The organism is Francisella sp. AG1 (assembly GCF_057683165.1).
Genome location: NZ_CM173135.1, coordinates 57,672 through 288,357, shown reverse-complemented (window position 1 = coordinate 288,357; position 230,686 = coordinate 57,672). Strand labels below are relative to the sequence as shown.

Genomic DNA, 230,686 nt, shown 5'->3' with positions numbered 1-230,686 from the left:
TTAAATCTTTGACAGAAAAAACTCCTACCATTTTTTGTAGGAAATTTTTAGCTTGATATATTTCATCAGCAACAAATATTTTTGTATTATGACTAAGTATTGTTTTGGCTTTGCTTTCATTTAAATCAAGCCCTAGTGTTATTTCTATCATAACATCTATATCACTAGAAATTGATGTTTTGATAAACTGTTTATATCTTTCTCTTAAAGTTCTTTTAGCTCCTATACCATAACTTCTAGCATTCAACTCAAAAAAGAAATCATACTCTGTACTTTTATCAGCCGCATCATGTATTTTTGTTATTTTATCAGGTGCAATTCCAATATTTATAAGAGTATCAAATATTCTGTCTTCATAATTAGTTCCAGACTTAGATATAATAGACTGATTTAAAACATGAGCATAAATATTTGATTTGGCTCTATCCCAATTTCTTTCAGACTATTTGCCTCTTCTGATAACCTTTCAAAATATTCTTTTGAATCTTGAGAAAGTAGATTAGTTTCTTTATTTTCTAGTTTATAAAAAAAACACAAAGATAATAAAGCCCCACTAACTCTAGTACTATACGGCGTATTTAATGTTTTATCATCATATTTTAAAGATAATGGGTCTAACTGTGATAAATTATCTAATTCTATTTCACTTTTTAAATTAGCTTCTGCTAACAAAAGATCTTTTATCATGTATAGCTTTAGGCTGAAAATAAATAATCGCAAGTCCAGTTCATCCTGAATACGGCTAAAAACAATATCTAAATGATACTTCTTATCCTTACCTGCAATACTTTCTAAAAATATATTCATCTCTTCAATTTTAAGGTCAAAACTTCTCTTCGAGTGGATATATGACAACAATGATATCGACTGATTACCTGTTAATTTAGTTTTCACAAGATGTTTTAGAAAAAAATAGAACTTCATATTTAAATCAAACTTTTTCTCTTCAACAACCAATTTATCAAGACTAATTTTTTTCATTTACTTTTCCTCCTTGAATAGCTGTTGCGATGCTCTTCGCTATTGCTCTAATTACAGGCACAGCTACAGAATTACCAAATTGTTTATAAGATTGCGTATCACTTACAGGTATAATAAATTTATCAGGAAAACCTTGAAGTCTTGACGCTTCTTTAGGAGTTAATTTCCTAGGGTTTTTACCATCTTGCTTAATTAGTATTTCTGAACCATCTTTATAATATCTTGCCGAAATAGTACTAGTATATAAAGAAGCCTCGTCAAAAAGAGAATACCCAAAACCATTACCTTTTAAAACATGCTCTTTTTTTCTTCGTTGATGACCTGCCCAAAGTTTATCTGATATTGTATATTTATCATCAACTTTTTTTCAAGAATATCCCCAACCCTTACGATTTTATCAAGAGACTCAGGAAAATCAAAATAGACTTTTTCTTTAAGTGCGACAATATATATTCTTTCTCTATTTTGAGGGACACCGAAATCTTTAGCATTTAAAACTTTAGAATAAACACTATAACCTAAATCTTGTAGAGCTTTTTTACTACAGAAAAAGTTTTTCCTTTGTTATGGCTTTTAAAACCTTTTACATTCTCTAACAAAATAGCTTTAGGCTTGTGATAGTCGACTATCCTACAAATATCAAAAAATAGTGTTCCTCTTGTATCTTCAAAACCTTTTTTTAAACCTGCATTAGAAAAAGGCTGACATGGAAATCCAGCTAATAATATATCAAATGAAGGAATATCTTTTTCATTTATAGCAGTAATATCGCCATAAGGCATATCATTATAATTTGCAAAATAAGTTTGTTGTGAAAATTTATCCCACTCTGATGAGAATACACATTTTGCACCCAATTCATCAAATGGTATTCTTATTCCACCAATACCTGCAAATAAATCTATAAATTTATAGTTTTTTAAACTTAAATCTATATTTTTTTGATTAGAAGATATTTCAAAGAGACTTCTTTGCTCAACCACTACACCAAAGCCTCTCTCTTCTCAAGAGTTTTAGTATAAAGCGCTTGATACTTTGCAAGTTTTTCTTGCTCTGCAGCAACTATAGCTTCTGGAGCATTTGATACAAATCTTTCATTAGAAAGTTTCTTCTGCACTCTTACAACCTCACCTTTTAACTTATCTAGCTCTTTATCTAATCTTGCCTTCTCAGCTTCAATATCAACTAAGCCTTCCAGTGGGATATTTAACTCAAGACCTTCAACAATTTGAGATAGAGATGTTGGTGGGTTATCATTAAACTCGATATTATTTACTCTAGCGAGGGCTTTTATAAAACCTTCCGTTTGAGCGAGGTACTCTTTATCTTTTTCTGCTATATCTTTAACAATTAAGGAAATTTCCAAAGATGGCTTAATACCTACTTCACTACGCATATTACGCAAAGTCGTTACGATATTTTGCAACCATAATACTACATTCTCTGCTGCTGGTGCCGCTATTTCCTCTATAGCTACCGGATAACTAACATCCATAATTGTATCTTTAGCATCATTTAAATGTAGCTTTAATTGCTGATAGATACTCTCTGTAATAAATGGTATAAGCGGATGAGCTAAAGCTAATATATTTTCTAAAACTTTAGCTAATGTATATTTTACACCATTTTTTTGACTCTCAGATAACGATCCATCTTTCAAAGCAACTTTTGCAAATTCAACATACCAATCACAATAATTATTCCAAACTAAATCATATATGGCATTTGCCACTAAATCAAAACGATAATTTGCAAGATGTCTGTGTATATCAGCAACAGCAGTATTTAAAACACTCCATATCCACTTATCTGTCACACTTAACTCATAGTTATCACAAACTTTGTAATCATCAAGATTCATCATTACAAACCTTGAAGCATTCCAAAGCTTATTACAAAAATTACGATAACCCTCTACTCTAGCAGTATCAAAGCTAATATCGCGTGAGGTTGATGCTAATGCAGCATAAGTAAATCTAACAGCATCTGAACCGTATGCACTTATACCATCAGGAAATTCTTTTTTAGTAGATTTCGCAATTTTAGTTTTCATTTGAGGCTGCATTAAGCCAGTAGATCTTTTTTCAAGCAATTTATCTAATGTAATACCATCAATTAAATCTACAGGGTCTAAAACATTACCTTTTGATTTAGACATTTTTTGCCCTTCACTATCACGAATAAGTCCTGTAATGTAGATATCTCTGAATGGCACGTCATTCATAAAATACATCCCAAACATCATCATTCTAGCAACCCAGAAAAAAATAATATCAAAACCTGTAACTAGCACACTTGTTGGATAATACTTTTCTAGCTCTGGAGTTTTCTCTGGCCAACCTAAAGTACTAAATGGCCATAATGCTGATGAAAACCATGTATCAAAAACATCTTCATCTTGCTTGATAACAATATCAGCAGCTAAATTATATTTTATCCTAATATCTTGTTCTGATTCACCAACATAAGCATTACCTGCCTCATCATACCAAGCTGGGATTCTATGTCCCCACCATAGCTGACGCGATACACACCAATCTTGAATATCTCTCATCCAAGCAAAATATGTGTTCTTCCAATTATCTGGTACAAATCTCACATTACCATTTTCTACTGCTTCTATCGCTGGTTTTGCAAGCACATCAGCTTTGACAAACCATTGTTTAGTTAGATACGGTTCTAAGACTTCGCCCGTTCTATCACCTGTTGGTACTTTAAGAGCATGAGGTTCAACTTTATCTAATAAACCGAGAGATTCCATATCTGCAACAATTTGCTTACGCGCTTCAAACCTATCTAAGCCTTGATATTTTTTAGGAACTTGTGAGTTTAGAGCCGCATCGTCAGTTAAGATATTCATCATTGGCAGCTTATGTCTTTTACCCATATCATAATCATTAAAATCATGAGCTGGAGTAATTTTGACACAACCTGTTCCAAAATCTTTCTCAACATAATCATCAGCAATAATTGGAATCTGCCTATCTGTCAATGGCAGATTAATCATCTTACCAACTAAATGCGTGTATCTTTCATCTCCTGGGTGTACAGCTACTGCCATATCACCAAGCATCGTTTCTGGTCGAGTTGTTGCGATAATGATCTTTTCATCACTATCAGCCACAGGATATACAAAATGCCACAAGCTGCCTTGCTTATCTATCTGTGCAACCTCTAAGTCAGAAACAGCAGTTTTTAGCTTAGGATCCCAGTTCACTAATCTCTCACCACGATATGCTAGACCATCATCATGTAATTTTACAAATGCTTTTGTTACAGCTTTTGATAAACCCTCATCCATCGTAAATCTCTCACGACCCCAATCCGGTGAAGCTCCTATACGACGCATTTGTGATGTGATAGTACCACCACTTAGCTCTTTCCATTCCCATATTTTACTGACAAAATTATCACGTCCTAAGTCGTGTCTTGAGATCCCTTGAGCATTTAACTGCCTTTCAACAACCATCTGTGTAGCAATACCTGCATGGTCTGTGCCAGGCTGCCATAATGTATCTTTACCCGTCATTCTATTATATCGAGTAAGAATATCCATCAATGTATGTTGAAAAGCATGCCCCATATGTAAAGTACCTGTTACATTAGGAGGAGGTAACATTACTGAGAATGTATCTTTTGAATCTGTATTACCACAAGTAAATTTACCTGCTGCTTCCCAGTTTTTATAATTAGACTGCTCTATTTCTTTTGGATTATAATTTTTATTCATTTTGTAAGCCTTTATAATGCTGTAAATATATAAGTTTTTAGAAAAATTAATGTTGATAATTTTAGCAAAGTTCTTTTAAAAGTACTATTTCTGATTAGTGGTAATTTCTAAATTCAGTTTTTTATAATAGATATATTTCTTCCTCGATGCCTGTAATGCTTTGTCTTCCTGATAAACATATTCTTTAAGTTCTTTGACTTTAACCCTTTGAGGATCTATCGCAACATCCATAATATTTATTAATACTTCAAATCCTGTTGTAATAAATAAATTATCCGTAATAAGAATAGGAATGTTTTTACATTGATTATACTCTCTAGAACTCACTGCACAATGGTGTGCGATAAAAGACTCGTCGCCTGCTTGCCATAACATCTCATCAAGTTGTTTTGCAATCTTAGATGGTGCTAAAACTGCTATTTTTTTACATAAAGCATACCCACCAATAACTTCAGCAACCAAAATATCCAACATTTTTTCAATACTTTGTGTTTCTAAAACACTAAATTGTACTTTCATTAATGACATTAATACTCCAAAAAATCTCAATTTAACTATTTAAGCTATAATCCATAATAATATAACCAAACAAGCAATAAATTGATAGTAAAGCGATATAATTAAAATTTTGTAAAAGTTTCAGAGAAAAAGCTATTAGATCTAGCATCATCATACTTTGTAAAAGATGAAAGTTCGACCTTTTTCTGAGAGTTAAGCCTTAGAATATAGTAACTATTTGACCAATCATTTTTGTAATTTGCTATGGCAGTCACTGCTTCTTCAGCACTAACAGAACTACCATAAAAAGTTAATCTATATGGACCTATATCACACGAAGAAGGAAAACACTTTCCTTTCAAATTTATTAACGTACCACCCTGTTTATCTTCAAAAATTTTAAACTTAACTATACCTTTTGAGTTTTTATTTTCATTACTCCAAGAGCCGATAAACTTAGAATAATTCAAACCTTTTTCCTGAGAAAATAATGAAAAAGGCAACAAAAGTAGAATCAACAATGATACTGAATTTCTAAGCATAAGTTAAAAAAACCACTTTTATAATTTATAAATAACAGTTTACACTAAAATATTATTCATCTAATGCTATTTTCATATCTAAATGCTAGTTTTAGGCGCTTAATAAACTCTCCTCCTAAAACAAAAAAACTCGATATAAAAACAATGTCTCCACTAAATAAATATTATATTCAATTTCCCTACATCAGCACCTTTATCAAAGAATAAAATCAGTTCTATAATTAAAGTAGGGTAAACCAAGCTTGTGAAAAACATTACCAAACCAACTATATGCCTTTTATAGCTAATTGATTTTTGCTGTAAAAATGCTGATTTAAATATTTTCTTTATCGCAGACTTTATTGCATCAACAATTGTTTTACCTAAAAGCATAACAGACAACAAAAATATCGCTTCTGCACTTATTAATAATATTGATGAAGCTGCTAAATAACTCGATGTAGATAGACTAAAAAAAGGAATGATGCAAAAAACAATAATATATGGTGCAAATGATAATAAAAATAGAAATATACCCAAATAATATTTCCAATTTTTCTTTGTATACATAGATAATTACCTCATACTTACTATAGTTACTTGTATTGCTTTAATAAGTGCTTTACTCATAGCTGATATATTCATACTTGCAACTTTTTCTTTATAAATAATTTGTTCTGGTGCATATGGTACATGTATAAATCCCTCTGTTCTATTAGAATAATGTTTCTCTAGCTTATCGCTAGCATCTTAAACCACCTATAAATAAAAATTAAATAATTTCTTCATCAATATCTACTCATATAGCCCTTTAACTAATTTATTAGCTTTAATTTTTTCATTTTTTTGAATGCTTTTAATTAAATTTAACAACTCCTTATATTGATTAAAATCTTGCTGTGCATATATAGCCGCATTAAGGTTTTTTAAGACATCTAATAATTCTGGAAATATCTTACCAACCTCAAGTAATGAAAATATTTCTTTATCTGATTCTATCTGTGCCCAACTAATAATAACTTGTTGTAATTTAGCAACATCCTTATCTGAGCAGGCCTTTTGAATATCTTTTAGCCCAGCTATACTTTGATAAGAATTAGTATAATCTGAGCCATCTTTAATTATTTGTGTTTTTTTAGAAAAATAGCATCTTACTAATAATACCAAAGTAATCAACCATAGAATACCAAGCACAAAAGCAATTTCTTTCCAAACATTCTTATTAACTGTTTTGCCAACAATTGAAGAGGTCAATGATGAATTATTTCCAGCAAAGTTTGCACTAGGAATACTACCTTTTTTAACCTTAAAACTCTTTGTAGCTATTGCAGCAACTTTAGATTCATGAGTATCTACATCATACCATTTGAGCTTAGCTGCTGCTACAGAAGTCCTGCCTTGTTTAACTGGCATATAACCAATTTTATAAGTTGCGACTCCTGTTAAATGCCCACCTTGTTCTAAATCTTGTAACTCAGGCCTCTCTGGGTAAACATTAAAGCTAGCTGTTGACTTAAACTCTAATTTTGGAATATCATTACTCAAAACCCCTTTTGCTTTTACAGTAATGGTCCTAGTTAATAATTCCCCCTCTTTAACATTTTCACCTTGAGACCAATTATCATTAATTTCCACATTAGATGCTGGAAACCAATCTTTGATGCTTATATCATTAGGTATTGGTTTTACATTTAACGTTTTAGCTTCAGTTGAGAAATACTTTTCCTTAGTTCCTAACTGTCCAAAAGCATTGGGGACTGTTGCTTTTAAAACAATTGCTGGAATTTTTATAACTCCTGTACTATTAGGAATTATCAAGAAACTCTCTTCAACAACATCATACATTTTACCATTTATACGTTTTTGGTAAGTTTTCCTATGATTAGTTTCTTTGATTTCTGCTTTTTTAATATCAAAAGGGTTAGGCTCCAAGCTCAATATTGGTCTCGAATAATATAATCGCAAGGTATATAAAACTGGGACATTGACATAAGTCTCACCTGTAGCTAATGATCCAATTGCAAATAAATCCTGATAATTACTTTCTTCTTGATTTGACAGTGCTTTATCAACTTCTATATTGATAGGTTTTGTAGTTTGATTTCCAACCTTTATTTCAGGTATAACTAGTTTACCTGTCTTCTTAGGCATCAAGGTTACTATCATATCAAATTGAGAATTTTTCTTACCATTTATGATAGTTGTTTTACTGCTAGTACTAGTGTTATAAACTGTAAAGTATTTATCTAACACATCTAGGTTTGGCTTAATATCAAAATCATCTAAATGCAATACCAGTTCAAAAGTCTCCCCTTTTTCAAGATGTTTCCTATCTACACTAGCAGACACCGTCGCATAACTTATATTTAAAATAGTTAATGATAATGCTAAAACACTTACTAACTTTAATAATTTAAACTCCATGTTTTTCCTCTATTACTCTTTGGTAATCACGTGCAAACTTATGCTTAAGAAGTCCTCCTGGATCATCATTTATCATTGCTAAGAGTTTATTAGCTTCTCTATTGTCAAGTTCCTTTTGACGTAAATCCTTAGCTTGCTGTTCTTGTTTTTTACGATTTTTATTGTCTTTATTGTCTTTATTGTCTTTATTGTCTTTATTGTCTTTATTGTCTTTATTGTCTTTATTGTCTTTCTGTTTCTTTAATTCTTTAACGATTTCAAGATTACTTTTTGCATCTTCAAAATCAGCTCTTTTTTCAATAGCCTTTCTATATGCATCAATCGCTTTATCATATTCACCCATATGTGTTAAAGAATTGCCTTGGTTATAAAATCCTTTTGCCGAACTATCTTTTTTAAACTGATCATATGCTTTTTGATATTGTGCAGATTTATAATAAGAAACCCCTTTCCAACTGTCGTTTTCAAAAGATTTAGCTGCTTTTTTAAATTCATTATTATTATAATAATTCATACCTTGCTGATCTTTAGTGTGCCAAGCATTATTCCAACTGTTTGCTAAAACATAACCAGGGATTAAAACTAAAATATAAATAATCTTTTTTAACGACATATTCTCTCCAAAACACCTTTTCGGAAAAGCAATGAACTTAAAATCACTAGCAACCAGATCAAATAAATACCTTCATCTTGCCAAAAAACATTAGTAGCTTCTCGGTTTGACTTTTTAGTACTATTACTCTGTACATATGTCAATAACTTGCTAATATCTGAATTATTAGCTGTTAAAGTAACTAATTCTCCAGCCCCTGCTTCGGCAAGCAACTGAAGCTTAGATAAATCAACCCCAAAATACTGAATATTTCCAGCCCCATCTTTAATATAATCGCCATAACTATTGCTAGCAATCCCTCCCTTAGGAGTTCCAATTGCATATACATCTATTTCTATACCTTCTTGAGCTATTTTTTTTGCCTCCTCGATGGCTTGTGCTGATGGGGTTGAATCAGTAACTAGGATTATTTGACCTTCTTGAGCTCCTGCTTGAAAAAGCAGTTCTGCTGATTTTTTTATTGCTTTAGTAATATTATTACCTTGAACAGGCACAATACCAGAATTAATAACCGTGATCATATTTTCGATAGTATTTGCATCAGAGGTAAGTGGTGAGACCACAAATGGCTCACTGGAGAAAACTATCATTCCAACCTGACCTTCCTTTATTTTTCTTAAGATATCAAATATCTTATACTTAGCTCGTTCAAGGCGGGTTGGTGAAACATCAGAAGTATCCATTGATTGAGAAACATCTAAAGCTATTACTCTCGAAATATTTTTTTGATATATAGGAATATCCTTATATTTCCAAGTAGGTCCAGCTAATGCCAATACCCCTATCACCCACAAAAACATAAAAAATAATGGTATAAATGATTGCTTAACTTTAGAGTTCTCTCCATCCATTATATGTTCCAATAAATGGTTATCACAGTATCTAGCCCAATTATTAGCTTTAGCAAATTTCTTTAGAAGTAGAATCACAAGAATTATTATGGGGATTAAAGCCAAAAGCCACCAAACTCTTAAGAAATGAAAACCTAACATTTCAATAACCCCCTCTACGTTTTAGCCATACCATAGCTACTACAAAACTCAAAAAAAGTGCTAAGCTAAGACTCCAAGGGTATAAATAAGTTATTGGCCTAACAACTGTTTTATCTGAAGCAATTGGCTCAAGCTTATCTATAGCATCATAAACATTTTTCAAATCACTACTGTTTTGTGCTCTAAAAAACTCTCCTCCTGTCATTTTTGCTATCTTTTCTAATACATCAGTATCTAAGTCTTCCGATGTATTAATCAATTTTTTACCAAAAGCTGTCTGTATAACTAGTTGACCTCCCCCTAAGCCAATAGTATAAATTTTTATACCATTCTGTTTAGCTACCTGTGCAGCCTGGAGAGGTTGCAATACTCCAGCATTATTCTCACCATCTGTCAATAATACCAAAGCCTTAGAATCGTTAGGGTATTTCTTTAATTTCTTGACTGCTAGACCTATAGCATCGCCTATAGCCGTCTGAGATCCAGGTAAAGCAATACTAGAATCATCCAGCATTTTTTTTACCGTAGATATATCAAAAGTTAAAGGTGTCTGTAAATATGCTTTAGTTCCAAATAGTATTAAACCAATACGATCTCCTTTACGGGTATCTAAAAACTGATTAGCAACACGCATAACTAAATCAAATCTAGATTCCAGCCTACCATTTGATTCTTTCATATCTTCAATAGCCATGCTTCCTGATAAATCTATAGCCATCATTAGATCTCTACCACTTTGAGGTAGACTAACTGGCTTGCCTAACCATTGAAGTCCTGACCCTGATAAAATCACAAGTAACCATATTATACTAATAATATACTTAAGGTAATTAGCTCTTTTAAAAGCACTACTTTGAGATGATCCTAACTGTGATTCAAGTTGGCTGAAAAAAGGAATCTTTATAGCTAACTGCTTATCATCTTTTACTTGAGGAAATATTCTATATATTAAGATTGGCAGAATAGCTAAAACAAAAAACCAAGGGTATTCAATACTTATCATAAAACCCTCCTCAGCCACTTCTCTGCAACAGTAAGAATCTCGTTTAAAATTGGCTCATCAAGTTCAATAGGTCTATAGCTATTTTCAAGCATGTTTGCCTTTGTTTTTTTAAAGAGTTCTTGTTTTAATCTAGAATCTAAAAATATAATCCAAGCTTTACCATGTAGGATTTTAACATCTTCTTTGGGAAATTTTTGTACCGCGATTATTTTTAAAAAAACTGATATATTTTGAAGCACCTCTTCTGGCTTTTCTTGAGCTGTGATTTTTATAGAACTTCTAAAGTCATTAACGATTAAATCCACGTATAATTTTTTTTTCCTTTTAAAAGCAAGAATTATAAAAATAAAAATTATTATAAAAATAAAAACTACTAGAAGCACCCACCAACCATAAGATAATGGCCATAATTGAGAAATTTCCTTAGGCAAATACACATCTTTTAATTGATCTAAAAGTTTATTATTTGACATAACCCGCTACCCCTAGATTTATTGTTCTTATCAAATCATCATTCGTAGCAATCTCAATAAATCCCATTTTATTTTTACGAGAAAATTCTTTTATCTCTGTATATCTATTTTCATAAAGATTTTTATATGCTTTATACTGTTTTTTATTAGCCGTATCTAGAACTATCTTATTTTTTCCATCACTAAAATAATAACTATCTAAAGCTGGAAGTTCTTTTTCTACAGGGTCATAATTAAATATATTAATCAAAGCATTTTTAGCACCAAGTAAATTAAGATATTGTTTAGCTTTTTCATCAAAACTACTAAAATCTCCAATAACAATCACAACACTATTACTAGGGACTTTTGCATATAAGAATTTAAGAGCTTCAGAAAGCTTTCCATCTGAAGAAAACTGATATTTCTGCTCATCCTTTGCAACAAAGTTAAACATTCTAATTAAAGATGTTTTATTTTGTTTAGCTGAGTAAAAATTATAGCCATAATCATCAAAGATAATTCCACCAACCTTGTCATGGACCGCTAATGCGCCAAAACCTATTAGAGCTAAAATATTAGCCGCCTTAACACTCTTAAAACATTCCTTAGTGCCAAACTTCATAGTACTATTTTGATCCAAAACAAAATAAAGATTTCTCTCTCTTTCTTCATGGTAAACTTTTGTATAAGGTTTACCAAGTCTAGCTGTAAGAGACCAATGCATTAAACGAATATCATCACCTGCCTGATAATGTCTTACTTCATCAAAATCCATACCACGACCTTTTGCTTTAGAAATATTACTCCCTGCATTAGCAGTATTAACTCTCTGATTAGCAAATAATTTAAGAGCTTTAGCTTGATATCTATAATTTAAAAGCTCTTGAATATTCGGTTTTACACCTTTATAACTTTTCATCTTATATTTAGCCTTTAAGGAATTGGCACCGTCCTTAATAGTTCAGTGATAACATTATCAGTGTTTACACCATCTACCTCAGCTTCAAAAGTTAATAATATCCTATGGCGTAAAATTTCATAAACAACAGCATGAATATCACTAGGTGAAACATAATCATGTCCAGATAACCAAGCATGTGCTCTCGCAGCTCTATCCAAAGCAATTGTACCTCTTGGGCTAGCCCCAAATGAAATCCATTTTTTAATATTTTGGTTATATTTAGAAGGATCTCTCGTAGCTAATATTAATTCTATAATATATTCTTCCAACATCCCTGAAACTTTCACGTTCAGAACCTCTTGCTGCGCTTTAAAGATAGTGTCCTGATGTACGCTTGGATGCTGTAACTTATGCCCCATAGCCTCTCCGCGGCTTATTGCTAAAATTTTAGCCTCTGTCTTTGGGTCAGGATACTCTATCTTTACAAACATCATGAATCTGTCTAATTGTGCTTCTGGCAAAGGGTATGTACCCTCTTGCTCAATAGGGTTTTGCGTTGCCATTACCATAAACAAATCAGCAAGTGGGTATGTTTTTTTCCCTACTGTTATTTGTTTTTCACCCATTGCCTCTAATAAAGCAGATTGTACCTTTGCTGGTGCTCTATTAATTTCATCTGCAAGTAATAAATTATGAAATAGTGGTCCTGACTGAAATTCAAAAGATTGTTGCTGAGGTATATAAATTTCTGTACCTGTCAAATCTGCAGGCAATAAATCAGGAGTAAATTGAACCCTATGATAAGAACAATCTATACTCTCTGATAAAGTTTTAATTGCTGTAGTTTTTGCCAGTCCAGGAGCACCTTCAACAAGCAAATGTCCTCCAGCCAAAAGCGCTATCAGAAGACGTTTATTTAAGTTTTCTTGCCCAACAACTCGACTATTTAAAAATTCTAATAATTCTTGGAATTGATTATATACTGACATAGACTTCCTCTAAAACTTCAGATCACCTATGTAAAGTATAGAGTCTACCACCACTTTTTCAAGAGCTTAAGAACTACATCGCCAATTTACAAAGCTTAAATACTATTATAAAATCTATGCTACTATAACCTAGAGATATTCATAAAGTGAAAAATATTAAACTTTTAACTATTAGTATAATAGCTGTATCTGCTCTTAATAGTTGCGTAAACAATACTAGCCTTTCTAATAATTTAAATGCTACTGGAGATTCTATCGTCAGGTTTGTAAATGGTACATTTACAGCTGAAATTGAAAATACTAGCGTAAAAAGCGTTTATAATGCTACCGAATTAGCTCTTAATAACAGTAATATTTACAATATAAAGAGCAACGCTCTAAATAATCAAACTGCAGAGATTAATGGAAACTACCCAACAGATAAAAACTTCTTTAATAAAGAAGGACAAGATAATTTTAGTATTAGAATAATTAAAAACAATGCAAATATAATTAATATTTTTATTAAGATAGGTAAACTAGGTGACAAACAAGCATCTATTGAATTACTTGCAAATATACGCAACAACTTAGGGCTATAGTTTTACATATGCTTTTAAAAACCCCTCGAGTACTATCAATACAATCACACGTAGCTTATGGTTATGCTGGTAATAAGGCTGCTGTTTTTCCAATGCAAAAATTGGGAATAGAAGTATCTCCAATATATACTGTTCAGTTATCCAATCATACTCAATATGATTTTTTCAATGGGTCATTCTTTCAAGTTAAAGATATTCAAAATGTTATAGATGGCATGATAGCCAATAGGTTTCTAGCTAAACAAGATGCTATTTTATCTGGATATATTGGCAATCTTGATATAGCTAAAGTCATTGCTAATACTGTTGAAAAATTAAAAAAATATAATCCAGATAGTTTATACTGCTGTGATCCAGTATTTGGCGATAAATATGATGAAGACGAAAATGGTCATATTTTTGCCTCAAAAGACCATCCTAAAATTTTTCTAGAATATCTCTTACCAAAAGCTGATATTATCACACCAAACTTATTTGAACTCAGTATCTTGAGTGATACTGAAATAAATAATTATCGTGATATTAACAAAGCTTGTGAAAAGCTTATGCAAAAAACAGGTAACAATAAACAAATAATAATTACAACGAGTGTATCTTTTGATAGCTCTAAAACTGGTATCGCGATATATAAAAACGGGAATCTCTCTCATATAGAATCGCCCAAATATAAAGTACAATCAATGGTAAGTGGTTCTGGCGATATTACAGCTGCGATGTTTCTAAGCTACTTGCTTAAAGGTAAAAGCTTAGATGAAAGCCTTAAATCAGTTACAAAATGTTTAGATGGCATTTTTAGAACAACTCATGAGCTAGATACTGATGAACTTGCTCTAATTCAAGCTCAGGAATATATTATATAATGGATCGTTATAGTAAGATTACAGATGTACATAAATATAAAAGAGAAATAGTACTACTCAAAAGTAGGCCTTGCGCTTATGGAAAGTGCACATTTTGTGATTATATTTTGGATAATTCTAAAAATATTGATGAAATTAACAGCATCAATTTTGAAGTTCTAGAAAAAATTACAGGTGAATTTGGCATATTAGAAATTATTAATTCTGGTAATATTTTTGAATTACCATTAAAAACTAAAAATCGAATCAAAGAGATTGTCAAAGAAAAAAATATTAAACTTTTATTTGTTGAAGCTCACTGGATGTACAAAGATCACCTTCATAAAATTAAAGAAATATTTATGACAGACATTTTTATAAAAACTGGCTTAGAGAGTTTTGATACTAATTTTAGAGAAAAAATTCTAAACAAAGGCTTTTATCACAATTCACCCAAACAACTAAGTACTATGTTTGATTCAGTATGCTTACTAATTGGAGTGCAAGGTCAAACCAGAGAAATCATCAAAAAAGATATAGCAATAGCAAAGAAATATTTTAACCATACAACTTTGAATGTATATGTAGATAATACTACTGCTATAAAGGCTGATAAGGAATTAAAAAAATGGTTCTTAAAAGAATATAAAAGTCTATTTAATGATCCTCAATTTGAAATCCTTGTTGATAATACTGATTTTGGTGTAGGGGACTAAAAATAACGGAACTATCAAAATAAAGGTAAAACTGTTATTCTTATCACAATTAATTAAATAGGGGAAATACTTGAAATTTACATTAAAATATATTTCTAATCATATTCAAGCAGAAATCATCAATGCTCCAAATAGTGACATAAATGTTTCGGGATTAAACTACGCTGAGATGGCGAACAACAATGACTTGACTTTGATCGATCAAAAAGAGCACATTAAATTCTGGAAAAATTCAAAAGCATGTACTGCGATAGTAAGTGAAAAAATTAGTGAAGAGTTGGCAGAAATAAATGACAAACCACTAATTGTAGTAAAAAATGCTGATCTTGCTATGGCTAAAGTATTAGAACTCTTTTCCATACCATGTCCTGAACAAAACGGTATTCATGATAAAGCTATCATTGATCCTACTGCCAAGATTGGCTCGAATGTATCAATTGGGCCAGGAACATATATCGGCAAGCATGTGGAGATTGGTGATAATACTGTTATTTACGCAAATGTATGCATATATAACGATGCAAAGATTGGTACAAACTGTATTATCTGGCCAAATGTTACAATACGTGACAGAACAGTTATTGGTCACTTTTGTAGACTTTACTCAAGCTGCTCTATTGGAACTGATGGGTTTGGTTATAGGCCATCAGAAGATGGACAAAGCATAATTAGGATTCCACACATTGGTAATGTTATAATTGGTAGTTATGTTGATATAGGCTCAAATAGCTGTATTGATAATGCAAAATATGGCTCTACTATAATTGGTGACTATACTAAAATTGATAACCTAGTACAAATTGGTCATAATGTAACGATTGGTAGAGGTTGTATGATCTGTGGCCAAGCTGGTATAAGTGGTTCTGTAAAAATAGGTGATGGCGTTATTATTGCGGGTAATGCTGGTGTTAAAGACCATGTAAATATCGGTAGTGGAGCTAGAGTTGGTGGCAAAGCTGGAGTTATGAGAGATATCCCAGCTGGCGAAAGCCATATGGGTTACCCTGCTTATGAAGGTCGTGAACTAATGCAACAATGGGCAGCTATCAAAAAACTACCAGATACTATGAAAAAATTAAAAGCTTTAGCTAAAAGCTTAAACATCGATTTGTAATACTAATTTTTTTCAAATTTACTCTACTAACTAATCTCTATTCAAAGTTAGGTTGAAGTAGGACTATTAACATTAAAAATCAACTAAAAAAAATAATGCTTTAGATATTTCAAAACCCCTACAGTACTTTTTATGTGTTTGTATAATCTGTAACTAAGATAATTTGTAAAATATACTGCATTAACTAATATTAAAAGTCACTATGTATGTTGATTAATTAATATTGATAATAAGTTTATAATTATAGGAGTAGTTAATGCCATAATTAGCTTTGATGAACCATAAACAGTGCCTTTATTATATTCTTTACTCACTCCTACTAATGCATTAGTCAACTGAGTTACCACTATTGATTCAGATACTGTGAAAATAACTAAATATACGTATGAAAACATAAGACTAGGATAATTTACAACCAACGTAAGAAAAACCGTTACCACGATCAAACACCCTATAAATATATAAGCCATATATTCTAATGAATGTATTAACCACCTAGACATAAACTGCTGCAATGCTATTAATAAAATAGCATTTAAAAATTGAGCTATAGCAAATTGTTCAGGCATATGTAACAAAGTAGAAAAAAGATAAGGAAAAATGATAGGGAAAGAAGCACATAAGGCAAATGGTATCATCGCAAATAAATGAATTTTTATAAATCGATAATCAAAAACACCAATAATAGTTCTCAGAATGCTATTTCTATTTAATGATTTATTTGAGTATGTAAATTTTCTTAAATTAATTAACATAAAAACACTCAACAAAAACTCTAAAGCAGAGCATACGAGCAATAAAAAAACATAACTTTGCTGTGCAATAAAAAACAATGCTATAAGTGATCCTAATAATGTACCCAAGTTAGTGGCTCTTAAGAAAGAACCTTGAAGCATAATAGCTCTGGACTTATCTTGATATATAAAAGTTAAAACTGCTCTAGCATTTGTACTAAAAAGACATCCCCCAACACCTATGCCAATCATCCCGAAAACTAATAAAAATTTAGATTCCGTGACGCTTAAAATTAAATATGAAAAAGCATCAAAAATACAGCCTAGTACCATCATCCTACCGGCACCCAATCTATCACCAAGTATTCCTGCAGGTAAAGCAAATGCTTGATTAACAAAAAGTAGTAAGGAAAATAGAATTAGTATGCTTTGAGTACCTATCCCAATCTTAATAAAATATAAATAAAATACCCCAAGAAAAGCTGCAAATATAATCGAAGAAATTAGACGTCTAAAAATTATAATCTTTTGCATATACTGCTATATTAGTTTTCAACTTATATAAAAATTAATTAAAATATAAACCCTTAGATAGAGCAATGATTTTATACCATCTGTTTATATTTGAACCAAAATTATCTACTTTAAGTTTATCAAAATAAATATATAATACTTAACAAATTTGACTTTATTTTTGATAGGAATAACCAAATATTATAATTTCTATACAATTAGAAAATTAGCCAATACAAAGACTTATAACTGTAATAACGATAATTGAGAATTTAAAAACAGTTTTAGCATAAGTTCTGTCATCATCGACCTGATAAGACTTAATAGACTTATACATCCAAAATATTGACATAAACATGCATACTATAAATGATAATAAATCCGCTGTACCTAATAAAGTTGGCAATGCACATGAAATTACAAATAAAACTAAGTATACTAGCATAATTTTTTTTGTATAAGCGATTCCTCTAACCAATGGCAACATAGGTAGCTTAACTTTTGCATAATCATCTTTATATAGCATAGCTATAGCGTATGAATGAGGTATCTGCCAAAAAAACAAAATTAAGAATACTGCTAACGCGTTATAGTCAAGGCTATTAACTACAGCTGTATATCCAGCAACAGGAGGAATAGCTCCTGAGATACCTCCTAATACTGTAGCGTGAATAGTAATGCGCTTTGAAACCGTGTAAATACCTACGTACACAACAAACCCAATTATTATAATCCACAAAGTCAAAGGATTAACCAAATAGTAAAGTACTGCACAACTAACTAGTAGCAAGATCGTACCATAAATAGCTGCTGATAATACTGTAATTTCACCAGTAACAAGTGGACGATTCTGTGTGCGGGTCATTTTGCTATCAATATCTTTATCATAGATATTATTAAAAACGCAACCAGAGCCTATCATTAATGCTACACCCACCATCACATAAAGAAATAAAGCAAGATGCTCAAAACCAATTTGACGATGTGTTGCCAATAAAAAGCCACCCGTAAGAGTTATCAAATTCCCAAAAATAATTCCAGGCTTAGATAATTGAAGATATTTTTTAAAAAAAGACATATTTAAAGAAAAATCGATTACATCATCATTGTATAAAGATCAAACATGATCCACAATGTGCCAGCCAATATGATAATAACTACCATAATAGCAAACACAGCACTAACCAAATTCCAACGAGCTCTAGAATCAGTACTTAAATGTAAGAAAAATACCAATTGTACAAAAAGTTGTATTATCGCTAATACTGCAACAGCAATACATAAAGCGATTGGTGACAGTAGTTTAAAACCTACTAAAGCAAATGCTATAGATGTTATTACTATAGAAAGCACAAACCCTTGGATATAGCTCTTATGTGTACCATAAGCAGCCCCTGTTTCATGATCATATAAACCAGACATATTATATAGCTCCTAATAAGTAAACAATTGAGAATACAAATATCCACACGATATCTAAGAAATGCCAAAATAAGCCTAAATATGTAAGCTTAGTTTTAGCCATAGGCGTCATGCCATGCTTTTTAAGTTGGAATATCATACTCACAATCCAAAGCAGACCCATTGATACATGCAATCCATGAGTTCCTACAAGAGTAAAAAATGATGATAAAAAAGCAGATGATGACCATGTATGGCCTTCAATTGCTAACTCATAAAACTCATGCACTTCCATTAACACAAAGCCTAAACCTAAGAAAAAAGTAATCCATAAAAATTTAATCACATGATTAATATTACTTGAATTACGATTTAACATAGCCAAACCAAATGTAAAACTACTTAATAGTAGCAACATTGTTTCAACAAACACATATGGCAAGCTAAATATTTCTTGAGCACTTGCTCCACCAAAAGTATGCTTATGAAATACAGCATAAGTAGCAAATAGTGTAGCAAATAGCACACAGTCACTCATAATGTAAATCCAAAAACCAAATACGTTTTTAGAACCATCAAAATGATGTTCATGATGATGGTTATTATCTGCAGTTACTGTATTCATGCTTGTAACTCCCCTTGTTGATTATATTTACTTTCAACTTCTTTTACTTCATCAGCTTTTACGTAATAGTCGATATCATAATCAAACGATCTATACAGAACTGTACCAATCATACCCACAACACCCACGATAGCTAACCACCAAATATGCCATACAGCTGCAAAACCGAATACAAAGCTAAATGCACCAATCACAACACCTACAGCAGTATTCTTAGGCATATGAATATCTTCATAATGCTTAGCCTCACCGACAGGCTTATTATCCACACCAAGACCTTTTTCTTTATGATCCCAATATCCATCACGCTCTTCTACTACAGGATCGTGAGAGAAATTATAGAATGGTACCGGAGAAGGTATTCCCCACTCTAGAGTACGTCCATAACCCCAAGCATCTGCTCCAACACGATTTTGATCTCTCTGCTTGATACTTACAATAATTTGTAGTACTTGGAAAAATATACCTAGACCAATAATCAGAGCACCTATCCAAGCAACCACCAATAAGCTTTGATAACCAGTGGAAGCATCATAATGATATAGTCTTCTTGTCATACCCATCATGCCTAACCAATATAAAGGCATAAATGCTACAAAAAAACCAACAAACCAGCACCAGAATGCACATTTACCTAAACGTTCATTTAGTTTAAATCCAAATATTTTAGGGAACCAATAAGTAAGCCCTGCAAACGCACCAAATACCACACCACCAATAATCACATTATGGAAATGCGCTATCAGGAATACACTGTTGTGCATCTGAAAATCAACACCAGGCACTGATAATAATACACCTGTCATACCACCAACAGAGAAAACAATCATAAAACCAACCAACCACATCATCGGAGTAGTAAATGCGATACGACCCCTAAACATAGTAAACAGCCAGTTAAATATTTTAACACCTGTTGGTATTGCAATAATCATAGTCATAATACCAAAAAAGGCATTTACATTTGCACTTGCACCCATTGTGAAAAAATGGTGCAACCATACTGCAAATGATAAAACAGTAATTGCTATAGTAGCCCAAACCATAGTTGCATAACCAAACAATGGCTTCTTAGAGAATGTTGCAACAACTTCTGAATATACACCAAACATAGGAAGCACAAGTATATATACTTCTGGGTGCCCCCAAATCCATATTAAGTTCACATACATCATCTGATCGCCACCACCAGAAACAGTAAAGAAGTGCGTACCAAAATATCTGTCTAATGTAAGTAAACCCAAAGTAACTGTCAATACAGGAAATGCCGCAATTACTAATATAACTGAGCATAGTGAAGCCCATGTAAATACTGGCATTTTCATTAACGTCATACCTTTACAACGCATCTTTATGATAGTTACAAAGAAATTGATACCAGTCATTAACGTACCAATACCAGAGATTTGTAAACCCCATATATAATAATCAGTCCCGACTGTTGGACTATAGGTTATGTCTGAAAATGGTGGATAAGCCAACCAACCTGCATGCGCAAAATCACCCACTAAGAGCGAAATATTAATAAGCATAGCTCCAACAATAAACAACCAAAAACTTAATGAGTTCATATATGGAAAAGCCACATCACGAGCACCTATTTGAAGAGGAATAACCCAATTCATCAATGCAAATATAAGCGGCATTGCCACAAAGAAAATCATGATCACACCGTGAGCTGTGAAAATTTGGTCAAAATGCTCGGGAATCAAGTATCCTGTATTATCTCCAGAAGCTAGAGCTTGTTGAGTTCTCATCATAGCCGCATCAACAAAGCCACGGAACATCATAACCAAAGCTACAATAACATACATCGAGCCTATTTTCTTATGATCAACAGTAGTAAACCACTCACGCCACAGGTAACCCCATTTTTTAAAATAAGTAATACCACCTACTAATGCCAAACCTGCTACCACTATACCTACAAACATACCCAGTATGATTAATTGTTGGCTTACCGGTTCATACAGATATGGAAAAACCAAATGCGGATCACTTAGCTTTCCAATTAATGCTTCTAGCATATTATTCTCCTATTTACTGTACTAACTTTTATTAATTACATATCCATATGGTGCATGTGACCCATCTTTTCCATGTCGCCTGGCTTATAATTAGGCATCATGTAAGACATCACGATATCATTGAATAAATTTTTATCAACATGTGAATAATAAGCGACTGGATTATTAATAGAATCTTTGACTAAATTATTCCAAAAATAATTCCAGGTCAGATCTTGCTTACCAGAAGATTTAACTTCTTCAACCCAACTTTCAAAACCCTTATCATCAGTAACCCCTGCATAAAATTGCATCCCTGCAAATCCATGGCCAGTATAGTTAGCTGAAAAACCTCTATACTTACCTTCTTTAGTAGCAAGTATATGCAATTGAGTAGTCATACCCGTCATTGCGTAAATTTGTCCACCTAACTCTGGTATAAAGAAAGAATTCATTGGGGCTGCTGAAGTGATTTTGAAATTAATAGGCCTATCTTTTGGAATCTTGATATAATTAACCGTTGCTATACCATAATCAGGATAGATAAACATCCATTTCCAATTTAAAGCTACAACGTCTATATTGATAGGCTTCTTATCAGATTTTAAAGGCTTATATGGACTAAGTGAATGTGTTGATGTCCATGTAACAATAGAAAGTATCAATATTATTACAAACGGGACTCCCCAACAAATAATCTCAAGAACGTTTGAGTGTGTCCAATTTGGGCGATATTTAGCATTTGCGCCTTCACGGTAACGCCATGCAAACCACAGTGTTAAAAATATAACGGGAATCACAACACATAGCATAAGTACCGTAGCAAAAATCATCAAACCTTGTTCTTTTTGAGTAATTATACCATTAGCGTTTAAAATACCACCCTTACAGCCTGATAGCATAAGAGTACCTAAAACACCTGCAAATATCCCTAAAATCTTCTTCCAGTTCATTATAGCTACATCCTTTACAATTATTTTCTAGATTAAAGAAGCGCACATCTTAAAAATGCGATACTAAATTATACAGTAGATAATCACAAAAAACACCCTCAAAAAAATATAAAAAGTTCAATTGTATACATTGATTCGCTATACTTGGGCGTAACATATTAATGATCAATTGAAAAAATGTACAATAAAGAACTTAAAACTACTATTAACATTTCTCTAATATATAGCTTTAGAATGATTGGATTATTTATAATCTTTCCAATATTTAGCTTATATATTAATCACTTACAATACGCCACTCCTTTTTTAATAGGACTTGCTCTTGGTATTTATGGTCTAAGCCAAGCAATGCTTCAAATCATACTTAGCATACTCTCTGATAAATTTGGACGTAAAACTATAATTTTAACTGGATTAATATTCTTCATCATAGGAAGCATTATTGCCGCATGCTCCACAACCATCTATGGTATAATAATTGGCCGAGCTATACAAGGAGCTGGGGCTGTTGGTAGCACACTAACAGCATTAGTAGCAGACTCAACCAAAGAAGAAAATCGCCTCAAAGCAATGTCGTTAATAGGTATGTCAATAGGCTTTTCATTTTTAGTAGCAATGATGATAAGCTCAATACTTAATAGTATTATAGGATTATCTGGGATATTTTGGCTTACTGCTCTATTTGGTTGTATAAGCATTTTTATGCTATCTAAAGTTCCAACACCAAAAACCCCTAGCTTCCACCATGAAGCTAAACCCGTCTTAACACTGATAAAAGATGTAATATCACACAAAGAATTATTAAAACTTAATTATGGCATCTTTGTTTTACATGCTAGTCTTACTGCCTTATTCATAGTGATCCCACCCATTCTAACAAATATTCTTAACATATCTGCTGATTATCAATGGTTAATATACTTACCTGTCCTAATCATATCATTTGCAATGATGTTCCCATTCGTAATGATTGCTGAAGTGCAACGTAAAATGAAAAAATTTTTTGTGATAGCTGTTGCCCTACTAAGTATCTGTTTACTAATCTTAATTTTTAGCTACAAACATGTTCTTATACTTTCATTAGCTTTGACCTTCTTTTTTGCAGCTTTCACCTTTTTAGAATCATGCTTACCATCATGGGTTTCAAAAATAGCTCCAGCAGGTAGTAAAGGCACCGCAATGGGAGTCTTTTCTAGCTGCCAATTTTTTGGCATATTTGTAGGTGGTATATTAGGTGGCATTGTATATCATCATGCCAATATAATTGGTGTATTATCATTATGCACAATTTTAGCTATTTCATGGTTTTTCATTACATTAATAATGGCAGAACCTACATATTTAAATTCAAAAGTATACAAACTTGATAATATATCTCCCACACTAAAAGAAAATTTAGATAAAATTATGCACAAAGAAAATGGGGTATATGAGTCAATTATCTGTTTAGAAGAACAAACTATCTACATAAAAATAGATAAAAAAGAATTTGATGAAGAAAGCTTACTCCAAAAGATAAAGCTTATCCAAAACAACATACAGCCCTAACCCTTAAGATACAACACCTAACCAAATCTATACCAATTCAGTATACTGAAAGCCTTTGATACCAATACTTACAGCAGATTTTGTTTTTGCATTTAAAATCTAATATGTTACAATATGGTTGCACGATTAAAGGTGAGAAAAAGTGACTACAACCCGGATCAGCCTATTTTTTCCTCCTAAATTTTCTTTTGAAAAATAAATAATAGTTAAAAACTATAAGGAGAAATAATATGTTACCAACGCTCATGTCTGTTGACTTGGCAAGATGGCAATTTGGACTAACGGCATCATTTCACTTTTTATTTGTCCCCCTTACATTAGGGCTAACGTGGATCATATTCACGATGGAGCTAATGTATATACGAACAGGTAACAAAGTCTATAAAGATATGGTGAAGTTTTGGGGAAAATTGCTTGGAATAAACTTTGCTTTAGGAATCATTACCGGCTTAACTATGGAATTTGAGTTTGGCTCGAACTGGTCATACTATTCACAATCTGTAGGTGATATTTTTGGTACACCATTAGCTATTGAAGGCTTAGCAGCTTTCATGCTTGAATCAACTTTTGCTGGACTATTCTTTTTTGGCTGGGATAAGCTTTCTAAAAAACAACACTTATTCTCAACTTTTTGTTTAGCAATTGGATCTAGCTTCTCTGCCTTACTAATACTTGTTGCAAATGGATATATGCAACATCCTGTAGGTTCTGAATTTGTAGCGGCCACCATGAGAATGGAAACTGTTAGCCTACTTGATGTATTTTTAAATCATACAGCACAAACAAACTTTGGTCACGTAATGACTGCTGGATACACCACTGCAGCTATGTTTGTAGTTGGCATTAGCGCATTCTACTTAATCAAAGGTCAAGATATCGCTTTTGCTAAGAGATCTTTAGGGATCGGTTTAGGCTTTGGTCTGATAACTTGTGTTGTAGCTATCCTCTTTGGTGATGCTAATGGTGTTGATGTATTTAAAGTACAACCTCTTAAAATGGCAACTATTGAAGCAGAATGGGATACTTCCAAAGCCCCTGCAGCATTTAATGCAATTGCCCTTCCTAATCAGGAAGAACAAAAAAACAGTTATGATATACCTGTGCCAGCTGTATTAGGCCTGATTGCTACACACTCAACAGATACAGAAATACCTGGTGTCAAGGCAATACTCTATGGGAAGATAACCAAAAATGGCTCTAGAGACCCTAACTATGCGTACTATAGAAATATCAAAACAGGAATGACTGCAGATGTATCTCCGGAAACTGCTGCTGCTAATCCTAGCAAATATGAAAAGGTACCTTCTGCTCTTATTATGATTAAAGAAGGCGGGCTTGCTTATGCTGATCTTCTTAAGTGGAGAGAGTCTGGACATAAAAGTGATATTCCAGATAATAGCTATATAAACTATAATAATCCAACTTACCAAAAATATATGGGCTTTGGTAAAATGCTTGTACAGGCTGCAACAGATAAATATGGTGTTGCAGATTCAGTAAATATAGCAAAAGCTGCAAATAACCCAGAGCTAGTTAAAACAGTCGCTACAAATATGGTGCCTGATGTTGCTAGCATTTTCTGGAGCTTCAGGATAATGGTATTCATAGGTTTCTTTATGTTTACCTTAATAGTAATAGGTTTGATCTTATTAGCTAAAAACGCTCTTACTAGCAATCTATTTAGTCGATTCATATTAAGAGTGATGACTTGGACAATACCTTTTCCATATATTGCTTGTGTAGCTGGCTGGTATGTAACTGAACATGGACGTCAACCATGGACTGTTTATAACCAATTACCTACTAGTATCAGCTCTTCAGCATTGACTGCTACTGACGTTGGCACATCTATGGCAATATTCTTCTTAATAGATACTGCGCTGTTTGCTGTAATGGTATTTTTAATGTTCAAATATGCTAGACTTGGACCCAGCTCCCTAGGCTCTGGCAAGTATCATTTTGAACAAAACAAAAAGGAGAAATAAATGTTATTAGATATTTTACAAATTATTTCTTGGCTTGTCGTAGGAGTACTAATATTTTTAGTAGCAGCCACAATGGGATTTGATTTTGGTGTTGGTATTCTTGCTAAATTTGTTGGTAAAGATGATTATGAAAAACGAGCTATTATAAATACTGTTGGCCCAACATGGGATGGTAGCCAAGTTTGGTTTATAAGTGCCGGCGGAGCTATTTTTGCTATTTGGCCACAGGTATATGCTACTAGTTTTTCTGGATTATATATAGCTATCTTAGTTGTTTTATGGGGTCTTTTCTTAAGACCTCCAGCATTTGAATATAGAAAAAAAATTGATAATCCAAAATGGCGAAACTTTTGGGATTGGATACTTGTTTTTGGAAGCATTATCCCAATGCTTGTAATGGGTGTAGCAATAGGAAATCTATATTTAGGCTTTCCTATATCCTATGATGACACAGCCAGATTAATTTACGGCACCATAATAAATGGTCAATACCAATCTATGTGGGTTACCTTACTACACCTATTAACGCCATTTGCCCTACTATTTGGCATCTTTGCCTTAAATATGGCTTTAATGCATGGCTCAGCATATGCTAAATTAAGAACTTTTGGCATTTTAAAAGATAGATTTAGAAAAATAACAAATATTACCGCAAGCCTATATATATTGCTTTTTGTAATAGCAGGTATTTGGTTAATCTTTATAACAGGCTATCAATACACTCCTAATGCTAACTTGGTAAATTTATCTGACACTTTACACCATGCTTTTAGCTCAGGCAAAGTGACTACAAATCACTCATGGTATTATAATTTTAACCATGCACACATATGGATGTGGTTTGCTCCAATGCTTGCAATATTAGGAGCTATGCTTGTAATTAAATTTAACAAACAAGATAATGATGGTTATGCATTTTTAGCTAGTTTAGCCTCTTTGTTAGGTGCAGTTTTAACAGTTGGATTTACGTTATTTCCATTTATCATGGTATCGAATGTTGGTGATTATATGTATAGTCTAACTATATATAACGCTAGTAGCAGCCAAAACTCGTTGATAGGTATATTATGCGCAGCCATAGTTATACTGCCAATCATATTTACATATACATTCTTTGTATATAAGAAAATGTGGGCTAATGGCCGTAGAATCTCTGCAGAAGAAGTTAAAATCAACTCACTAGATATGTATTAATTAAGGAGAAATATATGTATTATTTAGCATGGATAATTTCAGCTGGATTAGCAGTTACAGTCGGTTGCTTTGTAACTGGAAAAATAGATAAAAAAGAAGACTAGATTCTTACATCAAATAATTAAATCTTTAATTGATAATAACTACAGCATACATATAAATTTTGGCGTAAATACATTAAATATAAAATTGATATTCATTAGTACAACATATATAATTAATTATATATTAAAAAAAGAATATTGAAATGCGAAAAAATATATTAATTAGCTCAATACATGGTAGTGCACGAGAACATTATAGTTAATCTGATAATATTGTGCTAAAGACGTGAGTAATAGCATCAGATAAATTATCAAAAGAATTATTTACTTTTCTTAAAATTCTTTTAAAATTGGCCCAAATTTTTTCTATAGGATTTAAATCAGGAGAATAAGCAGGAAGGTATAGTATCTGTATATCCAGTATACTCTAGCGGTGCTATAATCTTCTTTTCTAAATAGTTATAACCAGCAACTATACTTTTTCTCTGAGTTTGATAAGCAATAACTTCACCATAGCTAGGTTTACCAACAAGAGACCATCCTCTTAGTACAGACTGTTTATTATCCATACCCATTTCATCTAAATATACAAGTTTGTTAGGTTCAATAGTCTCAACAACCTCTATAAAACTTTGCCTATCTTGTTCTTTTCTTTGCTTATATTTAGGTGTCTTTTTTTAAAACTAAAACCAAGTCTGGTAAGACAATCATAAAATGTGCTTCTAGGTATTTCAGGAGCTAATGCTTCTCTAATATCTAAAGCCATTGCATCTGGATATGTTCTTAAGTAGCTTTCTATCGCTTCCTTATCTGTAAAGGTTGCTACTCTACCGCAACCCAAGCCTTGCTTAGATTTATAATCACCAGTTGTCTCGTATAAGTTTATCCAAGATCTAGTAGTACGGATATCTATATTAAAAAAATTACTTAGCTCTTTGTCTGTTAGGCCTTCTTTATATTTAGTTATTACGATATCTCTGAAATCTTGGCTATATGATGACATTTTTTCTAAATATTATAACATTATTGTCAAATAACTATCGGATTAACTATATTATATTTATTGGCGAATAAATTATTTTCTATAGGTAAAATTATTTTTAATAAGCTCTAAACTCATGTCTAATAGTAAAAATAAATAATATATACAAGCGATATGCTAGATTGAGTATATAATCTTAGGATTTTGTTAAATTGGTAATTTATTTTTGAAAATACTTATCAGGTATAAAGTACATATTATTGTAGTAATAAAGAAGCTTATGGGAACATCTATATAGTAGGCAGCTATAATTCCTGACCAGACGGTTAATACAGAGACTAGAGTACTAAGAAAAATGGGTTTATAAAATCCGTCAACCCATTGTGATGCAATGGCTGCTGGACCAATAAGTAGAGAAAAAACTAGTAAAATTCCGACAACTTGACAGGCCATGGACACTGTGATTGCAATACATATAAAGAGCAATATGGATAAGGTTTTATTGGGAACATTTTTCGATTCGGCAAAAACTGGATCAATAGATGAAATAAATAAAGGCCTAGCTATTATTGCTAGCAATAGAATAGTAAATATTGCTAGCCCTAAGAGGATATATATTTGCTCAAGACTGACGGTGAGTATATCTCCAACTAATATTGACATTACTGATCCAGAGTATCCACTTTGGTATAGAAAAAGAAAGTAAGTACCAAGTCCTAAGAAGAAGGTTAATACAATACCTATAGCAATATCATTTTTTTTAATTTTATCGCCAAAAGTTCCCATTAAAATTCCTGCAATAAGATTTATTACTAGTTGGCCAGTCATAGCTGATAAATTAAGTAAAACAGCCCCTGAGGCTCCTGTAAGGCTAATATGTCCTAAAGCATGTGATGCGAATGATAGCCTTCTAATGATAACGAAAAAGCTAATAATACCACAGATGATAGCTATTATAGTGCCGGCAACAAATGCATAAATCATGAATGTATAGTTAAACACAAATATCTTCCTGTAAGCAGGGAAGTTCACTGCAGTAGTGGCATTGGCCATCTTTGAAATGGATGAAAGCATCTAGTTGAGAGCTAATTTCTTTCATATCATGAGATATTATTAATAGAGTAATATTTTCTTTTTTGTGTATTTCCCTTAAACAGGCTATAAATTTTTGTTTTGCATCAGGGTCGAGGTCTGAAAGCGGCTCATCTAGGAGTAATATTTTGGGTTTATTTATTAATGCTTGGATTAGGTAGATACGTTTTTTCTGCCCGCCAGAAAGATTTTTGAAAGGCTCTTGTATGTAATCTTGTGTTTGAGTTAGCTCAATGAGGTAGCTTAGTTTCTTTTTAAAGTCATTATTAAATAGAGGCAAGCCCCAAGACTTAGGTTTATAACTATATTTAATTAGGGTATAGCCAGAGGTTTTTTCTTCAAAATTTATTTCTCGTTCTTGCGGGATGTAGCTAATTGTATCAATATTTATTTTTGTATTATTAATAGTTATAGAGCCAGAAAGGCTAGGTATTTTACCTAAAATGGTTTTAAAAAAAGTGGATTTTCCAACGCCGTTTTTGCCAACAATCCCTACCCACCCATTCGTGGGGATTTCAAGATTTAATGGAGAGGTTATTGGTTTATTGTAACCAATAGTTAGGTTTGAGCATTTAATCATACTTATCTTGCTTTATCCAAAGCCGCAGCAGTTGCTTCTAGTGTATTAACCATCCAGTTGATCGCATTATCATCAGTAGGCATTGTTTCAGTTATTCCAACAACAGGTATATCATTTTTTTCAGCAATCTTTAAAATATTTTTAGTTGTGTTGTCAGTTACTTGTTTGTTATAAAAAAGTACTTTAACTTGTTTGTGATTAAATAAATCTTGATATTCAATCATCATTTTAGGGCTTGGTTCAGATTCATTCATTATTACCCACTGAAATGCGATTCCTTTCATATCTAGATCTAAGGCTTTTGCCATATAACCAAAAAGAGGTTCTGTAGCAGTTACCGGAGTGTTTGAATATGATTCTCTTATCTGTTTATCAAGATTGTAGACCTTTTGATATTTATGTACGAAATTTGTATAGTTTTTTTCGTATAAATTGCTATCGCTAGGATCTTTGTTTGAGAATGTATCTTTTAGTCTGTCTGCTAGTTTAGGGAATGTATCAGGATCAAACCATAAGTGGGGGTTGATACCGAAACTTGATGTTTTTGGAAAGTTCATAAGGTCTTGTACCTTAATGATTATGGCATTCTTGTTGCTTTTAAGGATAGGCGTAATCCATGAGTCATAATCAGCGCCATTATAGATGATCACATCAGCTTCAGTCAATAGTTTGGCATTTTTAACAGATGATATGAAAGTATGTGGGTCTCCATCAGCATTGTTTATTATATTGGTCACTTTTACGTTACTGCCACCGATAAGCTTTGCTACGCTACCATATTGATTTTCAGCAGCAACTACATTGATATCATGAGTTTCGTTAGTGGCCTCAGGCTTACTATTGTTTGTGAATAAGTTTATAACAATAAAAATTGCGATGATGATTATAGCTAGAATTATTAGCATTATTTTTTTCATTATTATACATCTGATAAAATTTTGTATAACAAATAATAAAATAAAAAAAAGCTATAGTAAAGAAGTATATATTTTAGCTGTTTGAATCTTTTATAAATAGAGCAATTATAAAAGATAATATCATTAAAATAGGTATGATTATTAATGTTAATTGAAAGGCATGTAAACTACTGTAACTATGTTTGAGATTGCTAATGAGAGCACCTGTAATAGGTTGCAAAACACCTCCGCTAAGTGGTAAAAACATATTTACAATTGCTAAGCCTGTAGCTATTTGTGTGGCAGATACAGTATTTCTAAGTGCCGAATAGTTAAGTACATGAACAGCCTGAGAGCCACCAAATAATATGCACAAAATATATGCCATCATAATACTTTTATTAAAAAAAAGTAAATAGGTTACAATGAAAAATCCAAATATAGGAGAAATTAAGAGAAATTTCTTTTCATTGTTTGTTGCAGAGGCTATGACTCCCCAAACTAAACTAAATATACACACTCCTATAAAAATAAGAGAGGTGCAGAATCCCGCCTGATTTATTGTAAAACCATATAAGCTTAGATATAGTTAATCCGATAGTTATTTGACAATAATGTTATAATATTTAGAAAAAATGTCATCATATAGCCAAGATTTCAGAGATATCGTAATAACTAAATATAAAGAAGGCCTAACAGACAAAGAGCTAAGTAATTTTTTTAATATAGATATCCGTACTACTAGATCTTGGATAAACTTATACGAGACAACTGGTGATTATAAATCTAAGCAAGGCTTGGGTTGCGGTAGAGTAGCAACCTTTACAGATAAGGAAGCGATAGAAAGCTACTTAAGAACATATCCAGATGCAATGGCTTTAGATATTAGAGAAGCATTAGCTCCTGAAATACCTAGAAGCACATTTTATGATTGTCTTACCAGACTTGGTTTTAGTTTTAAAAAAAGACACCTAAATATAAGCAAAGAAAAGAACAAGATAGGCAAAGTTTTATAGAGGTTGTTGAGACTATTGAACCTAACAAACTTGTATAGTTAATCTGATGCTATTACTCACGTCTTTAGCACAATATTATCAGATTAACTATATCTAATCCCCCATAAATCAGCGAATAAAACCGTAGTTCCATATATAGTAAAGCAATACAAACCGTTAAACCATATTTGCTTGTTTTTTAAAACCGTGAGAATATCTTTAAAATTATCATTTTGTATTTGCTTGTGGTGTTTTTCTTTTTTGTAATCTGGATGAGTTTTTATAACAAAGATACTAAAGAATAATACAATAAAAGAAATTATAAATATTAAAGCCATTATTTGCGAAACAGTCATGTGCTTTGATAAAAATACTAGTGGAGCTGCTGAGAGTGTTGCACCAATATATAACACAAACTGTGTAAGTCCAGTAAAAGCTGGGAAAAGCCTATTAGGTAACCAGATAGCTATAGATTTGATAGCGCATAAGATAGCAAATCCACCGCCAAATCCTGCTAAAACTCTATATAATAATAGCATTGACTTGGATTGTGCTAGAATAGCAATAAGCATAGCAACAGAAAAAATTGTTGTGCTTACCATCATTACTTTCTTAACCCCCAATTTATCTACCATGATTCCAGCTGGAATCTGTGAAATTATGTATGTCCAATAAAATGATGAGCTAAATAATGCAGTTGATGCGATACTAAGGCTATATGGTTCTTTCATAAATTCCTCAAGAAGAGCTCCTGTAGAGGATCTTACAAAATATTCTAAAGCGTAAAAGAAGGTGCAAATAAACCAAATACTAAATCCTAAAGTAGTTACTTTTGTTTTATACATTAAAAAGAATCCTCTTAAAATATTTTTACTAGCTATGAAACTTTTGCTAGTTAGGTAAGAATATCGAAACACAATACTAAACTATAAGATTTATGAAAGCAACTTATATAGAAATTAAGAAATATAAGGCGATTTGTTTTTTATTAGAATAATGCTAAATAGACAATTTGCTAGCAATATTAGAGATTCTTTTTCCTAGAGTTTTACATATTTTTATTTCATCATCAGATAAAGTTTTGTTTGGTGAGAATGTGTTTAGATGGGATGCACCATATGGTGTGCCACCGGTACGAGTATGTTCCAGAGCCTGCTCACTGTACGGTACTCCTACTATTAAGCAACCGTGATGGATAAAGGGGATCATCATCGAAAGTAGAGTGCTTTCATGCCCAGCATGCATACCTGATGCAGCAGTAAAAAACCCAACGGGTTTGCCTATTAAGTTACCCTTAAACCATATGTCACTATGTGTTTCTAAAAAATATTTAAGAGGGGATGCCATGTTACCAAAATATGCAGGGCTTCCGACAATTAGGCCGTCACAGTTAGCTAAATCTTCCTTAGTTGCATATAGATCACCTTCTTCTGGAATTACGGATTCTAGTTGTTCAGTTTTTGCTGATATATTAGGCACTGTTCTAATAGTTGCGTTGGCTTTTGCCGCTTCCACACCCAAGGCTATTGTATGAGCCATTTTCTTTGTACTTCCACCTTGGCTGTAGTATAGTATTAATATGTTCTTCATTGTTGTTACTCTATGTTTGATATCAAATTATACAAAAAGTATTTGCTGATTTTAAAAAATTATTGGGTTTGGGTCTTTAAGGAATATGTTCGTAAAGACTGCCCAACTGTAGCAGCTTCGATAACTCTTACAAGTTTGTTTGCTATCGTACCAGTTTTCTTCATTATAATAAATATTTTGAATGCTTTTAATGCTTTTAGTTCTCTTTCTGAAAACTTACAAAGTTTTTTATTTGATAATATGTTGCCTTCTACAGCAACTGCAGTTCAGCAGTATATTACCGGAATTTCGGCTAAAATGACAGCTTTACCAATTACATCAGTTATAGTTCTTTTGGTAGTTATTTTTTTAATGATTAAACGACTAGAAATAACTTTAAATAAAATATTTTATGTAAATAGACAGCGCCCTTTAGTTCAGAGTCTACTGGTATACTGGGCATTAATGACAATGGGACCTTTATTAATGGGTTTTGTATTTATTTCGAGTACTTATATTATATCAATGGCATGGTTTGTTAGAGATATTGGTATCGAGCAATATTTATTAGATATATTATCTTTAATATTTTTGACAGGAGGTTTTTTTGTTGTTTATAAAATATTACCTAACACTAAGATCAATTCAACAGTAGCTTTATTGGCGGCATTCCTTGTAACAATAGTATTTTCTATGGCTAAAAAAATATTTTCTTTATATATGCTTTATATTCCTACTTATTCAGTGATTTATGGCTCACTGTCATTAATCCCAATATTTATATTGTGGGTTTTTGTTACATGGCAAATTACTCTTTTAGGAGCCGTGATGATTAGAGCCATGCAATATATGAAAGTTACCCTTGATTTTAAGAAGGAAGTTAGAAGAGATGATTTTAGCATTGGTGTGAATATGCTTAAAGAACTACATCTGGTACAAAAAGAGCTTAAAAATGGAGTAAGTATTAATACTCTTTATAAAAAAATGGCTGTAGCAGATTATGACAAAATTAAAAGAATTTTATATGATTTAGAGCGTGCTAATGTGATAAGAATATCATCGCATGACACTTGTTATCTTAACTGCGATGTTTTTGATATTAGTTTACATAAGGTTTATTTAGCTTTTAATCCTACAATTAATTTTAAAACTAGTTCAATAAGAAAGGTTAATGAGATAAAATCAAACCTATATAAAGATCTTGATATAAAATTATACGAGTGTTTCTAGGTGGGTTTTCATAGTGTTATTTGAGTTTTTAGACTACTCAGCATTGATAATAAATGTTTTATATACAATATATCTTGCTAGATTAAAGGTTTGGTCATGGTCATTAGGAATTGTTGGAGCTATATTATTATTTATATTATTTTCATTTAAGGCCACATATTCTCTTGTGTTATTACAAGGTGTGTATGTCGTATTTTTTAGCTACGGTTGGTATAAGTGGTATACTCAAGGTGTAGATGGTGAACATAGTGCTATTAAGTGGATGAGGGTAACTGATTATATTCGTTATGCATTGTATCTGGTTGCTTTGGTCTTGATTTCTGTGTTGTTTAATTATGCTACTAGTTCGAAAGATATTATATCGACAGGTGTTTTAACAGGTATAACATTTACGGCAATTATTATGACTATCGAGAGATTTATGGAAAATTGGATAGTTTGGATAATTTCTGATTTATACTTTGTTTTTGTAATGTATCAGCAGCATTTATATGGGCAAGTTCTACAAAATTTTATATTTTTTATTACAGCTGTTTATGGGTTTTATTATTGGTATATGAGAGCAAGAGTTGTGGAAGCTAAATAATGATTGTTAAAGTAGCTGTGCCTGTACCTCCATACTATATGTTAGATTATAGTGTGGGTACTAATCATCAGGTTGAGCTTTTTGATAGAGTTTTAGTTCAGGTTAGTAAACGTCAGCTAATAGGATTTGTTATAGCTAAAGATGTTAAAATAAATTATGCTTTTGAGAAAGTTAAGCCAATAGAAAAACTTCTTGATAAACCTATAGGCTCAGATGTAATAAAATTGATTCAATGGATATCTAATTATTATTGTTGTGACATATATAGTGCAATTCGTTTAGCATTACCAAATGAATATTTCAAGAATATAGATATAAAACCTCAGCAAGAGGTTTTTGTTTATTTAGATAAAAAAGCACTTAGCAAAAATATATTAACGACTAGACAGCAAAATTTAATAAAGGCTATTACAAATATTGGATTGATTAAATATGAGGAATTAAAAGAATTAGGTTCAAGTTATATAATTAATAAGCTTTTAGAAAAGCAGATTTTTAAAAAAACATATAGGTTTAAGAAACTAGAAAATACAACAGTAGTTGATGAGTGTAAAGATCTAAATGAAGAGCAGAAAAAGGCTCTAGCAATAATATTAGCAAAAAAAAAGTTTAATGTTTCTTTACTTTATGGTGTAACAGGTAGTGGTAAAACAGAAGTATATTTACAAGCAATCAAAAGAAAATTAGATGAATTTAAACAAATACTAATATTAGTCCCAGAGATCAATCTCACACCTCAAACAATTAAGAGATTTGAAAGTAGGTTTCCTAATAGCCGTATTGTTGCGTTACATTCTAAGTTGAGTGAAAAATCAAGGCTTACAAATTGGCTTAAAATAAAAAAACATGAAGCTGATATAGTTATATCAACGAGAAGTGGCGTACTAGCGGATTTTAAGAATTTAGGGATAATAATAGTTGATGAAGAGCACGATGCTTCATTTAAACAACAAACTAGCACTATTAGGTATAATGCTCGCGATGTGGCCATCTTTAGAGCTAATCAGCTAGATATTCCAATAGTGTTAGGCAGTGCGACACCATCTATTCAAAGTTATTATAATGCTATTATTAGTAAGTATGATTTAATTAAATTATATAATAGAGCTTTGAATAATCATGTTAATCAAATTGAGCTTCTAGACTTAAAGTCTAGTATTGTAGACAATGGTATTAGTGATAGGCTTTTTTCTTCTATAGAAGAAAATATTGTAGCACATCAACAGTCTTTAATCTTTATTAATAAGTTGGGATTCGCCAAAGCCCTTGTATGTAAAGCATGTGGTGAAGCTGTAGAGTGCAAGAAATGTGATAAACCATATACTTTACATACACATCCGTATCAATATTTGGAATGTCATTTTTGTGGTTCACGTAAATCTTTGGTTACATCATGTCCCAGCTGTGAAAAGCAGGAATTATTTCCCTATGGAACAGGGACAGAAAAGATTCAGTCTCGAATTGAGGCAAGATTCCCTTATAATAAAGTTATTCGTTTTGATCGCTCTAATATTAAATCAATAGCAGATTTAAATAATGCTAATCAAATGATAAATAATAATGAGGTTGATGTTATTGTTGGTACACAAATGATAGCTAAAGGTCATCATTTTGAAAACATTACTCTAGTTGGATTGATAAATATTGATGCGGGTCTTTATAGTTGTGATTTTCATGCTATTGAACGTACTGCTCAAATCATTGTGCAAGTCTCAGGCAGGGCGGGACGTGCGGATAAACCGGGAGCTATTGTATTACAAACCTATCAGCCAGAAAACAAGTTATTACAATTATTGGTTAGTAGTGATTATTTAGTATTTTTAGATTATCTTTTGGATCAAAGAAAATATGCAGAGTATCCACCATATTCATATCAGGCTCAGATTGTAGTTGAATCAAGAAAAGAAAATGAAATCCTTTATTTATTAAAAACAATGTCTTTAAGTTTGAAAAATTTTGAAAATATTAAAGTATCTTCACCATTACCAGCACTTCATCTTAAGCGTAATAATACTTTTAGATATAGCTTATTAATAACAGCAAAGACTCGTAAACATATAAATATAACTATTAAGTGGGCAGAAAAAGAATTTTGTACAAATAGGTCGAATTCTTTGAAAATATATTTTGATATTGATCCTATAGAATTAGTTTAATAATGGCATTAAAGTAATTGGTTTAGCTAATAAAAAAATATTATAATAAAGCATAACCTTATAATATAAATATAACTTATGACAAAAACTGATATTCAATATGATTTACAACAGCTTATTTTAAGTAAAGAATTTTCATCTCAAAATGAGATCTGTGACACTTTGTCCCAGCTTGGATATGAAGCTAGTCAGTCTAAAGTTAATCGATTGCTTAAGAAGATTGGTGCAATAAAAGTAAAAAGTAGTAAAGGGATATTAGTCTATAAAATCCCTGATGAGCCAGCTCCTCCACTTATGAGTGATACTATGGCAACACTTATAGTTAAAATTGTTGCTAATGAAACTACGGTAGTAATTGAAACAGCTCCAGGGGCAGCACAGCTTGTGGCTAGAGTATTGGATTACAATAAAAATAGTTTTGATATCTTAGGAATTGTTGCTGGAGATGATACGCTATTTGTAGCGCCTGCATCAATTAAAAATATTGAAAAATTAAATCAGAATATTGAGAAGTTTTTATTTTCAGTATAAAATTTTTAGGCTTATTTAATTATACTTTTTTTTATTTTTATGTAAGCATCGCGAAAAGATAGGCCTTGATTAACTAATTTATAAACCTCATCGGTTAAGTATAGGTCATCAGACATTGCTTGAGTTAGATTATCTTTATGTATATTTAAGTTCTCTATAATTGGATTGAATATTAGCATTGTGTCTTCGATTATTTCCAGAGCATCGCAAAAAGGTGCTTTGGTTAATTGGTAATCACGGTTGTAGCCATTTGGAAGTCCCTCGATGATTGAGCTAATTTGTTGTAGATAGCCTTGATACAATTTTGCATTACCACGCATAATCTCAAATAGGTCATAATTGCGTTTTTGTGGCATTATTGATGAGCCTGTGGTATATGAATTATCAAGGCTAAAATAATTAAACTCAGACATGCTAAACAACATCATGTCATTAGCAAATTTAGAATAAATACTCATTGGGTTAGATAGTGCTTGTATTACTAGTTTCTCAAAATATCCTCTAGAAAAGCCACAATATATAGGATTTTCTTGAATGCTCTGGAAGTCTAGTAGTTCAGTGGTATATTGTTTATCGTGTTTAAAATTGTTAATTCCATACCCAGAAGCAGAACCTAAAGGATTTTTGTCAATAATTTTTCTGGTTGCAGAGATTAGGAGTAAAGTATCTTCTAACCCATCTGCAAAAGAATTTAACCATGTGGCAACTGTAGTAGGCATTGCTTTTTGCATATGCGTATATCCAGGCATTGGTGTTTCTAGGTAATTACTGGCTTTGGATTTAATAGCGCAGATATTTTCTTTGATTAACCTTTCACATGTTAAAAGTTTATCTTTCATGAAGAGACGTAGCATTACTAGTGATTGATCATTCCTGCTTCTTCCGGTGTGTATTTTCTTACCAACTTCACCAAAATTGTCACATAAATATTGTTCAATTGCAGTATGGCCATCTTCTTGATCTTGAGTTATAAAAAATTTCCCTTGATTAAATAAATCTTTAATTTCTTGAAGCCCATTTTCAAGTAGTAATAGTTCATCATTGTTTAAAATTGCAATTCTATGTAACATTTGTGCGTGAGCTAAGCTGGCTTGGATGTCATATTTGAGTAGTTTTTGATCTAATAAATAATCTTTTCCTACGGTGTATTTTTCAACTATAGGTAAAAGTTTATCTGATGAGGTTTGCCAAAGTTTTTTCTTCATATTTTACTTATATTTTTCCATTATTGAGTATGCTGTACGTTGTGCTAAACTATGTAATTCAATAAAACCAGCTGAAGCATTGTGATTAAATAAATCATCTCCAGAATTAAAAGTTGCTAATTCAGCCTTAAGCATAGAAAAAGGTGAGTCAACAGCTACAACTTCAATGTTGCCTTTGTATAATGATATAGTTACTTTACCAGTTACTTTTTTATTTTGCTCATTAATGAATGCATAAATATTATTCATAACAGGATCATACCATTCAGCAGAATACGCTAAATATGACCATTTGTTGTCCATAAAAGTTTTTAGTTCATTTTCTTGTCTAGTTGATACTAGTTGTTCTAATTTTTTATGGCCTGAAATTATTATGCTGGCACCAGGATTCTCATATATCCCCCTTACTTTTAGTCCTATTAGGCGGTCCTCTATAAGGTTAAATACACCGACTCCGTGCTCACTACCAATTTTATTGCACTGCATAATGAGTTCTGCTAATTGCAAAGCTTTATTATTTAACTTAATAGGGATTCCATGCTCAAAATCTAAAGTTATTTGAGTGGAAGATTGTGCAGCATTCTCAGGTGTTTTACACCATTGTAATATATCTTCTTTGGGAGCTATTAGATTAGAATGTTCTATCTCACCACCTTCGCCAGTATTGCCCCACATATTTTCATCATATGAGTAGGGTTTACTTTTCTGTTGTTTTACAGGTATACCATGTTTTTCAGCATATTCTAATTCTTGTTCTCTACCCATTCCCCACTCTCTAACAGGAGCAATAGTTTTTATGCTCTGATCAAGGGTGGTTAAATAGCTTTCAAAACGTACCTGATCATTACCTTTACCAGTACACCCATGAGCGATAACTTCACAATTATATTCTTTGGCAACTTCTGTAGCTATTTCAGATATGATAACTCTACCCAAAGGGGTCGAAAGAGCGTAGCCACCTTGATAATCAGCATTTGCTTTAATTGCTTTGCTGATTATCTCATCAGCAAAACGTGTTTTCGCATCATAGACAATAGCTTCGATTGCACCTAAATCAATAGCTTTTTGTTTTATTTGTTCCAAATTATCAGCAACTTGACCTATATCAATAGTTAAAGCAACTACCTCTACTTCATATTCTTCTTGAATCCATTTTAACATTACAGATGTGTCAAGGCCACCAGAATACAGTAAGAGGCAACGTTTGAAACTTCCTTTTTTAGCCTCATGGCTGGCAACTTTTGTGTAGTGTTTTTGCATATCTGCTTTTATTTTATTTTGAATATTAATTCATTTTATCAAATAAAAAATCAAATAAAAGGGATTTGTGCAATTTTTTATTTAAAATTGTGGATAATTGTAATTTTTATTTAAGCATTTTGGCTAAATATTTTTTGAGTATGTTTTTAGGGAGATGCAAATGCTAGGTTTTGAGATTTAGCTTATGATGTTCTATATTTATGAAGTAGTTCAGGATTTTTAATAAGCCAGCTATCGAAGCTTTTTTTCAAAGCTATACCTTGATTATCTTTATTAAACATAAAAGCTTGATATGATATGTTTTTATCAAAATTTATAGGTATTATGCAGAGTTTTGGATTAATAGCATGTAGATAGTTAATTTCTGTAGTATCGGTAAACATCAGATCTGGATATATTTTATCTATACCATTAGTTAAAGATTTAATAGCAGATTTATTATCCTTGATTATTAGTAGTTTAGCATTTCTAAGCTTTTTCAGTGCTATTTTCTCATTGGTGCCACCACGATTTTCTACTACTAAAATGTTTGGATTATCTATATCACTAAATGTTTTAAACTTATTAAGCTTAAGACATTGTGTTATTGCAGCTTTATGGAATGAAATTAGCTTTGTAGAGAAAGTAAAATTCTCCTTTCTTGCATTGGTTATACTCATGCCACCAGCATATATATCAAACTTATGTGCTTTGAGATCTGACTCAGCAGTCTTCCAGGTTGTTTTAATAAACCTCACTCTTTGATCAGTAGCTTCGGCATATTTTTGGATTAAGTCAATATCTTTACCTTTGTATTTATTGATGTTATTGTCAAAAGTAGAAAAAGGTGCGTAGTCGCCAGTAGTCCCTACTGTGATATTTGAATACCCTAGCGATAAGAGAAAAATTCCAGAAGCGCCAATAGTAATTATTTTTTTCATAATATCTTGAGTAATTGTGAATTTTATGATTAAAGTATACTATATTTTCCAAAAGTATAATTACCTTATTTGGTGAAAAAATATGTTTTTGAAAGATAACTTATGGTTTAGTATAAAAATAGATATTACTTTTAGGGTTTTATGAAATTTATTTCAGGCATATTTTTAATCATTGGTTCGACAGTTGGTGGAGGGATTTTAGGCTTACCTTTAGCTGCTGCTAATCTGGGTTTTTTAGGTTCATTATTAGCAGTAGTAATAATATGGTTAATAATGACAGCAACAGGATTGTGTGTATTAAGAATTTCATATAAATTGCCAATAGAGCATAATACATATTTTACTTTATCAGCAAAATATTTGAAATTTAATGGTGCAAGAGTAACTGTGTTTGGTAGTTATTTGTTGATTCTTTATTTGACTTTAGCAGCATATATTTCTGGTGTTGGATCTGCAGTGAGCTCATATTTTTTGCATAATAGTGAGTTAACACATTTGCTATCGGCGGGATTTTTGATAATTGTATTAGGAACTTGGGTTGTATATAAGCCTAAGGTAATTATCAATAATAATATAATTTTTGTATTAGCAAAGCTTTCTCTAATTGTGTTAGCAATCATATTTATTTTTTCTTATAGTCATAGTATGGTAGTAAACATAGATAGTTCTCCTTTCATCACTGTTGGATCATTGTCTTTTATGTTGGTGGTATTTAATGCATTTGGCTATCATTTTATCATCCCAAGTATTGTTAAATATTATAAAAAAAGTTTTTCATTTAAAGGTTTGGCAATATTATTGGTAATTAGTACATCGATAATAGCTATTTTATATATGATTTGGCTTGTAGCAATATTTCTCACCATACCAATGTATGGAGAGCATGGCATGCTTTCTATTTTTAAAAGTCATGATCAAGTATTGGCTTTTAATAGGAGTATGTATTTATTTACTAATTCTCTTGTTGTGAGTAATGTCTTAAATGCTTTTCAGTTTGTTTCAATGATAGGATCATTTTGTTGTATTTCTATAGGGTTAATGGATAATTTGAAAGATGCATTAGGACAAGAATCTTACTTTAAAGTGATGTTGTGTACTTATTTACCACCTGTTGTTTTAACTTGTATTTCTGAGAATGTATTTCTATTGGCGATGTCAATTGCGGGTATTTTAGCCCTTTATGTAGAGGTTTTTGTGCCGATAATAAGCTTTAAAAACTATAAGGCAGTTAGTTTAAGAAACTGAATTTTTTAAGAATCTTGTTTTTGTAATATATAGATGACTAGCATTATAAACCTTAGATATGTTTACTCATTTTTGTTAATGAAATCTGTTAGGAATAATAATTTCCAGAGGAATTGTCTAAACCTAATGAAGCTTGAATAAAGTTCCTAGTAGCCTTTCTTAGCCCATCTCCAACACGTTCGTCTTTTGCATGTTTAAATGGGTGAGATTGAGTTCCTATAAAGTTTTTATATTGGAAAGCTGATATTAGTTGCGGAAATATAATTCCTGATGCATTGTTATATATAGTTAATCCGATAGTTATTTGACAATAATGTTATAATATTTAGAAAAAATGTCATCATATAGCCAAGATTTCAGAGATATCGTAATAACTAAATATAAAGAAGGCCTAACAGACAAAGAGCTAAGTAATTTTTTTAATATAGATATCCGTACTACTAGATCTTGGATAAACTTATACGAGACAACTGGTGATTATAAATCTAAGCAAGGCTTGGGTTGCGGTAGAGTAGCAACCTTTACAGATAAGGAAGCGATAGAAAGCTACTTAAGAACATATCCAGATGCAATGGCTTTAGATATTAGAGAAGCATTAGCTCCTGAAATACCTAGAAGCACATTTTATGATTGTCTTACCAGACTTGGTTTTAGTTTTTAAAAAAGACACCTAAATATAAGCAAAGAAAAGAACAAGATAGGCAAAGTTTTATAGTTAATCTGATAATATTGTGCTAAAGACGTGAGTAATAGCATCAGATAAATTATCAAAAGAATTATTTACTTTTCTTAAAATTCTTTTAAAATTGGCCCAAATTTTTTCTATAGGATTTAAATCAGGAGAATAAGCAGGAAGGTATAGTATCTGTATATCAAACTTCTCTGCTATTTTAGCCAATTTAGGAGACTTATGAAAACTAGCATTATCCATAACAACAGTAGTCTTTGGAATTAACTCAGGATATAAATGCTCTTCAAACCACTGATTAAAAATTTGAGTATCTGTATATCCAGTATACTCTAGCGGTGCTATAATCTTCTTTTCTAAATAGTTATAACCAGCAACTATACTTTTTCTCTGAGTTTGATAAGCAATAACTTCACCATAGCTAGGTTTACCAACAAGAGACCATCCTCTTAGTACAGACTGTTTATTATCCATACCCATTTCATCTAAATATACAAGTTTGTTAGGTTCAATAGTCTCAACAACCTCTATAAAACTTTGCCTATCTTGTTCTTTTCTTTGCTTATATTTAGGTGTCTTTTTTTAAAACTAAAACCAAGTCTGTTAAGACAATCATAAAATGTGCTTCTAGGTATTTCAGGAGCTAATGCTTCTCTAATATCTAAAGCCATTGCATCTGGATATGTTCTTAAGTAGCTTTCTATCGCTTCCTTATCTGTAAAGGTTGCTACTCTACCGCAACCCAAGCCTTGCTTAGATTTATAATCACCAGTTGTCTCGTATAAGTTTATCCAAGATCTAGTAGTACGGATATCTATATTAAAAAAATTACTTAGCTCTTTGTCTGTTAGGCCTTCTTTATATTTAGTTATTACGATATCTCTGAAATCTTGGCTATATGATGACATTTTTTCTAAATATTATAACATTATTGTCAAATAACTATCGGATTAACTATATAGAGGTTGTTGAGACTATTGAACCTAACAAACTTGTATATTTAGATGAAATGGGTATGGATAATAAACAGTCTGTACTAAGAGGATGGTCTCTTGTTGGTAAACCTAGCTATGGTGAAGTTATTGCTTATCAAACTCAGAGAAAAAGTATAGTTGCTGGTTATAACTATTTAGAAAAGAAGATTATAGCACCGCTAGAGTATACTGGATATACAGATACTCAAATTTTTAATCAGTGGTTTGAAGAGCATTTATGTCCTGAGTTAATTCCAAAGACTACTGTTGTTATGGATAATGCTAGTTTTCATAAGTCTCCTAAATTGGCTAAAATAGCAGAGAAGTTTGATATACAGATACTATACCTTCCTGCTTATTCTCCTGATTTAAATCCTATAGAAAAAATTTGGGCCAATTTTAAAAGAATTTTAAGAAAAGTAAATAATTCTTTTGATAATTTATCTGATGCTATTACTCACGTCTTTAGCACAATATTATCAGATTAACTATATAATTATACTAGTTCTAAATAAAGGCAATGGAAATGGTTATAACAAAAGAAATTGAGTATCGTGGTGATGGAGTGTTATTGAAAGGATTTTGTGCTTACCCTGATAGAAGTGGTTATCTTCCAGCTGTATTAATAGCTCCAACATGGGCAGGAAGAGATAAATTTGCTTGTGATAAAGCAATAGCCATGGCAAAAAGAGGCTATCTAGGCTTTGCTTTAGACATATATGGAGATGCCAAAATAGGTAAAACTACAGAAGAGAATTCTTCTCTTATGAACAACCTATTAGCAAATAAATATGCTCTTATGACTAGGCTTAGAACAGCATACAGTGTTGTCAAAAAAATGCCTAAAGTAGATGAATCAAACATCGCTGCAATAGGATTTTGTTTGGGTGGCAAATGTGTACTTGACATGGTAAGATCCAATATTCAACTAAGAGCAGTTATTAGCTTTCATGGACTACTAGAATCCAACATCATAAAAGAACAAGATATAGATACAAAAATACTAGTCCTACACGGTTATAATGATCCAATGGTTAGTCCTAAACATATTAACGATTTTCAACAAGAAATGAGCAAACGCAATGCTGATTGGCAGCTACATAGCTTTGGAAATACTTATCATGCATTTACCAATCCTAATGCAAATGATCCAGAATTTGGCACAGTATTTAATAAATTATCAAATAAAAGGGCTTGGAAATTAGCTGAGGACTTTCTAAGAGAAACTTTTGTTAGTAGATATTTATAAAATAAGTATTTACTTTATAAGGCCTATATATGGAAGTTCACGATACTTCTCATCATAGTCTAATCCATAACCAACTATGAATTTATCTTCTATTTCAAAACAGACGTAATCAAGATTAACTTCTCTCTCAAGCCTTGCTGGTTTAAATAACAATGTTGCAAATTTTAAAGTTTTTGGATTATATTTATTTATACCATCCTTCAATTTATGATAAGTATTACCAGTATCCACAATATCTTCAATGATTATGATATTTTTATCTTTAACATACTCTTCTTTGAGTGATGTTTCAGTCAGAACCACGGTGCCTGAACTAGTAGTACCTGAACCATATGATGATGCTGTAATGAACTGCGTTCTTAGATCTACTCTTAATTTTCTCACAAGGTCTGCGAAAAACATAAAAGATCCTTTTAACACACATACAAGAGTAACCTGTTCACCAGAATAATCTTGATTAATTTCTTCAGCCAGCTTAGTTATAGCTTCTTCAAGCTGTTGGCTTGTTATATATACATTAGTACTTTCTGCGGAGTAAGTCATAATTAACCTTTTTTGAAATAATCTTCAAAGAATAAGATTTGTTCTCTTGATGGACCATATGCTAATGATGATATAGGAATACCGATATGATTCTCTATAGTCTTCAAATAAGTTTTTAACGCTTGTGGCATGTTTTCTTGAGTCACAGTTTCATCGAAAGAAAACGGTTCCATTTCAACCAATATAGGTTCAACCTTATATAAATCTATACCTGGGTATGCACAATATATTTCTTTGCCTTCATACTTATATCCAACACATACTTTTAGACTATCCATATCAGATAAAACATCAACTTTAGTTAAAGCTATAGATGTTAGATTTGAGCATTTAGCAGAATACTTTAAAAGAGGAAGGTCCAACCAACCACATCTACGAGTTCTACCAGTAGTTACACCTATTTCCCCACCTTTCTCTTGGATAAACATACCAACTTCATCAAATAATTCAGTAGGAAAAGGTCCCTCTCCTACTCGGGTTGTGTATGCTTTTGTAATACCAATTACATGATCCAAATCATGGCCTGCTGTTGTCGCACCAGAATATACTCCTGCAACAGAAGTACTTGATGAAGTAACAAAAGGGTAAGTTCCATAGTCTACATCTAAAAGTACGCCTTGAGCACCTTCATAGACAACATTCTTATTGTTGGCAATAGCTTGATCAATGATAGAAAAAGTATCAGCTGCATATTGCTTAAGTTTTTGACCTAAACTATATAGCCTATCCAACTCTTCCTCTAACAAAGGATACTCAATTTTATATAAATCTTTAAACAACGTCTCTTTTTCAGTAAGAGAAATTTCTAATCTTGATTTTAGTACTTCTCTATCAAACAAATGCTTAAACTTAATACCCTTACGAGACACTTTATCTTCATATGCTGGGCCAATTCCTTTACCAGTAGTTCCAATTTTTTCACTAGTACTACTTTCTCTAACGGCATCTAAAAGCTTATGATAAGACGTAATGATAGTACAAGATTCAGAAACAAATAAATTTTCTACAGAAATATCAATACCAGTTTCTTTTAAACGTGTCATCTCCTCATCTAATGCAACAGGATCTAGAACCACACCATGGCCAATTACACATTTAGTATGCTTATGCAAAACACCAGATGGGATCAAATGAAGAAATGTTTTCTTACCATCCACAACAAGCGTATGCCCAGCGTTATTACCACCCTGATAGCGTACAACCAAATCTGACTTCTCAGCTAGAGTATCGGCTATTTTACCCTTGCCTTCATCACCCCACTGAGCACCAACGATTACAATATTTGACATATTAAACTGAATTTTTGAGATTAAAATTTAGATATCAGGTATATTAATATATTAGTGATGATTTTACTAGCAAAATATCATTTAATAAAACTATTTTAGTCAAGACTTTATTCTTAAAATTGTTATAATAGCATTTAAAATATGGCTCTAAAGATAACACAACAAGGAATCAAAATGTCAAAAATAAAAAGGGTATTAATATCTGTTTCAGATAAAACAGGTATCATTGAGTTCGCAAGAGAATTAAGTAAATATAATATTGAAATACTATCTACTGGCGGAACATCTAAAGCCCTTAAAACTGCTAATATTGACGTCGTTGATGTCTCTAAACATACACACTTTCCAGAGATAATGAATGGAAGGGTAAAAACATTACACCCTCTTATTCATGGTGGAATTTTAGCTGATAGAAACAATCCCGAGCACATCGATGCTATGAGAAACAATAATATCGGCCAAATAGATATGGTAGTAGTAAATCTATATCCTTTTGTTAATACTGTTAAATCTGGTGCTGATTTTGATACTTGTATAGAAAATATTGATATTGGTGGTCCTTCAATGGTTCGCTCATGTGCAAAAAATCATAAACACACAACTATTGTCACTAACCCTAATCAATACCAAATAATTATTGAAGAAATGTCTAAACATGATGGTAATACTACACTAGAAACTCGCAAGGAACTTGCCAAAGAAGCTTTTGCACATACGGCTGAATATGATAGTCATATTGCCAATTGGTTTAGCAAGGAATTAGATGAAGAATATCCTAAAAAACTTTTCTCCGTAGGCTCTCTTAAGCAAGTCTTAAGATATGGAGAAAACCCTCACCAAAAAGCTGCTGTATATACTACTGATAAAGAGTGTACAAGTATCACTAATGCTAAACAATTACAAGGTAAAGAGCTGTCTTACAATAACCTCAATGATGCTGATGGAGCATTTGAAATGGTTTGTGAATATTCACAACCTGCATGTGCAATCATAAAACATGCCAATCCTTGCGGTATTGCTTCTGGCAAGAATGCCTATCAAGCATGGCAAAAAGCTCTAGCTTGTGATCCTATTTCAGCATTTGGTGGTATAGTAGCATTTAACTGTGAAGTTGGTGAAGAATTTGCTGAGTCGTTGGGAAAAATGTTTCTAGAAGTAATCATTGCTCCATCTTATACACAAAAAGCTTTAGAAATTTTAGCTATCAAAAAGAATTTAAGAGTTCTAAAAACCGCTAATGTTTTTGACACAAAATCATCTCGCATGATTAGTAAAAATATAAATGGCGGGATTTTGTCTCAATCATATGATAATGGTTCTGTTAATATAGATAACTGTAAAGTTGTAACAAACAGAGCCCCTACAGATAAAGAGTGGGATGACTTAATGTTTGCATGGAAAGCTGTTAAATATGTTAAATCTAATGCTATTGTTTATGCCAGAGATACTCAAACCGTAGGTATTGGAGCTGGTCAAATGTCTAGAGTTGATTCTGCTCGAATTGGCGCTGAAAAAGCACAAACCCACCAAGGTGCTAAAAATTCAGCTGTTGCCTCAGATGCTTTCTTCCCATTTGCAGATGGTTTAGAACAATGTATTCAAGCTGGTGCTACAGCTGTGATTCAGCCAGGTGGATCTAAAAATGATCAAGAAGTTATTGATGCAGCAAATAAAGCTGGAATAACAATGGTCTTCACAGGAATGAGACATTTTAGACATTAGTATATCGAGTATTATCCCCAAAATGATTATAGAACCTTGCTTTTATACCTACTTATATTATGAAAGTGCTGATGTAAGTAAAGGTGATATAATCAAAATAACTCCAACAAAAATAATAAAATAAATACTTTTGGTGCGAAGCTCTCTTAGTGATGGTGTTTTAAAAACAATATAAGCAGGAATTAAGCACCCTAAAATACCAAACACAGGACCAGATAACGGAACTAACCTATAAACTGGTGCATCAAAGACTATTGAAAGCCAAGTCAATAAAAAAATTATTACTATAACGATAGAATTTATATTAAAAAAATTATTTGAATCCTCTTTAAAACCAAACTTAGTGAAGCTATTTCTTAACAGTCCTTTTAATGACTCCTCCATACCTGCTAATACGCTTAAAAAAGATGTCAAAATAGCACATAAACTAATAATAATGCCGCAAATGTATATTAAACTATTAGATAAACCCTGCTTCTCTAACAATATAAAAGCAGACTGATTATTTCTTGTAGCCTCCAGTGCCTGCTCTCTAGGAATAACCAGTGAAAATGATAATACATAAAACCCAATAATAATAACTAAAATAGTAAACGCAACAGTCATTGTTTTAAGTGTTTTAGATAACACTAAACTTTTATCACTACTTGCATAATGCAGTCTATACCCTATGACCATAGGGCTTAATGATTGAATAAATAAAATAGATGTCAAAGAAAATGGTAACATGATAATACTTTTAGTAATAAACTGTTCAGTACCAGCGGGAATTGCTGTTAAATTGTCAAGTGACCATAGAGGAATTAAAGAAATAGAAACTAAAATAATAGCAACAATAAGCACAGCTACTAATAGTGTAGATATTCTTACGAAAAGCTTTCGACTTTTCATTCCTATAAAAATCAATACCACCATCAAAATAGCACTATACAAAATATTTTGCTCTAGATGAGGATTAGCAGTCAACTTAAATAAATATAAATATACAGCCAAAGATTTTGCTACAACTTCAGCATAAATAACTGTCCATGTCAGCATCATCAACAAATATAATATTCCTAAAAAATTTGACCATTGCTTACCTAGTAACTCTTCAATTGTCTCTTTATAAGGTTTTGGTTTTTCTGATTGAAATAGCGTTTGTATATATAATTTTTGAAAAAGATAAATACCTGGGTAAGCTATCAGTATAGAAACAATAAAAACAGCAAACCCAACTACGCCAACACTTACAGGAACTAAAACTATACCTGCACCAACAGCCATCCCAACACTGATTATCAACCAACTTAAATCAAACTTATTAAACTTAGAATCTTTATTCACTATTAAAATTATATTTATAAATTAATTGGTATTTTATATAATAAACTCTTTATGAAATATTTAAAGTTCAATATTAAATAAATTTATGAAAATTTTTCTGATCTTTCTACAAAAAATAATATAAGTTAGATTAGCTCATCTAAAAAATGTAACGATAGCTATTAAATCACCTTACATATTAATCGCGGCATTAATAAACTCAATTGAATAAAGTTCACCTAGAGCATTAGAATTAATCTTATTTAAATCACTAGAATTCAAACTATATTTAACATTTATTGTTAGTCATTTGTTTTACTTACCATATATCTGATATAGTTAATCCGATAGTTATTTGACAATAATGTTATAATATTTAGAAAAAATGTCATCATATAGCCAAGATTTCAGAGATATCGTAATAACTAAATATAAAGAAGGCCTAACAGACAAAGAGCTAAGTAATTTTTTTAATATAGATATCCGTACTACTAGATCTTGGATAAACTTATACGAGACAACTGGTGATTATAAATCTAAGCAAGGCTTGGGTTGCGGTAGAGTAGCAACCTTTACAGATAAGGAAGCGATAGAAAGCTACTTAAGAACATATCCAGATGCAATGGCTTTAGATATTAGAGAAGCATTAGCTCCTGAAATACCTAGAAGCACATTTTATGATTGTCTTAACAGACTTGGTTTTAGTTTTAAAAAAAGACACCTAAATATAAGCAAAGAAAAGAAGATTATAGCACCGCTAGAGTATACTGGATATACAGATACTCAAATTTTTAATCAGTGGTTTGAAGAGCATTTATGTCCTGAGTTAATTCCAAAGACTACTGTTGTTATGGATAATGCTAGTTTTCATAAGTCTCCTAAATTGGCTAAAATAGCAGAGAAGTTTGATATACAGATACTATACCTTCCTGCTTATTCTCCTGATTTAAATCCTATAGAAAAAATTTGGGCCAATTTTAAAAGAATTTTAAGAAAAGTAAATAATTCTTTTGATAATTTATCTGATGCTATTACTCACGTCTTTAGCACAATATTATCAGATTAACTATATAATCAGCTCAAAACATAGTAAATATATAAACAAAACCTTCATAGGTATGATATTGTTTAACACTTATCGAATAAATATAATGAAATTAAATTGATAAACTACCAGAATATATATTAATATATATTAATTAAAAATTTTTGGTTTCTATTGATATTAGAATTAAAATAGAGCTTTTGTAAAACTCTTTGCATCGAATGCCTGAAGATCATCAACCTTCTCTCCAACGCCAATAAATCGAATTGGTAAACCCAATTTTTTAGCTATAGAAAAAACAATACCTCCCTTGGCGGTACCATCAAGTTTTGTAATCGTAATGCCTGTAATTTTCACAATCTGATTAAAAGCCTCTGCTTGACTTAAAGCATTACCACCTGTTGTAGCATCAACCACCAACATAATCTCATGCGGAGCAGCCTCATCTATTTTTTTAATAACTTTTACAACTTTCTTAAGCTCTTGCATAAGATTATCTTTATTATGAAGTCTACCTGCTGTGTCAGCAATTACAACATCAATACCTTTAGATTTAGCTGAACTAATAGCATCATATATAACAGATGCACTATCAGCGCCATCATGTTGGTAAGCTATTTGGGTTTCATTCCTATCAGCCCACTCACGAAGCTGCTCGACTGCGGCTGCTCTGAATGTATCTCCAGCAGCCAACATCACAGACTTACCTTCAGATTGAAGTTTTTTAGTTAATTTTCCTATCGTTGTAGTTTTTCCAACACCATTAACACCTACTACCAATATTACATATGGGGATTGCCCCTCATCGACTTGTAGCATTTCCTGGCAAGGTAAAATTATCTCCGTTAGTTTTTCTTGGATGATTTCATTAAGCTTATCTGCCGTTTGTAGTTCATTTCTAGCTACTTTTTCACGTAAATAACCAATAATTTCATCTGTAGCCTCAACACCAACATCTGCTGTTAAGAGCTGCATCTCAATATCTTCAAGGAGCTCTTCATCAACAACTTTCTGACCCATCAGGATAGTACCCAGACCACTACTAAATTTATTTGCAGTTTTTGATAGGCCTGACTGTAATCTTGAAAATAGGCCTTTCTTAGTCTCTTGAACCTCTATATAACCTGAAGATGATGTGTCTTCTATATTCTTTTTCTTTCTAAAAAACATTTTTTTATTCTCTAATCTAAATATTTCTAAGGTTAAAAATACTATTCAAAGTATTTATCTCTGAGTTTAGCTATTTTTTGGTGTAATGGATCGAACATGCTAACAATATTTTTAGATTTAATAAAGTGTACCTCACCTTCAAATGCAATTTCATCACCAGCTTGAGCATAAACCTCTAGAAGCTGATAGCGTAATTCAATATTATTAGGGTTTTTCTCTAAACAATCCTGAATAGTTATGCTTGCTTCGACATATTTCTCACTATCTAAGAACTGTTCAACAAGTTCATTTATATATTGTAATTCTTGCTCCATCTGATGCTGAGAATCCACCTCTTCAACCTGATTTTCATCATCTGTTTGCCCTACTAAAGACTCATCAGTATTAGCTTCAAAAACTACTCCCTTTTCTGTTTTAATTGCTATATTCTTATCCTTCTCATATATGCCTTGCTCATTACAACTTGGAGAATCTGATGATTCACTATGAACAAAAGTATTACCACTTTCAACATGGTCTTTCTCGGATTCTAATACTGATGAATTAAGGCTAGAAGAATTACAGAAAAAGTCAAATTCCTCTTGAGGCCCACGACTAGCTGTCTCAGATCTATAAAAATCATCATCCGATACAACAGGAGAAATACGTGACATTAAATGATCTCTTTTTTTCTTTGAGATAAGCTCTAATTCTAGCTCTTTTTTTGAGTTTCTATTGTTCCAAAATTTTCTAGCCACAAAGAATATTGCAGCAAAGATAGCAATATAAACTATTAATCTAAATAACAACCCAAAAAATGCTCCTATTCCATACCCATCAGAAGATCCACTCTCTACTATATTAGTAGCGCTTATTTGGCTATTCAAATCCTTTTTATAAGTAGTCAAATCAGAATCATCTATTGGTACTAATGATGGAACCTTATCTTGGCTCTCTACACTAGATTGTGAGTAAGTAGCATTTTCAGCTTGACTATCAGGTTTATTAGTAGCTACCTGGTCATATGAGTTATGAATCATTTGGTTTCTAGTCAGCGTCAAACCATCCTCCACCTCACTCCTCGTTGTAGGCAAAGCAAGTTTATCACCAATTTTTATTCTATTTTCGGCAATCTCCGGGATTTCTGACTTATTAATACCTTTAATAGCATCTGTCATTTCCGAAGTTCCTATACCACTTAAAGAATGATTTTTTGCTATTTTATACAAATAATCATTCGCTTTAACAGTATATATTTCCATCGAGAGAGCTGGCTGCACCGCGACTATTATAATCCCAGCTGTAAGAATTTTATTGATACCTCTGAACATGTAGCACCCTAATAAATTATAAGTAAAGACTAGAAAATTATAGCACATTTTTTCTACTGAAGAAGCTCCAGAACCTAATGTTCTCTTGTTGCACTAAATATAATATCTGGATTTTTATCTTGAGCCAACTGTAAATTAACTCCTGTTGGTGCTAAGTAAGTAAGATATCCTGCACCATCATATGATAAATTAACTTGATATTTTTTCTTAAAATCATTTAATTTTTTATCATCATCACAAAAAATCCAACGTGCTAACACCACATTCACCCCTTCATATGAACATTTAACATTGTATTCAGTAGCTAATCTTTGAGCAACCACATCAAATTGAAGTATACCTACAGCCCCTAACACAAGATCATTCGAAATCATCGGCTTAAATACTTGAGTGGCACCCTCTTCTGATAGTTGAATAAGTCCCTTTTGTAAGGCTTTCATCTTAAGCGGATCATTTAGTTTAACTCGCTTATAAATCTCTGGGGCAAAATTTGGTATGCCTTTAAATTTCAGCTTTTCTCCTTGTGTAAAACTATCTCCAATCTGGATGCTTCCATGATTATGAAGCCCAATGATATCTCCAGCATACCCCTCTTCAACCTGCTCACGTTCACCAGCCATAAATGTAAGAGCTTTTGAAATTTGCATTAATTTTCCAGTTCTCTCATGATAAATTTTCATACCCTTATGATACCTTCCTGAACAAATTCTAAAGAATGCAATTCTATCACGATGTTTATCATCCATATTCGCCTGAATTTTAAAAACAAAACCCGTTAATTTAACTTCATTTGCTTTGACAACACGTTCATTTGCTTCTCGAGCTTGTGGTGCTGGTGCAAATTGTGTGAAACCATCCATCATCTCTTTTACACCAAAATTGCTCAATGCTGTACCAAAATAAACTGGCGTTAGGCTGCCTGCTAAGAATTCTTTTTCATTAAATTTATGACTAGCTCCTCGTACAAGTTCTATTTCCATCTCAAGATCATCATATAAATCAATTCCGATATCATTCTTAGCATTCGCTAAACCTTTTATCTTTTTAAAGGTGTGAATCTCATGACCATGACCAGTTTCAAAAAGTGTAACCTCATCACTATACAAATCATAAACGCCTTTAAAAAACTTACCCATTCCTATCGGCCAATTCATTGGTGCACATTTGATTTTAAGAATTTCTTCAACCTCATCTAAAAGCTCCAAAGGATCTCGTGTATCTCGATCAAACTTATTCATAAAGGTTACAATAGGAGTATCACGTAGACGGCAAACATTCATTAACTTAATAGTTCTATCTTCTACACCTTTTACCGCATCAACAACCATTAAAGCTGAATCTACAGCTGTTAGTGTACGGTATGTATCCTCTGAAAAATCCTCATGGCCAGGAGTATCAAGCAGATTAATTGTCTTGTTATTATATGGAAACTGCATTACCGAGGTTGTAATTGAAATTCCACGCTGCTTTTCCATTTCCATCCAATCAGATGTTGCGTGTACTCCACTTTTTTTAGCTTTTACAGTGCCTGCTGTTTTGATTGCATTTCCAAACAAAAGCATCTTCTCTGTAATAGTTGTTTTACCCGCATCTGGATGAGAAATAATTGCAAATGTTCTACGTCTTGCAATTTCTTGTAGATATTCACTCATGATATTTTTTAAGATCTAATATAAATATTTAATAAAGGAAGTGTACTAGAAATAATTTAATTTTGAAAATTAAAATGATCGTCTAGTATTTTATAAATTTGTTCCTCTATCTCTTTAATAGGCTTAGTTGCATCAATTTCTACAGCACTATTTGATTTTTTCACTAAGCTTTTAAAAGTTTTTCTAACTCTATCAAAAAACTCTAAACCAGCTTGTTCAATCCTATCAGGATCACCAGCTTTTTTAGCTCTTTGTAAGCCAATTTTAGGATCAACATCAAGATAAATTACAAGATCTGGTTCATAAGTCGACACAAAATGTCTATTTAAGGACTCTAACTTAGATAAATCTATACCTCTACCACCACCCTGATATGCCATACTAGACCAATAAAATCTATCTGAAACAACATTCAAGCCGGATTTCAAACTAGGCTTTATAAGAGTTTGAATATGCTGCACTCTACTAGCATACATCAATAATAGCTCAGTGTCAGAGGCAACTATTTCATCAGCATAATTCTCAAGCGCTAAGTTTCTAATATTTTCAGCTATTTTTGTCCCACCAGGCTCACGAGTGTATATCGCTTGAAGATTCTTCTGTTTTAGATACTTTTGGATAAAACTAATAGCTGTACTTTTACCCGCACCATCTAGACCTTCAACAACAATAAAAGTAGATTTTTTCATTTTACTAAACAACCAAACCAACAACAACTGCCGATAAAAGGCTTACCAATGTAGCACCATAGAGTATTTTTAGGCTGAATCTTGCAACTTGCACAGAGGCTTTTTTATTAAGAGCCTGTATAGCTCCTATAATAATGCCAATAGAGCTAAAGTTCGCAAAAGATATCAAAAATACTGATAAAACCGCTTTGGTATAAGTAGTTAATTCTGTAACATGTTCTGACATAAGGTTAATGGCTGCAAACTCATTACTTACCATCTTCGTACCCATTATTTGACCTACCAAATGAACTTCATTTGCCGGAACATGCAAGACCCATGCAAATGGATAAAAAACATAGCCCAATATATCCGTAAATGTGATACCAAAAATATTTACAAATAATAGATCTATCAAGCTCAACAAAGCAATAAAGCCTATCAACATCGCACATACTATTATAGCAACCTTGAAACCATCTAAAATATACTCTGCTAGCATCTCAAAAAAGCTTTGTTTTTCTATTGTTTCATCATATGTCTCATGTAAGCTATCAAAACTTATCGCATCAGATTTCTCGTATGGATTAATAACTGTAAGCACAAAGAAAGTGCCAAACATATTCATAACCATAGCAACTATCACAAACTTCGGGTCAAAACCATTTTTTACACTTAACATTCCCATATATGCACCAGATATAGCTAATGATACTGTCGACATAGCTGTAGCTGCCATTGTATATAAAACATTTGATGGTAAGTGACCAATAATTTTCTTATATGCAATAAAATTTTCTGACTGACCAACAGCTAATGAGCTTACAGCATTAAAAGACTCTAATTTCCCCATCCCTGTTACTCTAGACAAAATAGCCCCTATAGCCTTAACTATAAGAGGCAATATTTTAAAATACTGTAAAATACCAATCAGTGCTGACATTAATACTATCGGCATGCCTACTGCAAAGAAAAATAAATGCCCTCCCGCCATATCAGTAAGCGGACCAAAGACGAATCTAGTTCCATCAGCAGCACATTCAAGCAACTTGTCAAAACCTACAACTATTACATAAATAATACTCTCTCCCACAGCAGATCTTAATAAAAAGTATGCCAATACAATCTGAACAACTAAAATTAAAACAAGGTAGTTATAGCGAATTTTTTTTCTATCACTGCTCCAAATAAAGGCAAGCATAAAAACAACAGCAACACCTATAACAAAAAAACCAAGCTTAGTAAGCATTTTTATTTCCTATTTCATTATTTAATAAATTATCTAAAAGACCGCTTACACCAAATCTAAATGTAATTGGTTGAATAAAATCATCAGAAAGAATATCCTGAGCAGTTTTTATATAAGCAATAGCATCCTCATATGTTCTTATACCTCCAGATGCTTTAAATCCAATATTCTTATTATTTTTTTTAATTATCTTCAGAATTGATTTGGCCGCCTGAAGCGTCGCACCATCTTTAGTTTTACCTGTAGATGTTTTGATAAAATCAGCTCCTGCATCTATAACATCCTGAGAAACTTTTTCAATTAATTCATCTGACTTAAGTTCTCCAGATTCTATAATCACTTTGAGGATTTTGTTCTTACATAGTTTTTTAATATCAGAAATCATTTGTACTGATTTCTCAGATGAACCTTCTTTGATATATTCTTTATAATCTATGACCAGGTCTAACTCATCAGCTCCTAAGGTAAGAGCTTCTCTAGCTTCCAAAATAACTTCTTTGATGCTTTGACCACCAGCAGGAAAATTAACTACAGTTGCAATTTTGAAACCTTGGCCAAGCTGTTTTCTAACTACTGGAATAAATTTTTTATACACACAAACTGCAGCAACTTCTCCAAGAGAGTTCTTTGCTTTTGTGCATAATTTGATTATATCTGATTTAGTATCATTATCACCTAATTGTGTTAAGTCTATTAAGGATATTATCTTTTGCCTATCAATCATTCATGACTCCAAAGATTGATCTACCATAATCTAATGACTCAACACCCATAAAATCAGCTATACTCTGGCCTATATCAGCAAAAGTATCCCTTGCTCCAACAAATTCAGATTCAATATTCTTACCCCACAATAAAAAAGGTATACATTCTCTTGTATGATCCGAACCAGGAGCTGTTGGATCACACCCATGATCAGCAGCAAGCACGACTATAGTGTCATCACTTAACTTTTTATCTAAATCTGGAATCCTTGCATCTAAATATTCCAAAGCTTTACCATACCCTTTTGGATCTCTACGGTGACCATAACTAGAATCAAGGTCTACAAAGTTTGTAAATACAATAGTGTTGGGCTTAGCTACAGCATACTGCTCAATTGTTTTATCAAAAAGATCCTGAAGCCCAGTTGCTTTAACTTTTTTAGAAATCCCTTGATCAGCATAAATATCCGCTATTTTACCTATAGATACAACGCTACCGCCTGCTTTACATAACTTATCCAGTAACGTTGGTGCTGGAGGTAATATTGAAAAATCTTTACGGTTACCCGTACGTGCATATTCATCAGCTGACTCCCCAATAAATGGTCTAGCAATCACTCTACCAACCTTCATATCCATATCATTGAGAATTTTTCTAGCTATTTCACATACTTCTAATAATCTATCTAAACCAAAATAATCTTCATGCGCGGCAACTTGGAAAACACTATCTGCTGAAGTATAGACAATAGGCTTTTTGGTAACACAGCTCTCACATCCAAGCTCTTTTAACACCTCTGTTCCAGATGCGTGCCCAGCATCTATAAAACCATCAGTTAAACCAGCTTCTTCTATCCACCTATCAATAAACTCTTTATCAAAATAACTTTGGCTATCAGTCTTAGTAAAATAATACCAATCAAATGTAACCGGCACCCCTGCTAACTCCCAGTGACCACTTGGCGTATCTTTACCTTGGCTTATCTCTGCACAATAACCATATTTAGTATTTTCAACTTCATCTGACTGAGCTATATCTTGTGATAATTCCTTACATCTGTTATATTCAGCCACTTTTTTAAGACCTTTTCTTGATAAATTAGGAAGAGAAAATTTCAGCTTATTATTACTGAAATAATCAACAATATGCCCTAATGTATCTGAACCCTCATCACCAAAATCAGCTGCATCTGGTGCTTGACCTATACCAAAAGAATCAAATAGTAATACAACAACTTTTTTATTTTTCAACATACCTCAAAAGTCCTTTTATTTTTTATTATTTTCTAGAAACGCTATTCTTATGCCTCTTAGAATTAAATCAGGAGAAATTTCATCAAAAATATCTTCATCCTTAAATAATCCAGTAAACCCGCCAGTAGCAATAGTATAGACATTTGAATCTTTCAACTCTTCTATACTTCTTCTTTTAAGCTCTTTTAAGGCTCCCAAATGACCATAATACAATCCAGAACGTATATTTGTCTTAGTATCATATCCTATAGCAACATCTGGTTTAACGATAGTTATTGATGATAACTGAGAAGCGCCATGACATAAAGCATTTAGCGAAAGTTTCACACCTGGCATAATTGAGCCACTAAGGTATTTTTTATCCTTTGTTACTACATCAAACGTAGTTGCTGTACCCAAATCTATTATAAGTAAATTTCTATTAGGATGATCAGCTATTGCCCCTATACAACTTGCAATTCTATCAGCTCCAACCTGATGTGCCTCAACTGCTGTCATATCCAAATCTGTTGTATCCATACTTATAAAGAATGGTTTTATATTAAAATACTTTATAACTGCTGACCCTAATGAATAATTTAGATGAGGCACAACCGACGATATTGCACAACCATCAATTTTACTCAGATCTACAGAATTTTCTCTTAATGCCTGCCTAAGGAAAACACCCATTTGGTCGGAGGTCGAATCAACTGATGATGTTGCATATCTAATTTGGCTAACAATATGTTCGCCTTCAAAAACTCCAATATGTATATGAGAGTTACCCACATCCATTACTAATAACATAATATTTCCTATAACCTATTAATGCGCTTGATCCCAACTTTCTCCCGCATCAACATTAACTTCTAGTGGTACACTCAGTATAACAGCTGATTCCATAATATTTTTAATCTTGTCAGAAATCTCATCCAGCTTATTTTTTTGAACCTCAAAAACAAGTTCATCATGGACCTGCATAACCATTTTAACTTCGCTATTATACTCTTGAAAAAGCACTGTGTTAACCTCTATCATAGCTTTTTTAATAATATCGGCTGCTGTGCCCTGCATTGGCGCATTAATAGCTGCTCTTTCAGCTGCGTTACGTTGCATTACATTTCTAGAATTAATTTCTGGCAAATATAATCTTCTACCAAGTATTGTTTCAACATAACCATTTGCTTTAGCTAACTCTTTAGCAGTATTCATATATTCTTTCACACCTGGATAGCGGGTAAAGTAGACATCTATATACTCTTGTGCCTCTCCTCTAGATATTTCAAGTTGTTTGGCTAAGCCAAAAGCACTCATACCATAAATAAGACCAAAGTTTATTGCCTTAGCTTTTCTACGCTGTTCACTAGTGACCTCATTTAAATGAATACCTAGCACTTCTGCAGCTGTAGCGGTATGAATATCTAAACCATCATTAAATGCTTTTAACAAATTTTTATCTTTTGAAAGATGTGCCATAATTCTAAGTTCAACTTGAGAATAGTCTGCAGCTACTATACAGCTGCCTTCTTCTGCAACAAATGCCTCTCTAATCTTACGACCTTCTACACTTTTTATCGGAATATTTTGTAGATTAGGATCAGATGATGATAATCTCCCCGTGATAGTTCCTGTTTGATTATATGAAGTATGTACTCTACCATTATGATCAAGCATTTTTGGCAGTTTATCCGTATAAGTATTTTTAAGTTTTGAGAGATGTCTATACTGCATAATTAATGCTGCAATCTCATATTCTTCAGCAAGCTGCACCAACACTTCTTCTGAAGTTGAAGCCTGACCTTTCGCTGTTTTTTTAACTGCTGGTATTGCCATTTTTTCAAACAATATTTCACGCAACTGCATTGGAGAAGATAAGTTAAATTCACTACCAACGATCTCGTAACATTTTTGCTGTAATTTATTAATTTTTTCTCCTAAGGCTTGAGTTTGATCAATAAGTTTCTGTGCATCAATCTTAACACCAATTTTCTCCATATTATTTAAAATAAGAGTCAAAGGTATTTCAATTTCATTATATAACTTTTCCAAAATAACTTGCTGTTGCAATCTGGCTTTAAACAATTCAAACAACCTAAAAGTTATATCAGCATCTTCTGCAGCATAATATGCTACTTTTTCAATATCAACCTGATCAAGAGTTTGCTGTTTACGTCCTGTACCTGCTAGCTCAGTGTATGGTATTGGTTCAACCCCAAGGTGCTCTTTTGATAAGCTATCCATATCATGCCTACCACTACTTTTTAGTACATACGCCATAATCATAGTATCGTGAATACTACCTTTTATATCAACTCCATACTTTGATAAAACTTTTTCATCAAACTTAAAGTTATGTGCAACCTTAGCTATGCCTTTATTAGCAAATATAGGCTTCAGAGCATTCAGAACTTTCTCCAGCCCTAGCTGCTGCGGCACTCCCAAATAACGATGTTGTAATGGAATATAATAAGCATCTCCCTCTTTAACACAAAAAGAAATTCCTACCAAATTTGCCTCACGAGTATTAAGTGAGTCAGTTTCAGTATCAAAAGCAAAGTTATCAACTTTTAATAAACTACCAACTAAAGTTTCTAACTCCAGCTCTGTTAGGATAGTTTTATAAAAAACACTAACTTCTTTTTTAAGTGGTGCAATATCTGTAACAGAAGGTCTATCACTTTCTAGATTTCTCAATAGAGATTTAAAACCATAGCGATTAAACATATCTGCCAAATACTCATTATCTGCCACTTTACATTTCAAACCCTCTATTTCCAAATCAATATTAAGATCACACTTAATAGTCGCCAACTTATATGAAAGTTTTAGCAACTCAATATTGCTTCTCAAATTTTCTCCGACTTTACCTCCGATCTTGTCTGCATTTGCAATTATTCCTTCGATATCATTATATTGGTGCAGCCACTTAACAGCTGTTTTTGGACCAACTTTTGGTACCCCGGGAATATTATCAGAAGCATCTCCCATTAGTGCCAAATAATCTATTATCTGCTCTGGCTTGATGTGATATTTATCTTCAACTCCTGCGATATCTGTAGTAATATCCTTCATCGAATCATATAATACTACTTTATCAGTTACAAGCTGAGCCATATCTTTATCCCCAGTGGAGATAACAACATCACAGCCCTGTTTTTCAAGCTTATGAGCTAATGTTCCGATAACATCATCAGCCTCAACCTTCTCTTTGATTATGAGAGGAAAACCCATTTTTTGAATGATCTCATGTAAAGGTTTGATTTGCACTCTTAACTCATCATCCATCTGCTTTCGATTAGCTTTATATTCCGGATAAAGTTCATGGCGAAAATTTTTACCTTTAGGATCAAAAACTACTGCCACATATTCTGTATCATATATTAACGGAAGCTTCTTGAGCATATTAATAACCCCAAGTATTGCACCTGTGGGCTCACCTTGCTTATTAGTTAAAAATGGTAAAGCATGGTAGGCTCTAAAAAGGTATGACGAACCATCAACTAAAATTATTTTTTTCATAAAATTTCTTAAGGCGGATTTATATGATTCAAATACTAATCCATATCGGCTTTTTTAGCAAACTTGATTAAGTTGCTTAAAGGATTTTTTCATTCTTCAAAAACTTAAATCAATATCCAAATACCACCAATTATTCTTAGCAAAACTTTTACATTTAATCGCATCTTTATAAGTCATTATGACTATTTGAGTACTATCAAGATTTGCAAAATCTTCTGATTTGTAACTATAATGATCTTTGAAAGTTTCCGTAGCTTTTATATTAATATTATTATCTTTCAAGGTGGAAAAAAATTTATTTGGATTGCCAATACCAGCTATAGCAACAACATCCTTAGCTGCAAAATTACTTATAGACACCTTTTCTTTAGATGTAAGATTCACAAATTCTTTAGCTATTATTTTTGTATAAGTAATATTATTATTATATTCTTCAAGCATTTCTTTGTCTTGATCAGAGCAATTACCAATAACTATTACTTCATCAACAGATTTTAACCTATCAATAGGCTCGCGCAAAGGGCCAGCTGGCAAACACATTTGATTACCAAACATTCTATTTGCATCCACAACCACGATCTCTTTATCTCTAGCAAGTTTATAATGCTGCAAACCATCATCACTTATTATTATATCTGCATCTACATGTTTTTCTTCAATATATTTAACCGCATCAACCCGTTTAGGACTGATTATTATTGGCACTTGACCAGCCAAAGCATCAAACAACATTGCTGGCTCATCACCACATTGATCTGGCAATGTATTTTGAGCTACCTCAAAAGGATACACATCAGACTTCGCACCATAGCCTCGGCTTATAATTACTGGTGTTTTACCTTGATCCAAATATTGCTGTGCCAATCTTCTTACAACTGGTGTTTTACCAGTACCTCCAACAGAAATGTTACCAACAACTATAACGGGGATTTTTGATTTATACTGAAAACGTTGGCACTTAATTTTACGCTGATTAGCTATTTTTGAAAAGATAAAGGCAATAGGCTTTAAAATAAAACTTAGTAAACTAGGTGCACGTCTATACCAAACTTTATCTAACATAGATACTACTCAAATCCAGACTGATATAACCTTGCATAAAGACCATTATTTTTTAATAACTCATCATGCTTACCAGATTCCACAACTTTTCCACCATCCATAACAATTATTTTATCTGCCTTCTCGACTGTACTAAGCCTATGCGCAATTACTATAGTAGTACACGATCTAGTCAAATTTTCTAAAGCTTGTTGTACAACTCTTTCAGATTCATTATCTAGAGCACTAGTTGCTTCATCAAATATAAGTATCGGTGCATCTTTTAATAGTGCTCTTGCTATAGATATTCTTTGGCGCTGTCCTCCGGATAATTTAGAACCATTATTACCTATACTTGTATACAATCCTTCTGGTAAAGTGTGTACAAACTCATAAGCATTCGCACGTTTAAGAGCATCTATAACCTCTTCTTCAGAAACATCTCTAGATGTTCCAAAAGCTATATTATTGTAAACGCTATCATCAAATAAATGTACATTCTGAGAAACCATCGATAGTTGAGATCTTAGATTCTCCAATGTTAAGTCTCTAGTATCAACTCCATCAATAGATATTTCACCATCTTGCTGAATATAAAATCTCGATAAAATACTTGTTAAAGTCGTTTTGCCACTCCCAGATTTACCCACAAATGCAACTGTTTGACCAGCCTTAATATTAACATTCACATCGCTAAGAATCTTATGATCTCCAAAAGCAAAGCTTAAATCCTTAATAACAACATTGCCGGCAACCCTTTTAAGCTCTTTCTTTCCTGTTTCCTTTTCACCTGGATAATCAAGAATATAAAAGATATCTTCTGTGGCTGCAACAGCCTTTTGAATAACAACATTCACCTTAGTAAGATTTTTGATGGGTTTTAATATCGCAGCTGCTGCTGCAAAAAAAGATGCAAAAGAACCTGCTGTTAGCCATGAAGAGCTCCCTCCTTCATTAGTTCCAAATATAGCAATTGTAAATAAAGAAAATGCTAAAACTAAAGAAGCAATAATTTGGATAACTGGTGATGTCATAGCATCTAAAACTATAGTTCTTATTTGCTGTGAATACGTATAATCAAGATTTTTAAAAAATTTATGTTGCTGTTTCTTTTGCGCACCAAAAATTCTTATTTCTTTATAATTTCTAATAGTTTCTTCGGCCGTATGTGTAACATTCCCCATGGATGATTGCGTATTTCTACTAAGAGCTCTGAATTTCTTATTTATAAGAGCTATAAATAAACCCAAAAATGGGCCAATTATTATTAGAAACAAGGATAGTTGCCAACTTGACACAACCATTACAATAATGAGCCCCATAACAAAGGTACCATCCTGAACTACAGTTATAATAGCAGTTGAAGTAGCCTCAGTCACTTGGTCAACGTTATATAATAATCTCGAGATAATTTGTCCAGAAGAATGTTTATCAAAAAAAGTTGCTGGCAAATCCATAAACCTCTTATAAATATCTTTTCTAAACTTATATACTACCTTCTGACCTAATGAACCAATAAAGTATTGAGACAAAAAAGAACCAACTGCTCTTAAGGTCAATAAACCGACCATCCCTACACCCATAAGCATCAGTATGCTAGCGCTTTGCTTAGTAATATCTCCACCAGGACCAAAACCATAATTTAATATAGGGTTTATAAGATATATCATCGAAGCATCTGCTGCTGAGAAAAAAATACTCCCAATAGCCGCTAAAACTAAAAAGTGCCATAAATGTTTTACTTGAGATAATAGTCTTTTATAAAGAACACTTACTTTCTCATCACCTACCATTTCGCCGCTTAAATTACCAAAACCTTGAGATTTAAGGTCTATTTTGTCAATCATATTTCCCATAAGAATAAAAAGATGTTAAAAACTATCGCCTAGCAGGCTATTATACACTTTTTTCTGTTAATATAAAGTAAAGCAATCTGATTGTATAATTCGTGAAAATATACTTAGTTGGTGGTGCTGTTAGAGACACCCTACTTGGCATACAACCTAAGGATAAAGACTGGGTTGTCGTTGGTGCAACAGAAGAACAAATGATAAATAAGGGTTTTAAAAAAATAACGGCTAGTTTCCCTGTATTTATAAACCCTGAAACTAAAGATGAATATGCTCTTGCAAGAGCTGAGAAAAAAGTTGGCTATGGATACCATGCTTTTAAAGTTGATTCCTCAAAGAACGTAACTCTAAAAAAAGACCTCGAACGTCGTGATATTACAATAAACTCAATAGCCCTAGATCGACAAAATAATATTATTGATCCCTTCAATGGTCAGCAAGATATAGTAAACAAAGTTTTACGACACACATCTATTGCTTTTACTGAAGACCCGCTTAGAGTGATTAGGCTTGCACGCTTTATGGCTCAACTTTCTGATTTTAGTTTTTCTATAGCCCCAGAAACAAAAGAGCTTGCAAAACAAATAGCCAGATCTGGTGAGCTTGATTACCTAAAAAGAGAACGCCTATATGTTGAATTAATAAAAGCTCTTAAAAACCCTAAAATCTTTTTTGAAACTTTAGGAAATTTAAACTCTCTAGAAAAAGTATTCCCAAAAATTCTACACCTCCTACCTCGCTTGCATGATAATTTTTTCTTCAAAAATCCTATTTATATAAATGCTGAAAATATAGAGAAAATAACTTTGACCTTCATCAAAGCTAACTTAAAAGAATTGAATCATATAAAAAAAGAACTTTTATTAACAAATAAACAATTTAAGCTACTAAAAGCAACAATTCATATAAAAGAAATATTAGAAAATGTATCTATTACTGCTAAAACAGCTTTAATCCTCATCAAAGAGGCAAATATCTTACGCGATAGATTATTATTTGAACATAGCTATAATTTATATATGAAATATATCTTAATATCCGCTCCTTCTCACCAACCTAGAAATCACTATTTACTAAAAGAAACCATAAACAACTTAAGAAAAGTAAGTATCGAACAACTAACATTAAAAACACCTAAAAACAAACTTCACACCTCCGTAAATAAGCTCTATACAGATACTATAAAAAAACACCTAAATATATGATACAATTACGAAATCTTTCTGTTTGCTGTAAGGCTTATAATGAACAAATTGAACAACTACATTTTTCCTTTTAATGCCCTAATTTGCTTGGCAGTTTTGTGTATAGCACTTTTTATTGTCGCTTTTTTGGGCTGGAAACCTTGTCCAATGTGCTTACTACAACAACTATCCGTATTATGTATATTAATTTTGAGTGTGTTAGGATGTATTAAAAAAGACTCTAGAAATTTAAATATTTTTTTGCGAATAGCTATTATTATCATCATTATATTTGGTGTCTATATCGCCGGTAATCAGACATATATGCAATATTTTGACACCACTATTTCAAATTCTAATACGTGCGGAATAGTCGACAATCATTTTTTACTCACTGCAACTAAATCAATTACTGGTACAATTGAAAGTTGCTCAGATATTTCAGAACAAATATCTGGTATAAGTTTAGCAGTTTATAGCCTAATATTCTTTGTAACCATATTAGTAATCAATTGTATAAGCTTTTTTATAGATATATTTACATTAAAAGATTAGTAGGATAGGCTTGTGGATTTTCAAAAAACTTTTTTAAATATTAAACAAAAAATAAATTCAAATAAAAAATATTACTCTATTTTTGTCATTATCACTATTGCAATGGCTTGGTCACTCTTTGGCAAGCTAGGATTATCTTTAGCTATTGTCTACTTTATATTTCAACTTAATTTTATCCGTGCTCAACTAAATAAGTTAAAAAATAAAAGAACTGCTTCAGTTGCTGTCATTGTTGTAACTTTAATTTTATTTGGTGGAATATTTGGCTTTGCGGAATTTATCCAAAGCATGATTAAGAAAGGTATGGCATCTTTTATACCTCAGCCGGTAGCTGTAACATCTGCAAAAGTTGAAAAAACTGACTGGAAGCAAGTTATAAATAGCATTGGTGAAGCTCAAGCCATCCAATCTACAGAGATATCTTCTCAATCAGGCGGTATTGTTAGTGAAATCCACTTCAAAAGTGGTCAAGAAGTTAAAAAAGGGGATCTTCTTTTTAAGCTCGATACAAGCCAATTAAAGGCTAATCTTGAAGAAGCACTTTCAAAACTAAAGCTAGCTAAGATCACAACAGATCGTTATAACAAACTAGTCAAGCAAAGAGCAACATCAAAAGAATCTGCTGATAAAGCTAATGCTGACTACCTATCTGCTTTAGCTCAAGTAGAAAATATCGAATCACAAATAGCATTTAAAGAAGTAAAAGCTCCTTTTGACGGTAAGATCGGTATTAGAAATATCAGTTTAGGACAATACTTCAACAATGGTGATAATGCCGCAACACTCACAAAAGTTGATCCTATTTTCATTACATTTTCGATACCTCAAAATAAAGTAAAATTAATAAATTTAGGTCAAAAAATAAGCTTCTACTCAGATTCATACCCTGGAAAAGCTTTCCTTGCTAAAATTACTGCTATCAATTCATTTATTAATGATTCAAACAGATCAATAGTTGTACAAGCAACATATAAAAACTCTGATCATAAAATCGTTCCTGGAATGTTTCTTACTATACGCGTTAGTCTTCCTGTTAAAAAAGATTCGATTGTCATACCTAGAAATGCTATATCATACAGTCTTTATGGACAATCAGTATATACACTTAATCCCGTAATGAAAGATGGTCAGCCAGAAAAAGCAACTTATACTTCTACAGCAAATGGCGGTATGGAAACTATCCATTCCGACAAAACTTTATATAAAGTTGGACAAGAAAACATCAAAGTAACAGAAACACGAAACAACATGGCCTTAGTCACTGGGCTCAACCCTGGTGTAACAATTATCATTTCCGGTCAAAATAAAGTCCACAAAGGTATGAATGCCATTATCAACAATAGTGTGAAAATTAATAACAATATATACAATGAAGGAATTCAGTAATGCGGTTTATTGATCTTTTTATCAGAAGGCCTGTTTTATCACTTTCGATAAGCTTAATGATTATTGTTGTTGGTGTGGGCTCATTTTTTAATTTACAGATTAGACAATATCCTTATATGGATAGTGCAACAATAACTGTTACAACGGCATATCCAGGTGCTAACCCTGCGACTATTCAAGCTTTCGTTACCCGTCCTATAGAATCAGCTGTTGGGTCATCAAAAGGTATTGACTATATGACATCCTCGTCAGCTCTAGGCTCAAGTACTATCAATGTCTTTGTCAAGCTAGGATACAACACTAATGATGTCTTATCTGAAGTTGTTCAAAACGTCAACTCAGTCCTAAACCAACTTCCTCAAGATGCTTACTCTCCTGCCATAAAACTAAATCCTGCCGATAACTTTCCTTCATTAATTCTAGCTTTTACTAGTAGTTCAATGAATACATCGCAAATATCTGCATATATCAACTCAGCGCTAACACCTAAACTTCTTGCTCAAGGAGGACTATCATCTATAGATGTGTGGGGAAATCAACCTTATGCAATGCGTATTTATCCCAACAAAACACGCATGGCTGAATATGCTATCACACCTAGTGAACTAGCTAAAGCAATTGGGGCAAACAGCCTAGTCTCTGCCGGTGGGCAAATACAAGGGCCATACCTAAATTATACGCTTAATCCCGAAACAAGTATGTCTACAGCACAAGAATATAGAGACTTAATTATCAAGAAAAGTGATAATCAAGTAGTACGTCTTAAAGATGTTGCTAAAGTTGAGCTTGGGGCACAAGATTATAACTCCTCTGTTTCCTTTGATGGTGAAAATGCTGTCCTTGCTGGTGCGGTTGTATCCCCAGAAGAAAACCCTCTATCAGTGGTTGATAGATTAGTTAAAGAATTACCAAACATCAAAGCATCCCTACCCAATGGCTTAAATGTTAGCATTGCTTACAATCAAACCACATATATAGAAAGTTCTATCGATGAAGTTTTACACACCCTAATTGAAGCTATAATTATAGTATCAATAGTAATGTTTCTTTTCTTAGGGTCATTAAGGGCTATTATTGTACCAATCATTGCAATTCCACTATCGATTATTGGTTCATTTTTCTTAATGAGCCTCATGGGTTTTTCAATAAATCTTTTAACCCTACTTGCAATGATTCTAGCTATTGGATTAGTAGTTGATGATGCTATCGTTGTATTAGAAAATATCTACCGGCATATTGAAGAAGGGATGGAGCCTTTTGCAGCAGCCATCCGAGGAGCTAGAGAGATAGCTAATCCGGTTGTTTTAATGACATTAACACTAATTGTTGTATATGCACCTATTGGAATGATGGGGGGCTTTACAGGACAATTATTTACTGAATTTGCCTACTCTCTTGCTGGAGCTGTACTTATCTCAGGTATAGTTGCCTATACTCTATCACCTATGATGTGCTCAAGAGTACTTAACCGCCAGATGATGAATACCAAACTGGTTAAATTTATTGATGGAGTTTTTAGTAAGCTAACAGCCAAATACAAAGCTTTGCTTATATTTGTATTAGAGATAAAACCAGCTATTGCAATAGTCGGAATAATAGTTTTGGCTAGCTGCTTTATCATGGGTAAAGGTATCAAATCTGAGTTAGCTCCAAATGAAGATATGGGTTTCTTAGGAATTATGGGACAAGCACCATCATCTGCAAATATCAATTACTTAGAAGCTTTTGGTAAAAAATTAGCAACGACTCTTGATGATGTGCCTGGCAGGCAAAACACATTTATTCTTAATGGAGTAATGGGTTCTAATGTTATTTTTGGCGGTTTTATTATGAAACCTTGGGATCAAAGAAAAATCTCCCAACAACAAGCAGCAAACCTAGCTCAAGCAAAGGTTACTGATATTCCTGGTATTCAGACATACACATATCAGACACCTGCACTACCAGGTATCCCACGCGGCGCACCTTTATCTTTAGTTATTCAAAGTGTAAATGATTATGAAGCTATAAATGAAATTACAACCGACGTTATCGATAAAATGATGAAAAGCGGCTTGTTTGTATTTGCTCAAAGCGACCTAAAATTTGACAATCCCGTAGTTGATATAAATATTGATCGCGAAAAAGCAGGAATATTAGGCATTACAATGTCAGACATAGCTAAAACTCTTGGCTATTCATATGCTGGTGGCTATATTAACTACTTCTTTTTAAAAGGCTATAGCTTCCAAGTAATTCCTCAACTTGCTAGGAATGGAATGTTAACTCAAGAGCAACTAGGAAATATTTATATCCACTCAGATGCAATTGATGATTTATTTAACTCTGAATTACCACTATCTGCATTAGTAAGTTTCAAAACAGAAGGACAACCTCTAACTCTTAATACATTCCAACAGCTAAATTCATCAACAATTTCTGCTGTAATGACTCCAGGAGTAAGCCAAGGTCAAGCTATAGCTTATGTACAAAGCGTAGTAAAAAGCCAACTTCCAGAAGGTTTTTCCTACAACTTTTCAGGTTCTGCTCGACAATTCATAGAGAATGGTAATACAATGATGGTGGCCTTTAGCTTTGCCATTATACTCATTTTCCTAGCTTTATCAGCTCAGTTTGAAAGCTTTAGAGACTCTTTAGTTATTCTTGTCACAATCCCAATGGCAATATCAGGAGCTCTTATCCCTCTTTATCTTGGACAGTATGCTGGAGCTAGCTGGGCCTCACTAAACATATATACCCAATTAGGTCTAGTAACCTTAATCGGTTTGATATCAAAACAAGGTATTATGGTCGTTGAGTTTGCCAATCACCTACAAAAGCATAACGGTCTAAGCAAATATGATGCAATAATTACATCATCATCTCAACGTCTAAGGCCTATACTAATGACAGTATCAGCTATGGTTGTGGGAGTAATTCCACTTGTAACCTCGTCTGGTGCTGGCGCTGTAAGCAGAAACTGTATTGGTGTAGTTATTTCTAGTGGGCTTGTAGTTGGGGCAATATTCTCACTTTTTGTTTTGCCCGTTGTATATATGTATATAGCTACTGATAAATCAAAGTCCGTTAAAACCGATATTGAACAACAAGAAATAATTGATCAACTAGAAGATGATTCTTAATCCAATTTATGAGTAGCATAATATTCTTGTTCAAAACTTACAACTTCAATCAATACTTGGATAATTGCTAACTTTTTGTTATTCTATCTACTTTAGAATTTTATATAAGATCTTATGGATGAATCACATCTTCCAAAATCAAATTTAATGATTTTTATAGCATGGGCTATCTGTCTTGTTGCTACTCTTAATTATAGTTATGATTTTTTTATACGTGCTGCACCAGCGGTTATGGCACATGACTTAAAAAGTACTTTTAATATTGGCGATACTCAAATCGGCTGGCTTTCGTCAGCTTATTTCATCTCGTACACTTTGATGCAAATCCCTGCCGGAGTGATAATTGATAAATATAATCGCAAAATTGTTATCTCAATTGCTACGGGACTGTGTGTATTAGGTAACTATTTATTTTCAGTATCGAATTACTATGAAGTAGCATTTTTTGGTAGAATATTGATGGGTATAGGCTCAGCTTTTGGATTTATTGGTGCTGCGAAAATGGCTGCAATGTGGTTACCACAAAGATTCTTTTCAACATTCATTGGTTTTGCAACTATCATTGGTATTTTAGGTGGTCTAGCTACAGATATTCTACTATCTGATCTTGTGGTTAGCCTCGGTTGGAAAAAAGGTAATGATGTCTTTACATACCTTGGAATAATTTTATTTTTCCTAATAATTATATTTATTAAGGATAATACTAAACATGTAAAAAACTTCTCTCATTTTAGTGAAACCAGCTTTATTGAGACTATCAAGAAACTCCTTGTCATACTAGCAAATCCTAAATTCTGGGTTGCTAGTCTTATTAGTGCTGCTTTATTCATCCCTATCAATGTACTAGGTTCTTTATGGGGAGTTGGTTTTATTGAAAACAAACTCAACCTAACAGAAGCTGCAGCCGCACACCTCAACAGCTTTTTATTTATTGGTGCTGCAATAGGTTTTGGTATTTTTGGCATACTCTCTGCTTTCACCTCTCGCTTTAGGCTAATGCTAGTACTAAGTATTAGTGCATCAACAATTCTATTAGCTACCTTGATCTTTGCCCCTATGAACCAAACTATATTTATTATTTTATATTTATCTCTAGGAATCATGGCGGGACCTCAAGCGGTCACATTTACGATAGCAAAAGTTTTTTCTCCACCAGGGACATCCGGATCAAGTACAGCAGGTATCAATATGGTTAATAATTTAGCTCCTGTTATTTTGTTACCAACCATTGGATATATTTTAGCCAAATATGATTCAAGCGTTTCTAACAGCTGTAATGGCTCACCTAGTTATGAAAATGCATTTGGAATAATTGTCATTATACTTTTAGCTTGTTTGCCTTTAACTTTGTTATTACCCAAAAACATTAAAGTTTAAGCCAAATTAATAAGCTCATCAGGATAAGGATTCAAATAACTTTGCTTATTTAAATAAGGCAAATCTAATTCAAGTAAATACATCTTAATTATACCTACAGGAACATCCCAAGAAATTTTACAATCTTTATATTTATTCAAAATTTCTTGTAAATACTGCCGCTGAGATTTAGAAATTTTACGATTTATTTCACGTAATACATTTTGTAAAGCCATATAATGAGCACCTCGCTTAGCTGGTTTCTCTATAGCTTGCATAAATTGTTCTATATACTTTTGTTTAATTTCTCTAATATTAGCTTTATTTCCAGCCTCTGATAGCATATTACCCAGAATTTTCTTAGCTTTGTTATTATGCATCCGTAGCAATACTTTATGTTTAGAATGATATTCCATCATTTCGGTTATATTTAAACATGACATAAAATTTATTTTTAAATCATAATAACAAAATACCTTACGTAAAAAATGATCTCTGAGAACCTTATCAGTTAATTTACCATCATCTTCGATCGGTAAAAGTGGATCATATTGCCTCAAAGCTCTAACAAATAGACCGTCTGCTTTGATGCCAGTATATTTATGGCTCTCATCAAAGACCCTTGCTGTTTCAACCCCACAACTTGGTGACTTAGCTTTTAAAATAAACCCATAAACCATGCCTAAATCTGATATTATTTTATCACTAGCTTGATCAATTTGATGAGTTACATCAAAATGTGTTTTGTTAGTTTTAACTGCCAAAAGATTTTTTTGAATATTTTCAATTAGAAAAAGAGTTGTTCTAGGAACTCCTAGTCCCGCCGTTACTTCAGGACATACAATTTTGTAATCAAAATAGCTTGCATAGACTCCAGTTATATAAGATTTATGACAATTACCTCCGTTATAACGAACATTATTCCCAATTAAACAACTACTTACACCTAAAGGTATTTTATCCATAACATATACACCAAGATAATATATACTTATATCAAGTATAGTTTAGATAAAAAGATAATGAAAAGATTTATTTAAAAGAAGTCGCAATATCAAGAATTTCATCAAGGCGTTTATCAGTATCTGCAATAACTAAAATCATGATTTTACTATTTAAATTAAGATTACCTATACAAGTAATAATAACACCCTCGTCATCGCCAAGCTTATAGTCAATATCATTCAATTTAAGATAATTGTGATAATCACTTATAGATGAACCTTTTGGTACAGTAACATTATTATGCCCAACCCAAGGCTTATATTCACCATTACGAAGTTCATATGCTAAAAACCCCGCATATATAGCTCCTGTCTGACGTGCATTTACTTCTAATACATATGGTACTATTTGACCATTGATTTCACGAATAAGAAGATCGACACCTATTATTCCTCTGACACCCATTTCTCTTAATATCTCTGTCATCTGGTCACACATATCAATAACTGATGGTTCATCACTAAATCTAGATTTATATTTATTACCTAAATGTGTTTGGCCAGCCAACATTTGATCACTAAGCCCAAGACAAATATCATCTTCTTTATTATCTGCAATGCTTACCTGGAAAGCTGGAGATCCAAGATTATCAAGCCAAGGATCTATCATAAAAACTTCGACCCTTCTCATCAGTTTTAAAATAGCTCTTAACTCTTTTTCACTCTCAAACCTATGAATCCCATACCCTGAGCAAGCTCTTGGCATAATAACCGCACATTCATATATACCTTTATTTTCATATTCACGATATACTTCTAGGGCTTTTTTAGAATAATCATCGTCACTTACTGTAGATATAATATTTACACTTGGTACTAAAATGCCTTTTTCATGTAACATTTGCCTTAAGAAAGACTTGTCATTAAGAAACTGTGAAAGAGCCTCAGAAAGCCCATGATTTTTCTTGTACTTTATCCCTAAAAGTTCAATAGCCGTTGCTGCTGTAAATGGGACTAAATGTGTATATTCTGGATTACTAAATTCAGGAATTTGATCGGCAAAATTCATAACAATAGTCGAAAGTTTATAATTTTCCATAAGTTTGTCTACAAATATAAAATTATCCATACTAATATAGCTAAAACCAATTTCATTGAAATAATCAATCATCTTCTTAACTTCTGATTCAGTTTTTTTGGGCAAAATTATTTTATGATCCTTTGCTAAAAGACATAATGTGCGTGTGGCATATTTATTTACAAATGAGCTTACAAGCTTCGCTCCATAAATATCTGTAGTATTTGGTATATGAATAGCTTTCTTACCCCAAATTTTTTCAGAAATAACATTTGTTGCTTTAGTCACCATAGATTTATGTACCCTTTAATTGTTGTAATTTGCGTGTATTAGCAATAGCCTTAGCAAAGATAGTAGCTACAGAAGCTAATTTTTCTCTATTAATTTCAAGTTTTGAAATATCATAATTATGATCTAGCGTTGTAAGTTTAGATAAAAGATCTTTAGGAATATCAATACAAACTGCTTCTAACTCACAGACTAAGTAATGTGCTACAAGATGTTCAGCTAATATATATGGCTTATCATACTGTATTTCAATTCCAACATTTTGTAGCTCAAATGATAAAGCTTCTAAGAGATCTTTTGAGGCAAATATTCCATTACGTGCATCTCCTGTAAAAAGTTCTGTTACACGTTTCTCACCATCTTTGTGAGCATTCTTATATAGATCAATATACTTTTCAAGGGTGTCTGGGGTCTCTTTTATTGCTTCAGAATATCTTTCTTGAATTATGTTAGGAGAATAACTAGACATCGTATGTAAATCTATCGAAAGAGCTTTATAACCCTTAGCAATAGCTACAACGTGACATAGTTTTTGCATATATTGATTATATAAACTCACAATAGAGTCTTTTAGCTCAGGATGTTGGTCATAGTCTATAATATTTCTTATACAATTAGGGTACAACCTTCCAGCATCTAATATAGAGCGAGGGAAGCTTGGCTCAACAATCAACGTATATAAACCATAATCCGAATATAATTTTTGAGCAATAGCATGGCTAAGAGAGTGTGTTCCAAAATCATACTCTATTGAGAGAAAATCATCAAAATCTTCTTTACTTAATTTAACTAGCTGGCCGATAGCAGGAAAATCAAACTCAACAAAATTTTTTCCAAACTCAGCATGAGGACACGTTATAAGCAAGTCAAACTCATACGTCTCTTCGGTATAAAAGTATAATGTCGCACATTCATAATACTTTGTATAAATAGGTCTAGCTATCCTGCTCATTTAATCCAAAAAACTATATTTTTTATAATTTATAACTAATGCAAATGATTATAACAATTATAAAACTAATAATAAAATTCAAAATTCTTTATACTACTCAATAGAGATAAATAATTTTATAAAACATATGTTTTCAACAAATAAAAAAGAAGGCTCGATCCTAAGTTTCCTAGTTATATCTTTTGCAAGTTTCTTTGCTGTTTTTATGCTTGTGATATCTATATTTAGCTTCTATCAAGTCAAACACCAAAATGACACTCTCTTTGATTACCAACTAAAAACAGCTGCTCAAGTTATTGATACTGTTTTAAAAATATACCCTTTAGAAGATGATGAGAGTACCACCCACATGATAGCAAACAAACTATCAACCTCCTTCTTAAATATCAAAAACTATAATGATAGTGTCGGCTTTATCGTCTATGATGGTAAACATAAAGAATTATTACTTAAAACATCCAACCTTAATATTTCTGATGAAAAATATAAACAAATTATTTCAATGCCTGGTTTTGAATGGTTATATACAGTAGAAAATGGCAAACAAAAACAGTGGCAAACTTATACTATAAAAACAGATAGCAACGATATTATAACTGTCTTTGCAAACAATGCAGTAAAGAATAAGATATCACGACAAATAATTTTTAAACTTGCTATACTTCTGGCTGCCACATATATTGTACTAATTGCTTTTATTTACTATATTTTAAAAACAGCACTCCATCCCCTCGAGAGAATTAACAAACGTGTTGGTGAAATAAACCCCCGTAAAAATGAAAAACTAAATGAGAACATTGTCCCCTATGAAATCAAATCTATCGTTGAACAAATAAACTCTTTGATAGAAAAATTCCACCAAACACTCGAAAGAGAAAAACATTTCTCAGGAGATGCTGCACATGAACTAAAAACCCCTATAGCTGGTGTCAAGACACTGGTAGAAATAGCACTTACCTCAGATAATATAGATGAAATCAAACAAAAATTAGAAAGAATTAAAAACTTGACCAATAGATATTCTCATATAATTGATCAACTATTAACGCTAAGTAGAATCCAACCAAATGAACAAATTACTTTTGGTAAAAAATTAATGATTAATACAGTTCTTGAAACTTTAATCGCAGATAATGCTATGAAAGCCATTGAAAAAAATATTGAGCTATCTTTCTATCCTTGTGAAAAACAACTTTTTTGTTACAGCAATGATTATTTACTTAGGATTTTGTTCAAAAACTTAATAATGAATGCTGTCAAATATACCGAGCCTAATGGTTTAGTAGAAATCTATTCATATGCAAAAAACAACAATATTATAGTTGAAATAAAAGATAATGGCATCGGCGTTCCTACAGAAAATATTGGTCGAATTTTTGATAGGTTTTATCGTGAGACAGGTACAGGTGAAGAAGGAAGCGGACTTGGTTTAGCAATCGCCACAGAAATTGTCAGATTACATAATGGCCAAATTTATGCAAAAAATAATATTAAACAAAGTGGTATTACTGTTACAGTTAAAATTCCTATGGATAATTAAAGTTAGATGTACCTTTCTAAGGCTTTATGTATCTTTGAATCTACAAAATAAAAACCTAATTGTTTTAATCTTGTAGATTTAATATTCTGACTTGATAATAGCAACTCTTCTCCCATCTTACCAAAGATAAATTTAACAAGTGGTTCTGGAATTTTAATAATATATTTTTTTGCTAAATATTTTCTTAATAATTTAACCAAAACTATATGCTGTGATGCGTTTGGAGCAGTTATATTAAATATGCTTTTGCCATTGAGCTTCTTATCTATAATAAAATCAAAAGCTCTAACCAAATCATAAATACTTACCCAGCTCATATATTGCCCCCCTTCACCAAACATAGTTATAAAACCAAATTTAGCTGACATTGACATCTTTTCAAGCACTCCACCTTGACCAATTACAACACCAAAACGTAAAATTGTATATCTTTTCATCTCCGAGTCAATTAAGCACTTTTCCCACTGATCCACAACTTCTTGACCAAACGTGAGATTATCATAGTTTCTACTGTGATTATCCTCATCTTGCGATAGTTTGGAAAAGTTATAAAACCCTATAGCACTAGCATTAATTAACCAAATATTTTTTTCGCCAATCAATTTCACTAGCCTCTTAGTAGGATCAATACGACTAGATATTATCTTCTTTTCGACAGCTTTAGACCATCTTTTTTTTCCAATATTATAACCACACAAATTTACAACTATATCATATTCAGATATTAAATCTTGATCTAACATGTTCCAAGTAATCAGCTTGTGATACGCTTCTAAACTATTTTTATCAGACCTTGTTAAAAGAGATAATTCATGTTTACTACTAAGATATTTTGATAGCTCTCTACCAATGAAGCCTGACCCACCCGCTATTAATATTTTCATAAACACCTCTAAATAATTTTACCCAATATAGATATTATAAATATAAACCAAGACATATAACATCATTTGCTCTTAATATTTGTTATAATTTACTTGAAAAAAACTTAAAAATATGAAATTCTTCTAGCGTAGAAATATTTAGTTAAAATATGCTCTCTCAGCTATAATGCCAAATAATTCATCATATGGCTAAACTTAAAAAAATATAAATAGTAATCAAAAGCCTATATGCAGTTAGTTTAACAAATAATATAAAAGAGGTTTTCTTATGTACTGGGTCGAGATTCTATCAAGAGTTCAATTCGCCTTCACAGTTAGTTTTCATATCTTGTTTCCAGCCTTCAGTGTTGGGTTATCAACTTTTCTAATGATCTTTGAAGCACTATGGTTAATTACAAAAAAAGATAAATATTTATCAATTGTTAAGTTTTGGACAAAGATATTTGCCTTAACATTTGGTATGGGCGTTGTCTCAGGTATAGTTATGGAATTCCAGCTTGGGGCTAATTGGGCAGGTTTTGCTCAAAAAGTTGGTCCTGTACTTGGTTCTTTATTTACCTATGAAGTTCTAACTGCATTCTTTATCGAAGCAGGAGCTTTAGGCATTATGATTTTTGGTTGGGGTAAAATCAATAAACATGTCCATTTCATAGCAAACTTTACAATATTTGTAGGTGTTACCTTATCAGCATTTTGGATTTTATCAGCAAATTCATGGATGCAAACTCCTGATGGTGTGAAATATATAAATGGACAATTTGATGTCTATAGCTGGTATCACGTAATTTTCAACCCATCTGTAATACCTAGATTTATCCACATGCTTCTAGCATCATACCTAAGTACATTAGTGGTTATATTAGGGGTCAGTTGCTACTTTATTTTAAAGGATAAATTTCACTCTTTTGCAAAAACATGCATAAAATTTTCAGTAGTTTCAATCCTAATCCTAAGTTTCTCTCAGCTTTTTGTGGGAGATGAAGTTGGGCTTGAAGTTCATAAGCATCAACCACTGAAAACTGCTGCTATGGAAGGAGTATGGAATACACAAGAAGGTGCTCCTCTAGTATTATTTGCCTACCCAAGTGAGTCTCAAGAAAAAAATTTATTTGCTATCGAAATTCCTAAGCTAGCATCTTTAATAAATACGCATAGTTTAGATGGTAGATTAGTTGGTTTAAAATCTGTCCCAGAAAAAGATAGGCCTATAGTACCTGTAGTATTTTATAGTTTTAGAATAATGGTTGGTATTGGGTTATTAATGGTTTTAATTGGTGTAATTGGTACAGGCTTATTATTTAAGCAAAAGATATATAGTCACAAATGGTTCCTTAAACTCTGTACACTATCTACACCACTTGGGTTTGTAGCTATTATCACGGGATGGTTCACTGCCGAGTTTGGTAGACAGCCTTGGGTTGTATACAATATTCTCCGAACACAATACTCTGTAAGTGATATTAACTTCTGGGAAGTTTTCATATCACTTGCCTCAATTATAATTGTTTACTTCATTATTTTTGGATTCTTTTATTTTAAATACTTATTCAAAATTATTAAAGCTGGACCAGATACTGGGATTCAAGAGCGTATGCCATACTCATATTTTCAATCAGTTGAAAAAAGCACTAATAAAGAAGAGGAATAAATTATGGACTTAGGACTAATTTGGTTGGGTATAATTGCTTTTGGATTACTACTTTATGTAGTATTAGATGGATTTGCTCTAGGAGTGGGTATATTATTCCCATTTTTTAATAGTGACCAAAAAGATATTGCTACAAGTATTTTATTGCCAACTTGGGATGGTAACCAAACATGGCTAGTTTTTTCACTCGCATGTTTTTATGGTATGTTTCCTATCGCATTCGCATACATTTTCCCTAAAATTTATATGCCAGCAGTACTGCTTGTGGTTATGCTACTATTTAGGGGTATTTGTTTTGAATTTAGGTTGAAATCTTCACCAAGAGGAATAAAAAATTGGGATAAATTATTTTTCATAGCTTCATTAATAGCAACATTTTTAGAAGGTCATATTGTCGGTAAATTAATAATAGGCTTCCCTCATAGTACCTTTTCTGGTATCGGTTTTTCATTTTTAACAGGTATTACTTTAATTTTTGGATATATGCTATTAGGAGCTACTCGCCTAATATTAAAAACAGAAGGAGAACTGTTAATAGAATCCAAGAAGTATGCAAAAAAATGCTGCAAAATATTAGCTTTCTTAATGTTGATAATTGGCATCATAACCCCTGTATATGTACAACTTCCATTAGATAATTTATATAAAATGGCAATACTAGGAGAATTATTTGTACTAACAATAATTAGCTTTTTCATACTCATTAAGGTTATTGAAGCCAGAAACCATGCTTTACCTTATTGGTCTGCTGTAGCTATTTTCATACTTACCTATGTAAGTATGTTAACTCTAATATTCCCATATATCATACCTTATAAAATGACATATTTAGAAGCTGAAGCTAGCCAAACTACTCTCTTATTCACATTAATACCAGCGATTATAATGATTCCTCTACTACTATTATATACTAGCTACGCATATTATATTTTCAGAGGTAAAGTCAAAGAAAAATTAAGCTACTAAGCTTTAGTGAAATTTATTTCAGTTATTATTTTGCATACCTTAGTTGCTAAAAGACAGATCACCTCACTATAATATATTTAGCAGCCTCTTCTGAGGTTATAACTCCAGCTTTGAGATGATTTTCGATACTTTGTTCCATAGTAGCCATACCTTTAGATGTGCCTGTTTGCAGAGCCGTATATATTTGTGAAAGTTTATTTTCTTTAATCATATTTCTAATTCCAGAATTAGAAATTAAAACTTCATATCCAGCTACTCGCCCACCACCTTTACGCTTTAATAATCTTTGAGAAATAACAATCTCTAGAGATTCTGCTAACATATTACGTACAAGCTCTTGTTCAGCTGGTGGAAATACTGATATCACTCTATCAACGGTTTTTATAGCTGACATTGTATGTAATGTCCCTAATACTAAATGTCCTGTCTCTGCTGCTTCTAAAGCAAGTCGTATAGTCTCCAAATCACGCATCTCACCAACAAGAATACAATCTGGATCTTCTCTAAGTGCTGATTTTAGAGCCGCATTGAAGCTCTTTGTATCTCTTTTCACCTCACGCTGGTTAACCAACGCTTTTTGGCTTATATGAACAAATTCAACAGGGTCTTCAATCGTTAAAATATGTGACTCCTCCTTTTGATTCAGTTCATTAACTAATGCAGCCAATGTACTACTCTTACCTGACCCTGTTGGCCCAGTTACAAGAATCAAACCACCTTTTTTAGCCTGAACTGTCTTAAGCACAGCAGGGGCGCCAAACTGATCTAGAGTAGGAATTTTATTTTCTAACCTACGGAAAACTGCTCCATATCCCCTATTATGGAAAAATGCATTTACCCTAAAACGAGCATCATTATCCTTATCATCAATAGAAAAATCGCATTCATAAGTTTCTATTAACTCATCTTTTTGATCATCTGTCATGATATCTAACAACATTTGTGAAATCATTTTATCACTTAATACTGGAGATGATTCAATATCAATCAAATCTCCATCTATTCTATACTTTGCCTTACAACCAGAAGATAAATGTAAATCAGAAGCTTTTTTTTGTACACAAATAGTAAGTAGTTTTCTTATCATATAGAACAAAATTCAAATTAATAGCAATAATAAGACTGTATCATTATTAATTAATTAATAAAATAATTTTTGATACTTTTATCATAATGATAATAAAGGAACTAAGATCCAATGCTTATATAGAACAAGTATTTACCTTAGGTTATTTTAGAAGATTTTAAAATAAAAACTTAGAATAATAGCTATAAAAAAACTAACACTCAAAGATACAAGATATTTTATTTAAATATTTTTTTAAAGAAATTAGCCATTTTTGCAAATGGGCAAGATGTCTCTGATGATTCAGCAGAAGCTTTGCCTTCTGAACTTCCTGATACGGTTGATTCCATCATATCTTTAAGTACAGTTTGTAAAATACCACCATTTTTCAAATAGTCGACATCTACATCAGCATCTAAACGTGCCAAAGCTTCAAAGGTAGTTGTATGGGCAGTTTTTGGATGCACAGCCTCTACAACGACTATTTGGCGTGGCTTAATATCATTGATATTTTTGATATTAAACATCTCAGTTCCATCAAAACCCAATGTCTTAGCAGACTGACCTTCCATAAACTGTAATGGTAATACACCCATACCAACTAAATTTGAACGATGAATTCGCTCATAACTTTCTGCAATTACAGCTTTTACACCTAATAAGAATGTCCCTTTAGCTGCCCAATCACGTGATGAACCTGTACCATATTCTTTACCAGCTAATATAACTAACGGGATACCTTTTTCTTTATATTTCATTGCAGCATCAAAAACATACTGTTGTGTACCATCAAAATGATACTTCGTATATCCTCCTTCAACTCCATCAAGTAGTAAGTTTCGAATACGAATATTTGCAAACGTTCCGCGCATCATAACTTCATGATTACCACGACGTGATCCATAAGAATTAAAATCCTTTTTATCAACACCATGTGATTTTAAATATTGTCCTGCTGGATAATCTTCTGGGATTGCACCTGCTGGTGATATATGGTCTGTAGTAACAGAATCCCCAAGCATCAATAATGTCCGAGCACCTTTAATATCTAAATCATCATTACCTTCAGCAAACTTCTCGAAGAAGTTAGGACACTGAATATAAGTGGATTTTTTATCAAACTCATAAAGCTGACCAGTTGGAACCTGAAGATCTTGCCAGTCTTTTGTGCCATCAAGTACTGTTGCATAAGCCTTTTTAAACATTTCAGCATTTACTACATTAGATTGAATTGCAGCAATTTCTTCATTACTTGGCCAGATATCTGCAAGCATCACATTATTACCATCAGCATCAACACCTATAGCATCTTCAACTGGATCAAAATCAACAGTTCCAACCAATGCATAAGCTACTACATGAATTGGCGATGCAAGGTAGTTAGCTTTCACATAAGGGTTTATACGTCCTTCAAAATTACGATTTCCTGAACTTACAGAAGATACAACCAAATCAGCTTCATTGATAGCATCAATAACAGGCTGATCTAAAGGTCCTGAGTTACCGATACAAGTAGTACAACCATAACCAACCAGATTAAAGCCTAAATTCTCAAGCTCTGGAAGTAATTCTGCTTTTTCAAGATATTGAGTAACAACCTGAGAACCTGGTGCTAAAGAAGTCTTTACAAAAGGTTTAACTTTTAAACCTTTCTCATTCGCTTTTTTAGCTAAAAGGCCTGCACCCAAAAGCAATGATGGATTAGAAGTATTTGTACAAGATGTGATTGCAGCAATCGCTAATGAACCATGTGTAATCTGCTCACCTGTGCCTTTAACTTCGACAGATTTTGTCAAATCTTCTTGAGTTAATCCAAAACCGTGCAAACCTTGCTCATGTACTAACGCCTCAGCAAAAGCTGTCTTCATATCATGAAAAGCTACTCTATCTTGTGGACGTTTAGGACCAGCCAAATTAGATTCAACTTCAGACATATCAAGTTCAACAATACTAGAGTACTCTGGCTCTTCTACTGAATTTTCTCTGTATAGCAATTGCTCTTTATACATATCACGAGCCGCATCTGTAAGTTCGCTACGATTGGTATTATTAAAAAAATCTAATGTAACTTCATCTACAGGGAAAAAGCCAATAGTTGCACCATACTCTGGAGCCATATTCGCAATAGTAGCCCTATCTGGAAGGGTGAGATTATCTATACCTTCACCATAGTACTCAACAAACTTACCTACTACACCATGTTTTCTAAGTATCTCAGTAATTTTAAGCACTAAATCAGTAGCTGTTACACCTGTACGCAATTTACCAGTAAGTTTCACGCCTACAACATCAGGTAACACCATATAATAAGGTTGGCCAAGCATTACAGCTTCAGCCTCAATACCACCAACACCCCAACCTACTACACCAATACCATTAATCATAGTAGTATGTGAATCAGTACCTACTAGAGTATCTGGATAAATTATATTTTCACCATTAATATTCTTAACCAAGGCTCCTTTTGCAAGATATTCCAAATTGATTTGGTGGATAATACCCATTCCTGGTGGCACAACAGTAAAATCATTAAACGAAGTTTGTGCCCACTTTAATAAACTATATCTCTCACCATTTCTTTCAAATTCTTTTGCTACGTTTTGAGCCAAAGCAGTCTTTGTTCCATAAAAATCAACCTGCACAGAATGATCAATAACCATAGCTGTATCTACTAAAGGGTTAATATTATTTGCATCACCACCTGCATCTTTTATGGCCTTTCTCATTGCTGCTAAATCTACCACAGCAGGTACACCAGTGAAATCTTGCATCACAACTCTTGCCGGCATATGAGGAATTTCTGGCCTTGAACTAGCTTTTGCATCCCAGCCTAACACCTTTTGCATGTCAGCTTCTTTTACTTTATAACCATCAATATTTCTTAACTGGTTTTCTAATAAAACTCTGATTGAATAAGGAAGACGGCTTACATCCCTATTAAGTTCCTGAGAAAGCTTCTTTAAGCTATATAGAGAATATTTATTTCCTTTGTCCTCTATCTGAAGCTTAGTGATATTTTTAATACCAGACATACATTAACCTCCGTAGATACTAATTAATTTTGAAAAATACGCCTATATTTTAACCTGTTAAGGTGTATTTGTATACAAAATAAATTTCTCGCCACTTTACAAAATTTCAATTATTAAACAAAGACAAATCTAACCTACCTCTTTTAAATGGGGGGCACCATAAATAATTTGTCTCCATCACCTTAGAGAACTGGAAAATCCCATCAATTACCCCATCGTCTGCACCAAGCATTCGGGCCATCTGCAAATTAAAAGATCTAAAAGATGTAGCAAATGCTGAAAACATCAAACCTCCCTGCAACTTATCATCAGCCCATGGCATTGACCTACGCAATGTCTCTGCCACTGGTGAAAAATTTTCTTTAGCTGAACGTTTCACATGCGCAAAATCTTTAAGCCTTTCAAACTGATGAGAATCATCTAACGAACGACCAATACATTCTTCTTTTTGTGATTGACTAACACTATTTAACCAATCAAAATCATGTATCCACTGTTGTAATACCCAAAAACTAGAACCTTCAAGACTCCCATCTAAAACTATAGCTGTAGGCAATATTGCATCATCTTGAGGATTCTCTATGCCATCTTCAAATCCTGACAAATCATATTTTTTACGATAGGTAAAGCCTCTCACACTTTGCTTAAACTCAAAATAATCTTCAAGCGCCTTTCTAATACTAATAGCACTATTAAAAACTTCTCCGCTATCATTATCCTTTAACCAAAGTACCAAATCAAAACCATCGTTGTCTGAAATTTTATCATCCTTAAACTTAGCTCTCTCAAAATTCTCACCTTGAGTAATATCAAACATTTTTAAAAGATTATTACCAAATCCTGCAACTACACTTCTACCATCAACAAATCTCTGTAGAATCTTTAGACCAAAATTAGTATCACTATTTTTTTTAAGATTAAACATCATATACAAAGCAGACGATGTTAAATCCTCAACCACACCCAATTGATATTTAGTTATTTCCACTTTAACTTTCTCTTATAAAATAATTTCTAATAGTTATAATATAAATAACTTTCGCAAATCTCTATAAACAATGTTAAAAAAACAGATTATTTTCTTTATCATCATTGGTATTTTAGCCTCTATAACAAACATGATTATCGTTTGGTTACTTGTTGAGCAAAATATCTTCAAACCTTTAGTTGCAAATTTTTTTGCTTTTTTGATTGCTTTTAATGTTAGTTATTTTGGCCATCGTTTCCTTACATTCTCAACGACTACAGAATCTCATAAAAAAGCTGCTTCCCAATTTTTTATAAACGTAATGATTGGTCTAGCATTAAATGAGGCTATATATTATGTACTACTACATATTCTTAATATTCAATATTTATTAGCCTTATTTATAACTATGGGATTAGTAGCTATTTATACTTTTATTGTGAGCAAATTTTTAATTTTTAAGGCATAAACATAATGTTTGAAATAAATAAACAAATCAGTATTTATATTCATTTCCCATGGTGTGTGCGTAAATGTCCATATTGCGACTTCAACTCACATACAATAAAAGATGATACTTATCTTACTGAACAATATTATAAACAGTTAATTAATGATTTTAATACACACCTTGATGATATACAAAATAGAGAAATTATAAGTATTTTTATTGGCGGTGGCACCCCATCTTTATTTAAACCTGAATATCTCAATAAGGTTTTGCAACATATAAAAAATAATACTAAGATCCATTCAAACTGTGAAATTACTCTAGAAATGAATCCTGGTACAGTTGAAAGAGGTTCAATATTAAGCTATCAAAATATTGGCATTAATCGAATATCCTTGGGAGTACAAAGCTTCCAAGATGAAAAGCTTAGAAGTCTAGGTCGGATACACAATAGTGAAAATGTTTATACCACTATTGAAGAGATAAAAAACTCTCAAATATCTAACTTTAATATAGATATAATGCATGGCTTACCAAACCAAACCCTAGAAGATGGAATATTTGATATATCTGAAGCTATTACTATGCAACCAACTCATATTTCATGGTATCAACTAACTATTGAACCAAATACTTTATTTGCTGCAAAACCACCTTTATTGCCTAATGAAGAGACACTAGAAAACATTGAAATTTCTGGAAAGAAACTTTTATCAAAAGCCGGCTTTAATCAATATGAAATTTCCGCCTATGCAAAAGATAATCTAAGATCCATTCATAATTCAAACTACTGGATGTTTGGCGACTACATTGGAATTGGTGCAGGCGCTCATAGCAAAATCACAGATTTAAGGACAAAAAAAATAAAAAGGGTATGGAAACATAAACATCCAAAAATATATACCCAAACCAATATATTTATAAAAGATTTCAATATTGTTAATAAAAATGAGTTAGTATATGAGTTTATGCTAAATGCTCTAAGATTAAAAAATGGCTTTGATATTCAAACTTTTGAACAACAAACCTTTTTATCTAGAAATGAAATTATCCAAAGACTGTTTCTTGGAATAGAAAAAGGTCTACTAAATTTTTCTAAAAATAAAATCAAGCCAACCAGCAAAGGATATTTATTTTTAAATGATACTATTAATCTTTTCGTTTAATCTGCGTATCTTATTCTTAAAATCTTGCCGCTTATCGCATCAACAAATAGCTTAAGTTCTTGATTATCATCACGAACACACTCTACTTCATAAACATCTTTCTTACTTTTTATACTTATGATTGTTTTACATCTATCTTGAGGGATTGCGCTTATAGCTGAATTCATATTAATTCCTTTTGGGTCTAATTTTGGAACAGGAACACTGCCAGTTTTCGGATCTATATACAAATACTGCTCCTTACCAAAACTATTAATAACTTTAGCCTTATAAACGTCATCATCATACTTTATTTCATATATAGCACTATATCCTTGAGAATATATATTTGCTACAATCTTGCCGATTGGTATCGATCCAGATGGTGGAATATCATCAGCTAATGCTATACTAATCGTACAAACCATAGACAATAAAACCATTGAAAAAAACAAGCTTATCGTTTTCATATTTTCCCACATTTTTTTTAAATTCATAAAAAAAACTAGCATTAAATCAATATAATAGCAAACTATAACGATCAAATATAAACCATATAAGCAATCGTAATCAACAAGATATATCCCACAGGAAACATTATTCTAAAAATAATATCTAACCAATAAGCTTTTGATTGTTTGCCTCTACTCATAAACCAATATACTCCCAAACTTTCAAGTATTGTTGAAAATAAAATCGCAAATGATATTAATAAGAAGCTATCCGTAAAAGTAAAATAATCTATACGTGGCATCACTCCCTCTATAAGAAATTGATATGCTATGACAGATAAAATACCGATAAATGCAACATTTAATCTATCAGATAAAGCCCCTCGATCCATCCAAAAAATCGCCCACATACCTAACACTAATAAAAGCAAAGGAATAAGAAGCTTCCAGATTATGTTAGTTGGCTTTCTATCTAAAACCAACTGAAGAATTAATTTTGACGATTTAGCTGATACACCATAATAATCTTCTGTTGGGGTTCTACTAATAAGCTTATAATCCTCCAGATTCCATTCTGCAATATTCACATCTGGATTATTTTTAATATAATCATTAATTGCCACATTTGATTGTGGATCAACAATCAGTTTAACTTCATCAGCATTATTGCCAAAAGGTATCATATAAATATTTAGTTTTTGAGAATCAAATGGAAATTTTCCTAGTTGCATCGGTGTTTCTAGAGTTAAAGTACGTTGCTCTCGCAATGTAATATCTCCATTGTACCAGACCTTAACCTGAAGAGCTTTTATAGTTAATCTGATAATATTGTGCTAAAGACGTGAGTAATAGCATCAGATAAATTATCAAAAGAATTATTTACTTTTCTTAAAATTCTTTTAAAATTGGCCCAAATTTTTTCTATAGGATTTAAATCAGGAGAATAAGCAGGAAGGTATAGTATCTGTATATCAAACTTCTCTGCTATTTTAGCCAATTTAGGAGACTTATGAAAACTAGCATTATCCATAACAACAGTAGTCTTTGGAATTAACTCAGGACATAAATGCTTTTCAAACCACTGATTAAAAATTTGAGTATCTGTATATCCAGTATACTCTAGCGGTGCTATAATCTTCTTTTCTAAATAGTTATAACCAGCAACTATACTTTTTCTCTGAGTTTGATAAGCAATAACTTCACCATAGCTAGGTTTACCAACAAGAGACCATCCTCTTAGTACAGACTGTTTATTATCCATACCCATTTCATCTAAATATACAAGTTTGTTAGGTTCAATAGTCTCAACAACCTCTATAAAACTTTGCCTATCTTGTTCTTTTCTTTGCTTATATTTAGGTGTCTTTTTTTAAAACTAAAACCAAGTCTGTTAAGACAATCATAAAATGTGCTTCTAGGTATTTCAGGAGCTAATGCTTCTCTAATATCTAAAGCCATTGCATCTGGATATGTTCTTAAGTAGCTTTCTATCGCTTCCTTATCTGTAAAGGTTGCTACTCTACCGCAACCCAAGCCTTGCTTAGATTTATAATCACCAGTTGTCTCGTATAAGTTTATCCAAGATCTAGTAGTACGGATATCTATAGTTAATCTGTATCTCATGAAGAGGTGTACAATGAGGCTAATAATGCAGCTAAAGGACAAGCAGATAATAATAGCTAAACATAGAAATGGAGAAACTGGGTCTATAAGTTTCTCATTTAAAGGAAATTATTGTAAGTTTTTAGAGAAAGATTATTGTCATGATTATTAATTGGGGTTCTATCACAATCTTGTTTAACTTTTGTGACCAGTTGTTGAAAACATGAGATTAACTTACTTAGCTCATTTACAGTGTTATAATATGAAAAACCAATTCTTACAACACCATTTTCTTTGCTCAAGGATAGCCTACGTATAAAGTCAGGTGCATAGAAATGACCATGCCCGACAAAAAACCCTCGGCTTGCAAGTACCTTTGTTACGTATGCTGAATCCATATTTATAAATTCTAACGCAAATGTAGGTGTTCTTTGCTCTGGTACATCTACACCATGCATTTTAATCTCTGGAATAGCTTTTATAGCTTCGATAAACGTCAGCTTCAGCACCATCTCATGCTCCTGAATTGCTTTCATGCTTTGTATAAGTTTATCTGCTAACGATACACCAGATTCTGATAGCGATGCTTTATGCATAATCGCTGCATGAAGCCCTGCCAAAGCTTCAAAATTTTGAGTACCCGTTTCTAAACTAAAAGGCAAAGCATCAGGAGCTGGACGGATTTTATAGGGCTTTATTTCTGCCATAGTTTGTTCCTTAGCATACAAAATGCCAATATGTGGTCCACAAAACTTATAAGCCGAACAAACAAGCCAATCACAATCAAGAGCTTGTACATCTACCTTATGATGAGCAATAAAATGTACTGCATCAACAAAGACGCGTACATTGTGTTTTTTTGCCAATGCCATTACTTTTGACATATCCGTTATACTACCACAGATATTTGATGCCATAGTTAAAGCTAGAAACTTTACTTTACCAGAGCTTAGATACTGAGCAAACTTTTCAATATCCAGCTGGTAAGTATTTGTATCAAATGGTAACACCTTCACAGTAGCACCCTTTTCTTTTGCTCCAATTACCCAAGGAGAAATATTTGCATCGTGATCAAGATCTGTAATAACAATCTCATCACTAGCCTGCCACGTATTTATGATAGCGCGACTTATAGCAAAGGTAATTGATGTCATATTCTGACCAAAGCTAATTTCATCAACACTTTTGGCATTGATCAAAGCTTGAACTGCTTGACGTGTGTCAAACATTTGTTGCTTTGCAACTTGACTCGTTGGGTAAAAACCTCCTAAATTTGCTACACCTTGTTCCATGAACTCACTAATTGATTGTATTACTTGTTTAGGAATTTGTGTACCTCCTGGACCATCTAAGAAAACAGCCTGAAGCCCATTATACTTCCTAGATAACGCTGGAAAGTCTTGCCTTATTTTTACTACATCTAACATAATACCTCCAATTATTGTTTTAATGTTTTTTGTAAAGTAATTACAAATACATCACGCCAACCAATTCCAGGTACTACTGGCACAATAGCAGATGCATAGTGCGCGTACTCTTTATCATCAAATAAAATCATCTCATCACAACCTAAAATGCCATCAAATAAAATGTGGGATCTATCTTTAGCATCAACCAACACAGAATTACCACCTGTAACATTATTGACGTTTACGCATATCACACAAACATAATCAAACCCATCCTGATGAATACCTTCAGGTGCTGGTTTTCCAGTAACCTTATCTGTGGTTTCAATACGAATTTGATGAATGCCAAAATGATAATTTTCTTTAGGAATCAATGGGTAAATATGCTGCAAGATAATATTATTTGCTACATATTGTGCCACAGGCGTCTCAATTAAAGGAAAATGCCGAGCAATACCTCCTTGATAATTGTTTAGCTTTTTTGATTGATTAAAAACTTCACTATGTGAGCTCATAGAAATACTGTCTTGAGAGATATTTCCCACACTAAAAGCACGATAACGATAATTATCACCTTGCTTCATATTTGGATCATTCTTCAAATCTGCAAAAGTTTTCTTAATATCATATGGTAGGTGGTCAATTTGCTTCGCATGATACATATTCATTCTCCTATGTTAAATTTCAACTCTATTGTTAAACACTTTTAACCTTGTAGATCCCAAGATTTTCAAAGATCCAATTATATTTTTTTATTGTTAAATAAATTGTTTTAAAAAAATTTCTTAAGAAACTTTTTAGTAGTCGCAATAATTACATTGCCTGCTGATTTCTTCTGCTTTATTTTTCTATAAAAATCACCTAAATAACTACTCTATCTAATAGCTATTTGACCCATCCCATCAATTTGAAACAGTTTATCCATTCATTTTCAAGTATATATTCAAACTTATTTGGAGTCATATAGTTTATTGCAAAATGTTTCCTTTTTGAGTTCTGTCGCAAATATTTTAACTAAAATGAGAAATAGGACCGAAGCTAATTTTATAAATGAATTATTTGATGTTTACACCATAAATGTATCTAAAGAAAAGTGACATAATTATTTTTATAACTTAATGAATAGTTGCAACAGTGCCACATTTAGCATTACAAACTTGTACATAGTCATCATGCAAGCTTTCTTCTAAAGAAGAATACTCATCATTTTCTAATTTTTGATACTTCCAATGCCTAACCATTTGCTTTCAATCTCTGTAACTTGCTTACTGTAAGGGTTTAGATAATATGCATTAGGACTACACAAAGCTACTAAACTAGCTAAAAACATTGATTTTAAAGGGTTTTAGATATTTATTGAAACTTGATAGAAACTATATTTGGTGCACCGAGCGAGATTTGAACTCGCACGTCCATTGGACACCACCCCCTCAAGATGGCGTGTCTACCATTCCACCACCGGTGCAAAAATAAACTCTAAAGTTACTTAGAATTAGTGGGTTTTGACTTACCAGCTGTTAATGCTTGCGAAACTTCTTTCTGATACTGATCATATTGACTATCTATTGATTTATCAGCAGTAGATGAGTCAGTAGCTGTAGCCGTTGTGCCTGAATTTTTTCCTATATACCCCAAACTAAGGCAACAAACAAAAAACAATGCTGTAAAAAACACTGTCATCTTAAATAAAAATGACGCAGCACCTTTACTTCCAAATACTGTATTTGATGCACCTCCACCAAATGACACTCCCATATCAGCGCCTTTACCTTGCTGAATTAAGACCAAAACAACAATCGCAATTGCTGCGATAATATCTATAGTTAAAATTATTTCGTACATATTTTATTTGCTTGATTTATTATTTCGTTAAACTCAGAAGCTTTTAAAGATGCCCCACCAATTAAACCACCGTCAACATCTGGCAAGCTTAATATTTCTTTAGCATTTCCAGCTTTTAGGCTACCACCATACACTATTTTCATATTTTTAGCAAGGTTTTGATCTATTTTAGCTATCAATGAGCGTATAAATTGATGCGTCTCTTGGACCTGTTCTAATGATGCTACAACACCTGTTCCTATAGCCCACACTGGCTCATAAGCAATTACTATTTTTGTTAATTGTTTAATAGATAGTTCTTGTAAAATAAGTTCTAACTGAGTAGCCAAAACTTTCTCTAATTTACCGCTTTCCCTATCTTCTAGAGACTCTCCTATACATACTACAGGTATTGTAAAAGTATCTATAACTCTAGTTAACTTTTTAAATACATCTTCATTAGTTTCTCCAAACAAAGATCTTCTCTCTGAATGACCAATTAACAAGTAATCACAGCCAACATCACCTAACATTGCAGCAGATAACTCTCCAGTATAAGCGCCATCATCTTGAAAAGTAATATTCTGTAACCCAACACCCACTTGTTTTGGCAATTGTGAGATAACTTCTTTTACATATACACTTGAAGGAAATACCGCAACAGTAACTTTTTTACTATCACATTCAGCTTGAGAAATACCTTGGCATAATTCTCTTATACTTGCAGAATTACCATTCATTTTCCAATTACCCATTATTAACTTTTGCATATCTACACCAACTTTTGTTTTACTTGTTCAACCAAATATTCAGCCTCTATTGTTGCTAAATCTTTATCATCTGCTTCAACCATAACTCTTAAAACAGGTTCTGTACCTGATGGCCGCAATAAAACTCTTCCTCTTTCTGCTAAACGCTTTTCTACCTCCACCACATCTGAAGCTAATTTTTCCAAATCAGTAGAATTAATTTTTTTAGTTAATGGGACATTTATTAAAGTCTGTTGCATAAGCTTAGCTTGAAGCCTAAATTTTGATACCGGCTTATTAGCTTGTGAAAAAATAGCTAATAGCTGTATTGCTGTAAATAATCCATCCCCTGTTGTTACAAAATTCAAGTTAATAATATGTCCTGATGATTCACCACCAATCTTATAACCATTTTCAACAAGCTCTTCAAGCACATACCTATCGCCAACCTTGGAGCGGATAAATGGTATCTTATTTTTTTTATAATGATTCTCATAGCTCATATTTGTCATTTGTGTGCCTACGATTCCATTTGTACCACCACAAATATCACTATGTTGAGCAAGGATATTTAATATTCCATCACCATCGATTTCTTCCCCATTTTCATCAACTATTATTATTCTATCAGCATCCCCATCTAAAGAAATGCCTAGATCAGCATTATACCTAACCATAGCTTTTTTAATATTAGATATACAGGTTGCACCACAATCAACATTGATATTCAAACCATCTGGGTTAGATGCAATCGAAACATAATCTATAGCAAACCTATTCAACAATGCTTCAAAATTTTTTGATCCTGCTCCATGGGCACAATCAATAACAATTTTACCTTTATAGTCTACTAACTGTCCAAAACGCTTATAAATATCTTCAATGTACTCAGCTATTGAATTTTCTAAAACTCTATAACTACCAAACATATGATCTATTTGATAAACAAAATCATCATCTATTTTAGCTTCTACCTCTTCTTCTAATCTATCATTAAGCTTAAAACCGTCAGATGAGAATAATTTAATTCCATTATCAGTAAATTTATTATGTGATGCTGTTATTACAAAACCAGCCGCAGCTTTATATTTTACAGTCATAAATGCAACAACTGGAGTAGGCACTACACCAAGATCAATCACATCAACACCAGCTGCATTTAATCCTGAAACTAATGCAAAATTTAAAAATCTTCCTGATCCACGTGTATCTTGAGCTACAATTACAAATTTAGGATAGTTTTTATCATTAATTAGAGAACCAACAGCATTACCCAACCTTTGCGCAAATTCTGCCGTGATGGTTGAGTTACCAACTTCCCCTCGAATACCATCTGTACCAAAATACTTTGCCATATATCAACCTTTTAAAATTTTAGTAATGCCGAAACGTCATAACCTTCTAAAACTTCTCTACCTCTCAAACCATCAAGCTCCATTACAAAAATAAGTGCTGCAATCTTTGCTTGAGTCTTTTCTATTAGCTGAACAGTCGCTTTTGCTGTACCGCCTGTAGCTAATAAATCATCGACAACAAGAACTTGATCATGCTTTGAAAAAGCATCTTTATGTATTTCTAAACTATCTCTCCCATATTCCAGCTCATAGCTAACACTATATGTCTCTCTAGGGAGCTTACCAGGCTTCCTAACAGGCACAAACCCTAGACCTAAAACTTCTGCTAGAGCAACCCCAAAGATAAAGCCTCTACTTTCTGTACCTGCAATAATTGTCGGTTTAATATTTTTTTTACTTAATTCTTTAGCCATTGCTGCTGCTGTTTTTCTCAACCCTTCAGGGTCTGCTAACAATGGGGTAATATCTCTAAACATAATACCAGGTTTTGGAAAATCAGGCACTGCCACAATTTTACTTTTTATAAAATCTAAATTCATAGGAAATACCTTAAGAAAAATTAATAGAAGAGAGATTAAACTTGAAGAAGAATTCTATTAGGATCTTCAAGTAGCTCCTTGATCATTTTCAAGAATCTAACAGAAGTTCCACCATCAATTATTCTATGGTCATAAGATAAAGCCAAATACATAATAGGACGAATCTTGATTTCACCATCTACTACCATAGGACGCTCAACAATATTATGCATACCTAAAATAGCACTTTGTGGAGAGTTTATGATAGGAGTAGATAACATAGACCCATAAGTGCCACCATTAGTGATTGTGAATGTGCCACCTTGCATATCCCCAAGGCTTAACTTACCATCACGGCCTTTGATTGCTTTATCTAAAACATCGTTTTCAAGTTCTGCTAAAGATTTATTATCTGTGTCTCTTAAAACTGGAACCACTAGTCCTCTATCTGTGCCAACAGCAATACCAATATCAAAATAGTTATGATAAACAATCTCATCACCATCAATCGAAGCATTAACATCAGGAAATTTTTTAAGAGCCTCTGTAGTAGCTTTAATAAAGAATGACATAAATCCAAGCTTAGTATCATGCTCTTTGATAAACATGTCTTTGTATTTCTTCCTAATATCCATTACTGCAGTCATATCAACTTCATTAAAAGTAGATAAAATTGCACTAGAATGCTGTACTTCAACAAGTCTATTAGCAATAGTCTGACGTAAACGAGTCATTTTAACTCGTTTTTCAAATCTATCACCTTGCTGGGCTATTGTAGTTACTTTTTGCTCATTTTTTGGCATCGATGCTGCTTTTTTAACATCATCAGATGTTATGCGGCCTTTTTTACCAGTGCCTTGTATATTAGCTGCTGAATCCAAATCACTTGCATTGAAAACTTTACGCGCTGATGGAACCAAATGTGGATCTGTACTAGAATTAGAGGACTTACTATTTGATTCGGACTCTTTTGGTGTAGCGACCGCAGTAGCACCCTCAATTATTTTAGCAATTACTTCTGATGATAATACAGTTTCACCAGCTGGCTTTATAATCTTAGCTAATGTGCCATTTGAAGTAGCTGGTACTTCTAAAACAACCTTATCTGTTTCAATTTCTGCTAAAATATCTCCCTCAGAGACAGCTTCTCCTTCCTTCTTATGCCACTCAGAAACAGTACCATCTGCTACTGACTCTGGAAATACAGGAGCTTTCACACTCAATTCTTGACTTGATGTTGGCTTCTGAGCAATAGGCTCATGCTTAATTTCAGTCTCCGGTGTATCAGCATCAATACTAGCTAATAACTCTTCTGATAATACCGTATCACCAGCCTGTTTTTTAATTCCTTTTAAAATACCATTAGCTGTTGCCGGAACTTCCATAACAACCTTATCTGTTTCAATTTCTGCTACGATATCTCCTTCATTTACAAAGTCACCTTCATTTTTATTCCATTGAGCTAACGTGCCATCTGCTACTGATTCTGGGAACATAGGTACTTTTAATTCAACCATTTTTTACTCCTAGTAATAAATTATTTCTATAATTCTAAAGCTTTATTAACAATTTGTTGCTGCTGTTTAGCATATAAAGCATGATAACCAACAGCCGGAGTAGAGGATCTTTCCCTTGCTACACAATCTAATTGTTGATTAACGTCTATTAATTTCTCGATTTTACCTCTAATATGATACCAAGCTCCTTTATTTTGCGGCTCTTCCTGTAACCACACTATATTTTTAACTTTTCCATACTTAGCTAGAATTTCTTTAAGCTCTTCACGAGGCGTTGGATATAGCTCTTCAACTCTAACTACGGCAATATCTTCATAATCACCTTTCTTTTTAGCCATCAAATCATAATAAACCTTACCATTACATAAAATAAGCTTTTTAATCTTGTTTGGATTTGCATTTTTATCATCTATAACTTTTTCAAAATACCCTTTTGATAGCTCTCCAAGCGAAGATGTTGCCATTGGATTTCTTAATAGACTCTTTGGAGTCATTACTATAAGTGGCTTTCTAAGTGGGCGAATGACTTGACGTCTCAATAGATGATAAATTTGTGCAGGAGTAGTTGGTGTGCACACTTGCATATTATCATTAGCACAAGAGCTTAAAAATCTCTCCAACCTTGCTGAAGAATGCTCTGCGCCAGCACCTTCTTGTCCATGAGGCAAAAATAATGTCAAACCAGATAATATACCCCACTTCTCTTCAGCAGATACAAGAAACTGATCTATTACAACCTGAGCGGTGTTTACAAAATCACCAAATTGCGCTTCCCATATAACTAAAGTATCTGGGCTATAACAACTATAACCATATTCAAAACCTAACACCCCATATTCAGAAAGTGTTGAGTCTATAATATCAAACCTTGCTTTTTCATTTATGGATTTTAAGGGCACATATTCTTTTACTTGTGACTTAGTATCCATATTTTTAACTACTGCATGGCGATGTGAGAAAGTACCTCGACCACTATCCTCACCAGAAATCCGTACAGGATAGCCTTCATCAAGCAATGTTGCATAAGCCAATGTCTCAGCAAAACCCCAATTTATTGGAATCTCACCATTTGCCATCTTAATTCTATCAGTGATAGCCTTCTTAACTTGCATCTGTACTTTGATATTCTCAGGAACATTGCACATTTTATTAGCTAACTCTTTAAGCGTTTTTTGAGGTATCGCCTTATAGCTATATTTAAACTCTTGCTTACCTAAGTATGGCAGCCAATCACATACATTCAATTTATCTTTAACAGTATTTCTATCAAGAATATCAACAGTAACTTTGCCATTATCAAGTTTACTACGATAGTTAGCAATTAAACGCGATAAAAGGTCAGCATCAATAGCAGCTTCTTTTTGTAATTTCTCACCATATAATTTCAAAGTTGTCGGTAGCTTTTTGATAATCTCATACATTTCTGGTTGAGTACCAGATGGCTCATCTGTTTCATTATGGCCATTTCTTCTATAGCAAACCAAATCTATAACAACATCTTTATTAAACTTCATACGATACTCTAAAGCAATATCTGTTGCTTTAATAACTGCTTCTGGATCATCTCCATTTACATGAAAGATTGGTGCGTCAACCATCTTAGCAATATCAGTCGAGTAATTACTGCTTCTATTAACTCCTAGTTCACTACTAGTAGTAAATCCAACCTGGTTGTTAACTACAAGATGAACAGTTCCACCAGTACCATAAGCTTCTGTGAGAGAAAAACCAAAAGTTTCCATCACAATACCTTGACCACAAAAAGCAGAATCGCCATGAATCAATATAGGCAAAACCTTATTATGAACATTACCATCTAGCTTGTCTTGAATAGCTTTAGCTGCCCCTTCAACTACTGGATCAACAGCCTCTAAATGTGACGGGTTAAAAGCTAATGCAATTTTCGCTTCTTTTCCATCAAAACTTCTATAATTAGAGTATCCCATATGGTACTTTACATCACCTGACAAAGTTTTCTCACTTTGCTTACCTTCAAACTCTTCAAATAGTTCTTTAGGATTTTTACCCATCACATTAACCAACACGTTTAAGCGGCCTCTATGAGCCATGCCTAATTGTATAAATCGTGTAGCATGTTTAGAAACAGCTTTTTCTATAATATGCTGTAGTGATGGAATAAGGGATTCCCCTCCTTCAAGACCAAATCTTTTCTGGCCAACATACCTCAGAGCAAGATATTTTTCTAGACCTTCTGCTGCAACTAGTTGCTGTAAAATCCATTTTTTTTGCTCATTAGAAAAAGGGGTGGTATCTTCTATTTTATTTTGTAACCAAAGCTTTTCTTGCTTGCTACTTATATATTTATATTCATAACCAACATTAGACTCATAAATCATTTTAGCTTTATTAATAACTTGCTGTAAAGAAATTGACTTATTGTTAGTAAAATCACCTAAATTAACCTGTTCAGATAAGTCGTTTTGAGAAAGCTCTTGTGTTGATAGTTCCAAATCAGAATCTCTATCAAAACTTGTAAGGCCTAAAGGATCTATATTAGCTGACTTATAACCATGAGAACGATATGCCTCGACTAAAGATTTGGCTTTTAATGTTACACCACCACTTTCAGCTGATACTATCATACCCGCCTGATTTTTATACTTAGCTAACGTTTTAAACTCATCAACTAAATCTCTATGCACAGTATCTGTAGCTGTAGCCACAGAATCAAAAAAGGACAGCCACTCTGGATCTATACCGTCATGATTGCCCGAAATATAATCATCGTAAATTGATTCAAGATATTCTAGATTACCGCCAAAGAACTGAGTTGTCCCCAGCCATTGACTAAAATCTGGTTGTTTATTTTTCATATAAATACCCAATACTAGGTTTTAATTTTTACACACTCTTTTTTAATAATGCTGATCGGATTTTACCGATTGCCTCAGTTGGATTAAGACCTTTTGGACATACAGAAACACAATTCATAATGGTTCTACATCTAAATAAACTAAACGGATCTTTCAGATCATCAAGCCTCTGCTCTGTAGCTGTATCTCTTGAATCCGCGATAAATCTATAAGCTTGCAACAGACCTGAAGGCCCAATAAACTTATCAGGATTCCACCAAAAAGATGGACATGACGTAGTGCAACAAGCACATAAAATACATTCATATAAACCATCTAACTTAGCTCTATCTTCTGGCGATTGAAGTCTCTCTTTAACTGGAGCCTCTTCATTATTAATAAGATACGGTTTGACTTTTTCATAATTCTTATAAAACTGTTTCATATCAACAATCAAATCTCTTACCACAGGTAAACCTGGTAAAGGATTAACTTTAATAGGCTGCCTTAATTCACCTATAGAAGTAATACAAGCTAAACGATTTTTGCCATTAATATTCATACCATCAGAACCACATACGCCCTCACGGCAAGACCTTCTCATTGCTAGAGTTGGGTCCTGATCTTTAATAAGCTCAAGAGCTGTTAAAACCTTGACACCTTCATTTTCTACCTCAACAGTATACTCATCATAGTAAGGCTTATTATCAACTTCTGGATTGTATCTATAAATTTTAAATCTAACTTCCATTATATTAAATCCTTGTAATTAATACTTACGTTCTGCTGGCTGAAAAGCTTTTACTTTTGTAGGTGACATATTCACACCACGTGATGATGTTTTATCACCATCTAAGAAGTAAAGTGAATGTTTCATCCAGTTCTCATCGTCTCTTTCTGGGAAATCAACTCTTGAGTGAGCCCCTCGAGACTCTTTTCTTTCTAATGCAGCTTTAGCAGTAGCAACAGCTGTTAACATAAGATTATCAAGTTCTAAAGCCTCAATTCTCATCATGTTAAATATTCTTGAATTATCTTCTAAAACTGCATTCTCTAGTCTTTTTCTTAATGCATATAGCTTCTCAAGCCCTTCATACATAGTATCTTCTTGTCTAAATACAGAGAAGAACTGTTGCATAACTTGCTGTAACTCTTTCCTAAGCTCAGTAATTTTTTCTTTACAGCCACGCTCTTCTGAACTATCCCACTTATTGATTCTAGCTGCTGCTTCCTGAATGTTATCCTCAGAAGTATCTTTTATTTTCATCCCTTCTTTTAAGCTTTGTTCTGCATGCATACCAGCAGCACGACCAAACACAACCAAATCAAGTAATGAGTTACTACCTAATCTGTTTGCGCCATGTACAGATACAGAAGCGCACTCGCCGACTGCATATAGACCACTAATGACTTTATCTTCACCATTTTCTTGTGTAATTACTTGACCAAATTTATTAGTTGGGATACCACCCATTTGATAGTGGCACGTAGGAACAACAGGGATTGGTTTCTCAACAGGATCAACTCCTGCAAATGTTTGCGCCAACTCACGCACTGTAGGTAGTCTTTCATCAATCACATCTTCACCAAGATGAGTAAGATCAAGATACACACAGCTAGAACCACTAAATGTATCCCCACGACCTTCCATTATTTCTTGCTGAGAAGCACGAGAAACAACGTCACGGCATGCCAAATCTTTAGCATTAGGAGCGTAACGCTCCATAAATCTTTCACCATCTTTATTACGCAAGATTCCGCCTTCTCCACGACAACCTTCTGTAACAAGCACACCTGCACCTGCTATGCCTGTTGGATGAAACTGCCAAAATTCCATGTCCTGTAGTGGTAAACCAGCTCTTAAAGCTAGTCCCATACCATCACCAGTGTTAATATAAGCATTCGTGCTAGACTCATAAATACGTCCAGCTCCGCCAGTTGCTAAAATCGTGATCTTAGCCTTTAAAAAAACTGTCTCCCCAGTCTCTATACAAAGAGCAATAACTCCTGAAACACTTCCATCATCAGCCTTAACCAGATCCACTGCGAACCATTCTGTATAAAAATTAGTATCATGAGCCAAATTACCTTGATAAAGGGTATGTAGAAGCGCATGTCCGGTTCTATCTGAAGCAGCACATGTTCTTTTTGCTTGATTGGCAGGATCAAAATTCCTTGACATCCCCCCAAAAGCACGCTGATATATCTTACCATCATTTAAACGAGAAAATGGCATGCCCATATGCTCTAATTCTATGATTGACTGAGGTGCATGCTCACACATATACTCAATAGCATCCTGATCACCAATATAGTCAGAGCCTTTAACAGTATCATACATATGCCACTTCCAGTCATCGGAAGGTAAATCATCTTCAAACTTAATATTACCTAGTGCTGCAGCAATGCCACCCTGAGCTGCAACTGTGTGAGATCTTGTAGGAAAAACCTTAGAAACAACAGCAGTCTTAAATCCAGACTGCGATAACTGAAATGCTGCTCTCAAACCAGCACCACCAGCACCAATAACAATAGCATCAAACTCTTGCGTAGCTATACCCATAAAAATAACCTCTTAGTAGAAAAATAAAACTGCAAATAGCCAGAAAAAGCAGAAAACATAAACTAAAACAAAACTTAACATCACCAATGTAGAAGCCCATGCACACTTAATATAATCACCACATATTATCCAAATACCTACCCAAGCATGAAAAAACATTGCTAAATAAGCCATTAATGTAGCCACTCTAAAAAACATACCATCAGTAAAAAGCCCTCTCCAACTATCATAATTCAAAGCTCCTGCATGTGACAAACATAGAGCTTCCACAAGAAGATAGCCAAAATATATGGCAATAATTATAGCGGTAACCCTTTGTACAAAGAAGTCTTTAATTCCAGAAGAAGTTAATGAAGTTATAGCCATAAGTAACACCCCCACAAGATAGCTGATAAGACACCTAATACAATAACCAATAGCGATGTAGCCTTGGCAACCTTCATACTTTCACCAAACCCAATATCCATAATCATATGCCTAATACCTGCATATACATGGTAAGTTATAGCGGCTAAAAAAATCCAAAAAAAGATGCTTGCCCAACCCTTAGTTAAAACTTCAACTGTTTTCTCATAACCATCAGGGCCAGCAAGAGAATAATTCATACCCACAACGGCCAATGGTATTGCAATAATCAGAATAACCCCTGATATGCGATGCAATATAGAACTAATGGCAGTAATAGGAAAGTTATACGACTTTATTGACATCAAATCAATATTAGTAATTTTTTTCACGCTCGATGTTCCTCCGAAGCAATTTTCGTATACAAATAAAATTGGGCGTAAACCGATATTAAACAACACATTAATGATATATTTTTGCACCAAAAAATTCAAATATTTACGCAAAGTTTTGATTTTAATTTGATTAACATTAAAAAGCAATAAAATATTAAGCAAAAAAACTCTCATAAAATGTCAACTTAGTTAAACTATAAAGTTTTTTATTTGCAATAGGGGATTCTTTAGCTTATTATTCCCCAGTAATGATGCCCTGGAGTATATTAACTTATATAACGGAGTGTCTTTTTAATTGCAAACTCATTTGCATTAATTATTGATCAACTCTTTTACTTGGAGGCCATTTTAAAATGAGCAAATTCGCAACTCTTAAGTATGCAGAAAAAAATATTGAATTAGAATTACCAGTATACTCTCCTAGCCTTGGTAATGACTGCATAGATGTTTCATCGCTAGTAAAACATGGTGTTTTCACTTATGACCCAGGATTTATGTCCACAGCAGCTTGTGAATCTAAAATCACCTATATTGATGGCGGCAAAGGTATACTTTTGCATAGAGGCTACCCTATTGAAGAATGGACAGAAAAATCAAATTATAGAAGTCTATGTTATGCCCTAATATATGGGGAATTGCCAACAGAGCAACAAAAAGAAGATTTTAGAAATGAAATCGTCTCTAAAATGACCGTTTGTGAGCATGTTAAAGCAGCGATATCTGCAATGCCAAAGCACACTCACCCAATGTCAGGACTAATTGCCGGTGTAAATGTACTTGCAGCTGAACATATCAGAAATAAACAGTCAGATTCTCAAGAAGATATTGCAAAAAACATTGTGGCTAAAATTGCAACAATAGCAGCTCTAGCATATAGACATAATAAAGGTAAAAAATTCCTAGAACCAAAGCCTGAATATGGCTATGCTGAGAATTTCATCTACATGGTTTTTGGGGAAGATGAGAACTATAAGCCAGATATACTTCATGTTAAAGCAATGGATACCATATTTATGCTCCATGCAGACCATGAACAAAATGCCTCGACATCAACTGTTAGACTTTCTGGCTCCACAGGCACATCCCCATATGCCGCTATAATAGCGGGTATAACAGCTCTTTGGGGCCCGGCTCATGGTGGCGCAAATGAAGCTGTATTAAAGATGCTATCAGAAATTGGTGACATTACAAATATTGATAAATATATCGCAAAAGCTAAAGATAAAGATGATCCATTTAGGCTTATGGGCTTTGGCCATAGGGTTTATAAAAACACAGATCCAAGAGCTACCGCAATGAAAAAGAATTGTGAAGAAATTTTAGCTAAACTTGGCAATAGTGACAATCCACTTTTAACTGTCGCTAAAAAACTAGAAGAAATAGCCCTTCAAGACAGCTTCTTTATCGATAGAAAATTATTTCCTAACGTTGACTTCTATTCTGGCATAATCCTTAAAGCTATGGGAATTCCTGAAGACATGTTTACTGCTATTTTTGCACTAGCTAGAACTTCAGGATGGATATCTCAGTGGATCGAAATGATAAATGATCCAGCTCAGAAAATTGGACGTCCTAGACAGCTTTATACTGGAGCTACTAGCAGAAGTTTCTAATTTTTTCTCTAACACTCTTTATTTACTTTCAGTCATCTTTGCACTAGCATTCTACTAATTATATTTGAAATTAAAATGGTAGAATAATGGCAAGCTCACCGACATTAATGAATAAATTAACAGCCCCTTTTAAGCAAACAAAAATGTTTAGTATGTTAATGCTTGGCTATGCTTCTGGGTTACCACTGATGCTTACTGCATCCTCACTATTCTTATGGTACAAAGATAATGGCATTGCAACTCAAGATATTGGTTTTTTAACTCTCATAGCCATACCTTACACCTTTAAATACCTATGGGCTCCCTTTCTAGATAAAATAAGAATTGGGAAATTAGGCAGAAGAAAAGGATGGATACTAACCACGCAAATAATTCTAATTTTATTAATTATAATTATGAGTAGATTTTCTCCAGCAGATTCACCATTTACAATAGCTTTTATAGGCTTTTTAATATGCTTTATCTCAGCAACTCAAGATATTGCCATCAATGCCTATCAGACAGAAATTCTTACAGAACCAGAGCGAGCTTTAGGGAATGCTATTGCTGTCATGGGTTATCGAATTGGAATGCTTGTAACTGGCTCTATAGTTTTAATTATTGCTGATAGCTTAGATAATAACTGGAACCTTGCGTGGCTTATGATTCTACCATTCTTTGCTATTTGCCCGCTATATAGCCTATTCTTAAAAGAAAGCGTCTATCAAACATCTCCAAAAAGTCTCAAAGATGCCTTTATTTTACCATTTATAGAATTTTTTACTCGAGAAGGTGTATACACAGCCACTGTGATATTAGCTATAATCATTACTTACAAGCTCGCAGATGCAATAGCTTTTTCATTAAATTCAATATTTTTTGTTGACTTAGGTTTTGATAAAACAACAATTGCCGTTTCATACAAAGCATTCTCCTTATTCTCATCTTTAGCTGGCTTAATAGCCGGCGGTCTAATTGCAAAGAGAATTGGCATTTATAAAAGTTTCTTATATTTTAGTATTATTATGGCGTGTGCAAATCTAATGTATGTCACACTAGCAATTATAGGAAAAAATTATTATCTAATGGTTTCCTCAGTCGCAATTGAATACTTCTGTGGTGCAATGGGTACAGCAATATTAGTAGCCATAATCATGAGTCTAGTAAATATGAAATTTTCTGCCACTCAATTTGCAATATTAAGCTCGATTGATTCTTTGGGCAGAGTACTTGTAGGGCCTTTAGCAGGGTATATTCAAAGCCAATATCGTTGGGAAGGACTTTTTATGTTTAGCTTTACAATAGGCATACTCATTTCAATTGTAATTTATATTTATAAAGGAAAAATAAAATTAATGGCTAATTTAGAATAATTGATTAACATCAATATTTTCGTAAAAACTTTATTCTGTGAAATGAAAGTAGGTTAAGAAGGAAATAAATAAAATTTTATATTCAATAGCTTTATTTTGCAAATTTCTCAGAAACAAATTCCCAATTCACAATATCCCATAAAGCCTCGATATATTTAGGTCTAGCATTCCTGTAATCAATATAATAAGCATGCTCCCAAACATCAAAAGTAAGTAGAGGATGCTTATTCTCTGTTAATGGGCATCCAGCGTTACTTGTAGTTACTATTTCTAGATTCCCCTTAGTATTCTTAACTAACCATGCCCAACCTGAACCAAACGTTGTAATTGCAGCTTTAGAAAACTGTTCTTTGAAGTTATCTAACGAACCAAAGGCTTCGATTATAGCCGCCTTTAATTGGCTAGAAGCCTCAGTTTTCTTTGGCGAAAAACAGTTCCAATAAAAAGTATGATTATAAACTTGAGCAGCATTATTAAACAAACCACCAGAAGAACTCTTGATAATTTCTTCTAAATTTTGACCGTCATGCTCAGTACCTTCAATTAGGTTATTTAAATTAGTTACATATGTCTGATGATGCTTACCATAGTGATACTCAATTGTTTCTTTCGAAATTGTTGGCTCTAAAGCATCCATACTATAAGGAAGTGTTGGTAGTTCAAATTTCATTTTATTACTCTCCATCTCAAATCTGATTAATTTTATAATATCGTGGCACTATACCCATTTAGTATATTATGCTATCATCTTTTAAATAAAATTTCTAAACTTAGTTGTTTAATTAATATAAAAAGGAAAGAATAAATGTACACAGCAGAAGAACAAAAAGTTATTGATAGAATCGAAAAGCAAATAAAAGAAAATGACATAATATTATACATGAAAGGAACTCCAAATATGCCACAGTGTGGATTCTCTGCGCACACTGCTACAGCAATTAGATCATGTGGAAAACCTTTTGCTTTCGTAAACATTCTTGAAAATCCAGACATTAGAGCTATTTTACCAAAATATGCTGATTGGCCAACATTCCCTCAACTTTGGATCAAGGGTGAGCTAATCGGAGGCTGCGATATAATTATGGAAATGAATGAATCAGGCGAATTAAAAGAAATCATTGACACAATAGAATAAATACATACAAACTTATCTATCTACTTTTGTCCAAGCATCTGAACCATACTTACCAGCTGGATCGTATGCCTCCATTGAACACAAACTAGACTCAGGTCCAACTTTACACCTATAAAGCTCTTGCCCAAGTGCCACTATTGTGCCACCTGAGTAACTTTCTATTGAATTTGGATAAATATAATTAGCTCCAGCTGGTTTAGTTTGTTTATTTTCATCCAAATAAACTATATCATTCGTCACATCAGTCCAAGCACTATAGCCCTTACTCCCCATTGGGGTATATGAAATACTATTACATAAAACTTGCTTATTCAATTGACACTCATATTTTCTATCACCAACAATCACAACTTGCCCTGATTGATAATTGCCAATACTATTTGGATATCTTAAAACTTCACCTTTGACGATAGCTTTAGGAAGATGTTTCTCTCCTAAATGATTACTATCATCGACAATATTCCAAGCTAAATAACCATAAAGTCCATTAGGAATATAGGCATTATCATTACAAAATCTAAGCTCTAAATTCGAAATACACCTATATTTTTTCCCTTGATAACTTACTATAGTTTTATCATCATAAAAACCTATTTGATCGGGATAATTAATAATTCCAGTATCTATAATATGATCCTTAGATTTAGCCTCTATTTTCTTTTTTTCTGAACCCAATTGACTTGATATTTGCAGCACAACTGGAGGTAAAGTTATATTTGAAATAGCGTCAGTCGTACTCCATGGTCGATGGGAATACTTATCACTCAAGTCACCTTGCTTAATATTTGTAGCATCAAAATCAATACTCCAAACTGCAAAGCCAGCAAAAGAGGCTTTATTTTCTTTCATTAAATCAATAATGTCATTCATATCCTGCTTTGAAAGCACATAAATCATCCCACTTCGCGCAGCACCCTCTGTAGCAGGTATTACAAATACCAACTTACTAGCAGGTATCACAAAAGGTTTATCTAATTTATATTTTGGTCTATTTATATTTGAACCTTCTTTTGTTGTCAACGTCCAAGCTAAAGAAGCTAAAAATTTTGCATACCCATCTGCCGGAGAAATCTTTAGGTACTGACCATTACTATCTTTATCAAAACTTGATATACCATCAGCTGGTTTCTCTGAAAAAGTATTTAGCCATATGTAATTTATATTATCTATTCCTACTGCTTCCAATAAATCAAGATAACTATAACTTGCATGAACATTATCTTTATTATTTTTAGCTAATGGTGCAACTATATAGTGCCAATTTGGTGAAAAAGTTAACCAAAAATCAGAGTCATCTTGTTTGATTTTTTTCATAAGATTATCTATTTTTCTAGCTGCGCCCTCTATATCTCTCTTACCCTTAGGAATATCTGAATCAGTTAAATTAAAATTTATACCACTAAATCCATATTCTTGTACAATTTCAATAAGTTTTTCAAAATTAATAGTTTGCCAATCAATATGCGAAAATTTACCCCCAACTGAAATCAGAACATGCTTACCTTTTGACTTCATATAATTAACAAAAATTTGCAATTGCTTAGGAGTATATATTTTTTTAGAACTTCCATTTTCTTCATTAAAAGTTAATTGAAAGCCTTCATTACTATTATAGGATAAATATGCCGCAATAATAACATCATACTTACACATGCTCGGATTTTCATCGCAATATTCCTGATCCTTAGGCATTTTTATATTTACTGGAGATGTGTTGATCTGCTGACCAGAAATATTATACGAGCTATTTTTAGCCCATAATGTTAAGAAACCTGCAACCATAGGACCATCAATTTTATTAGTAACCGATGCACATATGTTTTTATATATACAATGACTAAGCCCTTTAGCAAAAGAGCCAGGATTATGTAAAGAATCCCCATATAAATCTGCTGCATAATCTGTATTTAAAGACCAACCTGCAACACCTGCAAATCTAGGCTTAAATTTTAATTTCTCGAGTTGTGGTAGCATCAAATTTACTGCTTCTTTAGTCGTCAATGATTTAGTAGCATTAGCTTCAGGATGATAAATAGTGTTTGTAGCACCTGAAACAGCATTTGTAGGCTCTTCGATTAAAACTTTGGTTTTTAAAGGAATTTTTGAATTTTTAATTATTTTTAAATAACTTTTAGAAATAAAAGCCGGATCATACTCTGGAAAAGTATTGTATTCTTGTATAAATAAATAATCGATATACCCATCATGAATTACTTGATCATAATCATTACTACTTCCAGAAGTAACTAAATTATAATCATCAACTTCTGGCTCAGCAGCTATCACTATGTATGGATCAATTTTTTTTATTTGCATAGATAAAATATCTAAAAAATCAGGTGATATAAATTTTTTCAGACTAAACGTTATACCATCAATATTATTGCTTTTTAAAAAATCAACTATATTAGTAGCCAAAACACCTATTTGAGATTTTGACATATCTTTTCCAAGCCTCCTAGGATCAGGATCACCTGGTTTTATACCTGGATGAAAGGTGTTTGGAGCACCACCAAGAGCCAAAAGAACTTTCATACCAGCTGCTTTAGCATTACGAATTTTATCCACTGTAGTTTGTGCAGAAATATCTGATGCACTATCTGAGGTATAAAATCCAATATTTGTACCATATACTTCACCAAAAGCAATAATCATAACATTATAGCCATCAGCTTTTGCCAGCTGCATATTGACCCTAGTTGCTGAACCAGGCGTCCTAATATCTAAAAAACCAGCTATGATCCTTTTCGGAAGCAAGTTTTCGGACTTTTTATTAGCTATACTTGCCAATGGTTCTGCTTGTAAATCTACCGCAACAAAAGCTGAAAATAATATAAAAAATATAATACATTTGAAGGTTTTTGTCATATAAATATATACAGCATAAATATTATAATATATATATTATAAGTTATTTTATACGACTTTATAGAGCTTTATTTGATATAACTTATTTTCTAAGTCACCTATACAATAATTGAATTAATCTTCTTTTGAATAATATAGACCTTTAGAAGAATTAAGGGCCTTAAGACGAGCATCAGCTTCTTTAAGACGTTTACTAGCATCTTCAATATCAAGCTTAGACGCATCCGGATTATTAAGAGCATCTTGAGCTCTAGCTTTTGCTTTTTCCGCTTCTGCTTGGTTTAAATTCTCAGCTCGCTCCATATCATCAACCATAACAGTCACTCGTGTAGGAGTAACTTCAATTATACCGCCAGAAACATACAAAACATCAACATGCTCGTCTTTTCTAATATTTATCACACCAGCTGGCATAGTTGATAATAACTCTGTATGTCCATATGCTATACCCATCTCACCAGCAGATCCACGCAAGCTCACCATATCGGCCTCACCTTTAAACACTGATCCCAATGGGCTAACAACATCGACTTTTAGATAATTCTTTGTCATACCTAATTATCCTATTTATAGGGTTTTTGCCTTTTCTATAGCTTCTTGTATAGACCCTACCATGTAAAAAGCCTGCTCTGGTAAATGATCATATTCACCATCAACAATAGCTTTAAAGCTAGCAACCGTATCTTTAAGAGATACAAATTTACCAGGGTTTCCTGTAAATACTTCTGCAACATGAAAAGGTTGAGATAAGAATCTCTGAATTTTACGAGCTCTATCTACAGTTTTCTTATCTTCATCAGATAGCTCATCCATACCAAGAATTGCTATTATATCTTTTAATTCTTTATATCTTTGAAGTACTTTTTGTACCGCACGAGCTGTTTCATAATGATCATAACCCACAACAAGAGGATCTAACTGTCTTGATGTTGAATCTAAAGGATCAACTGCAGGGTAAATTCCTAATTCAGCAATTTGACGCGACAATACAATAGTCGCATCCAAATGAGAGAAGGTAGTTGCTGGTGACGGATCTGTTAAATCATCAGCTGGTACATAAACTGCCTGAACAGAAGTAATAGAACCAGTTTTAGTAGATGTGATACGCTCCTGCAAAGCACCCATCTCAGCCGCTAAAGTTGGTTGATAACCAACCGCTGATGGCATACGACCTAAAAGAGCAGAAACCTCCGTACCAGCAAGAGTGTAACGATAAATATTATCAATAAACATTAGTACATCACGCTTCTCATCACGGAATCCCTCAGCAATAGTAAGACCACTAAGAGCTACTCTTAGTCTATTCCCAGGTGGCTCATTCATTTGACCATATACTAGAGATACTTTATCTAATACATTAGAGTCCTTCATCTCATAATAAAAATCATTACCTTCACGAGTCCTTTCACCAACACCTGCAAATACTGAATAACCACTATGCTCTTTAGCAATGTTATTAATCAGCTCCATCATTGTTACAGTCTTACCAACACCTGCACCACCAAAGAGACCTACTTTACCACCTTTTGCAAATGGGCAAATAAGATCAACCACTTTAATACCTGTTTCCAAAATCTCTGTACTTAGAGCTAGCTCATCGTATGCAGGTGGAGCCTGGTGAATCGATCTTGTTTCAGTATGCTCAATAGGACCTGCCTCATCAATTGGCTCACCTAAAACATTCATAATACGCCCTAATGTACCTTGACCAACTGGTACTGAAATAGGAGCATTTGTATTCATAACTTCCATACCACGTCTAAGTCCATCACTTGAACCCATTGCGATAGTACGTACTACGCCATCACCTATTTGTTGCTGAACCTCTAATACTAGTCCAACTTCTTCTACTTTTAAAGCATCATATACTTTTGGAGTGTTATCACGAGAAAACTCTACATCAATAACAGCGCCAATGACCTGAATAATTTTACCTGTACTCATTTATCTCTCCTAAACTGCTGCCGCACCTGAACATATTTCTGCAAGCTCTTGAGTAATCATAGCTTGTCTTACTTTATTATAATCTAGTTTCAACTGATCTATGATATCGCTAGCATTATCAGTTGCATTTTTCATAGCTATCATACGAGCAGCTTGCTCACATGCTGCATTCTCCAATATTGCACCTCTAACTTGCGCCTCAATATAGCGAATACACAAAGCATTAAGCACTTCTTCTATATCTCTTTCATAGATATAGTCCCAATGACCTTTAGAAGCTTGTTCTTTATTAGCTTTAATTTCTTCATCAGTGAAAATATCTTGAATTGGAAGCAGTGTTTGCAGTTTTGGTTGCTGTTTAATAGTACTCACAAAACGATTACTACTCATATACAACCTATCAATTTCACCGTCGGTGAACTTATCTAACATTACCTTAACAGCGCCACTTATAGCTCTAATGCTTGCTTCTTTATCTTTATCATTATAGTGTGCTGTAGCAACGATATTTACACCTTTTAATTTCGCAAAGAAAGTTTGAGCTTTTGAGCCTACAACACAGATATCAATCTCAACCCTATTATCTATATTCTTTTTTATATCTTTAAGAAGATGTTTAAAAAGATTTATATTAAGGCCTCCACACAAACCTCTGTCAGTAGAAGTAACGATATAACCAACTCTTTTAACATCTCTGTCAAATAAATAAGGATTTGGATAATCTATACTTGCAGCTGTAACATTTTTAATAATAGCATTCGCACTTTCAACATAAGGACGTACATTATTCATCCTAACAATTGCGCCTCTCATTTTACTCGCTGCAACTAGTTCCATCGCACCGGTGATTTTTTGAGTGTTTTTAACACTGGCAACTTTAGAACGTATTTCTCTAGCATTAGACATAGTCTACACTCCTACCAAGCTTGATTTGCTTTGCAGTCTTCTACAATTGCTTTCAACTTATCAGCAATATCAGCATCATATTTACCAGTTGTACTAATTTCGCTGATAACATCTGCATACTTATCTTCAGCTAAAGAATGTAAAGCTGATTCAAAAGGTATTACATCTGACACTTCCAAACTATCCAAATAGCCATTATCTGCGGCATATAGCGATAATGCCATCAAAGCTACTGACAAAGTAGAAAACTGATTTTGTTTAAGAAGCTCTGTAACTCGCTGACCTCTACTTAATTGTGCTCTTGTAGCCTCATCTAAATCCGAAGCAAACTGAGAAAATGCTTCCAATTCTCTAAACTGCGCAAGAGCTAAACGAATACCACCACCTAATTTCTTAATAATTTTAGTTTGGGCAGCACCACCAACACGAGAAACCGAGTTACCCGGATTAATAGCTGGTCGCAAACCTGAGTTAAACAAGTCTGTCTCAAGGAATATCTGACCATCCGTAATAGAAATCACATTTGTCGGGACAAATGCAGAAATATCACCAGCCTGAGTTTCAATAATTGGTAATGCAGTTAAAGAGCCTGTTTTACCTTTTACTTTACCATCAGTATGTCTCTCAACCCATTCTTCATTCACTCTTGCTGCTCTTTCAAGCAATCTTGAATGAAGATAGAATACATCACCTGGATAAGCTTCACGACCAGGCGGTCTTCTTAATAAAAGTGAAATCTGTCTATAAGCCCAAGCTTGCTTAGTCAAATCATCATAAATAATTAATGCATCTTCACCATTATCTCTAAAGTACTCACCCATAGAGCATCCCGCATACGGTGCGATATATTGCAACGCTGCTGAATCAGAAGCTGTTGCCGCAACAATAATTGTATGCTCCATAGCTCCATGCTCTTCAAGCTGTCTTACAATATTAGCTATAGAAGATGCCTTTTGGCCTATGGCAACATATATACATTTTACACCTGTGCCTTTTTGGTTAATAATCGCATCGATAGCGATAGCTGTTTTACCTATCTGTCTATCTCCAATAATTAACTCACGCTGCCCTCTTCCAATTGGAACCATTGAATCAATTGATTTTATGCCAGTTTGTAAAGCTTGATCAACTGACTTTCTCCAAATCACACCTGGAGCGATTTTCTCTATCGGCGAAGAATTACTTGTTTCAACTTCACCTTTTCCATCAATAGGATTACCTAAGGCATCAACGACTCTTCCTAAAAGAGCCTCTCCTACTGGCACCTCTAAAATCCTACCCGTACAATATGCCTTATCGCCTTCTTTAATATGATCGTACTCACCTAACACTACAGCACCTACTGAATCAGTGTTTAAGTTTAGGGCAAGACCATAGACATCACCTGGTAACTTAATCATTTCACCAGCAGTTACGTCATTTAAACCATATATAGTAATAATACCATCAGCAACGCTAACAATAGTACCCTCTGATTTAAGTTCAATTGAGTTGTCGAACTTTTCAATTCTCTGTTTTATTAAACCACTTATTTCTGATGGACTTAATTGCATAAGCTCACTTCCTATAATTTATGATAACAAAATACTTTTTAATTTATCTAAGCGACCAGATACAGAATTATCAATAACCGTATCGCCAACCTTAACTACTGCCCCACCCACTATTTCAGGATCAACACTCACGTGCATATTTATAAGACAGTTAAATCTTTTCTCTAAACTAGCTTTTAAGCTAGCTAATAAACCTTCATCTACTGTGTATGCTAAAGTAACAGTTGCAACCTTACTATTATCATAAACATTTTTGATAGCCTCAAACTGATTTGCTATTTCCGGAATAATAGCTAGCTTCTTATTCCCAGCCAATATAGCTAAAAAGTTAAAAAAATTAACATCTAACTGATTCTTTAATATATCTACAATTTCAAGCTGAGATATCATTGGGCTAGAAAAAATATCAACCATAGCATTTGTGCTTACCAAATCAGAAAAAGTTTGAAGCAACTTTGACCATTCTTGCAATACATTTTTTTCGTTTGCAAACTCAAACGCTGCCTTTGCATATGGCTTCGCAATCACATCTAAATTTGTCATGTGTTTACCTTATTTAAAATTACACCTTCGCTACAAAGTCTTCTAAGATCTTTTTACTAGCTTGCTCATCAACTTTAGCTGCTATAATCTTACTAGCTCCAGCCATAGCTAGTCCAACAATCTCTTGCTTTAGCTCTTCTTTAGCCTTCACTTTTTCTTGCTCTATCTCAGCCATAGCCATGCTTTTGATTTTATCCGCTGCTGCTATTGCTTCTTCTTTAGCTTGCTCATCAACCTTATGAGCCCTAACATATGCATTTTCGACTATCTCAGTAGCCTTTGCTTTAGCTTCACGTAAAGCCTCAGCAGATTGTCTTTTAGCCACTTCCAACTCTCTAGATGCTCTATCAGCAGATGCTAAGCCTTCGACTATCTTTTCCCTACGCTCCTCTAAAGCTTTGCGTAGCGGTGGCCATACAAACTTCATTGTAAACCCAACAAAGATTGCAAATGTTATCATCTGGCCTATTAGAGTTACATTAATATCCATCTACTTATCCTTTAGATAATAAAACTTATGATTATATATTATCAATTATGCGCCAACTACTTTTTGAGCTGCTTCTGCTAAACCAGGTATTGCCAAAGGGTTCGCATAAAGAACTAAGAAACCTATTGCAATTGAAATCGCTGCAAATGCATCAACAAAAGCAGCAACAATAAACATACGACCAAGCAGCATACCACCAAGTTCAGGCTGACGCGCAACACCTTCCAGATATTTACCACCTAGCACACCAAAACCAATTGCTGTACCTAAAGCTGGCAAAGAAATTAGCAAAGCTACCGCAATCGCAGTTAAACCGTTTAAGTTTCCTAAAACCTGTAATGACATATCCATTTTTTATTTCTCCTGTTTTTTAATTTAAATATTTATTTTTAGGTTAATTTTAAAGTTAGTGAGCTTCTTGTGCCATATTTAAATATACCACTGTCAACATCATAAATACAAAAGCTTGTATTAGAACGATTAATATATGGAAGATTGCCCATATACCACCAAGAGTCCACTGGAACCACCATGGCAATAGAGCTATAAGTATAAATATAAGCTCACCAGCGAAAATATTACCAAACAAACGTAGCGATAATGAAACTGGCTTAACCACTTCATCAATTAATCTGAAAAATATATTTAAAGGAAATAACCAAATACCAAATGGTGCACTTAAGATTTCCTTAAATAGACCAAAACCTTTGGCCCTGAGATTATAGAAAATAACCAAAAAGAATACTGCTATAGACATTGCAAACGTAACATTTGGATCAGCCGTAGGCACAACTCTAAAGTAAGTCTCATGGCTACTTGTGAAAAAGCTTATTATCCAGCCAAATATATCAACTGGCAATAGATCCATAAGATTCATTAAAACAACCCAAACAAATATAGTAAGAGCTAAAGGTGTGACAAAATCTCTTTTATGATAATAGTTTTCAGCAACCATACCATCCATCCACTCCCAGACAGCCTCTACCATATTCTGAAACTTACCTGGAATACCTGAATTAGCTTTTCTAGCCACCAAAAACATCGTAAATATAAATATAAATCCCAACATCACACTCACCAACAGTGTGTCAACATTGAGTTGCCAAAAAGACCCATCTCCTAAGCTTACTTGCCAATGATGCAAGTGATGCTGTACATATTCAGTAGCTACCTGAGAGCCTGCTTCTGTATTTGCCATTACTTTTCCACCAATATAAAACTTTAAGTTTTATGTATATACCATAAAAATAAACCTATCTAGTCTTTTTAAACAAGATAGGCACGAAACATACGACTAATTGTAGCAAAACTAATCCAAAAATGTAAGAAAATAATTTTGGTTTTATATAAATTGCTAGCAGAATTGTAATAATTGCAACTATACTTAATTTTAAAAGCTCACTTAGATAAAATATTATAATTTCTAAGCCTGGTGAAAATTGCTTATGAATGAAAAGTCTAAAAAAAAATATAAAGTTTGCTAAAAACATCACTCCTGCGCCCATTAAAAATGAATTAGCATAAACATAACCATAAAAAACATAGGTAATCAAATAACCAACTAATGCTAACACTAGCTGAACTAAAACAAACCGTCTACTATCAATTTTTATATTTGCTAGCACTATTAACGCCCTATATAGGAAAATAATTTTCAATAATCATAACAAAAAACTATATATTAAAAAAGAAAAAGCTTTAACCTTGAATTCCAATAGCTTGAAGCATAAAATAAAACTTCATAATTACTAATAATTTATATCTGTATGGAAAAAAAAATACATAACATCCGTGGTTATGCATGGATAATAATAATACTAAGCTCTTTTCTACTCTTTGATAAATATGTAATGCAAGTATTTCCAAGCCTAATTACTGATAACATGATGTCTAGTTTTGGCACTAATGCCACACAAACTGGAGCACTAGGCTCTGCTTTTTTCTGGTCAATCATCATTTGCCAACTTTTCTTAGCAGGACCAATAATTGATAAATTCGGCTTTAGGCTGATTAGCCCAATATCAATCACAGTATCTGCAACAGGTGTAATACTATTTGTAGTAGCTGCTAACTTTGGTAGTTTAAGCATGGCTTATATCGCAAGAATAACTACCGGACTAGGTGTTTCATTTGCAACTATATCTTATCTCAAAGCAGTATCTGTTTGGTTTGAGCCGCGTAAATTCGCCTTTGCAGCTAGCTTTTTAGCAACTGCTGCAATGATTGGTGCGCTATGTGCCCAAGCACCTCTAGCATACCTAATAAACATCAGTGGTGACTGGAAAATGGCTATGCTTCTTTTTTGTGTCGCAAGCCTTTTTATCGCTGTTTTATATTATATAATTGTTCGTGACTTTAACCCACAACAACCAGAAGCCAGCTCCTCCAACAGTCAACTCAAGACTATTGATGCCTTAAAAGAAGTTATAAAAAATAAGAACAATTGGTTGTTAACTTTTTATGTCGGACTAAGTTTTACAGCTGTTGATGCATTTGCCGGCTTTTGGGGTAATGCTTATTTTAGAGAAGCTTATCACCTTTCAAAGGAACAAGCTGCCACCATCATATCCATGATTTTTATAGGCATGGCTATTGGCTCACCAATAATTGGAAAATTATCAGAACTTTTAGATAGTAGAAAAGGCGTCATGATTATCTTTCACATTATAGGGACTATAGCTCTTAGCTTTGTGTTACTAACAAAAACTTCCGCAACCATATCAGCCATACTGCTATTTATATTTGGCTTATGCCTTGGTATTTATATGCTTTCATTTGCCATAGGTAATCGTATAAACCCGATAATCATCACAGCAACCGTAGCTGCATTCATCAATACAGGAGAACCTATTTTAGGAGCCATTTTCGATCCATTAATAGGTTATTTTCTTGATTCATCTTGGACTGGAAAGTATATCAACAAAACTGGAGAGATTATTTCTCAACACTCAAGTGCAACTGATATAAAGTATTTTGAACTTAGCTCCTATCACTTCGCCTTCACAACTCTTGTTGCGAGCATGATTGCTTCTCTAATAATTTTAATCATGATAAAAGACACTAAAAATTAATTTTTACAAAAACCCTCAAACCTAGGATCCAAATCAGCTTTAACCAATATCTCTTTTTGTTGTTTTTCATCATAAAATGCTAACTGGCCTGCATGAAGCAATAGTTTATCAACACCTCGCTTCGCTAATCGCTGATCTTTGTCAACAAAACCATATTTTTTGTCTCCAACAATAGGATGCCCCATCGACTTTGTATGAACTCTAATTTGATGAGTCCTTCCTGTTTCAAGTTTTATTTCAAGCAAGGAATAAGCATCAAGATATTTAACAGATAAAATATTAGTTAATGCACTCTTCCCTTCATGCTTATCAACCCGTACAACTCTTTGACCATCTTTAGTTTCTGTACGTTTTAGCGGCAGTTTTATTGACTTAATAGATTGATCCCACTTGCCATGAACTATTGCATAATAAATTTTATTAACTTTACGTTGCTTAAATAAATCAAAAAAATATACTAGTGAACTATGCTTTTTTGCCAGTATCACACAACCTGAGGTTTCTTTATCTAGCCTATGCACCAAATCCAAACGCCTAGCTTTAGGACGAAGTTGGCGCAATCTCTCCACCAACCCTGAATTCACCCCTGATCCACCATGAACTGCCATACCAGAGGGTTTGTTAACAATAATATAGTCATCATTTTCATAAAGAATTCTTTGTTCTAAAAAGTCTAAATGAGATTGAGGCACTTTTATTTGATCTGATGTTTCTTCAAGAATAAATGGAGGAACCCTAACAATATCTCCAGCACTAATTCTAGATGTTTGCTTTACTCTTTTTTTATTAACACGCAACTCACCTTTACGAATCCATCGATAAATTAATGGTTTAGGCAGCCCGCCAAACTTAGATATCAAATAATTATCAATGCGTTGGCTCTGAATATCATCTGACACTTCAAGAAACTGAACTTTACTCATTAACAACTCCAAAGTTATGGGTTTGCATATCATTCAACCTACTGATTGTACGTTGAAATTCAAATTTAAGCCTCTCACCTTTGTACAAATCTTTAAAGTCAACCCTAGCAATTATTACGACTTTTTTATTCTGATCATAGCACTCATCTATCAATGCAATAAAACGCCTTGCCATATCTTCATTATATTGATCAAAACCAGCTAAATTATATATAAATATCTGCTCATACCTCTCACAAAGCTCAATATAATCATGCGAGCTCCTGCCATCCCCACAAATAGCTCTAAATTCAAAACACACATCCTTTTCGCTTAAAAGCATTGCTGGAATTAATCTCCCTAAAACTTCTATTTCAAAATTTTTATCAAAACACTCATTTCTTAAAAAATATTTATCAAAAAAATTTTTGCGATTCTGCTCATTATACGGATATAGATAATTTGTATGCTCTGTTGGCAATCTAAACCTATAATCGACCCCTGAATCTAAATTTAAAACACTGACATGCTTAACCAATATGTGAATAGCTGGCAAAAACAGCTCTCGCTGCAATCCATTTTGATACAGTTTTTCTGGCTGTATATTAGAAGTGGCCACCAAAACCACCCCCAATTTAAAAAGTTCTGTGAATACACTTCCCAAAATCATAGCATCAGCAATATCTTCCACAAAAAATTCATCAAAACAAATTACCTGTGTTTCTCTGGCCATATCATATGCAACCTTAGATATAGGATTTTTTTTACCTTGATACTTCCTAAGTTGTGCATGAATATTTTTCATGAAATGTGAGAAATGTTGGCGTTGCTTTTTTTCTATCGAAAGACTCTCATAAAAAATATCCATAATAAATGTCTTGCCCCTACCAACCCCCCCCCACATATATAAACCTTTTATGGAAGGATAAATAGCTTTTTTAAAAAAATTGATTTTTGATATTCTTTTTAAAGATAATTCATCGATTATTTCTTGTAAGCACCTTACAGCTTCAATTTGCAAAGGATCTGCTTTTAGATCAAGCTCTCTTACCTTCTTAAGGTAAACCTTCTCAAGATTCATTTTATTTAACTTCTTTATCCTTAACTAAAATTAATAGGAAAAATGACACAACCATACTAAATACAAGTATCAAAAAAGCATTATGGTATGCATTAATATGAAAATATCTATGTGAACCACTAGTAGCGACATTCGTTATATGGTTTTTTATATCAATATATTGACCCGTCCAAGTCAAGTCCAACAGATGCCCTATCAAGGGATCAAATAACGCTCCTAACAAAGGCTCACCAGTATTTATAAGTGCTGCTACTGTAGCCGCCACAATTATAGGATTAATCCTATTTCCAATAGCAAAAGCAAGCATATAGACCCCTAAGCAAAAACCAAATATAAATAATAAAGCTCCAGACATTATTGGTGTAAGCTTAACCTGTAAAACACAAGCCAGCGATATAGTAGCAATAATATGAAAAACTACCATAATCCCGACTCTATTATCAAATTTTTCAGAGATTTTTCCAATAACAGGGGAACCTATTGCCAAACCCAAAAACATCATTGAGACAATATATGAAGCATCCTTAGCGCTTATGCCATACAACTCTCTAAAATAATTATTACCCCAGATTCCACCAAAAACATCTATGGCTGTAAAAGTAAGGCCCGTATATAATGTTAAATACCAATTATTTTTATTAAACAATACCTTCTTTATTCCAGCTAGGGTTCCTGTATTGCCTTTTGTTCCATTAGCATAGGACGCATCAGGATTATAGTCTCTAACTAGAGCCAAATAAAACAGAGCTATCACAATACTAAAACAAGCATAGCTTATAAGCGCCGCATGCCACGAGCCTGTCAGCTCTATAAGATAAACCAAGGGAACTTGACCAAGTAAAGCACCTGTCATAGCTGCGGTCATTAAGAAGCTACAAACAAATGCAAATTTACGTGGATCAAACCATACAGCCGCCGCTTTGATATAACCAACCGTAGCAAAAGATGCTCCAATACCAATCATCAATCTTGATATACAACCTAAAGCAAAACTATGTATATCCGCTGACAGTACAAATAGCAAAAGACCTATCGCAGATAATATTAAAGAAAAAAAACTAACCTTTCTAAAGCCTAATTTATCAATAATAGGTCCTGCCACAAAAAACTGGCAAAACACCACTGCCCATAAAAACAATGAAACCATTGCGCTCATTTCTGTCGCATTAACTGAGAAACTGCTCATTAAATCATTAGCAATCAGACTAGGTGAAACATTCATTATATATTTATCTATTAATAGAAATGAGCTTAACCCAACCACTATCCATGCATAACCTTTTATATTATGTAGTTTCATATTTACCTATTTTTCTAAAAAATTAATCAATTCTCCTAAAGGAACTTTCTTCTGCGGCTTATCTTGTTGGAGATATTTTATACTCACCATTTTCTTTTCAAGCTCATCTTGGCCTATTATTATAGCCATATCTGCTTGTGACTTATCAGCTTTCTTAAATTGAGATTTCAAACTACCAAACTTCATATCCATATCAATCCTCAAACTACAAATTTCATTACGGATAGTTTCAACTATAGCTAAAGATTTATGTAAGGACTCCCTATCAAGCACAAAAAAGACATCACAAGTTTTACTTACACTTGGTAGCTTATCCAACTCCTCCAATAAGAGCAGCAATCTCTCCATCCCAATAGCAAAACCAATAGCCCCCGTCTTGTGACCTCCTAGGTTCTCTATTAGGTCATCATACCTACCACCTGCACATACAGCACTTTGAGCCCCAAGCTTATCTGTAGTCCACTCAAAAACTAGACCACTATAATAATCCAAACCTCTTACAAGTCTTTCATTAACTTTATAATTAACCCCTATAGCATCCAAATACTGACATGTCTGCTGCAACCTCAAAGCTAATTCCTCATCTATAAAATCGATTAGTCGAGGAGCTCCTAATAAAATTTGTTGAGTTTTTTCAACTTTTGAATCTAAAATTCTCAACGGGTTTTTATCAATCCTTTTGATAGAATCATCATCCAATTCAGAGTGATATGCACTTAAATACTCAAGCAATGCTTTAGTATACTCCTGCCTATTAACACTTGAACCTAAATTATTTAACTCTAAAGTAACATAATCAGAAATACCCAGCCCTTTAAAAAGACTCCAAGCTATCGAAAGCATCTCCAGATCTATAGCAATACTATCAAACCCGTATGCTTCAACACCTAATTGATAAAACTGTCTATAACGTCCTTTTTGCGGGCGTTCATAACGAAACATCGGCCCACAGTACCATAATTTTTGAATTTGACCTCTATTTACTAGATTATTCTCAACAACCATCCTCACACACCCAGCTGTACCCTCTGGACGCAAAGTAACATTATCATCATTTCTATCTTTAAAATCATAAGTCTCTTTTGAAACTATATCTGAAGTCTCACCAACGCTCCTATGAAATAACTCACTTTTCTCTAAAATAGGAAGCCTAACTTCATTATAATTATAATTATTTAGAATAGATTTTATTTTTGATTCGAGAAACTGCCACTTATGACTTTGCTCTGGTAAGATATCATTAAATCCACGGATAATAGTAAGCTTCTTCATAGAAAACCTATCTTAATTTTTCGACTTTACTTTCTTTATCACTATCTTTGTAATTTTCTTCTAGTGATTTTTCATCTTGTTTAATTATTTTAGAATCAGCATCCAAAGCTTTTTGAATTTTCTCTTCCATTTCCATACCATAATCAAGAGAGCTATCGTAGATAAACTTAAGATTAGGCACTATTCTTAAGCTTAAAGATTTTGCTATAGAAGATCTAAACAAACCTTTTGATTTTTCAAAAGCCTTGGCAATATAAGCGCTATCCTCTTTTATTAAACAAGTATAGTATACTTTGGCATAAGATAAATCTTTAGAAAGATCTATCTCTGTAATAGTAGCTGTAGCAAGCTTCGGGTCTTTTATTTTTGTACGTAGTAGCAATGATATTACTTTTTGAAGCTCACTCGCTACTCTCTGCACTCTACCTTCTGCAGCCATAATTATAACTCCTTAGCCACCTCAATGACTTCAAACACCTCAATTTGATCACCTTCACGGACATCATTGTAATTTCTTACACCAATACCGCATTCCATGCCTTTTTTGACTTCATTTGCATCATCCTTAAATCTCTTAAGCGACTCAAGTGTTCCTTCATAGATAACAACACTATCGCGCAATACACGAATAGGATTAGTACGTTTAACAGTACCTTCTATGACCATACAACCTGCAATAGAACCAAATTTAGTAGATCTGTAAACTTCACGTACTTGTGCTATACCTACAATTTGCTCTTTCATTTCTGGAGAAAGTAGGCCAGTCATTGCCATTTTGATATCATCAATAAGATCATAAATAATATTATAATAACGAAGCTCAACACCATCTGTTTCCGCCAGCTTTTTAGCAGCGCCATCTGCACGCACATTAAAACCAACTATAACAGCCATAGAAGCTACAGCCAAAGTCACATCAGAGGATGTAATACCTCCAATACCACTAGCAATAATATCAACTTTAACTTCTTCCGTAGAAAGCTTAAGTAATGACTCTCTAATGGCTTCAACTGAACCTTGCACATCACCTTTAAGAATAATTTTAAGTGTTTGTTGCTCACCATCTTTACCCATATTATTAAACATATTAGATAATTTCAATGACTGTTCTTGAGCAATCTTAGCTTCTTTTTGTTTTTGTGATCTCTGAGAAGCGAGCTCTTTGGCCTTTTTCTCATTATCAATCACAACCATCTCATCACCAGCTGCAGGTACTCCAGACAACCCAAGTATCTCAACAGGAGTCGCAGGTCCTGCAACTTGTATTTTATTACCAAGATCATCATGCATTGCTCTGACTCTACCATACTCAGTACCGCACAAAATATTATCCCCTTGCTTAAGATTACCATTTTGTACAAGTACAGTAGCAACTGGGCCACGACCTTTCTCTAAGCGTGACTCAACAACAACACCTTCAGCAAAGCCTTCAACGAATGCCTCTAATTCAAGTACTTCTGATTGCAAAAGTACTGCGTCAAGCAACTCAGGAATACCCTCTCCACTTTTAGCAGAGACATTTGCAAACATAACATCGCCACCCCATGACTCAGGAATAACGTTTCTTTGCGCTAATTCACCAATTACTTTTTCTGGATCCGCCTCTGGCTTATCAATTTTATTTACAGCAACAACAATTGGTACGCCCGCAGCTTTTGCATGTTGAATCGCCTCTTCTGTTTGTGGCATCACACCATCATCAGCAGCTACAACTAAAATCACAATATCCGTACTCTTAGCACCACGAGCACGCATTGAAGTAAATGCTTCATGACCTGGTGTATCTAAAAATGTAATAGAACCTTTGTCAGTTTTCACTGAATAAGCACCAATATGCTGTGTTATACCACCAGCCTCACCTGCTACTACACGAGCTTTACGAATATAATCAAGTAAAGATGTCTTACCATGATCAACATGGCCCATAATTGTAACAACTGGAGCACGAGAAATTTGCTTAAAGGTACTTCTATCAACGGTTGTTACCGCTTCCTCAAGTGCATTCTCATTATGAAGAGTATATTTATGGCCCATTTCTTCAACTATCAATATTGCAGTATCCTGATCTAAAGATTGGTTAATAGTTGCCATCACACCCATGTTAAAGAGTATTTTCACAATTTCAGCACCTTTTATAGCCATCTTCTGAGCTAACTCACTGACAGTAATACCTTCATGTATAACAATAGTTCTAACTGCACTTTCAACAGGTTTTGTAAACTCTTGTTTTTTTACTTTTGAGGCCTTTAGTTTACCTTTTTTAGATCCAAACTCATCAAATGAATCTCCACCAGCAAGTTGAGATAACTGCCTAGGATTAGCTTTTTTAAAACCTTTACCTGCTGCTTTTTTAGCCTTACCTCGCTTATCTTCATCTTCACGCTTAAATTTAGTATTTGAACTAGAATTGTTAGAAAAAACTTTCTTTACTGCCGGCTTCTTTTTTGCAGCATCAATTTCTACTTTTGGCGCAGGCTCTTCAACTTTTTTAATCTCTGGCATCGATGTGATCTTAAAACCACTACTTTTAGATTTTTCTACTGTTATTTCATTTCTCAAACTAGTAACTTCTTCTTTTTTTCTGCTTGGTAGAGCAATATTTTTCTCTACCTTTTCAACAACAGGGGCCACAACCTTTTTAATCTCTGCAGCCACTTGATTAATTTCTTTTGAACTAGAGTCTTCTAAATTTTCTTCTGATTTAGCTGGTTCTTCTTTTTTAATCACTCGTCTTTTTCTTTTTACAGAAACATTGATTTTATGATTACTATTGGTCCTAACAGTTGAAGTCATTTTTTTTCTTACTGGAGCAGATTTTGCACCATTTATTTTTGCCAAAAGAGTTTTTAATTCTTCAGGTGTAAGAGTATCATCCTTACTCGATTTATTTATACCAAAAGACTTAAGCTGCTTTAATAGTGCCTCTTCATCTTTGCTTGTTTGCTGTGCTAATTGCCCAACTGTAATATCTGCCATTTCCCTCTCCTTCTGTACTTTTATTTACTCAAACCAAGGAGCTCTTGCTTGCATAATTAAATCAGTAGCTTGCTTTTCATCCATAGACACTATATCAAGTAGTTCATCTACAGACAACTCAGCTAAACTTTCCATAGTGGTAACAGCTACTGCTGCCAATTGTTTAGCCAACTCTTCACTCATTCCCTGCATATTTAACAAATCTTCAGCAGGCTCCTTTTTACCCAAAGCTTGCGACAAAAGAGCAGCTTTAGCACGCTCTTGAAGTTCATCAACAACGCTTTCATCAAATCCTTCAATTTCCAAAAGCTCTTCTTTATCTAAATAAGCTAAGTCTTCTAGAGTCTCAATGCCCTCTTCGATAAGCACCAAAGCGAAATCATGATCAATATCTAAAACCTCAACAAATCTTTCAACTATGGACAACTGTTTTTCTTCCTGCTCAGTGTCAGATAAAACATTTATTCTCCAACCGATAAGTGCACTTGCTAATCTTACATTCACACCATTTTTACCAATAGCTTTAGATAAACTTTCTTGTTTAACTACAATATCCATAGCTGCTGACTCTTCATCAACGTTAACTTCAATAATATCTTCAGCACCTACAGGCGACAGTGAGTTAATAGCGTACTGAACCGTATCGCCATCCCAAAGAATTACATCCACTTTCTCACCATTTAGCTCACCCATTATAGAATGAATTCTCGAGCCTCTAACCCCAACACATGCTCCACAAGGATCTATCCTCTGATCATTGCTTTTAACGGTTACTTTAGATCTAAATCCTGGCTCACGCACAACATTAACAATATCTATCAACTCTTCTTCAACTTCAGGAATCTCAAGCTTAAATAATGCCTTAAGCATAGTTTCACTAGCACGACTTAGCATAACCGTACTTGGAGTACCATCTTCATCATTCTCAATAGATTGAACACATGATCTTATCTTATCACCGACACGAAATCTTTCTCTAGCAATAAGATCCTTCTTAGGTAACACACCCTCAGCATTATTACCCAGATCAATAATTAATATTTCATAAGTTGCTCTTTTAACTTCACCATAGACAATATCACCAACTTTATCTTGATAAAAATTTGCTGTCTTCTCTCTTTCAAAATTCCTAATCTTCTTCATTAGAATTTGCTTTGCCATAGTTGCAGCTATACGTCCATATTCTTTGATATGAACAGCTTCTCTTATGACGTCACCAGCCTTTACATCATAGCCTTTTTCTTGAGCAACATCTTCATATAACTCTCTTGAGTAATCAATCAAATCTTCATTTTCAGAAACAATATGCCAAACCCTATCAGCCTTAAAGTCGCCTGTAACCCTATCTATTGTAACTTCAATATTCATCCGTTCATCAAGCTCTTTCTTAGTTATAATAGCCAGAGCCTCTTCCATAGCTTCAAATAAAAGATCCTTAGAGATATCTTTTTCATTCGCTACAGTTTCCAATACTAACAATAATTCTTTGCTCATACCTATTCCTTCTATCTAACTAAAATCTGGTGATACTCTTAATTTCTTAAGTTCATTAAAATCAAACTCAATCTCTTTATTGCTATCCTCTAACTTTAAGATCACGTTATTGCCATCAACACCAATCAATCGCCCTTTAAATTTAGTCTGCGATTGTACAGGAGCTATCGTAACAGCCTTCACACTAAATCCTATCAAAGCTTCTGCTTGAATTATATTAAAAATCTGGCGATTCATACCGGGAGAGGAAACCTCTAATACATACATCTCAGAAATAGGATCTTCCAAATCAAAAATAGCGCTAGCCTCTCTACTGACAGCTTGACAGTCATTAACTGACACACCATTCTCATGATCGATAAAGATACGAATTGTAACTTTACCACTACCAACAATCTCGATTCCCCATAATATGTAGCCTAGATCGGCTGTGATGGGTTCTACTATCTCATATAAATCATCTAGTAACATTTTCACCCCTTAGATTTGTGCTAACAGAGGCTATGCTTAGCCCCCAAATAGCAAAAAGGCCCATTGAGGGCCTTTATAAAAAATTCCTTTGGTAGCGGGGGCAGGATTTGAACCTACGACCTTCGGGTTATGAGCCCGACGAGCTACCAAGCTGCTCCACCCCGCGTCTATGGAGATATATAATAACAACTTTTTTAGTAGTGTCAAGAATTATTTTACTAAGAACTAAACTCTCTAATCGCATCGACCATCACTTTTACATTATTAGGACATATATCTGGGTAGATTCCATGACCTAAATTTACAATATAATTATTTAATTTATCTGCCTGAATAAAATCCATATTCTTTTTAACAGTGGCTCTAATACTTTCAGCATTTCCATATAAAAATGCTGGGTCAAAATTACCTTGCAAAACCTTACCAACGCCCAACCTATGTCGCGCCTGCTCAATAGTTACATTCCAATCAGCTCCAACACCATCACAAACTATATCTTTATATTCGCCAAAAAAATTTGCTCCTCCTTTAGTGAAAAATACTATTGATATATTCACCTTCTGCTTAACTTTTTCAGCTATATATTGCATATACTTTAGAGAGAATTCCCTATATTGCTCTAATGGTAATATTCCACCCCAAGTGTCAAAAATCATCAATGAATTTGCACCTGCCTTAACTTGCTCAAGTAAATATACGACTATTATATCTGCTAATTTTTGTAATAACCCATTCATTAGTTTAGGATTGGAATACATCATCTTTCGCAACTTACTAAACTGTTTAGAGCCTTGGCCCTCAATCATATACGCAGCCAAAGTCCATGGACTACCTGTAAAGCCTATAAGTGGAACATCTATAGCCATCTTAGTTGTTTTAACAGCATTATAAACATATTCAAGACTACCAACACTCTCCTCTAAGGACCTCAATCTTTCTAAATCTTTTTCAGTCTCGATAGGATCAGAGAAAATCGGACCTTCTCCTTTAACAAATTTCAAATTCATTCCCATAGCTTCTGGAATAGTTAATATATCCGAAAAAACTATAGCGGCATCCAAATCATATCGCACTAAAGGATGAAGCGCCACCTCACAACAAGCATCAGCGTTACGACACATATCCATAAAATTTTCAAAATTCGCACGCACAGCCCTATATTCAGGTAAATATCTTCCTGCCTGACGCATTATCCACAATGGTGGCTTTGCTAACTTTTCATTACCAAAAGCCTCTAAAAACAATCTTCTCATCTTAAAATCCTATTTAATAAACTTATCCATCTTTCTATAACTAACTGCCTCTTGTATAGCAGATTTCTCAATATTCTCACTACCATTTAGATCAGCTATAGTTCTGGCAACTTTAAGTATTTTATAATACCCTCTTGCAGATAGCCCAAGCTTTTCTATTGCTAAAGCTAATATCTGCTTACTCTCATCATCCATATAACAAACCTCATCTAACTCTTTACTACTTAGCATTGAGTTAACCCGACCCTGTCGGGTAATTTGTAATTTCTTAGCTTTTATAACTCTATCTCGCACTAAACTACTTTTCTCACCTCTCAAATCTTGATTTGCCAAATCATTTTTTGATAATTCTAAAACCTCTACATATAGGTCAATTCTATCTAAAAGAGGGCCAGAAAGTTTGCTTTGATATTTACGGATAGCTTGGATAGAATCCGTACATTCCTTAAATTGTGACCCCAAATAACCACACGGACAAGGATTCATAGCCGCAATTAATTGAAAATTTGCAGGATACTCTACCTGACATCGCGCTCGTGATATATTTATAATACCAGTCTCTAATGGCTCACGTAACACTTCCAACACTTTACGATCAAATTCAGGGAGCTCATCTAAAAATAAAACTCCATTATGAGCCAAGGAAATTTCACCCGGCATTGGATTGCTACCACCGCCAACCAAAGATACTCCAGATGCGGTATGGTGCGGATGTCTAAAAGGCCTTTTATAGAAACTTTCCACTATGTTTGATTCCCCCTTAATAGATGAAATCATCGCTGAAGAAAGTGCCTCTTCTTTATCAAGTGGTGGTAGAACAGAATTGAGTCTACCTGCCAACATAGTCTTACCTGTACCTGGCGGGCCAATCAAAAGCATATTATGTCCGCCTGCAGCAGCAATCTCTAAAGCTCTTTTTGCCTGATACTGTCCCTTAACATCTTCAAGATCCTGATAAAGCTTATCAAAGTTGACATTTATATTTAGCTGAATTGGGTTCCCAACCCCACCTGACAAAAATTCCACAACATCTTTTAAAGTTTTAAACGAGTATGCTTGAATACCTTCAACTAACTCTATTTCTTGTTTATTTTGTGCAGCAATAACCAATTTTTTATTATTTTGAACACATTTTATAGCCATAGGTATAGAGCTAGCTATTTTTCTAAGCTCTCCGCTTAATGACAATTCCCCAGCAAATTCATACTCATCAAGATTTTTAAGAACATCAGTCTGGCCTGATGCATACAAAATACCTAAAGCAATTGGCAAATCGAATCTACCACTACTCTTTGGTAAGTCAGCAGGTGCAAGATTTATCGTTATACGTTTATTAGGGAAACTAAAACCAGAATTTATAATAGCACTACGCACACGATCTTTACTTTCTTTAACAGCAGTCTCTGGAAGTCCAACTATAGATAAACCAGGTAAACCATTCGATAGATGCACTTCTATTGATACAAGTGGAGCTTCTATGCCAAATTGTGCCCTACTCTTTAGAACTGCTAAAGACATATCACTTTTCCTCTCCTAAGAGTAGATCTAATTTTGCCTCTATACTCTCAAGTTTTTGGCGTGTTTTTAATAAAATTTTTTTTTGGGTTTCAAATTCCTCTCTGCTAACTACATCAAGCTTTTTAAGACTTTTATTCACTAGACTTTGTTTTGAATTTTTGATTACATCATTGATAGGACCTAGAATTTCTTTCATAAAGATAAAATATTTTTTATATTTATTAATAGTATAATTTTTATAGAGAGATTTGGCAAATGAAGATTATTTAAATGACATTCTAATATTGATTTTTCACAATTAAAATAAACTTTTTCTTATAAAAATATCAAGATTGATACCATACCAAAAATAAAATGAAAATACTAATAACGAAATATTCTACAGCAAAAATATTTTTTAACTACCCATCTAAATTCAAATCATATCACATTAGTAACTTGAGTAAGAACCCCTAAGAGGAGCATTGGCATAATACCTAAAAGTAGCAATACTAATCCATTAACACTTAAAGCTATAAGAGAAGTTAAAGGTGGCTTAACAGTTTCATCGTTTTCTGGATCATCGAAATACATAGCCTTGATTACACGCATATAATAGAATGATGCAATAACTGCCATGAACAATACAAAACACGCTAAAAGGTAGTTGCCATTATTAATTAATCCCATCACCACAAATAACTTAGCTATAAAGCCACCAAAAGGAGGTATTCCTGACATTGAGAATAAAACAATTAAAAGTATAAAAGCCAACCATGAATTTTTTGTGTTAAAGCCTTTTAAATCATTTAATGTCTCAACCTCATAACCACCAACACTAATAGCTGTAAGCACACCAAAAGCTGCCAAAGTTGTAAACACATACACAATCACATAAAAGCTGGCAGCAGTCAAAGCAAAAGTTTGAGGTTCTATTGTTGTAGCTAACAATATAAAACCAACCTGAGAAACTGTTGAGTATCCAAGTAACCTCTTAATATTAGTTTGAGACAACGCAACCAAACTACCAAAGAAGATTGACATAATACCTATTATTCTAAATAAATATACCCAAGATGATTTTAGCTCTGGAAAGCCGACAAATAATATATTTATTAACATCGCAAAAGCAGCAACTTTTGGAATAGTCGCTACAATATTTGCCACAGCATTTGGCGCACCTTCATACACATCTGGCAACCACATATTAAATGGCGCTGCACCTAACTTAAATAAGAAAGTTGCACACATCATCACCAAACATATTAATAAAAATTTATATTCAATACTAGTGAAGCTATGTGTAGCTATAAATTTAGCAATATCTGTAATATCTAGTTGTCCAGTTATACCATACACAAAAGACATCCCAAAAAGTAAAAGAGCCGAAGCAATAGCTCCTAATACAAAATATTTAATCGCGGCCTCTAAACCTTTACCAGACTCTCTATAAATTGCTATTAAAGCATACATAGGCAAAGATAGAAGCTCTAAGCCAACATAGATAGTAACCAAACTGTGGGCTGATACTAAAACCATAGCTCCTAACACGCATAACATTAATAACGTATAAAAATCACCATCTGATATTTTTCTATCTTTTACATATTCTCGTGAATATAAGGCTACAAAAAGCGATAAGACCAATATCACAATCTGTAAAGTATATGCAAAGCCACTAAATACAACTTGGCCTTCAAATACTAAACCATTAGATTGTAATATGTAATCTTTAGCAAATGTTGCTATAAGAGCAAATGCTATAAATAGCTGAAAAAATATATAATTGATATTCCTAATTTTACCATGTAAAAAAAGCCCTGAAAACATAACAACTAAAACACCAGCTGCTAATAATATTTCAGGTAATATATAAAGTATTGAGAAATTCATAATCAAAACACCACCTTATAGAGATAAGCCAACAATATGTGCCGATGCAGCTGATGAAAGATGCAATATAGGCTCTGGATAAAAACCAAACAATAAAGTTGGTACCGCTAGTAATATAAATACAAATAATTCCATTCTATTAAGATCTTTCAAGTTAGCTACCTTAGTAGATATAACCTCTCCAAAAAACACTCTCTTATACATCCATAACGTATATATCGGAGCTATTATAAGAGTCAAACCTGCAATTAAAGAAATAAGTGGAGAATACTGGAACACCGCTAATAAAATCATAAATTCACCAACAAAACCACTTGTTCCCGGCAGACCAACATTAGCCATACAAAAAAGTAGGAAAAACATCGCAAATATAGGCATAGTTTTAGCTACACCAGAAAAATCAGAGATTTGTCTTGAATGCATTCTTAAATATAAATAACCAATGCCTATAAACATTCCACCAGATGAAAACGCATGCGCAATCATTTGAAATACTGCTCCTTGAATTGCCATCTGAGCATGTGTAGTTCCCAGAACTGGATCAGCATTTTTTAAAATAAATATCGAGAAAAGCCCCAGTGTCACCAAACCCATATGTGAAATAGATGAATATGCGATCAAGCGTTTAACATCTGTCTGTGCAACAGCAACCACCCCAACATAGACAATAGCTATTAAAGACATAGCTATTAGCACATACTCTAAAGACGTTGCGACTTCAGGAAGCATAGGTATCGCAAACCTTAAGAAACCATAAGCCCCTAACTTAAGCATAAGAGCTGCTAGAATCACTGAACCACCTGCTGGAGCCTCTGAGTGAGCATCCGGCAACCAAGAATGAAAAGGCCACATCGGAATTTTAACCGCAAACGCTAAGAAGAATGCTCCAAATACTAACCATTGCGCAGTGAGGGTGAACTTAACAGTAGTTGCAAGACCTTGTGACTGGGTTGCCCAGGCAATAAAATTCTGAATAGAATAAGTATCTGCATTTACTAAAATATCTGTAGACGAACCCGCTACTCTTGTTTGAATATACAAGATTGCTACTAGCAAAAACACCGACCCAAAAAAAGTATACATAAAATATTTAACAGCCGCATATGCCTTCTTTTTACCACCCCAAATACCAATACCTAAACATGTAGGTATAAGCAATGCTTCCCAAAACACATAATAAAGTATTGAATCAGTAGCACAAAACACACCATTAGTTAAACCACATGTTATCAGAAATATTGCCATATATTGTCTAACTTTAGTGGTGATGGAAGTCCAAGCTGCTAACACAATTACCAAAGTTGTGAACGATGTCAAAACTATAAATAAAACCGAGAAACCATCAACCCCTAAACTATAGTAAATATCATGCATGCCAAACACTTTAAACCATTCTACTGATTCTTGAAATTGCATTGCTGAGCTAGTATAGTCAAAAGATGTAATTAATGGCACACATAAGGCTAGAGTCAAACAACTAAATACCAAAGCAACCCAACGTGCTGCATCACCGTGCAGCTCTTTAGTCTTTGTTGCCAAAACAACGAATCCACCAACTATTGGAAGCCATATTATTAAACTTAATAAGTAATTACCTAAATTCATAATTTAAATTTATCCCTTAACATATGCCTAAACTGAAATTAGCAAAATCATAAACATCAACACTCCAACCATCATCACAAATGCATAGTCAAATAGGTATCCTCGCTGAACCTTTCTGAAACTATCACCTGTATGATATATTAAACTAGATGTCCCATGTACGACTGTCTTATCTATGATAAATATATCTATAACTTTCCATAAGAAGTTACTAATTGCTAAGAAAACACTAACAAACACAACATCATACAACGTATCAATAAAATATTTCTTAACTAAAATATGATAAACAACACCAAACCCTGACTTAGTATTTGCCAATGCTTTTGGGATGCTTGGCACCCAAATATAAAGTATATAAGACAGCACTAACGCACTTAACGCCAACCAAAATGGTAGCGTTAAAACAGAGTGCTTAATAAAAGCAAAAGAACTACTCATTGCTGCTTCATTAGCTAAATGGGCAGTTACAGACATACCGTTCAAACCAGCTTGTGCATATGAGCTTATTGTATCTCCAAATAAACTGTGACTCTGTGACAAAATACTGCTAAAGAAATATTCGCCTATAAATGCCGATGGCACAGCTAATAGGATCAAAGGAACCAATATACTAAATGACGACTCTTTAATGTGGGACCTTTCCTCTTCTGACATCCTTTCTTTACCATGGAAAACTAAAAAGAACATTCTAAATATATAAAAAGATGTTACAAATGCACAAGCTAGCACCATATAGTAAGCAAATTGATGGCCAAATACCGTAGTAGCTCCAGCAGCTTCAATAATTAAGTCTTTTGAGAAAAAACCTGAAAATGGAGGAAGTGCTGCTAATGCCCAAGCACCTATAAACATACATAAATATGTAACTGGCATATACTTCCTTAGACCACCCATTCTACGAATATCTTGCTCATGATGCATAGCCACAATAACAGAACCAGCTGCCAAGAATAATAAAGCCTTAAACATAGCGTGGGTCATTAGATGAAACATTCCTATAGAAAATGCTCCTGCACCTTGAGCCACCATCATATAACCAAGTTGTGAAAGTGTACAGTATGCGATAACTCTTTTAATATCTGTTTGTACAATAGCTATCAAACCCATAAACAAACATGTAATAGCTCCAATGATTAATACAAAACTCAAGGCTGCTGGTGACATTACAAACATAGGTGACAATCTAGCAACCATAAACACACCAGCTGTAACCATTGTAGCCGCATGAATTAATGCTGAAATTGGTGTTGGACCTTCCATTGAACCTTCTAGCCATGAGTGCAAAGGAAATTGAGCTGATTTACCCATTGCACCGATAAATAGTAAAACACAGATAAGTGTAATCGGGCTAAAGCTCATACCCAAAAAGTGTACAATTTGAGTATTATCAACACCTGATAGAGCTGCAAATACTTTATTATAGTCGACAGACCCTGTGTATAAAATCACAGCTCCTATACCCAATAAAAAACCTAAATCACCAATTCTATTAACAATAAAAGCTCTCAAACCCGCAACTATAGCTTTTTCTCTAGTAAAATAAAACCCGATTAATAAGTATGAAAATAGACCAACACCTTCCCAACCAAAGAATAAAAGTAAGAAATTATTACCCATAACCAAGCAAAGCATTGCAAAAGTAAATCCTGATATATACGCAAAAAACCTTGCATAACCATCTTCACCTTTCATATAGCCAATAGAATAAACATGTACAAGTGTGGATACAAATGTAACAATCAACATCATATATACGGTAATCTTATTTACCGTAAAGCCAACATCAAAAGCAAACATATTTGATATTGGTGCCCACTGATAGTAACTAACAGTATAGACTTCTGAGCCCGTAAAAACGCCGTAAGCTAAAATTGAGCTTAAAATAAATGAAAGCCCGCATAAACTGATTGTAAAAAAATTAACGCCTGCATTTTTTATAATCTTACCACCAAACCCAGCTATTAATGCTCCTAATAATGGCGATAAAACTATAACAGCAATTAGTACAGCTGCTATCTGAGAATTTATTAGCATCGCTTGATCAACCTCTCAGTGTATTAAGTTTACTTAAATCAATAGTTTTACGTTTTCTAAATATAGCAACAACTATAGCCAAACCTATAGCTGTCTCAGCAGCAGCGACTGCCATTATAAAGAATACAAAAACCCCTCCCATCGCTTGATGGTGCATATTAGCAAATATCAAAAAATTTGTATTAACAGCTAAGAGCATCAATTCTATAGACATCAACAATATCAAAATATTTCTTCTATTTATGATGATACCTGCAACACTTATTACAAATAAAATTGTACTAAAAACTAATCCGTGCGTAACTGAAACTGAGATATCATTCATCTTTAACATCCTTTTTATTACCTGGAATTTTAACCATAGTTAAACGATCACTTGCTCTAACTTTAACCTGCTTGGCTGGATTAACTGTTCGATTATCCTTACGTTTTGGCCTCAACGTTAACGTAATTGCTGCGGTCATTGCTGCCAACAATATGAAATCAACAAGCTCAAATACATATAGATTATTATTATCAAACATCGTTGAACCAATGATTCTTAGACCACCTACTCCACCTTGCATTTGCTCACCTGCAAAAACATGAACGACCGCATAACTAATAATAGTTGCAAATATTGCACAAACCACTACAGCGGCTAAAGAGTAAAAGAATATACCCAGCTTACCTTGTTTTTCAACATGCAAATCCAACATAAAAACCACAAACAAAAACATTACTAATACCGCACCAACATACACAACTATAAGCAATAGAGCCAAATAAACTTGTTGTAAAATAATCCATATTGCTGCTGTACATATAAATGTTGAAATCATAGCTATCACTGAATTCACTGGATTGTTAGCTAAGACCAATACTAAAGCTGAAATGATTGCTAATGAAGCAAAAACACAAAATAAAATATCTGTCACAATCATATATCTACCTAAAATCCTTATCTTGTAACCTATCAGCTGCTATTTTAGCCTCATATTTATCGCCTATAGCAAGAAGCTTAGCCTTCGTCATAATATTTTCGCCACGCTCTTCAAAGTGATACTCTAGCACATTAGTTTCAACAATCGAATCAACAGGACAAGACTCTTCACAAAAGCCACAGAAAATACATTTAAATAGGTCTATTTCATAGCTAGAAGTTCTGCGTGAGCCATCTTCTCTTTCCGTTGAGTTAATTGTGATAGCTAAAGCTGGGCAAACAACTTCACATAATTTACATGCAATACATCTTTCTTCACCATTCTCATAACGTCTAAGAGCATGAAGTCCCCTAAATCTATTTGATATTGGCGTCTTTTCATCTGGGTACTGCACAGTAACCTTACGTGTAAAAAAATGCTTTCCTGTAACTTTTAAGCCCTTCAAAAGCTCCCATAATAGAAAGGTTTTTAAAAAACTTGTTATATTTCTCATAATATTATCCTTTTACCACCAAGGTCCAACACCTACTCGAACCATACAAGCCACAACCACTACCCAAACGAATGTTAAGGGAATGAATATCTTCCAACCTAAACGCATGATTTGATCATACCTATATCTGGGATATGTAGCTCTAACCCATAAAAACATAAACATGAACAGACCTGTTTTACCAAATAACCAGACCACTTCTGGTATATAGTTAGATAAAGTTTCAAGTGGAGTACCTTGAAATGGTGAGTTCCAGCCACCAAGAAACATGGTTGCCGCCAAAATACTTACCAAAATCATATTTGCATACTCTGCTAAGAAGAATAGTGCAAACCTTGATCCTGTATATTCAATATGATGACCTGCAACGATCTCTGACTCACCTTCAACCACATCAAAAGGTGCTCTATTAGTTTCTGCAATCCCTGCAATAAAATACACAATAAACAATGGAAATAATGGAATAAAGTACCAGTGCCAAACACCTCCAGCTTGAGACTCTATAATTCCTGAAATGCTCATTGATCCAGCAGCTATAACTACTCCAACAATACAAAAACCCATCGCTAACTCATAAGAAATAACCTGTGCTCCAGCTCTTAAAGCACCAAACAATGAATATTTATTATTTGAAGCCCATCCAGCTATCACTATACCGTATACAGAAAATGAGGTCATCGCCAATATATATAGCAGTCCCAAATTCATATTTGATAAAACTACACCTTTCGAAAAAGGTATGACTGCCCATGCAGCATATGCTGGAGCGAATGCTAAAATCGGAGCAATAAAAAACAAATATCTATTTGAATTTTTTGGAACTATTATTTCTTTTAAAAAAAGCTTTAATGCATCGAATATAGGCTGAAGCAATCCGAAAGCACCTACTCTATTAGGTCCTAGCCTATCTTGCATATAACCAATAACCTTTCTCTCAGCATAAGTATAGTAAGCTACAACTAAAATAAGAGGAATCATTATTAGCAACACATAAAGTACTGTCCACAGAACATATGCTATCATACTATTTTTCCTCTTCCGTTATTAGCCTAATATTAATATTCTCACCAAATAAAAAATCTTTAAATAAACTTCTTGGGATCATAACGTTTTTAGCATGTAAACTTGCATCAACGGTAACCTCAGGATTTATTTCATTATCAATATCATAAATTTTAATAGTACCAACACTTTCTTTCAAACCTATTTCATCTGCTAGTTCTTGAGATATTCTAACACCAACATAACGTTTTGCTTCTTGAGTTTTTTGCAAAGGTTCAGAGCGTCTAAGCAAGCTGCTTGAGCCATACATTGGATTTGATGCCACAAAAGTTACTTCTTTTTGATAGCCAAGATCAGCCCCAAGTATTTGGGTTACATGATTAGCAGTTACTCGTGCACGAGTAGCATAAGTATCTTTGGTTACTTCCTCTATAGAGTTATACCCAAATCCACCTAACTCTAAAAGATTTCCCAGAACTCTCAAAACCCGCCATAACTCTTTATTATTAGCATAAGGCTTAACAGCCTGACTAAATTCTTTTTTAGTGCCAAACAAATCAACAAAACTACCTTCAGTTTCGTAATGTGTTGCTATCGGAATAATTATGTCAGATACATCCTTGGTAAACTTATCAGCAAATGGTGTAAAGCTAACTACAATATCAATATCTTCCAAAGCCTTCCTAACTCTACACTCTCCATACAAACTATCTTTAGCTAGCTCAGTATGTGCTGTTAGAAGTAATTTTGTCTCTGTCTGGCCATTTAAGCACTTATATGTACTAAAACTAGATTTAGAAGAACTAAATATTCTATCAGCGGCAATCGAATTTACATTACTTGCTAAAACCCCACCTTTAATATTCATAACCTTCTCAAGCACATCCAACACACTAAAGACAGTTTCAAAACTACTCGAGTTTACAATATCTTGACCAATAATTATCTTTGGATTTTTTGCTGCTATTATTTTATCAGCAACATCTCTAACTTCCGCAGCTGGATCAACCTTTCTAAGAATCTCGTCAAGCTCACCATAAGGTAAGTTTGCTCTCACAAAAACTGCTTTAAGCAAAGATAGTGAAATATATTCAATATTATCAGCAGCAAGCTTAACTTGCCTAACACTATAATTAAAACTATAATCACAGACATTCCAAGCAATGGCTGTTGCACCATTCTTATCAACCGCATCTTTAATAGCTAGATTCACAAGAGGGTACTCTTTTCTAATATTAGACCCAAAAACTAAAATAAAATCACTTTCTCTAATACCATCTAAAGAACAATTGAAGCCTTTGCCTGCGCTAATCCCTGCAATATCAGCATGCTGTCTGATACGCCCATCTATATTTGCTGAACCAACTGATGCTAATATTTTTTTCATCAAAAACATTTCTTCTGAAGTTGATGTTTCAGAAACAACCGCTGAAATAGCGTCTGCCCCATCTTTTTCTTTAGTTTTTTCAATAGCAACTTTCACAAAGTCTAGAGCTTCATCCCAAGACACATCAACCCAACCACCTGACTTTTTAATCATTGGTTGCTGAACCCTATCTTGAGCATACAGACCTGCATATTCATACCTATCTCTATCAGCTATCCATGTACCTGTAGTTTCATTCTCTTTGGGAACAGTCCTAACAAGCTTACCTTGATATGCATGAGTATTAATTTCTACTGCTAAAGCATCACCAGCCGACACTGTAGGGAACTGTTTCAACTCCCATGCTCTTGCCTTAAACCTAAACGGTTTTGATGTAAGAGCTCCAACAGGACATAGATCAATAATATTACCCGAGACCTCAGAATCGACCATATCACCAGATATATAGGTGCTTATAGCAGAGTGATCTCCTCTCCCCATTACACCAAGCTCTTTCACTCCAGCAACCTCTTCACCAAAGCGGACACAACGCGTACATAAAATACACCTAGTCATATCAGTGGCTACAAATGGTCCTAATTCTGGATCCTCAACAACTCTTTTTGACTCATGATACTCAGATGTAGTATTACCATATTCCATAGCAACATCTTGAAGCTCACATTCTCCTCCTTGATCACAAATAGGACAATCTAATGGATGATTTATAAGCAAAAACTCCATCACATCTTTTTGCATTTGCAAAGCTTTGTCTGAACGAGTTTTAACCTTCATACCATCCATTACTGGAGTAGCACATGCAGGCGATGCACGTCTTGCACCCTCGACATCTACTAAACACATTCGGCAGTTAGCCGCAACAGATAATTTTTTATGGTAACAAAATCTAGGTATATAAATACCATTCAAATCTGCTATCTCTATAATTGATTGATTAGGCAAAGCCTCATAACTTTTACCATCAATCTCTATATTTATTTTTTTGGATTCTTTATTGTCTGACACAGAACACTCCAATCAACTATTGATCCACTATACTTTTACCACCATTCTCAACCATATAGACAAACTCTTCTCTAAACTTATCTATATAACTCTGGACAGGCCATGCTGCTGCATCTCCTAATCCACAAATAGTGTTACCTTCTATATTTGTAGCCACTCTCACCAGAGTATCTATATCTTCCAATTTCCCTTCTCCTGACACAATCCTATGTAAAGTACGTGCCAGCCATCCAGTCCCTTCTCTGCAAGGGGTACATTGGCCGCAAGATTCCTCATAATAAAAATCAGCTAATCTAGCTAAAGTTCTAACCATACAGGTCGTCTCATCCAGCACTATTACAGCTCCTGAACCCAACATTGATCCTGCATCGGCTATCGATTCATAATCCATAGTAACATTCATCATTTCTTCACCTGTGAGGATTTTAGATGAGCTTCCACCAGGAATTACCGCTTTGATCTTGTTGCCGTTACGCACTCCACCACATATTTCAAGTAACTCACTAAATGACATACCCAAGCTAATTTCAACAACTCTTTGTTTTTCAACGTGCCCAGAAATACAAAACAACTTTGTTCCACCACTTTTTTCAGTGCCTAATTTTTTGAACCACTCCCCGCCATTCTGCAATATTGCAGGCACTGACGCATACGTTTCAGTATTGTTTATATTTGTAGGCAAACCATATAAGCCTTTAAAAGCAGGAAATGGCGGCTTAAATCTAGGACGACCTTTTTTCCCCTCTAAAGAATCAAGTAAAGCTGTCTCTTCACCACAGATATATGCCCCAGCCCCAACTGCTGAGTACAAATCAAAAGTAACTCCTGATGACTTAATATTAGAACCTAAAAGACCCGCTTGGTATGCTTCGATAAGAGCATCTTCAAACCTAGCTATTGGTTCATAAAACTCCCCTCTTGTATAATTATAACCAGCTGTAGCACCTACCACATAACCAGCTATAGCCATTCCCTCTATTAATTGATGAGGATTATTCCTGAGGATCTCTCTATCCTTACAAGTACCTGGTTCGCCTTCATCTGAGTTACAAACCACATATTTTTGCCCAGGGGCGTTACGAGGCATAAAACTCCATTTCAATCCTGTTGGAAATCCAGCTCCTCCTCTACCCCTAAGGCCAGAAAGCTTAAGCTCTGCAATTATTTGCTCAGGTGGAATTCTCTCATTTATTATTTTATTCCAGTACGAATAGCCTCCTACAGAAAGATAAGACTCCAAGCTGTACGGCTTATCTAAGTGTAAAGTACGAAAACAAACTTCATTTGCCATTTATAACTACTCCAAAGAATCAATAATTTGATTCACTTTTTCTATAGTTAGGTTCTCATAAAAAACCTTGTCCACCTCTAACATCGGTGAACCACAACATGCACCTTGGCATTCAACCTCTTTTAATGTTATGCGACCATCTCTTGTAGTCTCACCAGGCTTAATGCTAAGCTTCTTTTCAATATGAGCTAAAATACTGTATGCACCATTTAACATACATGATACATTTGTACATAAATTTAGCTTATGCCTACCAACAGGGTTTAGCTCATACATGCAATAAAAAGTAGCCACTTCGTAAACATCAACCTTACTAACTTGCAAATATTCAGCCAAGGCTGTTTGCAAGTCATCAGTCAAATAACCTTCATTCTGATCTTGTAAAATATGTAAACCTTCCAATATGGCAGACCTTCTTTTATCCGCCGGAAATTTACTTAAAACTCTATCAATATCCTCTTTCGCTTGTAGCGATATTAAATCTACTAAAGACATCTCTTCCTCTACCTATCTACATCACCAAACACAACATCTATTGTCGAGATAATCGCCGGAGTATCTGCCAACATATGCCCTGCCAATAACTCATCCATCGCACTTATATGTGCAAATCCTGGAGCCCTCATTTTAAGTCGATATGGTTTGTTTGCGCCATCTGACTTAATATAGACACCAAACTCTCCCTTAGGGTGCTCAGTCCCCACATACACTTCTCCTTCAGGGGTACAATACCCTTCCGAAAAAAGCTTGAAATGGTGAATCAATTCTTCCATATTGTTCTTCATCGCATTTCTTTTTGGAGCAGTAACCTTATGGTTATCAGAAAGAATCTCTCCTGGATTAGCTCTTAACCAGTCGACGCATTGCTTAATAAGTTTATTAGACTCACGCATTTCAGCCATTCTAACAAGATACCTATCATAGCAGTCACCATTTGAACCAACAGGAATGTCAAAATCAAGTTTATCATAAACTTCATATGGCTGTGCTTTTCTAAGATCCCAAGCCTCTCCACTACCCCTTAGCATAGGACCTGTGAAACCAAGAGCTTTAGCTCTTTCTGCTGTAACCACACCGATATCAACTGTTCTTTGCTTCCACAACCTATTATCAGTCAAAAGAGTATCAATTTCATCAAGAGATTTGTCAAAATCAATAACAAATGAATCTAAGAAATCAAGCATAGTTCCCTGCCTAGGTTCATTGATTTTCTTTGTTTTCCTTTTACTAGTAAATCTAGTTTTTTCATACTGCGGCATCTGTGTCGGCAAGTCTCTAGCGACCCCACCCGGTCTAAAATAAGCGGCGTGCATACGCGCACCTGACACAGCCTCATAACAGTCAAACAAATCTTCCCTAACTCTAAACGCATAAAGAAAAACTGTCATTGCACCTAAGTCAATACCACATGCTGCAGCCCACAATAAATGATTAAGAATCCTTGTCATTTCAGCAAACATCACTCGGATATACTTAGCTCTCTCAGGAACTTCTAAATCAAGTAATTTTTCTATTGCCATAACATAAGCATGCTCATTGCACATCATAGAAACATAATCCAACCTATCCATATAACCAATACTTTGATTATACGGTTTATATTCAGCAAGTTTTTCTGTGCCTCTATGCAATAAACCAACATGGGGGTCTGCTCGAACAACATTCTCACCATCAAGCTCTAATATCAGTCTAAGAACACCGTGCGCAGCTGGATGAACCGGCCCAAAATTTAAGGTATAATTTTTATACTCTGCCATTACTATAAATCCATAGTTTTATTAATCACGAATCACTCTAGGCGTATTAACTCTATCATCTATCTCTACAGGCTCATACACAACCTTGCCAAGATTCTCATCGTAACGCATTTCAACATAACCTGTTTGTGGAAAGTCCTTTCTTAAAGGATGACCAACAAAACCATAATCTGTAAGCACCCTTCTTAAGTCTGGATGGTCATTAAAATAAATCCCAAACATATCATAAACTTCTCTTTCAGCCCAATTTGCTGAAGGCCATAAGTCACTAACAGAATCTATCAAAATAATTTGTGCATTTTTAAGTTTACATTTAACTCTAATACGAACATTATTTTCCATACTTAAAAGCTGATATATGATTTCAAACCTATTATCCACATCAGCAGTTTTAAAACCCTGCTGCCGAGCTCTAGAAAAGCCAGTTTGAGACACCGCTTTACCAACCTGCCAATCTGACTGACCATAAGTTAGATAATCTACAGCTGTAACATCAGTTAACTGCTCAAATACATAGCCTTTTTTTAATTTCTCAAGCACAAGATGTATATCTCGCTGATCCTTAATTACTATACTTATTTCATCATTAGCAATATAACTTTCGACTCCAAAACCTTGTAAAATCTTTGATACATTATCAAAATGACCTTGTAATAAATCAGCCATGATCACTTCCTCGCTATAGTATCTTTTCTAACAATTTTATTTTGCAACTGGATTATGCCATAAACCAGAGCTTCAGCTGTTGGAGGACAACCAGGAACATAGATATCAACAGGCACGATCCGATCACAGCCTCTTACCACAGAGTAAGAGTAATGATAATACCCCCCACCATTGGCACATGACCCCATAGAGATCACCCATTTAGGGTCTGGCATTTGATCATATACTTGACGTAATGCTGGAGCCATCTTATTACAAAGCGTTCCAGCAACAATAAGTACATCAGACTGTCGAGGCGATGGTCTAAAAACTATACCAAATCTATCTAAATCATACCTAGCTGCTCCTGCATGCATCATCTCAACAGCACAACAAGCTAGGCCGGTCGTTACAGGCCAAAGAGACCCTGTACGCACCCAATTTATTAAGGCATCAGCACTCGCTGTAATAAAACCTTTATTTTCATTACCTATTCCCACTCTAAAGCTCCTTTTTTCCAGGCATATATTAATCCCAAGAACAACACCACTAAAAATATAATCATTGCAAAAAAAGCGTGTATTGATATTGCTGGCATCTCTGCACTTGCTCTTAAATTTATTCCCCAAGGAATAATAAATGCTAGCTCCAGATCAAAAACTAAAAACAACACAGCTATAAGATAAAAACGAACATCTAGCTTTTCTCTTGCATCACCAAATGTTGGGAAGCCACATTCAAAAGTCTCACGCTTAGTTTCATTTGGATTGTTCGCGCCAACTATCATTGATAAAACCTTGCCAATGATAGCAAAAGCTGCTCCCAGTCCGAAAGCAATAATCAAAAAAATTAGTATCGGGGCAAACTGTTCATAAACACTATTAGTCATAGAAAAAATGATTAATACAATTGGTGGCACAATGATAGCATAATTAGCCCTTAAGTACAAAGTGGCCTCCCTCCCCTTATATTATATAAATAAACTAAATGTAGACAAAGTTATAAGAGTACTCTTAGAGTTATACAGGCTCACATGTCAAAAGGCTTTACATAAATATGCTTTTACAATAACCTTTACAGCAAGGAACATCAAATATTTAACAGAAAAACATGAGCTCACACCACCTTGATTTAAAAGAATTTGGATTCAAAGTTACACAACCACGTTTAGAAATACTTAAATTATTTGAAAAAAATAAAGATAAGCACCTTAGTCCAGATGATGTATTTTCTAGACTTAAATCCCAAGGTAGTAGCACTGGTATAGCAACAGTATATCGAGTATTGGGTCAATTTGAATCCGCAGGCATTATAAACCGCTTGAAGCTTGAAAACGATCAGGTAATGTATGAACTTAATCAAGGAGATCATCACGATCACATAATTTGTATCCAATGCAATAAAATACAGGAATTCTATAGTGCTGAAATTGAAGAACTTCAAAAGCAAATTGTTGAATCTATTGGCGCCAAAATTATAGACCATAATCTTAACATTTATGTTAAATGTAAGAATTGCCTTAAAAAAGAAGGGCCTTCAGAATAATGCTTTATATACTTTTTGTACATTTTTCTTGCCATCTGTTAGCATATATAGGCTATTACCATTAGCTCCATAACCAGATAACTTTATATTAGAAATATTAGCGACTTTTAAAATCTTATTTAAAAGCCTAGGAATCTTATCCAAACTATTACCTACCACAGCTGTTAATGATAGATCTTGCTCTATAAATAAAGTTACACCTACCAGATTCTTTAAATCTTGAATTAATTGCTCTATAAAATCTTCTGATTGAGAAATAATAAAAGAAAATGATGTTTCTGTAAGATTAATAATATCTGCACCAATACCATGCTTTTGTAAAATTAAAAAAATACTATATGGTATATTTGGGGGTTCACTATTGGAAAATTTAACCTTAATCAATGACTGGCTCTTGCGTTCAGCTATCGCTCTAATTTTTGTTTTTTTATTTTTTGGTCCATTAGTAATATATGTACCTCCTTTATGTGGTAAAAAAGTAGAGCCCACAAATACCTTAATATCGCTTCTCATAACGGGCCAAAGCGTACTAGGGTGTAAAACCTTTGCTCCAAACTTTGTTAATTCAAGAGCTTCATCATAATTTATCCTTTTTATAACCTTTGATCTCGGTATCAACCTAGGATCAGCCTGATGAATCCCTACTACATCTGTCCAGATATATAATAAGTCTGCTTTAACTGCCTCAGCAATAAGTGCAGCTGAATAGTCACTTCCTCCTCTACCAAGAACTGTAGTATCGTTATTTTTATCAGATCCGACAAACCCTTCTAAAATAATCACTTTCTCCGAGCCTAATAAATATTTACTAGCTGCATCACCAACATCATTCAATATAGGTTTTGCTTTTTTATAACAACTATCTGTTTTAATAATACCTCTAGCATCAAAATATTTAGAATCTATACCGCTGTTATTTAACATTTTATTAAAAAGTCGAGCTGAGACCTGCTCACCAAAAGATAATATTTGTGCGCTAAGCTTGTAATTTAACTTATTATCCCGATACAACATTTGACAACTACTATCAAGCTTGCTAAACAATACACTTATGCCTAGCTCTTTAGCATTGCCACAAAAGTCAACTATTGGATCTATAATCTTATGCAATTCACCAAATAAATTTTTATAACTATCCATATCGCTCATTATAAGTCTTTCAAGTAGATTAGTAACTCCAGTCTGAGCACTTACGACTACTATTTTTATATCTTTATTCTTATTAAGAATATCTATACATTTTTGAATAGAAAAGATGTCTCCCACACTTGTTCCACCAAATTTTGCCACACTAAATTGTCTCACCATAAACAATTTTAAAAACCTGCTAATTAATGATTGCATTTAAATATATTATAAATGATAATGATTATCAATATTAATTATGTGGAAAAATAACAATGAACTTCTCACCACAGCAAGCCATGCTAAAAGACCAAAATAATTGGGAATCAAACGCTAGAAGCTATCCAAGAAAAAATCCCTTAGTTATAAAAAAAGCTCAAGGAATATATTTAACTGATATTGATGGTAAGGATTATATTGATTGCCTAGCAGGTGCGGGCACAATAGCTCTTGGCCATAATCATCCCGATGTTAATAATGCTATTTCTAATACACTAAACAGTGGTGTACCAATACATACTTTAGACTTGCTTACTGAAGAAAAACATAACTTTATGAATCAGCTTTTAAAAAGTTTGCCAAAATCATATCATGGCAAGACAAAAGTTCAATTTTGTAGCCCTAGTGGTGCTGATGCCGTTGAAGCAGCTATAAAACTTTGTAAAACAGTAACTTCTAGAGAAAACATTATTGCTTTCAACGGTGCATATCACGGCATGACTCAAGGAACATTATCTTTAATGGGTAATCTAGAACCAAAAAAAAATATTAACGGCTTAGCTCCATATGTACATTTTTTACCCTATCCGTATTCTTATCGCTGTCCTTTTGGCCTAAAAGGACAGCAAAGCATTGATATAAACATACAAATGATTTCACGTCTTCTAAAGGATCCAGAAAGTGGTATCAAAAAACCTGCCGCAATCATTTTAGAGCCGGTACAAGGTGAAGGTGGAGCAATTCCTGCTCCAACCAAATGGTTAAAAGCAATAAGAGCGCTAACTAATGAGCTAGATATACCTTTGATAGTTGATGAAGTTCAATGTGGTGTAGGTAGAACAGGTCACCTTTATGCTTTTGAAAAAGCAGGTATTGAACCTGATGTAATAGTTTTGTCAAAAGCTCTCGGAGGAGGGCTTCCTATTTCTGTAATACTTTATAAGAGCCATTTAGATAAATGGGAACCTGGTGCACATTCAGGTACTTTTAGAGGTAATGTTTTAGCTATGGCTGCTGGAAGCGTTGTTTTAAACAAAATTAATACTCTAGAATTCCTAAACCAAGTAAATAGTACAAGCGAGTATTTCTTTAAAAAATTACATAAATTAAAGGGGAAATATCAAATTATTGGTGATGTAAGAGGTTCTGGACTAATGATTGGGGTAGAAATTGTTGACATAGAATCTAAACCAGACATTATAGGCAGCCTATCTGCAGATGGTGAGAAAGCTTTAAATATTAAAAAAACTTGCTTTAACAAAGGGCTTATTGTCGAACTAGGTGGTCGTTTTGGAGCAACAATTAGATTTCTACCGCCTCTTATTATTACCACAGAACAAATTGACCAAGTAATAGCTATTTTAGAAAGCTCAATTAAGGAAAACATATGAGCTTAGATTCAAAAAAAGCGACTCTAGATGGTTCTAACAAAAACCTTACTATTCCTCACAATATACAACAAAATATAGATATAATGTCTGACAATACCATAGCTACAAAACTAGAACTCATAACAAATCAACCTTATAACGAAAAGCATATTTCTATTAATAAACATTTTCTAAATAATTCTAGTGAAAGTATCAGCACTTATACTAAAAGCATACAAGAATCTTTAAATATAGTTTCTCAAAACTTAGACAAAAGAGAGGTTTTTAGTGGTGAAGAAGCAAATCAACTAAAAAAAATAGCTGCTGAATTCAATATAGCTACTGAGTCACAAGAACTTAATGAAATTATCGAAAAACAATTAACTAAACTATTTAAGCATTCTCTGAATATAAATTCTCCAGCTTCTATGGCCCACCTCCATTGTCCAGTTATGCTTCCATCCTTGATTGCTGAAATATTTATATCAACTTTAAATCAATCAATGGACTCTTGGGATCAAAGCCCAATTGCCACATATATTGAGCAAGATATCATCAATTGGCTTAGTTCATTAATATATAAAAATAACAAAATGGCTGATGGCATATTTACTAGTGGTGGAACACAATCAAACTTGATGGGATTACTTTTGGCCAGAGATAACTACTGTGAAAAGACCTTAAATCATAAAGTGTCTGATTTAGGCTTACCAAATATTGCTCACAAATTTCGTATACTATGTACAGAAAAAACCCATTTTTCTGTACATAAGTCATTAGCACTTTTAGGTCTGGGTAAAAACTCTATCAAGACTATTAAGACCAATAATCACCTACAATTAGATACTCAAGATCTAACAACCCAAATAAATAAACTCAAAAAACAAGATTTAATACCAATATGTATAGTAACTACAATTGGAGATACTGACTTTGGTTGTATCGATAACATTACTGAAGTTGCTGAGATTGCTAGCAACAATAATATATGGCTTCATGCAGATGCTGCCGTTGGTGGAGCTTTAATACTTTCAAATAAAAATAATCACCGTATCAATGGTCTAGAATTAGCTGATTCTGTAACCGTTGATTTTCACAAACTATTCTTCCAGCCTATTAGCTGTGGTGCTTTTTTTTGTAAAGATAGCTCTGTTTTTAAAATATTATGTCATCATGCAGATTATCTTAATCCTGATAAGGATGGTTTTAATGCTATAAACTTAATAGATAAATCTATTCAAACAACTCGAAGATTTGACGCGCTAAAACTCTGCATCTCTTTAAAATGCGTTGGAACTAAATTATTTTCAGAATGGCTGGATCATATTATTGAAACAACTACCCAAAGCATTAAATTAATAAATAAAGATACAAATTTACAATTAGTATTCGATGAAGATCAACACCTTAATAACAGCTTAAATACTATCGTTTTTAGATATTTTGATAATGACCTAAATTCAACAATTATAAATTCTATTAATAGTAAAATTCATAAAACTATATTTCATGATGGAAAATTTGCCATTGCACAAACAAAAGTAAACTCAGACACCTATCTAAAGATCACACTGGTTAACCCCATGATCTCACTTGAATTAGTTACCCAGTGTCTTGAACAAATAAAGTTACATGGCGATTTAATTAAAAAAATAAAGGTGAAAAATGATAACTAAGTATGCTAACGAAATAACCTTAAAGAACTTTCTAAATTGTTATTATAGAGAATATAATGATTATAATTTATCTAAGCAAGCTCATAATAATAATTACTTATTTAGTATAGATCTACCAAAGATTGGTGCTAGGTTTGAAATTTCCGTAGAAATATCTGAAATACTAAGATCACCAACCTGGCTGCTGCCATGCTACATAATTAAGCAACATGAAAAATCAGAAATTGATTCTCTTCAAGCTGTTTTCTTAATCAGCAAAGAGCTTAGTAAATCAAATGATAACGATGATAGCAATATCATAGTTAGAATATCAAATTCTACAACTAATATAGCTAAAATCCTAAATAATAGAAAACATAAGTTAGATGAAGCTTTTAGCCATAAAAACTCTTTTATTACTAATGAACAAATTTTATTAAGAGGACATAGGTTACAGCCAGATCCTAAAAGCAGAGAAGGATTCTCTGATGATGAATTTATAAAATACTCTCCTGAAACTAATGGTAGTTTACAACTTCATTATATGTATGTTGATAAAAGTATTTTAGTAACGCACTCTTTAACTGATAAAACAACAAATGAAATATTTTTAAGTTTTTTAAAAAAAGAGGCATTACCCAAAAAACCAAATAATAATTATGAATTATTTGCACTCCATCCATGGCAAGCAAATTATTTGGCTAAACAAGAAGCAATAAAAAATTATAAAGCAGAAAATAAAATTATAGATATCGGAATTACTGGACTAGTATTTTACCCAACAACTTCTGTTAGAACAGTATATTCTCCTAGAGCAAATATCATGTTAAAATTTTCTCTAAATGTTGCTATTACAAATTCAGTAAGAATAAATTTAGCTAAAGAATGCAACCGTAGCATATCTGTACATAAATTATATATAAGACATCTTAAGCCTATATTAAACAATTATTTTCCAAACTTTAGCTTAATTACTGATCCTGCCTATGCTGCAATAAAAATAAATGATAAAATTTTTGATCCAAGCATATGTATCATTAGGAACGCTGATTTTGATCCTCAAAATGATATAGCATGTATAGCTAGCTTAACTGAGCCAAACCCTTTTAATGAAAAAACTCGCATTAACTCATTAATTCAATATTTTAGTGTCCACAATAATATCCCTACTTACGATGCTGCTATATACTGGTTTGATACATACCTCTCTATAGCAGTAGCTCCTATACTGTGGCTATATTCAAAATATGGTATAGCTCTTGAAGCTCATCAGCAAAACTTATTAGTTAGAATCGAGCATGGCCTGCCTATTGAAAGCCTTTATCGAGACAGTCAAGGTTATTATTATACAAAAAATCATAAAGAATTAGAAAAAGCTGATTTTGGTGATATTAAAGACTTATGCGAAGGCTCACAAGAATTTATAGATCATCATTTTTGTTATTACTTTATAGTTAATCATTTGAATTCTGTTATAGAGGCAATAGCTAATACTAACTATATTAATGAAAAAGAACTACTGGCAATGGTTATAGATTTTTTTAAAGGATTTTCGGATAAATATCAAGTTAGTGATAGATTTATTAAAAAACTTTTAAGTTTAGATCAACTACCTCTAAAAGCTAATCTTCTAACTAGATTAAATGGTCTTGATGAGTTACAAGCCCCTCTAACCGCTCAATCAATTTATGTTAATACAAAAAATCCTTTTAAGGAGACTTATGAAAATTTATGATGTCATTGGAATCGGCATAGGACCTTTTAATTTAGGGCTAGCAGCTCTACTGGATGATAAACCTATAGATAGCATCTTTTTTGATAAAAAATCAGATTTCTGTTGGCACCCTGGATTAATGATGAATTGGACAACATTACAAGTACCTTTTTTAGCAGATTTAGTAACCATGGCCGACCCAACTAACAAGTTTACTTTTTTAAATTATTTACATCAAAAAAATCGGATTTATAAATTCTACTTTAAAGAGAATTTTTTTATCCCTAGACAAGAATATAATGACTATTGCTTATGGGTAGCCAAAAATTGCAAATCATGTAAATTCAATTATGAGGTTATAAATATTGAACACCAAATAACTTCAGGTGAGGAAGTCTGGGCTATAATAGTAAAGAATGAAAATAATAAAGAGGAAAGATACTTAACTAAAAATATTGTACTGGGTTTAGGGACAGTTCCTGAACTCCCTAAGAATATTTCTAATATAGACAACATCTACCATAGTAGCGATTATTTAAATATAAAAAAACAAGCTTCAAGTGATCAACATATAACTTTGATAGGATCTGGGCAAAGTGCTGGAGAAATATTTTTAGACTTATTGAAATCAAAAGCTGATAACACAAGAATCAGCTGGCTAACTAGAAGTAAAGGGTTCTTCCCTATGGAATATTCAAAATTAGGACTTGAACATTTTTCACCTGAATATACTGATTACTTTTATAATCTCAATGAATCACAAAAACCTAAACTTTTAGCTGAGCAAGATTTATTATATAAAGGCATTAGTGCAGAAACTATATCAGATATATATGATGCCCTTTATGAACAGACAGTTCAAAATAAAAACCATGTTGAACTTATTGCTAATTGTGAGCTTTACAGTGTAAAAAATAATAATAACTCACTATCTTGCCACTTCTATCATAAGCAGCAGAATCAAGATTTTTTGATTAAAACAGATAAAATAATTGCGGCTACTGGCTACAAAACCAACATAAGCAAATCTTTAAATAATATAAATAAATTTATTAGCTATGATAAAAACAATAACCTAAATATAACTAGAGACTATAAATTAGTGACTCAAGGCACTAACCTAAATATTTTTATCCAAAATGCGGAAATGCACTCTCATGGTGTAGGTACTCCTGACTTGGGCTTAGGTGCATCTAGAAATGCAACAATAGTAAATAACCTACTTAAAAAAACAGTTTATAACATTTCTAAAAATAATACTTTTACTACATTTGGAGTCCCAGCAAAATATTTAACCCAACCTACAAATATTAAAATCGCATAAATTATAAGGAGATCGTTTATATGATTAAAAAAACAAATTATCACAAGCTTGCCAATATACAGCTTTTAGAAAAAATAATCTCTGAATTTAGTTATGAGGGAATTTTTGCTCCAATTCAAAAAGATATAGATCAAGAGCTTTATACCCTAGAGGTATCACCATCACTATTTTATAAGTTCAAAGCTACAAAAAGGATTTATAGCAATTTAGTAGTACACAAAAATTCAGTTATCAGATATAAAAATAGTAATTCAGAAATTGCTGATGATGCAATACAAATCATCATTGATACACTACCTATTACAAAAATTGATCCGGTGACTACTGCTCACTTTATAAAAGAGCTTAATAATACCATATATGCAGATACAGCCATTCTACAAAAAACTCCAATTCTAGCTAAAGATATATACAAACTTCCTTATGCACATATAGAAGGTAATATGACTGGTCACCCATGGTTTGTTATAAATAAAGGCCGAATTGGTTTTAATGCTGATGATTATGCTAATTACGCTCCAGAAATGCAAAAAATTATAAATTTATCTTGGATAGCTATAAATAAAAATTTGATAACATTCTCAAGTACTTCTGAACTTAACTACTCACAGATAATTACCAAAGAAATTAATACTGATACACTTAAAAGTTTTAATAAAACTATAAAAATGAATAATAAAAAATCTGATGATTTTTTTATTTTACCAGTTCATCCATGGCAATGGGAAAATACATTAATGCAACAATTTGCTAAATATATTGCTGACAAAGATATTATATTTTTAGGAAAGTCACCTGATCAACATTTAGCTATGCAATCAATAAGAACTCTTTCAAATGTTTCTAATCCAGATAAGTATAGTATCAAGCTCCCTTTAAATATATTAAACACCGCCGTTTATCGAGGCTTACCCAAAGATCAAACCATAAATGCTCCTATACTAACTGAATGGGTTAAGAATATTGCTAAAAACGATGAGTTTCTAATGAAGAGTAATTTTATTTTACTTGGAGAACTTGCTAGTGCATATTGTAAACACCCATACTACTCAGAGACACCTAACTCTCCTTATTATTTTAAAGAACAATTAGGCGCTATATGGAGAGAAAGCATCCATACTAGGTTAAAAAATAATGAAAAAGCAATGACTATGGCTGCGTTAACGCATGTTGATAGCGAGAATAATGGTGTGCTATGTGAAATGATAAAAGAATCATCTCTCAATATTGACCAATGGCTTGAAATGTTTTTTGAAAATACTATTCCTGCCCTCCTACACTTTTTATATAAGTATGGGATGGTATTTTCACCACACGGTGAAAATACCATCCTAATTATCAAAGATAACCTCCCTGTTGGTTTAGCCATGAAAGATTTTGTTGATGATATCAATATCTGTGAAAATTTTGTTGAGGAATTAAAAAGCTTACCTCAAAAAGTAAAAAACTCCATCCCTCAAGTTCATGATGATTATTTACTACAATTCATACATACTGGATTGTTTGTCGTTCACTATAGATATATATCTTCAATTCTTGCTGATAAACTAAACTATCCAGAATTAAATTTTTATCAAAAATTACACCAATGTATATCTCGATACCAAGCAGATAAGCCTGAATTGAAATCTCGTTTCAAACGTTTTGATCTATATAAACCAAGCTTTGATAAACTTTGTTTAAACAGGCTAAGAATATTTGAAGTAGGCTATGGTGATTATACAGCAAGACCAAAAGTCCTCTCAACTGGTCAAATTGATAACCCTCTTTATCTTGCTAAAAAATTTAAAGAAACAAAAGATAATATATTTAAACATAATAGAATATCCTTTCGCTCATTTTGCTTAGAAAAAGATCTCAATACAATCCACCTATGGATGAATAAACCACATGTGGCAAAATTTTGGAATCTTGATAAATCAAAACATGATTTAAAAAATCACTTCTGCAAGATGTTATCAAAACCAAACCAAAATCTATTTATTTTATCTTTAGATGATAAAGAAATAGCTTATGCAGAAATCTATAATGTTAATCAAGATCGTATTGCTAGTTATCTTTCTACTAAAAAAAATGATTACGGCTGGCATCTTTTAATAGGTCCAGAAGAAGCTATTGGTAAAGGATACTCTAAGCTTTTAGTTGAAGCTCTTAGTAAATATTGTTTTGCCGAACTTGGTGCTAATAATGTCATTTTTGAACCTGACACTAGAGTTATAGCTTTTCAAAAAATAGCCCCTAAATTAGGCTATAAAAATAATGGGAAAATAACTTTACCAGAAAAGCAAGCTTTTTTATTTAGCTGCTCAAGAAAGGCTTTTATGGAGAATAGCCTATTATGATTACATGCAATATACAAAATTGGCCAATTGTTAGTATGCATTTTGGCAGCTCACCAAGCTATGAAGATGCTATTGATTGGCTTAGCAGTTGTGACAAAATACTTAAGAAAAAGCAAAAATTTTTAATTGTTTGCTCTTTCTCAGAAAATTATCAATTTGAGCATAATGCAAGAATAAAACAGGCAAAATGGTTCAAAAACTCAAAATCTGAACTTGCTAGGTGGTGTCTAAGTATGATCCGTATTACAAAAGATCCTATTATGATAAAAAAAATTAATGCGCCTTCTATGGCTAAAGGCATGCCTTTTAAATGCATAGCTGTCGAGAACTCTAGCATTGCTTGGGAGAAGGCTCATCAAATCATACAAAAAGAGAATCTAATATGAAAAAATACCGTTTTGATATCACCACATTATATTTAGCTCAAGCTATCTCATTATATTTTTGCACCTTTGGGTTACCTACTATTTTAAGATTCGAAGGTATTTCTTTAGAAAAAATTGGGCTTTTTAGCTTTCTATTATTACCATGGGTTATAAAATTTTTATGGGCTCCTATTGTCGACAAAAAATATAATAAAAAGATAGGTAGAAGAAAAAGTTGGTTTCTAATAATGCAGCTTTCTACCATACTACTATTTTTAATGTTTTCAATTTATAATCCTAAAGATTATTCAAACTATATCTTTTTACTTGCTTTTTTACTGTCTACTATTGCAGCAACTCAAGATATATCTGTTGATGGCTTTTCTATTGAGCAAACCCAAGCCAAAAGCCTACAATGGTGTAATTTTTATAGAGTAATAGGAACTACTCTAGGAAGCATGATTGGGGGCGCATCTTTAATTGCATTATATAATATACTTGGATGGCATAAAATCACCTTATACATGGTAATCATTAGTAGCTGTATTTTTTTATATATGTTAACAATAAAGGAAAAAAATGAAAATTCTCAACATCAACACGCTATACCATCGATAAAATCATTCTTCAAAAGAAAAGAAACAAAAACCCTACTAATAATATGCTTAAGCTACCGTATTTGTGAAGGGTTAGTTATGGGGATGCAATCTTCATTTCTAGTTGACTCTCATATCCCTCTAAGCACAATAGGCATAGTAATGGGCACAGGTAGCGCTATTATTGGAATCTTTGGGGCTGCTCTAATTAGCTATTTATTTAATTTTTATAAAGATACTACTCTTTTAACACTATTAGCCATAATAAGAGCTTTTTGCTATTTTTTACTTGGCTTTATCAGTCTATATAAAATAGATAATCAGGTGATAATTTTTGCTATTGTGCTATTAAACATGGCTTCTCGCCTTATGGAAATGGTAGTTTTATACACTATATTTATGAAATTTATCTCAAAAGAGCAAGCTGGTACAGATTTCACAATTTTAGTATGTGTTGAACTACTCATATATATATTGGGAATGTCAATAAGTGGATTCTTAGCTGCAAATATAGGTTATGCGATGCTATTTTTATTAGGTGGAGCACTCTCAATACCAGGATTCTTAGTAGCCTATATTTTTCTAAAAAAATTAAGCACTCGAATAATTACATAAAATATGTAACTACCTCTTAATATTCTAGTATACCGCCTTTATTATTACCAAATAACTATATTTCAATAAAAAAATAATAATATTAATTATTTATATTAAATAATATTGATTATCATTATCATTTACTGATATTATCTAGGAACTTATCTAAATAGCCATTTTAAAACTAAATGACATCTATATCTAACACAACCATTATCAGCATATTGATAATATTAATATTACCATTTCTAGGAGTATCGCAGCAGCTAACTCAACTAGATAAAACTCAACTTCAGTCAACAAGCCAAGAACAAGATATCCTAGCACTAGAACAACAAATAAAAAAAATTAAAACTGAAATTCATAAATTAAATCAAAGCAGTCAACAGCAAGACTCCTCAGAACAATTTAAAACATATCAATCTGAAATCAATAATATTGATATTATGACAAACGTTGATTCAGACAATTCAATTATAAATTTAAAAAATAAGTCACTTGGCGGCATCTTTAATCAAAAGGGTGAAATCGATGTTGGTAACGCACCTGCAATCACAACTATGGGTGAGGTGACATATTTAGGATCTTATTCAGGTAATAATAGTATTCCAATAGGAATGATATCAGGTAGTTTATTTGCTTCTACACTACTTGGTCAGAGAAATAAATTTGATGATTATTCTATATTTTTTGGAGGTAAAATTGAAGCTGATGCTCAAGCATGGGCAGGTAGTAGCAATATTTCTAATGCTACTACTAAACTATCCAATACTGGTCAAAATATATATCTTACTGCAGCAACCTTATATTTTGCCGCTAATTTAGGCCACTATGTCACCGCACAATTTGATTTTAATACAACTGAATTAAATAGCTTCTCTCTAGGAAATGCTTTTGTAATATTTGGGAGTTTAGATACATCACCTTTTTTCCTAACAGCAGGAAGAAATAGTCTCTCTGTAGGAGCTTTTGGAGGTGGTGGTACTTGGACAGGAGGTACAACAAAGTTTCTAGCTCCAGGAAGGGTGACCAATATCTCCCTTAATTACAAAAATGACATTTTGAATGCTAATATTGCTGTTTTTGGCACTAAAAATAATCAAATAAATTTTTCTACTGGATTATTTTACGCGCAACAATGGAATGAAAATCTAGCCGTAGGTTTTAATACTGGTTATGTATATAATCTAGCTGGTGCTGATAATTCTTCTCTAAGTCAGTTTTTAAAAAACCATTCTAAACCTAGTGATACTATAGGTAGTTTAGATATAAATGGTAACTTTACATATTCTATAGCAGGAGGTTTTTTAAATATTGGTACTGGTTGGGCAACCACAACTAATAAAAATAAATTTAATAATACTAGTAATGATGTTTTAGCGGGTGGCTGGTATACTGCAGCAAACTACTCTCTTGTTCTTAAAGGAAGAAAAACTAACTTTGGTACCTCTTATGGACAATCATATAATGCTGCAAACATCCCTATGGCACTATCAGCTTCTGCGCTTTCTTTTGGACGAGCTTCAACCGGTATAAAACAACAGTTTATAGTTTCATCACAACGTGCCTACTTCGATAATAATATTCTTATTGGACCAGAATACGTATATCAAAAACTTTATAACAACAAACACATGAATACAGTTACTTTAGATATGTCTGTATATATCTAATTTATTATGACAAAACGAATATAATCTGTTATATTTACAACTTAATATATTTAATTAAAATTAAGGAGATATTTTGAAAAGATTTATTTTGTTGTTGTTATGTATTTTTATAATATTTAGCGAATTTTGCTACGGAGATGCTAGATCAGAAATTATATTAGAAAATAATTGTTCTTCACCTGTATATTTTAATGTAGAACCTGGCAATAGTACGGGTAAAAATATAATTAACCAAAGCTTAAATCCTAACCAATATATTAATATTGGCGAGTATACAAATGACAAGGTTATTGATTATAGCTCTTTGATCAACATTAACTATCATTCTCAAAACTTACAAGACCAAGGTTCTATACAATATAGCTTAAACAATGATTGGACATCAAATAATGCATATTTTAAAAACTTAAATGGAAATATCACTATAGAACATCAAAATAGTGATTTCTCATATAGTTGGCATAGCTATACAACTACTCTAAAATACCAAATACCAATATTTACAATTTCCGCATGTCAAAAATATGCAGATATCCAAGATAGTAAATTAAATAATGTTGAGAGAATTCTTATTTTTGGTGACAGTCTAAGTGATAGTGGTAATTTGTATGGATATACTAATGGACTTATTCCTAAATCCTCACCTTATTATAGAGGAATTTTCTCAAATGGTTCTAACTGGGCAATGCTTTTAGATGAACTATTAAAAGATAAAATAGCAATGAGTAACTATTCTGTTGGTGGTGCTACAGTTGTTTTTGAACCTTCATGGACTGACCTTGGTCTACCATACACTCTAAATACAGAGCTAGCAGCATATTCAGTTGACAGCGGCGCTCACGATACCAATAACACTTTAGCTATTTTTTTTATTGGTGCAAATGACTATTTAACGATATCTCCTAACCAAGATCCTAACTCCCTAAATGATATAGCAACTGAAGTAACCGATGCGATTATTTCTGCTGTCAAAACAGTACATGCTCAGAAAACACTAATTATTGGACTACCTAATTTAGCCCTAACACCAGAATCAAAAGAGTTGGGTAACCAGAACTTAGTTAAACAAGTTTCTTACTTACATAATAATATATTAAAAAATTTTGCAGCAACTCAAAATGAAGTTGAATTCATTCCTATCGACCCTGTATTTGACTCTTTAGTCAATGACACACAAGAGTTTAACAAAAAATACCATACTAATATTGATCCTAATAAAACTACTCAAAGTTGCTGGCAAGGTGGATATTTTTCTTATGGTCTTAATAATCTTTCAGTTGATTATTACAAAGAGTTACTAACATCGAATGCTGATCCAGAGTTATTACAAAATTCTGCAAATACTACTGAAATAGATATGAGCAAAATACCTTTAACTCCAGATGTCACTAGTGCAATTCTAGCTGCTGAAACTGGAACTTTATGTGCAGAACCACAAGAGTATATTTTTTGGGATATGGTACACCCAACAACTCAAGTACATAAGGCTCTTTTTACATACATTGCCAATGAATATCTTGGATTAGCAATACAAACCGAAGAATAAGATATATATTAATTCCAATAACCATTAACTTCAAAACGATCAACAAAATGCGGACTGAAATGCAACTTATTCAACCTTATATTTGCTAATAATTTTTTATACTGCCCAGATTTAAAGATATAATCTAAAACATAGAAAACACTACCTTTACCAATAGTTTTTTCAACTTTTTTTTCAAAATCACTAAAATCTGACTTCTCATCAACATAATCATCTAATATAGAACATAGCTTATCTATACTTTTTTCATCAGCTCTATCAAAATATTTAGCTACCTCATAATGAAATTCATACTTACTATCATGAAAAAAAGGATAAACATTACCCTCCCATGCAGCCTTATACGCATCATCAACATAACTGCTACTAAGGACATTTAGCTTCATCAAATCATAATAAAATTTATTTGAATTCATATATTCTCCTACTTATTTAATTCTTCTATTACTATTTGATTTACTTGTTTTGGATTAGCTTTACCCTTACTTGCTTTCATAGTTTGTCCAACAAAAAAGCCCATAAGTTTAGTTTTACCAGCTCTAAAATCTGTCGCTTGCTGTGGGTTTGCTTTAATTATACTCTGTACTAGCTCACGAATCGCACCTTCATCAGAAACCTGTTTCAAGCCAAATTTTTCAATAATAGTCTCAACAGAATCTGGAGAATCTATATATTGTGCAATTACCTTTTTTCCATTTGCTTGTGAAATTATATCTTTTTGTACCTTTTCAATAATCTCTAATAAAATTGAAACTGGTACTATATCTTGAGAAAACTCTTTTTCTGCTCTATTTAGCGAAGAGATAAGATCAATCGTAACCCAGTTATAAGCAGACTTATAACCAACAACTACTGCAGCTTGGTCATAATAATCAGCAATCTCAAGGTTCGATAATAAAAAATCTACCTCTTGATCTATCAAATTCTCACGATAAGCAGCCTCTCGTTCTTCTGGTTTAAGTGGCATCTGTTGCTTAATTTCTTCAATATACTCATCCGTAATTATCAATGGTAGCAAATCAGGGTCAGGAAAATAACGATAATCAAAAGCATCTTCTTTTGCACGCATTGAGCGAGTTTCATTTTCATCAGCATCATATAAACGCGTCTCTTGTAAGACCTCTCCACCATTTTCTAATACTGAAATCTGACGGTTATATTCATAATCAATCGCTTTATCTATAAATTTAAATGAATTAATATTCTTTAACTCTGCTCGTGTACCAAACTTTTCTTGACCATAAGGCTTAATAGATAAATTAACATCACACCTAAATGAGCCTTCTTGCATATTACCATCACAAATGCCAAGGTGCTTGACTAATTTATGAAGTTTTTTAAGGTAAACTACAACCTCTTCTGATGATCTAAAATCAGGATGTGTTACAATTTCCAAAAGAGGTGTACCTGCACGATTATAGTCAAGCCCAGTTTGCCCAGCTATATAACCATGAACTGATTTACCAGCATCTTCTTCAAGGTGGGCTCTCTCTATACGGATAGATTTTTGACCATTTGTAGTTTTTATATCCAAGACACCATCTTGTACAATTGGATTATATGATTGACTGATTTGGTAACCTTTTGGCAAATCAGGGTAAAAATAATTTTTACGTGCAAAAAAGCTATCTTTTGAAATTTTAGCATCTACTGCTAACCCAAATACAACTGCTTTACGAATGGCTTCTTTATTAACAATAGGTAACGTACCCGGCAGACCTAAATCTAAAAATGCTGCTTGCGTATTTTGATGTTGGCCATACTTAGTTGCAGAAGTCGAAAATAACTTAGATTGTGTATTTAATTGGATGTGGACTTCTAGCCCTATCACCATTTCCCAACTCATAATTAAATCCTCGCTTGCTCTAATATAAATTCTTCAACACCATACTCTCTTTGGTACTGTACTACCAATTGAGTTAAAACATTATCATTAAAAGCTCTACCAATAAACTGTCCACCTATAGGCATACTATTTACAAAACCTATTGGAAACGAAATAGCTGGCAAACCAGAAATATTAGCTGGAATAGTATACAAATCTGATAAATATGCGGATACAGGGTCCAATTTTTCTCCTTTTTTGAAGGCTTCGCTAGGAGATGTTGGCATAAATATTGCATCAACTTCTTCAAAAATTTCATTCACTTGATTTGTCATAACTCTGCGTAATTGCTGAGCTTTATTATAATAAGAATCATATTGACTAGATGCTAATACATAATTGCCTATCATAATTCTACGCTTAACCTCTTCACCAAAGCCATCAGTACGTGAAAATCTATATAATTCATTTAAATCTTGAGCTTTATCATTACGATAACCATAGCGAATACCATCATAGCGCGCCAGGTTTGCCGCTGCTTCAGCAGGAGTAATAATATAATAAGTTGAAAGAGCCTCTTTTAAGTCTGGAATTTTTACAGACTTTATTTCTGCTCCCATTTGTTTAAGTTTCTCAAGAGTTATTTGAATAGCTTGACTCATTTCCTGAGGCAAATCTTTTATCAAGGTTTCATCAAAACCGATAACTTTACCTTTAATATTTTTATCTACATCTTTCGTAAAAAGGTTTTTTTCAGCGCCAACACACGTTGAATCAAAGTCACACTTACCTGAAACTGTATCCAACATGATGGCAACATCTTCTGCATAATGTCCAAATATACCAGCTTGATCGAATGAAGATGAAAATGCTACCATACCAAACCTTGAAGTAGTTCCATAAGTTGGTTTCATAGCTGTTAGACCACAAAAACTAGCGGGCTGCCTAACTGATCCTCCGGTATCTGAACCAGTACTTATAGGTGAAAATCCTGCAGCAACAGCTGCTGCTGAACCACCTGAAGATCCTCCAGGCACTCTATTTAAATCCCACGGATTGCTCACAGCACCATAATAGCTATATTCATTTGTAGATCCCATCGCAAACTCATCCATATTAAGTTTACCTAATGTAACCATACCTTGTTCTTTACAATTTTTTGTAACTGTCGAATCATAAGGAGCTATAAAATTAGCTAACATTTTTGAGCCTGCGGTAGTTTTAATATCCTCGGTACAAAAAATATCTTTATGTAAAATAGGAATACCAGTTAGTAGGCTCTGATTGCCCTCAGCTATAATATCATCTGCGTTTTGAGCTTCTTTTATTGCTTTAACCTCACATAAAGTTATAACAGAATTTATATCTTTATCTTGCTTTTTTATCTTCGATAAATATTGTTTAGTTAGCTCAACAGCAGTTATCTCACCACTATCTAACCTAGCTCTCAATTTTTTAATATATGACATTTGTATACCTTATTTAACAACTTGTGGCACCATAAAATAATCATCCTCAATCTCGCAAGCAAATTTTTCAAAACTTGCCCTATTATCCTGATTTTGAGGTATATCTTCACGAAACTTAAACTTTGTCACAATAGGTGAAACCATAGGCTCTACACCTTGCGCATCAAAATTTTTAACTGTATCTAAGATCTTACAAATATTTGTAAGATCTTGAGTATATTTCTCAAGCTGTTGATCAGTTAAATCAAAACTTGATAGCTTAGCAATATGCTTAACTAATTTCTTATCCATAAAACACCTAAATAAATTAATATTAGAATAAATACATAGAAATTATAAAGCACTAACTAAAATAAGAAAAGCCATATAAAAGTCTATTTTATATTTGATGGTTGATTTTTTACTCGCTCTTTCGTTGTAATAGGCTTTATAACAGGCATATTTTTATCAATTCTCACAGATAGCTGGGTACTATTTAGATTTATTGGAAAACCATTATATCTACGCCATATCTCATACCCTAGACTGACATTTTTTAACAATACCCAACCATGTACTTTTGTTCCCATACGCAAAACATCTGGTGATGGCCAATTTCTTCGCCCACTTTGTTTAACAAAAATCTTAAACCGGCCTTGAGCATTATTTTGAGGAGAAATAAATATAATTTCCCCCTCAAAAGTGCCAATAGCAACCTGAGGCCAGCCACTAAATTGTATAGCAGGCCAGCCTTCAAACTGTAACATTACCTTATCACCAATCTTTACAAGTGGCACATCCATACTATTTATCCACAATTCTACTATTCGTGATGCACTTTCTGGTATAATCGTTGCTAAAGCATCAGTATCTTTAACAATAACTCCTCCCACACCATGAATCCTATCAACTATAATCCCATTAGTTGGGGCTTTAACTAGTCGACTCTGCTGACGAGCAATTTGAACCTTCACCTTAGCAAGATCTACATTTGCTTTTGCTAAGTCTTTAGTATAATTGACCATTTCCATCTGAGCTTGTTCATAGACTCTTTGTGTACTAGCTCCTTTATCAACCAAATATTTATGTCTTTCAACATTATTTTTGGTATTTTTGATAGCCAATTTGACAGAATTTATACCCAGTTCAATTGCAGCTTTTTCTTCCTCCAGCCTAGATACAACTTCTGGATCTAGATCTAAAACCTCAACTATAGGATCATCTTTTTTAACATTATCACCTTCAAACACATACCACTTACCTAGCCTACCACCTATAGGTGCTGATATATCTTGTTGCCGATCGGAAGGTGATAAAGTTGTCACATCACCATAACCATCTACTGTTTGCTGCCACGGTATCAAAGCCAACACAAAGGCTATTATAAAAATACAAAACAATACAAGAAAAATTATCTTTCTAAAACTAGGATCTTCCTTTAGCTTTTCAAAGGATTTTAACTGCATCATAGCCTCCGAATAGATATAATTAACGTTGAAATTTCAAGCTTCTCTAAAGTCTGTGTTATCTCCTTATGTGTATTCATATTTTTAAATTCATATGTATCAACAAGAATTAGTAGCTTTGGTTTTTTTAAAATAGCTCTTATTAAATTCATTTTAAACACAACAATAGTATCAAATTCTAAGTTATATTTTATATTTTCTGAATCAACTTTCTTTTCAAAATATTGCTCAAGAAAACTAATATCAAATAATTTTAAAAGCTCACTCAAACATTTTAATTTATCTTGAGAATAATTACCTTCATATAGATTATCCATTACTGTACCAGCAACCACATCTAACCCATTAACTATATATAAATTTTCTCTGATACTTTTCTTACTATAGCCTTTTAAACAAATATCATTTATTTTAACAACTCCTTCGGACGTATCATTTAAAAAAGCATTTAACAAATTTTGAGCATCTTTCACACTTAAGTAGATTTTATTAAAATTTTGTTGTGTATAGTCAAACACTTGCATCTGTGTACCTGAAAGAGATATTTCCAATAGCTCAACCTTTCCTCTAAATTCTACCGTATTATGAGCTAATAAGGTTTGGCCTTGACCTTCTTTGGATACTTCAAGTAAATCTAAAATCTTACGTATTGCTACTAAAAATCCATAGCAATCATATAAATATTGGCTGAATTTTAATAACCCAAGCAAGACTATATTTACTAGCAGCTCTGCTGCAATAAGCTGACCAATAGAAAGCTGGCCATTTATAATTAGATAACTACCTATTCCCAAAAGCAATATATTAATAAATATATAAGTTAAACCTATATAAATATGCTGCTTAAGTACTACGCTAAAAAAATCTGTTCGCGCATCAAGATAATCACAAAGTTTAGCATCTACCTTTTCTATTGATACATGTTCTGAACGTTGTTTAAATGATAAAAACTCAGCAGTTTTCTCCTCAAACCAATAAACTATATCATATGTAGAGTTTGACTCTTTTAGGCCAGCTTTATATCCTGCCTTTAACGGCACAAATATAGCTAGTATAATGGATATGATAAGTAGAATATCAAATACCAAAAACAATGGATGATAAAATGCCAAAATTATCACGCAAAATAAAGTTTGTAAGAATATGTCGAGTAAAATTATAAAAATAACTGAGACAGATTTCTGTAAAAACTTTAGCTCGAAAGCTCTATTAATTTTTTCTCTAACATTAATTTTTGCTAAATCATTAAAATCAACTCTATAAATTGCTGTAACAATTCTTAAAACAGTTTCTACAAATACTTTTCTTTGAATATCTTCAACAAGCTTTAATTGAAAAATTCTCACAAAAAATGCTGCCGTAAGTAATATGAAAAGTATAGTTATTAGTGATATGACGGGTCTAAGTGATAAACTCACCCCTACAAGATTTACAAGAGTTTGCACCGATACTGGAATAGTTAATGATAAGAATCCTAACAAGAGACTATATACAATAAGAGTATAAACAGTATGTCTGGGTATTTTTAATACTTCTTTAATTTGTCCATATAACATATAAAGCTAAAATCTCCAAAATATACTTTTAGTATAGTCTATAGATTCTCTCAATGTCTACTTTATAAAATTAAGTTTTATAAAAAACAATACCTAATTATAGGCTAATGCTTATTCAATACAATAAAATTCTTTGTTATCATAAATATGTAGGTAATGAAAAAAAGGTGTCCATTATGTCAGAAAAAATGCAAAAAACTAAAGTTTCTACTTCAGAAACTATGGATAATAAATACGGCAATGAAAAGCATAAACACAACAAAGATCATTTAGACCATAGAGATCATGAAAAATCTCACCCTCATACTCAACATGGCGGTGACCCAAGTCATAACAAACACTCTGTTCAGACTCATAGTGATCTGTCAAGCCATAAACATCATAAAACTAAGCAACATAATCACAAAGAACATTCTAGAGAGCATCATAAAAAACCATCAAAATAATTCTTTTATTTTTATCTTAGAAAATAAGCCATGCTAGCCTAGTGATATATTTTTTCTGACAATTTTTATTAAAAATAATTTAGAATAAAATATGAATTACTTACCTCATACTACGAGAAAAAACATTATCTATTTCTTTCAAATAAGTTTTCTTTATCCCTTCAAAGTCCATTTCTGGTACATTTAAAGATATATTATGCTCATCTTGCATAACTTTTTTTAATTTCTGTGAGAACGACTCTCTAGGTTTAAGGTCAAAAGCAACTTGCTGTACAATCTTATAACATTCTTCTCGCATATATTCAGTATTGGCCACCAAAAAGTGAAGGTAGAAGCTTGATAAGTAAGTACTTGTACTTCTCACCCTATCTTCAATAACTTCTTTTTGAACTACAAGGTTATCAATAGTATTTTTCATTCTACGTAAAGCATAAACCATGATTCCAAAATTATCTGGTAAATAAAAACGTTCTGCTGAAGAATGAGAAATATCTCTTTCATGCCACAAAACACTATTTTCTAATGCTACAGACACGTGTGATCTAAGCATTCTAGCCATACCTGTTAAATTCTCAGTGGAAATTGGGTTTTTCTTATGTGGCATAGTTGAAGAACCTTTTTGCCCCTTAGAAAAACCTTCATATACTTCAAAAACATCACTCCTATGTAAGTGTCTGATTTCGACAGCTAATCTTTCTATAGCCGAAGCTATAAGTCCATGAATTGAAATAAGCTTAGCTATTCTATCTCTTGGAATAACTTGTGTAGAGACTTCTTCAACAGGTAGGCCCAGTATATCAGCAGCTTTCTGTTCATCTTCTGTAGTTAAAATACAATAGTTACCAACAGCTCCTGAAAATTGCACTGTGAGACCATCTTTTTGGAAATCTTGGAGATCTTTTAGTCGACGTTTAAATTCAACATATGCACCTAAAAATTTTTGACCAAAACTCATAGGTTCAGCAAACATTCCATGGCTTCTACCCATAGTAATAATTTCTTTTGTTTGTTGAGCTTTCGTAAGCAAAGATTCGCAAAGATCCTCTAAATCTTTTACCACAAAATCCATCGACTCACGAATCTGTAAGCTAAGAGCTGAATCAATAATATCTGATGATGTTACTCCAAAATGAAAGAACTTGCCCGTTTCAGCTGTGAATTGCTCCGCGATAGATGTACAAAAAGCAATAATATCATGCTTTGTAACCTTCTCAATCTCATCCACTCTCTCTGGACGTATTTCTGCTTTTGAGCGAATCTCTTGAGCAGTACCTTTTGGTACCATCTTATTTTCTAGAGCTTCTAAAATAGCCAATTCAACCTCAAGCATTTTTGCATATTTATTTTCATCAGCCCAAATTTTTGAAATCTCTGCTACATCATATCTCTTTATCATACTACTATTCCTAATTAATAATACACTCGTATACACACATACCAAAAAATCAGCATGTGATAAAAACTAATGAATTATACGACTAAATGTTAAATACAGTTTAATTTTCTCAAATAGAGTCATATTGTCAATATATTTATCAAATATATCTTTACGCCCAACTCCTACTTATCATATAAAAATAAACTAATAAATTTCTAAAACTAAAAATACATATTTATTCCTGCATATGGTAAAGTCACATTAAGTAATTAAAAAAGGAAATAATATGAAAAAACTCGCTTTAACTTCTTTAGCCTCTTGTATGTTTATACTTATAGGATATAGTTCTAATCTTAAAGGTAGTGATTATATATCAACGAATGTAGGAACCACATATAACTATAACTATCAAGGCTCTAGCCCTGACGAAAACCTCATAATCGAAACTACTGTAAAAAGTTGTAACAAAGAAAAAAATTCCTGTACATATACTAGCCAAATGAAAGAATCTAATGACAAAGAAGTTTCTGGGTCAAAATATCAATATAAATATAATATAGAAAATAACGCTGTTTATACTATATATCCAGGATCGAACCAAAAAGAATTATTATTCCCAGCTAAAATCGAATTTAATAAAATAAGAAAGGATAATGGATCAAGCGCTAATGGTAGCTATACAAATGCATATGAATTTACTAAACAAATTCCTGAGCTTAATATAAATGGTAAAAATTACAAAAATTGTATTGAATTAGAAGCTGATTCAGATATGCAAATCAAAAAGCATAATATTAAAACAAAAAGCCTTGAAACATATTGCAAAGGGATCGGCTTAGTTAAAGAGAATTTAAAAACTATTCATAACTCTGATAAGCCTATAATTTATAAAAACGTTCTTGCTTCTATAACAGATTAAACTCTAGCTTTAAAAATTTTAAACCGTTTCTTTTTAAGATAACCATACATGCTCCACAAACTAATCATAATCCAAGCTGTCTCAATAATAAATGCTGGTAAATTCCAATGATATATTAGTGAAAATAGAACACCCAATGAACCTACGATATTCAATAGCAAGTAACTAAAATCACCTGACTTTAATCTTCTTGTCTGTAAAAGGAAAAATGCTATTATTACAAATATATCTCCTATAATTCCTATAATATCGCCTAGCATAATCACCTTTCTTTAATTTTAATTATTAACCTATTTTACTAAAAAACTCATATTTAATAGCCGAACTCAATCGTATATCTTCGACTCAATTGCTTTTGTGGCTGTATCTCTACGTTACCATCTCGCTTATTTATATCACCATCAAATCCAAGTATATCACTTTTACCACACCAAGGCTCTATACAAACATAAGCAGCTTTGGGTTTAGACCATAGACCAAGATATTCAAAACCATCAAAAATTATTTCTATAAATCTGCTAGACTTTTTCTCCTTTAGTCTTACTTTTTTAACTAAAAAACCACTATAGACTAAAGCATCATTATCAAAAGTATGGTTATCTAAATTAATTCTTGAAACTCTTTGGTGCTGTATCTCACCTGTGTAAAATGCCTCTGGAGTAATAGGGTGAAATTTTAAATTCTTTTCATTTATAAACACTATTTCATAATCAGTATAACTATGGTTTTCATCAAAAGGGCAAGCAAAAGCAGGGTGTGCGCCAAAACCACAGTATGCAACGACTTCACCAAGGTTTACAAGTTTGTAGGTAGTTACAATTTTTTTTGAATCCAAACGATAGTTAACATTAAATTGCAATCTAAAAGGATAATTCTCAAAAGTAGTCACAATAGACAAAGATACACTATCTTCATTTTTTTCTAAAACATCAAATACAGAGTATCTAGCAAACCCATGATTGCCCATTAGATAGTTTTTATCATTATATTTGATTTGATTATTGCTAGATTTACCAACAGTTGGAAAAAGCACTGGTGAGACCCCGGCCCATACAGAACTATCACCAGACCACATGTATTCATGATTATTAGCAATATTTTTAACGCTACGAATTTCTGCACCCAAAGGATTAATTTGAACCTGAAGATGATTATTTTTTATTTGAATCATAGAAGTTTCTTCTAGCCATATAACAAACTAGTGTTAATTAAAAAAGTAAATTTTACAACGCTCTTCTCTAGAAGCCATATGTAAGCATTTATAATCACCTAACTAGCCAACCCATTTTCTTGCATTTCTAAACATTCTCATCCAAACACTATACTCATCATATTCTGCTGGAATCCAAGTATTTGTAATAGCCCTATAAACTCGTTCAGGATGAGGCATCATCGCAAGAACTCGACCATTTAGAGCTGTTACAGCTGTTAAACCTGCTACTGCACCATTAGGATTATGTGGATAAGTCTCAGTGATATCACCATTGTTATCCACAAACTTAAGTGCTACTTGATTGCTTAAAAGCATTTCTTGCTGATGATTTGTGTTCTCAAATAATGCTCGTCCTTCACCGTGAGCTACAGCAATAGGAGCTCGCGTACCAGTCATACCCTCAAACCATATAGAATCTGACTCTTGTATTTCGACCATCGATGCTCTTGCCTCAAATTGCTCAGATTTATTTTTAATAAATATTGGCCAATTTTCAGCTCCAGCTATTAATGATTTCAATTGCGCAAGCATTTGACAGCCATTACACACACCTAATGTCAGCGTATCTTCACGGCCAAAAAACCTACTAAACTCAGCTTTTAATTTCTCACTAAATAGAATGTTTTTTGCCCAGCCGCCACCAGCGCCTAAAACATCCCCATAAGAAAAACCACCACAAGCTACAAGTACTTTAAAGTCATCAAGGCTAACTCGTCCTGCATGAAGGTCTGACATATGCACATCGTAAGCTTCAAAGCCTGCGGTTGTAAATGCTGCTGCCATTTCTACATGTCCATTTACGCCTTGCTCTCTTAGGATGGCTGCTTTGGGTTTTTGTGTATTTACAAATGTAGCTGTTATATCTTCTTCAATATCAAATGTAGCATGCAAATGCAGACCTTTATCATCAATATTTAAAAGACTATCAAACTCCTGTTGCGCACACTCACTATTATCACGAATAGATTGAATCCTATATGAAGTTTCAGCCCACCATCTTTGTAGCTGTATAAGCGTATTTGAATAAATATTTTCACCATTTTGAATGATATTAATACTACAACTAGAGTTTAACTTAGCAATTGCACACAGATCAATTTCAGTATTTTTAAACATCTCTTCAACCAATACAACATCACTAGCTTTAATTTGTATTACTACCCCTACTTCTTCAGCAAAAAGTTTAGTAATTACAGCCTCAGTTTTAAGGTTTATATCTAAACCACACCTACTTGCAAAAACCATCTCAACTAAAGTAGTAAATACACCACCATCAGATATGTCATGGTATGCTAATATTTTATTTTGAGCTTTTAACTTAGTAATATTCTCAAATAAAATTTTTAATCTATTAGCCTCTACATCAGGAGATATATCACCAACCTGATTATATGCTTGAGCTAAAGATGAACCCCCAAGTCTACCAGCACCATTTGAAAGATCTAGCTGTAAAAGTATAGTATCATCAGTATCACGCACAAGCACTGGTGTAAGAGTCTTACGGGCATTGGTAACTGGTGAAAAACCTGAGATAACTATTGACATAGGTGAAGTTACAGATTTGTTTTCACCACTATCTGACCATTTAGTTTTCATTGACATTGAGTCTTTGCCAACAGGTATTGCAATACCTAATTTAGGACAAAATTCCATACCAATTGCTTTTACAGTCTCATATAATTTTTGATTTTCATCACCTTGATTTGCAGCCACCATCCAGTTCGCAGATAAACGAATATCACCTAGCTTTTGAATATCAGCAGCAAGTAAATTTGTGACAGTTTCAGCTACAGCTAATCTACCAGAAGCAGCTGCATTTATAACAGCTACAAGAGTTCGCTCTCCCATTGCCATAGCCTCACCAGTTTGACTATCTACAGTAGCTGTAGTCACCGCACAATCAGCCACAGGAACTTGCCAAGGTCCAACCATCTGATCACGAGCTACCATAGCAGTTATACTTCTATCGCCAATTGTAATAAGAAAAGACTTAGATGCCACAGCAGGAACTTTTAATACCCTCTCTATTGCATCAGCTAACTTTATAGCACCTATATCAAAAGAGCTTTGCTGGATTTTTACAGTATTTATATCAATGTGCATTTGTGGTGTATTACCAAATAAAAGTTCCATTGGTAAATCAACTGGCTTATTATTAAAATGCTCATCATTTAGCGTGATATGTTTTTCTGAAATAGCTTCTCCAACTACTGAAAATGGACACCTTTCTCGTTTACATAATGATTCAAAAAACTCTAATGATTGAGGGTTTATAGATAAAACATATCTTTCTTGAGACTCATTTGACCATATTTCTAACGGTGAAAGCCCTTCCTCACCAACGATAACTTTTCTAAGCTCAAAGTGACCACCGACATTACCATCTTTTACTAATTCCGGAAATGCATTTGAAATCCCCCCCGCACCAACATCATGGATAAATGTAATTGGATTTTTTTCACCCAACTGCCAACACTTATCTATAACTTCTTGACAACGACGTTCCATCTCAGCATTATCACGTTGAACAGAAGCAAAATCAAACTCTGAATTTGCACTAGAAGATACTACCGAAGAAGCTGCCCCTCCACCAAGACCAATTCTCATTGCAGGGCCGCCGATACAGATAAGTTTAGCACCCACCTTTATATCGCCTTTCTCAACATGCATACGCTTTATATTACCCATACCACCAGCAATCATTATTGGCTTATGATAACCAAATACCTCCTCACCAACTGAAGATTTAGCTTTTTGCTCAAAAGTACGAAAATAACCATTAATATTTGGGCGGCCAAACTCATTTGAGTAATTTGCAGCACCAATGGGAGCTTCCAGCATAATATGCAAAGGTGTAACTATATGATTAGGCTTGCCATATTTATAAGATTCCCAAGGCTGTTCAAAATTAGGAATGTTTAAATTTGAAACTGTAAACCCTGCTAAACCAGCCTTTGGTTTAGAACCAAGACCTGTAGCCCCTTCATCACGAATTTCTCCTCCAATCCCAGTAGCTGCTCCACTATATGGCGCAATAGCTGTAGGATGATTATGAGTTTCAACTTTCATCAAAATATCTACTTCTTCTTGATGAAAATTATAAACACCTGTTTCAGGGTTACTATAAAATCTCCGAGCTGTTGTACCCTCTATTACAGAAGCATTATCTTTATATGCTGAGAGTACACCATCAGGTGAACAATTGGTCGTATTACGAATCATCTTAAAAAGAGAGTTTTTCTGCTCCTTGCCATCAATAGTCCATTTTGCATTAAATATCTTGTGCCGACAGTGCTCTGAGTTCGCTTGAGCAAACATATAAAGCTCGGTATCAGTTGGGTTTCTACCAATTTTTATATATTCCTCAGCCAAATAAATTATCTCTTGATTACTCAATGCTAATCCTAGCTTAATATCTGCATCTTTAATAGCTTGGACACCATTACTTAACACATCCACAGATTCTAATTCTTTTGGAACTGCCACATTAAATAAACGCTCTAAATCAATTATATCCACAAATATTTCTTCTATCATACGATCATGTACTAGAGCTTGTATCATTTTAAGCTCATTGGTGGATACCTTTCCTTCAATGTTAAAAAGCACCACTCTTTCGACCCTAATTACTTCCTTAATACCGGCATTAAGAATTATTTCAGTAGCTTTGGATGACCAAGGTGAAATAGTTCCTACTCTTGGGGTTGTTATAAAGCTTTCCCCGTTCAATTCAAGTGCTTGACCATATTCCTTATTATAATTAAGTAAAGATTCTATGATTTGCTCTTGCTTAGCAGTTAACTTACTATCAAGCTTTACTACATGTATATATTTGGCAGATATTGAAATTAAGTTGCTAGATATTTTTTTGGCATCAGCTATAATTTTTTCTCTTTTAAATGGTGACAAGGCACTTAAGCCTTCAAAGATCTTAATCATCAGTTGTCAAATCCTTTGAGTTTTTTCTCTAATTCTTTAAGTTTTTTTCTTTGAGCTTCTAGTTGATCAAGATAGGCTTCATCAACATCACCAGTAATATAATTTCCGGAGAAGACACTATCCTCAAACTCTGTAATATTTGGATTTTGTATTTGTACTACTTTCTTTAAATCACAAAGAGGTAGATATATCAGTCCATCAACCCCAATCCATTGCCGAACTTCTTCGACTGATTTACCATGAGCAATAAGATCTGACTTAACTGGCATATCTATGCCATATACGTTAGGATAGCACACTGCTGGTGATACCGATGCCAAATATACTGACTTAGCTCCAAAATCTCTCACCATTTCTATAATGCTTTGAGATGTTGTACCACGGACGATAGAATCATCAACTAACAAAACGTTTTTATCTTTGAACTCTGCAGGAATAGGATTTAGTTTACGGCGAACATAATTCTTACGATCAACTGACTCTGGCATAATAAAAGTACGCCCAATATATCTATTTTTAACAAAGCCTTCTCTATATTCTACTCCTAAAGCCGTTGCTATTTCTTGAGCAGAAGCTCTACCTGTTTCAGGCACTGGAATTACGATATCTATTTGATTTTTTTTCCATACATCTTTAATACGTTTACTCAATAATTTACCAGCATCAACTCTTGCCTGATAAACACTTACTCCATTCATTATACTGTCTGGACGAGCAAAGTACACATACTCAAAGAGACAAGGTGTTAAAACTGGTTTTTTTGCACATATTTTAGAATAAATTTTACGATCCTCTGTAATCACAATAACTTCACCAGGCTCAACATCACGTAAAACTGTAAAACCTGAAATATCTAATGATACACTTTCACTAGCAACCATATAAGATTTTTCACCATTTTTCTCCTCTCTCACACCAAGAACAAGTGGACGTATACCATGAGGATCTCTAAATGCAATTAAACCAAGATTTGCAATCATTGCCGTACAAGCATATCCTCCATGAGCGTGTTTAAATACAAACTCACAAGCTTTATAAACCGCTTGAGTTGTCGGGGCCCCTCTAGATTTATTCATCCCACAAGCAAAGAAATTTAACAAAAGCTCAGAATCTGAAGAAGTATTTAAATGCCTTCTCTCTATATCGTGAAGCATTTGTGCTAATTCTGAAACATTTGTAAGATTACCATTGTGAGCAAAAACTATACCATGAGGATTATTCACATAAAAAGGCTGACTATCTGCAGCTCCTAAGCTACCAGCAGTAGGATAACGAACATGGCCTATACCCATATTACCAAGTGACTTAGCAAGCTTATCATCCGTAAAAACTTCATTTACTAGACCTGTATTCTTGCGAGTGAAAAAATGCCCATTGTGCATAGTAGTTATACCAGCAGCATCTTGACCTCGATGCTGCAATAAACTTAAACCATCAAACAATGCATAACTGACCTGACCAGGCCCTGCGACTCCGATTACTCCACACATAATGTTGTCTTTTCTCGAAAAGGATTATTAACCCAACTATTATATCAAGATTTAAACTAATAAATAATCAAAAATATCACTTGTTTTCAAATGGCTTATCTCACCCCAAATTCTAATATAATTTTTTTGCAAGAAAACAGATAGACTAGATTAAAGCTTGTTTATCTAAAACAAATCCAAAATATATTTTATCGAAAATAAAATTATATATAAAAGCATAGATAAGATAGAAAACAACAAATCCCATATCAACAAATAAGGCTGTCAGTAAACTCATATTCAGCCAATATGCCACAAGAGGTAAAGTAACCACTAACAGACCTAATTCAAAAAGTAATGCATGTATTATACGAATGATTAGTTTTCTTTTAGACCTATGGTGCCCAACAAAATTTTCTATTAAATCGAAGATATAATTATATATAAGATTCCACAACATCGCTATTAATGAAATAACTATAGCTATAACCCCTATATTGAATACACTTTCATTTAATACATAAACTGCAAAAGGAGTAAAAATAATAATTCCAAAAAACTCAAACCCAACAGTATGTAATATTCTAGCATTAAAGCTCATATTCTTATTATTCAATTAGCAACTCCTTTTCTTTATATACTCATCAAATCTAATGTGAAAAACCTTCTTTATTAATTTTACTTTGATCGCTCTCTAAAGATTCAATCACCGACACTAAGTCCCTAAGCATAAGTTGAGCCAAATCAAAAGTAAATCCTTTCCTCACTAAGATCCTCATCACGACTAAATCTTCCCTACCTTTAGGCATAGAATAAGCTGCTATCTGCCATCCTTTAGACCTTATTTTTTCAGATATATCAAATAAGCTATAATTCTTACCTGATTTAAGTGACCAGCTTATTGCTGGAATACCATTTTCACCATCATGAATAATATCAAAGATCCCCATACTATCAAGCTTCTGAGCAAGATATTTAGTTATATCGTAGCTTAAACGATGAATCTTTTTATACCCATCAGAGCCCAGTCTAACGAAGTTATAGTATTGTGCAACTATCTGGCCACCAGGTCTTGAAAAGTTTAAGGCAAACGTTGGCATATTACCACCAAGATAGTTTACATTAAAAACCAAATCTTCTGGTAGACTTCGCTTATCTCTCCATAAAATCCAACCAACACCTAAAGGTGATAGTCCAAATTTATGACCAGAGGCATTTATTGATTTAACTCTTGGGAGCCTAAAATCCCATTTAAGCTCTGGATTTATAAATGGAGCTAAAAAACCACCTGAAGCTGCATCGACATGTACGGGTATATCTATACCAGTCTCTCTCTCAAACTTATCAAGAGCTTCACAAACATCTTCCACTGGCTCGTATTGCCCAGTAAAAGTTACACCAAGAGTTGGAACTACTCCTATTGTATTTTCATCACATCTTTCAATAGCAGCCTCTGGAGTCATTATTAAACTATCTTTCGACATTGGTATTTCTCTTAGCTCAATATCCCAGTACTTAGCAAACTTATGCCAACAAACTTGAACAGGCCCTGTTACAAGATTCGGCTTAGAATAATCTTTTCCCTTTGCCTTCATTTTATCACGCCAATGCCATTTCATAGCTATACCACCAAGCATCGCTGCCTCAGATGACCCTGTCGTTGAGCAACCAACAGAATTTTCCTCTGATGAATTCCACAAATTGGACAAGATATTAACACACCTTGCTTCGATCTCTGCTGTCTGAGGATATTCATCTTTATCAACCATGTTTTTATCAACACAATCATTCATCAGTTTGTGAATAAAATCATCAACTTCAGTTTGGCAAAATGTTGCTAAATTCTGCTTAGAGTTGCCATCTAACATAAGCTCATCTTTGATTTCACGATATACTAACTGTGGATCTTGAGAATTAATAGGTATCTTAGATTTAGGCAAAGATTCTTCGAAGAAATCAAAGCTACTTGGTATAGAATTTTTATGTAAAGGCATAACAACTCTCCTTAGAGATTATTTTTCACAAACTTAAAATCAACGATCTCAAATAAATCAATATCACCTAAATTAAGATTATCGCAACATATCGAGATTACCATATCATCACAATAAAAGCTGAAAAAATCATTAGGATAACTTTTACTAACCCAATTATTTTGAATGTTTTTATAAAAAATTGCACTATTTAAACCTTTTGCAATACCTAAAGCACTTCTTTTAACTTGGGCCTCTTTTAATGACCATAATGTATAGAAATCATGGTAGACATAAGTACTATTTTCTAAACTATGATACTCTGACTGGCTAAAAAATCGCTCTGCAATTCTCATAATATCTCTTTTTTTTGAAACTATTTCAGTATCAACACCTATTTCATTATCAGCAACAACTATAATAATCTTTGAATGTGTGTGACTTATATTAAAAAAATATTTTTTACACTTCAAATATGGCTTACCACTTGCCTTACTAGAAAAAATAGGACTAACTACCCCAAAAAATTCTTCAAAAACAAAGTATCTAACAAATTGAGAAAATATTTTTTGCTTGTTTGAAAGTATTGACGCCTCTACCTTATTTAAAAGCCATTTTTTTAGATCTTCCACTCGATATTTTTCAAAATCTAAAATAAAGGCTGTGATATTAGCCATTATTTATATCACTCCGTTGCAATTTGTGAAATTATATCATTTTTTCCAAGCATACCATTCACATACTCTACATCTTTATATGTTAAGCTTCCTTGTAATTGCTTCAACTTAACATAATCTTCAACATAATTAAAAACAGAATCTGCAAATGACAGCTGCGCCTGCACAAGTATCGCCTGACGGTTAAGAAGGTCAACAATCGTCTGTGTTCCGGCCTCAAACCCCTCAAGAATAGCTTTGACTGAAGCAATACCTGAATATACAGACTTTCTATATGCTTCAATTTTCACAGCATCTAATACAACAGTTTGATAAGCTTCTACAGTCCCAGCATACACCTCTCTTTTAGTTTGCAACAATGCATAATCAGCCGCTTGGTTATCGTAACTTGCCTGCTTAAGCTGAGCATAATCTGATCCACCTCTCAATAAATTCCAACTAACATTGCCAGAGATATTTGCAGAAGTAAATTTTTTAGGAATTCTTTCTATCTGAGCCTGGTTCCCTGACAAACTATTTGCTGTCATCAAAATTCCACCACCTAAATTAACTTGAGGAAAAAAATTACCCCACTGAATACCAACACCTTCTCCTGCGGCTTCATATTCAAATTTTTTCTGGGCTATATCTAAATTATACTGCTCTGCAGTATTCAACCAATAATTGATATCATCAGGCGTAGGATTGCCAAACTCTGTATCTTTAGATATATATAAAATAGAGCTTATTCGTTTACCAATAAGCTTAGCCATTACTGCTTTTGCATTAATCAAATTTCTTTGTGCATTAACCCTATCAGCAACTGCTTGTCGATACTGCGCATCAGTAGTCTTAAAATCTGCAAAAGATACCATACCTGAATTATATTGATATTTTTGCGTTAAATATAACTTTCTATTCCAGGCCTCATTAGCAAACTGAAATTGTAAAGCTTGCTCAGACCTTAATAACTCAAAATAAGCAGTTACGGTATCTGTTATTAACGTCTGTTCAGCCTTAGCATATATCATCGCATATGATTTTTGTAAATAATTTGCTTGAGTGTAAGTTTTCCATTTACTCCAATCAAAAAGTGTCTGAGTTCCACTAAAATTAATTTGATTAGAAGTATCTCCAATCTTACCACCAAATTGATTATACTCATCTCTTCTTAAATTATATGAAAAATCAATTTGCGGTAACAATGCTCCCAAAGCTTTTGGTACTGTCTCAATATTTGCAGCAAATGTTGACCTAGCTGCTTGATAGTCTGCATTATGCTCTGAGGCAAGTTTATAAATATCAACTAAACTATAATATTTATCTTCGGTAGTTCCAACCATTGCTACTTCACTAGCTTTTTTAAGGCTATAAAACTTATTATCCTCTTTAATCTGCTTAACTTTAGCATATTGTTTTTCAACGCTATAAGGATTTTGAGCAACATCAGTACCTATAGGTCTACCAACGCTATTATATTTAGGCACAGAAGTGTCTTCACTAGCAAAAGTCATAAAAAAACTCAGAAAACCTATGAAATATAAAATGGTCTTTTTCATAATCTCTTACTTATTATACGTGTCAAAGAGAAACTTTTTTTTATATGTTTCTTTAGCTGTCTTAGTAATAATATAAGCTTTATCACATACATCACTGCGTACAACAAATACAACCCTACCGTCCAAACTAAGAAGATCAAGCAATGAATCATCAATCTCACATTCTTTAACTACATTGGATACATATATACAATTATATTTTTTTTTATTTTGTTTAATATTAATCAGGTGTTCAGCATTATTAAACTCAACATTATATATGCCAATTGCAGCAAGCTGACGTCTAACTAAGCCTAATCGATCTTCACTATAGTCTATAAGCTCAACATTCTTACTCATTTTAGCAAGCAATGCTACAGGATAACCACATTCTAAACCAAGCTTTAGAACACTCTCATCATTTTCAATATTCAAAGCCTCAATGAGCCTAGCTGTAAGCATGGGACTCCTAAGCTCCTTATCTCCAATCATCAAGTTTGTATCACAGTATGCAAGGTTTTGTAACTCGTCAGGTAAGAAATTTTCTCTAGGAACATTTGCCATTATCATAGCAACTCCATCCAAAGAAAGTCCTTCAGTAAGAACCTGTTGTTTAATCATATTCTCTCTAGCAAGCTCGAAATTCATATTAGACCTTATAAGTTTAAGAAGTAGATTTTTATCTATTATTTAGTTTCCAGATAATATCACAAATAGCTGTATAAAGGAAATATTGAGTAATTTTAGACTTATCATTTTTTATAAAAAATTACGCCAAACAATATAGTAAATAAAATAACTTCCATACACAACAAAGAAACAAGATGAGACATTTACCGAATTAAAACAACAACTATTTTTCAAAAAATTTAATTTTATAAATTACTGACTACAAACATTTTTCATCTTATTATAGAGTCTCCAAGGGTCTCCTTTACCTGGAATGTTTTGACCAGTAGCATACCAACAACCAACATACTCTTTCTTATCCTTAGCATACGTAACTTTAGGATAAAGAGTAGGGCTATATCGAACCTGATAGATTTTAGAACCATCCCATTTACCTGCATCATAAATATATTCCGCAACTGGCTTCGGAGCTTCACCTCCTGTTAATTTGATTGAAATAGAACTTGGCACAGATTCTCCTAACCTACATACTATTCCTCCCATATCATTAGAGCAGACACCTTTAGGGTCTGCTGGAATTATAGCTGAATATGAACCTGACGAACCATTTGATGTCGAAATATTAACTTTGATTTTTTGCAATCCTGAAGTAGCTGTTGCTGGTGTCTCCTGAACTACAAAGCTTGATGAATCCTGTTTAATAGAAGCCATAATTTGCTTATTAGGAATTCTAATTTGATACTGATTTCTAGTAGATAGCTTAAAATCATTCTTACCTTTTTTAAGATTTTTTGTATTTTTAGAATCAGTACTAGAAAACAACTGTAATCCTGAGGCTTTACTTTGGTTATCAACAGTTAATTTGAAATCATTAGCCATTGCTGTTGATGACATTAACATTGTCACAACACCTGCGATCAGAAGTCTTTTTCTCATATTTTGCATACCTTATTCTTGTATCAATAATCTATTTTGATTAGATATTACAATAAAGCTTTTACAAAAAAAATAAATTACAAAGCAAAACTAGTCTTCTTACAAGATATCTAATTAGATTAAGAATATTATTTTTCTTTACATAGCATCAAAAGAGTGAAACAAACTACAGACATAATAATCATTGTCACAGCAATAGGTAGTGAGGTTGTTGCTGGAAATGACATTGCAATATTACCAATTATACCACTTAAAGCAAATTCCATTGTACCAAATAATGCTGCAGCTACTCCAGCTATCGCATAAAAAGGTTCCATACTGCCACTAGCTCCTGTACCAGTAGTCAATGCGCAACCAAATGTAGCAAAAAAACACGGTGCAAAAAATCCCCATAAACTTAGACCGTTTACTATATAAATGGTGAATGATGTAACCCCTGCTATAAATATAAATATCACCCCTAAAATAGCGGTTTTCCGAACACCAAACATATTTACAATTCCACCGGCAAACAATGAACCAAGTAAAAATGCTAAACCAGCTAAGCCAAACATACTATATATTTTAGAAATTGGATAACCCAAATATTTAATAATATAAGGAGTCATTGAAAACAAGATAAAAAAAGAAGTCATTCCTGCAACAGCACTTAGCGAATAAGTCCAGAATTGTAACGATCTTGCTACTTGCGAGTATCTAACAAAAATATTTAGACTCATTTTTTTACGCCTTTCTACAGGCAGGCTTTCCTTAACGAAGACCATTACAACTATAAAAGTTATTAATGATAATATCGTTAAAAATATAAAAGCTGAATACCAAGGAAAGTGCAAGGCTAGCTTAACCCCAATAATCGGACCAATAATTGGTGATATAGATATAATTGCGTTAATTAAACTATATATCATTGAACTTTGCTTACCAGAAAACACATCTCTGATAATTGCAAAAGCGCATACAGACAAGCCACAGCACCCCAACGCCTGAATCACTCGAGCAAAAATCAAAAAATTAATAGTATATGACATAGCACATAATATTGAGCCAAGTAAAAACAATAATGATGATAGAACCATAACTTTAAATCTACCAATCTGATCTGACACTGGACCTAGAAACAATTGTCCTACACCCGTAACTATCAAAAACAATGACAAAGTAGCCTGCACCATTGACTGACTTGTATTTAGATCTTTTTGCATTTCCGGCAACACGGGCATATAGACATCCATAGCTAATGCAAAGGCAAACACCATAGGCCCTAGGATTAAAATCGTCTTTAATGGAGAATATTTCCACATATAATCAAAAACCTTTTTATATCTTATTTATTAGGTAACCAATTATTATAACATGTAATCTAATATATGTTACCAACTTAGTATAGTTTAAACATAAATTCACAACCTTAAAAGTATTTTTCTTAACTATATAAATCAGAATGCTATAATAGTCATTATTGAAGATTCTTATTTGAACTATAATGTCTAAAAAAATCATATTAATTCTAGTAACAATAATGTTGCCATTATTATCTTTTGCAAAAGATGAAAAAACACTTAGTGCTATAAGTGTTGATGCAACAAGTCACCCTTTGGCTATTGCAGCTATTGTAGTTTTTGTGCTCGCATACTTACTAGTAATGACAGAAGATTTTACTAAGCTAAACAAATCAAAACCTGTGATTATTGCTGCTGGTTTAATATGGGTTTTAGTTGCTCTAGTAGGAAAATCGCTAGATGCTAATAATATTGTAAACAGCAATTTTGATCATATTATGACAGAATATGGTGAACTACTCTTATTCTTATTAGTAGCTATGGCTTATATTAACCTAATGGAAGATAGAAATGTATTTGCAAAACTAAAAAGCTCTTTATTAAGAGCTGGATTCGGCTATTTAGGAACTTTTTGGCTAACAGGAATAATATCTTTCTTCCTATCCTCTGTTGCTGATAACTTAACCACGGCATTAGTTATGAGTACCGTTGTAATATCAATAGGTCGAGATAATAAAAAATTTATTACTATGGCATGTGTAAATGTTGTAGTAGCCGCAAACGCCGGCGGTGCTTTTTCACCATTTGGTGATATCACTACCCTTATGGTTTGGCAAACTGGAGCCGTTGGTTTTACAGAGTTTTTTGCCATATTTTTACCTTCACTAGTAAATTTTTTAGTTCCTGCCATTATTATGAGTTTCTTTGTACCAAAGATGGAAGCGCAATCAATTATTGAAGAGAAGGTTTATTTTAAACGTGGAGCTATACCAGTTATAATACTTTTCATTTTAACGATTATAACTGCGGTTTCATTTGAACATATCTTACATCTCCCCCCTTCTTTAGGCATGATGACTGGCTTTGGATACGTCATGATCTACAACTATTTCTATGGTATAAAAATAGCTCTAGAAAATAAAAAACCTCAAGGGCATAAAATGCCTGCTCATGCTTTTAATATATTTGATAAAGTTAAAGAGGCTGAATGGGATACTCTACTTTTCTTTTACGGGATACTAGTTTCCGTACAAGGTCTTGCTGCCTTAGGATATCTAGGTATAGCTTCACAATACATATATACTGATATGCAATCTATCGCACCTAGTATATTCTCTGCTCACACCCAAGCAAATACCATCATAGGAATATTATCAGCAATAATAGATAATATTCCTGTAATGTTTGCTGTACTAAGCATGAACCCTTCTATGGAACATGCTCAATGGTTACTAATAACTTTAACTGCTGGAGTTGGTGGTAGTTTACTTGCCATAGGCTCGGCTGCTGGAGTTGCTGTAATGGGTAGATCAAAAGGAAAGTATACTTTTATGGGACATCTAAAATGGACGTGGGTTATAGCTATTGGTTATTTTGCTAGTATTATTGTTCATCTTCTAATCAATCATTAATTAGTTTATTCAGTATTTTTTCTAAAAATCAAAACCTAAATAGCACTGACATTATTCAACCTTGGCTACAGACACAAAGACATCTGGCAAGACATTAACAGCTGCTTGCTAAGCAATAATCAACCCACAAACAAACAAGGGTCATGAACTTTCCACTACTTTATTCTTCTGAATTACGCACTATAACTGATAAATATAATTTATTCTGCTTTGTATGGTACTGATATCACTACTCTTGTGACTGTTTTCTGATCTTTTTTATCCATAGCTGCGATAGCTAATTTAACCATACGTGAATTTTGATTATGTAACAAAAAATGCCACCATTTTGTATTCACAACTTCCGGAATAACCACCACAGAATATCCTCTATCAGGATCTCTGAGATCATTTTTATGCAGAATTTGCAGTACAGGAGTTATAAATGAATTGTATATTGGTCTTAATATAAGAAGTTTTTCTTTAAAAACCAAATTTTTCCACTGAGATTTCATACTCTCTATTTTTTTCTCATCTGCAGAAACAAAAACTGGCGTAATATCGTCAGATATATTTCGCGATAATTGGAGAGCATCTATTGTACCGCGGTGAATACGTGAAACTAAAAGGACTATTTTAGGCTTCACATTCTCATGCACACAAGCATTTACAACAGCTTCATCAACGCTGAGTCTTAAACTAGACTCTCTCTCTATATAATGATTTCTAATCTTGTATAATACATACATAATAATTGCGATTGCAATTATTACTATCCACACACCTTCAAAAAACTTACTCTCAACAATTGTCATTAACACTACAAACGTAGCAACACATCCAAATGCGTTCACAAAAGCTCTAATACTCCAACTTTTATAGACACGTTTGTACCTGTACCAATATTTCACAAGCCCTGCTTGACAAAGTGTAAATGCAATAAAAACTCCAAAAGCATATAATGGAATCAATCTACTAACTTTAGCTTCGAATATAATAACCAAAATAGCCGATAAAATCGTCAACATCAAAATGCCGTTCCTAAAAGCAAATCTATCACCCAAACGTTGTAATTGTTCTGGTAGATAACGATCTTTACTCATAATAGAAGCTAAGGTTGGAAAGCCTGTAAAACATGTATTTGCAGCCATAAGCAAAATTAAACATGTCGATGCTTGCAAGAAATAATATAAAAAACCATTACCTAGTACTTGATGAGCAACTTGTGATAATACGCTTTCAGAAAAACTTGGATATATTTTCATTTTTGCAGCTAAAAATGTCACGCCAGCAAACATTACTATTGAAAACATCGTCATCAACACCAGACCAAATATTGCTTTTGACAATACTGGAGATTTATATGCAGAGACTCCATTTGCATATGACTCAATACCAGTAAGTGCTGCACTACCTGATGAAAAAGCCCTAAGCACAAGCGTTATAGTTAAAACTCCTATAGATGCATGCATCTGATCGAGATGGCTTTGAGTATACTCAAACACATACAGTGAAGAGTGCGTATGCTGATAAACACCTACAACTATCATTATAATTATTGATGCAATAAACATATATGTTGGCCATATAAAAATCTTTGCTGTTGATTTTACTCCTCTAAGATTTATAACCATAAGAAAGACTAAAAGAATTAATGCTAGCTCAACACTATAATCATTTAGCACAGGTAGTGCTGAGCTTATGGCAACAGAAGCTGTAGAAACTGATACTGCGACTGTAAGTATATAATCAATAATCAATGATGCTGCTGTTAATAAAAGTAATTTCTCATTAAAATGAGTCTTAACTATAGAATATGATCCACCGCCTTCAGGATGAGCTTTAATAACTTGGGCATAAGAAAATCCCATCAATAAAATCAATAGAATTACCATGATAGCTACACCAATAGAAAACTGTGTAACCGCAGCCGTGCCTGCCATAGCTAAAACTATAAAAACCTCACCCGTTGCATAGGAGACTGAAGATAAGGCATTCGATGACAATATCGCAAACCCTGAAAATAATCCTATTTTTTGCTCATGATGCTTAGCTGTTGGAATTGGCGAACCAAATATAAGATTTTTTATCTTCATCTATTCTTACTCTTGTTTTTGTAAAAACTCATTAAGCTTCTTCGCTAATTCATCTGTGCCTTTTTTCATTACTGCCGATATCATATAAAAATTATCTTTATAACCAATTTCTTTAACAAATTCATGGCATTTTTCTTCAATCTGCCCTGCTAATAAATCAATTTTATTAATAACTAAAAATCTTGGTTTATTAAATAAGTCTCCACTATATTTTTCAAGCTCTCTTTCTACAGCATGATAGTTTTCAACAGGATCTGATTCATCAAAAGGACAAATATCAACCACATGTAAAACACACCTTGCTCTAGTTAAATGTTTTAAGAATCTAAGACCTAAACCAGCACCTTCTGCAGCACCTTCAATAACGCCTGGAATATCTGCCATAACAAAACTATCAATCCCTACTTTTACCACGCCAAGGTGTGGGTACATAGTTGTAAATGGATAATCTGCTACTTTTGGCATAGCTTGTGATACTGAACGAATCAATGTAGATTTTCCAGCATTTGGTAAGCCCAGCAATGCTATATCAGCCAATAAGTTTAACTCTAAGCGAACTTCTCTATACTCACCCTCTTCACCCAATGTAAATTTTCTTGGAGCTTGGTTAGTACTACTTTTGAAATGTGTATTACCTATCCCTCTTTTACCGCCAGCAACAAGCTTAAAAAGCTCGCCATCTTTTAAAACCTCACCAACTTTTTTATTTGATTCAGAATCAAAAACACTAGTGCCAACGGGCACAATAAGGTATAAATCCTCTCCTGCTTTTCCATAACAATTACGTCCCTCACCAGCTCGGCCATTTTCAGCGTAATACTCTCTCTTATAACGATAATCAATTAATGTGTTTACATTTTCATCTGCTTTTAGATAAATGCTCCCTCCATGACCACCATCTCCACCATCTGGACCACCTCTTGGGACATACTTTTCTCTACGGAAGCTCACACAACCATTTCCACCATTTCCCGCTTGAAGCTTAATTACTACCTCATCAACAAATCTCATAAGAATACTTTTAATCTTTTATATTAATCTAGTATGCATTATATACTTTTGAGTAAAAATAATCAGTTAGAATTTTTATTATAGATTTTGATATATATCACAAAGCTCATTCATTGATCCATGTATGGTAACCTTACTCTGGTTTTTATCCAAAAGTTTTTGCAACTGCTTTGTTGGTAAAATTTTTATATTCAGCACTGGCTCAATAACCGATTCAAACTTTGCTGGATGGGCTGTTGAGACTATAATAACATCTTTATCCAATAGAATTTTTGATCGCGCAAATAATCCTGTAGCAGTATGAGGACAAATGATTTCATTATATTCAGAATATGCTCGTCTTATCTCTTTTTGGATCTCAATATTACTGACACTCATAGCTTTTATATGCTTACTAAAATTTGAATGATTTTGATGTAAGTGTAATAACCTTTCAAAATTACTTGGATTACCTACATCCATAGCATTTGCTAATGTCTCTATACTAGCCTTTGGTTTAAATTCCCCACAATTAAGGTAATCAACCATTGTGTCATTAGCATTTAGGCTCATAGCGATTTCACCTATTGGAAACCCCATTTCCTTCGCCCAGAAAGCTGCTGTAATATTGCCTACATTACCAGATGGCACTATATAATTAGCTTTTTTTCCAGTATCTAGAAAGTATTGCCATGAAGTATAAGCATAGTAAGTTGATTGAGGCAGTAAACGACCAATATTAATACTATTTGAAGTATTTAGCTTTGTTCTCTTAGACCACCAGGGTATTTCAAATGCTTTTTTAACCAAAGATTGACAATCATCAAAAACTCCTTCAACCTCTACTGCGAGGATATTATCCCCCCAACAGGTTATTTGTTTTTCTTGCCTTTTAGAAATTTTATCCTTAGGGAACATAGCTATAACTTTAACATTTTCTTTACCGTGAAATGCTGCAGCTACCGCTGATCCGGTATCTCCTGAGGTTGCCACTAAAATAGTAAATGGTTTTTCACTCGTAGTTAAGCTCAAACAACTAGCTAAAAATCTTGCTCCGAAATCCTTAAATGACAAAGTTGGTCCATGAAATAATTCCAAGATAGATGTTTTTTTATCTAAACGTTTAACAGGAAGCTCAAAAGTAAAAGCTTCTTTACAGATTTTATTTAAATGAGGTTCTAACTCATCACCTTCAAAAAAATCTTTTAACATTTTTGCAGCGAACTCAGAATAAGTTAACTCTTTACTAAATTCACCCCATTTAATTCTAGGAAATTGCTTCGGTACAAATAACCCTCCATCCGGCGCTAGTCCTGATTGTATAGCCTCACTTAATGAAACCTTTATGCTGCTATCTCTAGTACTCACAAAATCCATAATTCTTCCCTTTTTTAATTTTTTTCTATTAAGTATGCGCCTTTATTACTCATACAACTAATCCAAGCTTCAGACTTTAACCCATAGTTCAAAAACTCACGTTGCATGGCAGCAACCACCTTACTGGCACACTTCTCTTTTTTCACTAAAGCAAACATTGTTGGACCGGATCCAGATATCCCACATGCAAGAGCTCCAGCCTCATAAGATGACCTTTGAACATCATAATACCCAGTAATCAATTGTGCTCGTCTAGGCTCAATCAGAACATCTTTTAAACTTTGTGATAATAAATCTAAATCTTGCGTATATAAAGCGCTAATTGCTGTAGCTAAGAATGATCCATGCTCCACGATGGTTGTCAAATCATATGGACTTTTTAAGAGTTCACGAGCTTTTTTTGTTTCTATCGAAAGCTCAGGACATATAATCACAACATTACAGTCTATTGTTGGAAGTTGAATCTTCTTACAAGGCCTAGAGTTTTGGAGCAAGACTAAACCTCCGTACAAACATGGTACTGCATTATCTCCATGAAAAGACCCAGATACAATACTTTCTCCGTATATTGCATAGTCAATAAGTTCATCATTTGAGCATGGCTTATCAAAAAATGCATTCAATGCTATTAGTGCTGCTACAGCAGATGATGCTGAACCTCCCATACCTGAACCAAGTGTTATCCCCTTTTTTATATATACATCAAGTCCTACAGAAACATTATTGTCTTTTAAAAATTTTTGAATAACTACTGTTGCAACATTTTTGTGACTTGCATAAGGAAGTTTTTCTGCGCCAATTACACCTGATATTTCTTGAATTACAATATTAGAATCTTGCCTTTTAACAAGCTTGACAGCATCTCCAACCCCTTCCAAAGCAAATCCAAGCAAATCGAAGCCAACTGCAAAATTTGCACTAGTTGCTGGAGCAAAAGCAGTAGCTGAATTTATATCATTCGATATTTCCATATTTCATTTACCTCTTATTTATCACAGCTATGGTATCAGCATATATTCCTGCTGCTGTTACTTCAACACCTGCTCCAGCTCCCTGTATAACCATCGATTGTCCGTATCTTTGTGTTGTTATCATTATAAGATTGTCCGTATTTTTTACATTAGCAAATGGACTATCACTAGTATATGCTTGGATACCAACATTAGCCTTATTATTACTTATAGAACCAATATAATGGACGCCTGCTTGACCTTGATTTTTGATCTCAATCTCTTGCATCACTTGACTATTAAAGTCTGGCAACCTTGCAAAAAACTCTTCGACACTACAATCTCTTAATTTTTCTGGTACTAAATTTTCTATTACTAAATCACTAATACTAATATTCAAACCTATTTCTCTTGCTAAAATTATTGTTTTCCTAGCAACATCCATACCAGATAGATCTTGCCTAGGATCAGGCTCAGTAAATCCAGCATCATACGCCATCTTAACAGCATCCGCAAAACTTACACCTTCATTTAATTTGCTAAATAAATAACTTAATGTTCCCGAAAATATTCCATTAATAGATAAAATTTTATCCCCACTTTGAACCATATTCTGAAGTGTATTTAATAGAGGTAAACCCGCACAAACATTTGTCTCATACAAAAAATTTGTACCATTTATATTAGCTGTTTTTCTTATTTCTTGATAGTACTCATAATTACCTGAATTAGCATACTTATTTGGAGTAATAACACTTATACCTTTTTGTAAAAACTGAGTATATTCTTTTGATACATCCTCACTTGCAGTAGCATCAATAAGTATTTTCTTGGTGGCAGATGCTCTAGATATGAACTTTGCTAGCTTAGTCAGGTTTACTTGCTCAGTATTTTCAAGTAATAAACTATCTAAATTTTCAAATAGTAAATTCTCATAAACAGTTTTCATAACTTTTGAATTAGTAACACCAATCAATACCAAATTTACCCCATTGGCATACCAACTTTCATATGTCTGTTTTAACTGCTGAATAAAAGCCCGTCCTATGTTACCTGCTCCAATAACAGCTATAGCAACATCATCACTAATAGTATTATAATGGCGATGCATTACCTGCACCCCCCTATTCTCATCCTCTGCTTTTACTGCAAATGTAACACTTCTTTCAGATGAACCTTGTGCTATAGCGTGAATATTAATATTTGCTAATTTAAGTGAATTAACTAGTTTCGCTAAAGAACCAAGCTTAGCTCTCATTCCTTCACCTACTGCCGTTATTAATGAATAATGCTTATCAACTATTATATTTTCTATTAGATTATTTTTTATCTCCTTATCAAATTCTTGATTTAGACCATCAATCGCTTTATCTATATCAAAGCTATCAATTGCAAAGCAAATAGAATATTCAGAGCTAGCCTGTGATATCATCATCACTGAAACTTTTGCTCGCTCTAAAGCATTAAACACCTTCATAGAAATACCAGAAACACCTATCATTCCTGCTCCTTGAACCCTAACTATCGCAACATTTGATACACTAGTTAGCCCCTTAATAAGTCCCTGTTCCTTATCTTGGTCAGAACTTATTTTAGTACCTTGTTGATCAGGAGCCTGACTACTCTTAATATATATAGGGGTATTCTCGCTAGCCATTGGCGCTATAGTTAATGGATGTACAACTGAAGCACCAAAGTATGCAAGTTCAAGAGCTTCCTTATATGTTAACTGTTTTAATGGCATTGCCTCTGGAACTACTTGAGGATTAGCACTATAAACTCCAGCCACATCTGTCCAGATGTATAACTGATTAGCATTCATTAATTTAGCAAAAATTGCTGCTGAATAATCACTGCAATTTAGCCCAAGTATTGTTCTTTTGCCATGTTTATTTTGAGCGATAAAGCCTGTCACCACATACACATCAGCTGGATTGTTATTCTGAATATCATTTAACTTTTTAAGACTCATTTTCCAATCTATAATAGTCGGATAACAGCTATCATTAACAAATAAGCATTTTGAAGCATCTATAAAGCAAGATTTTTTACCTTGTGAGCACAAATAAGCATTTAATATACTTGCTGACCAAATCTCACCATACCCTAGTATAAAAAACTTTAAACTATCAACGCAAAAGCCTGTAATAACAATTGTACTCAAAATATGTTTTATATTATTAAGATCATCAAGTATTGATGAAGATAGATCATTTACATCTAATGATAATTCTCTCATAATCCGATTGTGATGATCATATATTAGGCCAATTGTCTTACTATAATCATCGCCATTTACTGCTTGTGCGATAGCATCTTGTAAATTTTTAGTAGTTTTTCCAGAAGCTGAAACAACTACAGTTTCTTCTTTACATTCAATTATATCTGCAACTTTTTTTATTTTTTTTGCTGTAGCTAAACTACTACCACCAAACTTATGAACTACCATACCTTTACTCTTAACTTTTAACCCTTTAATTTTGTATTATACTTATGGTATTAAACTTTATCATTAACAATTATAAAGAAATTTAAATTAAGGTTAGTTTTAATCCTACTGCTAGCTTATATTTAATAGTAAATCTGTAGATATGATTAACAATTTCGTTCAAATAAATGCTAATAACTCTACTAAAGATCTTGCTTTACGAATAAATTTCTGACTACCTTGGGAAGTGGAAATATTAGGAAATTAATAATTATTTATAATTATTCAGATATTAACTCCCAAAAGGGTTAATAGTTAGGCTCAAATTGAAAAGCTGAAAAAGAATTACCAAACTTCCCATAAATATCACATATATATTTGAATAATTTATTTTAGGCTTTTCATTTTTACTGAGAAATGATGGAGTATAAACAAATATTATTACAGCAAAGATTGCGGCATACTGCAAAGCTAATATGAAACCTTGTGGATAAAATATAGTAAATATTAAAGGAGGAATAAAACATATTAACCCAAGCGCTATATTACCTATTTGACTATCATATTTAGCGAATAAATCACGCACATAGTGCATCAAAGAAATTCCAACCCCTATGAATGATGTAATTACTGCTATATGAATAAATAGATTTAATCCTATTTCTAAAACCTTTGAATCCGAAACAGCTTTGATCTGACTAACTAATCCACCTGGGGTATTATCACCAGAGAAAAACAAAGATTGATAGCTATGTAAACCTTGTTGAGGAACTAAAGCTAGAGCTAAAAGTATCCAAACAATATAAATAACTAAAACGCTTATACTTCCAATAAATATACTTTTTTTAATTTTTCTAATATCGCCTTTTTGATACTCATAAATAACAGGAATAATATTATGAAAGCCAAAAGATGGAAGCAAAGTTGGCCAAGCAAATATAAATGCTGATAGTGTAAGAGGTCCGCTACTTAAATACTTTGGGTTAATATAAAATAGCATTATTATAACAGCGATGGCAAAAAACAAAAACTTAAGCATCACAAAAAACCTATTAGCATAATCACCAACTTTATAGCTAAACATAAGCATGCCAAAAATTAGAGTAAATATTAATGCTGAAATAGCGACATTAAACTTTCCTTCTACATTAATATTACCAATTGATCCTATTAATACTGAGCCTTGCGTTGTATAGGCTGACATCAAAGAATATAGTAATAACAAATAAATAATACTAAAAAATACTAGATATACTTTTGATACTCTTGTCTGCATCATAGTTGTAAAATTAACACCCAATGGGAAGTCTGCACAAACTTTTAATAACTTTAAAGCCGTCATGTACATCACACTCCATGATAAAACTAGTAAAACTATTGCCATCACAAAACCACACGATGCAACGATCAAAGGTAATGAAAGCATGCCAGCTCCAATAGTAGTCCCGATTATAAGTAAGACTGAGCCTACAGATCTAGAATTCATATATTAGCTATGTTTTTTTAATGAGCGTTATGAATAATATATATATTTTAACGACTAAGCAAACAATGCTGACTAATATATTAAATTTCCACTATAATTAAGCCTATTGCTAAATCTAAACCATTTAATTTACTCATGAATTTATTTTCTGAATTAGTCAAAATAAAATTTTTTGAATTTTCTGCATCATCTGGTGTAACATCTCAAACCAGCTGGAATGGTTTTGGTAAAGGTTCAGTTACAATAAAGCAACAAAATAATAAAATTATTTTCAAAGAAAATGGTGTACTTAAACTTGTGGACTCTCAACGCCTGATAAATATAGAGAATGAATATGTTTGGGAACAGCTCGATACGAAACGGATTAGACTATATCACTCTCGCTTCGGTTATGATAATTTAGTGACTCTCTTTGATTTAATTCCAATAGAAAAGAACTGTTGGCAGAGTGAAAATAAACATGTGTGTGTTGATGATTTATATTCTGCAAAACTAAATTTTTCCAACAATCAGGTTAAATTGGATTGGAAAATATCAGGGCCTAAAAAAGATGAAAGCATAAAATATAAATATACCTACTAATCAGCTTCTATAAAACGATATCCTATGGCATTTTCAGTCGTTATTAATGGCTGTTTCTTGCATTTTGATAACTTCTTCCTTAACTGACCTATATAAACCCTCAAATATTGTGCCCCATCTCCATAACAGCCTCCCCACACTTCATTTAAAAGGGTGTTCTGCACAATAAGCTTACCTGAATGTTTTACCAAAGAATTTAAAATTAAGAATTCTTTCTTTGATAGATGTATCTCTTGATTATCTAAAAGCACTCTATGATCATCAAGATTTATTACTAAATTTTGAAATGTATAAGTATTTAGTGTATCTCTGGATCGTATGTCGATAGTTACTAATTGTCTTTTAACTCTAGCTATTAATTCAGGCATATCAAAAGGTTTTTTTACATAATCATTTGCCCCATTCTCTAAAGCCTTGACTACTTCTTCAGTATCGCTACGAGCAGAAACAACAATTATTGCTACATTATTTCCATGACCTCGAACTTCTTTTAACCACTCCTGACCATCTAAGTCAGGTAAACCTAAATCTAAAATAACTACATTAGGTAGATAATCTCTCAAAAGTTTAGTTGCTTCAAATGCTGTCATAGCGCTCTCAACATCAAAACCAAGAACTAAAAAAGTTTTTTCCAAAAATTTCTTAATTTGTGGCTCATCTTCAACTATTAATATTTTTTTATCATTTTATTTTATCTCTGTTACTTACAGTGCAATGCTTGAATAGCTATTTGATCTTTAATTGAAGAGGTAGAGTTATTTTAAAAATACTACCTAAACCTTCCCCATCACTATATGCTTTTATTTTTCCATAGTGAGCAACTACTATACCTTTACAAATTGCCAGGCCCAAGCCATTACCTTGAGTATAACTATCTCTTTTTTCTATTCTATGAAATATAGTAAATATTTTCTCAAAATCTGCTTCTGATAATCCCACACCTTGATCTAAAACCTCAAAAAGACATGAATTACTATTTTTTCTTTTAAGAGTCACTTTTATTTCTTTTTCTACATTAGCAGTAAATTTAACTGCATTATCTATCAAATTAACAGCTATTCTCAGTGAGCCCACAAAGCTATTAAACTCAATGCTTAGTTTTTAACTTTTTCGCACTAATTTTCACTAGAATATACTAAAATACTTAATATTATTAGATAATAACATACAAATATTAAAATATTTTTTATGTAATGGTCAAAACCAAAAAACATCTAAGTTTACAGCCACTTATAGATGGATTTAAGTCTAACATTAGTAATTTACCAGATAATAGACGAGCTAGTAGTGTAAATTATCAAATTAGTGATGCTGCATTATCTACCCTTGCCTGTATGTTTTACAAATCATCTAGCTTATTAAAATATCAAAGATTAATGCAGAAACGACAATATAAAAATAATCTGCAAACCCAATTTGGAGTTACAGAAATACCTAGTGATAATCAACTGAGGACTATCATATCAAATATTAAGTATGATAAGTTTCAACCAATATTCAATAACTACTTAAACCGTTTACAACGAGGTAAGCACTTATCTAATTTTAGGTTTGAAGATAAGTATCTTGTAGCATTAGATGCTACACAATACCATTCATCTGAAACTATAAAATGTGAAGAATGTTTACAAAAGAGAAAACGTAATGGTAAAGTAGAATATAGCCATCAGGCATTACAAGCAATAATATGTCATCCAAATCAAAAGCAAATATTCCCATTAATGCCTGAACCTATTAAAAACACTGATGGTGATAAGAAGCAAGACTGTGAAATTAATGCAGCTAAACGCTTATTACCAAAACTTAGATCACAACATCCAAGAATGAACTTTATATGGCTAGCAGATAGTATCTATGCTACTAAACCCTTTATAGAATCAGTAATACAAAATGGAGAAGATTATATATTTAGAATAAAACAGGGTAATCATAAACATCTATATGAGTGCTTAGATAGCTCTGAATATCAAAGTCATAAGAGTACTATGGGCAATACATCTATCGCATACAGATGGTATTATGACATACCTCTAAACAAAGACTCAAGCACGAAAGTTACTGTAGTTAAAGCTTTTACGATTAGCAAAGACAAAGATGGTAAGCAAAAATCAACGATAGCTGGTGTGTGGGCAACCAACTTGGAGGTTGATAAGAGCAATATAGCACAGATAACTAAGGCAGCAAGAGCTAGATGGCGTATAGAGAATCAGTGTTTTAATACTCTTAAAAACTTTGGATATAAACTAGCTCATAATTGGGGTCATCTGAAAGGGGAAAGCTTTAATTTTTATATTTTAATTATGCTAGCTTTTTATATTCATCAAATATTAGAATTCACAGACCAGTTATTTCAATGGTGCAGAAAAGTCTGTGTTACATATGATGATTTATGGGATGAACTATTAGGTATGTTCAAACTTTTATTATTTGAAAGTTGGGAGCATATGCTGATCCATTTATTAGATAATAATGGTATTGATCCTCCACAAATAGTGTAGGTTTATCATCCCTTCATTTAGTTGGTGGAGGATAGCTGTACTTGTTGCAAAATAAGCTATGAATTCGATTATAAAACTGATATTTTTTCATTAAAATTTCCCATTATTGTGAATTGACTATTATATTTTTCTCTAAAATTAAGTTGATGCATGCAAATATAAAAAAGTAGGTGAAATATTCAACTGACTGAGAATAACTGAACTGTCCCAAATTGACGGGGTAGATCAAAAACAACTATTCTTTAAGTTGAGTATCAGGCATTTTATTTTGTGCAAATCTAGGATTATCATGTCTGTGATGCTTATGTCTAGGCTTAGGCCCAGGAACTTCAACATGACCATTTTGAGCATCTACAACAAAGAACATATTAGTACTATCATTATTATCACCAGCATAAACAATATAATAAGTATCATTATTTGTTAGCTTGACTGTCTCAACTTTTTGTATTACATCTGTTTTAGATTTGTCATGTGTAATAATATTAGCATTTACGAGTACCTTAGCTTGATCTTGTGTTAAATCTAATTTAGGTTTAGGAGGATGGCATCTTTGATCATCATTGCTAAATATAGATGCATTTGCAATTGAATATGAGCCTAATGTTGCTGTAGTAATGGCTATTGCTGTAATTATTTTTTTCATAGTTATTCTCCATTTTTGTTAATCACAGAGCTATATGCTCTATGTACTGATAAGTTTATAAGGCGAATGTAATAAAAATATGACAGATAAGATTTTTTTTGTAATAATTTTGTTACAAAGATTATTTATATATAAATATGCTTAATAAAAAAATATTAGTTGTTGATGATGACAATGAAATAGGTACATTGTTGAAAGATTTTTTATCTAGTTTTCAATATGAAGTTACGGTACTTAATGATGGTAGAAATGTTGAAAAAACTATGAAAAAACAGCTATTTGATATTATACTTTTAGATATTATGTTACCTAATAGTAATGGTTTTGACCTATGTAAAAAATTGCGTGAAACTTATGATATTCCAATTATTATAATTAGTGCATTAGATCAAGATAGCGATAGAATCTTGGGACTAGAAGTCGGTGCAGATGATTATTTACCTAAGCCATTTAACACTAGAGAATTGCTAGCTAGAATCAAAGCTCTTCTTCGTAGAATTAATGGTGATTTGATTAAAGGAAATTCATCTCGGCATTTTGTAACTTTTGATAAATGGAAGCTAGATAGGCATAAACATATTTTGATAGATGGTGACAACGTTTTTGTGGCTTTAAGCTCTAAAGAATATAGGTTACTAGAGATATTTATATCATATCCAAATCAGATTTTGACGAGAGATCAAATTATGGAAAATCTTTATGATAAGGACTTTGATCTATTCGATCGAACAATAGATGTACTTCTTGGTCGTCTACGCAAAAAGATAGAAGTGGATATTAAGTCTCCTAAATTATTAAAGACCATACGCGGAGAAGGTTATGAATTTTGTGTTTCAGATATGGTAATAGGGTGATATGAAAACTAAATTTGCAAGACAGAATTATTCAATTTTAGCTATCGGAATTTTAGTAGTAGGTTTCTTGTTTTGCTTTACAGGCTATCAATTGATTGAGACCTTAGAAAAAGGACCTCATCATGATATGGTCAGAGCATTAGAAGATACAAAGCAGCCTATAAATAAGTTAAGAGGTTTTTTGGAAATGACTCCAGGAATCAGGGTAAGACCTTTTGATAAGATTAGAGATAATCAATTCAAACAGCTATCCATAAAAGAAGTTAAAGAACTGAAATTTCCATTAGATTGGAAAGAACCTTTTGTATTCAAGTACAAAGATGATTATATTGTTATCTCATTTTCGTTTTTCAATAAAATGACAATTATTACAGGGGTGTATGTTTTTGTATTAGTATTACTGGGAGTAATTATTTTTTTATTATGTTATTTTATTGTTTCAAGATTAGAGAAAGTGAATTTGTTAGCTAAAAATGCCTTGCGACAATTATCCGACAATATTTATAGCCAGATATCATTACCTCTTGAACATGAAGATATCGCTGCAATATATAACGATATTCAATCAATACAAAATAATATGCAACAGACATTACAAAAAAGAACGCAGATGTTAGCTGCTATTTCACATGACTTAAAAACCCCTATTACTAGACTAAAGCTTAGGATTGAGCTGTTACAAGATATAGATAATAAAGGTAAATTATTAAGCGATATTAAAGAGCTTGAGAGAATGTTATCCTCGATACTGATGTTTTCTAAAAACTTTTTACAAGAAGAGAATTCAGTCAAATTTAATCTTTCAGAACTTGTTGATTCTATATGTGAGGATTTAATTGATGTTGATTATGAGATTGCGTTGAATATACAGCATGATATTTTGTATCACGGTAAGATAATGGGAATTAAACGAGCAATAAGTAATACTCTTGATAATGCTCTTAAATATGGTAAAAAAGATGTAGGAGTTAAGCTATATAATAATCTTCAAAAAAATATGATAATGTGCGAAATATCAGATAAAGGAGATGGAGTTGATACTTCTTTATATGAGAGCTTATTCGAACCATTTTACCGTGCAGATCAGTCAAGGAATAATGATATTGTAGGTTCAGGTTTGGGTCTGAGCATTAGTAAAGAAATTATAGAAGGACATAGTGGAAGTATTAAGCTGATGCCATCTAAACCTTGTGGTTTGACTGTCCAAATAAGTCTACCTTTAAGACTCCAGCTATTCTCAATGAGCCCACAAAGCTATTAAACTCAATGCTTAGTTTTTAACTTTTTCGCACTAATTTTCACTAGAATATACTAAAATACTTAATATTATTAGATAATAACATACAAATATTAAAATATTTTTTATGTAATGGTCAAAACCAAAAAACATCTAAGTTTACAGCCACTTATAGATGGATTTAAGTCTAACATTAGTAATTTACCAGATAATAGACGAGCTAGTAGTGTAAATTATCAAATTAGTGATGCTGCATTATCTACCCTTGCCTGTATGTTTTACAAATCATCTAGCTTATTAAAATATCAAAGATTAATGCAGAAACGACAATATAAAAATAATCTGCAAACCCAATTTGGAGTTACAGAAATACCTAGTGATAATCAACTGAGGACTATCATATCAAATATTAAGTATGATAAGTTTCAACCAATATTCAATAACTACTTAAACCGTTTACAACGAGGTAAGCACTTATCTAATTTTAGGTTTGAAGATAAGTATCTTGTAGCATTAGATGCTACACAATACCATTCATCTGAAACTATAAAATGTGAAGAATGTTTACAAAAGAGAAAACGTAATGGTAAAGTAGAATATAGCCATCAGGCATTACAAGCAATAATATGTCATCCAAATCAAAAGCAAATATTCCCATTAATGCCTGAACCTATTAAAAACACTGATGGTGATAAGAAGCAAGACTGTGAAATTAATGCAGCTAAACGCTTATTACCAAAACTTAGATCACAACATCCAAGAATGAACTTTATATGGCTAGCAGATAGTATCTATGCTACTAAACCCTTTATAGAATCAGTAATACAAAATGGAGAAGATTATATATTTAGAATAAAACAGGGTAATCATAAACATCTATATGAGTGCTTAGATAGCTCTGAATATCAAAGTCATAAGAGTACTATGGGCAATACATCTATCGCATACAGATGGTATTATGACATACCTCTAAACAAAGACTCAAGCACGAAAGTTACTGTAGTTAAAGCTTTTACGATTAGCAAAGACAAAGATGGTAAGCAAAAATCAACGATAGCTGGTGTGTGGGCAACCAACTTGGAGGTTGATAAGAGCAATATAGCACAGATAACTAAGGCAGCAAGAGCTAGATGGCGTATAGAGAATCAGTGTTTTAATACTCTTAAAAACTTTGGATATAAACTAGCTCATAATTGGGGTCATCTGAAAGGGGAAAGCTTTAATTTTTATATTTTAATTATGCTAGCTTTTTATATTCATCAAATATTAGAATTCACAGACCAGTTATTTCAATGGTGCAGAAAAGTCTGTGTTACATATGATGATTTATGGGATGAACTATTAGGTATGTTCAAACTTTTATTATTTGAAAGTTGGGAGCATATGCTGATCCATTTATTAGATAATAATGGTATTGATCCTCCACAAATAGTGTAGGTTTATCATCCCTTCATTTAGTTGGTGGAGGATAGCTGTACTTGTTGCAAAATAAGCTATGAATTCGATTATAAAACTGATATTTTTTCATTAAAATTTCCCATTATTGTGAATTGACTATTATATTTTTCTCTAAAATTAAGTTGATGCATGCAAATATAAAAAAGTAGGTGAAATATTCAACTGACTGAGAATAACTGATATTTTGTGGATTTAATGGCAAAAAACCTTGTAAAAGTAATATGATAAAAACAAAGAAAAAAGCTATTATGGAAAAAATTAATAAACTAAAAAAATAAGCTCTTGCTGTCTGTTCTTTTTTTATATTCTCGCCCAATATAAATAAATATATTCTTTGTAAAGGTCTTGCAAACCAATCAATTCTTGTTTTTTCATTATTAAAGACTTTAAATATATAACTGCCTAAAGGCTTTGTTATTACTATGATCGTAAGCACAAAAATTACAAATAAAATAAAATTAAAACTCATAACTGTCTCCTCTATAAGTTAAAATTTATCTGGAAAAACAAGTGTAGTAGCCATATATACAGCTAGACTTATCATTACTATTGCTGAAAGAATAATCATTTGAGCCTCTTTAGGTAGTTATGTTCTTAAGTCGTAAATTATAAATTATGAAGGCATAAAAATTCTATTTTGAAATATACTCTAAGTATAAAATTTTTGAACTTATTATAATAAAACACCATAAAGCTATTACAAATAATCTTGTTCTATTTAGTAGTTATGTTTTTTAAAAATTGTTTAAGTCTGGCCTAGATAGTTAGATTATGTTAGAAGTTTGTATAAAAAAAATGGTATTCCTGAAAGGAGTTTGAAGTAGAGTTTATCTAAGATTATTCTTTATCTTTTAATTTAACTAGATAAAATAAAAATGGCTTTCTTTGTGTTTTTACTTTATCAATAAGCTTAACTTTAACACACTGTTTATAAAGCACTTTATAGCCAGCCGATTTTGTATCAACCCCTTGACACCCCGGGAAGACCATAATCATAATCCCTTCTGCATCGAACTTATACCAATCTCGAATATATTTTGGATGATTTTTCATAAACACCGGTAAATAAAGGCTATAGTTCCAAGATCCTGAAGCATATTCAGGGTATGGCAAACTATTATTTTTAATTATGCTATCAGCTGCAACAGCAACGCTATTACCAATATTATTATGTTCTATATCACTATCCATGAAAGAATGAAGATTAAACACCACAAAAAATGCTAAATTTATTGAAATTCCTAAAGCAACAACACTATATAAATTAATATCTTTAAGTTTAAATTTTAATAAAACATACGCTCCTACAAAAAGCAAAGATGACGTACATACAAGCCATTCTGTTGGTAGTTGACCATATAACATTTCCATTAATATAAATACTATATAAGGGATAACCCCAACATAGATAATAACCTTTTGTTTAGGAGAAAAATTTTCTTTATATCTAGATATTTTTTTCTTAACCATAAGATATACGAGGATAACTATGCCAATTGAAAAGTTAAGTAGCTGGAATACACTATCAAACAATCCATTTAAAATATTAAATAATACCCCACTATCTGGCTCTTGAATTCTTTCTGATGCATATCTTAAGGTTAAAAAATCAAGCTTATATAAAGCTATAAAACCAGGAAGTAAAAATAATATTCCAACTACCATTGAGAGAATAATATTCTTTGTATATTTACGTTGATAATTAAACAATAAATATAGAAACATTGCTATGAGCAATATAGCTATTTGAAACTTAGCATATACCCCTAAAGCAACAAGAGCAGCAGTTAAAAGCCAATATATAGTTTTATTTGAACTAATAGCTTTTATAAAGAAATATGTGCTAGAACACCAAAAAGGGAGGAGAATAATGTTTTGATTATATTGAATGAAAAACTCACCCATATAGAAAAAACTTAAAACACAAGAAAGTGTAACAAAGAGAGCTTCTTTAATTTCAAAATATATTCGAGAAATTCTATATAAGAAAAACCAAGTTAATAAAATACACACAGAGACTGCAAGTAAATCTGCGAGCAATGGGGAAAACAATAATATAAATGGTTTTAAAAATAATGCTCCCAACCCTGGGTGCTTATCATATATTAAACTAGGGTTCATCCCCCACATAATATTTTCAACAGTATCTGGAGAAATACTTGATTTAGAATGAAGTAAAAGTGTTAAACCTACCCATATAAATAAGTACAGAAATATATAAAAAATAAAAGGGGTCTTTTTCACTTAATTTTTATTATTTGATATTTTTATAAGAGTATACATATCTTTTTGTTACAATTTAAGTAGTAATTAATATTGGTAATTCATATGCTTAGTATAATTCAAAGGGTTAACTCTGCTAGTGTAATAGTTGATAACCAAAAAATCGCTAATATGAAAGTCGGTATATTAGCTCTTATCTGTATGGAAATAGATGATAATACAACAGAATTTGAAAAAATGTCGAATAAAATTCTTAAGTATCGAATTTTTGAAGACAATGAAGGCAAAATGAATTTATCACTTTTAGATATCGAAGCAGAAATTATCCTTGTGCCTCAATTCACACTTGCTGCTGATACAAAAAAAGGCAATCGACCTAGTTTTAGCTGCTGTTGTCCACCTAAGATAGCAAAAGAAAAATTTAAAGAGTTTGTGCAAATATTTAAAAACAAGTATCATAAGACCCAATCTGGTATATTTAGTGCCAACATGCAGGTCTCTTTAATAAATAATGGGCCCGTAACTTTTAGTTTTAAGGTATAATTATAAACATGCAAAAGAAAATTTGTATCATCGGTGGTAGTGGTGAGATGGGGCAAATGACCCAGAAAATTTTTGGTAAATTCTTACCAGAATATAGGCTAACTATTTTTGATGAAACTGATTGGAAAAACCCAAGTCAAAAACTTACTAATCAAGATATTGTAATACTATCAGTACCGATCTATCTTACTAGTGAGATTATCAAGAAAGCTGTTCCTCACCTTTCTAAAGGAACGATATTAGCTGATTATACCAGTATTAAAAAAGAACCTCTTGAAACGATGTTGTTTAACTATAATGGTCCTGTGGTTGGCTTGCATCCTATATTTGGACCAACCATTGCTAACCCAACGAATCAAGTAATAGTAGTATGTAATGGTAGAAATCAAGATAAATATCAGTACTTCATAAATGACTTAGCAAAAATCGGGTTCTGTATTGAGACAATGGCAGCAGAAGAACATGATGAAGCAATGACTTTCATTCAAGGTATTGAACATTTTAGCGTATATTGTTTAGGTATGTTTCTAAAACATAAAAATATTGATATTCAAAAAATGTTAAAACTTGCTAGCCCAGTTTATAAAATGGAGCTAAATATTGTCGGGAGACTTTTTAGTCAAGGACCAGGACTATATTCAGATATAATTATGTCAGACAAACAACGACAGCATACTATTGCAGAATTTGCTGATTTTGTAAGCTCTAATGCAGCACAAGTGTCTCAAGGAAACAAACAAGATTTTATAAATAATTTTAAATCTGTAAAAAAATGGATGGGAAATTTTGCTGACCAAGCTTACAAAGATAGCGATAAATTACTACTTAAAACAAACAATAAATAAGACGATCTACTACCTATCTTAACTTTATTTAGCTGTAATAATCATTTCACCAGGCATTTCAATACTAATTTGCCCTCCCCAAATACACATACAACAAGCACTTTTTAATAAAGCTGGCTGGCTATTAACTTTAGTTTTTATTGCAGGTGGAGTCCAAGGAGCTGGAGTGATAGGAGTACAAGGGCAAGGTGTAGGAACTAGTGGTTTGCCCATTCCAGCTGGGTTTGATGGACTATTACACACTCCAAATGGTTTAATATTTGCCATTGGTATATGATCATTAATAGTGGCAGCAAGTTGTCCTTGACCTTTAACAAAAGGACCTTTTGGTAATGCTGTCAATGGTGTCGGAGCTGCTCCAAAAGAACATTTTATTAATGCATTACTCACTACAAAATTACTCATCTCTTTTCTCCCTCTAACAGATTTTTTTTATTTAACAATTCAGGCATTATCGAATTATAATTACCTAAATTGCCTATTAAAAGCTCATAATAAACTATATCTTTAAGCTTATCCTTAAAATTAGATACATCTTCTAATTTGACACTATTCAAACTAAAACTTGTTACCTGCTTAGAAGCTTGTTCTGCATTATTGACAAACTCAGCATATGATAGGTATTTTTTTTCTTTTGCTACTAATAATTTTTTTATTTTTTTCTTCTCTAAGAATCCGATTTTTGCAGCATTAACTTGACTCTCAATACTTCTTAACTTAGCTAATAGCTTTTCAGGATCATCTTGCTGATTTAAATCTTTAATTTTTTTGATTTGTGATACTTGAGATTTTATAACCTCAGTGGTACTTTTCTGTGACGTGCCAATAGCTGCTTTTAATTTCTCAGCATTACTAGTAGGTTTTTGACTTGTTAAAACACTATCTAATTGAGTCAAAAAATTAGCCTGGTACATGCTCTTCACCGGAAATAAGGTAGCTAAATCTGGATAAGTAGGCAATATCTTACGATCTTGATCTATTTTTTTAATTAAACTTAAAATATCCATAATACCTCTATAATCTTGTCAATATTTTCGTTAGCTCTAATAGTGAAGTTTTTTTATCTCCTTTATCTTTTAAGCCGCTTAATTGCTGTTCTAGTTTTTCTAACTCCTGCCCTGTTCCAAATAAAGGATTCTGTTGCTGACAATTTTTCTCTAATTCATCAATATATCTTGAACTAATGTTTTTTTTCTGTGCCGAAATATTCCCAATAGACTCTTCAAAGCTTTTAATAAATTTAAAATCATCCTCTGACAAATTTTTTTTCTGTAATATTTCTTCTAGCTTTTTAAGCTTTATTGTATCTTTTTCTATTTTTTGTTTAATTTTAAGACATAATTTTTCATCATGGCATTTTATATATAGCTGCGAAAACTCAATCGAGGTTTTATCACATAAATCTGACATAGGCTCTTTTAGAAAATTTTGCCTAATTTGAAAAAGTAAATCATCGATAATCTTTACCCGTGACTCAAGCATACAAATACTAAAACCTTCACCATATAGTACATTTATCTCAATCCATTGAGAATATAATTTCTCATAAAGCTTAGCATGATCAGACTCAATCTCTCGTTGGTACAATGCTTTATAAGCAAGTTTTTTATTTAATAAATCTTGAACACTTCTCACATCAAAATTTAACAAATACTGATCTATATTAATATTCTCAAAATCTTTAAATTTAGTTCGCTTAAATTGCTCCAATATAATTAAAACATTACTAAATTTATCGTATAAGTCGTGCTCATCCTCATCTTTAATTAGGCTTGGTTTCTCAAGCCCATAATCAAACTCTTTATTAATATTTTCAACACTTTTTAGACTCTTCTGCGCAAGCCAAGCATCCTTTTTCAAAGTGATTTTATCTAAATTAGAGCTCCTTGCTGAAAACCTCTCTAAAGCTAATTCATAATACGTATTCAATACTGACATATCTAACTTAAGCTTAAAAAGTGAATAAAATATATTTGGAGTATCCTTAAATTTCATAACTTGACTATCTGCAAAAGCATTATATCTTTGTTTACTAATAATTAGGTTATCTTCTAAACTATCAATAATAGGCTTCCATAAATGATACCTCCCTTTAAGCATAGCTTTGGACTTTAGTTCCGCTAAGGTAAATAAAAGTTCTTTAAAGTGTTGCGTTTCAATAATATTAGCACTTATTTCTTTATACTTATAACACTCCGAAGCACTCTCTATAGCTTTAAAAACTTGACCATAATAAGTTTTAATATTTAGGTCTAATCCATCCATATAAGTACTGAGTATAAGCAACTCATCTTGAGGTATAGAAAATAAATCTGGAACTTTTATCATTGATGCTTGTGGGGCACCAAAACCATAATCAAAAATAATTTGGCGAGCTTTTGTTAATAATCTAGAGATTTTCTGTTCAGAAGATTTCTCCTCTACTTTAAGCTCTTCAGACAAACTATCTAGTGTTGGTTTTAATAAATTTCCTAATGATTTTGGATTCTTATTAAAAAATTGTTCTAATTCTTCTAACAAAATCTTTTGGCTTTGATCTGTTATATTAACATCATCAACTTTTTGTAAATAATCTTTAATTAAACTATAAAGAGCAATATTTCCTTTATAGTACTCTAAGAGTTGATTTTTTTCTGAGCATTGTTTCTTAATACTACTAACTTCTATAATTAAGTGATCTAGATTCGTTAACTTCTGTATATCATCCAAACAGCTAAATAATCTATAATCTACAACTTCTTGCTTAATAAAGGCTATTGCCTTTTTAACTGAAACAATCACCTCTTTATTTTCTGATTTTGCTTTTTTATTTAAGCTATCAATATTTACATTTAAAGTTTGATAACTGTAATTTTTAAAACATAAATATAATTCTGTTAAGACTCTATCTACCTCTGGAGTAATGTCATTTTCACCAAAAGTGAGTAAATACTCGGCATAGCGTAGCTCAGAATCTATCCTTACATGCTCATTGACAATAAGATATTCTATACTACATTCTTTTAATGCTGCAAATAAGCTTTTATGTCCATTTTGAACAAAATTAATATTTTTTGTAATAATTTTCTGCAATGTTTCAAAAAAAAATAATTTTTCAGACACTTGAGGAAATATTTGTTTTTTCATATAGCTTATTGAACAAACCATAAACCAAAATATGCAAATATCGGAAAACAAATAGTTGCGATAAATAATCCCTTCAAGGCTCTCGACTTATAAGTCTTTCTAAATTTATTATTTACTCCCTCAAAAGTAGTAAAACCAAAATTCTGTACATCTTGGTCCGGCAATACAACACTTAACTTGTTTTTATACTTATCTAGCTCAGATTGCACACCAAGATAGCAACCTCTAAATCCTAATGCTAATATTAAGTATAAAACTTGAGCAACTATCTTTGGAAACACAGGGTTATCTAAAATACTGTCAACAATTTCAAAGAAGTAATCACCCCCATCATTCCTCTGATAAACCTCTTCCTGAAGCAAATGCCAATTTAATATATCGCCATTCATATCTACACTTATTTGATTTATCATTTCATCACAGTAACTATAAATTGCAAAGGCAATATAAAAACTCGCCCTTTCACCATGCTCTTGGTAGATCATGTCTCGGATATTATTGGTTTTTACAATAACATCATCACGAAATGCTATTATATCTTGCATCTCAACGCTTGAGTCATAACTTTTTATGAAAGAATTTATAGTAACAAAAACATCTATAATATCTTGGTGCATAAACACTCCTTATTTTACTTTTACTTGAATATCAACTTGAACACCAATCCGTCTCGAGAGATGCATATTTAAAAACATATGTACTAATTCTGTATAAAATACAAATTCAGCCCTCTTTAAATCTGACCTTATATAAATAACATAACTAAGTTGTTTATCAGACTCAACACTAATTAGATTCTTATCTACAAATTCAACCACATAGAGGTCATGATTGGTTATAAGTGATACTAAGGTCTTAAATATATTTTCATCAAGATCTTTTGCATTAATAATATTTAACACCTTTAAAATATTCTCTGCTCTTTCTAAAAGCTGATTTCTTTTAAACCCATAGCTATAAATTATATTAAATTTCAAGCTTCCAATACTTCTGCTTAAAGGTAAGAAGGTATAGCTTCTTTTTTCAATATCTGCAGAAGCTATCTGCGTCCATTGCGCATTAATAATTATTTCATTAGATTCCTCAGAAAGATCTTCTATAGATGGTTCTAAGAAAGTTACTCTCATATGTCCTGAAGACTGAAACATTAAATTATAATTTTTAGCATCCCCTAGGTTTAAATAGCTATGGTAAGCCGTATGATCGTTATACTGCACATCATAAAGCTTAGTTGGGACATATTCAACAGGCCCATCTAGGTGCTTTATTCCATAGCTCTCCTGAGAATAATCACAAGTAATCTTCATTGCATAATCTTCAAATAAATTTAAAACTGGAAGTAAATTAGTTTTTATACTATTACTCGGCAATGGCTTTATCATATTTTTAGATTTTGGAACCTCTATCTCTAAAAGAATTTTATAAAAAAGATAATCTTCGGGCAAACTCTCAAATTCAACATAGAAATTACTAAAAATTGCTTGGGTTAATGATTTTAATATAACCTCTTGGGTTACCTCAAGGTTAAGTTTAATATCAAAATTTAGTAGTAGCTTTACTTCTAAAGGTTTATCTAACTGATGAGAAAATAAAATCATTTTTGCTGATTTATATTTTCTTAAAGTTGCTATCAAGTGGTAGATTTGATGATTTTTTAAGGCTAAAGGACTACAACTTAATAAAAAGCGATTCCTATCAAACCTAAATGGTTTTATAGCATCTAATTCTAGGTTGACTATATCCCTATCCATATAGCATCTTGTGACCTGAAATGGCGATAGTGAAAATGGAATTGCAGCTTGAAATCTAAAGCGATTATTATCTAACGTTAATATAAACTCTTCGCCTAATTCCAAATCTATAAATTTATCATTTTGATTTGCTAAAATTTCCACAATCGCATGATTTGGAACATGTTGAAAAAAATGAGGATAATAGCTATAAAAAAGATTAAACCTTCTTTGTAATAAAAAATTTTGTGTACTCTGAGTTGAACGTTGCACTGTATAGTCTACAGCATCTATGATTGCCTTTAAGTCCTGTGATTCTAATATATCATTTTTATTATACTTACTTGACTCTAAGTATTGATATAGCTGCTCCCTCGTTTGAAGTTCTTTCAATTTAGCATCCATACTCATACCTCTCATAAATTTTTATTTTATGATTCATTAATTTAGTTTTGTTTGATAAGTTAAAAGGCATAAAAACTATTTTTATAGGATGAATAATAAGCCAAATATTTACAGCAATAACATTCCTATTTGTCTCAAAGTGCTTACTTAAAACAAGGCTGTCCACACATTGAGATATCTCTTTTTGTGAGCTTTCTGTCAAAAGATTCTCAGATTGAATAGTTATATCAAAATGCAGCTTTGATGTTAGTAACCTATCTCCAAGGTGCATATTTGAAAACGAATTTTCCTTATTTAAATAGCTTATTTTTTTAACAAAATCTAGCTTCCACGAGGATCTAACATTAAGTTTATACTTAGCAAGAGCCCTCTCAAATAAACTGTTAAAAGATGATAGTGAGTAAAAAAAATTATCACTTATAGTAAAAAGTATATCTCCATTTAAATATAGATGTTTTAGCTCATCTGATTGCTCTGTTAAAAGCATATTTATTTGACTTTTTAATAATTTACTTGCCAGAGCATTTAAAACATCAAAAGATACAGAATCATTATGACTCGAGAAAAAATCTAATATATGGTCTGGTAATGCTGCATTTGCAGACAAAATGCCCATATTAACAATAAGTTTTATACCTTCTTGTTCAAAAACCACATCCTCTATTAATCTGCTTGACTGACTCAAACTCAGACGACTTTCAAAAGATATATCATTAGCCTTATAACCACTACAGTGCAACAAATCTAGCAACACCATAAGGTCCAACTGTCTAAGTCTCGTTTTTGGTATTTTTTTTAACTCAACTATATCCATACACCATCTAATCCATTATACATAGTAATAAACAAACTTTAGATCATTCACATCTTTATTATTCAATAAACATATCGCCTGCTCACTAAGTATATAATCCCATTCCCTTGATGGTAATATTTCATAAATATCACAATATTTATCAACACTTGATACTGGCAAAGGATTAAAATCTAATTTAGAAAGTTTTAACCCAACCATTGCATATTTATTTACATGTTCAACTCTACTTGGTGATGTTAATTTAATCATTGAAAGAGAATAACTATAATCCTCAACTGGCTTACGCACAACCAAATAATGTTTTTTCCGATTTAAAGCTTCAAATTCTATAATGCCTGTAGTTAATAAATTATCTATTACCTTAAACACTTTATATTCTATAGCCTTTGTATGTAAAATCCTCTCAAATATCGTTGTTATCAAATACTGAAAACTATCTAAAGATTTATCATGCCTATAGACTAATGCAGGATCTAAATCAATATGATCTTGATATTGTAATAGATATAAATATATGCTCTGAATAGCATGAAATATAAATATTGGAGAGTATTTTGTATAAGCTAACTGCCATATATAATATTGAAGTTGATTACAACTATATAGAACATTATTTAAAAGAGTTAACTTAACTGCTGATATTGCTGAATTAGTTGCCCTTTCATTTAATACATATGAGCGTATAGTCTGTAATAAATTATTAACCTTATTCGTTATTAAATTAAAACCATAAACTTTAGTAGTCAAAATAGGTGGCAAATATTCACCTAGAACCCATTTACCATTCTCTAACTTGTTTAAAGTTAAAATTTTAAAACTAGATAGCTCATCAACTTCCTCTGGATTTACGACCAATGAAATATTTGGAAGTTTTGTTTGAACTTTGGTGTCACCACCACTAACATATTCTATTAAAGGCTCTTCAACTATGCTAATTACTATTTCTGCAGTATCTGAATCAACCGTATTTAAGTTTAGCTCTAAAGCCTTTGGGTAACTTGAACGCTGGTAATGTATACATTCAGATGTAAGGGTTATATACATTAAAGCTTCTATTCTAAAAATATTTTTTTCGAACAAGTATTCATCTATATCTAATTCTGCAAGTCCATAAAAGCCTGCCGCAGAATTAGCTTGGCAAAGATTTATATTACGTTGGTTCGACAAGTGTTGTGATAATGTAAAATGTTCAGGTAATACTGCCTGCCCTAAATGCCAGTTTATTTGTTGCATGTTCCGGTCCCACTATACGTATTTTTGAAAATCTTATATTATTTTATACAAACAAACTGCTATAGATCATCTAAAATATCAAATGCTGAATCAAAGTCAGCTTTTTGATTTTGTTCATTAGTCCTATTATACACCTCTTCAGTTCTTGCTTCTGTTTTATGATTAGATTCAGTATTTTTTAAAGAATTAATAGCGTTACTAGGCTTGTTAGATATCTTCAAAAGATCATCTATATTAAAATCACCTATCTCTGTCTGTTTACTTTCTGGGTCAACCTTAATTTTTGTTTCTGTCTTTTGCAACATAAAATCCCATAAAGGAGAACCTTTACTACCTTCAATTATTTGCTGAATATCCGTATAAACTTCCGAATTAACTGCATTAAAAAAAACTTGAAACTCCTTCGGAAAATACTTAATTGGGTTGAAATTATGCATTTCTGTTTGAATAGAATCAAATAGAAGTGCTAATTCAAATTTATTGTCTGCTTCAGCTGATGAATTAGCTAAACTACTAAATTTTGAAATTTTTAATAGCAAATTTGCCCAATGAAAGCTATATCTATCTTCTCTATCTGATTTTGTTGATGATATTTTTTGTTCTTCAACTTGAGTAATAGCTTCAGCTGTATCATCATCCTCTTTTACAATATATTTAGAAATTGTAATTAACAACTGATTTTTTGATCTATTGAATTCTGCTAAGTCAACAGTTTCGATATTAGAAATTAATGACTCTTGAATCTTATCTAAATAATTTTTAACTAGCTCAAACTGATCGTTTAAAAATTCTGGATAATAGTAGTTTATAGCATCAACAGCCTCATTAGCTAAGGCTATTGTACTACGCATAACTACCATATCTTTTTTATTTACCGGAGAAATCAAATCATACTTAGCTAAAACACCTGACAAGACTTCTAGAATTGATACAAAATCATCTGCTGAATGATTAAGATTGAAATGTGCTTGCAAATAAAGACAAAGTAGTTGGATATCAAGAACCTTATCTTCCTGAGTATATTCAAAAATTATGTTAACTATATCTTGAAACTTCCTGCCATCTATTAGCTCTGTACACTCAGTTAAGATTTCAAAATTAGAACGTTTGACAACCTCCCAATCCTGATTAGGACCAAACAAACCCTGTAATTCTTCACTTGCTTTACTCATATCTATATATCTTTATTTGCTATTTAGCGTCCACACCAACAACAATCTTCTGCGTACTATCGCTTGTCCAAGTTGAAATAGGTGTACCTTTTTCCCATTTACCGCTAAGAACAATAGTGCCTGTTAACTCTGTCTCATTTTGTGTTGGAGTACGAATATAAGAGTCGCCACATTCATGCGCTATTACACTTTGGAATTGACGAGTTCTTTCCTCACACATTGTGAACTTAGCTCCTTTAGGGTCAAAATATTGTACAATTGTACCCTTATTAGCTTGATCAACAGTTTGCTTAGCATTTGCTGCAGCTATTTCAACTGTTAACTGAGCTTTCGCACCACCTTTCAATATCTTAGTAAGGCCTGTATTTAACTCAGCTGCAATAGTTTTATTTGTGCGAAGATGCAAGGTAACAGTTTGAGCTAACGCATCAAAATCTCCATGCTCAAGTTTAAAGTTCACAGCTTCAGAACCTGGAGCTGCTGTACCAAGATCATAGTAGGGTAGCGTACACTTCAAGTCAACAGGGCCTGCTTCTGCACTAAACTTCAATTGCAAAAATACAGAATCATGGGTTGGTGAAGGTGCTGCAAGGTTTGCTGCTGGATGTGAGTGTGGTGATACACTCATTCTTTGACCGTCAATTGCTATAAAATCTGACATTTATTTATCCTCATTTTGTTTTTTTAATGTTATTTACTTACGAGTTAAGTCTTGCTTCAACACTTAACTCAACATCCATGCCTTCAAATTGAACATGTGGCAGGATTGCGATACTTGACTTATACCAGCCAATCTTACCTTCTATTGGCTCCACAGATATTTCTGCTGCCTTAAAAGGAAAATAGCTTTTTGTCAAGTCTGTTGGGCTTGGTACCGATGTAACATAATTATTTATCCAGCTAGAAAGAGTATCTGTTATTGTTTCCTTTGTTGCAGAGGATCCAATACGATCTCTCATTATCATTTTTATATAATGAGCCAGCCTAGTAATAGAGTATGTATAAGAAATATTTGCTATCAACTGCGAATTTTCTGAATCTTTAGGATCTTTATATTCTTCAGTCATTTTTAAAGAATTAACACTAAAGAAACAGCCTTCTGAAGTTCCTTTTTTATAAACAAAAGGCATAAATCCTGCATTTGCAAACTCTAGCTCACGATAATCAGGTATGACAAATTCAGTAGGTACTTTTAATTCTTCATACCCTCTTAAATTAAAAGTATGAGCAGGAAGTCCCTCTACAGTACCTCCAGCACGAGGACCTCTAATACTTTGACACCAACCTGTGATTCTAAATGCTCTCATTAAATTTTTAGCAAAAAGCACCGATGCATTACCCCAAGTATACTCTTCATTTGAAAGAGGATTAGTTATTCGCTCTTTAAAGTTTTTAATATACTTGCCTCTAGTTGGATTATTATCTGGGTCATACGGAGCTCTTAATAAAAACTGAGGTGCTGTTAAGCCAATATATGCCGCTTGTTCTGTTTTACGGAATTTATTCCATTTCCCATATTTAGGGTGCTCCATTAGAGCGCTTAAATTCTTTATATCCGCCAAATCTTCTGCTGTTTCACAACCAAAGAACTTAGGGCTTACCGCAGCTATAAAAGGTGCGTGAGAAGCCGTAGCTATTTTACCCATTATAGAGAGCCAATTCATATCATCCTGAGTGTTCTGAAACTCATACAGCCCAATCATTGTACCATAAGGTTCTCCACCATACTGATCGTACTCACTAACATAAAGTTTTTTAAACATATCACTAGATGATATATCAACCGCATTAGTTTCAAAATCATCTAAAAGTTCTTCTTTAGAAACATCTAAAACAGATAGCTTTATTGGCGCATCATTAGGTTTATCTAAATAGATTTCATTAACTGATAACCACTGTTTTTCTAAAGCTTTAAACTTTGCATCATGAATAATATCATTTACTTGCTCTTCAATTATGGTATCGATGCGATTTATAACATTGCGTGTCAAATGCTTATTATAAAGATTCATATCTTCATTTTTTGCATTTGCAAAAATAGCTGATAGTCCAGCTGCTAATCTTAAAACGTCATCTGATGTCATATCTGATTGATTATTAGCATCAGTAACATAATCATACTCTACTTTTTGTAGTGCATTTTCAGTTGTTTCAAGACTTAAACTAGAAAATAACTTTGACAAACTAATCTCATCTTTTACTTCTGTTTCTGTAGTAGCTTCAGACATTATTTTTCTCCTTCTTCTGCGGGAACAATCTCACCTTCAACAACCTCTTCATCACCAGTCATCTTAAAAGATTCCAATGCTGGAAGTTCTTGTTTTATTTTTTCCAGCGTTGCTTCATCTCTCAAAATTTCTTTCACTAGATTGCGAAAACCTTTGTTATTATCAACTGTAGATTCAAATTCCTGAACCATTTCTCTTAATTTTATTAAAGATTTAAGCTGTGGGACGCTTTCAGCTATCACTCCAGGCTGAAATGATTTCATCGAATCGATTTTTAATTTAACATCCAGATTTGGAGATTTAGAGGGTGTTATGCGATTTGAAACTGAGATATTAAGCTCCATATCCATATCCTTCATCATTGAATCTATAGTCCCATCCATATGGCGAATTTTTCTTTCCTCAAAGTCCTCTTTTCTATCTTTCGATAAACCTTGAGATAGATCCCCAACTACCAACAATCTAAATGGTAATTCCTTATCTTTTAACTCTCCATCAACTTCCGTCTTATAACGAAGCATCAATCGTGATTTAGGTATTTCATCATTTACTGCCATTTCAACAATCTCCTTTCTTTATTTTTTAGCTACATTTCCTAGGGAAGATGGCGCCACTTTTTATTTAAACTTAAGCCTTTCTCACATAATAACAGGTATTTATTTTTTTATAAGGTTGTTTACAGCACTTTCTTATTAAGAAAAACATCATACTATAATAATAATGAACTAATAAATATTAATTATCAATAATAATTTAAAATAAACTTTGGTGTACAAAATGATTAATATCGCTTATATTTATGTATACTTCTCAAAAGTATAAAAGCATAAGTTAGAACCATGAGCGAAAAAGATAGTCTTAATGACTTAATAACACTAAATGCTATTAAAGGTATATCCAATGATAAGCTAATAGATCTTTTATATTCTAAGAAATTCAACAGCTTCTTCAAAAAAGATTCTATTTTAGCAAAAATGTTTCCTAAAAATGAAGAACTTCTAGATGACTCTTCATTAGAAGAAAAATGGCAAAAATCACTTATTGAGAATATATTGCCAAACACCTTTCCATCTATTTTGTCTCAGTCAATAAAGCTAAAAATAATACCTTTTGATGAAAAATTAGCTCTACAAAGTGATAAATCTATAGAAGTTAATTCTTATTTTATTCAAAACCTTCAACTGTCTCTAAAAACTAATGGCTTTAATGGCTCGATTGATTTTGTATACCCATACCAAACTGAATATGATAATAAACTTATGGATATATTTACCCAAGGGCTACCATTTTTGCTTGAAATATCAATCAACCAAGAATTTTTTATAGAAGATGATGAAAAAGCTTTTATTGAAGAACATGGGGATTTAAGCAATGAAGAAATAAAATTTATTGCATATGCCGGAAACCAACAGACTAAACAAACCCTAATTCGCTCTCCTAAATTTGGTGGCAAAAATTCTTCATTAATCAAATTTGATGGATTATATAGTATAACTTTCTGTGACTCTATGAGTTTTTTTTGGAAGCAACTAAATCCAATATATTTATATAGCGGTCAGTCTTATAATAAAATTTTTGAAGAGCAAAATACTCCTTTTGACAAAGTTATAAAGGTTAATTTTGATAAAAGTAGTGATCAAGCACTTAAGCAAGTACTTCCTTTTATTTGTATGAATTGTCAAGAAAGTGATGATGATAATAGCTTTTATAACTATGTTCAATATATATTGCAACAATACAATTTGCTTTTAGTATATAACTATAGTACTAATGAATATACAATAACCTCTGCTTATAGTGATTTAGTCTCAAAAGCAAAGCCTGTAAAAAGTATCTTTATACGTGATAAACAAAGTATTCAAGAAATTAAACAACTTCATAAAAAACCATACCTAACAGAAAAATCAATTATCAATCTTAACTCAAACTCTGCTGATAAACAGCAAATAAAAGTTACTGAAATGGAGAATATTCCTAAAGTTATCGATGCTTTTAAACAAGATAGTGCAGCCCAACATGATTTAAGTAATTTATTCAAACTAAAAAGTAACAACTGTCAAACTAAATTAAAAAATAATTTTGCAACAAAATCTATTGGCCTAGAAATCAAAGCTACTTCAATACCTAGCTCATACTCAATACTTCCTCTGCAAAATAACTTAAACTTCTCGGCAAATGAGTGGGGGCTTCTTTTTGATAAAAAAGATCAGAAAATGGTTCTTCATGAAATTGAGTTGAGCTTTGAAAAAACTCCTTTATACTCTAGAAATAATAAAAGACACCCTCTTGCATATGAAAATAGGCAGGAAGGTAAAATAGTAGAAGATAAAATTAGTTTTGAATTTAATGATGATGCATTGAGTGCTAGTGAACTACCATTGATGTTTAACTGTAATTCCAAATTTTATCTGTACAATAAAGAACTATGGCCTCAAGATAAAACTTATAAAAAACCGAAATTGTTAAATCTTATTGGACACATATTTACAACTAAACCCGATAATGAAAACTCAACATATACAAGTGAGCTTTTTAACTATAGTGCTGACTCTAGTGAAAGTATCACGGCTAATGAGAACTATTCTAGCTCCAGTAAAGTGTCATGCCTAGATCCAAATGCCATAAGTCGTCCTAGATACCAGGTTAAAACCTTTCCTCAATTATGGACAAAACTAACCCCTGAAGGTAAGCAATTTGTACCTGCAGATATGGTATTACCATCCTACTCTAATATGCTCTTTTATCTAAAATCCGGAAGTGAAGTAAAACTTAATATATTTGAAGAGTATGCAGAAGTAACTGAAATTAAAAATTACTTAGCTCCTCAAGAGATGTTTACTACAGGGGATAAAGAGCAGCATCAAGGCATAGTTTTTGAAGATAGGAAAGAACAACAAACTATGATACACAACAGCTATAAACCTGGTGACAAAACGAGCTCTTTTAAGATAAGCCATAGTCCAACAGATAATGGCTCACCATCAAATTTAGAAATGAGTAACAAGTCTTTCAAAATAACTGTAGACTGTAAAAAATAATAATATGAGGTAAACTTATGAACCTATTTATGATAATAACTTTAATTCTTATTTCTTTATTAATCTTAGCTATTGCTATATCACTAATTTTTAATATCAAGAATTCTAGAAAACTCTTACCCAAATTTAGATTAAGAAATTCAATTAGACTGAATCGATCTTTGAGGCATTTACTAGCTAAAGCTGATAGAAAAACTAGAAGAAGCTTCAAAACGAGTGCTAATTTTTTCGTTCATGTCAATACCTCTAATGCGAAGCTTATTGAAAAAGAAACAAGTAAGACTCTAGGTATCGAACTATATAAAAGCGAAAGTCTTAATTATAACCAATACTTATCAGACAAATCATATGTCCTAGAGCTCCATAAACTTAATGATGACCATATATATAAGGAAATAGGAAAGTTTTGCAATAAAGTAAGCTCAATAACTGGAGAAATTCCAACTCTTGTATATTCATTCGAGTATCAGAAAATCAAAAATGAGTCACTTATTTTAGAAGAAATAAAAAGCCTTAGGTCCATAATAATACAACTAACAAAAACTTATAAAAAGATCCCAAATTTAGTTTTATCTATTGCAGATATTGAAAAACACCCAGGATATAAGACATTCATTGAATGCGTCTCCACATACAATATACCTCTGATATCACCACCTTTAAATCCAAATAATTTAAATGTAGAAATAAATAATCAACTCAAAAAATTAAATTTATTAGCAAATAATCTTTTATTTAAAAAACACCCTGAAGAATTTCTACGCTTTGCATACTTTATTAATGATATTTTTGATCATTTTAAATATTTATTAAATAAACAGAGTTATTTAGATAGTAATAAATCTATCCAAAATATATCTTTATACCTTAATAATACCAAATCAAATATTAATCAAAGTTTATTCCAAAGCACCTTCAAGGCCCCTCAGTATAGAACAACTATATTTAAAAAAGCTTTATGGACTGGGATAGGTGTTGCTCTAGCTATCATAGGAGTTATATTCACTATAAATATTCTTACTTACAAAACATTAATCAAGGAGTATAGGCAAGAACTCTTTGCTATTCCTGATGATAAGTCAAAAAGCTCTCAACAAACCATAAAACTAAGTAATTACTATAAGGATGATGTCAATACTAGACTAATAGGTAATACTCTTTATCCAAATATTATGATAAGGCATGGCATTGAAGTAGATGAAGGGTTAAAAATCCAACAACAAATTTTAGGTATACTAGAAGCAAGTAAACCATCAGAAGATAGTACTTACAATACTTTTCTTTTCCTAACACTTATAGCCTCTCAAAATAATGATTTACAGAAATTAATAAAATCAAATATACATGTGTGGAGTATGGCTACAAAGCTTCCTGAAGAGACCATTTCTACTTATATAAATGCTTCTGTTCCAAATATTAATGCTAATATTAGCAATATTAATACTAATGAATTATCATATAAAAACATAGTTATTAGATCTAATACCTACAATCTAATTAAAGATTATATAACTGAAAATAGTAATATAAATCTAAAAACACTACATGTATTCCTTAACAAGATAGATTTACCTATGACCAAACAACAAATCATTAGTAAATTTATGAAAAAAATATTCCCTCAAATTAAAGATTCCCTGTCTGAGTATAATAAAAAATTTTTAGAAAAACTCTATGGAGAAATAGAAAACACTCCCAAATCATTAGATGAAATTAAACAAATTGAAAAATCAATTCCTGCAGAGAAAGAAACAAAAGTAAACAATCTACAAGCAGCTCTTGACCTGCTTACAGACCTCAACAATAAACTTGATAAAAAATTAGATGATGATACTAATATAAATCCAATATGGTATAAAGCTATATTTCAGGCAACCTACAATGATGTTATGAATAATTTATCTTTATCAAAAGCTAAGTTAGTAGATAGTAATACTATCAAACAAGCCATTGTCAATGTAGGTGATAATGGTGGTTATTATGGCAACATTTCTATTGTGTATACAAAAACTGGACTTAAAGAAGTAATTCTACCTGAAATAGCTTCTTATAAGTCAATTTCTAAACTTTTAGAAAGCCATAACATGAGTACCTCAGCTATTAAAAAATACTATGATAATGCTATACAAACTTATATCAATAATTATAAAGAATCATATATAGAACTCATTGCTTCCTATAAAAACAGCATAAATACTAATGATCTAATTTCTTCATTATTTCTTATATCATCAACAAGCTCCCAGTTTAACAACATGCTAAAAACTTTAGCCGATAACACTGTTTTTGATAAAAATCATCTCAAAGAAATTCCTCAGCTTAGTTTGATAGGATCGTTTTTTCAAAACGTTGACCGAATGATTTCTAACCCTAATGATATGGATAAATATAATCAAATAATAAGAGAAATAGCTAATGAAATCAATGATGCTGATAATAAGAGAGAAGTTATAAACAAGATAACTCTTAACTTATATACAAGATCAAAAGACTCATACTACTATAAAATTAATTCTCTAATTAAGAAAAATCATATTAATAAAGAGAATTCTGTTATTTTTATGGCACCATTACAAAGTATTATGGAGTTTGGCAAACCTTATCTTATAAAACACAAATATAAAATTTGGGATAAGGATATAGTTTCTCTAATAGAGAAAAACCAAGCCTACTTCCCTTTCTCAGATAAATCCGATAAAAAAATAACACCAAAAGAGTTAACAAAAATATTTGCTCCTTCAGGTAAATTTTGGACAATTGTCAAAAAAGATATGTATGGAATATTTGAATATAAAAATGGTAAATGGCAAAGTAAAATTCCAAATCTTTTTGGTCAAAACACAATACAGATGCTCGATACTCTAAATAATGTTCAAAAACTCACAGATACATTGTGGGATAAATCTGGTAAACCTAAACCTCTTGATATTACCCTAAAAGTAATGCCTACACCAAATAACCTTCTACAAAACAATACTTTTGTAAAAATGACTTTACTTAGTATAGGCTCTCAAAAGGCTGTAGGCATTAGCACTGAACAAAAACCTATCATCCTAAACTATAACTGGTTTGAACAACAGCCTAGTTCAATTGGCTATATTGATAGCAATGAGAAAATTAACTCTATTGAAACACACTCTAGTTATTGGTCATTTATAACTCTTCTTAATGAAGCAGAAAAAAATGGTGATACCTATACTTGGAATCAAAATAACATAGCTATTAAGTTTAAAATTAATTTTGACAATGTGTTTAAAAACCTTAATAATTAATCTATGGAGAACTATAAATGAAGAAGCTTATCTTAAGTATATCCGCATTAGCTCTACTTTCTAGCTGTACAACATCAATACCAAAAGACCAATTTAATGTAAATATAAAATCATCGCCTCTAGCTAACAGTGGTAATAATTATCTTGTGGTTTATGAGCAACCTAGCTCTATGGATAAAATGGCTAAAGCAACATATGACTCACTTAGCAAGCAAATATTAGATAGTGATCATCAAACTGAACTTGTTCACCCACAAGATGAAAAAGATGAATTAACTTTTAAAGCTAAAGATGAACCAGCAGCTATATATTTTGTCATGAATATGGGTAAAAACTATAACACTTGGAGATACTATATTCCTAATCCTGGCGGTAATTCTTGGGACTGTTCAGTAGATGATAAAGGATATACCAGCTGTAAAAAAGACGAGGGGTAATTTATGTCTAAATCTATAAAAGAAAGTATTCTTTCAAAAATAAATAGTAAAGAATCATCTATTAAAGACAATATCCCAACTAATACTGATCAATTTAGTTCTATGGCCAAAGACAATATACCAGGAGCTAATAACATACCTACTAGTACCGATCAACTTAGCTCTATGGCTCATAACAATGTAAACCAGATCAAAGATCAAGCTAGCCAAGCTGCTAACCAAGTTAAAGATCAAGCTAGTCAAGCTGCTAACCAAGCTAAAGATCAAGCTAGTCAAGCTGCTAACCAAGCTAAAGATCAAGCTAGTCAAGCTGCTAACCAAGCTAAAGATCAAGCTAGTCAAGCTGCTAACCAAGCTAAAGATCAAGCTAGTCAAGCTGCTAACCAAGTTAAAGATCAAGCTAGTCAAGCTGCTAACCAAGCTAAAGATCAAGCTAGTCAAGCTGCTAACCAAGCTAAAGATCAAGCTAGTCAAGCTGCTAACCAAGCTAAAGATCAAGCTAGTCAAGCTGCTAACCAAGTTAAAGATCAAGCTAGTCAAATTCAGAATAAAACACCTCTGACTAGTTCATCTCCTGGTACGTCTAGTCACTCTAATAGTGAAAGCAGCCATGAAGAAAGCGAACCAACTTCTGCAGGTGAAAAAGTAACCGAAGAAACAACTAAGAGTAAACCAGATTCTGAGGCTTCAACGACAACTGATTCTGAAAGTTCAAATAATAATGCTTTTGAAATAACTTCTGAATATATGAGTTTAGATGCAAATAAAAAAGCTGTTTTAACATTAAACCAAAAAGAAGAGTCAGCAAATATTACCGCTAAAGAGACTACTATCGAATGTAAAGATAAAATTACTCTTAAATGCGGCAGCAGCAGTATAGAGATTAGCTCTAGTTCAGTAACTATAAAAGCAAACTCAATCACCCTAAAAAGCGGGGCAAGCTCAGTAGAGCTATCTTCTAGTAGTATTGATGTAAAAAGTATGACTATAAATCTTGGATAAGTATATTTTTTTTAACAATAAGTTGAATTTATAATATTAAGAGGGAAACCAATGAATGATTTTGAAATTATTGATAAATCAATAAGCATTTTATATATGCAAGATGATTTATTAGCAATGCTATCTTTGATAAAGACTGTTGATAATGGTGAATCAAAGTATGGAGCCATAGAAACTAATTTAAATAAATTCATTACGGCTCTTAAAAATCTTGAGCCGATAAATCTTGGAGAAGGAGCATCAAGCATTACCTTAGAGCAACTCCTCACAAACCTTGAAGAACCTCGCAATAAACTTAAAGCCTTAACACTACTCCAAAAGCACCATCAAGAAATAGTAACAAAAATTAATCTACAAGCAGCAATGAAGAAAAAAAATGCAACTATTAATGGTTTGGGAATTATTATGTATGGCTACTCACTTATTAATAGTATTTATTCTGCACGTACACTAGCTCCTCTTCTAACCGCTGTACACACATTAGCTAAGGAAAATGATTACAATCATGCTTTAGAATGCTTTAAAAATAGTGAGAATGCGCCATATTACCTATACAACCTACTTATGCCAGTAGAGGTTGTCACAAATGATAATGAAGCTAAAGATAAATTTCTTGAAAATATAGATAAGCATTATCAAAATTCTGGCATGCATAAAAAAATTAATCCAAGCTTAAAAAAACGAAAGTTTGAGGATGGTTACTATTATGAAATGCTTTATTGGGTATTCAGCTATTTTTCTGAATTTGAAAACTATAAAACAGCCTATAATAAAATAGCTTCCCAAACAAAAGAGTCAGAAAAATATTATATTATAAGTAAAGATTTATATAAAGATTTTCCAAAACCTATTCAAGGAGATATAGATGAAAGGCTTAGATCTGTTTTAGTAAGTGCTGAAAGCACACAACAAAAAGCAAATAAATATTTCAAAGGGCTTGAAGAGATTAAAATTCATGCTGATGCTCTAAGAGACCATAAGCGACAAAAAGTAGATCTAGGTTTAAAACAAGCTATTTTAATGTCAAAATTAAATCTAGCTGTTGCTATGCTTCATGAGCTTGGAATCCGGCTTTCTAATTTAGATATCGAAATTAAAAAAGATCTATCTTTACCTCAAGAAACAGTAATTAACACTCAGAAATTACCAAGATTTATAGAGTGGCGTGAGTCACTTGATAAATTCATATCTCAATTAGACAATAAAAGAGACACTTTTGCCTGCTTAGTTTACCATCGACTAATGTCTGCGATATTAACAAAATATGATAGCTTATCTAAAATATATGATGAAATATATAGAGATACTGCATATGACGATAAAAATATCCGTGGTATAGTTCAAGAGAAAGCTAGGATGATAGCAAGTATCCAAATGAATCCGCTTAAACTTCTAAAAGATGTCTGTGCCAAAAATAGTATTGAAAAAGAAGACCAAGGAACAATCACACGCCTATTTATTGATACTCATAGTCAAATTATTCCAATTACAGAAAACTGTCTAGAAGAGTTTTCTTATGCAACTCAATTCAATCCAAAAAAACAATATGAAATTGCAAAAAAAGAAACCCATCGTCACCCACTTTACCCACTAATGACTATTTATAGTGAATGGTATAAACTACGATCTTTTATTTTATTTTTTGAAAACTTTGGCAATAATAATAGTAGTTATTTGAGAGGGTTTGAAAAAACTCGAGGCGTTGCATTTGAATGTTTATATAAGGACTTAGTTTATCTAAGTTATGCTTTTGGAGCTATTTATAATGAACTAGATCAGTCTGCTCAGGGAATGGTATTAAAATATATGGCAATTTTCTCAATTGCTCCGAACAATCGAAACTATCACCTTGCCTTTAAAAAATTTGCTATTCTTGAAAGCTGTATTTTCTCACATGAAATATTTAATGACTGTCCATTCCAAGATATGTTAAATCACTATATTGAAAAAGAAAACCTAAGTGTTAGTAATCAATTTAAAGATTTTATAAATAACCATAAGAAAACTAGAATAGGATTTAGTATAAAAGAAATAAATCAAAGAACTCGAACTTTAAGCTACCAAGCTAATGGTCATTATCAATTTGATATAATTATTACAAACGATGAATATCTAGAAACACAAAATGAAATTAATCAGTTGGCTGAACTAGGTGGAAGACCAGCCCTTACAGCAATTGCTATGATAGTTTTTATAAAAAACTATAACGATAATTTCTTAATACAATCTCTCTCTAGTATAGATACTTTTTGGGGATTCTATACTGAAGATATCTTTGCAGCTTGGCGTAGAGCGGGTATAAAAAATCAAGGACAAACACTTAGATTTGTAAATCTCGAGAATGATCGCACTAGCCTACAAAATTTAAAACTTGATTTAGAAAGTTACTCAACTTCTAAAAATGAAAAAATACGTGCAAATCAGTTTGTAAAACAACAGTGTCAAAATCTAATCCGCTGTTTTACTGATGAAGGAATAAGGCTTGATCTTGATCAGCTTAAACGTACTCTAGATACAATTGAAAAAATGCTAAAAACCAAGGTCATAACTAAAGCAATAGGTAAATCAAAATGTAAGCAAAACCTCACCCAAGCAAAACTTGTTTTTAATAATATATATCAAAAACTTATATATTTAGATATATGTTGCTTCTCACAATATTCTATTACCGGTTTAAAACCTTTTAAAGCTAATAGAAGTTTTATTGATATGATGGCTCACTATTTGACTAAAACCTTTGTACGTAATAAAGAAGTTGAAGTCACTCGCCATATGGATTTAGGAATGATTGAAGGAATCGAAAACCCAAGCCTAGAAGTTATTCCTTTTAAAGCTGAAAATCAGATTAGCTTTAAGCCAAGTTATGAAAATGATTGTGAGATATTAGGAATTATTAAAGATAGTGAAACTGGTAAAGAAATAGTCCCTCGAGATACTTCTAACAAATTTTATGTTTTCCTAAAAATGATGACTAAAATGTGTGAATATTATATGGATAGTATTATTAGCATATTTGGTGATTCTTATGATAAAAAAGATTATACGCGTTTTGATAAATTCCTTGATAAACTTCTAGAAGACTTCCAAATGGCTATTAATACTGATTTCAAGCAAAACTATCTAGATAAAACAATTGATAAGTTTAAACTTAATAGCACAGTAGTTAACCTATATGTCATATTTACGCTAAACACTGAAGACAATACTTTCAAAGAAAATAATAATTTTGATCTTGTATCTTTAAATAAGTTTATTGAAGAAAGCATTTCCCATCTAGATATTAGGTCTTTTGATAAGGTTAAATTTTTTGATAGCTCCTATAGAGAATTTAGTTTAATCGAAAAATTCAGAAAAACTTATGATGAACTTGAATCAACTTATTCTTTTATGAATGATAACAAAGATTTCATTATTCTATCTAATTCAGATTTATTTGACATCTACAACATAAAAGATAGTTCTGAACTAAATGTCCGTTTTAAATCTAATGATCCACAAACCAAAACTTTAAAAGCTATATTTGATGATGAAAGAACTAAATCTTTTAAACTTGATGATCTAAAAAATGCTGTTGATTCTTATGAATTATATTTAACAAAGCATGTTATTTTTCCTGAATACAATGAAAATACTGTTTTAGCTTGTGGTTTATTGTGTTATGAATATAATCAAATAATCACTATTATATATCAAGATTTCCTTGAAAGGTCTAATGAGTATCAAGGGCGTTATGACTTTAAATGGTGGCATGCTGCTTCATTAGGCTTAGGAGCAGCTATTGATTATTTTTATACAACAAGCAATCTTGCTAAAGGTATTAAAGAAATCCAAACTACGCTTGATAATCAACAAGATGGTGATACTAATCAACAAATTGAGAAAATTATAGCAATTGCTAACTCTAGGCTACAAAAGAACAGTAAGCGTAAAGACAATGTGCGCTTACTGTATGACTTTTTAAGCAAGGATTTATCAGAATATATTGAGAAAAAAAGACAATTATCTAGTAATAATATTAGGACAGATTTTAAATTTAAGCATGTATCTGAAGCTGATGATAGCAATTTTGAACAATATAGTAACTACTTAAACAAACCAAAATCTGCCAGTAAAGAAAAAATTATTAATCCAGTTAATCATAATGCTATAGAGATTGATATAAATGACCCTCAGGTTGTGGCTGTTAGTCAAAATTTAACTTCTCTACATTTATTTTCTGATGACCTATATGCTAGCTCAGCTCTTGAGATTGTTTGTGATATTACCAGTCATCGTATTAATCGTGCATCTTTAATTTCAAATGGTTTCATTGATGTTTGTATTGGTAAGAGACATCAGCAACAAGTAATTATCAATCTTGACGAGGTTGATAGATTCTTAATTAAGCCTTGTCGTACGGTACTTAGCAATGAAATAGAGCAAGAGGATATTTTAACTCCTATAAATCAGTTAATCACAAATTCTATAAATAGTATAATCTTCTTGCCAATTAACCATGGTAACTGGCACTTTACTCTTCTAATAATAAATACTGCAAACAATCAAATTTTTTTCTTTGACTCATTTGGAGATGGTAGAATAGAGTGGGTACGAGCGTATATTATCTCTAAGCTAAGAATACTTAGAGGCTACACCATAGATAATCTTACAGAAAACTTTCAATACAATAATGACTGTGGCTTTCTCGTGCTTAACCTTATAGATCAGATATATCAACGTAATAATAGAAATATGGATATGAGAGAATTATATAGTGCAATTATAGAAGAATATAATGGTGGTGAACAAAGTGGTTTCTTAAGACAATATTTTTGTAATTATGCTGGTGAACCATTCTCTACTAATAATTGGATATTTCATTATGAAGATAAAAAAGCTATATAGACAATATTTCTTTATCTAAAATATTTAACTAAAAAAGTTCAGACTATTTTTTTACAATAATACTATGTATCTCTTTAATTAATTTTTTTCCTCTGAGAGGATTAAACATGATGGAACTTAATGATAAGTGATCTGCTCCAGCATTTAGGTATTTTTGCGCATCTTTTATAGTATAAATTCCTCCACCACCAATTATAGTGATACTATCGCCAAACTCTGCTCGCGCCTTTTTAATGGCTGGTAAAGTATATTGGTGCAATGGGTAGCCAGAAATACCACCTCTATCAGTTGGTATGGTATTACACAGATGAAATGTTGTTATGCCTACAGCAAGATATTCTTTTATTTTAAGGTTATGATCTATAGTCGGTGGCATCTTAATGCTAATATTTCTACCTTTAAACAAAGTTGCTAATTCTGCTGGAAAATCCACAATACTTGCATTAGGGCAACCGATATTAATTTCAATATTTTTATGTTTTACAAACTTTGGTAAATTTAAAGTTTCTGCAAAGTGATACCAATCTGATATTTCTAAAGCCGCTAAAGAGATTATATCTTGCACTCTTTTTGGTGGACTTGTATTTACTAATCCAGGGTTACGTAAACCAATTTTATTACGCCAAGCATTTTTTTCTACTTTACGAATAGTTTTAATTGCTTGTTTAATAAGGCCTAAACGCCTCTTCACAGTGAAAGAACCATAAACATTAGATGTCTCTTTGAATTTGAAATATTTACCAAAAGGTGGAGATATTATTATTTCTTTAAGGTGCTTATTTCTCATATAGTCTTAATATTTAAATTCCTTTAATTTATCAACCACATTATCTGCCCGAAGAAGTGGTCTTCCAACAATAATATAATCAACTCCAAGTTTTTTTGCTTTTTTAGGGGTTAAAGCATTGAAATGATCATCTGTTAAATCGCTTTCAAGCCTTACCCCTGGGACATAGAGTTTGATTTTATCCCCAAACTTACATTTCACATCCTCAACTAAATGTGGATGACATATAAAGTTTTCCACACCTAAATCCACACATCTAGCAAACTTTTCTAAACTTTCGTTTTTATTAAAGTTAGAATCACTACT

At 32.7% G+C, this 230,686-nt stretch carries 195 protein-coding genes, 2 tRNA genes and 11 pseudogenes (2 of these 208 only partly in view); 58 read left to right on the top strand and 150 right to left on the bottom strand.

Annotated elements, in window-relative coordinates; all coding sequences use genetic code 11:
* From ACR0PV_RS01340 to ACR0PV_RS01270, 15 genes and pseudogenes are all read right to left on the bottom strand, one after another.
* Positions 1-151, bottom strand: partial view of a hypothetical protein gene (locus ACR0PV_RS01340; RefSeq protein ID WP_488173258.1) — the 5' portion only. Its footprint begins 26 nt before the window's first position; the window shows 151 of its 177 coding nt (coding positions 1-151); the start codon lies at positions 149-151; its stop codon lies off the left edge, out of view.
* Between the two features lie 239 nt (positions 152-390).
* Positions 391-981: a hypothetical protein gene (locus ACR0PV_RS01335; protein WP_488173257.1), complete on the bottom strand. Its 591-nt coding sequence runs from the start codon at positions 979-981 to the stop codon at positions 391-393.
* Positions 968-1,964: pseudogene (locus ACR0PV_RS01330) on the bottom strand (DNA cytosine methyltransferase). The gene ACR0PV_RS01335 and the pseudogene ACR0PV_RS01330 overlap by 14 nt, the downstream one beginning before the upstream one ends.
* On the bottom strand, positions 1,964-4,711 hold the full coding sequence (locus tag ACR0PV_RS01325; RefSeq protein ID WP_488173256.1) for a valine--tRNA ligase: 2,748 nt from the start codon (positions 4,709-4,711) through the stop codon (positions 1,964-1,966). Before ACR0PV_RS01325 ends, ACR0PV_RS01330 begins: the two are co-directional and overlap by 1 nt.
* An 84-nt stretch (positions 4,712-4,795) precedes the next feature.
* The gene (locus tag ACR0PV_RS01320; RefSeq protein WP_488173929.1) at positions 4,796-5,230 is read right to left on the bottom strand and encodes a DNA polymerase III subunit chi; all 435 of its coding nucleotides are present in this window, start codon (positions 5,228-5,230) and stop codon (positions 4,796-4,798) included.
* 101 nt (positions 5,231-5,331) lie between these two features.
* Entirely contained in the window at positions 5,332-5,751 is a 420-nt protein-coding gene (locus ACR0PV_RS01315; RefSeq protein WP_488173255.1) for a hypothetical protein, read from the bottom strand.
* 56 nt (positions 5,752-5,807) lie between these two features.
* A pseudogene (locus ACR0PV_RS01310) lies at positions 5,808-6,300 on the bottom strand (transporter suffix domain-containing protein).
* A 6-nt stretch (positions 6,301-6,306) separates the two neighbouring features.
* Positions 6,307-6,459: pseudogene (locus ACR0PV_RS01305) on the bottom strand (pyroglutamyl-peptidase I family protein); the annotation flags it as partial.
* 66 nt (positions 6,460-6,525) lie between these two features.
* A complete protein-coding gene (locus ACR0PV_RS01300) occupies positions 6,526-8,154 on the bottom strand; it encodes a BatD family protein (RefSeq protein ID WP_488173254.1) in 1,629 nt (542 codons plus the stop codon).
* On the bottom strand, positions 8,144-8,767 hold the full coding sequence (locus ACR0PV_RS01295; protein WP_488173253.1) for a tetratricopeptide repeat protein: 624 nt from the start codon (positions 8,765-8,767) through the stop codon (positions 8,144-8,146). The genes ACR0PV_RS01300 and ACR0PV_RS01295 overlap by 11 nt, the downstream gene beginning before the upstream one ends.
* On the bottom strand, positions 8,758-9,759 hold the full coding sequence (locus tag ACR0PV_RS01290; protein WP_488173252.1) for a vWA domain-containing protein: 1,002 nt from the start codon (positions 9,757-9,759) through the stop codon (positions 8,758-8,760). The genes ACR0PV_RS01295 and ACR0PV_RS01290 overlap by 10 nt, the downstream gene beginning before the upstream one ends.
* 1 nt (position 9,760) lies before the next feature.
* Complete coding sequence (locus tag ACR0PV_RS01285) at positions 9,761-10,762, bottom strand: VWA domain-containing protein (protein WP_488173251.1); 1,002 nt, start codon at positions 10,760-10,762, stop codon at positions 9,761-9,763.
* The gene (locus tag ACR0PV_RS01280; RefSeq protein ID WP_488173250.1) at positions 10,759-11,235 is read right to left on the bottom strand and encodes a DUF4381 domain-containing protein; all 477 of its coding nucleotides are present in this window, start codon (positions 11,233-11,235) and stop codon (positions 10,759-10,761) included. Before ACR0PV_RS01280 ends, ACR0PV_RS01285 begins: the two co-directional genes overlap by 4 nt.
* The gene (locus ACR0PV_RS01275; protein WP_488173249.1) at positions 11,225-12,136 is read right to left on the bottom strand and encodes a DUF58 domain-containing protein; all 912 of its coding nucleotides are present in this window, start codon (positions 12,134-12,136) and stop codon (positions 11,225-11,227) included. The genes ACR0PV_RS01280 and ACR0PV_RS01275 overlap by 11 nt, the downstream gene beginning before the upstream one ends.
* A gap of 14 nt (positions 12,137-12,150) precedes the next feature.
* Positions 12,151-13,107: an AAA family ATPase gene (locus tag ACR0PV_RS01270; RefSeq protein WP_488173248.1), complete on the bottom strand. Its 957-nt coding sequence runs from the start codon at positions 13,105-13,107 to the stop codon at positions 12,151-12,153.
* Between the two features lie 146 nt (positions 13,108-13,253).
* On the opposite strand from ACR0PV_RS01270, the gene ACR0PV_RS01265 reads away from it, so the two are divergent.
* The 4 genes from ACR0PV_RS01265 to lpxD all read left to right on the top strand — a co-directional run bounded on the left by ACR0PV_RS01265 (position 13,254) and on the right by lpxD (position 16,357).
* Entirely contained in the window at positions 13,254-13,688 is a 435-nt protein-coding gene (locus tag ACR0PV_RS01265) for a DUF3568 family protein (RefSeq protein ID WP_488173247.1), read from the top strand.
* 8 nt (positions 13,689-13,696) lie between these two features.
* Positions 13,697-14,548, top strand: a complete 852-nt coding sequence (pdxY, locus tag ACR0PV_RS01260; protein WP_488173246.1) for a pyridoxal kinase — start codon at positions 13,697-13,699, stop codon at positions 14,546-14,548.
* A complete protein-coding gene (locus tag ACR0PV_RS01255; RefSeq protein WP_488173245.1) occupies positions 14,548-15,243 on the top strand; it encodes a radical SAM protein in 696 nt (231 codons plus the stop codon). Before pdxY ends, ACR0PV_RS01255 begins: the two co-directional genes overlap by 1 nt.
* A gap of 70 nt (positions 15,244-15,313) precedes the next feature.
* The gene (lpxD, locus tag ACR0PV_RS01250; protein ID WP_488173244.1) at positions 15,314-16,357 is read left to right on the top strand and encodes a UDP-3-O-(3-hydroxymyristoyl)glucosamine N-acyltransferase; all 1,044 of its coding nucleotides are present in this window, start codon (positions 15,314-15,316) and stop codon (positions 16,355-16,357) included.
* Positions 16,358-16,557: 200 nt separating this feature from the next.
* On the opposite strand, the gene ACR0PV_RS01245 is transcribed toward lpxD, so the two are convergent.
* The 6 genes from ACR0PV_RS01245 to cyoA form a co-directional block, all read right to left on the bottom strand.
* On the bottom strand, positions 16,558-17,625 hold the full coding sequence (locus ACR0PV_RS01245) for an MFS transporter (RefSeq protein WP_488173243.1): 1,068 nt from the start codon (positions 17,623-17,625) through the stop codon (positions 16,558-16,560).
* A gap of 205 nt (positions 17,626-17,830) precedes the next feature.
* Positions 17,831-18,682, bottom strand: a complete 852-nt coding sequence (gene cyoE / locus ACR0PV_RS01240) for a heme o synthase (RefSeq protein WP_488173242.1) — start codon at positions 18,680-18,682, stop codon at positions 17,831-17,833.
* Between the two features lie 17 nt (positions 18,683-18,699).
* A complete protein-coding gene (gene cyoD, locus ACR0PV_RS01235; protein ID WP_488173241.1) occupies positions 18,700-19,026 on the bottom strand; it encodes a cytochrome o ubiquinol oxidase subunit IV in 327 nt (108 codons plus the stop codon).
* A 1-nt stretch (position 19,027) separates the two neighbouring features.
* Positions 19,028-19,630 carry a cytochrome o ubiquinol oxidase subunit III gene (gene cyoC, locus ACR0PV_RS01230; protein WP_488173240.1) on the bottom strand — a complete coding sequence of 201 codons (603 nt, stop codon included), beginning with the start codon at positions 19,628-19,630 and terminating at the stop codon, positions 19,028-19,030.
* Positions 19,627-21,657, bottom strand: a complete 2,031-nt coding sequence (gene cyoB / locus ACR0PV_RS01225) for a cytochrome o ubiquinol oxidase subunit I (RefSeq protein WP_488173239.1) — start codon at positions 21,655-21,657, stop codon at positions 19,627-19,629. The genes cyoC and cyoB overlap by 4 nt, the downstream gene beginning before the upstream one ends.
* 35 nt (positions 21,658-21,692) lie before the next feature.
* Positions 21,693-22,589 carry a ubiquinol oxidase subunit II gene (cyoA, locus tag ACR0PV_RS01220; protein WP_488173238.1) on the bottom strand — a complete coding sequence of 299 codons (897 nt, stop codon included), beginning with the start codon at positions 22,587-22,589 and terminating at the stop codon, positions 21,693-21,695.
* Positions 22,590-22,766: 177 nt separating this feature from the next.
* Between cyoA and ACR0PV_RS01215 the strand changes: the two genes are divergently transcribed.
* From ACR0PV_RS01215 to ACR0PV_RS01200, 4 genes are all read left to right on the top strand, one after another.
* Positions 22,767-24,137, top strand: coding sequence for an MFS transporter (locus ACR0PV_RS01215; RefSeq protein WP_488173237.1), 1,371 nt, complete (start codon positions 22,767-22,769; stop codon positions 24,135-24,137).
* 230 nt (positions 24,138-24,367) lie between these two features.
* Complete coding sequence (locus tag ACR0PV_RS01210) at positions 24,368-26,122, top strand: cytochrome ubiquinol oxidase subunit I (RefSeq protein WP_488173236.1); 1,755 nt, start codon at positions 24,368-24,370, stop codon at positions 26,120-26,122.
* A complete protein-coding gene (cydB, locus tag ACR0PV_RS01205; RefSeq protein WP_488173235.1) occupies positions 26,123-27,316 on the top strand; it encodes a cytochrome d ubiquinol oxidase subunit II in 1,194 nt (397 codons plus the stop codon).
* Positions 27,317-27,330: 14 nt separating this feature from the next.
* Positions 27,331-27,420, top strand: coding sequence for a CydX/CbdX family cytochrome bd oxidase small subunit (locus ACR0PV_RS01200; RefSeq protein ID WP_488173234.1), 90 nt, complete (start codon positions 27,331-27,333; stop codon positions 27,418-27,420).
* A 199-nt stretch (positions 27,421-27,619) separates the two neighbouring features.
* On the opposite strand, the pseudogene ACR0PV_RS01195 reads toward ACR0PV_RS01200, so the two are convergent.
* From ACR0PV_RS01195 to ACR0PV_RS01175, 5 genes and pseudogenes are all read right to left on the bottom strand, one after another.
* A pseudogene (locus ACR0PV_RS01195) lies at positions 27,620-28,363 on the bottom strand (transposase).
* Positions 28,364-28,549: 186 nt separating this feature from the next.
* Positions 28,550-29,395, bottom strand: a complete 846-nt coding sequence (locus tag ACR0PV_RS01190) for a metal ABC transporter permease (RefSeq protein WP_488173233.1) — start codon at positions 29,393-29,395, stop codon at positions 28,550-28,552.
* Entirely contained in the window at positions 29,337-30,014 is a 678-nt protein-coding gene (locus ACR0PV_RS01185) for a metal ABC transporter ATP-binding protein (protein WP_488173232.1), read from the bottom strand. Before ACR0PV_RS01185 ends, ACR0PV_RS01190 begins: the two co-directional genes overlap by 59 nt.
* Before the next feature lie 2 nt (positions 30,015-30,016).
* Entirely contained in the window at positions 30,017-30,931 is a 915-nt protein-coding gene (locus ACR0PV_RS01180; RefSeq protein ID WP_488173231.1) for a metal ABC transporter solute-binding protein, Zn/Mn family, read from the bottom strand.
* 73 nt (positions 30,932-31,004) lie between these two features.
* Positions 31,005-31,472, bottom strand: a complete 468-nt coding sequence (locus ACR0PV_RS01175; RefSeq protein ID WP_488173928.1) for an MFS transporter — start codon at positions 31,470-31,472, stop codon at positions 31,005-31,007.
* A gap of 73 nt (positions 31,473-31,545) precedes the next feature.
* On the opposite strand from ACR0PV_RS01175, the pseudogene ACR0PV_RS01170 reads away from it, so the two are divergent.
* Positions 31,546-31,958: pseudogene (locus ACR0PV_RS01170) on the top strand (helix-turn-helix domain-containing protein); the annotation flags it as partial.
* A gap of 51 nt (positions 31,959-32,009) precedes the next feature.
* On the opposite strand, the gene ACR0PV_RS01165 reads toward ACR0PV_RS01170, so the two are convergent.
* Both ACR0PV_RS01165 and wrbA read right to left on the bottom strand, forming a co-directional pair.
* Positions 32,010-32,750 (bottom strand): MFS transporter, encoded by a 741-nt coding sequence (locus ACR0PV_RS01165; RefSeq protein ID WP_488173230.1) that lies wholly within the window; start codon positions 32,748-32,750, stop codon positions 32,010-32,012.
* A gap of 154 nt (positions 32,751-32,904) precedes the next feature.
* A complete protein-coding gene (gene wrbA / locus ACR0PV_RS01160; RefSeq protein ID WP_488173229.1) occupies positions 32,905-33,495 on the bottom strand; it encodes an NAD(P)H:quinone oxidoreductase in 591 nt (196 codons plus the stop codon).
* Between the two features lie 12 nt (positions 33,496-33,507).
* On the opposite strand from wrbA, the gene ACR0PV_RS01155 reads away from it, so the two are divergent.
* From ACR0PV_RS01155 to ACR0PV_RS01140, 4 genes are all read left to right on the top strand, one after another.
* Complete coding sequence (locus ACR0PV_RS01155) at positions 33,508-34,704, top strand: YihY family inner membrane protein (protein WP_488173228.1); 1,197 nt, start codon at positions 33,508-33,510, stop codon at positions 34,702-34,704.
* Positions 34,705-34,717: 13 nt separating this feature from the next.
* On the top strand, positions 34,718-35,290 hold the full coding sequence (gene pnuC / locus ACR0PV_RS01150) for a nicotinamide riboside transporter PnuC (protein ID WP_488173227.1): 573 nt from the start codon (positions 34,718-34,720) through the stop codon (positions 35,288-35,290).
* Positions 35,290-37,446: a replication restart helicase PriA gene (gene priA, locus ACR0PV_RS01145; RefSeq protein WP_488173226.1), complete on the top strand. Its 2,157-nt coding sequence runs from the start codon at positions 35,290-35,292 to the stop codon at positions 37,444-37,446. Before pnuC ends, priA begins: the two co-directional genes overlap by 1 nt.
* 78 nt (positions 37,447-37,524) lie before the next feature.
* Positions 37,525-37,977: an arginine repressor gene (locus tag ACR0PV_RS01140; RefSeq protein WP_488173225.1), complete on the top strand. Its 453-nt coding sequence runs from the start codon at positions 37,525-37,527 to the stop codon at positions 37,975-37,977.
* A gap of 11 nt (positions 37,978-37,988) precedes the next feature.
* On the opposite strand, the gene argH is transcribed toward ACR0PV_RS01140, so the two are convergent.
* The 3 genes from argH to ACR0PV_RS01125 all read right to left on the bottom strand — a co-directional run bounded on the left by argH (position 37,989) and on the right by ACR0PV_RS01125 (position 41,365).
* Entirely contained in the window at positions 37,989-39,182 is a 1,194-nt protein-coding gene (argH, locus tag ACR0PV_RS01135) for an argininosuccinate lyase (protein ID WP_488173224.1), read from the bottom strand.
* A gap of 3 nt (positions 39,183-39,185) precedes the next feature.
* Positions 39,186-40,442: an argininosuccinate synthase gene (locus ACR0PV_RS01130; protein ID WP_488173223.1), complete on the bottom strand. Its 1,257-nt coding sequence runs from the start codon at positions 40,440-40,442 to the stop codon at positions 39,186-39,188.
* Between the two features lie 182 nt (positions 40,443-40,624).
* Positions 40,625-41,365 carry a transporter substrate-binding domain-containing protein gene (locus ACR0PV_RS01125; protein ID WP_488173927.1) on the bottom strand — a complete coding sequence of 247 codons (741 nt, stop codon included), beginning with the start codon at positions 41,363-41,365 and terminating at the stop codon, positions 40,625-40,627.
* Positions 41,366-41,503: 138 nt separating this feature from the next.
* Between ACR0PV_RS01125 and ACR0PV_RS01120 the strand changes: the two genes are divergently transcribed.
* Together ACR0PV_RS01120 and ACR0PV_RS01115 are read left to right on the top strand one after the other, a co-directional pair.
* A complete protein-coding gene (locus ACR0PV_RS01120; protein WP_488173222.1) occupies positions 41,504-42,607 on the top strand; it encodes an aromatic amino acid transport family protein in 1,104 nt (367 codons plus the stop codon).
* Between the two features lie 334 nt (positions 42,608-42,941).
* Positions 42,942-43,330 (top strand): annotated as a pseudogene (locus ACR0PV_RS01115) (COG3415 family protein); the annotation flags it as partial.
* Here the strand turns inward: ACR0PV_RS01115 and ACR0PV_RS01110 are convergent.
* A protein-coding gene (locus tag ACR0PV_RS01110; protein WP_488172904.1) for an IS630 family transposase occupies positions 43,323-44,203 on the bottom strand; the annotation gives its coding sequence in 2 pieces (ribosomal slippage) (positions 43,323-43,879 and positions 43,879-44,203; 882 coding nt in all). The pseudogene ACR0PV_RS01115 and the gene ACR0PV_RS01110 sit on opposite strands and share 8 nt — an antisense overlap.
* A gap of 38 nt (positions 44,204-44,241) precedes the next feature.
* Between ACR0PV_RS01110 and ACR0PV_RS01105 the strand changes: the two are divergent.
* Positions 44,242-44,757 (top strand): annotated as a pseudogene (locus ACR0PV_RS01105) (IS630 family transposase); the annotation flags it as partial.
* 38 nt (positions 44,758-44,795) lie between these two features.
* A complete protein-coding gene (locus tag ACR0PV_RS01100) occupies positions 44,796-45,518 on the top strand; it encodes a dienelactone hydrolase family protein (protein ID WP_488173221.1) in 723 nt (240 codons plus the stop codon).
* 9 nt (positions 45,519-45,527) lie between these two features.
* On the opposite strand, the gene hpt is transcribed toward ACR0PV_RS01100, so the two are convergent.
* Both hpt and ACR0PV_RS01090 read right to left on the bottom strand, forming a co-directional pair.
* Entirely contained in the window at positions 45,528-46,061 is a 534-nt protein-coding gene (hpt, locus tag ACR0PV_RS01095; protein WP_488173220.1) for a hypoxanthine phosphoribosyltransferase, read from the bottom strand.
* Positions 46,062-46,063: 2 nt separating this feature from the next.
* Positions 46,064-47,350, bottom strand: a complete 1,287-nt coding sequence (locus tag ACR0PV_RS01090; protein WP_488173219.1) for an adenylosuccinate synthase — start codon at positions 47,348-47,350, stop codon at positions 46,064-46,066.
* 174 nt (positions 47,351-47,524) lie between these two features.
* Here ACR0PV_RS01090 and purH point away from each other — a divergent pair, with 174 nt between their 5' ends.
* Positions 47,525-49,072: a bifunctional phosphoribosylaminoimidazolecarboxamide formyltransferase/IMP cyclohydrolase gene (gene purH / locus ACR0PV_RS01085; RefSeq protein ID WP_488173218.1), complete on the top strand. Its 1,548-nt coding sequence runs from the start codon at positions 47,525-47,527 to the stop codon at positions 49,070-49,072.
* A 57-nt stretch (positions 49,073-49,129) separates the two neighbouring features.
* On the opposite strand, the gene ACR0PV_RS01080 is transcribed toward purH, so the two are convergent.
* Positions 49,130-50,398 carry an aromatic amino acid transport family protein gene (locus ACR0PV_RS01080; protein ID WP_488173217.1) on the bottom strand — a complete coding sequence of 423 codons (1,269 nt, stop codon included), beginning with the start codon at positions 50,396-50,398 and terminating at the stop codon, positions 49,130-49,132.
* 364 nt (positions 50,399-50,762) lie between these two features.
* Between ACR0PV_RS01080 and ACR0PV_RS01075 the strand changes: the two are divergent.
* Positions 50,763-51,443 (top strand): annotated as a pseudogene (locus ACR0PV_RS01075) (transposase).
* Between the two features lie 165 nt (positions 51,444-51,608).
* Here the strand turns inward: ACR0PV_RS01075 and ftsY are convergent.
* The 11 genes from ftsY to msbA form a co-directional block, all read right to left on the bottom strand.
* Positions 51,609-52,592: a signal recognition particle-docking protein FtsY gene (gene ftsY, locus ACR0PV_RS01070; protein WP_488173216.1), complete on the bottom strand. Its 984-nt coding sequence runs from the start codon at positions 52,590-52,592 to the stop codon at positions 51,609-51,611.
* Between the two features lie 41 nt (positions 52,593-52,633).
* Positions 52,634-53,902, bottom strand: coding sequence for a LysM peptidoglycan-binding domain-containing protein (locus ACR0PV_RS01065; protein WP_488173215.1), 1,269 nt, complete (start codon positions 53,900-53,902; stop codon positions 52,634-52,636).
* 74 nt (positions 53,903-53,976) lie between these two features.
* Entirely contained in the window at positions 53,977-55,554 is a 1,578-nt protein-coding gene (locus ACR0PV_RS01060; RefSeq protein WP_488173214.1) for a peptide chain release factor 3, read from the bottom strand.
* A gap of 56 nt (positions 55,555-55,610) precedes the next feature.
* Positions 55,611-56,243 (bottom strand): dTMP kinase, encoded by a 633-nt coding sequence (gene tmk / locus ACR0PV_RS01055; protein WP_488173213.1) that lies wholly within the window; start codon positions 56,241-56,243, stop codon positions 55,611-55,613.
* Positions 56,244-56,247: 4 nt separating this feature from the next.
* Positions 56,248-57,471, bottom strand: a complete 1,224-nt coding sequence (locus ACR0PV_RS01050; protein WP_488173212.1) for a NupC/NupG family nucleoside CNT transporter — start codon at positions 57,469-57,471, stop codon at positions 56,248-56,250.
* Positions 57,461-58,195 (bottom strand): deoxyribose-phosphate aldolase, encoded by a 735-nt coding sequence (gene deoC / locus ACR0PV_RS01045; RefSeq protein ID WP_488173211.1) that lies wholly within the window; start codon positions 58,193-58,195, stop codon positions 57,461-57,463. The genes ACR0PV_RS01050 and deoC overlap by 11 nt, the downstream gene beginning before the upstream one ends.
* Positions 58,188-59,429, bottom strand: coding sequence for a phosphopentomutase (locus ACR0PV_RS01040; protein WP_488173210.1), 1,242 nt, complete (start codon positions 59,427-59,429; stop codon positions 58,188-58,190). The genes deoC and ACR0PV_RS01040 overlap by 8 nt, the downstream gene beginning before the upstream one ends.
* A gap of 15 nt (positions 59,430-59,444) precedes the next feature.
* Positions 59,445-60,218: a type III pantothenate kinase gene (locus ACR0PV_RS01035; protein ID WP_488173209.1), complete on the bottom strand. Its 774-nt coding sequence runs from the start codon at positions 60,216-60,218 to the stop codon at positions 59,445-59,447.
* A gap of 18 nt (positions 60,219-60,236) precedes the next feature.
* Positions 60,237-62,930, bottom strand: coding sequence for a DNA polymerase I (polA, locus tag ACR0PV_RS01030; protein WP_488173208.1), 2,694 nt, complete (start codon positions 62,928-62,930; stop codon positions 60,237-60,239).
* Positions 62,931-63,026: 96 nt separating this feature from the next.
* A complete protein-coding gene (gene lpxK / locus ACR0PV_RS01025) occupies positions 63,027-63,992 on the bottom strand; it encodes a tetraacyldisaccharide 4'-kinase (RefSeq protein ID WP_488173207.1) in 966 nt (321 codons plus the stop codon).
* 5 nt (positions 63,993-63,997) lie between these two features.
* Positions 63,998-65,827 (bottom strand): lipid A export permease/ATP-binding protein MsbA, encoded by a 1,830-nt coding sequence (gene msbA, locus ACR0PV_RS01020; RefSeq protein ID WP_488173206.1) that lies wholly within the window; start codon positions 65,825-65,827, stop codon positions 63,998-64,000.
* Between the two features lie 92 nt (positions 65,828-65,919).
* Here msbA and ACR0PV_RS01015 point away from each other — a divergent pair, with 92 nt between their 5' ends.
* The 5 genes from ACR0PV_RS01015 (at position 65,920) to ACR0PV_RS00995 (ending at position 73,445) form a co-directional block, all read left to right on the top strand.
* Positions 65,920-67,026, top strand: a complete 1,107-nt coding sequence (locus tag ACR0PV_RS01015) for a CCA tRNA nucleotidyltransferase (RefSeq protein WP_488173205.1) — start codon at positions 65,920-65,922, stop codon at positions 67,024-67,026.
* A gap of 39 nt (positions 67,027-67,065) precedes the next feature.
* Positions 67,066-67,560 (top strand): disulfide bond formation protein B, encoded by a 495-nt coding sequence (locus ACR0PV_RS01010; RefSeq protein WP_488173204.1) that lies wholly within the window; start codon positions 67,066-67,068, stop codon positions 67,558-67,560.
* A gap of 12 nt (positions 67,561-67,572) precedes the next feature.
* Complete coding sequence (locus tag ACR0PV_RS01005; RefSeq protein ID WP_488173203.1) at positions 67,573-68,946, top strand: efflux RND transporter periplasmic adaptor subunit; 1,374 nt, start codon at positions 67,573-67,575, stop codon at positions 68,944-68,946.
* Positions 68,946-72,068, top strand: coding sequence for an efflux RND transporter permease subunit (locus ACR0PV_RS01000; protein ID WP_488173202.1), 3,123 nt, complete (start codon positions 68,946-68,948; stop codon positions 72,066-72,068). Before ACR0PV_RS01005 ends, ACR0PV_RS01000 begins: the two co-directional genes overlap by 1 nt.
* 114 nt (positions 72,069-72,182) lie before the next feature.
* Entirely contained in the window at positions 72,183-73,445 is a 1,263-nt protein-coding gene (locus tag ACR0PV_RS00995) for an MFS transporter (RefSeq protein WP_488173201.1), read from the top strand.
* Here ACR0PV_RS00995 and ACR0PV_RS00990 read toward each other — a convergent pair.
* The 3 genes from ACR0PV_RS00990 to ACR0PV_RS00980 form a co-directional block, all read right to left on the bottom strand.
* A complete protein-coding gene (locus ACR0PV_RS00990; RefSeq protein WP_488173200.1) occupies positions 73,442-74,389 on the bottom strand; it encodes a YbgA family protein in 948 nt (315 codons plus the stop codon). The two genes, ACR0PV_RS00995 and ACR0PV_RS00990, sit on opposite strands and share 4 nt — an antisense overlap.
* A 67-nt stretch (positions 74,390-74,456) precedes the next feature.
* Positions 74,457-75,737: an ATP-grasp domain-containing protein gene (locus tag ACR0PV_RS00985; RefSeq protein WP_488173199.1), complete on the bottom strand. Its 1,281-nt coding sequence runs from the start codon at positions 75,735-75,737 to the stop codon at positions 74,457-74,459.
* A 4-nt stretch (positions 75,738-75,741) separates the two neighbouring features.
* A complete protein-coding gene (locus ACR0PV_RS00980; protein WP_488173198.1) occupies positions 75,742-76,686 on the bottom strand; it encodes a hypothetical protein in 945 nt (314 codons plus the stop codon).
* A 127-nt stretch (positions 76,687-76,813) separates the two neighbouring features.
* On the opposite strand from ACR0PV_RS00980, the gene ACR0PV_RS00975 reads away from it, so the two are divergent.
* The gene (locus ACR0PV_RS00975; RefSeq protein ID WP_488173197.1) at positions 76,814-78,226 is read left to right on the top strand and encodes a sensor histidine kinase; all 1,413 of its coding nucleotides are present in this window, start codon (positions 76,814-76,816) and stop codon (positions 78,224-78,226) included.
* A 2-nt stretch (positions 78,227-78,228) separates the two neighbouring features.
* Here the strand turns inward: ACR0PV_RS00975 and ACR0PV_RS00970 are convergent, their stop codons facing one another.
* On the bottom strand, positions 78,229-79,110 hold the full coding sequence (locus ACR0PV_RS00970) for a TIGR01777 family oxidoreductase (protein WP_488173196.1): 882 nt from the start codon (positions 79,108-79,110) through the stop codon (positions 78,229-78,231).
* 268 nt (positions 79,111-79,378) lie between these two features.
* Here ACR0PV_RS00970 and ACR0PV_RS00965 point away from each other — a divergent pair, with 268 nt between their 5' ends.
* Both ACR0PV_RS00965 and ACR0PV_RS00960 read left to right on the top strand, forming a co-directional pair.
* Positions 79,379-80,758, top strand: coding sequence for a cytochrome ubiquinol oxidase subunit I (locus ACR0PV_RS00965; RefSeq protein ID WP_488173195.1), 1,380 nt, complete (start codon positions 79,379-79,381; stop codon positions 80,756-80,758).
* A gap of 3 nt (positions 80,759-80,761) precedes the next feature.
* Positions 80,762-81,724, top strand: a complete 963-nt coding sequence (locus tag ACR0PV_RS00960) for a cytochrome d ubiquinol oxidase subunit II (protein WP_488173194.1) — start codon at positions 80,762-80,764, stop codon at positions 81,722-81,724.
* Positions 81,725-81,782: 58 nt separating this feature from the next.
* Here the strand turns inward: ACR0PV_RS00960 and ACR0PV_RS00955 are convergent, their stop codons facing one another.
* The 3 genes from ACR0PV_RS00955 to ACR0PV_RS00945 all read right to left on the bottom strand — a co-directional run bounded on the left by ACR0PV_RS00955 (position 81,783) and on the right by ACR0PV_RS00945 (position 86,810).
* On the bottom strand, positions 81,783-82,811 hold the full coding sequence (locus tag ACR0PV_RS00955; protein WP_488173193.1) for a type IV pilus twitching motility protein PilT: 1,029 nt from the start codon (positions 82,809-82,811) through the stop codon (positions 81,783-81,785).
* 218 nt (positions 82,812-83,029) lie between these two features.
* Positions 83,030-85,822, bottom strand: coding sequence for an aconitate hydratase AcnA (gene acnA, locus ACR0PV_RS00950; protein ID WP_488173192.1), 2,793 nt, complete (start codon positions 85,820-85,822; stop codon positions 83,030-83,032).
* Positions 85,823-85,928: 106 nt separating this feature from the next.
* Complete coding sequence (locus tag ACR0PV_RS00945; RefSeq protein ID WP_488173191.1) at positions 85,929-86,810, bottom strand: Dyp-type peroxidase; 882 nt, start codon at positions 86,808-86,810, stop codon at positions 85,929-85,931.
* Between the two features lie 70 nt (positions 86,811-86,880).
* On the opposite strand from ACR0PV_RS00945, the gene ACR0PV_RS00940 reads away from it, so the two are divergent.
* Both ACR0PV_RS00940 and hemW read left to right on the top strand, forming a co-directional pair.
* Positions 86,881-87,258, top strand: coding sequence for a GtrA family protein (locus ACR0PV_RS00940; RefSeq protein ID WP_488173190.1), 378 nt, complete (start codon positions 86,881-86,883; stop codon positions 87,256-87,258).
* 5 nt (positions 87,259-87,263) lie between these two features.
* A complete protein-coding gene (gene hemW / locus ACR0PV_RS00935) occupies positions 87,264-88,406 on the top strand; it encodes a radical SAM family heme chaperone HemW (RefSeq protein WP_488173189.1) in 1,143 nt (380 codons plus the stop codon).
* Here the strand turns inward: hemW and ACR0PV_RS00930 are convergent.
* From ACR0PV_RS00930 to sdhC, 17 genes and pseudogenes are all read right to left on the bottom strand, one after another.
* Positions 88,403-88,882 (bottom strand): PepSY domain-containing protein, encoded by a 480-nt coding sequence (locus tag ACR0PV_RS00930; RefSeq protein WP_488173188.1) that lies wholly within the window; start codon positions 88,880-88,882, stop codon positions 88,403-88,405. The genes hemW and ACR0PV_RS00930 overlap by 4 nt on opposite strands.
* A gap of 44 nt (positions 88,883-88,926) precedes the next feature.
* On the bottom strand, positions 88,927-89,649 hold the full coding sequence (locus ACR0PV_RS00925) for a ligand-gated ion channel (RefSeq protein WP_488173926.1): 723 nt from the start codon (positions 89,647-89,649) through the stop codon (positions 88,927-88,929).
* 2 nt (positions 89,650-89,651) lie between these two features.
* Positions 89,652-90,442, bottom strand: a pseudogene (locus ACR0PV_RS00920) (IS630 family transposase); the annotation flags it as partial.
* 116 nt (positions 90,443-90,558) lie between these two features.
* Positions 90,559-91,866, bottom strand: a complete 1,308-nt coding sequence (locus ACR0PV_RS00915; RefSeq protein ID WP_488173187.1) for a cysteine desulfurase-like protein — start codon at positions 91,864-91,866, stop codon at positions 90,559-90,561.
* Between the two features lie 11 nt (positions 91,867-91,877).
* Positions 91,878-92,516, bottom strand: a complete 639-nt coding sequence (locus ACR0PV_RS00910) for a 2OG-Fe dioxygenase family protein (protein WP_488173186.1) — start codon at positions 92,514-92,516, stop codon at positions 91,878-91,880.
* A 447-nt stretch (positions 92,517-92,963) separates the two neighbouring features.
* Positions 92,964-93,089, bottom strand: coding sequence for a hypothetical protein (locus ACR0PV_RS00905; RefSeq protein ID WP_488173185.1), 126 nt, complete (start codon positions 93,087-93,089; stop codon positions 92,964-92,966).
* A gap of 139 nt (positions 93,090-93,228) precedes the next feature.
* A tRNA-Leu gene (locus ACR0PV_RS00900) sits at positions 93,229-93,313 on the bottom strand.
* Between the two features lie 17 nt (positions 93,314-93,330).
* The gene (gene secG / locus ACR0PV_RS00895) at positions 93,331-93,690 is read right to left on the bottom strand and encodes a preprotein translocase subunit SecG (protein ID WP_488173184.1); all 360 of its coding nucleotides are present in this window, start codon (positions 93,688-93,690) and stop codon (positions 93,331-93,333) included.
* The gene (tpiA, locus tag ACR0PV_RS00890; protein WP_488173183.1) at positions 93,678-94,439 is read right to left on the bottom strand and encodes a triose-phosphate isomerase; all 762 of its coding nucleotides are present in this window, start codon (positions 94,437-94,439) and stop codon (positions 93,678-93,680) included. The genes secG and tpiA overlap by 13 nt, the downstream gene beginning before the upstream one ends.
* Positions 94,440-94,441: 2 nt before the next feature.
* Positions 94,442-95,773, bottom strand: a complete 1,332-nt coding sequence (glmM, locus tag ACR0PV_RS00885) for a phosphoglucosamine mutase (protein WP_488173182.1) — start codon at positions 95,771-95,773, stop codon at positions 94,442-94,444.
* 11 nt (positions 95,774-95,784) lie between these two features.
* A complete protein-coding gene (locus tag ACR0PV_RS00880; protein ID WP_488173181.1) occupies positions 95,785-96,312 on the bottom strand; it encodes an adenine phosphoribosyltransferase in 528 nt (175 codons plus the stop codon).
* Positions 96,313-96,347: 35 nt separating this feature from the next.
* Positions 96,348-97,808 carry a 2-oxoglutarate dehydrogenase complex dihydrolipoyllysine-residue succinyltransferase gene (gene odhB, locus ACR0PV_RS00875; RefSeq protein ID WP_488173180.1) on the bottom strand — a complete coding sequence of 487 codons (1,461 nt, stop codon included), beginning with the start codon at positions 97,806-97,808 and terminating at the stop codon, positions 96,348-96,350.
* Positions 97,809-97,834: 26 nt separating this feature from the next.
* The gene (locus tag ACR0PV_RS00870; RefSeq protein ID WP_488173179.1) at positions 97,835-100,642 is read right to left on the bottom strand and encodes a 2-oxoglutarate dehydrogenase E1 component; all 2,808 of its coding nucleotides are present in this window, start codon (positions 100,640-100,642) and stop codon (positions 97,835-97,837) included.
* Between the two features lie 28 nt (positions 100,643-100,670).
* Positions 100,671-101,372, bottom strand: coding sequence for a succinate dehydrogenase iron-sulfur subunit (locus tag ACR0PV_RS00865; protein ID WP_488173178.1), 702 nt, complete (start codon positions 101,370-101,372; stop codon positions 100,671-100,673).
* Positions 101,373-101,390: 18 nt separating this feature from the next.
* Positions 101,391-103,184 (bottom strand): succinate dehydrogenase flavoprotein subunit, encoded by a 1,794-nt coding sequence (gene sdhA, locus ACR0PV_RS00860; protein WP_488173177.1) that lies wholly within the window; start codon positions 103,182-103,184, stop codon positions 101,391-101,393.
* A gap of 12 nt (positions 103,185-103,196) precedes the next feature.
* On the bottom strand, positions 103,197-103,565 hold the full coding sequence (gene sdhD, locus ACR0PV_RS00855; RefSeq protein WP_488173176.1) for a succinate dehydrogenase, hydrophobic membrane anchor protein: 369 nt from the start codon (positions 103,563-103,565) through the stop codon (positions 103,197-103,199).
* On the bottom strand, positions 103,541-103,921 hold the full coding sequence (gene sdhC, locus ACR0PV_RS00850; RefSeq protein WP_488173175.1) for a succinate dehydrogenase, cytochrome b556 subunit: 381 nt from the start codon (positions 103,919-103,921) through the stop codon (positions 103,541-103,543). The genes sdhD and sdhC overlap by 25 nt, the downstream gene beginning before the upstream one ends.
* Before the next feature lie 356 nt (positions 103,922-104,277).
* On the opposite strand from sdhC, the gene ACR0PV_RS00845 reads away from it, so the two are divergent.
* Together ACR0PV_RS00845 and ACR0PV_RS00840 are read left to right on the top strand one after the other, a co-directional pair.
* Complete coding sequence (locus tag ACR0PV_RS00845; RefSeq protein WP_488173174.1) at positions 104,278-105,537, top strand: citrate synthase; 1,260 nt, start codon at positions 104,278-104,280, stop codon at positions 105,535-105,537.
* 86 nt (positions 105,538-105,623) lie between these two features.
* On the top strand, positions 105,624-106,889 hold the full coding sequence (locus tag ACR0PV_RS00840) for an AmpG family muropeptide MFS transporter (RefSeq protein ID WP_488173173.1): 1,266 nt from the start codon (positions 105,624-105,626) through the stop codon (positions 106,887-106,889).
* A 91-nt stretch (positions 106,890-106,980) separates the two neighbouring features.
* Here the strand turns inward: ACR0PV_RS00840 and ACR0PV_RS00835 are convergent, their stop codons facing one another.
* Positions 106,981-107,559 (bottom strand): superoxide dismutase, encoded by a 579-nt coding sequence (locus ACR0PV_RS00835; RefSeq protein WP_488173172.1) that lies wholly within the window; start codon positions 107,557-107,559, stop codon positions 106,981-106,983.
* 135 nt (positions 107,560-107,694) lie between these two features.
* On the opposite strand from ACR0PV_RS00835, the gene grxD reads away from it, so the two are divergent.
* Positions 107,695-108,024, top strand: a complete 330-nt coding sequence (grxD, locus tag ACR0PV_RS00830) for a Grx4 family monothiol glutaredoxin (RefSeq protein ID WP_488173171.1) — start codon at positions 107,695-107,697, stop codon at positions 108,022-108,024.
* A 12-nt stretch (positions 108,025-108,036) separates the two neighbouring features.
* Here the strand turns inward: grxD and ACR0PV_RS00825 are convergent, their stop codons facing one another.
* From ACR0PV_RS00825 to ACR0PV_RS00780, 10 genes are all read right to left on the bottom strand, one after another.
* Complete coding sequence (locus ACR0PV_RS00825) at positions 108,037-110,892, bottom strand: glycoside hydrolase family 18 protein (RefSeq protein WP_488173170.1); 2,856 nt, start codon at positions 110,890-110,892, stop codon at positions 108,037-108,039.
* A gap of 114 nt (positions 110,893-111,006) precedes the next feature.
* The gene (locus tag ACR0PV_RS00820) at positions 111,007-111,444 is read right to left on the bottom strand and encodes a F0F1 ATP synthase subunit epsilon (protein WP_488173169.1); all 438 of its coding nucleotides are present in this window, start codon (positions 111,442-111,444) and stop codon (positions 111,007-111,009) included.
* Positions 111,445-111,459: 15 nt separating this feature from the next.
* A complete protein-coding gene (gene atpD, locus ACR0PV_RS00815) occupies positions 111,460-112,836 on the bottom strand; it encodes a F0F1 ATP synthase subunit beta (protein WP_488173168.1) in 1,377 nt (458 codons plus the stop codon).
* A 9-nt stretch (positions 112,837-112,845) separates the two neighbouring features.
* Positions 112,846-113,742 (bottom strand): F0F1 ATP synthase subunit gamma, encoded by an 897-nt coding sequence (locus tag ACR0PV_RS00810; RefSeq protein ID WP_488173167.1) that lies wholly within the window; start codon positions 113,740-113,742, stop codon positions 112,846-112,848.
* A gap of 11 nt (positions 113,743-113,753) precedes the next feature.
* Positions 113,754-115,295, bottom strand: coding sequence for a F0F1 ATP synthase subunit alpha (atpA, locus tag ACR0PV_RS00805; RefSeq protein ID WP_488173166.1), 1,542 nt, complete (start codon positions 115,293-115,295; stop codon positions 113,754-113,756).
* Positions 115,296-115,313: 18 nt separating this feature from the next.
* Positions 115,314-115,838, bottom strand: a complete 525-nt coding sequence (locus ACR0PV_RS00800) for a F0F1 ATP synthase subunit delta (RefSeq protein ID WP_488173165.1) — start codon at positions 115,836-115,838, stop codon at positions 115,314-115,316.
* Positions 115,839-115,857: 19 nt separating this feature from the next.
* On the bottom strand, positions 115,858-116,328 hold the full coding sequence (locus tag ACR0PV_RS00795) for a F0F1 ATP synthase subunit B (protein ID WP_488173164.1): 471 nt from the start codon (positions 116,326-116,328) through the stop codon (positions 115,858-115,860).
* A 45-nt stretch (positions 116,329-116,373) separates the two neighbouring features.
* Positions 116,374-116,679, bottom strand: a complete 306-nt coding sequence (locus ACR0PV_RS00790) for a F0F1 ATP synthase subunit B (RefSeq protein WP_013922329.1) — start codon at positions 116,677-116,679, stop codon at positions 116,374-116,376.
* A gap of 55 nt (positions 116,680-116,734) precedes the next feature.
* Positions 116,735-117,526 (bottom strand): F0F1 ATP synthase subunit A, encoded by a 792-nt coding sequence (gene atpB / locus ACR0PV_RS00785; RefSeq protein WP_488173163.1) that lies wholly within the window; start codon positions 117,524-117,526, stop codon positions 116,735-116,737.
* Between the two features lie 55 nt (positions 117,527-117,581).
* Positions 117,582-117,953, bottom strand: a complete 372-nt coding sequence (locus ACR0PV_RS00780) for an ATP synthase subunit I (RefSeq protein WP_488173162.1) — start codon at positions 117,951-117,953, stop codon at positions 117,582-117,584.
* A 141-nt stretch (positions 117,954-118,094) separates the two neighbouring features.
* Here ACR0PV_RS00780 and ACR0PV_RS00775 point away from each other — a divergent pair, with 141 nt between their 5' ends.
* Complete coding sequence (locus tag ACR0PV_RS00775) at positions 118,095-119,399, top strand: MFS transporter (RefSeq protein ID WP_488173161.1); 1,305 nt, start codon at positions 118,095-118,097, stop codon at positions 119,397-119,399.
* On the opposite strand, the gene ACR0PV_RS00770 is transcribed toward ACR0PV_RS00775, so the two are convergent.
* The 26 genes from ACR0PV_RS00770 to ndhC all read right to left on the bottom strand — a co-directional run bounded on the left by ACR0PV_RS00770 (position 119,396) and on the right by ndhC (position 146,572).
* Complete coding sequence (locus tag ACR0PV_RS00770; protein ID WP_488173160.1) at positions 119,396-120,322, bottom strand: RluA family pseudouridine synthase; 927 nt, start codon at positions 120,320-120,322, stop codon at positions 119,396-119,398. The genes ACR0PV_RS00775 and ACR0PV_RS00770 overlap by 4 nt on opposite strands.
* Positions 120,315-121,382, bottom strand: coding sequence for a cell division protein ZapE (zapE, locus tag ACR0PV_RS00765; protein ID WP_488173159.1), 1,068 nt, complete (start codon positions 121,380-121,382; stop codon positions 120,315-120,317). Before zapE ends, ACR0PV_RS00770 begins: the two co-directional genes overlap by 8 nt.
* Position 121,383: 1 nt before the next feature.
* On the bottom strand, positions 121,384-122,682 hold the full coding sequence (locus ACR0PV_RS00760) for an MFS transporter (RefSeq protein WP_488173158.1): 1,299 nt from the start codon (positions 122,680-122,682) through the stop codon (positions 121,384-121,386).
* 6 nt (positions 122,683-122,688) lie between these two features.
* Complete coding sequence (hisS, locus tag ACR0PV_RS00755) at positions 122,689-123,954, bottom strand: histidine--tRNA ligase (RefSeq protein WP_488173157.1); 1,266 nt, start codon at positions 123,952-123,954, stop codon at positions 122,689-122,691.
* A gap of 7 nt (positions 123,955-123,961) precedes the next feature.
* A complete protein-coding gene (gene rbfA, locus ACR0PV_RS00750; protein WP_488173156.1) occupies positions 123,962-124,393 on the bottom strand; it encodes a 30S ribosome-binding factor RbfA in 432 nt (143 codons plus the stop codon).
* 2 nt (positions 124,394-124,395) lie between these two features.
* On the bottom strand, positions 124,396-126,930 hold the full coding sequence (gene infB / locus ACR0PV_RS00745) for a translation initiation factor IF-2 (protein WP_488173155.1): 2,535 nt from the start codon (positions 126,928-126,930) through the stop codon (positions 124,396-124,398).
* Between the two features lie 24 nt (positions 126,931-126,954).
* Positions 126,955-128,424: a transcription termination factor NusA gene (nusA, locus tag ACR0PV_RS00740; protein WP_488173154.1), complete on the bottom strand. Its 1,470-nt coding sequence runs from the start codon at positions 128,422-128,424 to the stop codon at positions 126,955-126,957.
* A 15-nt stretch (positions 128,425-128,439) separates the two neighbouring features.
* A complete protein-coding gene (gene rimP / locus ACR0PV_RS00735) occupies positions 128,440-128,895 on the bottom strand; it encodes a ribosome maturation factor RimP (protein ID WP_488173153.1) in 456 nt (151 codons plus the stop codon).
* Between the two features lie 89 nt (positions 128,896-128,984).
* Positions 128,985-129,061: transfer RNA gene (locus ACR0PV_RS00730), tRNA-Met, on the bottom strand.
* Positions 129,062-129,113: 52 nt separating this feature from the next.
* Entirely contained in the window at positions 129,114-130,148 is a 1,035-nt protein-coding gene (gene hemE / locus ACR0PV_RS00725) for a uroporphyrinogen decarboxylase (RefSeq protein ID WP_488173152.1), read from the bottom strand.
* A 9-nt stretch (positions 130,149-130,157) separates the two neighbouring features.
* Positions 130,158-131,666 (bottom strand): YifB family Mg chelatase-like AAA ATPase, encoded by a 1,509-nt coding sequence (locus tag ACR0PV_RS00720; RefSeq protein ID WP_488173151.1) that lies wholly within the window; start codon positions 131,664-131,666, stop codon positions 130,158-130,160.
* A 1-nt stretch (position 131,667) separates the two neighbouring features.
* Positions 131,668-131,862, bottom strand: coding sequence for an accessory factor UbiK family protein (locus ACR0PV_RS00715; RefSeq protein WP_488173150.1), 195 nt, complete (start codon positions 131,860-131,862; stop codon positions 131,668-131,670).
* Between the two features lie 224 nt (positions 131,863-132,086).
* Positions 132,087-133,538: an NADH-quinone oxidoreductase subunit N gene (locus ACR0PV_RS00710; RefSeq protein ID WP_488173149.1), complete on the bottom strand. Its 1,452-nt coding sequence runs from the start codon at positions 133,536-133,538 to the stop codon at positions 132,087-132,089.
* 15 nt (positions 133,539-133,553) lie between these two features.
* Positions 133,554-135,143, bottom strand: a complete 1,590-nt coding sequence (locus ACR0PV_RS00705; RefSeq protein ID WP_488173148.1) for a complex I subunit 4 family protein — start codon at positions 135,141-135,143, stop codon at positions 133,554-133,556.
* 27 nt (positions 135,144-135,170) lie between these two features.
* Positions 135,171-137,180, bottom strand: a complete 2,010-nt coding sequence (gene nuoL, locus ACR0PV_RS00700) for an NADH-quinone oxidoreductase subunit L (protein WP_488173147.1) — start codon at positions 137,178-137,180, stop codon at positions 135,171-135,173.
* 7 nt (positions 137,181-137,187) lie between these two features.
* Positions 137,188-137,505: an NADH-quinone oxidoreductase subunit NuoK gene (nuoK, locus tag ACR0PV_RS00695; RefSeq protein ID WP_488173146.1), complete on the bottom strand. Its 318-nt coding sequence runs from the start codon at positions 137,503-137,505 to the stop codon at positions 137,188-137,190.
* Positions 137,498-138,103: an NADH-quinone oxidoreductase subunit J gene (locus ACR0PV_RS00690; RefSeq protein WP_488173145.1), complete on the bottom strand. Its 606-nt coding sequence runs from the start codon at positions 138,101-138,103 to the stop codon at positions 137,498-137,500. Before ACR0PV_RS00690 ends, nuoK begins: the two co-directional genes overlap by 8 nt.
* Positions 138,104-138,107: 4 nt before the next feature.
* On the bottom strand, positions 138,108-138,596 hold the full coding sequence (gene nuoI / locus ACR0PV_RS00685) for an NADH-quinone oxidoreductase subunit NuoI (protein WP_488173144.1): 489 nt from the start codon (positions 138,594-138,596) through the stop codon (positions 138,108-138,110).
* Positions 138,597-138,608: 12 nt separating this feature from the next.
* A complete protein-coding gene (nuoH, locus tag ACR0PV_RS00680; RefSeq protein WP_488173143.1) occupies positions 138,609-139,619 on the bottom strand; it encodes an NADH-quinone oxidoreductase subunit NuoH in 1,011 nt (336 codons plus the stop codon).
* 1 nt (position 139,620) lies between these two features.
* A complete protein-coding gene (gene nuoG / locus ACR0PV_RS00675; RefSeq protein WP_488173142.1) occupies positions 139,621-141,990 on the bottom strand; it encodes an NADH-quinone oxidoreductase subunit NuoG in 2,370 nt (789 codons plus the stop codon).
* A gap of 16 nt (positions 141,991-142,006) precedes the next feature.
* Positions 142,007-143,281 carry an NADH-quinone oxidoreductase subunit NuoF gene (gene nuoF / locus ACR0PV_RS00670; protein ID WP_488173141.1) on the bottom strand — a complete coding sequence of 425 codons (1,275 nt, stop codon included), beginning with the start codon at positions 143,279-143,281 and terminating at the stop codon, positions 142,007-142,009.
* A gap of 6 nt (positions 143,282-143,287) precedes the next feature.
* A complete protein-coding gene (locus ACR0PV_RS00665; RefSeq protein ID WP_488173140.1) occupies positions 143,288-143,776 on the bottom strand; it encodes an NADH-quinone oxidoreductase subunit NuoE family protein in 489 nt (162 codons plus the stop codon).
* An 8-nt stretch (positions 143,777-143,784) separates the two neighbouring features.
* Positions 143,785-145,038 (bottom strand): NADH-quinone oxidoreductase subunit D, encoded by a 1,254-nt coding sequence (locus tag ACR0PV_RS00660; protein ID WP_488173139.1) that lies wholly within the window; start codon positions 145,036-145,038, stop codon positions 143,785-143,787.
* A 21-nt stretch (positions 145,039-145,059) separates the two neighbouring features.
* The gene (locus tag ACR0PV_RS00655) at positions 145,060-145,704 is read right to left on the bottom strand and encodes an NADH-quinone oxidoreductase subunit C (protein ID WP_488173138.1); all 645 of its coding nucleotides are present in this window, start codon (positions 145,702-145,704) and stop codon (positions 145,060-145,062) included.
* 2 nt (positions 145,705-145,706) lie between these two features.
* The gene (locus ACR0PV_RS00650; RefSeq protein WP_488173137.1) at positions 145,707-146,183 is read right to left on the bottom strand and encodes a NuoB/complex I 20 kDa subunit family protein; all 477 of its coding nucleotides are present in this window, start codon (positions 146,181-146,183) and stop codon (positions 145,707-145,709) included.
* Positions 146,174-146,572 (bottom strand): NADH-quinone oxidoreductase subunit A, encoded by a 399-nt coding sequence (gene ndhC, locus ACR0PV_RS00645; protein ID WP_488173925.1) that lies wholly within the window; start codon positions 146,570-146,572, stop codon positions 146,174-146,176. The genes ACR0PV_RS00650 and ndhC overlap by 10 nt, the downstream gene beginning before the upstream one ends.
* Positions 146,573-146,793: 221 nt before the next feature.
* Between ndhC and ACR0PV_RS00640 the strand changes: the two genes are divergently transcribed.
* The gene (locus ACR0PV_RS00640) at positions 146,794-147,228 is read left to right on the top strand and encodes a Fur family transcriptional regulator (RefSeq protein WP_488173136.1); all 435 of its coding nucleotides are present in this window, start codon (positions 146,794-146,796) and stop codon (positions 147,226-147,228) included.
* On the opposite strand, the gene ACR0PV_RS00635 is transcribed toward ACR0PV_RS00640, so the two are convergent.
* The gene (locus ACR0PV_RS00635; RefSeq protein ID WP_488173135.1) at positions 147,220-148,536 is read right to left on the bottom strand and encodes an aspartate kinase; all 1,317 of its coding nucleotides are present in this window, start codon (positions 148,534-148,536) and stop codon (positions 147,220-147,222) included. The two genes, ACR0PV_RS00640 and ACR0PV_RS00635, sit on opposite strands and share 9 nt — an antisense overlap.
* Before the next feature lie 92 nt (positions 148,537-148,628).
* Between ACR0PV_RS00635 and ACR0PV_RS00630 the strand changes: the two genes are divergently transcribed.
* The 9 genes from ACR0PV_RS00630 to ACR0PV_RS00590 all read left to right on the top strand — a co-directional run bounded on the left by ACR0PV_RS00630 (position 148,629) and on the right by ACR0PV_RS00590 (position 161,754).
* Positions 148,629-149,963 carry a diaminobutyrate--2-oxoglutarate transaminase family protein gene (locus ACR0PV_RS00630; RefSeq protein ID WP_488173134.1) on the top strand — a complete coding sequence of 445 codons (1,335 nt, stop codon included), beginning with the start codon at positions 148,629-148,631 and terminating at the stop codon, positions 149,961-149,963.
* On the top strand, positions 149,960-151,618 hold the full coding sequence (locus ACR0PV_RS00625) for a pyridoxal phosphate-dependent decarboxylase family protein (RefSeq protein WP_488173133.1): 1,659 nt from the start codon (positions 149,960-149,962) through the stop codon (positions 151,616-151,618). The genes ACR0PV_RS00630 and ACR0PV_RS00625 overlap by 4 nt, the downstream gene beginning before the upstream one ends.
* Entirely contained in the window at positions 151,608-153,332 is a 1,725-nt protein-coding gene (locus ACR0PV_RS00620; protein ID WP_488173132.1) for an IucA/IucC family protein, read from the top strand. Before ACR0PV_RS00625 ends, ACR0PV_RS00620 begins: the two co-directional genes overlap by 11 nt.
* Entirely contained in the window at positions 153,319-154,635 is a 1,317-nt protein-coding gene (locus ACR0PV_RS00615) for a lysine N(6)-hydroxylase/L-ornithine N(5)-oxygenase family protein (RefSeq protein WP_488173131.1), read from the top strand. The genes ACR0PV_RS00620 and ACR0PV_RS00615 overlap by 14 nt, the downstream gene beginning before the upstream one ends.
* A gap of 20 nt (positions 154,636-154,655) precedes the next feature.
* Positions 154,656-156,977 carry a GNAT family N-acetyltransferase gene (locus ACR0PV_RS00610; protein ID WP_488173130.1) on the top strand — a complete coding sequence of 774 codons (2,322 nt, stop codon included), beginning with the start codon at positions 154,656-154,658 and terminating at the stop codon, positions 156,975-156,977.
* Positions 156,974-157,363, top strand: coding sequence for a hypothetical protein (locus ACR0PV_RS00605; RefSeq protein ID WP_488173129.1), 390 nt, complete (start codon positions 156,974-156,976; stop codon positions 157,361-157,363). Before ACR0PV_RS00610 ends, ACR0PV_RS00605 begins: the two co-directional genes overlap by 4 nt.
* Positions 157,360-158,553, top strand: coding sequence for an MFS transporter (locus tag ACR0PV_RS00600; RefSeq protein ID WP_488173128.1), 1,194 nt, complete (start codon positions 157,360-157,362; stop codon positions 158,551-158,553). The genes ACR0PV_RS00605 and ACR0PV_RS00600 overlap by 4 nt, the downstream gene beginning before the upstream one ends.
* Positions 158,554-158,723: 170 nt before the next feature.
* Entirely contained in the window at positions 158,724-160,208 is a 1,485-nt protein-coding gene (gene fslE / locus ACR0PV_RS00595; protein WP_488173127.1) for a rhizoferrin import outer membrane protein FslE, read from the top strand.
* Between the two features lie 73 nt (positions 160,209-160,281).
* Positions 160,282-161,754 (top strand): SGNH/GDSL hydrolase family protein, encoded by a 1,473-nt coding sequence (locus ACR0PV_RS00590; RefSeq protein ID WP_488173126.1) that lies wholly within the window; start codon positions 160,282-160,284, stop codon positions 161,752-161,754.
* Positions 161,755-161,762: 8 nt separating this feature from the next.
* Here ACR0PV_RS00590 and ACR0PV_RS00585 read toward each other — a convergent pair whose 3' ends face one another.
* From ACR0PV_RS00585 to ACR0PV_RS00560, 6 genes are all read right to left on the bottom strand, one after another.
* The gene (locus tag ACR0PV_RS00585) at positions 161,763-162,170 is read right to left on the bottom strand and encodes a hypothetical protein (protein WP_488173125.1); all 408 of its coding nucleotides are present in this window, start codon (positions 162,168-162,170) and stop codon (positions 161,763-161,765) included.
* An 8-nt stretch (positions 162,171-162,178) separates the two neighbouring features.
* Positions 162,179-163,600, bottom strand: a complete 1,422-nt coding sequence (gene gatB / locus ACR0PV_RS00580) for an Asp-tRNA(Asn)/Glu-tRNA(Gln) amidotransferase subunit GatB (RefSeq protein ID WP_488173124.1) — start codon at positions 163,598-163,600, stop codon at positions 162,179-162,181.
* A gap of 2 nt (positions 163,601-163,602) precedes the next feature.
* The gene (gatA, locus tag ACR0PV_RS00575; protein WP_488173123.1) at positions 163,603-165,048 is read right to left on the bottom strand and encodes an Asp-tRNA(Asn)/Glu-tRNA(Gln) amidotransferase subunit GatA; all 1,446 of its coding nucleotides are present in this window, start codon (positions 165,046-165,048) and stop codon (positions 163,603-163,605) included.
* Positions 165,049-165,057: 9 nt separating this feature from the next.
* On the bottom strand, positions 165,058-165,339 hold the full coding sequence (gene gatC / locus ACR0PV_RS00570) for an Asp-tRNA(Asn)/Glu-tRNA(Gln) amidotransferase subunit GatC (RefSeq protein WP_488173122.1): 282 nt from the start codon (positions 165,337-165,339) through the stop codon (positions 165,058-165,060).
* A gap of 83 nt (positions 165,340-165,422) precedes the next feature.
* The gene (locus ACR0PV_RS00565; RefSeq protein WP_488173924.1) at positions 165,423-166,493 is read right to left on the bottom strand and encodes an HlyD family secretion protein; all 1,071 of its coding nucleotides are present in this window, start codon (positions 166,491-166,493) and stop codon (positions 165,423-165,425) included.
* Entirely contained in the window at positions 166,493-168,049 is a 1,557-nt protein-coding gene (locus ACR0PV_RS00560) for an ATP-binding cassette domain-containing protein (protein WP_488173121.1), read from the bottom strand. Before ACR0PV_RS00560 ends, ACR0PV_RS00565 begins: the two co-directional genes overlap by 1 nt.
* 176 nt (positions 168,050-168,225) lie before the next feature.
* On the opposite strand from ACR0PV_RS00560, the gene ACR0PV_RS00555 reads away from it, so the two are divergent.
* A complete protein-coding gene (locus tag ACR0PV_RS00555) occupies positions 168,226-168,495 on the top strand; it encodes a hypothetical protein (RefSeq protein WP_488173120.1) in 270 nt (89 codons plus the stop codon).
* 100 nt (positions 168,496-168,595) lie between these two features.
* Here the strand turns inward: ACR0PV_RS00555 and purB are convergent, their stop codons facing one another.
* Complete coding sequence (gene purB, locus ACR0PV_RS00550; protein ID WP_488173119.1) at positions 168,596-169,891, bottom strand: adenylosuccinate lyase; 1,296 nt, start codon at positions 169,889-169,891, stop codon at positions 168,596-168,598.
* Positions 169,892-170,159: 268 nt separating this feature from the next.
* Here purB and ACR0PV_RS00545 point away from each other — a divergent pair, with 268 nt between their 5' ends.
* Complete coding sequence (locus tag ACR0PV_RS00545) at positions 170,160-170,792, top strand: hypothetical protein (protein WP_488173118.1); 633 nt, start codon at positions 170,160-170,162, stop codon at positions 170,790-170,792.
* On the opposite strand, the gene ACR0PV_RS00540 is transcribed toward ACR0PV_RS00545, so the two are convergent.
* The 11 genes from ACR0PV_RS00540 to ACR0PV_RS00490 all read right to left on the bottom strand — a co-directional run bounded on the left by ACR0PV_RS00540 (position 170,789) and on the right by ACR0PV_RS00490 (position 184,447).
* Positions 170,789-171,052, bottom strand: coding sequence for a CBU_0592 family membrane protein (locus ACR0PV_RS00540; protein ID WP_488173117.1), 264 nt, complete (start codon positions 171,050-171,052; stop codon positions 170,789-170,791). The genes ACR0PV_RS00545 and ACR0PV_RS00540 overlap by 4 nt on opposite strands.
* Before the next feature lie 53 nt (positions 171,053-171,105).
* The gene (locus ACR0PV_RS00535; RefSeq protein WP_488173116.1) at positions 171,106-171,963 is read right to left on the bottom strand and encodes an aldose 1-epimerase family protein; all 858 of its coding nucleotides are present in this window, start codon (positions 171,961-171,963) and stop codon (positions 171,106-171,108) included.
* A 102-nt stretch (positions 171,964-172,065) separates the two neighbouring features.
* Positions 172,066-175,944 (bottom strand): phosphoribosylformylglycinamidine synthase, encoded by a 3,879-nt coding sequence (gene purL, locus ACR0PV_RS00530; protein WP_488173115.1) that lies wholly within the window; start codon positions 175,942-175,944, stop codon positions 172,066-172,068.
* Positions 175,944-177,434 (bottom strand): amidophosphoribosyltransferase, encoded by a 1,491-nt coding sequence (gene purF, locus ACR0PV_RS00525; protein WP_488173114.1) that lies wholly within the window; start codon positions 177,432-177,434, stop codon positions 175,944-175,946. The genes purL and purF overlap by 1 nt, the downstream gene beginning before the upstream one ends.
* A 145-nt stretch (positions 177,435-177,579) precedes the next feature.
* The gene (locus tag ACR0PV_RS00520; RefSeq protein WP_488173113.1) at positions 177,580-178,029 is read right to left on the bottom strand and encodes a PACE efflux transporter; all 450 of its coding nucleotides are present in this window, start codon (positions 178,027-178,029) and stop codon (positions 177,580-177,582) included.
* Between the two features lie 34 nt (positions 178,030-178,063).
* On the bottom strand, positions 178,064-179,407 hold the full coding sequence (gene gad / locus ACR0PV_RS00515; RefSeq protein WP_488173112.1) for a glutamate decarboxylase: 1,344 nt from the start codon (positions 179,405-179,407) through the stop codon (positions 178,064-178,066).
* Between the two features lie 11 nt (positions 179,408-179,418).
* Complete coding sequence (locus tag ACR0PV_RS00510; protein WP_488173111.1) at positions 179,419-180,063, bottom strand: 4'-phosphopantetheinyl transferase family protein; 645 nt, start codon at positions 180,061-180,063, stop codon at positions 179,419-179,421.
* Positions 180,064-180,071: 8 nt separating this feature from the next.
* The gene (locus ACR0PV_RS00505) at positions 180,072-181,601 is read right to left on the bottom strand and encodes a TolC family protein (RefSeq protein ID WP_488173110.1); all 1,530 of its coding nucleotides are present in this window, start codon (positions 181,599-181,601) and stop codon (positions 180,072-180,074) included.
* Positions 181,602-181,607: 6 nt separating this feature from the next.
* A complete protein-coding gene (locus ACR0PV_RS00500) occupies positions 181,608-182,228 on the bottom strand; it encodes a protein-L-isoaspartate O-methyltransferase family protein (protein WP_488173109.1) in 621 nt (206 codons plus the stop codon).
* A 234-nt stretch (positions 182,229-182,462) separates the two neighbouring features.
* Positions 182,463-183,146: a hypothetical protein gene (locus tag ACR0PV_RS00495; RefSeq protein ID WP_488173108.1), complete on the bottom strand. Its 684-nt coding sequence runs from the start codon at positions 183,144-183,146 to the stop codon at positions 182,463-182,465.
* A gap of 128 nt (positions 183,147-183,274) precedes the next feature.
* Positions 183,275-184,447: a multidrug effflux MFS transporter gene (locus ACR0PV_RS00490; protein ID WP_488173107.1), complete on the bottom strand. Its 1,173-nt coding sequence runs from the start codon at positions 184,445-184,447 to the stop codon at positions 183,275-183,277.
* Between the two features lie 182 nt (positions 184,448-184,629).
* On the opposite strand from ACR0PV_RS00490, the gene nhaD reads away from it, so the two are divergent.
* Positions 184,630-186,057, top strand: coding sequence for a sodium:proton antiporter NhaD (gene nhaD, locus ACR0PV_RS00485; protein ID WP_488173106.1), 1,428 nt, complete (start codon positions 184,630-184,632; stop codon positions 186,055-186,057).
* Positions 186,058-186,257: 200 nt separating this feature from the next.
* Here nhaD and ACR0PV_RS00480 read toward each other — a convergent pair whose 3' ends face one another.
* The 6 genes from ACR0PV_RS00480 to ACR0PV_RS00455 form a co-directional block, all read right to left on the bottom strand.
* The gene (locus ACR0PV_RS00480) at positions 186,258-188,132 is read right to left on the bottom strand and encodes an APC family permease (protein WP_488173105.1); all 1,875 of its coding nucleotides are present in this window, start codon (positions 188,130-188,132) and stop codon (positions 186,258-186,260) included.
* A gap of 6 nt (positions 188,133-188,138) precedes the next feature.
* The gene (cgtA, locus tag ACR0PV_RS00475) at positions 188,139-189,143 is read right to left on the bottom strand and encodes an Obg family GTPase CgtA (RefSeq protein WP_488173104.1); all 1,005 of its coding nucleotides are present in this window, start codon (positions 189,141-189,143) and stop codon (positions 188,139-188,141) included.
* 78 nt (positions 189,144-189,221) lie between these two features.
* Entirely contained in the window at positions 189,222-190,499 is a 1,278-nt protein-coding gene (gene thrC / locus ACR0PV_RS00470) for a threonine synthase (RefSeq protein WP_488173103.1), read from the bottom strand.
* A 14-nt stretch (positions 190,500-190,513) separates the two neighbouring features.
* The gene (locus ACR0PV_RS00465) at positions 190,514-191,470 is read right to left on the bottom strand and encodes a homoserine kinase (RefSeq protein WP_488173102.1); all 957 of its coding nucleotides are present in this window, start codon (positions 191,468-191,470) and stop codon (positions 190,514-190,516) included.
* A gap of 7 nt (positions 191,471-191,477) precedes the next feature.
* Positions 191,478-193,898 carry a bifunctional aspartate kinase/homoserine dehydrogenase I gene (gene thrA, locus ACR0PV_RS00460; RefSeq protein ID WP_488173101.1) on the bottom strand — a complete coding sequence of 807 codons (2,421 nt, stop codon included), beginning with the start codon at positions 193,896-193,898 and terminating at the stop codon, positions 191,478-191,480.
* 271 nt (positions 193,899-194,169) lie between these two features.
* On the bottom strand, positions 194,170-195,363 hold the full coding sequence (locus ACR0PV_RS00455; protein ID WP_488173100.1) for an amino acid permease: 1,194 nt from the start codon (positions 195,361-195,363) through the stop codon (positions 194,170-194,172).
* A gap of 135 nt (positions 195,364-195,498) precedes the next feature.
* Here ACR0PV_RS00455 and ACR0PV_RS00450 point away from each other — a divergent pair, with 135 nt between their 5' ends.
* On the top strand, positions 195,499-195,945 hold the full coding sequence (locus ACR0PV_RS00450; RefSeq protein WP_488173099.1) for a DUF6314 family protein: 447 nt from the start codon (positions 195,499-195,501) through the stop codon (positions 195,943-195,945).
* On the opposite strand, the gene ACR0PV_RS00445 is transcribed toward ACR0PV_RS00450, so the two are convergent.
* Together ACR0PV_RS00445 and ACR0PV_RS00440 are read right to left on the bottom strand one after the other, a co-directional pair.
* Complete coding sequence (locus tag ACR0PV_RS00445) at positions 195,942-196,619, bottom strand: response regulator transcription factor (protein ID WP_488173923.1); 678 nt, start codon at positions 196,617-196,619, stop codon at positions 195,942-195,944. The genes ACR0PV_RS00450 and ACR0PV_RS00445 overlap by 4 nt on opposite strands.
* 52 nt (positions 196,620-196,671) lie before the next feature.
* Positions 196,672-197,007: pseudogene (locus ACR0PV_RS00440) on the bottom strand (sensor histidine kinase); the annotation flags it as partial.
* Positions 197,008-197,138: 131 nt separating this feature from the next.
* On the opposite strand from ACR0PV_RS00440, the gene ACR0PV_RS00435 reads away from it, so the two are divergent.
* Positions 197,139-198,443, top strand: a complete 1,305-nt coding sequence (locus ACR0PV_RS00435; protein WP_488173095.1) for a transposase — start codon at positions 197,139-197,141, stop codon at positions 198,441-198,443.
* 235 nt (positions 198,444-198,678) lie between these two features.
* Here ACR0PV_RS00435 and ACR0PV_RS00430 read toward each other — a convergent pair whose 3' ends face one another.
* The gene (locus ACR0PV_RS00430) at positions 198,679-199,089 is read right to left on the bottom strand and encodes a hypothetical protein (protein ID WP_488173098.1); all 411 of its coding nucleotides are present in this window, start codon (positions 199,087-199,089) and stop codon (positions 198,679-198,681) included.
* Positions 199,090-199,226: 137 nt separating this feature from the next.
* On the opposite strand from ACR0PV_RS00430, the gene ACR0PV_RS00425 reads away from it, so the two are divergent.
* The 3 genes from ACR0PV_RS00425 (at position 199,227) to ACR0PV_RS00415 (ending at position 202,617) form a co-directional block, all read left to right on the top strand.
* Positions 199,227-199,943 carry a response regulator gene (locus ACR0PV_RS00425; RefSeq protein WP_488173097.1) on the top strand — a complete coding sequence of 239 codons (717 nt, stop codon included), beginning with the start codon at positions 199,227-199,229 and terminating at the stop codon, positions 199,941-199,943.
* A 1-nt stretch (position 199,944) separates the two neighbouring features.
* Positions 199,945-201,204, top strand: coding sequence for a sensor histidine kinase (locus ACR0PV_RS00420; RefSeq protein ID WP_488173096.1), 1,260 nt, complete (start codon positions 199,945-199,947; stop codon positions 201,202-201,204).
* Positions 201,205-201,312: 108 nt separating this feature from the next.
* Complete coding sequence (locus ACR0PV_RS00415; protein ID WP_488173095.1) at positions 201,313-202,617, top strand: transposase; 1,305 nt, start codon at positions 201,313-201,315, stop codon at positions 202,615-202,617.
* A 199-nt stretch (positions 202,618-202,816) separates the two neighbouring features.
* Here ACR0PV_RS00415 and ACR0PV_RS00410 read toward each other — a convergent pair.
* Both ACR0PV_RS00410 and ACR0PV_RS00405 read right to left on the bottom strand, forming a co-directional pair.
* A pseudogene (locus tag ACR0PV_RS00410) lies at positions 202,817-203,107 on the bottom strand (potassium-transporting ATPase subunit KdpA); the annotation flags it as partial.
* Between the two features lie 368 nt (positions 203,108-203,475).
* Positions 203,476-204,882, bottom strand: a complete 1,407-nt coding sequence (locus ACR0PV_RS00405; protein WP_488173094.1) for a glycosyltransferase family 39 protein — start codon at positions 204,880-204,882, stop codon at positions 203,476-203,478.
* Between the two features lie 84 nt (positions 204,883-204,966).
* On the opposite strand from ACR0PV_RS00405, the gene dtd reads away from it, so the two are divergent.
* Entirely contained in the window at positions 204,967-205,404 is a 438-nt protein-coding gene (gene dtd / locus ACR0PV_RS00400) for a D-aminoacyl-tRNA deacylase (RefSeq protein WP_488173093.1), read from the top strand.
* Between the two features lie 8 nt (positions 205,405-205,412).
* The gene (tyrA, locus tag ACR0PV_RS00395) at positions 205,413-206,249 is read left to right on the top strand and encodes a bifunctional chorismate mutase/prephenate dehydrogenase (protein WP_488173092.1); all 837 of its coding nucleotides are present in this window, start codon (positions 205,413-205,415) and stop codon (positions 206,247-206,249) included.
* Between the two features lie 24 nt (positions 206,250-206,273).
* On the opposite strand, the gene ACR0PV_RS00390 is transcribed toward tyrA, so the two are convergent.
* The 11 genes from ACR0PV_RS00390 to tssB are packed head-to-tail and all read right to left on the bottom strand — an operon-like array spanning position 206,274 to position 217,517.
* On the bottom strand, positions 206,274-206,654 hold the full coding sequence (locus ACR0PV_RS00390) for a DUF4280 domain-containing protein (RefSeq protein ID WP_488173091.1): 381 nt from the start codon (positions 206,652-206,654) through the stop codon (positions 206,274-206,276).
* Entirely contained in the window at positions 206,651-207,256 is a 606-nt protein-coding gene (locus tag ACR0PV_RS00385) for a hypothetical protein (protein ID WP_488173090.1), read from the bottom strand. Before ACR0PV_RS00385 ends, ACR0PV_RS00390 begins: the two co-directional genes overlap by 4 nt.
* Positions 207,257-207,263: 7 nt before the next feature.
* Positions 207,264-209,375, bottom strand: coding sequence for a hypothetical protein (locus ACR0PV_RS00380; RefSeq protein WP_488173089.1), 2,112 nt, complete (start codon positions 209,373-209,375; stop codon positions 207,264-207,266).
* A 5-nt stretch (positions 209,376-209,380) separates the two neighbouring features.
* On the bottom strand, positions 209,381-209,992 hold the full coding sequence (locus ACR0PV_RS00375; RefSeq protein WP_488173088.1) for a DotU family type IV/VI secretion system protein: 612 nt from the start codon (positions 209,990-209,992) through the stop codon (positions 209,381-209,383).
* Between the two features lie 9 nt (positions 209,993-210,001).
* Positions 210,002-211,516, bottom strand: coding sequence for a type VI secretion system baseplate subunit TssF/IglH (gene iglH / locus ACR0PV_RS00370; RefSeq protein WP_488173087.1), 1,515 nt, complete (start codon positions 211,514-211,516; stop codon positions 210,002-210,004).
* On the bottom strand, positions 211,500-212,324 hold the full coding sequence (locus ACR0PV_RS00365; protein ID WP_488173086.1) for a hypothetical protein: 825 nt from the start codon (positions 212,322-212,324) through the stop codon (positions 211,500-211,502). The genes iglH and ACR0PV_RS00365 overlap by 17 nt, the downstream gene beginning before the upstream one ends.
* A 15-nt stretch (positions 212,325-212,339) precedes the next feature.
* On the bottom strand, positions 212,340-213,560 hold the full coding sequence (tssK, locus tag ACR0PV_RS00360) for a type VI secretion system baseplate subunit TssK (RefSeq protein WP_488173085.1): 1,221 nt from the start codon (positions 213,558-213,560) through the stop codon (positions 212,340-212,342).
* Positions 213,561-213,619: 59 nt separating this feature from the next.
* Positions 213,620-214,732, bottom strand: a complete 1,113-nt coding sequence (locus ACR0PV_RS00355; RefSeq protein WP_488173084.1) for a type VI secretion system protein IglI family protein — start codon at positions 214,730-214,732, stop codon at positions 213,620-213,622.
* Positions 214,733-214,751: 19 nt separating this feature from the next.
* Positions 214,752-215,393 carry a hypothetical protein gene (locus ACR0PV_RS00350; RefSeq protein WP_488173083.1) on the bottom strand — a complete coding sequence of 214 codons (642 nt, stop codon included), beginning with the start codon at positions 215,391-215,393 and terminating at the stop codon, positions 214,752-214,754.
* Between the two features lie 37 nt (positions 215,394-215,430).
* Complete coding sequence (gene tssC / locus ACR0PV_RS00345) at positions 215,431-216,960, bottom strand: type VI secretion system contractile sheath large subunit (RefSeq protein ID WP_488173082.1); 1,530 nt, start codon at positions 216,958-216,960, stop codon at positions 215,431-215,433.
* On the bottom strand, positions 216,960-217,517 hold the full coding sequence (tssB, locus tag ACR0PV_RS00340) for a type VI secretion system contractile sheath small subunit (RefSeq protein WP_488173081.1): 558 nt from the start codon (positions 217,515-217,517) through the stop codon (positions 216,960-216,962). The genes tssC and tssB overlap by 1 nt, the downstream gene beginning before the upstream one ends.
* A 282-nt stretch (positions 217,518-217,799) precedes the next feature.
* Here tssB and ACR0PV_RS00335 point away from each other — a divergent pair, with 282 nt between their 5' ends.
* From ACR0PV_RS00335 to ACR0PV_RS00315, 5 genes are read left to right on the top strand one after another with little or no spacing between them, the layout of a single operon-like run.
* On the top strand, positions 217,800-219,998 hold the full coding sequence (locus ACR0PV_RS00335) for a hypothetical protein (RefSeq protein ID WP_488173080.1): 2,199 nt from the start codon (positions 217,800-217,802) through the stop codon (positions 219,996-219,998).
* 17 nt (positions 219,999-220,015) lie between these two features.
* Positions 220,016-223,270, top strand: coding sequence for a cation-binding protein (locus ACR0PV_RS00330; RefSeq protein ID WP_488173079.1), 3,255 nt, complete (start codon positions 220,016-220,018; stop codon positions 223,268-223,270).
* Between the two features lie 17 nt (positions 223,271-223,287).
* Positions 223,288-223,707: a type VI secretion system lipoprotein IglE gene (gene iglE, locus ACR0PV_RS00325; RefSeq protein WP_488173078.1), complete on the top strand. Its 420-nt coding sequence runs from the start codon at positions 223,288-223,290 to the stop codon at positions 223,705-223,707.
* A 3-nt stretch (positions 223,708-223,710) separates the two neighbouring features.
* Positions 223,711-224,709: a hypothetical protein gene (locus ACR0PV_RS00320; RefSeq protein WP_488173077.1), complete on the top strand. Its 999-nt coding sequence runs from the start codon at positions 223,711-223,713 to the stop codon at positions 224,707-224,709.
* 51 nt (positions 224,710-224,760) lie between these two features.
* The gene (locus ACR0PV_RS00315) at positions 224,761-229,593 is read left to right on the top strand and encodes a Ulp1 family isopeptidase (protein WP_488173076.1); all 4,833 of its coding nucleotides are present in this window, start codon (positions 224,761-224,763) and stop codon (positions 229,591-229,593) included.
* Positions 229,594-229,636: 43 nt separating this feature from the next.
* Here ACR0PV_RS00315 and ACR0PV_RS00310 read toward each other — a convergent pair whose 3' ends face one another.
* Both ACR0PV_RS00310 and pyrF read right to left on the bottom strand, forming a co-directional pair.
* The gene (locus ACR0PV_RS00310) at positions 229,637-230,380 is read right to left on the bottom strand and encodes a beta/alpha barrel domain-containing protein (RefSeq protein WP_488173075.1); all 744 of its coding nucleotides are present in this window, start codon (positions 230,378-230,380) and stop codon (positions 229,637-229,639) included.
* A gap of 6 nt (positions 230,381-230,386) precedes the next feature.
* On the bottom strand, positions 230,387-230,686 hold the 3' end of the coding sequence (pyrF, locus tag ACR0PV_RS00305) for an orotidine-5'-phosphate decarboxylase (protein ID WP_488173074.1). It continues 333 nt past the right edge of the window; 300 of the gene's 633 nt are visible here — the last part of the coding sequence; its start codon lies beyond the right edge, outside the window; the stop codon is at positions 230,387-230,389.

Bases quoted from the DNA above. Each gene is read 5' to 3' on its own strand.
- ACR0PV_RS00800 (WP_488173165.1), bottom strand. From the start codon at position 115,838: ATGACAAATTTAGATGTGATTGCGAAGCCATATGCAAAGGCAGCGTTT.
- ndhC (WP_488173925.1), bottom strand. From the start codon at position 146,572: ATGACTAATAGTGTTTATGAACAGTTTGCCCCGATACTAATTTTTTTG.
- ACR0PV_RS00665 (WP_488173140.1), bottom strand. From the start codon at position 143,776: ATGTCTTTAGTAGATTTAATATCGCTACAAGCGAAAGAGGATATTGAT.
- ACR0PV_RS00435 (WP_488173095.1), top strand. From the start codon at position 197,139: ATGGTCAAAACCAAAAAACATCTAAGTTTACAGCCACTTATAGATGGA.
- ACR0PV_RS01325 (WP_488173256.1), bottom strand. From the start codon at position 4,711: ATGAATAAAAATTATAATCCAAAAGAAATAGAGCAGTCTAATTATAAA.
- ACR0PV_RS00690 (WP_488173145.1), bottom strand. From the start codon at position 138,103: ATGATTGTGACAGATATTTTATTTTGTGTTTTTGCTTCATTAGCAATC.
- ACR0PV_RS00315 (WP_488173076.1), top strand. From the start codon at position 224,761: ATGAATGATTTTGAAATTATTGATAAATCAATAAGCATTTTATATATG.
- ACR0PV_RS00500 (WP_488173109.1), bottom strand. From the start codon at position 182,228: ATGAATTTCGAGCTTGCTAGAGAGAATATGATTAAACAACAGGTTCTT.
- cyoD (WP_488173241.1), bottom strand. From the start codon at position 19,026: ATGTCTGGTTTATATGATCATGAAACAGGGGCTGCTTATGGTACACAT.
- ACR0PV_RS00710 (WP_488173149.1), bottom strand. From the start codon at position 133,538: ATGAATTTCTCAATACTTTATATATTACCTGAAATATTATTAGCAGCT.
- ACR0PV_RS00865 (WP_488173178.1), bottom strand. From the start codon at position 101,372: ATGGAAGTTAGATTTAAAATTTATAGATACAATCCAGAAGTTGATAAT.
- ACR0PV_RS00760 (WP_488173158.1), bottom strand. From the start codon at position 122,682: ATGAAACTACATAATATAAAAGGTTATGCATGGATAGTGGTTGGGTTA.
- purH (WP_488173218.1), top strand. From the start codon at position 47,525: ATGTCAAAAATAAAAAGGGTATTAATATCTGTTTCAGATAAAACAGGT.
- ACR0PV_RS00960 (WP_488173194.1), top strand. From the start codon at position 80,762: ATGGACTTAGGACTAATTTGGTTGGGTATAATTGCTTTTGGATTACTA.
- ACR0PV_RS00915 (WP_488173187.1), bottom strand. From the start codon at position 91,866: ATGTTAGATGTAGTAAAAATAAGGCAAGACTTTCCAGCGTTATCTAGG.
- ACR0PV_RS00965 (WP_488173195.1), top strand. From the start codon at position 79,379: ATGTACTGGGTCGAGATTCTATCAAGAGTTCAATTCGCCTTCACAGTT.
- ACR0PV_RS00655 (WP_488173138.1), bottom strand. From the start codon at position 145,704: ATGGCTGATTTATTACAAGGTCATTTTGATAATGTATCAAAGATTTTA.
- gatC (WP_488173122.1), bottom strand. From the start codon at position 165,339: ATGGATAAGAAATTAGTTAAGCATATTGCTAAGCTATCAAGTTTTGAT.
- ACR0PV_RS00605 (WP_488173129.1), top strand. From the start codon at position 156,974: ATGATTACATGCAATATACAAAATTGGCCAATTGTTAGTATGCATTTT.
- glmM (WP_488173182.1), bottom strand. From the start codon at position 95,773: ATGGCAAAGTATTTTGGTACAGATGGTATTCGAGGGGAAGTTGGTAAC.
- ACR0PV_RS01065 (WP_488173215.1), bottom strand. From the start codon at position 53,902: ATGTTCAGAGGTATCAATAAAATTCTTACAGCTGGGATTATAATAGTC.
- ACR0PV_RS01255 (WP_488173245.1), top strand. From the start codon at position 14,548: ATGGATCGTTATAGTAAGATTACAGATGTACATAAATATAAAAGAGAA.
- ACR0PV_RS00940 (WP_488173190.1), top strand. From the start codon at position 86,881: ATGTTAAAAAAACAGATTATTTTCTTTATCATCATTGGTATTTTAGCC.
- sdhA (WP_488173177.1), bottom strand. From the start codon at position 103,184: ATGGGTATAGCTACGCAAGAGTTTGATGCTATTGTTATTGGTGCTGGT.
- atpB (WP_488173163.1), bottom strand. From the start codon at position 117,526: ATGGCAAATACAGAAGCAGGCTCTCAGGTAGCTACTGAATATGTACAG.
- tssK (WP_488173085.1), bottom strand. From the start codon at position 213,560: ATGCAACAAATAAACTGGCATTTAGGGCAGGCAGTATTACCTGAACAT.
- ACR0PV_RS01200 (WP_488173234.1), top strand. From the start codon at position 27,331: ATGTATTATTTAGCATGGATAATTTCAGCTGGATTAGCAGTTACAGTC.
- tmk (WP_488173213.1), bottom strand. From the start codon at position 56,243: ATGAAAAAATCTACTTTTATTGTTGTTGAAGGTCTAGATGGTGCGGGT.
- cyoC (WP_488173240.1), bottom strand. From the start codon at position 19,630: ATGAATACAGTAACTGCAGATAATAACCATCATCATGAACATCATTTT.
- ACR0PV_RS00390 (WP_488173091.1), bottom strand. From the start codon at position 206,654: ATGAGTAATTTTGTAGTGAGTAATGCATTAATAAAATGTTCTTTTGGA.
- rimP (WP_488173153.1), bottom strand. From the start codon at position 128,895: ATGTTACTAGATGATTTATATGAGATAGTAGAACCCATCACAGCCGAT.
- ACR0PV_RS01245 (WP_488173243.1), bottom strand. From the start codon at position 17,625: ATGCAAAAGATTATAATTTTTAGACGTCTAATTTCTTCGATTATATTT.
- thrA (WP_488173101.1), bottom strand. From the start codon at position 193,898: ATGGTAGTTCATAAGTTTGGTGGTAGTAGTTTAGCTACAGCAAAAAAA.
- ACR0PV_RS00880 (WP_488173181.1), bottom strand. From the start codon at position 96,312: ATGAATTTAGATTTTATAAAAAGTAAAATTGTGGCAGTGCCTGATTTT.
- ACR0PV_RS00505 (WP_488173110.1), bottom strand. From the start codon at position 181,601: ATGAAAAAGACCATTTTATATTTCATAGGTTTTCTGAGTTTTTTTATG.
- ACR0PV_RS00625 (WP_488173133.1), top strand. From the start codon at position 149,960: ATGAGCTTAGATTCAAAAAAAGCGACTCTAGATGGTTCTAACAAAAAC.
- gatB (WP_488173124.1), bottom strand. From the start codon at position 163,600: ATGAGTTGGGAAATGGTGATAGGGCTAGAAGTCCACATCCAATTAAAT.
- ACR0PV_RS00495 (WP_488173108.1), bottom strand. From the start codon at position 183,146: ATGAGAAAAAGACTTCTGATCGCAGGTGTTGTGACAATGTTAATGTCA.
- ACR0PV_RS01335 (WP_488173257.1), bottom strand. From the start codon at position 981: ATGAAAAAAATTAGTCTTGATAAATTGGTTGTTGAAGAGAAAAAGTTT.
- cyoE (WP_488173242.1), bottom strand. From the start codon at position 18,682: ATGTCTTTTTTTAAAAAATATCTTCAATTATCTAAGCCTGGAATTATT.
- ACR0PV_RS00825 (WP_488173170.1), bottom strand. From the start codon at position 110,892: ATGACAAAAACCTTCAAATGTATTATATTTTTTATATTATTTTCAGCT.
- ACR0PV_RS01210 (WP_488173236.1), top strand. From the start codon at position 24,368: ATGTTACCAACGCTCATGTCTGTTGACTTGGCAAGATGGCAATTTGGA.
- nuoH (WP_488173143.1), bottom strand. From the start codon at position 139,619: ATGATAGCATATGTTCTGTGGACAGTACTTTATGTGTTGCTAATAATG.
- ACR0PV_RS00975 (WP_488173197.1), top strand. From the start codon at position 76,814: ATGTTTTCAACAAATAAAAAAGAAGGCTCGATCCTAAGTTTCCTAGTT.
- ACR0PV_RS00840 (WP_488173173.1), top strand. From the start codon at position 105,624: ATGGCAAGCTCACCGACATTAATGAATAAATTAACAGCCCCTTTTAAG.
- ACR0PV_RS00490 (WP_488173107.1), bottom strand. From the start codon at position 184,447: ATGTGGAAATATTCTCCATTAAAGACGATTTTAATCCTAGGGCCTATG.
- fslE (WP_488173127.1), top strand. From the start codon at position 158,724: ATGACATCTATATCTAACACAACCATTATCAGCATATTGATAATATTA.
- ACR0PV_RS00480 (WP_488173105.1), bottom strand. From the start codon at position 188,132: ATGAAGATAAAAAATCTTATATTTGGTTCGCCAATTCCAACAGCTAAG.
- ACR0PV_RS00770 (WP_488173160.1), bottom strand. From the start codon at position 120,322: ATGAGTAAAGTTCAGTTTCTTGAAGTGTCAGATGATATTCAGAGCCAA.
- ACR0PV_RS01060 (WP_488173214.1), bottom strand. From the start codon at position 55,554: ATGAGTGAATATCTACAAGAAATTGCAAGACGTAGAACATTTGCAATT.
- nuoI (WP_488173144.1), bottom strand. From the start codon at position 138,596: ATGAGAAATATAACAAGTTTTTTAAAAACCTTTCTATTATGGGAGCTT.
- ACR0PV_RS00615 (WP_488173131.1), top strand. From the start codon at position 153,319: ATGAAAATTTATGATGTCATTGGAATCGGCATAGGACCTTTTAATTTA.
- iglE (WP_488173078.1), top strand. From the start codon at position 223,288: ATGAAGAAGCTTATCTTAAGTATATCCGCATTAGCTCTACTTTCTAGC.
- ACR0PV_RS00385 (WP_488173090.1), bottom strand. From the start codon at position 207,256: ATGGATATTTTAAGTTTAATTAAAAAAATAGATCAAGATCGTAAGATA.
- ACR0PV_RS00790 (WP_013922329.1), bottom strand. From the start codon at position 116,679: ATGGATATGTCATTACAGGTTTTAGGAAACTTAAACGGTTTAACTGCG.
- polA (WP_488173208.1), bottom strand. From the start codon at position 62,930: ATGAAAAAAATAATTTTAGTTGATGGTTCGTCATACCTTTTTAGAGCC.
- ACR0PV_RS00560 (WP_488173121.1), bottom strand. From the start codon at position 168,049: ATGTTATATGGACAAATTAAAGAAGTATTAAAAATACCCAGACATACT.
- ACR0PV_RS01165 (WP_488173230.1), bottom strand. From the start codon at position 32,750: ATGTATAAAACAAAAGTAACTACTTTAGGATTTAGTATTTGGTTTATT.
- ACR0PV_RS01285 (WP_488173251.1), bottom strand. From the start codon at position 10,762: ATGATAAGTATTGAATACCCTTGGTTTTTTGTTTTAGCTATTCTGCCA.
- hpt (WP_488173220.1), bottom strand. From the start codon at position 46,061: ATGACTTACTCCGCAGAAAGTACTAATGTATATATAACAAGCCAACAG.
- ACR0PV_RS00985 (WP_488173199.1), bottom strand. From the start codon at position 75,737: ATGGTGACTAAAGCAACAAATGTTATTTCTGAAAAAATTTGGGGTAAG.
- ACR0PV_RS01120 (WP_488173222.1), top strand. From the start codon at position 41,504: ATGAAATTTATTTCAGGCATATTTTTAATCATTGGTTCGACAGTTGGT.
- ACR0PV_RS00510 (WP_488173111.1), bottom strand. From the start codon at position 180,063: ATGGCTAATATCACAGCCTTTATTTTAGATTTTGAAAAATATCGAGTG.
- ACR0PV_RS01100 (WP_488173221.1), top strand. From the start codon at position 44,796: ATGGTTATAACAAAAGAAATTGAGTATCGTGGTGATGGAGTGTTATTG.
- nuoK (WP_488173146.1), bottom strand. From the start codon at position 137,505: ATGAATGATATCTCAGTTTCAGTTACGCACGGATTAGTTTTTAGTACA.
- ACR0PV_RS00355 (WP_488173084.1), bottom strand. From the start codon at position 214,732: ATGAGTAAAGCAAGTGAAGAATTACAGGGTTTGTTTGGTCCTAATCAG.
- hisS (WP_488173157.1), bottom strand. From the start codon at position 123,954: ATGAAGAAGCTTACTATTATCCGTGGATTTAATGATATCTTACCAGAG.
- ACR0PV_RS00630 (WP_488173134.1), top strand. From the start codon at position 148,629: ATGAACTTCTCACCACAGCAAGCCATGCTAAAAGACCAAAATAATTGG.
- infB (WP_488173155.1), bottom strand. From the start codon at position 126,930: ATGGCAGATATTACAGTTGGGCAATTAGCACAGCAAACAAGCAAAGAT.
- ACR0PV_RS00330 (WP_488173079.1), top strand. From the start codon at position 220,016: ATGAACCTATTTATGATAATAACTTTAATTCTTATTTCTTTATTAATC.
- ACR0PV_RS00930 (WP_488173188.1), bottom strand. From the start codon at position 88,882: ATGAATTTAAAAAAAATGTGGGAAAATATGAAAACGATAAGCTTGTTT.
- zapE (WP_488173159.1), bottom strand. From the start codon at position 121,382: ATGAATCTTGAGAAGGTTTACCTTAAGAAGGTAAGAGAGCTTGATCTA.
- ACR0PV_RS00660 (WP_488173139.1), bottom strand. From the start codon at position 145,038: ATGGCAGAGTATAAAAATTATACCTTAAATTTTGGGCCGGTTCATCCA.
- gatA (WP_488173123.1), bottom strand. From the start codon at position 165,048: ATGTCATATATTAAAAAATTGAGAGCTAGGTTAGATAGTGGTGAGATA.
- ACR0PV_RS01180 (WP_488173231.1), bottom strand. From the start codon at position 30,931: ATGAAAAAAATAATGCTAATAATTCTAGCTATAATCATCATCGCAATT.
- ACR0PV_RS01300 (WP_488173254.1), bottom strand. From the start codon at position 8,154: ATGGAGTTTAAATTATTAAAGTTAGTAAGTGTTTTAGCATTATCATTA.
- ACR0PV_RS00720 (WP_488173151.1), bottom strand. From the start codon at position 131,666: ATGTCTTTAGCAGTTCTAAAGAGTAGGGCACAATTTGGCATAGAAGCT.
- ACR0PV_RS00820 (WP_488173169.1), bottom strand. From the start codon at position 111,444: ATGACAAAGAATTATCTAAAAGTCGATGTTGTTAGCCCATTGGGATCA.
- cyoA (WP_488173238.1), bottom strand. From the start codon at position 22,589: ATGAACTGGAAGAAGATTTTAGGGATATTTGCAGGTGTTTTAGGTACT.
- ACR0PV_RS00995 (WP_488173201.1), top strand. From the start codon at position 72,183: ATGGATGAATCACATCTTCCAAAATCAAATTTAATGATTTTTATAGCA.
- grxD (WP_488173171.1), top strand. From the start codon at position 107,695: ATGTACACAGCAGAAGAACAAAAAGTTATTGATAGAATCGAAAAGCAA.
- atpD (WP_488173168.1), bottom strand. From the start codon at position 112,836: ATGAGTACAGGTAAAATTATTCAGGTCATTGGCGCTGTTATTGATGTA.
- ACR0PV_RS00350 (WP_488173083.1), bottom strand. From the start codon at position 215,393: ATGTCAGATTTTATAGCAATTGACGGTCAAAGAATGAGTGTATCACCA.
- nuoL (WP_488173147.1), bottom strand. From the start codon at position 137,180: ATGCTAATAAATTCTCAGATAGCAGCTGTACTAATTGCTGTTATAGTT.
- ACR0PV_RS00810 (WP_488173167.1), bottom strand. From the start codon at position 113,742: ATGTCTAATGCTAGAGAAATACGTTCTAAAGTTGCCAGTGTTAAAAAC.
- hemE (WP_488173152.1), bottom strand. From the start codon at position 130,148: ATGAGAAGATTGTTTTTAGAGGCTTTTGGTAATGAAAAGTTAGCAAAG.
- purL (WP_488173115.1), bottom strand. From the start codon at position 175,944: ATGATTAAGATCTTTGAAGGCTTAAGTGCCTTGTCACCATTTAAAAGA.
- ACR0PV_RS00430 (WP_488173098.1), bottom strand. From the start codon at position 199,089: ATGAAAAAAATAATTACAGCAATAGCCATTACTACAGCAACATTAGGC.
- ACR0PV_RS00540 (WP_488173117.1), bottom strand. From the start codon at position 171,052: ATGCTAGGCGATATTATAGGAATTATAGGAGATATATTTGTAATAATA.
- ftsY (WP_488173216.1), bottom strand. From the start codon at position 52,592: ATGTTTTTTAGAAAGAAAAAGAATATAGAAGACACATCATCTTCAGGT.
- acnA (WP_488173192.1), bottom strand. From the start codon at position 85,822: ATGTCTGGTATTAAAAATATCACTAAGCTTCAGATAGAGGACAAAGGA.
- ACR0PV_RS01010 (WP_488173204.1), top strand. From the start codon at position 67,066: ATGAACAAATTGAACAACTACATTTTTCCTTTTAATGCCCTAATTTGC.
- lpxK (WP_488173207.1), bottom strand. From the start codon at position 63,992: ATGTTAGATAAAGTTTGGTATAGACGTGCACCTAGTTTACTAAGTTTT.
- ACR0PV_RS00455 (WP_488173100.1), bottom strand. From the start codon at position 195,363: ATGAATTCTAGATCTGTAGGCTCAGTCTTACTTATAATCGGGACTACT.
- purB (WP_488173119.1), bottom strand. From the start codon at position 169,891: ATGATAAAGAGATATGATGTAGCAGAGATTTCAAAAATTTGGGCTGAT.
- ACR0PV_RS00980 (WP_488173198.1), bottom strand. From the start codon at position 76,686: ATGAGCAGGATAGCTAGACCTATTTATACAAAGTATTATGAATGTGCG.
- ACR0PV_RS00310 (WP_488173075.1), bottom strand. From the start codon at position 230,380: ATGAGAAATAAGCACCTTAAAGAAATAATAATATCTCCACCTTTTGGT.
- ACR0PV_RS01290 (WP_488173252.1), bottom strand. From the start codon at position 9,759: ATGTTAGGTTTTCATTTCTTAAGAGTTTGGTGGCTTTTGGCTTTAATC.
- ACR0PV_RS00565 (WP_488173924.1), bottom strand. From the start codon at position 166,493: ATGCAGTTAAAATCCTTTGAAAAGCTAAAGGAAGATCCTAGTTTTAGA.
- ACR0PV_RS00635 (WP_488173135.1), bottom strand. From the start codon at position 148,536: ATGGTGAGACAATTTAGTGTGGCAAAATTTGGTGGAACAAGTGTGGGA.
- rbfA (WP_488173156.1), bottom strand. From the start codon at position 124,393: ATGGCTGCAGAAGGTAGAGTGCAGAGAGTAGCGAGTGAGCTTCAAAAA.
- ACR0PV_RS01130 (WP_488173223.1), bottom strand. From the start codon at position 40,442: ATGCAAAAACACTACACAAAAGTTGCCAGCCATGAGGCTAAAAAAGGA.
- ACR0PV_RS01190 (WP_488173233.1), bottom strand. From the start codon at position 29,395: ATGGCCAATGCCACTACTGCAGTGAACTTCCCTGCTTACAGGAAGATA.
- ACR0PV_RS00620 (WP_488173132.1), top strand. From the start codon at position 151,608: ATGATAACTAAGTATGCTAACGAAATAACCTTAAAGAACTTTCTAAAT.
- ACR0PV_RS01050 (WP_488173212.1), bottom strand. From the start codon at position 57,471: ATGCTTACTAAGCTTGGTTTTTTTGTTATAGGTGTTGCTGTTGTTTTT.
- ACR0PV_RS01035 (WP_488173209.1), bottom strand. From the start codon at position 60,218: ATGTTATTAGTAATGGATGTGGGTAACTCTCATATACATATTGGAGTT.
- ACR0PV_RS00320 (WP_488173077.1), top strand. From the start codon at position 223,711: ATGTCTAAATCTATAAAAGAAAGTATTCTTTCAAAAATAAATAGTAAA.
- ACR0PV_RS00555 (WP_488173120.1), top strand. From the start codon at position 168,226: ATGTCAGAAAAAATGCAAAAAACTAAAGTTTCTACTTCAGAAACTATG.
- ACR0PV_RS00910 (WP_488173186.1), bottom strand. From the start codon at position 92,516: ATGAATATGTATCATGCGAAGCAAATTGACCACCTACCATATGATATT.
- pdxY (WP_488173246.1), top strand. From the start codon at position 13,697: ATGCTTTTAAAAACCCCTCGAGTACTATCAATACAATCACACGTAGCT.
- iglH (WP_488173087.1), bottom strand. From the start codon at position 211,516: ATGAGTATGGATGCTAAATTGAAAGAACTTCAAACGAGGGAGCAGCTA.
- ACR0PV_RS01315 (WP_488173255.1), bottom strand. From the start codon at position 5,751: ATGCTTAGAAATTCAGTATCATTGTTGATTCTACTTTTGTTGCCTTTT.
- tyrA (WP_488173092.1), top strand. From the start codon at position 205,413: ATGCAAAAGAAAATTTGTATCATCGGTGGTAGTGGTGAGATGGGGCAA.
- ACR0PV_RS00380 (WP_488173089.1), bottom strand. From the start codon at position 209,375: ATGAAAAAACAAATATTTCCTCAAGTGTCTGAAAAATTATTTTTTTTT.
- ACR0PV_RS01090 (WP_488173219.1), bottom strand. From the start codon at position 47,350: ATGTCAAATATTGTAATCGTTGGTGCTCAGTGGGGTGATGAAGGCAAG.
- ACR0PV_RS00375 (WP_488173088.1), bottom strand. From the start codon at position 209,992: ATGCACCAAGATATTATAGATGTTTTTGTTACTATAAATTCTTTCATA.
- dtd (WP_488173093.1), top strand. From the start codon at position 204,967: ATGCTTAGTATAATTCAAAGGGTTAACTCTGCTAGTGTAATAGTTGAT.
- msbA (WP_488173206.1), bottom strand. From the start codon at position 65,827: ATGGGAAATATGATTGACAAAATAGACCTTAAATCTCAAGGTTTTGGT.
- ACR0PV_RS00545 (WP_488173118.1), top strand. From the start codon at position 170,160: ATGAAAAAACTCGCTTTAACTTCTTTAGCCTCTTGTATGTTTATACTT.
- nhaD (WP_488173106.1), top strand. From the start codon at position 184,630: ATGTCTAAAAAAATCATATTAATTCTAGTAACAATAATGTTGCCATTA.
- tssB (WP_488173081.1), bottom strand. From the start codon at position 217,517: ATGGCAGTAAATGATGAAATACCTAAATCACGATTGATGCTTCGTTAT.
- nuoF (WP_488173141.1), bottom strand. From the start codon at position 143,281: ATGGCAAATGAAGTTTGTTTTCGTACTTTACACTTAGATAAGCCGTAC.
- ACR0PV_RS00420 (WP_488173096.1), top strand. From the start codon at position 199,945: ATGAAAACTAAATTTGCAAGACAGAATTATTCAATTTTAGCTATCGGA.
- ACR0PV_RS01215 (WP_488173237.1), top strand. From the start codon at position 22,767: ATGTACAATAAAGAACTTAAAACTACTATTAACATTTCTCTAATATAT.
- wrbA (WP_488173229.1), bottom strand. From the start codon at position 33,495: ATGAAGAACATATTAATACTATACTACAGCCAAGGTGGAAGTACAAAG.
- ACR0PV_RS00425 (WP_488173097.1), top strand. From the start codon at position 199,227: ATGCTTAATAAAAAAATATTAGTTGTTGATGATGACAATGAAATAGGT.
- ACR0PV_RS00335 (WP_488173080.1), top strand. From the start codon at position 217,800: ATGAGCGAAAAAGATAGTCTTAATGACTTAATAACACTAAATGCTATT.
- ACR0PV_RS00450 (WP_488173099.1), top strand. From the start codon at position 195,499: ATGAATTTATTTTCTGAATTAGTCAAAATAAAATTTTTTGAATTTTCT.
- odhB (WP_488173180.1), bottom strand. From the start codon at position 97,808: ATGGTTGAATTAAAAGTACCTATGTTCCCAGAATCAGTAGCAGATGGC.
- nusA (WP_488173154.1), bottom strand. From the start codon at position 128,424: ATGAGCAAAGAATTATTGTTAGTATTGGAAACTGTAGCGAATGAAAAA.
- hemW (WP_488173189.1), top strand. From the start codon at position 87,264: ATGTTTGAAATAAATAAACAAATCAGTATTTATATTCATTTCCCATGG.
- argH (WP_488173224.1), bottom strand. From the start codon at position 39,182: ATGAAGAAAAAACTTTGGCAAACCTCATCAGATAAACTTTTACCTATA.
- purF (WP_488173114.1), bottom strand. From the start codon at position 177,434: ATGTGTGGAGTAATCGGAGTCGCAGGGCCTGGTCAGGTCAGTTATGCA.
- ACR0PV_RS00535 (WP_488173116.1), bottom strand. From the start codon at position 171,963: ATGATTCAAATAAAAAATAATCATCTTCAGGTTCAAATTAATCCTTTG.
- tssC (WP_488173082.1), bottom strand. From the start codon at position 216,960: ATGTCTGAAGCTACTACAGAAACAGAAGTAAAAGATGAGATTAGTTTG.
- ACR0PV_RS00835 (WP_488173172.1), bottom strand. From the start codon at position 107,559: ATGAAATTTGAACTACCAACACTTCCTTATAGTATGGATGCTTTAGAG.
- ACR0PV_RS01000 (WP_488173202.1), top strand. From the start codon at position 68,946: ATGCGGTTTATTGATCTTTTTATCAGAAGGCCTGTTTTATCACTTTCG.
- deoC (WP_488173211.1), bottom strand. From the start codon at position 58,195: ATGATTGATAGGCAAAAGATAATATCCTTAATAGACTTAACACAATTA.
- ACR0PV_RS01155 (WP_488173228.1), top strand. From the start codon at position 33,508: ATGTTTGATATCAAATTATACAAAAAGTATTTGCTGATTTTAAAAAAT.
- ACR0PV_RS00705 (WP_488173148.1), bottom strand. From the start codon at position 135,143: ATGAATTTAGGTAATTACTTATTAAGTTTAATAATATGGCTTCCAATA.
- ACR0PV_RS00415 (WP_488173095.1), top strand. From the start codon at position 201,313: ATGGTCAAAACCAAAAAACATCTAAGTTTACAGCCACTTATAGATGGA.
- ACR0PV_RS00610 (WP_488173130.1), top strand. From the start codon at position 154,656: ATGATTAAAAAAACAAATTATCACAAGCTTGCCAATATACAGCTTTTA.
- ACR0PV_RS00795 (WP_488173164.1), bottom strand. From the start codon at position 116,328: ATGGATATTAATGTAACTCTAATAGGCCAGATGATAACATTTGCAATC.
- secG (WP_488173184.1), bottom strand. From the start codon at position 93,690: ATGTACGAAATAATTTTAACTATAGATATTATCGCAGCAATTGCGATT.
- ACR0PV_RS01185 (WP_488173232.1), bottom strand. From the start codon at position 30,014: ATGATTAAATGCTCAAACCTAACTATTGGTTACAATAAACCAATAACC.
- cydB (WP_488173235.1), top strand. From the start codon at position 26,123: ATGTTATTAGATATTTTACAAATTATTTCTTGGCTTGTCGTAGGAGTA.
- ACR0PV_RS00365 (WP_488173086.1), bottom strand. From the start codon at position 212,324: ATGGATATAGTTGAGTTAAAAAAAATACCAAAAACGAGACTTAGACAG.
- ACR0PV_RS00640 (WP_488173136.1), top strand. From the start codon at position 146,794: ATGAGCTCACACCACCTTGATTTAAAAGAATTTGGATTCAAAGTTACA.
- ACR0PV_RS00600 (WP_488173128.1), top strand. From the start codon at position 157,360: ATGAAAAAATACCGTTTTGATATCACCACATTATATTTAGCTCAAGCT.
- ACR0PV_RS01295 (WP_488173253.1), bottom strand. From the start codon at position 8,767: ATGTCGTTAAAAAAGATTATTTATATTTTAGTTTTAATCCCTGGTTAT.
- ACR0PV_RS00715 (WP_488173150.1), bottom strand. From the start codon at position 131,862: ATGAAAGAAATTCTAGGTCCTATCAATGATGTAATCAAAAATTCAAAA.
- ACR0PV_RS00845 (WP_488173174.1), top strand. From the start codon at position 104,278: ATGAGCAAATTCGCAACTCTTAAGTATGCAGAAAAAAATATTGAATTA.
- ACR0PV_RS00905 (WP_488173185.1), bottom strand. From the start codon at position 93,089: ATGGTTAGGCATTGGAAGTATCAAAAATTAGAAAATGATGAGTATTCT.
- ACR0PV_RS01320 (WP_488173929.1), bottom strand. From the start codon at position 5,230: ATGAAAGTACAATTTAGTGTTTTAGAAACACAAAGTATTGAAAAAATG.
- ACR0PV_RS01275 (WP_488173249.1), bottom strand. From the start codon at position 12,136: ATGAAAAGTTATAAAGGTGTAAAACCGAATATTCAAGAGCTTTTAAAT.
- ACR0PV_RS00970 (WP_488173196.1), bottom strand. From the start codon at position 79,110: ATGAAAATATTAATAGCGGGTGGGTCAGGCTTCATTGGTAGAGAGCTA.
- cyoB (WP_488173239.1), bottom strand. From the start codon at position 21,657: ATGCTAGAAGCATTAATTGGAAAGCTAAGTGATCCGCATTTGGTTTTT.
- ACR0PV_RS00775 (WP_488173161.1), top strand. From the start codon at position 118,095: ATGGAAAAAAAAATACATAACATCCGTGGTTATGCATGGATAATAATA.
- ACR0PV_RS00585 (WP_488173125.1), bottom strand. From the start codon at position 162,170: ATGAATTCAAATAAATTTTATTATGATTTGATGAAGCTAAATGTCCTT.
- tpiA (WP_488173183.1), bottom strand. From the start codon at position 94,439: ATGCAAAAGTTAATAATGGGTAATTGGAAAATGAATGGTAATTCTGCA.
- ACR0PV_RS01040 (WP_488173210.1), bottom strand. From the start codon at position 59,429: ATGTTGAAAAATAAAAAAGTTGTTGTATTACTATTTGATTCTTTTGGT.
- ACR0PV_RS00465 (WP_488173102.1), bottom strand. From the start codon at position 191,470: ATGGAAATATCGAATGATATAAATTCAGCTACTGCTTTTGCTCCAGCA.
- ACR0PV_RS01280 (WP_488173250.1), bottom strand. From the start codon at position 11,235: ATGTCAAATAATAAACTTTTAGATCAATTAAAAGATGTGTATTTGCCT.
- ACR0PV_RS00870 (WP_488173179.1), bottom strand. From the start codon at position 100,642: ATGAAAAATAAACAACCAGATTTTAGTCAATGGCTGGGGACAACTCAG.
- thrC (WP_488173103.1), bottom strand. From the start codon at position 190,499: ATGGATTTTGTGAGTACTAGAGATAGCAGCATAAAGGTTTCATTAAGT.
- ACR0PV_RS00955 (WP_488173193.1), bottom strand. From the start codon at position 82,811: ATGATAAGAAAACTACTTACTATTTGTGTACAAAAAAAAGCTTCTGAT.
- priA (WP_488173226.1), top strand. From the start codon at position 35,290: ATGATTGTTAAAGTAGCTGTGCCTGTACCTCCATACTATATGTTAGAT.
- atpA (WP_488173166.1), bottom strand. From the start codon at position 115,295: ATGCAATTAAGTCCATCAGAAATAAGTGGTTTAATAAAACAGAGAATT.
- ACR0PV_RS01270 (WP_488173248.1), bottom strand. From the start codon at position 13,107: ATGTCAGTATATAATCAATTCCAAGAATTATTAGAATTTTTAAATAGT.
- ACR0PV_RS01140 (WP_488173225.1), top strand. From the start codon at position 37,525: ATGACAAAAACTGATATTCAATATGATTTACAACAGCTTATTTTAAGT.
- cgtA (WP_488173104.1), bottom strand. From the start codon at position 189,143: ATGAGATTTGTTGATGAGGTAGTAATTAAGCTTCAAGCGGGAAATGGT.
- ACR0PV_RS00990 (WP_488173200.1), bottom strand. From the start codon at position 74,389: ATGGATAAAATACCTTTAGGTGTAAGTAGTTGTTTAATTGGGAATAAT.
- gad (WP_488173112.1), bottom strand. From the start codon at position 179,407: ATGCCTTTACATAAAAATTCTATACCAAGTAGCTTTGATTTCTTCGAA.